Source organism: Brevundimonas sp. FV1ps31S, from assembly GCF_058681265.1.
In genome coordinates, this window is the sequence record NZ_CM178735.1 from 1,188,432 (window position 1) to 1,413,168 (window position 224,737).

The following is a 224,737-nucleotide window of genomic DNA, read 5'->3' on the forward strand; positions in this document are numbered from 1 at the left end:
TTCTCGTGCCGGTCGATGAAGACCCCGTCCTTCGACAGCACCAGGTCCGGCTCGATCACATCGGCGCCCTGTTCGACCGCCAGTTCATAGGCCGCCCGCGTATGCTCCGGCCGTTCGCCCGAGGCCCCGCGATGGGCGATGATCAGCGGCTGGGCCACGGCAGGCGTTCCGACGAGGAGGGCGAGGGCGGTGACGATGGCGCGGATCATGCCCCTTGGATACGGGCGGCGCGCGACAAGCGAATGACGACGGCGTTTCTCCCTCCCCCTGCGGGGGAGGGAGGCGAAGCGTAGCGGAGCCGGGTGGGCCGGGCCGGGCGACGTCCCCCAGACCTGATCGCGCGCCAGCCTTGCCGCCCCCACCCCGTCGCTTCGCGACGCCCCTCCCCGGTCGGGGAGGGAGAGGCGGCTGTGTGAGCCTCAGGACGCCTGAAGCACCTTGCGCAGCTGCGGATGCAGGTCGCTGTTGCTGGCCAGGATCGACACGCCCGTCTTGGGATCGCCGTCCGCCTCGATGGTGGTCACCGATCCGCCGGCCTCGGTGACGAACAGGATGCCCGCCGCCACGTCCCACGGCTTCAGGCCGCGCTCATAGAAGGCGTCATAGCGGCCGGCCGCGACCCAGGCGAAGTCCAGGGCGGCCGAGCCCAGGCGGCGGATGCCGGCGACGCGCTGGCCGATGGCGTGGATGTCCTTGATGGCCTGGGCGTGGCCCGACTTGCCGATGAAGGGCAGGCCGGTGGCGATCAGGCTCTCCGACAGGTCGCGACGACCGGCGACGCGGATCCGTTGATCGTTCAGATAGCAGCCCTTGCCCTTCTCGGCCCAGAACAGCTCGTTCATCACGGGGTTGTAGGTCACTCCGGCGACGATCTCGCTCGACCCGTCGGGGCTGCGCCGCTCCAGCCCCACCGTGATGGCGAAGTGGGGCATGGCGTGCATGAAGTTGGTCGTGCCGTCGATGGGATCGACGATCCAGGTGTGGGACTTGTCCGTCCCCTCGATCATGCCGCGTTCCTCGCCCAGGAAGCCATAGCCGGGGCGGGCCTTCATCAGCAGTTCGTACAGGGTGTCTTCGGCCTTCAGGTCGGCCGCCGTGACGAAGTCGCCGGGCCCCTTGCGCGACACCTGCAATTGAGAGACCTCGCCGAAGTCGCGCAGCATGGGGCGGGCGGTCTTGCGCACCGCGTCGAGCATGACTTGGAGCAGGGCGGAAGCGAGGGCCATCGGCGGATCTCCTGGTCCGCATGTCCTGAAAAGGCCCCTTCTGTGGGGCCCGGACATGCGGAGAAGTTCAAGAAGGGAACCGACCCTGGACCAGGGCCGGCTTTAGGGGGTCTTAGTCGGCGCGGCGGACGTATTCGCCGCTGGTCGTGTCGACGATGATGCGCTCACCCGCCGACATGTAAGGCGGGATCATGATCCGCACGCCGTTCGAGGCGATGGCGGGCTTGTAGGAGGACGAGGCCGTCTGACCCTTCACGGTCGGCTCGGTCTCGGCGACTTCCAGCACGACCTGATCCGGCAGCTCCAGGCCGATCGGACGCTCTTCGTGCATCTCGATGACGACCTTCATGCCTTCTTGCAGATAGGGGATCCGCTCTTCGCCGACCCAGTCCTTTTGCAGTTCGATCTGCTCGTAGGTGGCGTCGTCCATGAAGACCAGGCTGTCGCCGTTGTCGAACAGATAGGAGAAGTCCTTCTGCTCCAGCGTCACGCGCTCGACCTTGTCTTCCGACCGGAAGCGCTCGTTCAGCTTGTTGCCGGTCTCGAGGTTCTTGGCCTCGACGTTGGCGAAGGCGCCGCCCTTGCCGGGCTTGACGTGGCTGGCCTTGGTGACGACCCACAGGCCGCCATTGTGCTGCAGGACCATGCCGGGCTTGATGGTGTTGCCGTTGATCTTCATGGGGTCACATCGGGAATGGAGTTGCGCCCACGCGCCCGGATGGGGCGTGGCGAATAGGGCGCGATCCCTAGAGGAAGCCCCGGCAAAGGGCAAGGCGGGCCTAGTGCAGGGTGCGGTCGCCCGAAGCCTGATCGACCTTGCGGTGCAGGATGTTGCCCAGACGGACGCCGCCGCCGGTCGGCGCAGCCATCTTGCCCGCACCCTCGTCCAGCTTGCGCGCCTCGTGGGCGAACGCGGCCGCAAGTCCGGCCGAAGATATAGCCGCCGCGACCTGTTTCCACATCGACGAGGGGCGCAGGCCCAGCCAGATGGCGTTGACAGTTTGGGCCGCGACCCACAGGCCCATGGCGCGCGTGCGCTCGCGCTGCGGCGGCGCGTTCCAAACGCGGACGGCCGACAGGGTCGTGGCCGAAAACACCGCCGGCAGGATCAGGCTGAAGGCGCCGTGCGGCTTCTCGGTGATCGGCAGGTCCTTGTCGCGGACATGTTTCAGCTTGCGCTTTGGCGTCAATGCGCCCGACGCGATGCCGGTCGCCAAAAGGGCGAAGCCCACGGTCAGCGCCACGCCCATCGCGACATGCCCCGCGCTCCGCCCCTCGCTGTTCAGCAGGTCCACAGCGGCGTCGCGCACGTCGTCGATGGCTTCGTCGATGTCAGTCATGGTCCGCTCCAGCTTGCCCGTCGGAATCAAATGGGCGGCGCCGGACACGGTTCCGTCAGACCTCGTCCGGCTCCACCGGTTCTGTCTCGCGCGGATCGAAATCATAGTCCAGCAGGTCGCCGGGCCGGCACTCCAGCACCGCGCACAGCCGCGCCAGGGTGCTGAATCTTATCCCCTTCACCTTGCCGGATCGGAACAGCGAGAACTGCGTCTCGCTCAGGCCCACCTGGGCGGCGACATCGCGCGCCTTCAGGCCTTTACGCACCATCAGATCGTTCAGGGTCACGCGAACGGGCATTCAGATCATCTCGTCCATCTCGGCCTGTAGTCGAGTCGCCTGATCCAGAACCCGACCGAGCAGGAACAGGGCGCCGCCGATCATGCCCAGGGTCATTCCCGCCACGTCGAAATAGGCCCAACTGCTCCGCTCGTCGCCCAGAAGCCGCATCAGGTTGGTGACGCCGAAGACGCTGAGCACCCCGCCAAAGCCCAGCGCCAGCCCCACGCGACGCAGCGCCGACGACAAGGTTGGCCGGATCAGCCGCCCCTTCGCCAGCTGCCCCAACGCCGACCCGATCGACCAGACGGCGAACAGGTAGAGAAGCGAAGGCGACGCCCAGACGATCTCCCGAAGCAGCAGCGTGAGATCTCTGTGTTCTCCGCGTACCGCAAACACCACCGGCACGATCACATACATCAGCGCCAAGATCGCGCCCACGCTGCAAACCATGAAAATCGCGAGCCAGCGGAACTGGCGGCACATGTGGCGGAAACGGGCGAGATCGTCGGCGGCCATGGGTCTGTCCGAGGGATAGAAATCTGTCTTGTCTTTAATCTTGACTTAAAAATAGACCGCTCGCAACTTTATCTGAGAGTTAAACAGGGGGTGCGATATGGCGGCGATCGAGACGGAGGGCCTGACGCGAAGCTTTGGGCGTCGGCGGGTAGTGGACGCGGTGTCCATGTGTGTGCCGGACCGGGCCGTCTACGGCTTCCTGGGGCGAAACGGCGCTGGCAAGACCACCACGATGAAGATGCTGATCGGCCTGTTGCGTCCGACCTCGGGCGTGGCGCGGGTCTGCGGCGTCGATGTGGCGCGGAATCGGATTGAAGCGGCGCGCAGGATCGGCGCCTTGCTGGAGGCGCACGGCTTCTATGTCCATCTGACGGGCCGAGAGAACCTGGACCTGACGCGGCGTCTGCTGGATCTGCCTGCGAGCGAGATCGACCGGGTGCTCGAGGTGGTCGATATGCTCCGCGACGGCGGTCGCCGGGTGTCCGACTATTCGCTCGGCATGCGCCAGAGGCTGGGTATCGCCCGAGCCATGCTGGGCGCGCCGCCGGTGCTGATGCTGGACGAGCCGACCAACGGCCTCGATCCGGATGGGATCGCCGACATGAGGCGATTCCTGCGCGCCCTGCCGGAACGGGCGGGGGCGACGGTCCTCCTGTCCAGCCACCTGCTCGGCGAGATCGAGCAGACCGCCAGCCACGTGGGCATCATCCATGAGGGGCGGCTGGTGGTGGAGGGCGAACTGGCGCGTCTGAAGGCCGAGCTGGCGCCCGAGATCGGTCTGAGGGTCGACGATCCCGACCGGGCTCGCGCCGTTCTGCGCGGCCGGGATCTGACCCTGGTCGAGGACTCCGACGGTCTGGTGGCCCGGCTGCGGCCCGGCGACGACCAGGACATCGTCTCCGCGGCCCTCAACCGCGACCTGATCGAGGCCGGGGTGTCGGTCTTCGCCATCGCGCCGCGCGCCCGTTCCCTGGAAGGGATCTATCGCGCCGCCTCCGCCATCACCTCCCATCGTCAGGAGACCGTCTGATGCTCGCCGTTCTTTCCGTTGAAGTCCGCAAGTTGAACCGGTCCCTGGCCCTGCTGCTGGCCGCCGCCGGACCCACGCTGATCGCCGTCTTCGCCTTCGCCATGGTGCTGCGGTCCGAGAAGTCGTCTGAATGGTCGATGTGGATCGGCAGCGGTACAGCGATCTGGGCCTATTTCATGCTGCCCATGTGCGTCACGGCCCTGACCGCCCTGATCGCTCACATGGAGCACGGGCCCCGCAGTTGGGACCACTTGCGCGCCCTGCCGGTGCAACGCTGGACCCTGTATGCGTCAAAAGCGATCTGCGTGATCGGCCTGGCGCTGATCATGAGCGCCGCCGTGCTCGCCATGACCATTGGGGCGGTGTTTATCGGCGGTCTCGTCAAGCCGGAGGCGGCGGCAGTGGGCCGACTTGATCTCCCGGCCCATGCCTGGATCCTGGCCAAGATCGCGGCCGCAGCGGTTTTGATGATCGCTCTGCAATTCTGGACGGCGATCCGGTTCGCCAGCTTCGTGCCCGGCCTGGTGCTGGGCATAGGGGGAACCTTCTTCGCCGTCGTGGCCACGTCGGCGAAACAGGGCGTCTTCATGCCTTGGCAAATGCCGGTGAACATCCTGGCGACGGAGGCGTGGCGCGTGCAGACGGCTTTGATGCTGGGCGGCGGCCTTGGGCTGGTCGTGCTCGCGGCGGCGGTGATTCACCTGGCCCGCCGCGAGGGCTGAGAGTGATCAGCCGCCGGTGGCGGAACTGTCGGTGACGATTTCCTTCATGGCCGACTGCAGATAGTTCTGCGCGCCCATCAGCTCGATCAGCTTGTGCTGGTTCTCGAGGAAGTCGATGTGCTCCTCAGTGTCCGCCAGGATCTTCATCAACAGGTCGCGGCTGACGTAGTCGCGGGTTTCCTCGCACTGGGTCACGGCGGCGGCGGTGGCGACGCGGCTGTCCAGCTCCAGTTGAAGGTCGGCGCCCAGGCATTCGATCGGATCCTCGCCGACCTTCAGCTTGTGCAGATCCTGCAGATTCGGCAGGCCGTCCAGGAACAGGATGCGTTTGATCAGCATGTCGGCGTGCTTCATCTCGCCGATCGATTCCTCGTAGATCACGTTCCCGAGGTGGGCCAGGCCCCAGCTTTCGAACATGCGGGCGTGCAGGAAATACTGATTCACCGCCGTCAGTTCGTTGGTGAGAACCGCATTCAGCGTGCGGAGGATCGCGGGGTCGCCCTTCATGGCCATGTCCTAGGTCTCGTTACGGCTCAATCGCCGCCTGTTCGGGACGCAATAACACAGTAGAATGGACTTTGTTTATTTGCGAGGTTTTATCACTGCATTGATAGTGCGAGTGATTTTCGACCAAGCTTGTTGAGCCGGACTATTCGGCCGCGAGTGCGAAGGCTTCGCGGCTGTCCTGGATCATCTGGCGCATCTCGCACACGCATTTGGCGCATTGGGCCTGGCACTGGTGGCTGGCGAAGATGTCTCGGGGACGGCAGGCCCCGGCCTCGATGGCCTGGGCGACGTCACGCTGGCGAAGGCCATTGCAGTTGCAGACGTACACGGGTGTTCTACGCGTTCTATCGACTGAGAATGGTTCGCTATATCACGCGCGCCGGCGATTGCAAGTCGTTCGCACGGGTGGGGCGTTGACGAAACGCCGCAGGAGAGGGAAGGGACCGCATGGCCCGAACATCGACCGTTCCCGATCGCCCGCCCTGCCGGCTGTATCTGATCACGCCCCCGTCGATCCCCGACCTGGACGCCTTCGCCGCGACCCTGGACGAAGCCCTGGGTGCAGGCGACGTGGCCGCCCTGCAGATCCGTCTCAAACCGGCCGATGACGCGTCGATTCGCTCAGCGGTCGCGATCCTGGCGCCCGTGGCGCGGCGGCATGGAGTGGCGGTGATCCTGAACGATCGTCCAGATCTTGCGCGCGCCACGGGCTGCGACGGGGTCCACATCGGTCAACAGGACGGCTCTCTGGCCGAGGCGCGGCGGATCATGGGGCCGGAGGCCATGATCGGCGTCACCTGCCATGACGACCGCGACCTGGCCTGGGACGCGGCGGAGGGCGGCGCCGACTATGTCGCCTTTGGCGCCTTCTACCCTACGGATACCAAGGAAACCTCCCACCGACCGTCTCTCGATATCCTGATGATCTGGCAGGAGACCGTCGAGGTTCCGTGTGTCGCGATCGGCGGCGTTACGGTCGAGACCGCCCAAGATCTCGCGCGTGCGGGAGCGGATTTTGTCGCAGTCAGCGCCGGTGTCTGGTCTTACGTTCACGGGGCCGCGTCTGCAGTAAAGGAGTTCAATCTTAGATTGAACTTTTAGCGCATTAACGTGTTTCAGGGGATATTAGGAACCCTGTGTTCTGATCGTCGGGCATTTATCCGCCCGAGACCCCCCATGATCATGAGCCGTGTGCTCGACATCGATATCGCCAGGCCGCCGACGAAGACGTCGGCGGTCGGTGTTCGTTCGCTTGACGCGAGAGACGGGGATCTTCTCGCTCACCCGATGATCCCCGTGGTGACCGGCGTCGTCGTGGCCATTCTCGCCGCCTTGGCTATCGGCTGGGCGCGCAGTTTGGGGCTGATTTCGGGCCTGTGGGGCGTGTGCGGCGTGGCTGTGGCTGTCTGGCTGCGGACCAGCCGGGGGCGGAGCCAGGATGTTGTTTTCGCCTTCGTCATGGCGATCAGCATCCTGATCGGGGAACTCATCGCCGGCTACAAGCCGGCGCTGGCCATCTTGTTCGCTTTCGCCAATATGGTGGAAATCATAGGGGCTGTCCTGTTGACGCGGCGTTTCGCCCCGACGCTCAACGTATCGAGCCTGGACGGCGCGGCGCGCTTCCTGATCTGCTCTGCAGTCCTGGCCCCTATTCCTGCGGGCGTGATCGCGTCGGCGGGGCTGGCTCAATATGGCTCAGGCGATATCATCGAGGCCTTCAATACCTGGTGGTTCGGTCACGCCCTGGGATTGGCCGTGATCGGCACATTCGGGCTTTCGCTGACCCGCTCGACATTGGCCCGGTTCACCCGGCCCCGCGCGCTTCTGGAAGCGGGTTTTCTGTTGGCTGCGGTCGTGGCCGTTCAGTATGTCGGCTTCGTCGGGCGGTTCGACGTGGACGTCGTGATGGTCCCGCTGCTGCTCTGCATGGCGGTAAGGACCGGCGTAGCCGGAACGGCGTTCAGCCTCCTGATCGTCGCCCTGTCGTCGGTCGGGGGCGCTATGCTAGGCCACGCGCCACCCTCTGATGAGATGAATCGCGTCCAGCAGATGATGCTGGCTCAGATCCAGGTCCTGGTCGGCTATATGCCGATTCTGCTGGTCGCGGCGCTGTTGGAAGAACGGGACCGTTTGTCCGAGCGCGCGCGCCAGGGACAGGACCGGGCCGAACTGGCGTCTGAGGCCAAGTCGCGTCTGCTGGCCAATGTGGCTCATGAGATCAAGAGCCCGGTCGCGGGGGTGATCGGCATAGGTCAGCTATGGTCGAGCGGCCAACTCGGCGCCATCAACGCCCGGCAGACCGAAATGGCCGATATGCTGGTCAAGACGGCGCGCCAGGTGGAGGCGCTGGCGCATGACCTGCTTGACGTGGCGCGGGCGGAATCCGGCGCGCTCAAGGTTGAACTGAGGCCGACTGATATCGCCGGTCTGGTGGAAGACGTCAGACGGACGGCAGCCGTCCGGCCCGAGGCGCTTTCGGTGAACCTGGAAGTCATGCTGGAAGGAGACGGGCTGGTCGCCTTGGCCGACTCCCAGCGATTGGTGCAGGTCATCAATAATCTGACAACCAACGCCTTGAAGTATGGCGCTGGTGGAGGCCGGGTGATCCTTCGGGCAGGGCGGACGGACAGGTGTGTTCGGATCGAGATCATTGATTTTGGCCCGGGGCTTTCTCTGCAGAAGCAGGAGCAATTGTTCGAACCTTTCAACCGCCTGGGTCTGGAGCGTTCCACCATCGAAGGACACGGCGTCGGCCTGGCCATTGCAAAACGGCTGGTCGAACTCCAGGGCGGCGCCATCGGGGTCATTTCTTCTCCCGGACAGGGCGCGACCTTCTGGGTGGAACTGCCTCGGGCCTAGAGCGGACTTGCGGTTCCGCCGGCGCCGCGCAATGGTCAAGCCATGTTCGCCATTGTTCTCGCCGCCACCCTCCTGTCCGGGCAGGATGCCTCGTCCAGTTCGCGTTCGGCCGCGGATCTGACGCGCGACCTGAACAGCGGTCCGCCGTTCAAGCCCACGACGCCTGTTCCGGCTCCGACGCCCGCTCCGGCTCCGGCGGCTGTTCCGCCTCCGAAGCTGGTCTCGCCGACGCAGGTTCCTTCGCCGCCTGCATCTTCATTGACCCGAGATCTCAATAGCGCGCCGCCTGCCGCGGTCGGTCCCGCCATGCGCCCGACAGTCACGCCTGTGCCGGCCCCGGCCCAGGCCCAGGTCCCCGCCCGAATCCCTGCGACCTCCGCCGCGCCCGTTCAGGTCCGTCCCGCGCCACCCTTACCGGCTCCGGCGGCGCGGCAAAGCCCTCTCCCGCCGGCCTCGACGCCTTCTCCTGCCGTCGTTGAGCCGATGTCGCCTGCTCCGGAGGCGCAGGGCCTCGACGCCGCCGGGATCGCCGGCCTGCCCTTCACGCTTGACCTCCCTTCGGGCGTGTCGCTGACGTCGTCGCGGGCTGGGGCCGACGCGCGCATCTACGCCGTCCGTCGAGGGGAGGCTGTGCTGGCCATGATCTATGCGGGGCCGGCGTCGCAGTTTCCGATCTACGACGGACAGATGGTGCAGGCCGGCGGCCGGGCTTCCGTCGTGGTGACGGAAGGGGGGCGACGTCTGGCGATGGAGCATCTGTTCCGGCGCGCTGAAGCGCCCCAGCATATCCATGTCTGGGTGGCGGCGCCCGGCGGCGCCGACCGCGATCTGGCCGAACGGATCGCCCAGTCGGTCGACGCACGTTAGGCGTCAGGCGTCGGACCAGACCGCCATTTCGGTTCCCGCCGGATCGGTGAAATGGAACCGTCGCCCGCCGGGGAAGGCGTAGACAGGCTTCACGATCTTTCCGCCCGCGGCCTCGACCCTCGACTGCATGGCCTCCAGGTCACGGGCGAACAGGACGGGGAGGGGCGTCGGGGTCCGCTCGGCCTGATCGGCGTCGAAACCCCCGTCCAGACCCTGGTCGAAGGCCGCATAGGTCGGTCCATAGTCCACAAAGGTCCAGCCGAAGGCCTGACTGTAGAACGCCTTGGTGGCGGGCAGGTCGGCGGCGGGCAGTTCGAGGTAGTCCAGTTTTCCGTCTTCACGCACGGTTGATCTCCCGGGATGTCGCGCCACCGACGAACCTCTCTTGCACGCCGCCCCGATGTGCGCAAACTTGCAAACGGTTCGCAGTTGCAGGAGTCGGCGATGATCGTGATGACGACGGGTCTGACCGGCCTGATGGCCCTTATGCGGCAGGAAGAGAAGCCGAGGGACCGGGCGGTCGGCGGTAGCTCTCAGCCGTCCAACCTAAGGCCGAGCACGATCACATCCTGTCGCTCCAAGCCCAGTCGTTGATAGAAAACCAAAGCCGCCTCATTATCTGCGCGGACCATCAGCTGAAGTTTGGGGGCGCCTTTAACCATCAGCCAGTCCTGCGCCGCCGCCATCAGGCTGCGCCCCAATCCGTTGCGACGGCGGCCAGGATCAACCGCCAGATAATAGATCCAGCCGCGATGGCCGTCGCAGCCGACCATGATCGTCCCGCTGATCCCCGTCTCATCCGCCGCGACCAGCACGGTGGAGGTCGCGCCGTCCTTCGCCAGCTTAAGATCCGCAGCCGGGTCGTTCCAGGGACGGGTCAGCCCACACACGGTCCATAGGGCGATGACGGACTCGTCCTCCCCTTCGCGGATGGGGCGGATGTCCGTCATCCGACCTGGGCGCGGTGCCGCAGGAAGGCGTCGGCCAGGACGCAGGCGGCCATGGCCTCGACCACCGGCACAGCCCGCAGGGCGACGCACGGATCGTGGCGGCCCTTGGTGCGCAGGTCGGTCTCTTCACCGTCGCGGGTGATGGTCTGGCGCGGCGTCAGGATCGAGGAGGTGGGCTTGAACGCAACCCGCGCCGTCACCGGTTGCCCCGTGGATATCCCGCCCAGCACCCCGCCCGCATGGTTCGACAGGAAGACCGGCTGCTTGTTCAGGTCCAGCCGCATCTGGTCGGCGTTCTCCTCGCCCGACAGTTCTGCGGCGTCGAATCCCGCGCCGATCTCCACGCCCTTGGCGGCGTTGATCGACATCAGGGCGGCGGCCAGTTCGGAGTCGAGCTTGCCATAGAGCGGCGCGCCCCAGCCGGCGGGCACGCCCGTCACCTCCAGCGCCACGACGGCGCCGATGGATGAACCGGCCTTGCGGACCTCGTCCAGATAAGCCTCCCACTCCGCCACGACGGCGGCTGAGGCGGCGAACAGGGGGTTGTCGTGCACGGCGTCGAAGTCGATGGCGTCCGGCGCGATCCGGTGCGGGCCGATCTGCACGACGCCGGCGCGGATCTTCACGCCGTCGCCCAGCACCCTGCGCGCCACCGCTCCCGCCGCCACCCGGCTGGCGGTCTCGCGCGCCGACGACCGTCCGCCGCCGCGCGGGTCGCGCACCCCGTATTTGGTCTGATAGGTGAAGTCGGCGTGGCCAGGGCGATAGGCGCGCGCGATCTCGCCATAGTCCTTGGACCTCTGATCCTCGTTCTGGATCAGGATCGAGATGGGCGTGCCGGTGGTCACCGGGCCGTCGCCGTCGTCGAACACGCCCGACAGGATCTGCGCCGTATCGCTTTCGCGCCTCTGGGTCACGAAGCGCGATCCCCCGGGCTTTCTCTGGTCCAGCCAGGGCTGAAGATCGGCCTCGGTCAGAGGGATCATCGGCGGGCAGCCATCGACGACGCAGCCGATTGCCGGCCCATGGCTCTCGCCCCAGGTGGTCACGCGAAACAGATGGCCGAAGGTGTTGTGCGACATGGCCGACCCTAATGGTCGAGGACGGCGGCGAGGTCCAGTGTCTGAGCGGGAAACCGGGCGCAGCGCGCAGGCTTTAGGCCGCCATACGCTCCGGCGCCCAGGCGCGGGTGAACCGGACCAGCAGGTCCTCGGCCGGAGAGGGGGCTTCCGACGACGGCGTCAGCGTCACGAAAAGATGGCCTTGGGCGCGGGGCCCTCTCGCCGGCAATCCCAGTCCCTTGAACCGCACCCGCGCCGGCGCGGCCATCTCCGGGGTGATCCAGGCGGACCGTGGCCCCGCATGGGTCTCGACCTCCACCCGGCCGCCGTCCTGAAGCAGCCGCGACGGGGTCGGCCAGTTCATGAACAGATCGTCGCCCAGGACCGAAATCCCGTCTTCGGGCCGGATCAGAACGGCCAGATAGAGATCCGCGCCATCAGCTCCGCCGCCCCTCAGTCGCAGATGCTCGCCGGTCCGAAGGCCGGCGGGGGCTGCGACCCTTATCGTGCGGTCACCCAATCTCAGGTCCGTCTTGGCCCCTGTGATCGCCTGCATGGGGCTCAGAACCAGGATCGGGCTTGAGGCGGGACCAGGCTTGGGCGGGGCTAGGCTTGGCCGGGTCGGAGCGTACGTCTGGATCAGGCGATAGGCGGCGATGACGCGCCGGAACCGTTCGGCGTCGCCCCCCTGTTGGTCAGGATGCGCCCCTTTCACCGCCGCGCGGAAGGCGGCTTTCAGCGCCTCGGCGTCGGCCGCGCCGTGCAGACCCAGGGTGGCCAGCGCCTCCCGAATGGCGGCGGCGTCGGATGTGGGGCGGATAGCGCTCATTCCCCTACCGTTCGCGTGATAGGGTCAATGCGCGGTTAACTGCGATTCGATCTCTGGCGTTTTGATCCCGATCATTTCCTCGCGTCTATCCCCGGGTTAGAGAACCGACATGACCGTTCCCGTGATCCCGCCCAGCCCGTCGCGTGAGGAATACGCCCGCGACTATGCCGCCGCGCTCGCCGCCAACGGCGATGAGACCATCTTCGAACGACCCGAGCCCTTCGGCCTGTTCGTCGAGTGGCTGGCCGAGGCCAGGGCGCACGAGATCAATGATTCCAACGCCATGACCCTGTCGACGGTCGATGCCGAAGGCCTGCCTGACGCCCGCATCGTCCTGCTGAAGGACATCGACGACCGGGGCTTCACCTTCTATTCGAACCGCGAGAGCGCCAAGGGGGTCGAACTGGATGCGCGCCCGGTCGCCGCCCTGACCTTTCACTGGAAGTCGCTGCGACGTCAGGTCCGGGTGCGGGGCCAGGTCGAGCCGGTGACGGCGGAAGAGGCCGACGCCTATTTCGCCAGCCGTGCGCGCGAAAGCCGGATCGGCGCCTGGGCTTCGGACCAGTCCCGGCCTCTGGACGCCCGCGAGGCCCTGGAGGCCGCGGTCGCGCGCGAGACCGCCCGGTTCGAGGGCGAGGACGTGCCCCGGCCAGAGCGTTGGTGCGGCTGGCGGGTCCTGCCCCGGACGATCGAGTTCTGGCGGGACCGCCCGTTCCGCCTGCATGATCGGTTGCGCTTCATCCGTGCTGGCGACGCCTGGACGCGCGAACGCCTCTGGCCATAGCGAACTGTGCGCCTCTCGGCGTCGGGATACGCAACGCCCGGACTGCGTTAGTCAGGGTCTCGCCACGGCCAAGGTTCTTCATGCGTCTTCTGCCGCTTCTGTTCGCATCACTGCTTATGTCGGCGTGCGCCACCCATCCCGGCAAGGTCGATCAGGTCCGGTTCGCGGCGGACGCACGACCCGTCGTGGCCATGACGGAGGCGGGCGCGGTGCGGGGGGTGCAGGGGGCGGGCGTGCGCGCCTTTCTGGGCGTCCCCTTCGCCCGGCCGCCGGTCGGCGAACTTCGATGGCGGGCGCCCCAGCCGGTCCAGCCCTGGACCGGCGTGCGGGATGCGCGCCGGCTCGGCGCCGACTGCACCCAGGCGATCGGCCGCAAGGCGATACTCGGCGGAGGGGGCGGGATCGTCTTCGGGTCGGAGGACTGCCTGTATCTGAACATCTACACCCCCGCTCAAGAGCCTGCCCGGCCCTGGCCGGTGATGGTCTATGTTCCCGGCGGCGCCTTCACCATCGGATCCGGGGCCAACTACGACCCGTCCAGACTGGCCGCTGACCAGGGGCGGATCGTCGTCACGTTCAACTATCGCCTTGGCGCACTGGGATGGCTGGCCCACCCGCAGTTCCAGGCCGCGGGCGAGGGGTTCGGCGGCAATTTCGGCCTGATGGACCAGCAGGCGGCGCTGAAATGGGTTCACCAGAATATCGCGGCCTTCGGAGGGGACCCTTCGGACGTCACGCTCTTCGCCGAAAGCGCGGGCGCGTGGACGGCCTGTTATCTGATGACGTCTCCCGCGTCGGAGGGCCTGTATCAGCGGGTCATCATGCAGAGTGGCGGCTGCCTGGAGCCCTCATCCCTGGTCAGCGCCCCGCAGGCGGCGCAGTCCGGGCCGATGTTCGCCGAGGGCCTGGGCTGCGTCGGCCCGGATCAGATGGATTGCCTGAAGGGCCTGCCGGCCTGGCGTCTGGCGCGGGCGCCGTCGTTGCGGGCGGGGATCAACGGGCCGGGTTCGTGGGGGCCGGTTCATACCGACGCCACTGTGCCTGAGAACCCCGCAGTCGCCATCCATGAGGGCCGGTTTACCCGCGTGCCGGTCATTATCGGCACCAATCTGGACGAGGGCCGGTTGTTCGCCAACGAGGTGAAGGACATGGACCGCTATCGAAAGGAAACGATCTGGATGTACGGAGATTTCGGCGCGCGGGTGCTGGATCGATACCCGGTGGGTCCCGAGGGACCAGCCTACGCCATAGCGGCCAATTTTACCGATCAGAGGTTCGCCTGTCCTTCCCAGGCCCTGCGTCGGCAACTCGCTCGCTACGTGCCGGTCTGGGGTTATGAGTTCGCCGATCGGGGCGCGCCCTTCATCCTGCCGGATTGGCTCGTGGGGCTGGATCTCGGCGCCTACCACGCCAGCGAACTGGCGTATGTCTTTGGAACGAGCTGGATCTTCGCCGACGTGAAGCGGTTCACGCCGCAGCAGAAGGCGCTGTCCCAGAGGATACAGAGCCTGTGGGCCAGGTTCGGCCGCGACGATTTGGAGGCCGAATGGCCGCGTGTCGAAGGCGCGGGACCGGTGCGGGTGTTCGCGCCCGACGGCGACCGGCTAGATCCCGACTTCTTCGGCCGCCACCACTGCGACTTCTGGGATGGCGGCCCGTTCGGCGCGGTCCACTAGACAAACCGAACCATGACGCCCGGCTTCACCTTTTCAGCCAGGGTCAAGGCGTCCCAGTTGGTCAGCCGCACACATCCGTGCGAGGCCGTCTTGCCGATCAGGTGCGGATCCGGCGTCCCGTGAATGCCGTAGCTGGGCTTGTCGAGGTCGATCCACACCACGCCCACAGGATTGTTCGGCCCCGGCGCCACCACGACCTTACGGTCCAGATCGCCATAGCTGAGCTTGGACGGGTCATAGACATAGTCGGGATTGCGGGCGACGCCGTTGACCTTGACCGTGCCGGTCGGGGTCGGGTTGTCGCTGCTGCCGATCGTGGCGGGGAAATAGGCGAGCAACTTGCCGTCGGCGTCGAAGGCCTTCACCGCTCCCTCGTCCTTGTTCACCTCGATCGTACTCACCTCGGCGGGCAGGGGGGTGTCATTGATCGCCGGCACCAGCAGCTTCTGGCCGACGCGGCCGAAGTCCGCGCCGGGGTTCATGGCGCGCAGCAGACCCTGGGTGACATGGAACCGTTCGGCCAGAGCCTCGACGATATTGGCGTAGCCCATGGCCTCCACCTCGCCCTGCGCCGCCAGTTCGGTCGGAACCGTGCCCAGATAGGGTCCGGATATGTCCTGCTGCGTGATCTCGTAGGTGGAGGTCACCGGGCCCATCGCCCCCGCCCGCAAGCGGCCCATGACCTCCGCGCTCAACTCGCCGTCGACCGGCATGTTTTGGGCCTTCTGGAACGCCGAGACGGCCTGACGCATGTTCGATCCCGCCAGTCCGTCGATGGCGCCGGGTGAGAATCGCGCCCGTTCCAGCAGGACCTGAGCGCGAATGAGCGCAGGATCCGGCTGTGCGGGCGGTTGCGGCTGGGACTGAGAGGGGGGCGTCGGGGCGGGCGGCGAATAGGCGGTGTTTTCGATGGCGTCGCGCGACAATGGGCCGGTTCGCCCCACCTCGGCTGCAGTTCGTGTCGGATCCGATTGGGCGCTCCGATCCGGCTCCGCTCGATTACAGGCGGCCAGGGCGAGGAGGGCGAAGCAGGGGGCGAGGTAGGCGGAACGGCGGATCATAAAGGGTCTTTCAATGAGTGCGACGGGCTGGTGGAGACTGAGGTCAGTTCTCTTCGCCCGTGGCGGGATCGGTCGCGGTCTCTCCGGAATTGCTCGAGCCTTCGGATCCCTTGGGTTCGGTCGCGGGGCGAGGCGGCTCTCCATCCTTGTCCGGACGCAGATTTTCGTTCTCGATCTTGCGGTTGTCGGGACGGGCGTCGGTCATGCGATCTCTCCAGGCGGAGCCTGTCCCCGCCATCAGGCAACGCGCGGGCGGCGGCGGGGCTCCCGTCCCGATCCAGGTCATTCGTCGTTCACCATCCCGGTGAACCGTACCGAAACGGGCCAGGGCGCAGGCTTGGATCTGGAACGGCCCTTGCTGCTCAGGGGTGATGAGGACGCGCATGACCCGGACGCTGCAGGTCGAGATCATCAAGGCGGAGGCGCTGGACGCCGCCGCGATCGCCCTGTGGCGCGACTGGACGGCGACCAATCCTGCACTGGCCAGCCCTTATTTTCGTTGGGACTATACGGAAATCGCCGCCCGCGTCTGTCCCGGGGCGGCGGTGGCGGTGTTTCGGCGTGACGACAGGATCGTCGGCTTCTTCCCCCACCAGAAACGAGGCGGGGCGGTGCAGCCGCTGGGGGCGCCGATGAACGACTATCACGGCGTGATCGCCGCCGCCGGAGATGTCCTTGCTCTGGAGGATGTGGCGCGTCTGCTCGGCGCGCGACGTTTGAACGTGCCCGGCTGGATCGGTGAGGCCGAGACCGGTCAGGCGCGCGAGACCGTGCAAGTCGCCATGCCCGAGCCCGGGTATGACGCCTGGTACGCCGAGCGCCGCTCGACGTTCGGCAAGTATTTCAAGGACAAGGAGAGGGCGCGCCGCAGCCTAGAGGCGGAACTGGGACCGATCCGGGTGGAGCGGGGCCTGCGCGATCCGGCGCTGCTGGACCATCTGATCGACCTGAAGGCGGCGCAGTATCGGCGTTCGGGCCTGCACGACATCTTCGCCTGCGGCTGGACGCGCGATCTGCTGCACGCCCTGATGGCCGAGCCGCGCGCGGACTTCGGCGCCTCGATGGCGGCGATGCGCGCCGGCGAAAAGCTGGTGGCGGTGGAGTTCTCACTGCACGCTGGGCGACACTGTCATTTCTGGTTCCCCGTCTATGAGCCGACGCTGGCGCGGTGTTCGCCGGGCATCCTGCTGAGCATGGACACGATGCGGCTGGCGGCGGGCGAGGGGTTCCGGGTGTTCGACTTCGGGTTCGAGGGCGAGAGCTACAAGAAGTATTTCGTCAACGCTCGCCAGACCGTGCGCGAGGCCGTGGTGCTGCAGCCCGGCCTGACCCGGGCGCTGGGCGACGCCGCCGTGGGCCTGCTGGACCGCGCCGGCGGTCGGGGCGAGGCGGTCAGGGCGTCGCTGCGACGGCGCTGGGCCACCATCGAAGCCTGCGAGCCCACGCCCGTCGGTCGGTTGAGGGGCGCCGCCGTCGCGGCGCGATCCGCCGTCCGCAAGGCCGCCGCCAGGAAGAAGACGCCGACGCGCGTCGCCCACGCTTGAAGGGGCCGTCATGACTGAACGCCGCACCCGCTACCCGGGGCCGATCGCCGAGGCGAAGACCCACGCCCATACGTTGATCGATCAGGGCTTCGCCGAAGACGCAGCCCTGGCCGCCGTCCTGGATCGCTATCCGGCCGAGCTGTTCGACATCAACCTGTACGACTACGACGACGAGGGGCAGGTCAGTTTGCGCACCGGCGCGCGGGGGCGGCTGTCGGGCGAGGAACTGCTGGAGGCGATCAAACAGGGCCGGCTATGGGTCAATCTGCGGCAGGTCGAGACCGGCTGGCCCGAACTTTGGGCGGCGGCCATGAAGGATTTCGCCGCGATCCAGGCGACCTATCCGGGGATGCGGGCGGTCAAGAACGCCGGGCAGTTGATCCTGTCGTCGCCCAAGGCGCGGGTGCCCTATCATTTCGACGCGGCGGGAGTGGTGCTGTTCCACCTGCGCGGGCGCAAGCGGTTGTTCGTCTATCCGGGCGACGAGGGGCATCTGCCCGAGCGCAACATGGAGCAGGTCGTCGCGCGCCAGACGACCGAGGAACTGCCCTATAGGCTGGCTTTCGAGAACGACGCCCAGGTGATGGATCTGGAGCCGGGCCGGGCGCTGACCTGGCCGCTGTATGCGCCGCACCGGGTGGAGAATCTGGACCGGTTCTGCGTCAGCCTGTCCATGGATTTCCAGACCTGGCCGTCGCGGTTCCGAAACGGGGCGCTGTTCACCAATGCGGTGATCCGCAGCCGGGGCGGCAGGCCGCGCTTCACCGACGGCATGACGACGCCTGAGCTCGCGGCGCGGTGGGTCGCATCCCTGGCGCTGAAGCGGGTCGGCGCGATGAGGAGTCGGATTGCGACGTTCGAGCGTGACTTCGAACCTCGCCTCGGCGTCGCCGATGGCGCGGGTGCGCTGGGCGGCCCCGTTAATTCGAGTTCATGACCTCGAGTTAAAATGACTCCCGCGTGGCGGACGCGCACCTTCTCCTCATATCCGGGAAGGGAAAGCCGCACATGAAGACCGCACTGATCGCCGCCACCACAGCCGGGCTGATGACCGTCGCCGCTGCACCCGCTTCGGCCGCAGAAGTTGAAATCCGCAATGCTGTGGCCCGCGTCGTCGTGATCGTGGAGGACCGTCAGGACATCGGCGTGGAGGTGACGCAAGGCCGGTCGCGCCTGCCTCAGATCCAGGTGCGACGGTCCGGCCGCGATGTCGAGATCGACGGCGGGCTTCGCCGCAACGGCGTCTGGGGAAGAAGTGACAGCATACGCAACTGCAACTCAGGCCGCATGGATGCAGCCCAGCCGGGACAGGGTGCCACGGTCGAGGTGCGGGATCTGGGGCGCATCCGTCTGGAGGACGCTCCCATGATCGTGGTGCGGACGTCACGCAATGTGGACGTGAGCGCCGGCGGGGCCGTCTTCGGCGCCGTGGGACGCGGCGCGCGCTCCGTCGAATTGGATAGTGGTGGATGCGGGACCTGGACCATCGCCAATGTCGACGGACCGCTCGAGCTGGGCGTCGGCGGGTCAGGGTCAATCCGCGCCGGCACATCCCGGTCGCTGGAAGCCAATGTCGGCGGATCGGGTTCGATCTCTGCAGGGGCGACCGGAGATTTCGAGACGGCGGTGGGCGGTTCGGGCAGCGTCGAAGTGGCCAGCGCCAACGGCCGGGGCGACGTCTCCATCGGCGGTTCCGGCGGCGTCAATATTCGCCAGGGCCGCATGGACAAGCTGTCAGTGGCTATCGGCGGCTCGGGCGACGTCCGCTTTGGCGGAACCACACGCGACCTCAGCGTCGCCATAGCCGGGTCGGGCGATGTTCGCGTCGCGGCCGCCACTGGATCGGTGTCCCGCACGGTCGTCGGCTCGGGCACACTTCATATCGGGCGCTAAGACCCGTCTCTCCGCCGCGAGAGGAAAGGCCCCCGGTCGTGGAACCCCGGGGGCCTTTTTCGTGTCTGCAGCAAAGAAAAAGCCCCGGCGGATCGCTCCGCCGGGGCTTCTGGTTTCAGGAAAACCTGAAGGGCTTAGAAGGCGCCCAGGACGCTCGTGATCGACGAGACGCCCAGGCCGGCGCCGGCGCGGTCACGCGCTTGCAGACCACCGCCGAAGCTGTAGCGCAGGCCCAGCGACCAGGTGTCGACGTCGATCGAGTCGATGTCGGCGCGGGTGTAGGAAGCGCCGACCGAGAACGGGGTGTTCTCGATTTCGTACTCGGCGCCGACGCCGTAGGTCCAGGCGTCCACGTCGCCGCCGTCGAAGTCGACGTTGTTGTAGCTGACGCCGGCGTTCAGGCGCAGGTTCGGCATGACGTAGAAGGCGGCGTCGCCGCCGACGGTCCAGATGTCGGCGTCCACGTCGTCAGCCGTGGTGTAGGCGACCAGGCCGGTCAGGGTTGCGTTGGAGAGGTACTTCTGGGCTTCGGCGCCGACGGTCCAGACCGGGTCGTTGCCCGAGCCGATGTCGTTTGCGGCGACGAAGGCGCCGGCGCGGACGTCCGAGGTCCACATCTTGGTCAGGTGAGCGGCGGCGACGCCAGTGACGTCTTCTTCACCGAAGGCCTTGGTGTAGTCGATGGCGCCGTTCAGGGTCACGGTCCAGTCGGCGGCCGGCAGGGCGACCGTGCCGTCCACGGTCCAGACGTCGGCGTCGACGTCATCGCCGGCGACTTCGATCGACGGGTTGGAGTAGGTCACGCCGACCGAACCGATGGCGTCTTGGGCGAAGGCCGGAGCGGCGAACAGGGCGGCGGCGGCCGTAGCGAGGAGGATCGTCTTCATTTTCTTTTGTCCTTAGCAGTCTCGACCCGGATGGGGGTCCGGGGAGGGTTGCTGCTATCAGGAGTAGGCGAAGCTGAGCATTAAACCGTCGTTACCTAAGTGTCTTGAAACTGTCGTGTGGCTCATCCGCCACGCCTTGTGGTCGCAATGTGTCAGGGGTGGGCGCTTCTCGGGGCAAAGGGTTAAGATCGGTCAATCATATAATCGTATAAGCATATCCTTATATTTATTGACGGCTGGCTGATTGTGAGGCCATCTTCAGCCGTCGTGGTCTCCCCGTGCCTTCCGGCGCGTGGAGCTAAGAGGGAAGCCGGTGTGAAACCGGCGCTGCCCCCGCAACTGTAAGCGGCGAGTCGAGGGTCCATCTCGTGTCACTGGCGTTCGCGCCGGGAAGGCCGGGCCCGAGGCGCCGACCCGTGAGCCAGGAGACCTGCCCCGACAGATAACGTCCTCCGGCGGGGTGTCCGGTCAGGCCGCATGCGCGCCGCCGGACCCTGCACGTCCGCGTCGGCGTCCGCGCGACCCTGTCCGAAGCCTGGCCACAACACAGGTTTCGAATGTCATGACCCGCCACCCCGTCCAGGTCGCCACCTTCGGCTTTCCCCGCATCGGCCCCAAGAGAGAGTTGAAGACCGCGCTCGAGGCTTACTGGGCCGGGAAGCTCGACTCCGAGGCCCTGCTGTCCACCGCCGCCGACCTGCGCGGCCAGACCTGGGCGCGTCAGCGCGACCTGGGGGCGGACATCGTGCCCTCCAACGACTTCTCTCTTTATGATCAGGTGCTCGATCTGACAGCCATGGTCGGCGCCGTGCCGACCGCCTACGGCTGGAGCGGGGAACGGGTCGATCTGGCCACCTATTTCGCCATGGCCCGCGGTTCGCGCGGCGACGACGAGGTCTGCGCACACGGCCATGTCCATGCGAGCGGCGAGGGGACGCCGGCGATGGAGATGACCAAATGGTTCGACACCAACTACCATTATCTCGCGCCGGAATTTACAGCCGACCAGGTGTTCCGCCTGGGCTCGACCAAGGCGCTGGATGAATATCTGGAAGCCAAGGCCCAGGGCATCGAGACCCGGCCCGTGCTGCTGGGTCCGGTCAGCTATCTGCTTCTGGGCAAGACGCCGGGCGAGGCGTTCGACGTGCTCAGCCTGCTGCCGCGCCTGCTGCCGGTCTATGCCGAGGTGCTGCGGTCATTGGCCCGCGCCGGCGCCACCTGGGTCCAGATGGACGAACCCTGCCTGGTCACGGATCTCAGCGGCGAGGCGAAGGCCGCCTATGACCACGCCTATCGCGTGCTCACGGATGTGACGCCGCCGATCAAGCTGATGCTCACGACCTATTTCGGCGCCTTGGGCGATAATCTGGACACGGCGCTGCGTCTGCCGGTTCACGGCTTGCACATCGACCTGATCCGCGCGCCGGAGCAACTGGCGCTGGTCGCCTCGGCGGCGCGGGTAGATCAGGTCCTGTCTCTGGGCGTCATTGACGGCCGCAATGTCTGGAAAGCTGACCTCAACGCCGTGCTCGACAAGGTCGAGCCCTTGGTCGCTTCGGGGCGCAAAGTGGTGATCGCCCCGTCGTGCTCGCTTCTCCACACGCCGATCGATTTGGAGCGGGAAACGGCTCTTGATCCTGAGATCAAGGACTGGCTGGCTTTCGCCGTGCAGAAGGTGGCCGAGCTGGCGATCGTGGCGCGGGCATTGAACGAAGGGCGGGCGGCGGTGAAGGCGGCGCTGGACGCCTCGGCGGCCTCCATCGCCTCGCGCCGCACCTCGCCCCGCATCAATGATCCGAAGGTTCAGGCTCGTGCGGCGGATGCCGACCCGGCCCTGGCGCGCCGAACCTCCTGCTTCGAAATCCGGCGCCAGGTCCAGCAGCGGCGTCTGAACCTGCCCGCCTATCCGACCACCACCATCGGCTCCTTCCCCCAGACGGCCGAAGTCCGCAAAGCGCGCGCCGACCACGGCAAGGGCGTCATCGACGATGCGGCCTACGCCGCCTTCCTGCGCGAAGAGACGGCGCGGACGGTGAAATGGCAGGAGGACCTGGGACTGGACGTTCTGGTCCACGGCGAGTTCGAACGTAACGACATGGTCCAGTATTTCGGGGAACAGCTGTCCGGATTCGTCTTCACCAAGGCCGCCTGGGTGCAATCCTATGGCTCCCGCTGCGTCCGCCCTCCGATCATCTACGGCGACGTATCGAGGCCCCAGCCGATGACGGTGGAATGGTGGCGTTACGCCCAGTCCCTGACTGACCGGCCAATGAAGGGGATGCTCACCGGGCCGGTGACCATTCTGAACTGGTCCTTCGTGCGCGACGATCAACCGCGCAGCACCACCTGCCGCCAGATCGCCTTCGCCATCCGTGACGAGGTGGTGGATCTGGAGACGGCCGGCGCCGCCGTGATCCAGATCGACGAGGCGGCCCTGCGCGAGGGCTTGCCCCTGCGCCGCGCCGACTGGGCGGACTATCTGGACTGGGCGGTCGAAAGCTTCCGCATCACGGCCTCGGGCGTCCGGGACGAGACCCAGATCCACACCCATATGTGCTATTCGGAGTTCAACGACATCATCCAGTACATCGGGGCCATGGATGCGGACGTCATCTCCATCGAGACCTCGCGCTCGAAAATGGAGCTGCTCGACGCCTTTTCCGACTATCGCTATCCGGCCGAGATCGGGCCGGGCGTCTATGACATCCACTCGCCGCGTGTGCCGTCGGTAGACGAGATGTCTGCTCTGCTGACGGCGGCGGCGGGCAAGCTGCCCGCGGATCGGCTGTGGGTGAACCCGGACTGCGGCTTGAAGACCCGCGCCTGGCCGGAAACCGAGGCGGCGCTGGCCAATATGGTGTCGGCCGCAAAGGCCGCGCGTCAGGAGGCCGTCGCGGCGTGAGCGTCACACTTATAGATATGGTGTTTCCAGGGGACGCCAATCACCATGGCACCTTGTTCGGAGGCGTCGGACTGGCGCACCTCGATAAGGTCGCCTTCCTGGCCGCCGCGCGTCATGCGCGGCGGCCGATCGTGACGGCCGGGTGCGAGCGGATCGACTTCGCCGCCCCCGCCCGGACAGGCGAGATGGTCGAGGCGACGGGTCAGATCGTGCGTGTGGGGCGCACCTCGATGGGTGTCGAGGTCGAGCTCTGGGCTGAGGCGCCGGTCAGCGGCGACAGGCGGCTGTGCACGCGGGGCGTCTTCAACATGGTGGCGCCGCGAGAGGAAGGGCAGGGTGACCTGCCGCCTCTGATGGAGGGCGCGCCTCGGGACGACGGCTGGCTGAGGGCGGCGGAAATGGTCTTCCCGACCTGGACCAACCACTACGGCACCCTCTACGGCGGTGATGCGCTGAAGCTGATGGGCAAGGCGGCCTTCATCTGCGCCACGCGCAAGGCGAGAGCTGTGATGGTCATGGCGGCGTCAAACCGCATCGACTTCTCGTCCTCTATAAGAGAAGGAGACATGGTCGAGCTGGCGTCGCGCGCGACGAAGGTGGGCCGGACGTCTGTGACGATTGAAGTCGAGCTGTGGGCCGAGGCCCTGCTGACGGGTGAAAGGCGGCGGTCCGCAGTGGCTGAGTTCGTCATGGTGGCGGTCGACGAAGCCGGCCGACCCAGGACGATTTCACGGCCGGCGCCGTCGCTGGAAACAGCCTGACGAAATCCTGTCGCAGCACCGGTTTGCGCGCTTGACGAAATCAGAATCGATAGGCATAAGCCACCACTCTTGTTGGACCGGCTGTGCAGTTCGCTGCAAACGCGGTTCGCAGGAACGACCTAAGTCACTGTTCTTTGCAGCTTCTTGGGACTTCAACGGCCTTCGCGGGCAACTGCGTGGGCCGATCGTTTTTGCGGATTTGCGTTCCCTGAGGGCTATATGCCCGAAGGCCTTCGGTCTTTGAAATGGTTCACAGGGACGCGGTCCTCCGACCGCATTGGAAGTAAGCACCGATATGGATCAAAGCATCCGCATCAGGCTCAAGGCCTTTGATCACCGCGTCCTCGATTTCTCGACGCGCGAGATCGTTAATACCGCCAAGCGCACCGGCGCGACCGTTCGCGGTCCGATTCCGTTGCCGACCCTGATCGAGAAGTTCACCGTGAACCGCTCGCCGCACGTCGATAAGAAGTCGCGTGAGCAGTTTGAAATCCGCACGCACAAACGCGTGCTCGACATCATCGACCCCACCCCGCAGACCGTGGACGCGCTCATGAAGCTCGACCTGTCCGCCGGTGTGGACGTCGAGATCAAGATTTAAAGTAGAAAGAGGCGGGATCCGATGCGCACGGGCGTGATCGCCAAGAAGCTGGGCATGACCCGCGTGTTCGCCGATGACGGCGCGCACGTACCGGTCACTGTGCTGCAGCTCGACGGCTGCCAGGTCGTCGGCCAACGTACCCAGGAGCGTGACGGTTACGTCGCTCTCCAGCTGGGCGCTGGCACGAAGAAGGCTAAGAACACCAACAAGGCTCAACGCGAGACCTTCGCCAAGGCGGAAGTCGAACCGAAGGCCTATGTGACCGAGTTCCGCGTCGATGCGGAAGGTCTGCTGGACGTGGGCGCCGAGCTTTCGGCCGAACACTTCGTCGTGGGTCAGAAGGTCGATATCCAGGGCGAGACCATCGGTAAGGGTTTCGCCGGCGCTATGAAGCGCTGGAACTTCGGCGGTCTGCGCGCCACGCACGGTGTTTCGCTGTCGCACCGTTCGCACGGTTCGACGGGTAACCGTCAGGATCCGGGTCGCACCTTCCCGGGCAAGAAGATGGCCGGCCACTACGGCGCCGAAACCGTCACCACCCAGAACCTGACCGTCGTCCGCGTGGACGCCGAGCGTGGCCTGATCCTGATCAAGGGCGCTGTCCCCGGTCACGACGGCAGCTACGTCAAGGTTCGCGACGCCATCAAGAAGGCTCGCCCGGCCGACGCTCCGTTCCCCGGTGCGCTGAAGTCGAGCAAGTCTGCTGCTCAACCCGCCTCGACTCCGGCTGAAGAAGCCCCCGTCGAAGCGACCGAAGGCGGTGAAGCGTAATGAAGCTCTCTGTCATCCAACTCGACGGCAAGGCCGCTGGCGACGTGGAACTGTCGGACGCCGTCTTCGGCATCTCTGACATCCGCGGCGACATCCTGGCCCGCACCGTCAACTGGCAACTGGCCAAGCGCCGCGCCGGTACGCACAAGGTTCAAACCCGCAACGAGAATTCTCGTACGGGCAAGAAGATGTACAAGCAAAAGGGCACCGGCGGCGCTCGTCACGGTTCGCGCCGTGCACCGCAGTTCGTCGGCGGTTCGCGCGCCTTTGGTCCGGTCGTTCGCGACCACGGCTTCTCGCTGCCGAAGAAAATCCGCGCGCTGGCTCTGCGTCACGCCCTGTCCTCCAAGGCGAAGTCGGGCGACCTGATCGTCGTCGACACCGTCTCGGTCAAGGAAGCCAAGACCGCCTCGCTGCGCGAGACGCTCGGCAAGCTGGGCTGGACCAAGGCTCTCATCATCGCGGGTCCGGAAGTCGACACGAACTTCGGCCTGGCCGCACGCAACATTCCGCACATCGACGTGCTGCCGAACGCCGGCCTGAACGTCTATGACATCCTGCGGGCTGACAAGCTGGTGCTGACCAAGGCCGCCATCGAGGCGATCGAAGCCCGCTTCAGCGATAAGGAAGCCGCGTAATGGCCGCTCAACCTACCGCCAAGCACTACGACACCATCCTGGCTCCGGTGATCACCGAGAAGGCCACGATCCTGTCCGAGCAGAACAAGGTCGTCTTCCGCGTCGCCGACACGGCGACCAAGGACGAGATCGCCGCGGCGGTCGAAAGCCTGTTCAAAGTCAACGTCCTGAAGGTCAACACCCTGGTTCAAAAGGGCAAGACCAAGCGCTTCCGGGGTATCCTGGGCCGTCGCGTGGACATCAAAAAAGCAATCGTGACCCTGGCCGACGGCCAGTCGATCGACGTGACCACGGGGCTCTGATCAGATGGCCTTGAAACATTACAATCCGACCTCGCCGGGCCGTCGCGCCCTCGTGCTGGTCGACCGTTCGGAGCTCCACAAGGGCCGTCCGGAAAAGTCGCTGACCGAAGGCCTGACCAAGTCGGGCGGACGCGGGCAGGGCGGTCGCATCGCGGTCCGCTTCCGCGGCGGCGGCGCCAAGACCCTGTACCGCAAGATCGACTTCAAGCGTCGCAAGTGGGACATGGTCGGCACGGTCGAGCGTCTGGAATACGATCCGAACCGCACGGCCTTCATCGCCCTCGTGACCTACGAAGACGGCGAGAAGACCTACATCATCGCGCCGCAACGCCTTAAGGCCGGCGACGTGGTGATCGCGGGCGAAAAGACCGACGTGAAGCCGGGCAACGCCATGCCTCTTCGTTCGATGCCGGTGGGTACGATCATCCACAACATCGAGATGAAGCCAGGCAAGGGCGCTCAGCTGGCCCGTTCGGCCGGCGCCTACGCCCAGCTGGTGGGTCGCGATCAGGGCTACGCCCAGATCCGCCTCGGCTCGGGCGAGCTTCGCATGGTCCTGGACGGCTGCATGGCCACTGTGGGCGCGGTTTCGAACCCCGACCACATGAACCAGAACCTCGGCAAGGCCGGTCGCAAGCGTCACATGGGCTTCCGCCCGCACGTCCGCGGCGTCGCCATGAACCCGATCGACCACCCGCACGGTGGTGGTGAAGGCCGGACCTCTGGCGGTCGCACCCCCGTTACGCCGTGGGGTAAGGACACCAAGGGCACCCGTACCCGCAAGAACAAGGCTACGGACAAGTACATCATCCGTACCCGCCACGTTAAGAAGGCTCGCTAAGAATGGCCCGCTCCTCCTGGAAAGGCCCGTTTGTCGACGGGTATCTGCTCAAGAAGGCCGACGCCGTTCAAACGTCGGGCCGCAAGGACGTGATCAAGACCTGGTCGCGCCGCTCCACCATCCTGCCGCAGTTCGTCGGTCTGACGTTCGGCGTCCATAACGGTCAGAAGCACGTGCCCGTGTCGGTCTCGGAAGAGATGGTCGGCATGAAGCTCGGCGAGTTCGCCCCGACCCGGAACTTCCCGGGTCACGCGGCGGACAAGAAGGCCAAAAGGAAGTAACTGATGGCCCAGACCAAGAACATTCGTCGGGTCGCCCCGACCGAGGCCCGCGCCAAGCTGGTCAACGTGCGCATCAGCCCGCAAAAGCTGAACCTGGTCGCCGCATCGATCCGCGGCATGCCGGTTCAGAAGGCGCTGAACGAGCTGGAATTCAGCCGTAAGCGTATCGCGACCGACGTCCGCAAGGTCCTGTATTCGGCGATCTCGAACGCTGAGAACAACCACAACCTCGACATCGACAACCTCGTCGTCGCCGAGGCCTTCGTGGGCAAGAACCTGGTGATGAAGCGTTTCGCGAGCCGTGCTCGTGGCCGTTCGTCGCGCATCCTGAAACCGTTCAGCGAGATCACCATCGTGGTCCGTGAAGCCGGCGAGGCCGCCTGATGGGTCAGAAAATCAATCCGATCGGTCTGCGCCTCGGCGTGAACCGTACGTGGGACAGCCGTTGGTTCGCCGCCGGCGCCGACTATTCCCGCCTGCTGCACCAGGACCTGAAGCTGCGCGAGTGGCTGCGGGAACGCCTGGCCGCCGCCGGCGTGTCGCGCATCATCATCGAGCGCCCGCACAAGAAGTGCCGCATCACCATCTACGCCGCCCGTCCGGGCGTCGTGATCGGTAAGAAGGGCGCTGACATCGAGAAGCTCCGCAAGGACATCTCGGCGCGCACCGAAGGTGAAGTTCACCTGAACATCATCGAAGTCCGCAAGCCGGAAACCGATGCTCAGCTGATCGCCGAGAACATCGCGCAGCAGCTGGAACGTCGTGTTGCATTCCGCCGCGCAATGAAGCGGTCGATGCAGTCGGCGATGCGTTTGGGCGCCAAGGGCATTCGGATGAATGTCTCGGGTCGTCTGGGCGGCGCTGAAATCGCGCGGATGGAATGGTATCGCGAAGGTCGCGTGCCGCTTCACACCCTGCGGGCCGACATCGACTATGGCTTCTACGAAGCCAAGACGACCTACGGCATCATCGGCGTGAAGGTCTGGGTGTTTAAGGGTGAAGTGCTCGAGCACGATCCGATGGCCCAGGACAAGCGTTGGGCCCAGGAAGCGTCGGGTCCGTCCTCGAACGAAGGCCGCGAACGCGGCGGCCCCCGTGGCGACCGCGGTCCGCGTCGCGACCGGGGACGTGAGAACTAAGTCATGTTGCAACCGAAGAAGACCAAGTACCGCAAGGCCTTCAAGGGCCGGATCCATGGCTCGGCCAAGGGCGGCTTCTCGCTGAACTTCGGGTCGTACGGCCTGAAGACGCTGGAGCCGGAACGCATCACGGCGCGTCAGATCGAAGCGGCTCGCCGCGCGATCACCCGCCAGATGAAGCGCCAGGGCCGCGTCTGGATCCGCGTCTTCCCCGACCTGCCCGTCACGGGCAAGCCGGCCGAAGTCCGGATGGGTAAGGGCAAGGGCGCCGTGGACCACTGGGCCGCGCGCTGCCACCCGGGCCGTATCCTGTTTGAAATCGACGGCGTTCCGGACGATGTCGCCCGCGAAGCGCTCCGTCTCGGCGCCGCCAAGCTGCCGGTCCGCACCAAGGTCGTGACCCGTATCGACGCCGGCGTCGCTCATGTCGAGGTAGCCGCCTAATGACCAAGATCGCCGATCTGCGGTCGCAAACGACCGACCAACTGTCCGACGAGCTGCTGAAGCTCAAGAAGGAACAGTTCAACCTGCGCTTCCAGGCGGCCACCGGCCAAATGGAAAAGACTCACCGCGTTGGTGAAGTCCGCAAAGACATCGCCCGCATCTCGACGCTTCTGCGCGAGAAGCGTGCGGCCTCGTAAGGAAACGAATATGCCCAAGCGAATTCTTGAAGGCGTGGTCGTGTCCGACAAGGGCGACAAGACCGTCGTCGTGAAGGTGGAGCGCACGCTGCTGCACCCGGTTCTGAAGAAGATCGTTCGTCTTTCGAAGAAGTATCACGCCCACGACGAAGCCAACGCGCTCAAAGTCGGCGACATCGCTCGCATCGTCGAGTGCGCCCCGAAGTCCAAGTTGAAGCGCTGGGAAGTCCTTTCCAACGCCTCCGCCTCGTAATCAGAAGGATCTGATCTTATGATCCAGATGCAAACTAACCTGGAAGTGGCCGATAATTCGGGCGCCCGCCGGGTCATGTGCATCAAGGTGTTGGGCGGCTCCAAGCGCCGCTACGCCTCGATCGGCGACACTATCGTCGCCTCCGTGAAGGAAGCCATCCCGCGTGGCCGCGTGAAGAAGGGCGACGTTGTTCGCGCCATCGTCGTGCGCACCGCCAAGGACATCCAACGCAAGGACGGCTCGGTCATTCGTTTTGACAAGTCGGCCGCCGTCATCGTCAACAAGCAGAACGAGCCTGTCGGCACGCGGATCTTCGGCCCGGTTCCCCGCGAACTGCGCGCCAAGAACCACATGAAGATCATCTCGCTGGCTCCGGAGGTCCTGTAACATGGCCGCCAAGATCAAGAAGGGCGACCGCGTCGTCGTCCTCACCGGCAAGGACAAGGGCCGCACGGGCAACGTGCTGAAGGTCCTGCCCACCGAAAACCGCGTCCTTGTCGAAGGCGTCAACATGGTTCAGCGCCACACGCGCCCGAGCCAGGCTGACCCGCAGGGCGGCATCAAGAACAAGGAAGCCTCGCTTCACCTGTCGAACGTCGCGATCGCCGACGCCAACGGCAAGGCGACCCGCGTCGGCTTCAAGATCGATGGGGACACCAAGGTCCGCATCGCCAAGACGACGGGAGACGTCATCTGATGGCTACCGAGAAGTACACTCCGCGCCTCAAGGGCGAGTACCAGGCGCGCATTCGCCAGGTGCTGAAGGAAAAGTTCGGCTACACGAACGAAATGCAGGTGCCCAAGCTGGACAAGATCGTCCTGAACATGGGTATCGGCGAAGCCGTCGCGGACTCCAAGAAGGCGAACGCCGCCCTCAAGGATCTGACGGCCATCGCCGGCCAGAAGGCCGTCGCCACCAAGGCCCGTAATTCCATCGCCGGCTTCAAGCTGCGTGAAGGCATGGTCATCGGCGGCAAGGTCACCCTGCGCGGCGACCAGATGTACGAGTTCCTGGACCGGTTCATCACGATCGCGCTGCCGCGCGTGAAGGATTTCCGTGGTCTGAAGGGCACGTCGTTTGACGGTCGCGGCAACTACGCCACCGGTCTGAAGGAACACATCGTGTTCCCGGAAATCAACTACGACCAGATCGACCAGATGTGGGGCATGGACATTGTCGTCTGCACCACGGCCAAGACCGATGAGGAAGCCAAGGCTCTCCTCACCGAGTTCAAGTTCCCGTTCGTGAAGAACTGAGCGGGAAGGGAAGAGAACAATGGCTAAGAAGAGCGCCGTAAACCGCAACGAAGCCGTCAAGGCCCTGGTTGCGAAGTATGCCGCGAAGCGGGCCGCCCTGAAGGCGACCGCCAACGATGAAAACCTGCCGCTTGAGGAGCGTTTCGACGCGCGCCTGAAGCTGGCTGAACTGCCGCGCAACTCCGCGCCGACCCGTATTCGCAACCGTTGCGAAGTGACCGGTCGTCCGCGTGCGTTCTATCGCAAGCTCAAGATGAGCCGGATTGCGCTGCGTGAACTCGGCAACCAGGGCCAGATCCCTGGTCTGACCAAGTCCAGCTGGTAAGGGGAGCGAACAGACATGATGATCAACGATCCCCTGAGCGACATGATCGCTCGCATCAAGAACGCGGCGACCCGCAAGCGTTCCAAGGTGCTGACCCCCGCTTCCCGTCTGCGCCAGCGCGTCCTCGACGTGCTGCAGGACGAAGGCTACATCCGCGGCTACAACCTGGTTCAGAACCCGGGTGAGTTTCCGCAGTTCGAGATCGAGCTGAAGTACTTCGACGGTCAGCCCGTCATCGCCGAGATCGCGCGCGTGTCCAAGCCGGGCCGCCGCGTCTATTCGGCGATCGGCGATCTGAAGCCCGTCAAGAACGGCCTCGGCATCTCGATCCTCTCGACTTCGAAGGGCGTCATGTCCGACGCTTCTGCCCGCGACGCCAACGTCGGCGGCGAAGTCCTCTGCAGGGTCTACTGATATGTCCCGTATTGGCAAGAAAACCATCGCTGTGCCGAAGGGCGTGACTGTCACGCTCGACGGTCAGACCGTCTCCGTGAAGGGCCCCAAGGGCGAGAGCTCCTGGACCGTCGCCGAGGAAATCGAAGTCACGCGAGAAGGCGACGAGCTGTCGCTGGGCCTGCGCACGGACACGCAACGCGGTCGCGCGATGTGGGGCCTGTCGCGCACCCTGGTCGACAACATGGTCACCGGCGTCACCACCGGCTTCGAGAAGTCGCTTGAGCTGGTCGGCGTGGGTTACCGCGCCGCGATGAAGGGCAACGCCCTGTCGCTGCAGCTCGGCTTCTCGCACGAAGTCGATATCGATCCGCCGGCCGGCGTCAGCTTCGCCGTTCCGAAGCAAACCGAGATCAAGATCCTCGGTTCGGACAAGCAAGCCGTTGGTCAGATCGCCTCGGTTATCCGCAAGCTGCGTCCGCCGGAGCCCTACAAGGGCAAGGGCGTCCGTTACGCGGGCGAAAAGGTCCGTCGCAAGGAAGGCAAGAAGAAGTAAGTCATGGCTCTTTCTCTTCGACAACAAGCCAAGCGCCGCTCGGAGCGCACCCGTCGCCGCCTGAAGGCCGTCGCCAACGGCCGTCTGCGCCTGTCGGTGTACCGTTCGGACAAGAACATCTCGGCCCAGATCATCGACGACGCCCAGGGCGTGACCGTCGCTTCGGCCTCGTCGCTGGAAGGCGGCAAGGGCAAGAGCGGTTCGGACACGGCTGCGGCCGCTGCGATCGGCAAGCTGATCGCCGAACGCGCCATCGAGAAGGGCGTCAAGGACGTCGTCTTCGACCGTGGCGAGTACATCTATCACGGCCGGGTCAAGGCGCTGGCGGAAGCCGCGCGCGAAGCCGGCCTGAACTTCTAAGGGACGCGAAGCATGGCGCATCAACCCCAGCGCGGCGGCGGCGGCAACGATCGCAACCGTCGTGACAACCGCAACGGTCCCGCTGTCGATGGTCCGGATTCCGACATCGTCGAGAAGCTGGTCCACATCAACCGCGTCGCTGCCACCGTCAAAGGCGGCCGCCGGTTCTCCTTCGCAGCCCTGATGGTCGTCGGCGACGGCAAGGGCCGCGTCGGTTTCGGTCACGGCAAGGCGCGCGAAGTGCCGGAAGCCATCCGCAAGGCGACCGAAGAAGCCAAGAAGACCATGATCCGCGTTCCGCTGCGCGAGAACCGCACCCTGCACCACGACGGCAACGGCCGTTGGGGCGCCGGCAAGATCATGATGCGCGCCGCCCCTCCCGGGACCGGCGTCATCGCGGGCGGTCCGATGCGCGCCGTGCTCGAAACCCTCGGCGTCCAGGACGTCGTGGGCAAGTCGACCGGCTCGTCGAACCCCTACAACATGATCCGCGCGACGTTCGAAGCGCTGAAGGTCCAGTCCTCGCCCCGTCAAGTCGCGTCCAAGCGCGGCAAGAAGGTCGCGGATCTGATGGGCCGTCGCAACGACGGCGCCTCGGCGCCCGAAGCTGTGGAGTCCTAAATCATGGCCGAGCAAAAGACCGTCACTGTTAAGCAGACCGGTTCGCCGATCCGCCGCAAGAACGACCAGCGCGCCACCCTGGTGGGCCTGGGTCTGAACCGCCTGGGTCGTGAATCGACCCTGGAAGACACGCCTTCGGTTCGTGGGATGATCGCCAAGGTCGCCCACCTGACCGAGATCGTCGAAAAGTAAGCCGTTTCGCCCTCTCCCGAACGCGGGGGAGGGCGTTTCTGCCTTGCGAATACCCCAAGGGTCGCCTATCAGCGGCCCTTAAATTTTTACAGCCGAGTCCGGATCATTGGTCCGGGCGCTAGCACCCGAAAGGATCAGGCATATGAAACTGAACGAAATCCGCGACAACGAAGGCGCGCACAAGAAGCGCATGCGTGTCGGCCGTGGCCCCGGTTCGGGCAAGGGCAAGACCTCGGGCCGCGGCGTCAAGGGTCAGAAGTCGCGTACCGGCGTCAGCCTGCTGGGCTTCGAAGGCGGCCAGATGCCGCTGTACATGCGCATGCCCAAGCGCGGCTTCAACAACCCGAACGCCCTGAAGCTGGCCGAAGTGAACCTGTGGCGCCTGCAAGACGCCATCGACGCCGGCAAGCTGGACGCCAAGTCGGAACTGAAGGGCGACGCCCTGGTCGCCGCAGGCGTGATCCGTCGCGTCAAGGACGGCGTGCGTCTGCTGGGCACCGGCGAGCTGAAGCAAGCCCTGAACCTGGTCGTCTGGTCGGCCTCTTCGGGCGCCATCAAGGCCATCGAAGCCGCCGGCGGTTCGGTCGTGCAAGAACGTATCGCCGCTGAAGCCAAGGCCGCTGCGCGCGTCGAGAAGCGTAACCTGGCCAAGGGCAAGGTTCCTGCCGCCAAGCCGCGTCTGGGCGACGAGAACAAGATCTCGGCCCGCACCAAGCGCGCCGCCGCCAAGGCCTAAGCAACGCGTCGTCGCGGCTGAACTAGGCCGTGGCCTGATTACACCTGCGACGACGAAACAACGGAAGCGGCCCTCGCATGAGGGCCGCTTTCCGCCTATCTGACGACTCAGTCAGTCGTGGGGACGCATAATGGCTTCGGCCGCAGAACAACTCGCCGCCAATATGAACATGGGCTCGTTCGCGAAAGCGACCGAGCTGCACAAGCGCCTGCTGTTCACGCTGGGCGCCTTGCTGGTTTATCGCATCGGGACTTACGTTCCGATCCCGGGCATCAATTCGCAGGCCTTCCTGCAGTTCTTCCAAGACCCCTCGGGTCAGCGCGGCATCCTGGACATGTTCAACATGTTCTCGGGCGGCGCGGTCGAGCGGATGGCCATCTTCGCGCTGAACGTCGCGCCCTATATCTCGGCGTCGATCATCGTGCAGCTGATGGGCACCGTGTATCCGCCCTGGGAGAAGCTGAAGAAGGAAGGCGGCGAGAGCGGCCGCAAGCAGCTGAACCAGTACACCCGCTATCTGACGGTGTTCCTGGCCCTGGCCCAGTCCCTCGGCATCGCCGCGGGCCTGAACGCCCAGCCGGGTCTGGTCGACAATCCGGGGATCTTCTTCCTGGTCTCGACCGTCGTGACCCTGACCGGCGGCACCATGTTCCTGATGTGGCTGGGTGAGCAGGTGACGGCGCGCGGCGTCGGCAACGGCATCTCGCTGATCATCTTCGCCGGCATCGTAGCGGTCCTGCCGTCCACCATCGCCCGGATGCTGGGCCTGGCCCAGCAGGGTCAGATGTCGGCCTTCGCACTGTTGTTCATAGCCGTTCTGGCCGTGGCGACCGTGGTCTTCATCGTCTTCATGGAACGCGCCCAGCGCCGTCTGCTGATCCAGTATCCGAAGCGCCAGGAAGGCAACCGGATGGCCGGGGGCGAGCGTTCGTTCCTGCCGCTGAAGGTGAACACCGCCGGGGTCATCCCGCCGATCTTCGCCTCGTCGCTGCTGATGCTGCCGACCACGGTGGCCAGCCTGACGGCCAATGCCGATCTGCCCGGCTATCTGAGTTGGCTGCCGCTGGTGACGGCCCAGCTGACGCACGGCCAGCCGCTGTTCATGGCCCTGTACGCGGCCCTGATCATCTTCTTCTGCTTCTTCTACACCTCGATCACCTTCAATCCCGAGGACACGGCCGAGAACCTGCGCAAATACGGCGGCTTCCTGCCGGGCATCCGTCCGGGCAAGCGGACGGCCGAGTATCTGGACTATGTCCTGACCCGTCTGACGGTGATCGGCGCGGCCTATATCACCGCCGTCTGCCTGCTGCCCGAGTTCATGGTCGCCCAGATGGGCAACAGCCTCTACTTCGGAGGAACGTCTATCTTGATCGTGGTGTCGGTCACCATGGACACTGTGGCTCAGATCCAGTCCCAACTGCTGGCGCACCAGTACGAGGGCCTGATCAAGAAGGCCAAGCTGCGCGGTCGCGGCGGTCGTGGCGCGCCCACGCCCGTTCGTCGCTGACCCGTGCGTCGCTGAGTTGATAAGAAGACGCCTGGGGAGGGCTTACGCGTGAACTTGATCCTGTTCGGACCGCCGGCGGCGGGCAAGGGGACACAGGCCAAGCGGCTGGTCGAAGAGCGGGGCATGGTCCAGCTCTCGACCGGCGACATGCTGCGGGCCGCCATCGCCTCGGGCTCGGAGCTGGGTCTCAAGGTCAAGGACGTGCTGGCGCGCGGCGATCTGGTCACGGATGAGATCGTCATCGCCCTGATCGAGGATCGTCTGCCCGAGGCCGAGGCCGCCGGCGGCGCCATCTTCGACGGCTTCCCCCGCACCGTGGCCCAGGCCGAGGCCCTGGACGCCATGCTGGCCAAGCGCGGCGCCCAGATCGACGCCGTGGTGCGGCTGAAGGTCGATGATTCCGCCCTGCTGGAGCGGATCGCCAAACGCTATGCCGAACAGGGCCGTCCCGACGACAATCCCGACACCTTCGTGGTGCGTCTGGACGCCTACAACCGCAACACCGCCCCGCTGCTTCCCTATTACGAAGCCCAGGGCAAGCTGACCGAGGCGGACGGCATGGGCTCCATCGAATCCGTCGCCAAGGCGATCGACGAAGCCCTGGCGTGACCAAACCGGACGTCGGGCGTTAGACGACCGATGCCAGACGCCGACCTCCAGAATGATCGAAGGCGCGCCCGCAGACGCTGGCGCGCCTTTGCTGTTTTCGTCGGGGTGGCTGGGGCCGAGTTGGGCCTCGCCCTGCTGCTGGGCCAGGTGAAGGGCAGGGCGCCGGAGATCTTGGGGACGCAGCCGCGCCCCTTCGAGGTCCTGCTCTATGACCCGCCGCCGCCGATATCCCAGCAGCCGCCTGCGCCGGAGACGGGCGGAGGCGCGCCTGCCGCCCCGTCGCGCGTCCACACTCCGCCGCCGCCGAAACAGCCGCGTCCTGTAGAACTGCCCGCCCCGCCCAAACAGGCGTCCGAGCCCGCGCCGGTCGTCGGGGTCGCGCCCGCGCCTTCGTCTGCGCCGGGTTTTGGCCAAGGGGGGGCGGGGACCGGCAGTGGCTCCGGCGTCGGCTCAGGCGCCGGCCCCGGCAGCGGATCGACCGGTCCCCGCCTCATCACCGGCCCGACCCTGGCCCAGGTCCGCGCCAATCATCCGCGTCAGGCCCGAAGCCGCTACGGCCGAGTTCAGCTGTCGTGCCGCATCCGTGTGGACAGCCGGCTCGAGGCCTGTCGCGTGGTCAGCGAAAACCCAGCCGGTCTCGGTTTCGGGGCGGCGGGCGTGGCGTTGTCGGGTTATTTCCGCTTCCAGCCCCCAACCGAGGACGGCCGTCCCGTGGAGGGGCGGGAAGTGACAGTCGGGATCGACTTTGGCATTCCGCCCCGGCGTTGACAGGCCTTTCGCGGCGCGGCCCTATTGGGACCTCACGGGGGATGTTCGATGACGCGATTGAAGACGGCTACGGCGCTCGCGCTGGTTCTGACCTGCGGCGCCGCGCCCGCCCTGGCCCTCGCTCCCGCAGCGCCGCCGGCCGCGTCATCCGTCCAGGCCATCGACGGTCTGTTTCCCCTGCGGGTCGATCCGGACAGGGGCACGGTTCTGATTCAGCTGCCGGCCCCGGACGCCGAGGGCGTAATGGCCCGCGTAATCCACTTCACCACCCTGCGGACCGGCGTCGGCTCGGCCGTGACCGGCCTGGACCGCGCCCAGATCGGGCCGACCCATATCCTGGTCTTCCGCAAGATCGGCGACCGGGTCGTGGCCGAGTACGAGAACCCCGCCTATCGCGCCTCCAGCGGCTCGGTCGATGAACAGGCCGCCGCCCGCGACGCCTTCCTGGGCTCCACCGTCTGGTCCGGCCCCATCGACAGCCGCACCTCGGACGGCGGGGTGGTCGTCGACATCGGCAAGTTCCTGACCTGGGACGCGACCGGCATCGCCGCCGCGCTGAAACAGGCGGGGCAGGGGACGTTCAAGCCCGTCGCGGACCTGAGCCTGGTCGAGGCTTCGGCCGCCCGAGCCTTTCCCGATAACGTCGAGCTGGAGGCGCGCCTGACCTTCGCCTCCGACGACGCCGGACGTGAGATCTCGCGCATCGCGCCCGAATTCCGTCTGGTCACCTTCAATGTCCACCACAGCTTCGTGAAATTGCCGGACGATGGCTATCTGCCGCGGCCGTTCGATCCCCGCACAGGGGCGATGAATCAGGTGTTGGCCGACTTCTCGGCGCCGCTGGACCAGCCGATCGTCTCGCGCCTGGCCGCCCGCTTCCGGCTGGAGAAGACCGATCCCGCCGCCGCCCGCTCGACCGTGGTCAAGCCGATCGTCTTCTATGTCGATCGCGCTGCGCCCGAGCCGATCCGCTCGGCCCTGGTCGAGGGCGCGCTGTGGTGGGCTGACGCCTTCGACAAGGCCGGCTTCATCGACGCCTTCCGCGTCGAGGTCCTGCCTGAGGGCGTGGACCCGATGGACGCTCGCTACAATGTCATCAACTGGGTCAACCGCGCGACACGAAGCTGGTCCTATGGCCAGAGCGTGGTCGATCCGCGCACCGGCGAGATCGTCAAGGGCTCGGTCCTGCTGGGTTCGTTGCGCGTCCGTCAGGACATGCTGATCTTCGAAGGCCTGGTCGGCGCAGACCGCACCGGCACGGGCGCCCAGGACGATCCCCAGCGCATCGCCCTGGCCCGGATCCGTCAGCTGTCAGCGCACGAGGTCGGCCACGCCATCGGGCTGATGCACAATTTCGCGGCCTCGACCCAGGAGCGGGCCTCCGTGATGGACTATCCGGTGCCGGTGATCGGGATCGGGGAGGATCAGGCGTTGGACTTCACCCAGGCTTACGGCGTCGGCATGGGGGCGTGGGATGATTTCGCCATCGACTGGCTGTACGCGCCCGCCGACGCCGCGACCCTGGACGCCAAGGCGAGAGCAGGGGCCGCGCGGCTGCGCTTCGTCTCTGACGCTGATGCGCGCACGCCGTCTATGGGCCAGCCCTGGGGCAGTCTGTGGGACAATGGCTCGGACCCGGTCGCAGAACTAGGCCACCTGATGCAGGTTCGGCGCATCGCCCTGGACCGGTTCGGTCTGCGCAACCTGCCGGCCGGATCGCCGGTCAATGATCTGCGACGCCGGCTGGTCCCGATCTATCTGTATCACCGCTACCAGGTGGACGCGGTGCTGAAGCTGGTCGGGGGGACCGACTACGGCTTCTCCATCGTCGGTGACGGGCGCGAGGTGGCGACGCCGGTTCCGGCCGCGACCCAGTCGGCGGCGCTGGACGCCCTGATCGCCACCCTGGATCCGGCCGAGCTGGTCCTGCCCGTGCCGCTGCTGGACCTCCTGGCGCAGCAGCAGTCGGGCGACAGCGACATTCAGCACCAGATCGAAGTCTTCCCGGGCGAGACCGGGCGCGGATTCGACGCCGGGGCTGCGGCCGATGTGGCGGCCGAGGTCACCCTGTCGGGCCTGTTCGCGCCGGAACGTGTCAACCGGCTGGTCGAATCGACCGCACGCGATCCCCAGGCCCTGGGTCTGACCGCTGTGCTGGCCCGGACCACGGCCGCCGTCTTCAAGCCCGCAGCAGGACGCTTGGCCGAACCGGCGCGTCGGGTTCAGGCCCGATATGTCCTGACTCTGGCCGGCCTGGTGCACGGCAAGGATCTGTCCGGCACCGCCGCCGCCCTGATCGACGCCGAACTGGAGACCATCGGCGCCCGCCTGCGGGGCTCGCGCGCCGCCGACCCGGTGCAGCGCGCGCACGACCGCTGGCTGGGCGGCCTATTGACCGATCGTGATCGATTGGATGAAGTGTTGAGCGTTCAACGTCACCCCGTCGCCGTCCCCCCGGGCAGCCCGATCGGCGACGTGGATTGCTGGCTGTGCGGGCTCCCGACATTGTCCATGCGCTCAGGCGTTGACGCGATGTGAATCATCTGTATAAGGGCGCCTTCCCGCGAAGGGCGCCACGCTCCTGGTTTGTTAACCGGAGCGTTTGTTGCGTCTGACTAACGCGTATCTGGAGAATTTCGTGGCCCGTATTGCTGGCGTCAACATCCCGACCAACAAGCGCGTTGAAATCGCGCTTCAGTACATCCATGGCATCGGCCCCGCCGCCGCCAAGGACATCACCGAGAAGGTCGGCATCGAGCCGGCTCGCCGGGTGAACCAGCTGACGGACGCCGAAGTCCTGTCGATCCGCGAAACGATCGACAAGGATCACACGGTCGAGGGCGACCTGCGCCGCGAGACGTCGATGAACATCAAGCGCCTGATGGACCTGGCTTGCTACCGCGGCCTGCGTCACCGCAAGGGCCTGCCGGTCCGCGGTCAGCGCACGCACACCAACGCCCGCACCCGCAAGGGTCCCGCCAAGCCGATCGCCGGCAAGAAGAAGTAAGACAGACACATGGCCAAGGAACCGGGTCGCGTAAAGAAGCGCGAGCGCAAGAACATCACCTCGGGCGTCGCCCACGTGAACGCCAGCTTCAACAACACCATGGTGACCATCACCGACGCGCAAGGAAATGCGATTTCCTGGTCGTCGGCCGGTCACATGGGCTTCAAGGGCTCGCGTAAGTCGACCCCGTATGCGGCTCAGATGGCCGCTGAAGACGCCGGCAAGAAGGCGCAGGAACACGGCGTGAAGACGCTGGAAGTGAACGTCTCGGGTCCGGGTTCCGGCCGTGAATCGGCCCTGCGCGCGCTGCAGTCGGTCGGTCTGACGATCACGACCATCCGCGACGTCACCCCGATGCCGCACAACGGTTGCCGTCCGCCCAAGCGTCGTCGCGTCTAAGCGACACCGCCTAAAGCACCCCCATCTCCGTCGGCTCCACCATGGCCTCGTCGACAAGGCCGGAGCCGACGAAACCCGTTCGAGGGACAAAATGATCGAAAGAAACTGGCAAGAGCTGATCCGTCCCGAGAAGCCGCAGATCGAGATCGGTTCCGACGCCCAGCGCAAGGCGCGCCTGGTGGCCGAACCCCTCGAGCGTGGCTTCGGCGTGACGCTCGGCAACGCGCTCCGTCGCGTTCTGCTGTCCTCGCTGCAAGGCGCGGCTGTCACCGCCATCCAGATCGACGGCGTCGTTCATGAATTCTCGTCGCTGGAAGGCGTTCGGGAAGACGTGGTCGACATCGTCCTGAACATCAAGCAACTGGCGCTGCGCATGCACGCCGAAGGCCCCAAGCGCATGACCCTGCGCGCCACGGGCCCCGGCGTCGTGACAGCCGGCCAGATCGACGTGCCGGCGGACATCGAGGTTCTGAACCCCGATCACGTCATCTGCACCCTGGACGATGGCGCGTCGGTCCGCATGGAACTGACCGTCCAGAACGGCAAGGGCTATGTGGCCGCCGAGCTGAACCGTCCGGAAGATGCGCCGATCGGCCTGATCGCCGTCGACGCCCTGTATTCGCCAGTCAAGCGCGTCGCCTATCGCGTCGAGCCGACCCGTCAGGGCCAGTCGCTGGATTACGACAAGCTGCTGCTGGAAGTCGAAACCAACGGTGCGGTCACGCCGGTTGACGCCGTGGCCTACGCCGCGCGCATCCTGCAAGACCAGCTGCAGATCTTCATCACCTTCGAAGAGCCCAAGAAGGCTGTCGAGCAGTCGGACGGCAAGCCCGACCTGCCCTTCAACCCGGCCCTGCTGAAGAAGGTGGACGAGCTGGAGCTGTCGGTCCGTTCGGCCAACTGCCTGAAGAACGACAACATCGTCTACATCGGCGACCTGATCCAGAAGACCGAGGGCGAAATGCTTCGCACCCCGAACTTCGGCCGCAAGTCGCTGAACGAGATCAAGGAAGTTCTCGCGACGATGGGCCTCAGCCTCGGCATGGACGTGCCGAACTGGCCGCCCGAAAACATCGAAGACCTGGCCAAGAAGTTCGACGACCAGATCTAAGTTCAACCCTCCGCCCGTCTCCTCTCGGGGAGAATGACGGGGCGGTTAGAAGATTACGAGCCTAGGTCTCCCCAGGAGATACCGGGCTCGGAGTAGGAGAGACCCAGATGCGCCACGGCGCCGCCCATCGTAAACTCGGTCGCACGACCAGCCACCGCACCGCCATGTTCGCGAACATGGCCGCCTCGCTGATCAAGCACGAGCAAATCACCACGACCCTGCCCAAGGCGAAGGAACTGCGTCCTTTCGTCGAGAAGCTGGTCACCCTGGCCAAGAAGGGCGATCTGCACGCTCGTCGTCAGGCCATCAGCCAGGTTCGCGACGTGCCGCAGGTCGGCAAGCTGTTCGAGACGCTCGGCCCGCGCTACAGCGAGCGTAACGGCGGCTATATCCGCATCATGAAGGCGGGCTTCCGCCACGGCGACAACGCCCCGATGGCCGTGATCGAGTTCGTCGATCGCGACGTCGAAGCCAAGGGCAAGGACTCCGGTCCGGTCCTGGCCTTTGAAGGCGACGACGAGGCTTAAGCCTCGCGTCTCTGACGAGACTGAACATCGAAAGGGCGGCCGGAGCGATCCGGCCGCCCTTTTGCTTTGATCGGACATGGGGCAAGAGGCGGGAATGACCGTCGCCATCGTCGAATACCGCCCCGACCACGCCGCCGCCTGGGCTCGGCTGAACGAAGCCTGGCTGGCCGAGGGCGGGTTCGCCGTCGAGGCCAAGGATCGACGGTCCATCGACGATCCGCACGGGGTCTTTCTAGCCGATGGCGGCCGGATTTTTATGGCCGAGCGGGACGGGGAGGCGGTCGGCTGCTGCGCCCTGATCCGAATACCGGACGGCTTCGAAGTGTCGAAGATGACGGTGACGCCCGCCGCGCGCGGTCTGGGCCTGGCGCGACGCCTGCTGGAGGCCTGCGAAGCGGCGGCGCGCGAGGCGCAGGCGACGCATGTACCTGGAGACCAACAGCGCCCTGACGCCGGCCATCGCCCTGTATGAAAGCTTCGGCTTCCTCCATCTGCCGCCCCGCCCGACCCCGTACGCCCGCGCCGACGTCTTCATGGAGAAGCGGCTCTAGCCGCTGAAGGCCTCGCCCAGGGCCAGGATCCATATGAGCAGAACGCACAGGCCGTAGACCATCTTGTCGAGGCGGGTGCGGCGGGGCGGGCGCGGCGGCGGGGTGAACTGGGGCATGACCAGCTTGGAGCCGATTTCCCTGGAGGCCGAAATCGATTAAGCGGGTAGGGGTCTGTGAGGGGAAGTCACATGAAGCCCGCTGCGCCGCCGCCGCTGAACGCCCTCCGCACCTTCGAGGCCTTCGCCCGCCACGGCAGTATGACCCGCGCCGCCGCCGAGCTTTGCGTCACCCATGGCGCGGTCAGTCGCCAGATTGCGGCCCTTCAGGCGTCCCTGGGCGTGGTGCTGGTGTCGGGGCCGCGTCACGCCCTGGTCCTGACCGAGGCGGGGACGCAGTTGGCCGAGCGGCTGACACCGGCCTTCGGCGCCATCGCCGACGCGGTCCAGGCGACCCGCCACGACGCCGCGCGGGAGATCGAGATTTCCTGCCTGGGCACCTTTGCGTTGAAGTGGCTGATCCCTCGCTTGCCGGATTTTCTCGAGGCCCATCCCGAGGTTCGGGTGCGCTTGTCGGAATCCTATTCGCCGGTCGATTATCGGCGCGATCGATTCGACGGGGCGATCCGGATTGTTGAGCCGGACCAGATTCATCCGCGCGCCGAGGCGACACGTTTCCTGCCCCAGTATCAGGGGCCGGTCGGGGCTCCGGAGGTGATGGCGGGACTTCCCACCCTGGCGGCCGTGGCCGGCGCCCCGCGCCTGCGTTCCGCCACCTTCCGCCGGGCCTAGCCGGCCTGGGCCGCGCTGGCGGGGCTGGACCTGCCGCCGGCCAAGGTGGAGCGCGAGTTCGCGCATAATCACTCGATGGTCGAGGCCGCCGTGTCCGGCATGGGCGTGGCCATCGCGCCCTGGGCCTTCGTCGCGCCGGACGTGACGGCGGGCCGGCTGGCGGCGCCCTTCGGCTTTGTCGAACGCCCGTCCTGGTTCGCCTTCCTGCGCCCGGAGGGACGCCGCGACCCCGCCGTCGACGCCTTCCGGGACTGGCTGGTGCGAGAGGGGGCGCGAAGCCCCCTACCGCCTATTCCTTCGACAGATCCTGACGCTGGAACCAGGCGATCGACGCCGCGACCGGAACGACGCACCACAGGACCAGGCTGACGATCGCCTTCATCACCACGCCATCCGGCACGGGCATGGGGCCGGGCGAAACAGCGGCCTTCAGCGTGTCATAGGCCAGGCCGGGCAGCAGCAACTGAGAGGCCCAGTCGGTCGGCGCCCAGCCGATCATGGGCAGCAGCGGTCCTCCGAGGATCGTCTGGGCGAATCCCAGGGCCCAGGGCACGAACAGGGCCGCCAGCAGGGACCGGCTGACCACGGCCGCCAGCAGGGCGATAAGGCCGTACTGGACGATGCGGATATAGGACAGCAGCCAGGTGAGCAGGAACTCAACCAGGTTGAAGTCGGACAGGTCGAAGCTCATCGGCCGACCGGTCACCAGGGCTTGGGAAATGAAGTAGATGAAGGCGGCGACCAGCATGGCCAGCATGGCGATCATGGCCAGGGCCTTCATCACCCCGACCTTGCCCAGGATCAGCCAGGGGCGGCCGTTGCGGGCGCTGATCAGACGCCAGGTCTCCCAGCGATAATCCCCGGCGTAGACGCTGGCCGCCGCCAGCAGCATGAAGACCAGCAGCACGCCGTTGGCGCCTTTGTCGGCCGCGAAGCCGAAGGCCTCGGCCAGATTGACCGGCTGGTTCCCCAACTCGGCCGGGAGATTGGCCTTGGCCGCCAGGGCGTCGCCCTTGGCCTTGGCCATGATCAGATAGGCCAGGCCGCCGAAGACGAACAACAGCGGCGTCAACAGCACGCTGCAGAAGACTGCGGTGCGATTGCGCGACGCGCGGTAGGCTTCGGATTTCAGTGCATCAACCAGCATGGTCGGTCCCCTTCGCAGGCGTGCCTTGCACGCCGGTCCAGCCGGTCTCGCTCATGAAGACGTCTTCCAGGTCGGCGCCGATCCAGCGGGCCTCCTCGATGTCGACGCCCGCCTCGACCAGGGCGCGGATCGTCGCCGGCGCTTCAGCGCGGGGCACGGCGGCGACCAGGGCGTCGCCGTCCAGTGTGGCTCGTTCGCCCAGCACGCCCATGGCCTTGGCCAGGGGCGTGACCGACAGGCGCAGGCGTTCGCCCGAGGCGGTCAGGTCGGACACCCGTCCCTCGGTGATCACCTTGCCCTTGTTGAAGATGGCGACGCGGTCGCAGACGCGCTCGACCTCTTGAAGTTGGTGGCTGGCCAGGATCACGGTGACGCCGTCGTCGTCGGCCAGGCTGCGGATCAGGGCGCGCATCTCCTGGATGCCGGGCGGATCCATGCCGCTGGTCGGTTCATCCAGAATGACCAGATCCGGCTTGGTCATCAGGGCGGCGGCGACGCCCAGGCGTTGCAGCATGCCGACCGAAAAGCCGCGCACGCGCCGGTCCGCCGCTTCGGTCAGGCCGACCCGCTTCAGCCAGGCCTCGATATCCGCAGTCGCCACCCCGCCGTGGGCGTGGCCCAGCCAGACCAGCACCTGACGCGCGGTCATGAAGGGCGGGAAGCGGGGCGTCTCGATCATCGAGCCCATCCGCCGCGTCGCCGCCGGATCGCCGATCCGACCGCCCATGACCGTGGCCTCGCCCTCGGTCGGGCGGATCAGGCCCAGCAGGGTGCGGAACAGGGTCGATTTGCCGGCGCCGTTCGGCCCCAGAATGCCATAGACCCCGCCGCGCGGGATCGACAGGGTCAGGCCGTCCAGGGCCTTTACCGTGCCATAGGTCTTGGTGAGGCCGCGGATCTCGATAACGGTTTCCATGAACGCAAGCTTGGCGTGAGAAACGCGTGCCTACAAGTCATCGTGGTGCTGGCGCGGATTAAGTTTACGCAATGGTTCCATGTCGCTTGGAACTTCGGCAGGTCCCGCTTCCCGGTCTGCGGCCTGGTGCTCGGGCTGAACAGGCGGTTTCGTCTGAGGATATGCAGGCGGCGACGGAACATTGACCATCGCCGCCTGAAGTTTGTCGATCAGGCGTTTGCGCCGCCATCGACGAAGATGCCGTCGCCGGTGATGTAGGCGGCCTCGGGGCCGGCGAGGAAGGCGACGGCGGCGGCGACCTCATCCGGGCGGCCGTAGCGGCCGACGGGGACAGAGGGCAGGACCATGGCGGACAGCGGGCCCTCGGCCGGATTCATGTCGGTGTCGGTCGGGCCGGGGCGGACCAGGTTCACGGTGATGGCGCGCGGGCCCAATTCACGGGCGAGGCCGCGATTGAAGGATTCCAGCGCCGACTTGGAGGCCGAATAGACGGTGAGGCCGGCGAACGGGACGCGCGTGCCGACATTGCTGCCGATCGTGATGATCCGGCCGCCGTCGGGGATATGTTTCAGCGCAGCCTGGGTGGTTAGGAAGACCCCGCGCACATTGACGTTCAGCAGGGCGTCGATGTCCTCGATCGGCTGATCGGCGAAGTCCCCGATGCGGGCGACGCCGGCGTTGTTGACCAGGATGTCGATGCCGCCGAGACCGGCGACCGCGCCGTCGATCGCGGCCTTGGCGCCCGCCGTGCTGCCGGCGTCGGCCTGGATGGCGACGGCCTTGCGGCCCAGGGCGCGCAGCTCGTCGGCGAGCGCCTCGGCCTTGTCGGCGGACTTTTCATAGGTCACGGCGACGTCGGCGCCGTCGGCGGCCAACCGGCGTGCGATGGCGGCGCCGATGCCGCGGCTGGCGCCGGTGACGAGGGCGCGTTTGCCGGAAAGAGGGAGGGACATGGGAGCAGGCCTTATCTGTAGTGATCGATACAGATTAGGTGGTGCGTTGTCCGACGGCTGCAAGAGGCTTATCTATCGATCGCTACAAAAAAGGAGAAGGCCGATGTCCGATCGCGGACGGCCCCGCAGTTTCGACCGCGACAAAGCCCTGCAGAAGGCCGTGGAGGTCTTCTGGGCGCGCGGCTATGCGGGTGCGTCGGTGTCGGAGCTGACCCAGGCCATGGGGATCGCCGCGCCCAGCCTTTACGCGGCCTTCGGCGGCAAGGCGGACCTGTATCGCGAGGCTGTGGCCCTCTACAGCGGCGACGCGGGGGAGGATTATTGGCTGCGGAATGATCGGCCCACGGCGCGTGAGACGCTGGACGCCTATCTGCGCGACGCGGCTGTGGGCATGACCAGTCCGGACCGGCCGCGCGGCTGCATGATCATGCTGAGTGCGGCGCAGCCGTGCGACATGAGCCCCGATCTCTATGCGGAGCTGAAGGCCTTGCGCTGCGAGACTGTCACGCGGATCGAGACCCGGCTGGCCCGGGCCCAGGAGGCCGGCGAGATTGGCGAAGGTGTCAATTTGTCCGCCGTCGCCCGCTTCTACGCCACTGTCCACCAGGGCATGAGCCTTCAGGCGCGCGAAGGAGCGACGACCGAGGCCCTGTTAGGCGTGGTGGACGTGGCGATGGCGGGCTGGGAGGCGGCGACGCGGCGGCCAACGCCTCAAGCGTAGTTGAAGCTGATCGAAATACGGTCCGATTTCGCCAGATTGGTCGGGACCTCGTGGCGCAGCCAGCTTTCCCACATCAGCACCGTTCCGGCTTGAGGTCTCAGATAGACGAAGGGGCGCTCGGCCTCGGTCGCGTCTTCGGTGACGCCGGGGCGGGCCATCATGAAGGGCAGGCGGGGGTCTTCCAGCTTCAGCGACGAGGCGCCGTCGGGGACGTCGATATAGACGGTGCCCGACAGATAGGCATGGGGGTGGATATGGCCGGTGTGGCCGCCGCCCGGCTTGAGGATATTGACCCAGAGATTGTCCAGGCGCGGCTTGCGCGCCAGGTCGAAGTTCAGGGCCTGGGCATAGGCGAGGGCGTGGCGGTCGAGGTGGCGCTTCAGTTCTGCAAACTCGGGGAAGCGCTGGGGCAGGTCGTTCAAGGAACCGTAAGAGGTGTAGCCGCGATAGGCGTTTTCCCGACACCACCGGCGGCCGGCGGCGTCCTCTTCGGCCATCATGCGGACCACGTCGATCAGCTGTTCGTTGAATTCCGCCCAGCCCCGACCGTCGGCGAGGGAGGCTTCATAGACCTGGGTGACGAAGAGGGCGCGCAGGGACATGGGGGAGGGGATAGCGGAAGGCGAGGGAAACTTCACCTCCCTGTTCGCGAAGGCGAACGGGGAGGACCGGCGGCCCTAGGTCGCCAGGAGGGGGCGAAGGGGTGGTGAAGGTGAAGGTCCGTCAGAGACCGAGTCGCCCCCTCCTGATCGCTGCGCGATCTGTCCTCCCCGTCGGCCTTCGCCGACGGGGAGATGAAGACACAGCCGCGACGTCTCGCTAAGAACGCGTCATGTTCAAGTCCGTCCTTGTCGCCAACCGCGGCGAAATCGCCTGTCGCGTCTTCCGTACCGCCAAGCGGATGGGAATACGCACCATCGCCGTCTATTCAGAGGCCGACGCTGACGCCTTGCACGTGCGCGAGGCGGATGAGGTGGTGCTGATCGGGCCGGCGGCGGCGCGCGAGTCCTATCTGGACGGGGCCAAGGTGCTGGCGGCGGCGAAGGCGACGGGGGCGGAGGCGATCCATCCCGGCTATGGCTTCCTGAGCGAGAACGCGGATTTTGCGGAAGCGGTGGCGGCTGCGGGGCTGATCTGGATCGGGCCCGACCCCGCCTCGATCCGGGCCATGGGGCTGAAGGACGCGGCCAAGGAGCTGATGATCCAGGCCGGGGTGCCGGTGACGCCGGGCTATCTGGGCGCGGACCAGTCGGAAGCGACGCTGACGGCCGAGGCGGCCCGGATCGGCTATCCGGTGCTGATCAAGGCGGTGGCGGGCGGCGGCGGCAAGGGCATGAAACGGGTCGATGATCCGGCCGATTTCGCCGCAGGCCTGGCTAGCGCCAAGCGCGAGGGGGCGGCGGCCTTCGGGGACGACCGGGTGCTGATCGAACGCTACATCACCCGCCCGCGCCATATCGAGGTCCAGGTGTTTGGCGACCGGCACGGGGATGTGGTCCACCTGTACGAGCGTGACTGTTCCCTGCAACGCCGCCACCAGAAGGTGATCGAAGAGGCGCCGGCGCCGGGCATGAGCGAGGCCGTGCGGGCCGCCGTGACGGGCGCGGCGATCAAGGCGGCCAAGGCGGTCAACTATGTCGGGGCCGGGACCATCGAGTTCATCGCCGACGCCTCGGACGGGCTGAAGGCGGACGGCGTCTGGTTCATGGAGATGAACACCCGGCTTCAGGTCGAGCATCCGGTGACGGAAAGCGTGACCGGCGTCGATCTGGTCGAATGGCAGTTCCGGGTGGCGGCGGGCGAGCCTCTGCCGCTGAAACAGGACGAGATCAAGCTGAACGGCTGGGCCATGGAAGCGCGCCTCTATGCCGAGGATCCAGCGAACGGGTTTCTGCCGTCGATCGGGCGCCTGGAGCATTTCGTCATGCCGGACGGAATCCGTGTCGATACGGGCGTGGAGCAGGGCGGCGAGGTCAGCCAGTTCTACGATCCGATGATCGCCAAACTGATCGTGCACGAGGACAGCCGCGAGGCGGCGGCGGCGCGACTGGCCGAGGCGGCGGGCGAGGTCGAGGTCTGGCCGGTCAAGACCAATGCAGGCTTCCTGAAACGCTGCCTGGACCATCCGCGCTTTGTGGCGGGCGACGTGGACACGGGCTTTATCGCGGCGGAGGAGGCGGCGTTGCAGCGGTCGAAACCCGAAGACGACCTCATGTTGGCGTCAGCTTTGGGTTGGAAGCATGAGGCCTTCATGGAGGCCGCCTATGAAGGAGAAGTCTGGGGTAGTTCGCCCGACCACCTCTTCGGTTTTCGAATGAATGCTGAGACGCGGCCCGCCCGTTTTGTCGTTGACCAGAACGGGCGCCAGCGTTTCGCCGAGATTTCGGTGGTGCGAAGCAAGCGGGATTGGGAGTTCGAATACCAAGTGGATGGCGAGCCGCTCGACTATGGCGATTCGGCTGAATCGGATGGTTTGCCGACAACTTATGGCGACAACCCAATTTACGTCTTCTTGAATGGTGACGTCGGCGTGTTCGACTTCTCGCCCCAGAAGCACGGCGTTTCGTCCGGAACCGTCTCAGACGGCTCTCTTCGCGCCCCCATGCCGGGCAAGGTGGTCGCCGCCCCGGTCAAGGCCGGCGACGCTGTGACCAAGGGCCAGCCGGTTGTCGTGCTTGAGGCGATGAAGATGGAGCACGCGCTGACGGCGCCCTTCGACGGGGTGGTCGAAAGCGTCGCAAGCGTCGGGGATCAGGTCGTGGAGGCGGCCGTTCTGGCAGTGGTGATGGCGTCGGATTAAAGCCCGATGCCGCCGATGGGCCGCGTCTGGATCGAGTCATCCATCTTGGCCATCAGGCCGTAGATGGGGCGCCAGGCGCCGCTTTCGCGGAGGCCTTCACTCCACGACTGATGGGTCGGCTGATCGACCCAGACCTCCGTGACCCACAGGATATCGGGGTCGCCCAGATCGTGCGCGACAATATAGGAATGACAGCCGTGCTTCCTGACGGCGGGATCCGTCAGCAGAAGCGCGAGTTCGTCGCGGCGGCCCGGATACGACGTCAGGCGCGTGATCAATCCATACATACTGGTTCCGTGCGTCCGGTGGGAGCGACGCGCGCGATCATGGATAGCGCTCACAGAGTTAAAGAATCTGGCCAATGCGACTAAGGGCGATTACGTGGGCGCCATGTCGCTTCACATGATCAAACTGGGCGTCGGCGTGCCGGACGTCGAATGGCTGGAGGCCCGCGCCGCCAAGGGCGGGCCCCTGATCGTCCACACCCGCATGACGCCGAAGCGTGCGCCGGAAATCGAGGACGGCGGGTCGCTGTACTGGGTGGTGAAGGGGACGATCGTCTGCCGGCAGCCCGTGCTGGACATCGCCACCCTGGGCGAGGGCCAGCAGAGCCGGTGCGAGATCACCCTGGCGCCACAGGTGATCCGCACCGCCCCGATGGCGCGGCGGCCGTTCCAGGGATGGCGCTATTTCGAGCCGAAGGATGCGCCGGTCGATCTGACCGACCTCGACGCGGGCGAGGCGCCGGAGGAACTGGTGCGGCAGCTTCGAGAACTGGGCGCCTGGTAGCCCAAACCCCCAAAGTTTTTGGGAGTTGACCCGGACCCGCGCCCATGGCCTGTGCCGCCTCCGATGATCGCGCTCAGCCCCCAGACCCGCACCGCCTTCCACGACCTGCTGCACCTGGCCTGGCCGGTGATCCTGGCGCGGATCGGCATCATGACCATGGGTCTGACCGACGCCATAGTGGTGGGGAATTTCTCCAGCCGCGAACTGGCCTTCCACTCCCTGGCCTGGGCGCCGACCTCCATCGTCGTGACCACGGCGGTCGGCCTGATGCTGGGCGTCCAGGTGATGACCGCCCGGATGCTGGGAGAGGGGCGGCGGCACGCGGTCGGGGCGGTGCTGCGCCGGGGCCTGACCTATTCGCTGCAGATCGGCGTGGTGTCGATGATCGCCTTGATCGTGGTCGGACCCTGGGGCCTCAGCCGCCTGGGGCTGGAGGACGGTCTGGCCGAAGGGGCGAGCCCAGCCTTGATCGTCTTCGCCCTGTCCATGCCCTTCTATCTGATTTCGGTGACGGGCCAGTTCTTCTTGGAAGCGCTGGGGCGGCCCAAGCCCGGCATGGTGGCCATGTGGATCGCCAACGGGGTCAATCTGGCCTTGAACCTGCTGCTGGTGCCCGATCTTTTGGGCATCGGCTTCGACGGCGCCTTCGCCTCGGCCTGGGCGACGTTCGGGGCGCGGGCGGCGCTGGCGATCTTCCTGGTGGTCTATATCCTGCGCCTGCCCGAGGCGCGGTCGCTGGGGATCTTCGACAAGCCCGAGCGCGATCCCAAGGCCGCGCGTGAACAGGTCAAGGTCGGCCTGGGCGCCGGCGCCTCCTATTTCATCGAGGTCGGGGCCTTTTCGGGCTTCACCTTCTTCGCCGGCCAGATCGGCACGGCGGAGACGGCCGCCTGGGCGGTGGTGCTGAACGTCTCGGCCATCGTCTTCATGCTGCCCATGGGCCTGTCGTCGGCGACGGCGGTGCTGGTGGGCCGCAGCTATGGCGCCGGCGATGGGCGAGGGGTCTTGCGGGCGGGGCTGGTCGGGCTGGGGGTCGTGACGGCCCTGACGCTGGTGGTCGCTCTGCTCGTCTGGCCGAGTGCGCATCTGATCGTCGGGGCCTACAATCGCGACCCGGCATTGCTGGCCATCGCGGCACCGGCCCTGGTGCTGGCGACGCTGTTCTTCGTGGCGGACGGGATTCAGGTCGTGGCGGCCCAGGCGAACCGGGCGGCGGGCGATGTCTGGTGGCCCACCATCATGCATTTCGCCGCCTATGGGGCGGTGATGATGCCGCTGGGCTGGGTGCTGGCGCACCGGATGGGCATCGACGGCCTGGTCTGGGCGGTGGTGATCGCCAGCTTGGCCTCGTCCACCCTGCTGACCGGCCGGTTCGTACGGGTGGCGCGGCGGATGGCACCGGCCGTCTGAGTTCGGCGGTTCAGGACTGGGAAGGGGGCTGACCGTTCCGCCCCGTCTATAAGCAGAAGTTTCGCAAGCCAGTGCAAAAGGACATCGTCCGCAACCACAATGAGGGGCCTGTTAGGTCGCCGTAGCTGGTTTGCTCGCCGTAGGCCGCTTTAGCGCCGGGCCACTTGGTCATGTGAGAAAGTACAGCTTCGAGTGCGGTTGCCTCTTTCTCGGTCAGCCGCCTCTCGCGAGGCCATGCTGGAGCTGTAACTAGCGGCCATAGTTCGATTTCGCTGCCGTCTTCGATCTGGAGGGGAAACCTAACCCCGTCGCGATAGACAGCAGAAATGAGAAGCTCACCTAGACCCCACACAATAACGCCGACGTTCGACCTAGCCGGGCGCAATCCTGCGACGTTTGAAAGTGTTGCGCGGTCGATTCCTAAGGAATTGGTCCAGCGCCCCTGTCCGCAGCGGAAGAGAGCGATTTCCAGATTGGCGGGCACCTCAACGAGGCTGTGTTCAAACGATCGCGCGGCGGCCAGCGCGGCGTGAAATCTGCTTATCTCAGAGCGTTTAAAAAAATGCTCAGTTGACCGGAATTGGTCAATAATCATCGCCTTCATCGTTACCCAACGCGTAAGGACTGCAGCGTTGGCGGCCGAGAGATTGGTCTCTTTTCCTAAGATCATAGAGCGGACAAGGGGCTTTGCAGCTTCCTCGAGGCGGCTCATCCACTCATTGTTGCAGGAAGCGCAGACGACCTTTGCCTTGTCCGAGGTGATGCTGCCTTGCTGGCTCTTGACCGATGCAATGGTGGGGTCGCTGCCCCAAACTCTATTGAGAGTTACGTAGTCACGGCCAGAAGATCGAGGCAGTATGTCGCTCGCCCAGTCCGGCCAGATGTGTTCACCGCTGAGGTTGCCACCGCCGCAGAAACAGCACGTCCTTGCCTTTTTGCTCATGCACCCCTCCTAGACAATCATAAAACACATTGTGGCTAGTTTGGGTAGCGTCCCGGGCCGCTGCACAGGTGTCTCAAGTGCCTGGACATGCATTGCAAATGCCTGGCTCGAAGCCTCGAGCGGATGTTCTGTACTATGCTTTTTAGTCATCTCCCCTCTCCCTCTGGCCAGAGGGACGGGGTTCGAGATAGCCAGTTTGCCGAGTAGTTTCCTCTCTTCACCCCCACCCCAACACCCCGACAGGTGACGACCCCGCTTCGTCCCTCTATATCCCTGCGCTTCCCCGAACTCCTGGACGATCATGGCCCGCATCCTCATCACCTCGGCGCTGCCCTACATCAACGGCATCAAGCACCTGGGGAATCTGGCGGGCTCGATGTTGCCGGCCGACGTCTGGGCCCGGTTCAAGCGCGCCCAGGGTCATGAGGTCCTCTACATCTGCGCCACCGACGAGCACGGCACTCCGGCTGAGCTGGCGGCCGCCGCCGCCGGTCAGGACGTTCGCACCTATTGCGACGAGCAGCATGAGATCCAGAAGGCGGCGGGCCAAGCGTTCGGCCTCAGCTACGACTGGTTCGGCCGGTCGTCGAATCCGCAGAACCACCGCCTGACCCAGCATTTCGCCGAGGCCCTGGAGAAGAACGGCCTGATCGAGGAGCGGGTGGATCGGATGATCTATTCGATCGACGACGCCCGCTTCCTGCCCGACCGCTATGTCGAGGGCACCTGCCCCCACTGCGGTCATGTCGGCGCGCGCGGCGACCAGTGCGACAACTGCGGCCGCCTGCTGGACCCGACCGACCTGATCGATCCCTATTCATCGGTGTCAGGCTCCAAGAACCTGGAGGTGCGCGACACGCGTCACCTCTATCTGTTGCAGACCACGATCGAGCCTCAGATCCGCGCCTGGGTGGACGGCAAGACCGGCTGGCAGGTGCTGGCCAAGTCCATCGCCTACAAGCATCTGGACGAGGGGCTGATCGACCGGGGCATCACGCGCGATCTGGCCTGGGGCGTGCCGGTGCTGAAGGACGGCTTCCCGCGCCCCGGCATGGAGGACAAGGTCTTCTACGTCTGGTTCGACGCCCCCATCGAATATATCGCCGCGACCGAGGAATGGGCCGAGGCGACCGGTGGGTCGTGGCGTGACTGGTGGCGTCTGGACGAGGGGGCCGAGGACGTCCGCTATGTCCAGTTCATGGGCAAGGACAATGTCGCCTTCCACACCGTCAGCTTCCCCGCGACCATCATCGGTTCGGGCGAGCCGTGGAAGACGGTGGACCAGCTGAAGGCCTTCAACTGGCTGAACTGGTACGGTGGGAAATTCTCGACCAGCCAGAAGCGCGGGGTCTTCATGGACCAGGCGCTGGAACTGCTGCCGGCCGACTACTGGCGCTGGCGCCTGACCGCCTATGGGCCGGAACACGCGGACTCGGCCTTCACCTGGGAGGATTTCCAGGCCTCGACCAACAAGGACCTGGCCGATGTGCTGGGGAATTTCGTCAACCGGATCGTCAAATTCGCCGAGTCCAAGTTCGACGGCGTCGTGCCCGAGGGCGGCGAGGCCGGTCCGGTCGAGATCCAGCTGGAGGCCGATATCAAGGCGGGCGTCGCCGAGGCGACCGAACAGTTCGAGGCCATGGAGTTCAGGAAGGCGGCCCAGGCCCTGCGCGCCGTCTGGGTGCTGGGCAACGAATATCTTCAGGTCGCCGCGCCCTGGACCGCGTTGAAGACCGACCGCGACCGCGCGGCCGTCGGCGTACGGACGGGGCTGAATCTGGTGGCCCTGTTCGCCCGTCTGGCGGCGCCGATCCTGCCGTTCTCGGCCGAGAAGATCGCGGCGTCGGTCGGATCGACCGACCTGAGTTGGCCCGGGGCTGACGAGGATGTGCTGAACAGCCTAGCCGTCGGTCAGGCTGTGGCGGCCCAGGGCGTGTTGTTCGCCAAGATCGAGGACGCCCAGGTGGCTGAATGGTCCGAACGCTTCGGCGGGGCGGACTAAGCCGAACGCCCGTTTCCGCCCTGAAGGCGGGGACAACGGATTTATCTCTACGCTTGGTGCGAGCGCCCAGGGCGCAGCGCAAAGCCGCGCCCGGTCAGGCGTCGTCTCGCGTGCAGAAATGGTCGTACAGCACGGCCATGATCTGGATCGTCGCGGGATGGGCGATGAAATAGGTCAGGGTGCGGTGGTCGCGGCGAAAATTCACGACCCCCTCGTCCTTCAGCTTGGACAGATGCTGCGACATGGAGGCGGGAGCCACGCCCGTTTCGGCGATCAGGGCCGAGACGTTCCGCTCGCCCTGGGCCAGGGCGCACAGGATCAGCAGCCGGTGAGGATTGGCCAGACCCTTCAGAAAGGCGGAGGCGTCGTCCACGCGCGGCGGAAGGGCGTCGGACAATTTCGCCGATGTGACGTCTTTACATTCCATATCCATGTCATATCATAAAAACATAAATTGAAAAGGAGGCTGTCATGGCCAAGGACTATGCGGCGCTGACACGCGACATCTCGACCTACATCGGCGAACTGCGCCGGCTGCAGCCGGGGCCGATGCAGGCCTTTTCGGAACTGGCGAAGTCGGCGACCGCCGACGGCGCGCTGGACAAGAAGACCAAGGAACTGATCGCCCTGTCCATCGGGGTGACGCAGCGGTGCGACGGCTGCATCGGCTTTCACGCCAAGGCGCTGAAGGATCTGGGAGCCACGCGCGACGAGATCGCCGAGGCCATGGCGATGTGCGTCTATATGGGCGGCGGGCCGGCCCTGATGTACGCGGCCGACGCGCTGAGGGCGTTCGACCAGTATTCCGAAGCGGCCTAGGCCTCGACTATGGGCAGGCCGGCGGCATGCCAGGCCTGAATGCCGCCTGTGAGGTTGAACAACGGCTGGCCGTCTGGTCCGGTCGGGCCGACAAAGGCGCAGACCTGATGGCTGCGGCCGCCTTTCAGGCACATGACGATGATCTTGCGATCGGCCGGCAGATCCAGCGCCTCCCAGGCCGCCGGCATCTGGCTGAGCGGAGCCAGGATCGCACCGTCGACGCGGGCGGCGGCGAACTCATCCGTTTCGCGCACATCAATCAAAACGGCCTCGCCCGATTGCAGCCAGACGGCGGCTTCCTCGACCGTGACTGTCGCAACCGTCATGCTGCGGGCGCCGTGGGCTCGGCCGGCGCCGGAGCCGGGCTGTCCTCTGTCCGCTTCTGGCCGAGATGCTTGGCGGCTTCCTCGGGGCTGATCTCGATGAAGGCCGGGGCCGAGGCGTTGAACTCATCCATATTGCCGGTGCGGACCACCACCTGACGGGCGCCGTCCCAGATCATGTGCAGGGCGACATACAGGACCACGACCAGGCCGACATAGCCGATCCAGCGGTAACGGTGCAGCAGCTTGGCGATATAGGTGGCGGCGAGACCCATCAGGGCGATCGACAGGATCAGGCCGAAGACCATGATCCACGGGTGGTCGTGGGCGGCGCCGGCGACGGCCAGCACATTGTCCAGCGACATGGTGATGTCGGCGATCATGATCTGGAGCAGGGCTGCGCCGAACGACTTGCGCTTGATTCCCAGTTCCTCGGGCGAGGGGCCGGAGCCGTGCTCGATGCTCAGGGCCAATTCGAGTTCCTTCTCGGCCTCGGCCTGGTCGTGGGTGCGCTGTTCCTGCAACTCGCGCCACATCTTCCAGCAGACCCACAGCAGCAGCAGGCCGCCGGCCAGCAGCAGGCCGACCAGAGCCAGCAGCTGGACCGTGATCAGGGCGAAGCCGATCCGCATGACGACAGCGGCGGCCAGACCGATCAGAATGGCCTTCTTGCGCTGTTCCTGGGGCAGGGCGGCGGCGGCGAGACCCACCGCGACGGCGTTGTCGCCGGCCAGCACCAGATCCATCAGCAGGACCTGACCGAGCGCGGTGGCCTGACTGGCGAGTTCGGGAGAAGAAAGGAATTCCATGTCCGCTCCTTAGCGCCGGTGCGGCCTTCTGTCAGCCGCGTTGCGCGCGCGCCGCTTCATAAAGTGCGACGGCGGCGGCGTTGGACACGTTCAGGCTTTCGAATCCGCCCGGCATGGGGATCTTGGCCAGGACGTCGCAGTGTTCGGCGACCAGTCGCCGGATGCCGTCGCCCTCGGATCCCATGACCAGAACGGTCGGCTGGCGGTCCAAGGCCTCCTCAAGCGTCTGTTCGCCCGTTCCGTCCAGACCGACGGCGCGCCAGCCCAGATCCGCCAGCCGTTCCAATGCGCGCGACAGATTCGTCACCCGGGCGTGGGGCAGGCGTTCGGTGGCGCCGACGGCGGCCTTGGCCAGAGCGCCGGCAAGGGCGGGGGCGTGGCGGTCCTGAACGATGATTCCCCGCGCGCCGAAGGCCAGGGCCGAACGGAAGATGGCGCCGACGTTCTGAGGATCCGTCAGCTGGTCCAGCATGACGATGACGCCCTGGGCCGGTTCAGCCAACTCTTCCAACGATACGCCTTCCAGCGGCTGGACCTTGAAGGCGAGCCCCTGGTGGACGGCGCCGGCGGGCAGCATTCGGGTCAGGGCCTGAACCTCGACCACCTCGATCTTGTGCCCATGGGCCAGTTTGCCCTCTTCGATCTCTGCGGCGCGCTCGGGCGTGGCCAACAGCCGACCCATGCCGCGACGCGCGGGATTCGCCAGGGCGGCGAGAACCGGGTGACGGCCCCACAGAAAATTATCGGCGTCCACCTTGCCGCGATCGCCGGAACGCGGCGCTCGAGGCGCTTCTTCGCGGCCGGAAAACCCTTGCGCCATGGGCTTTTGGCCCTTTTCGCGCGGGCCGGGAGACCGGTTTCCGAAGACCGGTTTTTTACCGCTTTTACGGTCGTTGCGTTCTGTTTTCGACGACACTATAAGACGCCCTCCGATTTGGAGCCCCAAGGGCTTTCGGGTCTGGGCGCCCCCTCTATCCTAGAGGAGGCGACAAGCCGAAGGCTTTTGTTTCGTCCCGCTTGATTAAGGGCGGAACGAGGGGTCCATCGGTTCGACAAGGCGCGCTGGGGGAATGTCCCGAGTGGCAAAGGGGGGGGACTGTAAATCCCCTGCGTAAGCTTCGAAGGTTCGAGTCCTTCTTCCCCCACCACGCGCCTTATCGGATACGATGGATCAGGACGACGGAGAGGAACCGGCTGCGGCGTTCCCAAAGAACTTCCGCAGTCTCCGCGCGGGTATAGCACAATGGTAGTGCAGCAGCCTTCCAAGCTGAGGATGTCGGTTCGATCCCGTCTACCCGCTCCAGGTTTTTTGATCAGCATCGCGCCCCTCAACCCGGGCCATCAGGAGTTTGGCCATGGCCAAGGAAAAGTTCGAACGCACGAAGCCGCACTGCAACATCGGCACGATTGGTCACGTTGACCACGGCAAGACGACGCTGACGGCGGCGATCACGATGACGCTGGCCAAGGCCGGCGGCGCCAAGGCGATGGCCTATGCGGACATCGACGCTGCGCCGGAAGAAAAGGCGCGCGGCATCACGATCAACACGGCGCACGTTGAGTATGAGACGGCCAACCGTCACTACGCCCACGTCGACTGCCCCGGCCACGCCGACTATGTGAAGAACATGATCACCGGCGCGGCGCAGATGGACGGCGCGATCCTGGTGGTTTCGGCCGCTGACGGCCCGATGCCGCAGACCCGCGAGCACATCCTGCTGGCCCGTCAGGTCGGCGTGCCGGCCCTGGTGGTCTTCATGAACAAGGTCGATCTGGTCGACGACGAAGAACTGCTCGAGCTGGTCGAGATGGAAGTGCGCGAACTGCTCTCGTCGTACCAGTTCCCGGGCGACGATATTCCGATCACCAAGGGTTCGGCCAAGGCCGCGACCGACGGCGTGAACCCGGAAATCGGCGAACAGCGCGTTCTGGCCCTGATGGAAACCGTCGACGCCTACATCCCGCAGCCGGAACGTCCGGTCGACCTGCCCTTCCTGATGCCGGTCGAAGACGTCTTCTCGATCTCGGGCCGCGGCACCGTGGTCACGGGCCGCGTCGAAAAGGGTATCGTCAAGGTCGGTGAAGAAGTCGAGATCGTCGGCATCCGTCCGGTCCAGAAGACGACCTGCACCGGCGTCGAAATGTTCCGCAAGCTGCTGGACCAGGGTCAAGCGGGCGACAACGTCGGCGTTCTGCTGCGCGGCACCAAGCGTGAAGACGTCGAGCGCGGTCAGGTTCTGTGCAAGCCGGGTTCGATCACCCCGCACACCAAGTTCCTGGCTGAAGCCTACATCCTGACCAAGGAAGAGGGCGGCCGTCACACCCCGTTCTTCACCAACTATCGCCCGCAGTTCTACTTCCGCACGACCGACGTGACCGGCATCGTGCAGCTGAAGGAAGGCGTCGAGATGATCATGCCCGGCGACAACGCCGAGCTGAACGTCGAACTGATCACCCCGATCGCCATGGACCAGGGCCTGCGCTTCGCCATCCGTGAAGGCGGCCGCACCGTCGGCGCCGGCGTCGTCGCCAAGATCATCGAGTAATCATTCTTTTGGCCTAACGCGCTCACGCGCTGCTTGAGGCCAGACGGATGTAGTCGTCGCGTAACAGAACGGCCCCCGGAGAAATCCGGGGGCCGTTTTGCTTTGGGGCATAGGACGAAAGGTCCGGGCCCGGCGGCTTGCATTCGGCGCGGCGCGGGTCGATCTGGGGGCGGTGATGTCTTCCCCTACCATCGTGATCGTGGGCGCCGGCGTGCTGGGCCTGAGTACGGCGTTCGAGCTGAAGCGGCGTGGCCATGCGGTGAGCGTGATCGACCCCGGCGGGCCCAACGCCTCGCGGGTGGCGGCGGGCATGGTGGCCCCGGCGATGGAGGCGGCGATCGACGATGTGTCGCCCGATCGGGCCGCCCTGTTTCGCGCCGGCCGGGACCTGTGGCCTGGCTTCGCCGTCGCCTCGGGCGTGGCCCTGAAGCAGGGCCCTGCGGAGTGGCGCGGCGGGGACGTGGACGCCATAGAGGCGCGGCTGCAGGCCCTGGGGTTCGCGGCCTGGCGCGACGGGGATCGCGTGATCACGGACGAAGATCTTCAGATCGAGCCGGAACAGGCGATGGGCGCCCTGTCCGCCGCTCTGGGCGACGCAGTTGTCGAAGGGCGCGCCACCGGGCTGCTCCGAGAGGCGGACGGTTGGCGGGTCGAGGTGGACGGTCTGCCTTTGACGGCGTCGGCGGTCGTTCTGGCGACCGGGACGGAGGCGTTCATTCCTGGGACGCCCGAGGCGACGCGCGCCCTGGTCGAAAGCGTTCAGCCGATTCGCGGCCAGATCGGCACGGCGCTCCGAGCCCTGACGCCGTGTGTCGCGCGGGGGCCGGGGGCCTATGTGGCGCCGATGACCAGCGGGACCGTGATCGGGGCGACGATGGAGCCGGGGCGGCGCGACACGGCGCCCGACGCGGCCGTCGGCGAGCGGTTGGTCGAGGCGGCGTGGAGGGTGCTGGGGCGGGCCCCTGAACCCCTGACTATCGAATGGCGCGCCGGGGTGCGCGGCGCCTCGGCGGACGGTCTGCCGATGGCCGGGGCGGCGCCGGACGGGGAGGGGCTGTTCCTGGCCCTGGCGCCCCGTCGCAACGGCTGGCTGCTGGGGCCGCTGGTCGCCGGCGTGGTCGCCGATGCGATCGAGGGGCGGGCGCCGTCGCCGCAAGCCCGCGCCCTCGATCCTCGACGCTTCTAATCCGCCATGGCGAAGCGGACGGTGAAGTTGACCGTCGCCCCGTCTACCGCGCGGCCGTCGACCGTGCGGGGGTTCATGCGGAAGTCGCGCGTCAGGCTCATCGCCGCGCGGCCAAAGCCTTGGCCCCGGGGTGTTTCATCGGCGACGCGGCAGGCGGTCAGGCCGCCGTCGATGCGCACGGTGCAGGACAGGTTGGCCGCGCCGGACAGGCCGTCTTCGACCGCTCGGCCGGGATACGCCCGCGCCATTTGCGCGGCCGAGGGCCGGCTGGCCCAGGTCGGATTGTTGATGACCGAGACGGCGCGGATCGGCGGCGTCTCCGTCGGCGCCGTCCCGCCTTCGACGCCTTTCGGAGCCGTGCTGACGATCAGACCCGGCGTCGTCCCGACGACAGGAACATCAGGCGGCGTGAACGGCGAGGCTTCGTTCGTCGGGAAGACGACCGGCGGCTTGTGAGTCGGGGTCTGGGGCGCAGGCGGCGCGGCGGCCTCGACCTTCGGCAGGGGTTTCGGTTTGGGTAGGTCCAGGGTGACAATGGTCGGCGGCGGCTCCGGCGGGGCGGCGTCGGGCGCCGGCAACTGGAACCGCTGATTATAGAGCGCCACCCCCACCCCGATGTGGGCCAGGACGGACAGGCCGATGGCGGCCCACATCCAGCGCGGCAAAGGTTTTCTGTGTTCCCCAAAGTCGATGGGGCTGATTGCGCCGGGGCCTCCGGCGGCACGGATCATCATCTCGACACTCCCTCGTTCACCGCCCCCCGCAGCGCCCGTAACCGAAAGTGAGCGCGCAGGTTGTGGCGACTTTGCGGCGAGGTTTCAGAGCTCGACCAACGTCTCTCCCCAGGTCTGGTTAACGCGGCCGTTAACGATTAACGTTTGATTAACCACGTTCGACGAGGCTTCGCCTGTCATGGGCATCCGAGCGATTCCATCTTCCGGCGGCGTAGAAGCAGCCATCCGGCGCGCCTCGACTGCGGTCGGCGTCGACTATGATTTCCTGGTCAAGACGGCGCGACGCGAGAGCGCGATGAACCCGTCCGCCAAGGCGCCGACCTCTTCGGCGGCGGGCCTGTTTCAGTTCATCGAACAGACCTGGCTGGGCACTGTCAAACAGCACGGGGCCCAGCACGGCTATGGCCAGTACGCCGACCTGATCCAACGAGGATCCGACGGGCGCTGGCGGGTCGAGGGATCGGCGCGCAATGTCGTGCTGGATCTGAGGTTCGACCCTCATGCGGCCTCGACCATGGCGGCTGAACTGACGGCGTCGAACGCCGCCTATCTGCGCGGGCGCACTGGCAAGGAGCCGGGGGCGGGGGATCTTTACGCGGCGCATTTCCTTGGACCGGCGGGCGCGGCCAGTCTGATGAGCGCGATGGACCGCAACCCCGGCGCCAGCGCGGCGAGCCTGTTTCCTGAAGCCGCGCGCGCCAACCGGAGTATCTTCTACAAGAACGGGCGCGCCGCGACGGTCGCCGAGGTCCATGCCAATCTGCAGCGTACAGCTGGCGACGGCGCGCCAGCAGCCGGCCTGGGGGAGGCGCGGTCGACGACGCCGGAGCTCAGCGATCGCGACCAGATGCTGGCGGCGCGCATGGATCGGTTGAAGCAGGAGCAGGGGCTTCTCGCGCTCTTGCTCGGCCAGGATGGAACGGCGGGAGCGGGGTTCGGCGGCGCCTTTTCCCCGACCGGTCGGGAATCGAGCTGACGTGGCGAAAATCGCTCCATGGTAAACCGACCGTTAAGCATGGCAGAGTCATCGTGTCGGCCATGTCCGATTCCCTGACGAGCCGCTCATGACCGCCTACCGCGCCCGCCTGACCGAAGTGGACATTCAACGCCTGGTCAAGGCTGTGGATGACGACGAACGCGCTGAGGCGGCGCACAAGCTGTGCCGCAACATGGATCGGGTCGAGTTGGACGACCGGGAACGCGAGGCGGCGCAGAAGATCGTTCGGCTGCTGGCCAATGATGCTGCGGAACTTGTGCGTCGGGCCATGGTCGTCACCCTCAAGGCGTCGGACCTGATCCCTCATGACGTGGCGAGGCGGCTGGCGGCGGATGTCGACAGCATCGCCCTGCCTTTGATCGGCGCTTCGCCTGTCCTCAGCGACGAGGATCTGATCGAGATCGTTCGCGCAGGATCGAACCTGCGCCAGATCGCCGTCGCCGGTCGGCCGCGGGTTTCACGCGACGTCGCCCAGGTGCTGGCCGACCACGGCGGCGAACAGGCGGTTCGGGTCCTGGCGGCCAATGACAACGCCGATCTGTCGGAGCGCGCTCTGGGCGTCATTGTGGACCGTTTCCCGAACTCGGGAGAGGTCGTTACGGCGGTCGCTTATCGTCAGGTCCTGCCGCTTCACATCACCGAACGCCTGGTCGAGCTGGCCAGCGAGACGGTGCGGGAACATCTGGTGTCGCGTCACGCCGTGGCGCCCGAAACCGCCATTCGCTTGGCGCAATACGCCCGCGAACGGGCCACCGTGGACCTGGTCGAACAGGCCGCGTCCAGCGTGGACCTGCCCAGCTTCATGGCCCAGTTGAACCAGCGCAAGGTGTTGAACGCCTCGCTTTTGCTGCGCGGCCTGGCGCGAGGGCAGATGACCATGTTCGAGCATGGCCTGGCCGAACTGGCCAGCACGCCGCACCACCGGGCCTGGCTTATGGTTCATGACGCGGGCCCGCTGGGGTTGAAGGCCATCTACGACCGGGCCGGTCTGCCGCCGCGCCTGTTCCAGGCGTTCCGGGCGGGTGTGGACACCTGGCGCGCCCTGTCGGCCGAGGGGGTGGATACGGCGAGCGACGCCTTCCGCCAGCGGATGCTGGAACGGTTCATGACCCAGCGGCCGAATGTGCCGCGGGACGATCTGGCCTATCTTATGGATCGTCTGGATCAGGCGCCCGCGCGTGTGACGCGAGTCGCGGCCGATGCCGCCTGATCCTGAGGCCCTCTAGAAGACGAAAGGCCCGCCGGAGGCGGGCCTTTCGGCGCTCTGAATCCTGAAAAAGCTCAACGCGACCTGTGTTCGGCGACCTTGGCTTCAAGCGACTCGGCCAGAACACGACCGGTAGGGTTTTCATCGGTCTTGACCTGGTCGCGGACCACGGCGCGGATGGCGTCGACATGGGCGTCCACCACCACCAGCGGTGCGTCGAGGCGCGCCTCGCCCTTGTCCAGCAGCCGGCATAGAGACCCGGCGATGCGGGTCACGAGCGGATATTCGTAGGTGGTTCCCAGACCTTTCAGGTCATGGGCGCGAAAATAGAGGGCCTCGGCCGTTTCAGACGTCCAGCCCTTGTCGCGGACGTCGGCCTGGGCCTGGTCCAGCTTGACGATCTCGTCCTGCAGCCAGGCCCCGAACTGTGCGGACATGGCCTTCAGGGCTTCCTCCGCCCGGGCGATGGCGTCAGCGTTGATGCCGAAGCCGCCGCCGAGCTTGGGGCGCAGGGCGGGCATAGGGGGAGTGACGGGCGCCGAGTCGCTCATGGCGTTCTCCATAGATTTTGGCGAAGCCTAGCCTCGCCCTCTTAAGAAGGGGTGTAGGGCTCGATGAACGTCAGTTGGCGAACTGCTCGGCCATGACGCGTTCGTCGAACGACCGGCCCGCGTCGAACAGCATGGTCAGGGCCACGTCACGCCGTTCGCGCACTTCGACGCGGGCCACGCGCCGGACCTCGAAATTGTCCGCAGTGGCCGAGACGGGACGTTTGTCGCTCTCGAGCACGTCGAACCGCACCGTCGCGCGGTGCGACAGCAGGGCGCCGCGCCAGCGCCGGGGACGAAAGGCGCTGATCGGCGTCAGCGCCAGTATGCGGGCGTCCAGCGGGATGATCGGGCCGTGGGCCGACAGGTTGTAGGCGGTCGATCCGGCCGGGGTGGCCACCAGGCAGCCGTCGCAAGACAGTTCCTCCAGCCGAACGCGGTCATCGACGGTGATCTTCAGCTTGGCGCTCTGGCGGGTTTGGCGCAGCAAGGACACCTCATTGATCGCAAGACCGGTGTGGACCTCGCCGCTCTCGGTCCAGGCGTCCATCTGCAGCGGATGGATAACCGTGCGCTCGGCGGCGACGATGCGGGCGATCAGATCATCCTCGTCGTAGTCGTTCATCAGAAATCCGACCGAGCCGCGGTTCATGCCGTAAACCGGTGTGCGGCGTCGCAGATTGGCGTGCAGGGTCTCCAGCATCTGTCCGTCGCCGCCCAGGGCGACGATGACGTCGGCCTCCTGCTCCGGCGCCGCGCCATACCGCGCGATCAAGGTTTGGCGCGCCGCCTGGGCTTCCGGACGATCGGAGGCGACGAACGCGAGGAGGGGACTGGGCGGGATCTGGGTCACGTGCGAACGTGAGCCCCAGCTTGGCGGCGAAGTCAAACCGTCGCGGGTCTTTCCATCATCTGCCGGAAAGCTCGGGCCGCTGAGTGACTGTTCATGGGCGTCGAACTCCAGCCGCCGTCGGCGGGCAGGCCCTGGGTCAGCTTGCGGACTTCGGCCAGCAGGGAGGGAAAGACGGCCTTGTCGAGACCGACCGCTACACAGGCGAGATAAAGAGGCTCGGCGGTCGGCGAATGGACGGCGCCCCGGACCTGGGCCGGGGAGAAGTTTCCGAGTTGAGCCAGGGCCTGTTCGAACAGGCCCAGTCGTTGCTCGCGCAAGGCGCGTATCAGCAAGCCGGGGCGAAGCTGGCCGGCGGCCTGCAGTTTGTCGATCAGGCGACGTTCCATCTCCTGGCGCTCGCGGTCCTCCGCGCGGCGACCGACCGGCAGCTCTCGCCAGGCGGCGGAGCGGGCGGCGCTCGCGGCCGCATCGCGGACGGCGGCGTTGAGCAGTCGGTCGTCGATCTCGAACCGTTCGCCGATCGACTGGCGCAGCGCCTGTCCGACCCATTGATATAGTTCGTGAGCCAACGAGTCATCGAGCTTGGGGTGGCGGGTCAGCGGCGCGCGCAGCCCGGCGATGCGCCTTGAATGCTCGACCAGCCGCCGCATCGCGGCCCCGCTGATGTCGGCGCTGCGATTGGAGGCCAGGGCGGTCATGGTGATGGGGTCAGCGCGGTCGACGATGGCGTTCACCACGCCGCCAGACAGATGGGGGCGCCGGGCCACCGCGATCTGATGTTCCAGAGAAGCTTCAACCAGGACGCGGATCAGGGCGGCGTCCTTGAGCAGAGGGCTGGCGGCGATGACCGGGGCTGCGATGTCAATCTCGTCCAGCGCCAGCATTTCGATGAGGTCCACGGGCGCCCAGTCGGCGCCGGCGAGGCGTTCCGCCAGCTGTTGGCGAATCTCATGCGCGGCCTGTGTGGCCAGGGTCAGGAAAATCTCGCCGAGAGCGGCCGGAAGAGGCGTAGCGGGCGGCGCGGCCTCGCACAGGCCGATAACCCCGATCAGAAGACGATGGCGATCTTCCGGGGCCTTGCTGCGCGCGAGCTCGATCAGATTTAGCGCGGAAACATCTGCCCCGACTCGGGAAGACGTCCTCAATTGAACGACAGCGGACACGGCGACTCCCGGACGCGGAAAACCCACGCGCAAAGCTTAAAGGCGACGACGTGAAGACGCGGTTAACGAACTCTGAAGCGCGAAGGTTAACATCGGTGCGGCCGGGCCCCTGACCGCTTGACGGGAAGCCAGGGCGGGAGGACGGTCGGGCAAAGCCCAGCAGAGGCCTTTTGACAGCTAGGAGGAACCCATGGCCGACGGCGCCATTCCCGCGTTGAAATCCCGCGTGTCCGAGGCCGAGTGGCAGGTGCGGGTCGAACTCGCCGCCCTTTATCGTCTGGTCGCCTTGAACGGGTGGGACGATATGATCTTCACCCACATCTCCGCCCGCGTGCCGGGCCCCGAACATCATTTCCTGATCAATCCCTACGGCTATTATTTTGACGAGATCACCGCCTCGTCCCTGGTCAAGGTCGATCTGGAGGGAAACATCGTCCAGGAGACCGAAAACTTCATCAATCCAGCCGGTTTCACCATCCATTCCGCCGTTCACGCCGCACGGGAGGATGCGAAATTCGTCATCCATCTGCACACGGTGAACGGGGTCGGCGTGGCCGCCCAGCAGCACGGATTGCTGCCGATCAGTCAGAACGCGTGTTTACTACAGCATCAGGTTGCGTATCATGGGTATGAGGGGTTGGCCCTGAACCATGACGAGCGCGAACGTCTGGTCGCCGATCTGGGTGACAAGCCGCTGATGCTGTTGAGAAATCACGGCACGCTCGCGGTCGGGGAAACGGCGGCTCAGGCATGGATCGGCATCTTCTTCCTGGAGAGAGCCTGCGCTCAGCAGGTCGCCGCCCTTTCTGGCGGACGCGAGCATGTGCTGATCGCGCCCGACGAGGCCCAGGCCGAGACGAAGGCGCAGGGACGGGGCATCGGCTTCATCTCGGCCTTGGCCTGGCCCGGCGCCCTGCGTCAGTTGGATCGCAAGTCGCCTGGCTACGACGCCTGAGCGCAGCCTTGGCCGTTCTGGTCGCCGGCCAGGCCGGTCCTGCATCCGCCGGAGCCTGGACCCTGCCCAGGGGCCAGGGCCAGGCGATCGTCAAATATGAGGATATGCGGGGCGACACCGGCTTCGACCCCTCCGGCCAGGAACTGCCCTTGCCGGGCGATCGCACGGACGCGGCCCTGGGCCTGTTCGCCGAATACGGCCTGACGGATCGTGCGACCCTGCAGTTGAAGGCGGACTGGCAGGATGGCGGCGACGCCTTCGTGAACTACGAGGGACGGGGGCCGGTCGAAGTCGGAGCAACCTGGCAGGTCTGGCGGGACGATCGCAACGCCGTCAGCCTCTACGGCGGATACGCCTGGGCGGGCGAGGGCCGCAACGCCGGCTATGCCGCCCCGGGCGTCGGCGAACATGACTGGGAAGTGCGGCTGTCGGCGGGACGCTCCCTCGGCGCAATGGGCGCGCGATGGGGGATGGACCAGTCTTTCGTCGAGATCCAGGCGGCGCGTCGCCTGCGCGACGGCCTGCCCCATGAAACCCGCATCGATGCCAGTCTCGGCGCGCGGGTCGACGGGCGCTGGCTGCTGCTGGGACAGGCCTTCGGCGGCGCTGCGGACGGCGGCGCCCGCTGGCTTTCCGTCGAAGGCTCGATGGTCCGTGATTTCGGCCGCTGGAGCTTCCAGGCCGGCTGGCGCCAAACGGTCGCCGGACGGGAGACGCCGATCGTCCAGGGGCCGGTTGTGGCGATCTGGCGCAGATTTTAATGCAAACCTCCGTGACGGAATTCGATATCGACAGCGTTACCGATAGGTAAGGTTGCACGCGGGATAGAAGCCGCTAAGCGTGCGTTTCCTCAAGATCGAAAGTCCGTCGCGTGAAACGCCACTTCTTCCTTGTCGCCGCAGCCGTATTGCTGGGGCTCATGGTTCTCGCCGCTATCCTGAAGGTCGCGTTCGCCGATGACGACGCGGGCGCCGGGCAAGGGGCCGGGCGCAGGGGCGGTCAGCAGGTGTCCCAGGCGACGGTGTCCCAGCGACAATTCTCCGACCAGATTCGCGTGCTGGGCGTCGCCCGGGGCCAGAGGTCCGTGAACATCACCTCGTCCACCACCGAACTGATCACCCGTGTTCTGTTCACGGACGGTCAGACCGTGTCGGCGGGTGCGCCCCTGGTCGAGCTGCAGGCGCGCGAAGAGGACGCCGCCATCATCGAGGCGCGCGCCAATGTCGCCCAGGCGCAGCGCGAATACGACCGCTACAAGGCCCTGGCGGACCGGGGCGTGGCCCCACGGGTGTTGCTGGAACAGGCCGAGACGGCGCTGGAGACGGCGCGCGCGTCGCTGGAGGCGGCCCAGGCCCGTCGCGGCGATCGGGTCATCCGCGCGCCCTTCGCTGGAACCCTGGGTCTGACGACGGTGACGGCGGGCACGCTGATCAATCCGGGAGCCGTGATCGCCACCCTCGACGACACCTCGACCATCCGCGTCGACTTCCCCCTGCCTGAACGCTACCTCAGCGTGTTGAGAGCCGGAGCGCCGATCACTGCGACGGCCGACGCCTATGGCGACACCCCGTTCCAGGGGCGGATCGCCCTGATCGACACCCGCGTCAACGAGACCACGCGCGCCGCCACAGCCCGCGCCGAATTCCCCAATCCCGGCGGGCGTATCCGTCCGGGCATGTTGCTGCGCGTCGCCGTCCAGCAGGGGCAGCGCCAGGCCCCGGCCGCGCCCGAGTCCGCCGTCCAGTACGAGGGCGCGGGCGCCTTCGTCTACAGGATCGCCGCCGGCGCCGACGGCTCGACCGCTCAGCGGGTCGAGGTGACGACCGGCGCCGTCGAGAACGGCTTCGTCGAAATTCTGTCCGGCGTGGAAGTCGGCGAACACATCGTCGGCTCCGGCCTGAACCGCATCCAGCCGGGCGCTCCGATCAGCGTCCCGGCCGCTCGACGCCAGGGGGGCGCGGCCAAATGATGCTGTCCGATGTCTCGGTCCGGCGGCCGGTCTTCGCAGCGGTCGCCGCCATCGTCCTGTGCGTGATCGGCGCCGCCGCCTTCTTCTTCCTTCCGGTGCGCGAACTGCCGGACGTCGATCCGCCGATCGTCTCGATCAACACCAGCTACGCCGGCGCCTCGGCCGAGGTGATCGAGAGCCGGATCACCGAGCCGATCGAGCAGCAGGTCGCCGGCATCCAGGGCATCGAGCGGATCAATTCCGTCAGCCGCGACGGCCGCTCGAACGTTAACATCGAGTTCTCGCTCGACCGCAATATCGACGACGCGGCCAATGACGTGCGCGACCGGGTCAGCCGTGTCGTCGGGAACCTGCCCGATCAGGCGGACCCGCCGGAGGTGGCCAAGGCCGATTCCGACAGCCAGCCGATCATCATCGTCTTCCTGCGCTCGACGACGATGAACCGGCTGCAGCTGACCGATTACGCGGACCGTTATCTGGTCGACCGGATGGCGACCGTCCCCGGCGTGGCCCAGGTCAACATCTACGGCGAGCAGCGCTATTCGATGCGGATCTGGCTGGACCCGGCCGCCTTGGCGGCGCGAGGCCTGACCGTGACCGACGTAGAGACGGCTCTGACCAACCAGAACGTCGAACTGCCGGCCGGCTCGCTGGAATCGACGGACAAGGACTACACCGTCCGCGTCGCCCGCACCTACGCCCGTCCCGAGGACTTCCGTCAGCTGCCCATCGGTACACGGGGATCGGCCTCGACCTCCGCAACCGTGGCGACCGGCACGGGAAGCGGCTCCTCGGCCATCATCCAGGGCCAGCCGACCTATGTGACGCGGCTGGGAGACGTCGCCAGGGTCGAGGAGGCGCCCGAGGAGGATCGCCGGCTGTTCCGGGGCAACAGTTTGGACCAGATCGGCCTGGCCGTGACCCGCCAGGCCCAGTCCAACGACCTGGCCATTTCCGACGGCGTCCATGCGATGATCGAAGAGATTCAACCCACCCTGCCGCCGGGCGTGACGCTGGAGGTCGGATCCGACAATTCGGTCTTCACCTCGCACGCCATCGACGAGGTCTGGATCACCATCGGCATCTCCATGGCCCTGGTGGCCCTGGTCAATTTCATCTTCCTGGGCAGTCTGCGCGCGGCGCTGATCCCGTCGATCGTGGCGCCCATCTGCCTGCTGGCGACCTTCATCGTCCTGGCGCCCCTGGGATTTTCGCTGAATCTGCTGACTTTGCTGGCCCTGGTGCTGGCCATCGGTCTGGTCGTCGATGACGCCATCGTGGTGGTCGAGAATATCCAGCGGCGCCTGGATCATGGCGAGCCGCCGCTGGTGGCCGCCGAGCGGGGCGCGCGTCAGGTCTTCTTCGCGGTGGTCGCGACCACCATCGTCCTGTTGTCGGTGTTCGCGCCGTTGCTGTTCCTGCCAGGCTATGTCGGGCGGCTGTTCGTGGAACTGGCGGCGGCCATCGCCGCAGCCGTGGCCTTCTCGGCCTTTCTGGCCCTCAGCCTGTCGCCGATGCTGGCCTCCAAGATCCTGAAGCCGGCCGAGGGCGGGGGGTGGCTGGCGCGGCGCGTCGACTGGGGCATGGACCGGCTGAAGACCTCCTACGGCCGGTCGCTGGACATGCTGCTGGGGCGGCGCATCGCGGTGATCGGCGTCGGGGCCCTGATCGCCCTGGTGGCGGCCGGGGCGGGCGGCATCTTCCTGGTCCTGCCCAACGAATTGGTCCCGGACGAGGACCGTGGCCGCGTCTCGGTCCGCGTCGCGGGCCCCGAGGGCGCCGGCTTCGACTACACCCGCAAGATCATGATGGGGCTGGAGCCTCTGCTGGCCGACTACAAGGCCAGCGGCGAGGCGGACTCCTATCTGATCTCCGCGCCCGGTTTCGGCGGCGGCAGCTTCAACTCCGGCAACGGCGTTCTGGTCCTGTCCGACTGGTCGATGCGCGACCGCACGGCGGCCGAGATCGCCCAGGAACTGAACGGCAAGCTGCGCGGCCAGACCGACGCCCAGGTCAACGCCTCGACCCCGGGCGCCTTCCAGCGGGGCGGCGGCAATTCCAATTCCGTCGAACTGATCGCCACCGGCACCGACTACCAGCAGATCTACAATTGGCTGAAGCCCCTGCTGGCGGCGGCCCAGGCCAATCCCGGCTTCTCGCGCCCGCGCCTTAACTACGAACCGAACTCGCCGCGCCTGCTGGTCGATGTCGATCCCCAGAAGGCGGCCGCTCTGGGCGTCTCGTCCCAGTCCATCGGCCGAACCCTCGAGACCATGTTCGGCTCGCGTCGGGCCACTACCTATATCAAGGGCGGGCAGGAGTATGACGTCATCCTGCAGACCGAACGGGACAATCGCCGCGAAGTGGCGGATCTGGAAGCGCTTTACGTCCCGACAGGGGGCGGGCAGCTGGTGCCGCTGTCGGCGGTGGTGACGACCCAGACCTCGGGCGACACGCCTGACCGCAGGCGCCTGGATCGCCAGCGGGCGATCACGCTTCAGGCCGATCTGAACCCCGGCACCACCCTGGACGACGCCATCCAGTTCCTCCGCGCCGAAGCTGCCAAACAGCCCCAGGGCGGGGTCGTGACCCAGTGGGGCGGGGCGGCCCGCGACCAGCAGGAAGCCGGCGGGGCCGTTCTGGCGGCCTTCGGTCTGGCCCTGCTGCTGGTCTTCCTGGTGCTGGCGGCCCAGTTCGAGAGCTGGATCACCCCTGCGGTCATCATGCTGACGGTGCCGCTCGCGGCGGCGGGCGGCCTGTTCGGCCTGCTGATGGCCGGGTCGAGCCTGAACATCTACAGCCAGATCGGCCTGATCATCCTGATCGGGGTGGCGGCGAAGAACGGAATTCTGATCGTGGAGTTCGCCAACCAGCTGCGCGATCAGGGACGGTCGATCCGCGAAGCCATCATCGAGTCGGCCTCGCTGCGTCTGCGGCCAATCATCATGACCTCCATCGCTACGGCCTTCGGGGCCCTGCCGCTGGTGCTTTGGCACGGCGCGGGCGCGGGCAGTCGTCAGACCATCGGCGTGGTGATCTTCACGGGCGCGATCTTCGCCACCGTCCTGACCCTGTTCGTGGTGCCGGTCATCTACGGCGTCCTGGCGCGCTTCACCAAGTCGCCGGAATGGACGGCCCGCAAGATCGAGGAATGGGAAGCCCAGGAGCTGCGCGAAGGCGGCCCCAAGCCGATCGAAGAGGGCTGAGGATCAGGAGGCCGGCGGCGCTGCAGGCGGCGCATAGCCGGTCTCCACCTTCAGGAAGGCGATGACGTCGCGGCGGTCGGTCGCGTCGGGCAGGCCGGCGAAGGTCATCTTGTTGCCGGGCAGGAATTCGCGAGGATTCTGCAGCCAGTGATCCAGCTTTTCGGCGTCCCAGACGAAATCCGCCGTCCGCAGGACGTTGGAATAACTGTACCGGGGCCGGGCGCCTGCGGCCCGTCCGAACACGCCGTGCAGGTTGGGGCCCGCCGTATCGGGACCGCCTGCGCCGATGGTGTGGCAGGACCGGCAGCGGGCGAAAACTCGGCGGCCGTTCGCCAGATCTCCTGCACTATAGGGCGCGGGCAGGGACGCCAGCAGCACAGCCTTGTCCGCCTCCGACAGGGCGACGGGCCTGGCCTTCTCCGACCCGCCGTCCGCGCCGCCGGCATCGCCGTTCGGCCCGCACGCAGCGAGCGCGAGAACAAGGGGGGCGGCGAGGGTGAGACGGTTCATCGAAGGCTCCTTGCCCGGCGGGATACGGGCTGCGGGATAGACCAAATGTCCAGCGCGGCAATTGGTCAAGCCGTCCCGCTGGACGTGATGCCCACGCACCTGATAATCAGTGTCAAAGAAGCGCGGAGTCGTCAGGGGCGGCGTCCGCCCCTGCGAGCATCGAATTGACTGAACACATCAAGCTGAGCCAGGCCCGACGCGGCGATCGCGGCGTCATCGTCCAGGTGGGCGGCCACTGTCACCATCAGGGCCACGAGGTCGAACTGGAGCGCCGTCTTCTGGAACTGGGCTTTGTCGAAGGCGCCCGGATCGAACTGTTGCACGAAGGTCTGTTCGGCCGGGACCCCATCGCCATGAAGATCGACGACATGCGCGTGGCGCTGCGCCGCCACGAGGCCGCCAGTCTGACGATCCAGCTGGACGCCGGTCCGCTGGAGCCGGCTATGCCGGGCGCCGCCTGATGGACATGGCCCTGAAGACCGCCCGCGTCGCCCTGGTCGGCAATCCCAACAGCGGCAAGACCGCCCTGTTCAACGCCCTGACCGGCGCCCACCAGAAGGTCGCCAACTACGCCGGCGTCACGGTGGAGCGAAAAGAGGGGCTGATCCGCGCCGGTTCCGGCCGGACGATGTCGGTGCTGGACCTGCCGGGCACCTATTCGCTGCGGGCCCGCAGTCCGGACGAGGAAGTGACCCGCGACGCCGTGCTGGGTCGTCTGGCCGGCGAGACGCCGCCGGACGTGGTGGTCTGCGTCGCCGACGCCACCAATCTGCGCCTGGTCCTGCGCCTGATTCTGGAGCTGAAGGCGGTCGGCCGGCCGATGGTGCTGGCCCTGAACATGTACGACATCGCCCAGCGCCAGGGCTTGAGGATCGATCTGGAGCAATTGCGCGCCGAGCTGGGCGTGCCGATCATCACCACGGTCGCCACCCGCAAGCGCGGGATCGACGATCTGATCGCGGCGGTCGAGACCCAGGTCGATGCCGCCGCCCAGGGCGAGAACAGCTGGCGCAGTCCCGACGCGGCCGAACTGCGCACCGCCGCCCGTGAGGCCGAGCGGATCATGAAGGCCTGTGTGCGACCGCCCGAGCGACCGGACACCCTGACCGGCCGGATCGATTCGGTCCTGCTGCACCCGGTCGGCGGTCTGATCGTACTGTCGGTCATAATGTTCGTGATGTTTCAGGCGGTGTTTAGCTGGGCGACGCCCGTGGCTGACGGCATCGACGCGATTTGCGTCGCTTTTGGAACTTTTGTGGCCGGTTTGATCCCCGACAGCGGCGCGGGGGTCTTGCTGCAGAGCCTGCTCGTGGACGGCATAATTTCAGGCGTGGGCAGCGTGCTGGTCTTCCTGCCGCTAATTTTGGTCCTGTTCCTGTTCATCATCGCGCTTGAGGATTTCGGCTACATGGCGCGGGCTGCCTTTTTGCTGGACCGCATCATGGGTTTCGCGGGCCTGCATGGCCGCGCCTTCATTCCGCTGCTGTCCAGCGTGGCCTGCGCTATTCCGGGCGTCATGGCGGCGCGGGTGATCGATTCCAAACGTGACCGCCTGACCACCATTCTGGTCGCGCCGCTGATGACATGCTCGGCGCGGATCCCGGTCTATACGCTGATCATTGCCGCCTTCATCCCGAACGAGACGGTCTGGGGTTTCGCCAATTTGCAGGGGCTGGTCATGTTCGGCCTCTACGCCGCCGGCATCGTCAGCGCGCTTCTCGTGTCGTTGGTAATTCGCAAGGTCTTCTGGCGCGGCGCGGTCGAGCCCTTCATGATGGAACTGCCCACCTACAAGGTTCCCGATCTGAAGAGTGTCGGCTTCAACCTGTGGCTCCGGGCGAAGATATTTCTGAACCGGGCGGGCCGCATCATCCTGCCGCTCGTGATCATTGTTTGGGTGCTGGGGACCTTCCCCTATCCGCCCGAGAACGCGACCCTTCCGGCCATCGACTATTCGTTCGCCGGCATGATCGGACGGGCGCTGGAGCCGATCTTCGCCCCCATCGGCTTCAACTGGCAGATGGTCATCGCCCTGATCCCCGGCATGGCGGCGCGCGAGGTCGCGGTGGCCGCCCTGGGCACCACCTACGCCATCGCCGACGCCGAGAATGCGACGGGTCTGCTGGCCTCGACCCTGTCGGCCCAATGGTCGCTGGCGACGGCCCTGTCCTTCCTGGCCTGGTACATCTTCGCGCCCCAGTGCGTGGCGACCCTGGGCGTGGTGAAGCGAGAGACAAACTCGTGGAAATGGACCTGGGTCATGATCGTCTACATGTTCGGTCTCGCCTATCTGGCCTCGTTCGCGACCTATCATGTGGCGGTGGCGCTCGGGGGCGGCTAAGCGAGGGCGGTTGTTCACCGTCCGGACCTCCAGATGAGCCCTGTCCTCGCCGCCGTCGTCATGGGCCTTCTGGGCCTGATCATCGGCAGCTTTCTGGCGGCGGTCAGCGTCCGTCTGCCGCGTGAAGAAGACATCGTCGTCGCCCGGTCGCGGTGCATGGGATGCGACCAGCCCCTGCGGCCTTGGGAACTGGTCCCCCTGTTCAGCTGGCTGGCCTTGCGCGCCCGCTGCGCCCGCTGCGGCGTCGCCATTTCGCCCCGCTATCCACTGATCGAACTCGGTGCAGGCTTGGTCGGCGTCTGGGCGGGCTTTAGCGGACCGTCATGGCTGATGATCGCCGCGACCGCCGTGCTGGGCTGGCAACTGCTGCTGATCGCCATTATCGACGGCGAGAATTTCTGGCTTCCCGACATCCTGACCTGGCCGCTTGCGGCGACGGGCTTGATCGCGGCCGCCCTGATGGGATGGGACGTCGCCCTGTCCCATCTGATCGGGGCGGTGGTCGGTTTCGGCGGGCTTTGGCTGGTCGCCTGGCTGTACAGGGCGGTGCGAAAGCGCGACGGTCTGGGCGGGGGCGACCCCTACCTGTTCGCGGGAGCCGGAGCCTGGGTAGGCTGGATCGGCCTGCCCAGCGTGCTGCTGTGGGCCTCGGCTGCGGGGCTCAGCCTGGTGTTTGGTCTGCTGGTGGTGCGCCGCTCGGTCAGCGCGACGGACAAGCTGCCGTTCGGCGTCTTCCTGGCCATCGGAATCTGGCTGACCTGGCTGTACGGGCCGCTGGGCCTTTAACGGCCCGTCGTCAGCTTGACGATGATGATCGCGGCCGTGTCCAGGATGGCCTCAGGCGTGTCGGCGCGGCGCAGCAGGTCGAAGCTGGCGGCGGTGGACTCGGCGATCGAGGCGATCTGGTAGGAGGCCAGACGCGGATTATAGTCCTTGGGGTGAAGGCCGGCGGCGTGGGCCTGGGCGACGCGGCGTTCGATGGCCAGGTGCAGGCGACGCAGGCGGCGAACACGGCTTTCGACAAAGGCGACCTCGCCATTGTCCGCCAGCATGTGCTCGACCCGCAGAACCTGGCCGTGATCGCGCCAGATCGCCATGACGTCCAGGATGAAGGCTCGGCCTATGCCGAAGGCCTTGTCACCGGGCCAGTCGGCCTGGAAGTGGGCGGCCAGGCCCTGAAAATCGGTCGCCGCCGTCTCGCACAGGGCCAGGACCGGTTCCTCGACCGTCTTGAAATAGGTGTAGAAGTTGGAGGGCGACACGCCCGCAGCCGAGGCCAGGTCGGCGACGCGAATCTCGCCATAGTGGCGCGAGTTCAGCAGGGTCCGGGTCGCGTCGAGGATCGCCTGGCGGGTGCGGCCCCCGCGCGCGCCGATCTTGTGGCCCAGCTTGTTGGTCTTGTCGGCCATATCCCCGATGGTCGGTAAAGGCGGAGCGCGAGAACTTCGCGCCGGCCGCATTCTGTACGCGGAAGCGAAACTGTGTCGTAGGCGGATCAGGTTATTGCACAGGTGGCGAAAAATCCAGCGCCTGTCGGGATTTAGTCGTTCTGTTTCGCTTCTGGATGCAGCGGAGCCTCGGCCAGGGTGACCTGGCCGAGGCTCTGGGAGGTTGCGGCTTCCGACGCTTAGCGCGTGATGTCGTAGGCGGCGTCCAGGCCCTCGTCGCCGACGGTCGCCTGGATCAAATCGCCGGACTGGATCACACCCTTGGTGAAGGGGCGCTGGTCATAGACCTGGTAACGCACGGTCGACCCGGGCCGGATGGTCGTCGTGTAGCGATAGACGGTCGGATCCGACGCTTCCGGCGACAGTCTGACGATCATGTCATTGGCGCCCAGGAAGTCGCCCCACAGCCACAGCGGTCCGGTCGCGCCTTGCGGCCGCCGGATGGTGATCTCGACCGGCGCCGGCTCCTGATAGGTATCCTTGGCGAAATAGGCCGCCGGGGTCGGCTCGTTGCCGCGCCGCCAGTCGAAATAGGTCGCGTTCTCCCAGTTCGAGCCCTGGCCCCAGCGGGTGGAGCAGGGGGTGGAGACCCAGGCCGGCTCCCAATAGACCACGCCCACGCCGCCCGCGAACTTCACCCTCTGGGTCAGGTCGTGCATGTACTGGCGCTGGCCCTCATAGGTGGCCGGATAACCGGGCAGGAGCGAGTCCTCGCCCAATAGATTCGGGGAGTTATCGGCCGATTCTGTCGTGAAGGGATAGGCGGTCTCGACCACCACGACCTCGGCCGGATAGCGGTGACGGAGGCGAGTGATCGTCTGCTCCAGTCCATCCAGACCCTGGGTCGACCATTTGCGATAATAGCTGACGCCGATCAGGTCGAAGTCGGTGACCCCGTGCTTCCACGCATCGGCGAACCAGGGCTCGACGTTCTCGGGCTGTGCGATGTGCAGCATGACCAGGGGCTGGATGCTGGACTGGGCGCCGGCGTCGCGCACGGCCTTGATGCCGGCGTTGAACAGGGCGGCGTTGCGTTCCCAGTTGATGCCGGGGCGGGCGGTCTTCCAGTCGAGCTCGCCCATCATCTCGGGGTTGGTCTCGTTGCCGACCTGAACCTGGTCCGGCATCAGGCCTTCGGCGTCGAGCGTCCGAAGGGTCTGGAAAGTGTAGTCATAAAGAGCCTGGGCCAGGGCCGGCGTGTCGTCGCGCATCGACCGCCAGGCCTTGGGCACGATCTGCTTGTCACCGTCCGCCCAGTCGTCCGAATAGTGGAAGTCGAGCAGGACCTCCATCCCGGCCGCGCGGGCGCGGCGGATGGTTTCGCGCACGTCGTCCAGGTCGCTGTAGTTGGTCCATTCGGCGTCGTTCCAGATCCGGACCCGCACCAGATTGGTGCCCATTTCAGCGAACAGTCCGTAGGGATCGCGGGCCTGGCCGTCCTTGCGATAGATCGCGCCGCAGTCCTCCATCTCGTTCACATAGGACAGGTCAGCGCCGAAATAGAAGGGCGCCGGCTGCCCCGCCTGCTGGGCTTGCGCGGGCAAGGCCATCAGGGCGGCGAAGGCGGGAAGGAGGATGCGGCGGATCTTCATGGGCAGTTCCGTAAGGCTTGAGGCGCGACGCGAGGTCAGTAGCGGAAGGTGGCGTCGAGGCTGAACCGGCGACCGAAGCGGGTGTTGCTGGCCAGACGGTTCTCGTCGTTGTCGTAGTAGGTGTTGACCTCTTCATCGGTCAGGTTGCTGGCCTGGAAGCGCACGCCCAGGTTCGACGTCACCTGATACGAGGCGCTGAAGTCCAGGGTGGATTCGCTGTCCAGCGTCCGCAGCGCAGACCCGTCCCAGCCGCTGATGACGGTGAAGGGGCTGTGGTACTTGTAGCCCAGCCGGCTCTCGAACTTGCCGTCGGAGTACCAGAGGTCGACCGTCGCCGTCTCGCGAGCCAGGCCGGTCGACTCCAGCGGGTTGTTGGCCGGCGAGAACTCCTTCACGTCGGAATCGACATAGGCGAAGTTGGCGTAGACGCCGAAATTCTCGAGCGCCGGGATAAAGCGGAACGGCGTCTGGAAGGTCAGCTCGATGCCGCTGATGCCGCCGCCGTCGCCGTTGAACGGACCGGTGACATTGTAGGTCACGCCGTCAATGGTGACCGGCTGGGTGAAGTAGCCGATGTGGGTCTCGACGTCCTTGTAGTAGGCGGCGGCCGCGAACAGGGCTTCCGGCGCGAAATACCACTCGTAGGACAGGTCGACCTGGTTGGCGATGTAGGGGTTCAGGTTCGGGTTGCCGGCCGTGCCCGACGGGGGCGGGCTGGTGTTGTACAGGGTGCGGCCGGCGCGCAGTTCATCCAGCGGCGGACGCGCCATGGTGCGGGCCAGGCCGAACCGCAGTTGCTGGTCCTCGGCCAGGGCGAAGGTCAGGTTCAGGCTGGGCAGCAGCTGGAAATAGTCATTGTCGATCGAGATCGGCGTCAGGGCGCCGCTGTTGACGGACCCGTACCCCTTGCTGGTGGTTTCGGTCTGAACCGCACGCATGCCGACATTGCCGGTGACGGGCAGACCCGCGAAGTCGCCGGCGAAGTCGACCTTCACATAGGCCTCGAACACCGTTTCATCGACGGACCATCCCGAGGCTTCGTCCACGGCGTCGGCGGGCTGGACGAAGCCGCCGATGGCCGCCTGGGCCACAGCGTCGAAATCGCCGTTCAGGAAGCCCGGGGTGTCGAAGTCGGAAACGGTGAAGCTGCTGAGCAGTGACGAGGGAATCGTGGCGACGATCGGCGCCTGGGTCCACAGCAGTCGTTCGTAGGCCTTGGACCGGTCAGAGGCGCGGACGCCGAACGAGGTCTTGGTGACGCCCGTTTCGCCGCCGTAGTGGGCGACGTCGAACTGGGCCGACGTCAGCTCGTCGGTCAGCTTGCCGCCGTCCGCCTGGCCGGGGACATAGTCGTACAGCGGTTGGTAGCTGGGGTCCGACGTATCATAGCTGGCGAAGGCTGACGGCGTCCGGCCCGGCGTCATGTCGACACCCGCCAGTTCAGGATAGTGTTCGGTGAAGATCGCGCGCCACAGGTTCTCGCGCTCGGCCTTCGAATAGGCGACGTCGCCGGTCAGGGTCCAGTCGCCCGAGGTCCACTTGCCGTTCAGGCCGGTGGCCAGCAGGGTCTTGTCCTCCGTGTATTTGGCGATGACGTTGGTGACCGAGGCATAGGGCAGGGTGGCGGCGACCACCGTGCCGTCGATGATGGTGTAGGAGGCGGCGGGATCGCCATAGGCCCAGGCGGACGAGCCGGCCCAGTTGCCGTAGGCGTCGTTGTTGCCAAACCAGATCTGGTTCTGGTCCTCGTCGATCTCGACCTTCGAATAGAGGGCGTCCATGTTCAGTTCGAACTGGTCGGACGGCTTCCATTGCAGGGCGCCGTTGACGCCGTTGCGGGTTTCGGTCAGGCGCTTGACCTGAGCCTGGGCGCCCCAGAAGGTGGCGTCCAGATCGCCGTCGCCGTCGATGTCGCCGGGCGAACCGCCCGTATCTTCGTCGTTCCAGCCCCAGCCTTCGAAGGTCGAATAGCCGTTCTTCTGCTCCTGGTGGGTCACGCCGAGGTTGACGCCCAGGGTGTCGGTCAGCCGATGGGTCAGGCTGGCGCTGAAGCGGGAGCCCAGCGGATCATAGTCGGGCAGGTCCTCGCCGCCCTCGTAATAGACCGCGCCCGCCGTGCCGACGAAGCTGGGGCCGCGATAGTCCAGCGGGCGGATGGTGCGGATGTTGATGGTGCCGGCGATGCCGCCGGAGATCAGGTCGGCCGACTGGGACTTGTAGACCTCGACGCCCGAGACGACTTCCGACGGGTAGATTTCCCAGCGGACGTTGCGGTCCGGCTCCGACGAGGCGACCTCGCGGCCGTTGACGAGGCCCAGCACCAGACGCGGGCCGAGGCCCCGGATCGAGGCCTGGCTCTGGTTGCCGCGGTCACGCGTGCCGTTGACGCCGGGAAGACGCACCAGTTCTTCGGCGATGGTCACGTTCGGCAGCTGGCCGATATCTTCGGAGGAGATGGCCTCGACCACCAGATCCGAGCGGCGCTTGACGCCGATCGCGTCGCGCAGAGAGGCGCGGATGCCGGTGACGACGACCTCATCGACCTGGGCGGCCTCCGTCGGCTCGGCGGCCGGGGCCTCCTGGGCCCAGACAGGCGCGGCTGCGATAAGTGCGGCCAGCGATACGCTGGCGGCGGCGATGGTCTTGCGATTGGCGGTCATGAGAAACTCCCCCTGTGCTCGCCTGATTTTCAGGTCGATTGTTTGGTGGTGCGGGCGTCGAGACGAAGCACGGCGGGGCGCAGCCCCTCCGCCCGCGCCGTGACGGTGATGGGGCCGCCTTTGCGGCCCGTCTGGACGATGGCCTGGGCCAGTCCGTTGAACAGATGTCTGCGGTCGCTGCGATCCGGCTCGTGGCTGACGGGATCGCCGTTGCCGACGCCGATGACCCGGGCGTCGCCGGCGACCTCGAACACGACCAGGTCGTTGGCGCGCGGACAGGGACGACCACGGGCGTCCACCACGCTGGCGGCGATCATGGCCACGTCCTCGCCGTCAGCGGTCAATCGTTGACGATCAACGGACAGACGCAGAGCCGCCGGGGCGCCGGCGGTCTCGCGGCGCTGGGTCGTGACCAGCCGCCCGTTCTTGAACCCGCGCGCCTCCAGCACGCCCGGCGCATAGGGCACGGACCAGGCCAGGTGACGATTGCGCTCGACGGTCTTCGATCCGACCGAGCGGCCGTTCACAAGCAGTTCGACGCGATCCAGGTTGGAATGAACCCAGACCTCGATCTCCTCGCCTTCGCGCCCTTCCCAATTCCAGTGCGGGAACAGGTGCAGCAGCGGCTCCGGGCGCCACCAGGCGCGGTAGTACCAGTAATTGTCCTTCGGGAAGCCGCAGGAATCCATCGCGCCGAAATAGGAGGCGACGCTGGGCCACCGGCTGTAGGGCGTCGGTTCGCCGCGATAGTCGAAGCCGGTCCAGATGAAGCCGCCGGCGATATAGGGCCGCTCCGCCGCAATGGTCCACCAGGCCTCGGCGGTGGAGGCCCACCAGGGATGCTCGCGGTCATAGGCCGGGACGATGTGGCGGGCCGCGTCCAGCACATATTCGCCCCGGGTCGAGACGGTGCTGCCCGTCTCGCTGCCGAGGATGGGCTGATCCGGGAAGCGGGCGTGATAGCCCTCCATCTGGGGGGTGCGATAGTTGAAGCCCAGCACGTCGACGACGCGCGACACGCCGGTGTCGAAATCCTGGTCCTTGGCGGCGGTGACAGGACGGGACGGGTCCAGACGGTTGACCAGCCGCTTCATGGTGCGGGCGATGGCGGCGCCGGTCTCGTTGCCCTGGATCGCCTGTTCCTCGTTGCCGATCGACCAGGCGATGACCGAGGGGCGGTTGCGGTCGCGCCGAACCAGGGTGGCCAGCTCGGCCATCGACTCCTCGTCGGACGACATGCGCCGCGTCTCTGCGATGACCAGCATGCCCAGCCGGTCGCAGGCGTCCATCAGCTCGGGCGTGGCCGGATTGTGCGAGGCGCGATAGGCGTTGCAGCCCATGGCCTTCAACTGCTCGATCCGCCAGGCCTGCAGCCGATCCGGGACGGCCGCGCCGACCCCGGCGTGATCCTGGTGGCAGCAGGCGCCCAGCAGTTTCAGCGGTTGCCCGTTGAGCAGGAATCCCCGCTCGGGATCGAAGGCGGCGGTCCGCACACCGAACGGGGTTTCGACGCGATCCGTCACCCGGCCGTCGGCTTCGACCTCGACGACCAGGCGGTGCAGCCGGGGATCGGACGGCGACCAGAGGGGCGCCGTGTCCCAGGCCAGATTCTGCTCAATCGCGCCGTCGCCCCAGGCGGGCGCCCCCAGCCGGGTCTCGCGCCGGGCCAGCTCCAGACCGTTCGGTGCAAGAACAAGGGCGCGGACCAGGGCGTCGCGCGGCTGATCGGACTGGTTGCGCGCTTCGATCCGCACCTTGGCGGTCGCGCCCGCGCCGCGCGGCGCGGATTGGATGAAGACGCCGTGCGGGGGGATGTGAAGCGCGTCGGTCGCCGTCAGCCGGACATGGCGATACAGGCCCGCGCCTTCGTAGAACCATCCCTCGCCGAGGCTCGCGTCGACACGCACCACCAGCCAGTTGGTCTCGCCGGGGCGGGCGACATCGGTGATGTCCACCGTGAAGGGCGTATAGCCGCCGGCGTGTTCGTCGACGATGATGCCGTTGAGGAAGACCACGACCTCACGGAAGGCCCCGTCGAACTCCATGCTCAGTCGACGCCCGGCCCAATCGGCGGGTATGTCTAGCGGACGGCGGTACCAGCCTACGCTGTTCTCGGGATGGTCGCGGCCCAGGGCGTGATAGCCGTGGGCCGCGCGAGGATCGTCCTTGTCGGGGCCGAAGCCGCCGGGGCCGGGATCATAGGGCAGGTCGATGGCCCAGTCGTGGGGGACCTGGACGGACCGCCAGCCGGAATCGTCAAAACCGGCCAGAGCCGCGTCGGCGACCGGCGAGCTCTCGGAGCCCCCGGTCTTGGCATAGGTGCGCTGGTCGCGGCCGAAGCCGAAATCCTTGTCGACGTCGGCGGCGTGACCCAGGGCGAATTTCCAGTCGAAGGCCAGCTTCAGGCTCTGTCGCGGGCCGGCGTCCGCAACAACCTCGGCCGCGGCCCGTGCGGCGAAGCCAGAGGCCACGGCGACGCCGCCCGCGCCCTGGATCAGGATGCGGCGATCGACGATGAAACCTGGCTCTTTGCGATCCAACGCGACGTCTCCCTGAGGCCTGGGACCTGTGGCCGGTCCCTTGGCGCCAGAAAACGGGCGTGGGTTCGTTCTGTCAATGAAATAATTTTCATATGCGATGCTCTAGGGCGTGGCGTCGGCCGGATTTTCGCCCCGGATCGCGCGCCCTTGCCGATCAGATTTCAGCGGGCGCGTAGTGTTTCGGCTTTTTATTGAGAGGGCTGCGCAGCGGCGACGTCATTTGGGGGCCCCGACTGGCGACATACTTTCTTAGAGGCGCGACCACGATGTTCTCTCCCCGCCCCGAATCCTCGGCCGAACCAGGCCTTCTTGCGCGCCCGCTCACCATCTCGCCCGGGGCCGCTAAAATGGGTGCGATCGTTACGGCGCGACATCGTCCGACGCCTCTGGGGCGCCCTGGTGATGAATGTCGCCGATTTGAAAGGTCTCGCCCTTGTCCGCTTCCCGGCCTCGACGGCTTGGAGCCAAAAGCGGCGGACCGGGAGGCCCTGCTCAGCGCCGCGTGGCCGGTCCTGGGTTTGCTCGCGGCCAGGCCGAGAAGCGAGACCGAAGCCGAAGCGAGCAGGACGGAGCGAAGCATGGGGGAGGCCTCTAGAAGAGCGGGTTGTTCGTGTTGAGACTGCATCTCATTATGAACTTCTCCGGGTCAAGGCGTCTTCCAAGCGCGCGGGGGAAAAGCCGCGACTGTGGCCTGAAGAGCGCTACTCGGCCGGGACAGTCTGGCGGGCCTTGGCCGCCGCCCGGCGCGGAAAGGCCGTCGTCGCCAGGACGAGGCCGATCAGGGTCAGGGGCAGGCTGATCTGGAGGGCCGCCTGGGTCGTGGACCCATGGACCAGCAGGTGGCTCGCCGGCATGGCCAGGACGGATACGCCGAGCACGAACCGCATCCACCGCGACGTCTCGGCCGCCGGCGCGGCGGTGAGCCTCATGCTGACGAGAGACCCGACGCCCAGAATGACCATCTGGCTCCAGAAGAGGGCGACGGGGTTGAGACCGGTCGGCATGGAGGCCGCGAAGGTCAGGGCGATGGCCGCCGGCGCGCCATAGACCAGCACGATCCAGAGCCGGTGAAGCCCGGGGCGCGGACGCCCTTTGCTCGCCGACTTCACCAGCCAGATGTCCATGCCGGCGGCGATCATCACCGTGAGCGCCAGGCCTAGAAGCGCATAGATCAGTTTCGCGGGCTGGCCGCCGAAATCGCCGAAATGCAGGCTGTAGACGCTTGCGGCCACCTGACGCCCGGCGGGGCCGTCCGACATATTGTGGCTGCCGACCAGATTGCCATCGGCGTCGAACCGCCAGGTTTCGCCATAGACCAGCCGATGGGGCGGCTTGGTGGTGATCTCGATGGATTCCTGGGGCGTGCCGACCATATGGACGGCGATGAAACTGATCGGCTGCTCAGGCTGGGCCGTTCGGATCTGCTGAATGGCCTTCAGGATGGCGGGATCCCCCTGAAGAACCCGCCCTCCGGTCGCGGCCTCGATTTCGGACTGGGCGCCGAAGATCGGCTCATAGGGCTTCAGCACGTTGCCGTCGTAGGCGAAGGTTCCAAGCGCCAGGGCCATCAGTTGCGCCAGACCGATCATCGTCCCGGTCAGGGTGATGGCCAGGGCGAAGGGCAGGGTCCAGGTCCCCAGACGGTTGTGAACATCGACCCGCGCCAGCTGGCCCTCCTTGCGGGGCCGCAGCGAGAAGGCGTCGCGGAACATCCGGGGATGGGCCAGGGCGCCGCCGATCAGCAGCGCCATCATGCCCACGCCGAACAGGCAGACCACGATCATGCCGAAGGTCTCCGGCAGATGCAGATAATAGTGAAGCTCGGTCAGGAAATGGGTCAGGTCATGACGGGCGTCGCCGGCATAGGCGCCTGCGGCGTCATAGGCGCGGGCCTCATGGCCCCAGCCGCCGATCATACGGGGCATGGCCTCCGTGGGCAGGCCGACGAACAGATCCGTGTCCAGCGGGCCCCGGTGCGTGTCGGCCAGCATGGCGCGGCGACTGTCCGAGATCGCCACAGCTGCGGCCTCCGGGGACACGGTGGTGAACTCCGGCAGATTGGGACGCTCCCAGCGCTCGACCTCGACATAATAGACCCCGATCCAGCCGGTGAGGCAGATCAGATAGAGGATGCCGCCGAGCGCCAGGCCCAGGACCTTATGCCCCGCCAGCAGGCGCCGAACGAAGCCGGGCGGCGACTTGGGCCAGATCGAGCGGGCCATCTTAAAGCGCCGCTGCGACAGGAACGGCGGCCGCTGCGCCGAGGAGGGTGATCAGGCCCAGCGCGCGCCAAGGCCGCACCGCGCTCAGGCCCCAGACCAGAAGGGCGGCGAAGGCGAGCAGGAAGCTGAATACGGCCAGGACGAAGCGCGTGGACTCGTGCGCCGGGGTCACGACCCAGACCAGCAGGCCGAGACACATGCTCACGGCGGGGGCGGCCGCGACGACCGCGAGCGTACGCGCGGCGACGCCGGCCCAGGAGGGCTTGCCGCGGGGTTCAGGGTTGGGAACGCGCCGTACGCTCGGAAACCGCCCCAGAGCGGGCAAGTCGACGCCTCGACCGACCAGGCCCAGGGCGGCGACTGTCAGGACCAGGACGGCGAAGGCCGCGCCCACGTCCGGCTCGAACGCGATCGCCCACAGGATTATCGACATGGCCGCAGCCGCCCAACTCACCGCCACCCAGCCTGAGTTCTGAAGATCGCCACGCCATCTCAGGTACAGCAAGGTCACGGCGCCGACGCCGGCGACAGACCCGAATAGAGCGAGGAGGATGGATGTCATCCCAGCGTCCTAGCAAACCCAGCGCCTCAATCAAGGAATTTGAGACGCATTCGCATTTGCGAGAGCGGTTCGTTGATCGCACCTGGCTGCTATCGATGACACCCTAGAGGTAGGCTGCCAGGACCTTGCGCTAGTCGTCCGCCTGACAGGCCGCAGTCGAAGGCGCCTGAATCGCCGCATTGTTCATGAGGATGTCGGCGTCGCCCAGACGATCAACCACCTCCCGGTCGAGTCGTTCGAGGGCGGACCGGTCCGACACATCGGTCTCGATGGCGAGGACGACGGCGTCTGCGGGCGCCTCTGACCGGATGTCGGTGATTGCCTGCTCCAGCCGGCCGGCCCGAGATCGGCGAGGCACATCTTCAAGCCGAGGCGGGCGAAGCGGCGGGCGGCCCCAAGCCGCCCGGGCCCGGTCCCCCTGTCCACCGCCGCGCAACAACCGGTCTTTACCCGGAATTACCCCATCGGCCGGAAGCGGAGCCTAATCTCGCTACCGCAGTGGGAGGTCGATACGATGGAATGGAGCGACATCCGGATCTTTCTTCAGGTCGCTCGCGAAGGGGCCATGGCCCGCGCCACCACGGCGCTGGAGATGGATCATTCGACGATCAGCCGGCGCATTTCGCGTCTGGAACGTGAAGCCGGTGCGCCGCTCTTTGAACGGGCGGGCCGGCGGCTGGTGCTGACGGCCGAGGGCGACAAGATGGTTCTCGCCGCAGAGAAGCTGGAATCGATTATCCTCCGCGAGGTGCTGTGTCTGTCCGAACAGTCGGCCCAGATCGCAGGCCCCGTGCGGGTCGGAGCCGCCGAGGAGTTCGGCGCCCACTATCTCGCCCGGCGGCTTCCGTCCGTCATGGCGAGACATCCGGAGCTCGAGATCGAGCTGGTGGCGACCTCCCGACATCTGTCGCTGGCGGGCCGGGAGGCGGACATCCTGATCACGCCGACGCGGCCGGTGACCGGCGACCTCAAGTTCAAGAAGCTGGTCGACCTGGCCTACGGCGTCTATGCGACCGCCGCCTATCGTGCGCGCCGCTCTCTGGAGCGGACCAGCCGGATCGAGGATCTCGGGGACGAGGTCTGGTGCGCCTTTTCGGAGCGCGTGCGACCCGGGGGCGAGGGCGAGGCGGGTCTCGCATGGGAGGCGGCCGCCCGCTACAGGACGACCAGCGTCTCCGTCCAGCTCCAGGCCGTACTGAGCGGCAGCGCCCTGGCCGTCCTTCCGTGTTTCGTGGCCGCGGACCATCCCCAACTCGAATGCCTCGCCCCTCATCGCTCCGGTTCTGATCAGAGCTACTGGATGGCGGTCCATGCCGATATGGCGCGCTATCCCCGCATCCGGGCCGTGATGGACGCTATTGATGCGGAAGTGACCCGCGACCGGCGTCTGTTCGGATCCCACGGCGCACCGGCGCCGTCGTCGGCGGAACGGCGACCGGGCCGTCCCGGCATCCTGGCCCAAGCCCTGTCGGGACCGGCGTCCGCCCTTTCGGACCGGGGGGCGATGCGCTCTGAACCGGGGGGATGGGCGGCCGCTTCGGTCTGAAAATCCATGGGGCCGTGACCGGGGTCCGAGCCACGCAACCCGCAATCTCATCCGCAGCCTTGTCCGCGTCGTGGCGCGCGGGCCTGCTGTACGGCCCCGAAAGGTTCGACGCGCCGCCTGTCCTCTATGGTCGCGGCACGCCGACCCGGAGCCAGGATTTCCAAGGTCCTATCGGGGCGATGCCGCAGCGGCCTCGATGACGGTGACCACCGCTGCGGGATGGGACACCATGGCGGCGTGGCTGCTGGCTACCTCCGTCACCGTCGCCCCGGCGCGCCCGGCCATCTGGCGCTGGGCCACCGGCGGCACGATCAGGTCGTTGGTCGTCAGGACGTAGAAGCTCGGTTTCGCCTTCCAGGCCGCGCGGGTGATCACGCCCGCACGGGCCGGCTGACCATAGGGCGTCTGGGACGCCGCCATGAAGCGCGCCGTGGCCGCGTCGACGTCGCCGGCGAAGGCCGCCGGAAACGCTTCGGGGTCGAGAATTATGTAGCCGTCCAGCAGCGGGCTTACCGGCAAGGCCGGCGCGCCGGGAACGGGGGTCGCGATCATGGACTCGACCGATTCGCCGACGTCGGGCACGAAGGCGGCGATATAGACCAGACTGCGCACCTTCGGATCGCCGCCGGCCTCGGTGATGACCGTCCCGCCGTAGGAATGGCCGACCAGAACCACGGGATGGCGCGCCCGGGCGATCGCCGCCCGCGTCGTCGCCACGTCGCCCTCGAGGGTTGCGGTCGAGATTTGCACCACCAGCACCTCGTAGCCAGCGGTCGACAGCCGGTCATGGACCTGTCGCCAGCCCGATCCGTCCACGAAAGCGCCGTGGACGAGGACGACGGACACGGGGCGGTCCAGGGTTTGCGCTCGGACGGGCGCCGTCACCAGCAGCGTCGCCGCCAGAGCGAGTGCGAGCCTGAACATCATGAATGCCTCCTGGAAAGCCGGCGGGACGCCGGATGAGAGACAGTCGGCGCGCGCGCTCCTGCCCTCAAGGCGGAGGCCTGCAACTGGCTCTTGCAGCTGGCCGCAACAGACCGACCGGGGCTCGGGCGCCTCAGCGCACGGATCAACGGCAGACCACAGGGTCCTGCAGGGCAGGCCTTTATGCCAATTTACCCCGGCGGCCGACCGAACCTGCTAAAGTGACGCGCGACAGCGGCCACAACGGCGAGCCCCCGCCGACGACCGCCGCAATGGTCGCCGGAGCCGGGCGGAGGTGGGAATGGACGCGCGAGCCTTCGCCTTTGGTCCCTTCGTGCTCCTTCCCGAGCAGCAGCTGCTGCTACGGGACGACGCGCCGGTGCGGCTGGGCGGGCGGGCGCTCGACCTGCTGACGGCCCTGGTCGAACAGCCGGGCGAACTCCTTACCAAGGCGGCGCTGATGAGGCGGGCCTGGCCGGACACCTTCGTCGACGACGCCAATCTCAAGGTCAATATGGCGTCCCTGCGTCGGGCGCTGGACGACGGCTCCGGAGCGGGACGCTATATCGCGACGGTGGTGGGGCGCGGCTACCGGTTCACCGCATCGGTGGAATGTCGCGGCCCGACCGTCCGGTCGCCCTTCTCGACTCTGATGAAGGGGGCGCACAATCTTCCCATGGCAACGACCCGGGTCTTCGGTCGGGAGGAGACGATCCGCTCCATCCGGCGGGACCTCGAGGCGGTCCGGCTGGTCTCGGTGGTGGGGCCGGGCGGCATCGGCAAGACCACGGTCGCCCTCGCCGTGGCGGAACGCTGCGTGGACGCCTTCGAGGACGGGGTGTGGCTGGTCGACTTGGCGACCTCGCGTGAGCCCGGCCTCACCGCCGGCGCCATCGCCACGGCCGTCGGCATGACCAGTCACGCCTCCGACATGCTGGGCGCGCTGTGCGACCATCTGCGCACTCGACGCGTCCTTCTGGTGCTCGACAACTGCGACTATGTGATCGATCCGGTCGCGGCCTGCGTTGATCGGCTGCTCGCGGCCGCAGCGGGCGTGAGGATTCTGACCACCACCCGCGAGCCGCTCCTGGTCAAGGGGGAGCGGGTGCGCCGGCTGGACGCCCTGGCCATGCCGCCGCCGGACGCGGCGCTCACGGCCGAGGACGCGCTCGCGTTTCCCGCCATCCAACTCTTCGTTGAACGGGCCACCGACCGGCTGGAGACCTTCAGGCTGACCGACGCCGAGGCGCCCGCCGTGGGCCGGATCTGTCGCCGGCTCGACGGGCTCGCCCTGGCCATCGAGCTGGCCGCCGCCCGCATCGACGGGTTCGGCGTCTGGGGCTTGCTGGACGAACTCGACGACCGGTTTCGGCTGCTGACAGGACGCCGGTCTGATCCGGAGCGGCATCGCACGTTGGGGGCCATGCTGGACTGGAGCTACAGCCTGCTGACTCCGACGGAGGCCGCCCTGCTTCGGGCGCTCGCCGTCTTCGCCGGTTTCTTTGACGTCAAGGACGCTGCGGCCGTCGCCCACCGCGCCGCGCCCGAGACCGCTGACGGCCTGGCGAGACTGGCGTCCAAATCGCTCGTGGTCATCGCCATCGAAGCGGACGGTGTCGCCTATCGCCTGTTGGAGACGACCCGCGCCTATTGTGTGGATCTCCTGGCCGACGCCGGTTCCGAGGAGAGGGCGGTGCGCCGACGGCATGCGGAGCGCGTCTGCGCCGTGCTCGAGCGGGCGGCGGTCGAACGCACGCGCCGTCCGGCCCAGGACTGGGGGCGCGCCTACGGACGCCTCCTGGACGATCTCAGGAGCGCGCTGGCCTGGGTCGGGCGCGACGCGACCGACCGGGCGCTGCGCGTCCGGCTCTCCGCCGCCGGCCTGCTGCTGTGGAACCATTTCTCCCTGACCGAGGAATGCCGGATGCATGTGGCCCGGGCCGTTCGCGAGCTGGAGCCGTCCGGCCTGGCGGGAACCGCCATCGAGATGCAGCTGCGGCTGTGGCTGAGCGGATCGATGATCTTCACCCGCGGGGTCGGGGGGGAGGCTATGGACCATCTGCGCAGGGCGCTGGAGATCGCCTGCCAGATCGAGGACACCGCCTACCGGCTGCGCTGCCTCATGATGATCGGCATTCATGAGATGATCCGGGGCGAACATCGCGTCGGGCATCGGTCGCTTGAGGGCTTCGCGGAGGTCGCCGCGGCCCGGGATCCGGCCAGCCTGGTCGAGAGCGAGCTGCACCTCGGCATGGCGGAGCTCTTCCTCGGCCGGCTCGGCGGCGCCCGGTCGCGGCTGGAGACGCTGCAGCAGCAGGGCCGAAAGTCCGGCGCCTACGGGGTTCGCTACCTCAACGAACCCTTCGTCGTCGCCTCGGCCGTTCTGGCCCAGGTGCAATGGCTGTCAGGGGCGCCGGAGGCCGCCCTGCGCTCTGCGCGGCACGGCGTCGCGCTCGGCCAAGCGGCGGGGCATGATCTGTCCCTCAACAACGCCCTGTCGTTCGGCTGCGCGGTTTTCTTCTGGACAGGGCGTTACGAGGAGTGCGAGCGCCACCTCGCCCTGCTGGAGGCGCACGTTCCTCGCCACAGGCTCGGCGTGAAACTTCCAATCGTGATGTTCTATCGCGCGGCGCTCGCCCTGGAGACCGGCGCGGCGACGGGCGACGCCGTCAGCGCCCTGCGCAGGGCGATCGACGAATTCCGCCAGACCGGCCATCTGGCGCGGATGCCTTGGTATATGGCCGTCCTTGCAGACGCCCTGAGGCGGTGCGGAGACCCCGAGGAGGCGGCGGCGGTCGCAGAGGCCGCCCTCGACCTGGCCCGGGCGCAGGAGGAGGCCTGGTGTCTGCCAGAGGTGCTGCGCATCCGCGCCGCCGTGCGACGGGCGCATCACAGCGCGGATGCGGAGGCGAGCCTGACGGCGGCGGCGGAAGCCGCCGGGGCCCTCGGCGCGGCGTCATGGGCCCTGCGGGTCGCCGTCGATCTGGCGCGGCTTCGCCTCGATGCGGGCGACAGGCCCGGAGCCCGTCAGGCGCTCCTGCCCGTCCTGGACGGCTTCCGCGAAGGCTTCGCCACCCGGGATCTGATCGAGGCGACGCAGTTGTCGGCCGCCTTGGATCCCGGCCGCCGCACCCTCGCCGGGGATGGCGGGGGGATCCGGTGACGGTGCAGACGCTGCGCCTTCGACCTGTTCGTTGTCTACTCCGAGCGGCAGTTGCGCCTGCGGGGCGAGCGCCCTTTGGACGCGGCGGCCTGCCGACCTGCACGACGCGCTTGGCCCGTCGCGCGCGGATCATCCGCTCGTGGGCCCGGCCGGCCTGACACGCCGCTTCGGCGATGGGCCCTAATCCGCCCCGGTCGTCGGCGCGACAGCGTCCTTGCGTGCGAGGTGTCCGATGTCGACGTAAAAGAGGTCCAGGGCCAGCCGGATCTCGATCAGGAGATTGAGCAGGCCGAGCATGGTCAGGACCATGGCGGCGATGAAGATGCCGGCGACCAGCAGACTGATCGGCAGGTGGGTCAGGCTGAAGATGAACAGCAGGGCGATCACGATGCAGACACAGAGCGCCGACGCGACCAGAAGCAGAATGGCCCGGTTACTGAACCGCACCCGGGCCGGGATCACGGCCAGCTCCCGCTGCTGGATCGCGGTCAGGGGCGCGCCCTGACCGGTCAGGTCCTCGAGCACCCGGGCCCGGTCGATGACGCGGGCCAGACGGCCGGTGGCCACGGCGAGCATGGAGCCGATGCCGGCCAGCAGGAAGACGGGCGTCACGGCGAGCTGGATCATGTTCGCCATGGTGGAGATCGAAGACCAGCCGGTCATCGTCGCGACCGGAAGGCGGCGACGCGGCTTGCAAGACTTTCCCGGGGCGAGGGCATTGGGAGGAGTCTCCGGCGGTTCCGCTTCCATCGCCCGGCGAGCGGATCAGCTCGGCATGGCCTCGAACTGGGGCGTGTCCAAGGGAGCCGCCCAGGGCAGCCGTCGCTTGGTGTACATCTCCAGCTTGGGCGTGATGCCGGAGGGATCGTCCAGGCTACCCAGCTGAACGAAGACCAGGCCAGGGAAGGAGTCCAGATTGCTGGTGTAGAGCCGGGCGCCGCACGACGGGCAGAAATTGCGGTCGAGTTTGCCGCCGGAGTCGGCCACGAAGCCGTAGGCCGTCGGCTGACCACGCGTCAGCGTGAAGTCCGTATCCGGCACGCCGAACCAGGTGGCGGCCTCGCCGCCCGACGCCTTCTTGCAGTCGAGGCAATGGCAGACGGCGATGAAGTCCGGATCCGTATCAAACTCGAACGCGACGGCGCCGCAGGCGCATCGGGCCGTGTGTTTCTTCGTCATGACCAGAGTTTCCCTGTTCGCTTCGGCTCACGCGCCCGTCTGGGCAGGCCTGATCTAGGCGATGAACGCGGCGACGCCGAAGTAAAATGGAGTAAATTCAGGCGACGGCATCGGGATCCGAAGCGGGGGGGCGGTCTTGAACGCCTCGACGGCTCCGGCTCGCGGAGGCGCCCGATCGGGGGTAGAGGGGGGGGGCTTCGGGTGGGTGCGGTCGGTGCTCAGCCGGGGCCGGCCGCGGTTATCCCCTCGCGGGCCCTGTGGTAGCTCTCGATCACCGCCGCATAGTTGGGCGCCGCCATCCCGTACAGCTTGGCCAGTTCCAGGGCTTCGGGCCGATCCCAGGTCCTGTGCAGTTCGGACAGGACCGCGTTGGTGGTGGTCGGTTTGACTCCGCCCTGGGCCAGACGGGCCAGGGTGGTGCGCGAAACCATCTCGCTCGGGTCGCCCGAGGCGTCCATCACCGCATAGACCTCATAGCCGGCGGCACGGGCGTCCAGGGCCGGAAAGGCGACGCAGACGCTGGTCCAGACCCCGGCCATGACCAGGGTCCTGCGGCCCGTCGCGCGGACATGGTCGACGAAATCGACGTTGTCCCAGGCGTTCACCTCGCCGTGGCGCGCGACATGGACAGCGTGTCGGGCCTGGGCATGGATTTCAGGCATCAGGGAGCCGTTGCTTCCACCCGGGTCGGAGGCCGTGGTGATAATCGGCAGGTTCAGCAAGGTCGCGAACCGGGCGATCGCCTCAACGTTGCGGCGCAGGTCAGCGACGGGAATATCCTTCACGGTCTGGAACAGACCCGACTGGTGGTCGAGGAGCAGGATCAGGGTGTCGGCCGGGTCCATCAGGGCCTGACCGCCTCCGGTGGGCAGAACGCTGGTCCGGGTCGTAGGGGACATCGTCATGTTCATCTCTTGCCTGGGACTGTGTCCGGCTCGGGGACCGGCCGCTGACCGGACCTGTCGATGACGGCGCCGTGGACCAGGGCATGGGCGCGGGAGGCGGGCATAGGGCATCCAGCTTGAAAGACGCGGACCGACGCCGGCCGGGCCGGCGCGACACGGCCAACCTCCTGCCGACCGGACGCGACGCCAAGTAAGCTCCGGTAAAATCCCGCTTCCGGGCAGCGATGGAGACTGCGAGAGCGGCCGTTCCGTATCGGCATCGACGGCGCTGCTCCTGGCACTAGGCCTGGATGCGGGGATCCGTCGAGGAGCTCGAGGCGACCGGAGAGGGTCGCCTCGTTCGGCCATGCCCGATGGGTTCGCGGCGAGGCTGCGCGTCCTCGAGGCGGCCGACCGGACAGCCACGGAAGAATACGCCGCACTTGTGCAGCGGTTCTACGAGCGGCGCCGGTTCCGGGTCCCCCCGACTCCCGAGGTGCTTGCGGCGTTCGACTCCCTGTCCCGTTCAATCGCCTATCAGGCGATGAACGGCCCGCGCGAGTTCAAGATCGGCGGAGTGATCCGCGACCGGGGCCGCCGGGCGGACCTCGCAGCCGTCACCCAGGACGCCCCGATCACCACCGGGGCGCTCGACGAGATCACCCTCGACTGTCACGAGACGATCCGGGACGGGGTCGCCGGACCGGTCGAGCTGGTGGTGATGGAGGACTGTTCGCACCTCACGATGGCAGAGCGACCGGACCCCTACGCTGATCTGTGCGGATCGTCGTCGCCGCGGTCGAGCCCGTCACGCTCCACGAAAGGACGGCCCGGTCCCGCGACGCGTGGGGGCCGGGCCTGGACCGGGAGAGGGCGTCAGGGGGAGCTCCCGGCGTCGGGGGACGACGCGCCACGGTCCCATTTCGGGGCCGTCCGGCCAAGGGCGAGGCGTGCACAGGCCAGTTGCGTTGAATGCGCCTGGGACCGTCAGGCGGGAAGAGGCGCTGTGGGGTCAACCAGACCGGCGGCGCGCAGGTCCGACCAGAAGGCGGCGGGGACGATCTCCTCATAGGCGGCGCGGTCCTCGGCGATGCGTCCGGGACGGCTGGCACCGGGGATGACGGCGGCCACGGCCGGATGGGCCAGGGCGAAATGCAGGCCGGCGGCCTTCATCGTGATCCCGTGCCGGTCCGCCAGCGTCCGGATCCGGGCGACCTTGTCGAGGATGGCCGGCGTGGCCGGCGCGTATTCGAAGTTCGGCCCGCCCACGAGGGCGCCGGAGCTGTAGGGACCGCCGACGACGATGCCGAGGCCGCGCGCCTCCACGTCCGGCATGACGCGTTGCAGGGCCCGGCTGTGATCCAGAAGCGTGTAGCGGCCGGCCAGCAGAAAGCCGTCGGGACGCGGCTCCTCCAAAGCCAGGACGGTCTCGATCGCCTCGACCCGGTTCACCCCCAGGCCCCAGGCCTTGATGACCCCTTCGTCGCGTAGTCGGTCCAGCACACGAAAGGCGCCGGTCCGAGCCTCCTCGACCTTGGACAGCCAGGCGTCGCCATAGAAGTCCTGGGCGATGTCATGGACCCAGGCGATGTCGATGCGATCGGTCTTGAGACGGATCAGGCTGTCCTCGATCGAGCGCAGGGTGGCGTCGGCGGTGTAGTCGTTCACGATCTTGTTCGGACGACCGTATTTGAAGACGTCGCCCTTTTCTCCGAGATCGCGGGCCGAGACGTCCTCGACCGCGTCGAGCACGAGGCGACCGACCTTGGTGGAGAGGCCGTAGGCGTCGCGCGGCTTGCCGGCCAGGGCGTCGCCCATGCGCATCTCGGCCAGCCCGGCGCCATAGAAGGGGGCGGTATCGTAATAGCGGACGCCGTCGGTCCAGGCGGCCTCGACGGTGGCGTGGGCCTCGTCCTCCGGAATGGCGCGGAACATGTTTCCGAGCGGCGCGGCGCCGAAGCCGAGACGGGTAGGTAAAAGGGATTTGAGCGACATGGGATATTCCTCGGTAGTACGAGTCAGGCCACCGAGACCGGCGACAACACCCAGGCGGTGCGGTCGGCGAGGTCGGCGATGCGGGACAGATAGGTCTGGAAATGCGGGCTTGCCCGATGGGCCGCCACGGCGTCGGAGTCGACGTAGAGCTCGTCCAATACAAACCGGCCGGGCTCGGTCGGGTCGGCCCACAGGTCGTAACGCAGATTGCCGGGCTCGGCGCGTGAGGGGGCGATCATGTCGTCCAGCAGAAGGCGTAGATCTTCGATCTTGCCGGGCCGGGCGGCGAGGACCGCGACGGTCTTGGCGATTTTCGGCTGAGCGGCGTCTGGCATGCGGGGATCCTTTCTGGGGCGGAGCGGCGGCTTGCCGGTTCTCACCGTCCTCGCGCTGCGGCGCGGTCGAGAGCGGCGACCAGCCGGGCCGCGAACGGATGGTCTGACTATGGATTCTGGCCGGTGACGAGGTTGCGGTCTTCGACGACGTTCGGTGAGTTGAACAGCCCGCCGCCCGCCGTCTCCAGCGCATCGACTATGTTAAACCAGAGTTGGCGTTCAGGATGTCATCCTCCACGACCTTCTCCTTGCTATTGGAGAAGACCGTCGTCCGGTAGGCCGTATATCGCCAATCCCTCGCCCATTCATGGGCCTTGACAGGGGCACCGACTATCAGGGCGGAGCGGCGATCCCGGGGGGCGGCGCCCGCGCCCTGCTCCGAAATTCTGCATAAGGCTCGTGCCGTTACGCCGCTTGTCCGGCCGCGCGCGGCGGCTGAACCTCGCGCGGTGGCCTGCGGCGCCGCAGAGACCACGACCACCCCGGCGCACGACGACGCCTCGCCAAACGGTGGCGGGCACTGGCCAGAGGTGTCGTGGCCGGATGTTCGAAGGTCCCGGCCGCCCCCGGACCGCCCGGGATCGAGATTTGACCCATTCGACCAAGGAGACCGAAATGACCAAACACGTCCTATTCATCGTCACCAATGCTGCGGTGATCGGTCCCAAGAACCGCCGAACCGGCTTCTTCTTCGCCGAGGTGGCCCATCCGTTCGACGTTCTCGACGGCGCCGGGGTGGCGGTGGAGTTCGCGTCGCCCGCAGGTGGATGGACGCCGTATGACGCCTATGACGAAAGCGATCCGGCCCAGAAAGGGTTTCTGGAGAGCAGGGCCTTCCGCCGGCTGAACCGCAGCCGCAAGCTGTCCGAGGTCGATGCGGCTGACTATGACGCCATCCTGATGCCCGGCGGGCTCGGGCCTATGGTCGATATCGCCCGCAATGCGGAGGTTCAGCACGCCGTCGTGCGGGCCTGGAGCACCGGCAAGATCGTCACTGCCGTATGCCATGGGCCGTGCTCGCTGCTGGGCGTCGACCTGGGCGACGGGATCCCCTTCGTCAAAGGCAAGAAGCTCACGGGCTTCTCCGTGAAGGAAGAGCTCGATTATGCCCGCGACGACGTGCCCTACGAGCTTGAGGAAGCCCTCATCGCCGAGGGCGCCGACTATTCCTCCGCCGACACCTGGCAGCCCCATGTGGTGGTCGACGGCCGCCTGATCACCGGACAAAATCCGGCGTCGGCCGGCCCTCTCGCCAGGGAACTTCTGATGGCGCTGAAGGTCTGAGAGGCTGAGGGGGCCGCCGGAAGGGCAGGGATACGGGATGCCCGGACAGTCTTTTCTTTGTGTGTTCGCGCCGTCCGGCGGAGGCGCCTGCCGAATGGACGGCTCCGCCCGATTCTGCAGGGCCGTCCTGCGTGTGGCGCGGTACCCCGCCGCCGGGAGGAGCGCGGGTCTGACTCCCGCCGCCGGGCTTGCATCGGCCTTAACTTTGGCAAGACGTGAGGACGATCCCGGCGGTTCTAGAAGCTCGCCCTGAGTTCGGCTCCGATGAACCGTGGCGCGCCGACCGTGCATCGCAATGCGGTCGAGCCGGTCGTGGCGTTGCGAAGGCCGAACGGGCCGTCATAGGCCTGGACGAATATGCTGGTGCAATAGTCCTCGTCGGCCAGGTTCTGGCCGTAGAGCGACATCTGCCAGCGCGCGCTCGGGTCCGTCAGCGCAAATCTGAGGTTCAGAAGCGAATAGCCGGGCTGGACCGCGTCCGGGTTGTCGCCGTCGCCCCCGACGTTCTGGTCCGTGACGAAATACAGGTCGCTTCGGACCGACCATTCCCAACCGCCCGGCAAGACGTCCTCAAACTCGACCGTCCAGCTTCCTTGCCACTTCGGCGTCCAAGGCGCGCGGCCGCCTGTCAGATCCTGGGTCCCCCCAAATCCCGGCAAGTTCGGGGCGTCGGGATAGGACAGGTATTCAGAGTCGAGATATGCCGCGCCGACCGAGGTCGAGAGCCGCTCCTCGACCCTCCACCGGGCCTCAGCCTCGGCGCCCTGCTGGCGCAATTGGGCGGCGTTGCGGGTCAGGAACCGAAGGCCGTCCCACGAGCGGACCTGAAAGTCCTCGATGTCGGTTCGGTACAGGGCGCCGTTGAAGATCAGCCCGCCGTCCAGCCAGGAGGAGCGGGCGCCGACCTCCCAGTTTTCATTGGTTTCCGGGTCGAAGATCCGGTTCTGCCCGAGCGGCGTGGTCGAGGCGGCGCTCTCGAACCCTCCGGCCTTGTAGCCCGTCGCGTAGGACGCGTAGAACATGAGATCCGGCTGGGGAGTCCAGGTGGAGATCAGCCGATAGGTGAGCTGGTCGTCTTCGTAGGCGAGTTCGGTGTTTTCGGGGCCCCTGAGTAGGTCGGCGGTGTTGTTGCGCACCTGGTAGATGGAGCCGCTCTTTTCCTCGCTGGTGTAACGGGCGCCCAGGGTCACGTCCCAGGTGTCCGTAAGATGCACCACGCTCTCCCCGAACGCAGCGAAGCTGCTCGCGTCCTGGATCAGCCCGTTGTAGCCCGCGTCGAGAAGCGGGCCGGCGAGACAACCCGCGAGGCGCGCCGGCAGGGCGTTGCGAATGAACCGGTCGCAATAGTCGAAGCCCAGATCGGTCCGGTCGTAGGTCGTGTAGTCTTCCTCGAAACTGTAGAGGCCGAGCACGAAGTCCAGACGACCGCCCATCAACTCCCGCTCCGGGGAGATTAGCTGGACTTCGTGGGACACGCTCTCGCTCGTGAAGCGGGCGACGCGGGTGGCCAGGTCATACGGCGTCAGAAAGACGTCGCCTTCGGCCTGTTCGTTGGTCCAGTCCCGGTAGCCGGCGATGTAGCGCAGGCTCCAGCGATCAGCGAAATCCCAGACCAGATCGCTGGTCGCCCCGACCTGCATGTCCTTCAGCCAGCCGTTGTGGAAGTGATTGACGCGCTCGTCGAAGGGGTCCGAGAAATCAGGCAGGTCGGCCACCTCGGGTCCCGCGCCGTCGCGGTCCAGTCGGGCCCGGAAATTGGCGATTGACGTCGGCGTGAGGGTGGACGGCATCAGCTCTGAATGGGGGGCGCCGTCGCCCCGGATGTTCTGGTGGTCCAGCCGTCCAATCCAGCGGAGCCGGTCGTTGATGTCCCATCTCAGGCTGGCGCGCGCCAGGAAGTCCGTGCGCTGGCCGACCGTATCGTCCATCCGTTCATTGTAGACCGGCCCATCGGTGCGCGAGCCCGCCACGGCCAGCCGCGCCGCGAGGGTGTCGCCCAGGGGCAGATTGCCGATCGCGCGGTAGCCCGCCGTATCCCAGCTCCCATAGGAGACCGCGGCGTCCAGCGACGGTTCGTACCCCGGCGCCTCGGTGTTGATGCTGATCACGCCCATGGTGGTGTTGCGGCCGAAGAGCGTGCCTTGCGGCCCGCGGAGCACCTCGACGCTGTCGATGTCCACGAGATTGCCCAACAGGGCGGCCGGCCGCGCGATATAGACGCCGTCCAGAAACAGGCCGACGCTCGGCTCGATCCCGCTGTTCCCGGCGCTGCCGACCCCCCGGATCTGGATGCGCTGATTGGCGATCTGGGTGCCGCGCGTGACCTCCAGGCCCGGGGCGAGAATCTTCAGGTCGGAGACCCGCTCGATGTTCGTGTCGTCAAGCGTCTCGCCGCTGATGGCGACAATGGAGATCGGGACGTCCTGGATGTCCTGAGCCCGCTTCTGGGCGGTGACGATGACATCGTCCAGAGCCGCCGGCTGCGGCGTCGCCTCCTGGGCGGCGGCCGAAGCGCCCCAGGCCAGTGCGATGGCGGATGCCGAGCCGGCAATCCTGTAACGTCGGGCCATGATCATGGCGTTCCCCCTGTCCTCAAGCGGTTCAGACGCCGCTCATTGTCGGGAAGGATGGATGCAAGCCTTCCGGCCTGAAAACAGATATGTCTTCCGGAGAGTCATAGACGTGAGTTATGTCTGGCGCGGGGGACCGACATGGATATCCACCGGCTTCGTCTTGTCCTGGCCATCTGCGAGTGCGGCAGCATAGGCAAGGCCGCCCGCGAACTCCGGGTGTCCCAGCCGACCCTGAGCAAGACGCTCGCACGGCTGGAGGACCAGTTGGGCCAGGTCCTGTTCCAGCGAGGCCGGGGCGACTCGGCGACGCCGACGATCTTCGCCCTGCATGTCGCCGACCGCGCCCGTGAAATCCTGCGCTGGACCGACCGGCTCGACCGGGAGATATCGCTGCTGGCCGGCGGCGAGGCGGGCCGGGTGCGCATGGGGGTTGGTCCCGGCGCCAAGGTCCTCATGCTGCCGCAACTCATCACCGAGATCCTGAGGCGCTTCCCCCAGTTGCACCTGGACCTCGACGTCCGGGCCTCCGACGAACTCCATGATCGCCTGTCGGAGGGCCAGTTCGACCTCATTGTCGGCCACTTCAGCCCGTTCCTGGAGTCCCCGGGCATGCAGATCGTTCCGCTGTTCGAGGAACCCGGCGCATCGATCGTGCGCGCTGGACATCCGCTCGACGGGCGGGAGGCGCTGACCTGGACGGAATGCCTCGCCCATCCTCACGTCTCGACTGTCCGCTACAAAACCTACGCCCCGTTCTTCTCCGAGGGACTGCCGCCTGAGGCCGAGCAGATTTTCACCACCGTGCGGACGTCGGATATGGACAGCGCCCGGGCGCTGATCGTCGAACGGGACTTCGTCGGCTTGGCCTCCCCCTTCATCTTCATGGACGAAATCGCCAGCGGGGAGTTCGTCATCCTGCCGCTTCCGCGGCGTTACCGGTCTGCCTGCTCCGTCGCGGTCACCCAGGAAGCGGCGCATTTTCCGGTGATCCTGCAGATCATCGAGCTCATCAAGCAGTGCGCGACGGACCGGGGCCTCACGTTGCTTTGACCTCGCCGGCCGCGGTCAGGCGCCGCGCTCGCGCAGATGTCGGGCCATTCCGATGGCGGCGAGGAAATAGTGCGTCGACGCCCAGAGATAGAAAAGGAAGGTGACGATCAGTCCGCCGCGTGTGCCGTCCGCGAGCGCGGTACGGCAGGCCTGGACAACCCCGGAGGGGGCGCCGGGCGGGGCCACGCCGCCCGGGCAGGCGGCGGAGAAGGTCGCGGCGTCTCCGGCTCCGCCGGCGAACCAGGCTGACACGAGCGTCCAGACATCGCCGGCGTCTGCTCCCGCGAAACGCACGCCCGCCAGTTGGTCGATCACCCAGCCGGTGAAGGGCGGACCGCCGGCCAAGGCGATCAGGTTCAGGAACAGGAGCAGGACCGCCGTGGCGGTGGCCCGGCGGCGTATGTCCACCGAGTTCTGTATGACGCCGAAGGTGGGCCCGAGGTAGGCGTAGTGGAACAGGCCGGGGATCAGCAGGACCAGGGCCGCAGTCTCCCACGACGTCCGCGTATAGGCGAGGATGTACAAGGGCGTGCAGATCGCCAGGCCGATGGCGGGCGTCAGCGCGTACCAGGCTGGGCTGAGGCGGGCGAGGCGATCGGCCAGGAAGCCGCCGCCCAGGGTGCCGATCCCGGCGCCGACGCCGCCGGCCACCCCGACAATCAGGCCGACGGTGGTCAGGTCGATGGGGAAGGCCGCCACGAAATACTGAGGCGCGAACTGACCTGACCCGTACAGGCCGAACGAGACCAGGGTGATGCCGAGGACCATGTGGAGCACCGGCCATTTGCCGAACAGGGACCGGACCACCGACCCGATTTCTCGCAGTTCGTGGCCGAGGGAGACCGGCGGGGGCGACGCCGCCGGCGGGGCCGGCAGGCCGGCCGCGCGGCGGGCCTCGGCGTCGGCGCGACCGCGCTCCGGCTCCTTGACCAGCAGCTTGAACGCCACGGCCAGGACGACGCCGGGCACGCCGACCACGACGAAGGCCCAGCGCCAGCCCAGGGTCTGGGCCAGCCAGCCGCCGGCCGCGGCGCCGAACATGACGCCCAGCGGCACGCCGAGACCGTAGACGGCCATGGCGGAGGCGCGCTTTCGGGGTTCGAAATAGTCGCTGATCAGACTGTGGGCGGGCGGCGAGCACCCGGCCTCGCCCACCCCGACGCCGAAGCGGCACAGGGCCAGCATGGCGAAATTGCCCGCCAGACCGCACAGGGCGGTGAAGCCGGACCAGATCACCAGGGACAGGGCCAGGATGTTGACCCGGCTGAACCGTTCGGCCAGCCGGGCGATGGGGATGCCCAGCAGGGTGTAGAGGAGGGCGAAATAGAGCCCGCCCAGAAGGCCGATCTGCGTCGAGGTCAAACCGAGATCGGCGCGGATCGCCGGGCCCAGGATCGACAGGATCGTCCGGTCGATGAAGTTGACGGTGTAGGCCCCCAGCAGAAGCCCCAGGACCATCGATCGGTAGCCCCTGACGTAGGGGAGGGGCGGAATCGGCTGCGTCGTCATACCGTCGCTCTCGAGCCCAGAACCTCGGCGAGCGCGGCGCGAAGCGCGTCCGACACGGGACGGACCAGGTTCCCGGACACGCACCGCATGTCGTCGTTCCGGCTGTGGTGGAAGCGGTGGGCGCCGAAGAAGCCCGCGGCGGACGGATATCCCGCCCGCAGGATATTGGTCAGTTCGCCGGCCGAATTCTCGACCGTGGCCGGATAGACCGCCTCCAGCCCCGGCTGGCCGGCGAAGGCGCGGCCGAAGGCGTCCCGCAGGTCGGGACTGGCCAGCAGATAGCGCTGGGAATCCGGGCCCGGAAGCGGTCGCATGGGGTGGGTTTCGTGCCAGTCGCGGGCGGCCAGATTGGCGCCGATATGAACCCAGAGACGGGTCCGTTCCGGCGGCGGGGCCTGTTCATGAAGATACCGCTCGCCGCCGAGATTCTCGTATTCATGGCCGCTGATCGCCACCAGTTCGATGTCGATATCGTCCCGCCGGTCCGCCAGCCAGAGGGCGGCCGCCAGCCAGACGGCGATTCCCGATCCCCGCTCGCCCGCACAGCCGAACCACCCGGATCGCGGGGTCGACAGAACCACGCTGCGCCGGGCGTTTCGAGACAGACGGGCGATCAGGTTGAACGCGGGCCGGTGACCGCCTTGTCCCGTCATGACCAGCCGCCCGCTCCGCCCCTCTGCGGCTGCGTCGAGGAAGACCGGCGCGTCCGCGGGCGCCAGGACCGCGGTCGGGCCCGCCTTCGGGTCACGATGCGCCGGCGCGTTGAGCGCCAGGGCGTCACCGGTCGGTCCCGTCGTCACCAGAACGGCCGCCGCCGCGCCCCGCGCCCAGACCCTGGTCAGGGCCGAGGTGATGTATGGATCCAGCGCGCTCGACCACCGGCGGGACGGCAGGACGACTAGGGCGATGGCGCCGTCGAGCTGGCCCTCGCCCAGAGCCAGCCTGAGCGGCGCGTTCACGCCGCCAACGGCCGTCGGCGTCACGACGGCCTGGGGAACAACGGTCGCCGTAAGCCCCTCGATGGAAAGAGTCGCCTGCTCGCTCTCGAACCAGGGGGCCTCGAAATACTGGCGCGAGCATCGGTAGCCGGCGCGCGTCAGTTCCGCCTCCAGCCAGTCCCCGGCCCCCGTGTCGCCCGGGCCGCCCGAGGCCTTGTCGCCAAGGCCGACGTATCTCTCGACAACCGTCTGGTGCCAGGCGTCGTCGAGGGAAAGTCTGGCGACCGGCGCCCCGACGGCCAGGCCGCCGCCGGCGACGCCGAGGAACAGACCGCGACGGGATGGGGTCATTGCAGGCTTCTCCGCCGGCCTGACCCCTGGAGTTCCGTCATCATCGTTCGTTCTCCCGAGCCCGCGCCTTCAGCAGCGAATTTCCAACGACCGACGAGCCGCCCTTACCGGAGGGGGAGCCGGCGCATGGGGGCTCCACCGCGAGCCTCCTCCCGTCAATCGCCGTGCATCCGCCGGGCCAGCTCCCAAACGTCAAACCCCGGCGAGGGGGACACGGTCGCTATGTGAAGTCAACAGTCACTCACGAGTGGGTTAAGGTCGGGCGGTGACAAACGCCCTTTTTTGCGCGGGTTTCGACTACGAAGCTGGTCGCCCGCCGGGTGTTCAGAAGGCGCGAACGTCGCATTTCAGGACCGAAGGTTATGTCCGCTCCTGGCGCAGGGTTGCAGCAATGGATAGCTTGCCATTGCCACTTGGTGATCTCGGAGCCTGGGCGTAAAGCGCGCGCTGATCTCCATCAGGCGAGGAGGGGGCTTGCAGCAGTTCGACGTCATCGTCCGCGTCGCCGGGGCCACTCTGCTGATCGTGGCCGCAGTCACGCTCTGGCGGCGAGGGCGGCGGGCTGATCATATCTGGTTTGCGCCCTTCGCGATCTGCCTCTGCGGTTACCTTGCCGGGAACACCACGTTGGACGCGCTCCAACTGGACGGCCTTGCGGGGCGCATCGCGGTTTTGCTCGCCGGCTTCACCGCCGTCTTCCTCTGGTGGTTCTGCCTGTCCCTGTTCGACTGGACCTTCAGGCCGCGCGGCGCCGTGCTGGCGCTCGGCCTGGCGTGGATTGTAATCGCCGCCATTGATCGGGGCGTGGTCGGGGCCGGACTGGCGGGGCATGGGCTGTCCTGGCTGCTCATAGCCATCGGCTTCGCCATGATGGCCCATCTGGCGTGGAGGCTTTACCAGGACCGAAACGGCGACCTGCTTGATCGTCGGCGGCGGGCGCGTCTAGTGGTGGCGGCGTGGCTTGCGGGCCTTCTGGTCGTCGACCTGATCGTCGATGTGGCGCTGGGGCTGGACTGGAGCGCGCAGGCCTACGCCATCGCCCAGAACCTGGCCTGTCTGAGCTTCGCGGCTTGGCTTCTCAGCCTTATGGCGGCGCCGGGAGGGCGGCCCGGCGGATCGGCCATACCGGAGTTGTCGCCGGCGCCATCCGACCTGGACGGTCTCGGCGCACGGCTGCGCCAATTGGTCGAGGTCGAGAAAGTCCACCTGGATCCGGGTCTCGATCTGGCGACCTTCGTCCAGAGGATGGGGGCGTCCGAACGCGCAGTGCGTCGGCTGATCAACCACCAGCTCGGCTACGACCACTTCCGCACCTTCCTCAACGCCCAGCGGCTGGTGGAGGCGCGTCGCATGCTCGCCGATCCCGGACGGCGGGACGACAAGGTGATTGCGATCGCCATGGACAGCGGGTTCGCCTCTCTGCCGTCGTTCAACCGTGTGTTCCAGGCGGCCGAAGGCGTGCCTCCCAGCGTCTGGCGGCGGGCGGCGCTCGCCCGAGCAGCGGACCCCGGAGATCGCCCCGCCGTGTTCTGAGAGGCGTTTCGCCGTCTTTCGAGAAGCCGACAGGTCGCCTGTCATCGCAGGATTTGCTTCATCGCAGATCAAAGGAGCACGGCGTGGACGGCTTTATTGGAATTCTGGGCGTCATCGCCTTGATGCTCGGCGCGGGCGTCGCCCTGGGGCTGCTTCTCCCAGGGCGAGTGTCGCTCCGCTGGCTTCTCGTCGCGGCCGGGCTCGTTCTGCTCAATGACGCGATGCTCACCAACGGCTATGGCCTGTTCCCCGGCGTGCTGCCTGACAGCGACTGGAACTGGCAGGGTAAACTCCTCGCCTTGGCCGCCTCCCTTGGGGTCGTTGTCTCGCCCGGCTTCGGCCGACGCGAGGTCGGTTTGACCCTGCTTCAGGCGCCCGACGCCCTGAAGAGCGCCTTGCCCGTCGCCGGGCTCTATGTCGCCTTGTTCATCGGCCTGGCCGTGCTGTTCCCGAACGACCGGGCCTCCGGTGAGACGCTCGCTTTCCAGCTGACGATGCCAGGCCTGGAGGAGGAACTCTTCTATCGCGGGGTCCTGCTCGTCGCCCTGGGGCGGGCCTTCGCCGGCCGGGTGCGCTTGCTCGGCGTGGACTGGGGTCTCGGCGCGCTCATGTCGTGCGCTCTTTTCGGTCTGGCGCACGCGTTCGGTTTCAGCGACGGGCGTTTCTCACTGGAACCGCTGACCTTCGCTCTGACGGCCCTCCCGTCGCTGATCGCCGTCTGGCTGGCGCTGAGGACCCGCAGCCTCCTGCTGCCCGTCGTGCTGCACAATTTCGGCAACGCGATCCTGATCCTGCTCTGATCGCGAGTGAAGTGCGGTTCCGCGCACGGGATCACCGAACTTCAAGTTTGTCCCTCCTTGAAGGCTATCATCGTTCCCGAAATACGGTCTGGCCAAAGAAAGCGCAGTTGTTGGGAGGCTAGCTTGAAGTTGGCAGCAGTCCGCGACGGCAATCGTGGCCTGTTGCGATGCCCGTATCGATCCGCAGACCATCTTCGATGCTGAGCTTGGCGCTCTATACGTTATTCGCAATGTCGTCGGCCTCGTTCCTCCTATGCCCCCGATGAGGGCTGTCACGGGACGACCGCAGCGCTCGAGTGTGCTGTAAGATTCTCGATGTTCGTCGTATCGTCGTTCTGGGGCATGCGAATTGTGACGGCATCCACGCCCTGGTCCACTGCCGTAGACGTGCTTGCCGAAGAGCGTGAAGATTCGCGCAGTTTCGGCCGTCGTGAGGTCGGACGCCGGAACAGTGATCCGGTGCTGAGCTGCGGCGTCATCGGGCCGATCAAGGAGCATACAGTCCGCGTCGGCTCAGTCGCCTGTCTTGTCCTGCTCTTCGGTCTCGGCGTGCGGGGGAGCGGCCCAAACGTAGTCCTGGTCCAGCACGCGCTTGCTGAACCAGTCCATCTGCACATTCACCTGGAACAGGCGATGCCGCAGTTCTCGGAAATTGTGGGGTTCGCGCGGCGCCAGATAGAGTTCGGTCTCTACGCCCAGCGCCCTCAGCGCCCTGTGCAGCATCACCGACTGGGTCCAGGGCACGCGCTCGTCCTCGGCTCCGGCCAGGATCAGGGTCGGGGTTTTGACCTTGTCCAGCTGGGATAGGGGAGAGTGTTCCGTATACAGATCACGTCGTGCATCCGAGCCGTAAGGCGGGGTCACGAACCACTCGCTGCGCTGCCAACGGGTGTCGGAGGTCAGGTACATCGAGGCCCAGTCGACCGCGCCCGCGCCCGAAGCGGCGGCCTTGAAGCGGTCGGTGACGGTGATCAGACGGTTGGTCATGTGGCCGCCGGCGCTCCACCCCATCACACCCAGTCGATCGGGATCGACCATGCCTAGCGCAATCAGATGATCGACGCCCGAGAGCACGTCCTTGTCGGCGTAGCGGAAATAGCCGCCGTTCATGCCCTGGAGGAAGGCGTCGCCGTAGCCTGTGCCGCCCCGATAGTTGACGGTCAGGGTCATCGCGCCTCGGGCGGCCAGCAGCGGGGTGAAACGACCGTAGGCGAAGATGTTGAACACATCCGACGAGCGCGGACCTCCGTGGTTCTGGATGATCAGCGGGTAGCGATGACCCGGTTGGTAATCCAGCGGATAGGTCACCAGCCCTTCCAGCGCCTGACCGTCGGGCGCGGTCCACTGGATCGCCTCCTGTTTCGGCAGGCGGAAACGGGTCGCGATGTCGTCATTGAGGTGGGTCACCTGCACCGGCGTCGGAGCGGCGGGGTCGAGCCGGAACACTTCGCCCGGCGAGACGGCCGAAGCCTTGAAATACACCACGGTCCTGCCGTCGCGCGTCACGCTGATGTCGCCGGCGGCGTGATCGCCGCGGGCCAGCGCACGCACGGCCTCGCTCTCGACATCGATGGCGAACAGCTCACGCCGCACGCCCGTGGTGGCGGCGATGTAGATCTCGCGGCCGTCGCCCGACCATACCGCGTCCTCGATCTCGTAGGGCAGGCCGTGAGCCAGCTCGCGTGGCGCGCCGCCGGACAAGGGGATGACGAACAGGTTCGGATTGACCGTGCCGTAACGACCGTTCTCGGCTGTGGCCAGAAACAGGGCCGAGCCGCCGTCAGGCGACAGGCGCGGGGTGTTTTCCTCGAAATCGTTGTCGGTCAGCCGTCGGGCTGGGCCTTGTCCGGTCTTGACCCACAATTCGGCCTGGCGGCTGTCATCCCGCAGGTCGGAGACGGCGCGGCGGTAGAGGATGGTTTCGGTGTCCGCCGACAGGTCGTAGGCCGCGACCTCGAACTCGCCTTCGATCACCGGTGCGACCCGGCCGTCCGCGACCGTGATCCGCCACAAACGATCGCGCGACTGCGGGCTCTCGAAGGCCAGCATGTCGTCCTTTTCGCGCTTGCGCCGGGCCAACGGCCTGGGGTCGGGAGCATTGGCCAGAAAGTAGATCGCGGAGCCGTCCGGCGACCAGCGCAGGTCCGATGGACTGGTGGGCAGCTTGCCCAGACGCCTGGGTTCGCCGCCGTCGATCGGAGACAGGTAGATCTGTCGGGCGCTGTCGCCGTCGCGTTTGGCGATGAAGGCGAAGCTTTCCCCGTCGGGGGACCAGGTTGCGCCCGAGGCCGGGCCTTCGATCATTCGTCGCGGGGCGGAGCCGTCGAGACCGATACGCCAGATGTCCTCCTGCACGAGGTTGGCGGCCCAGTCGACACGACCGACGGCGTAGAGAATGAAGCGTCCGTCGGGCGAGACCTTGGGATCAGACAGTTTCTCCAACCCGACCAGATCGGCGGCGGTCATGGCGCGCGGCGTTGACCAGGCTTGGCCCGACACAGATGCGAGCAGACAGCCGGCGGCGACGGCCGCCAGTCGGGAGAGGATCATCGAAGGCTCCGGAAGGGAGGTCTCGCCGACGCCCGAGAGCGCCGGCGAGAAGCGCCATGTTAGAAAGCGACCTGTACGCCCAGAGTATAGGCCCGACCGGTCACGCCGTAGACGGCGCTGTAGTTGTAGTCGTTGCCGGATTCCGTGCCGCTGGGCAGGAACGGGCCCTGGGTGTCGAACAGGTTCTTGATCGTGCCGAAGACGCGCAAGTCCTTGTTCTTCGGGTCCGGATAGAACCTCACCGCCAGGTCATGACGCCAATAGGCGTCGACGTTCAGATACAGAGGGTCGGTGACGCCGGCTTCGGCGAAGGCCGCCGCCAGATCGTTGTCGTCCACCGCTTCACCGATGTAGGCCGTCGTCCATTTCACGTTCCAACGACGGTCGCGCCAGGCCAGGCTGCCCTTGGCCTCGTGCTCGGACGTGCCGACCTCGCCGAGGTCGTCCGCCAAGGTGGTGCCGTCGACGCCCTCATAGCGGCTCTCCAGCTTCAGACGGCGGCTGTAGTTGAGCCCGACGGTGAAGTCGCCCGGCACCTTCCAGGCGTCCAGGTCGAAGCGGTATCGCGCCGCCACATCGACGCCGGAAGCGCGTAGATCGTCGAGGTTCTCTTCGAGGTTCAGGATCTTGGTGATCTGGCCCTCGGCGTCCCGGGTGATGACATTGCAGAAGCGGTTGTCGACGCCGCTGCTCGAACCGTAGCACTCGGCCATCAGCTGGCTGTTCGACAGCGACGAGATCGCATCGGCCACCTTGATGTCATAGTAGTCGACGCTCAGGTCGAAGCCGCGCAGGAAGGTCGGCTGGAACACCAGACCGACGGTCAGGGTGTCGGCGGTCTCTTCCTTCAGATCGGTATTGCCGCCGTTGGGCGCGTTGACGCTGGTGACTTCCGAGGTGAAGACGCCGTTCGCCGCAATGGCCGCCGCGATGCCCGGATCGGCCCGGCAGTTCTGGGCCACCGTACCGGTCGTGCCGGCCGTGACGCCGCTGCAGACATCGGTGATCGAGTCATAGTCGTCGCGCGGCGGCGAATAGAGCTCGGTGGTGTCAGGTGCGCGCTGGGCGCGGCTCCAGACCGTGCGGAAACGAAGGCTTTCGACTGGAGCCCACTGCAGGCCGGCCCGATAGCTGAGAGTCGTGCCGACGTTCTCGAGATTGTAGTGAGCGACGCGGAGGGCGCCGTCGATCTCGAGCTTGTAGATGAAGGGCAGGTCCTTCAACAGCGGGGCGGAGAATTCGGCGAAGGCTTCCTTCGCCTCGATCTCCCCGCTGTATTCGGGAATATAGGCGAGGCTGGCCAGGCCGCTTTGCGTCAATGCGTCGGTCGTGGTGCTGGTCTTGTCGCGGCGCAGTTCGAAACCGAACGCCGTCGCGACGGGGCCGGCCGGCAGTTGGAACAGTTCACCGGTCATGTGGCCTTCGACGGTGTCCTGTCGATTGTGCGGCTTGTACCAAAGGTTGGCGCGAATGTAGTTGGCGGCTTCCTCGCTGATCGAGCCTACGCCGAACAGGTTCAGGGGCACGCAGCCGTCGGCCCGCGCCGTAGCGTCCTTGCACTGGATATCGCCGGTGGCGGCGTTCACTTCAGCGTCCAACGCATAATCGACGTTGGCCATGTTCAGGGCGTTCTCGCGAATCTGGTAGCCCTTGTATTCGCCATAGCCGTAGGTCAGGGCCCAGTCCCAGTCACCGAACACCTTGCCTTCGGCGCCGAGCCAGCCGCGCAGCGTGGTGCGGCGGTTATAGATCTGCAAGTTGCCCACCTCGGTCATCCGGCGACGGAAGCTGATCGACGAGGTCGAGGACGAATAGATCTCCGAAGGCACATAGGGGTTGCTGCGGGCGATGTTGCCGATCGAGTATTCGTCGTTGACGCCATAGGTCGACGAATTGCTCAGGGTGGCGGCCGCACGCGTCGAGTCGGTCGTGACCCGGGACGCCTGGAACTGGCCCCAGACCTTGATGTCCGGAGTGACGTCGTAGGTGACCTTGACGGCGGCGGACAAACGCTCCGCCGGCGTGATCAGGGTGCCGTCCGCGCGGGTTTCATAGCCGTTGACCGCTGTGACGAAGTTCCTCTGCAGCCCCTCATCGTCATAGTAGAAGCTGCTGCTGCGGAAACGGCCGCCGGGCGTATAGGTCGACAGATCCGGCGACGACACGGTGTTGGTGTCGGGGTCGTAGACCACCGACTGGGTGGCCCAGTCGCGGTCCGACGCATAGAGGGCTTCCTGCTTCTCGAAGGTCCCGCCGATCATCGCGAACAGTCGATCGTTCAGGAAGCGATTGCCTCCGGCCAGCGAGAATTCGGTGCTTTCGCCGCCGCCGTCTTCCGTGAAGCCCTTCACGACCCGGGCCTTCACGCCGTCCATCTTGCTGGTGGTGATGATGTTGACCACGCCCGAGACGGCGTCCGAACCATAGACGGCCGACGCGCCGCCGGTGCTGATCTCGACGCGATCGACGAAGAACTCGGGGATCGAGCTGAGGCTCACCGTGTTCATGTTGCCGGCGTTGGAGACGGTGCGGTGCCCGTCGATCAAGGTCAGGGTGCGGTTCTGACCGAGCGAACGCAGGCTGACGGTCGAAAGGCCGTTGTCCTGGACTGCCGACTGGCTGGTCGACAGGTTGACGCCGATATCGACGCCGGGCAGGTCGGTCAGGGCTTCCGCGAGGTCGGTATAACCGCTTTCCAGCAGGTCGTCGCGTTCGACTTCCACGACTGGCGACGGGCTGTCGAAGCTGGTCCGACGCAAGCGCGAACCGGTCACCACCACTTCTTCAACCTGAGTAGCAGAGCTTTGATCTACAGTCTCGAACGAGGCTGGCTGTACGGTGGCGGGGGGCGCTGAGCCCGGTGCGCGCACGATCAGCGCGCCCGAACCGTCTTCAACCACCTCAAGACCCGCGGAACCGGCGAGCCGGCGCGCCGCTTCAAGCGGCGTGTAGCGACCAACGACGGCGGACGCGCGGTGACCGGCCACGTCTCTGGCCGAAAACAGAATATTGGCGCCGGTCTCCTTGCCGAGTTCGCGCAAGGCGTTGTCCAGCGGCTGGGCCTGCACGTCCACGCTTACGGCCTGCCCCCAGGCGGCGCCGGCGACCAACAGCACGCCCACGGCGGCCGATCCAGCCAACATCCGGCGCAGCCGGCCATCATTTCTCGTTATCATGAAAATTTTATCCCCTCTTGGCCCGATACCCCCAGGCTCAACAGGTTTGACGACGGCGGTTGAATTTTCCTCAGCAAGTTTTTTCTGAGGTTCGTCGAAGGCGCTCAAGCGCCGCGGCGCGGTTCGATCATCAGTCCGCCGCCGTTGGTTCGAACCTCGAGGTCGAGCAGAGTCGCGACCGACCGGGCGAAGGCCTCGTTGTCGCCGGCCTTGTAGACGCCGCTGATCCGCAGGGTCTCCAGCGATGGATCCGACAATACGATGCGGCGACGACTATAGCGGTTCATCTCCGCCAAGGCCTGGGGGAGGGGCAGGTCGTCGAATACGGCCTGGCCAAAACGCCAAGCCGTAGCCGACTGGACGTCGACTATCTCGCGCAGTGCGGGCTTCTGCCGGTTCATCACCAGTCTTTGGCCGGCGACGGCGACGATGCGGCCGAACGACTGGTTCGTGTCCGTCACCAACACCTTCCCCTCGACGGCCACGACAGACACCGCCGAAGACAATATGGAGACGCCGAAGGCGTCGCCGCCTTCGGAGATGATCTCGCGTCCCTCGGCGTTCACCACAAGGGGTAGCGCCGGGGCGGTCGCCGAACGAAAGAAGGCTCGCCCCTTGCTCAGGTTCACTCGGCGTTGTCGGGCATCGACTTGCACCGAAAGGCGACTGTTGGCGTCGAGCAGAACCGAGGCGCCGTCATCCAGATGAAGGGTGCGGGTCTCGCCAATGTCGGTGGCGTACACCTTCGGCGTGAGAGCCAGCCAACCCAGACCGATGGCTGAAACACCGGCGCCGGTCAGCATCGCGCGGCGGGCCAGGTGCGTGGGCCCCCGCCGAGTCATCAAGGCGACCTCGGGGTCATTCTTCAATGCGCCCGTCAATTCCCACGTGGCGGTCAGGGCGTCGAAGTTGGCGCGATGATCCTCCGACCGCTCCAGCCAGGCCTGAAAACCGGCTTCGTCAGCCTTCCCGCGCGATTCGACATGCAGACGCGCGAGCCAGGCGGCCGCTTCGCGGCGGACGGCTTCCAGATCGCGCGCACGCTTCACCACTTCTCGGTCCATCCTGTCAGGAAAAGGGTGGCCTTGGCCACGTGCTTCTCGACCGCGCTGACCGTGATGTCCAGACGCTCGGCGATCTCCCGATACTTCAGACCTTCCAGCCGGTGAAGCAAAAACACTTCTCGGGTGCGCGGGCTGAGCCGGGTCAAACCCTGTTTGAGACGCGCCAGACGCTCGCGCGCGCGCAGAACCTCGTCCTGCAAAGGATAGGTGTCGACGAACGCGTTTTCGAGGAGATCCAGAGTTTCCTGCGGGCGACGAGCGCGCTGACGGCGTTCGTCGATCGCGAGGTTCACCGCCGCCCGCGCCACGAACGCTTCCGGATTGGCCAGGACGTTGTCGCGCCGATACTCGAGCATCCGCACCATGGCGGATTGCACGACATCCTCCGCGCCGACAGGATCGTAGGTGATACGTGTGATGCGGCGCACCAGTCCGCGCCAGCCTTCGTTCTTCAACTCAGCCGCCCCCAGCATGCCCCGCAGGCATCTTTCCAAGGCTCGGTGCGTCGGTCAACGGCTTGTGATCACGGAGCTGAGCATGTGGCGCAAAACTGTCACGTCGAGCAGGGTCGGGCCGCCCAGCGCCATCGTGCTGCGATAGACGGCCGCCTGTTCCTCGATCTCCTCGGCGATCAGCAGGGCAGTTCCAGGCATGGCGCGACGCGCGTGGTCGGTCCTGGCGCGAAACAGACTTGGGAGAGATGAAGCCGCTCTGCGCGCAAGTGGCGTACGGTGAAGCCTTCCACCGGCTAAATATCCGGCCTGTTCCCTCGAAGCACTCCAGGCCTTAAATTCCCAAATGCTCCGCGAAATTCCCGCCGCGATAGTCGGCGTCAAACAGGCCGTCCTCGATCAGTTGCGGCACCAAGCGCTCGAACAGCAAGTCCATCGATCGCGCCGATCCGCCCGGAAGGGCGATGAAGCCGTCGCCGGCGCCCGCTTCGAACCACCGGGCGATCTCGCGGGCGGCGTCCTGTGGCGTGCCGACAAACAGCCAATGCGCTGACCCGGAGACTTCCGGACGATCCAGAAGCTCGCTCACCGTCGGCGTCTCCCGTTCGATCAGTCTGCGCAACAGGTCCGCATGGGTGCGGCTGCGCACGGGCCGGTTCAGTTTCGGCAGCCTGTCCGGCGTGATCGGCATGTCGGCGGGCAGGGCGCTGACGTCCAGACCCAGGTTCTCCAGAATATAGGCGTGCTTGCGCTGCAGATTCTGTCCGGCATGGGTTTGCGCATACAGGTCGCGCGCCTCCGACTCGGTGTCGCCCAGAAACAGGCTTAGCCCCGGCAAGACGCGCAGATCGTCGGGATCGCGGCCGTGCGCGCTGGCCCGCGAGCGAAGATCGGCGCGCAGATCGACGCCGGCGGCGATGTCCGGCGCTGCGGCGAAGACGCCATGAGCGACACGCGCTGCGAAATCCCGTCCCCATTCCGATGCCCCGGCCTGGAAGAAGGGAATCTTGGCGCCGGGATAGGTTGGAACGGTCAGGGGGCCCTCGACCGAGAAATGGCGGCCGCGATGATGAATCGGCTGCACCTTGTCGGCATTGGCGTAGAGGCCGTTCGCGCGATCCAGCACCAGCGCCTCGTCCGGATAGCTGGCCCACAGGGCTTGCACGACGTCGGTGAACTCACGCGCCTTGGCGTATCGATCGGCCGACGAAAGCATGGGCTCGTCGCCGAAATTGTCGCTGCCGTCCATCGAGGTGACGATGTTCCAGCCGGCGCGGCCCCGGCTCAGCCAGTTGAGCGACTGGATCTGCCGCGCCACCACATAGGGCGGGTAGAAGCTGGTGGAGGCGGTGGAGACAAGGCCGATGCGCTGGGTCTCCTGCGCGATCGCCGTCAGGAGCAGGCTCGGATCCAGACTGCTGAACCCCGGCGCGCTGGACAGTCGCGACGCGTCGAGAAAGAGCGAGTCAGGCCGGAACAGAAAATCCAGCTTGGCCGCCTCCGCCCGCTTGGCGATGTCGATGTAGAAATCGGCGCAATGGATGTTTTCGATGCCGCTGTCGGGGCGCCGCCAGCCTTCGCCGTTCAGCCAGGTGATCGCCAGTGACAGACCAATACAAAGCTTGCCCGACCGGGTCATGACGCCTCCTTTTGGGAATATGAAACCGTTTGCGGCGCGCCGCCGCCGCCGCTCCCCGCCCCCCCGATGGTGGGGACGATCAACGGCGTGCCGGTGACGGGGTCGCGCAAGACCATGCAGGCCAGGCCGAAGACCTGGTCGATCCGCTCTGGCGTCAGGACGTCGTCCGGGGCGCCGGCGGCGACGATGGCCCCGTCCCGCATGGCGATGACATGGTCGGCGTATCGCGCCGCCTGGTTCAGGTCGTGCAACACCATCACCAGGGTCTTGCCGTGGTCGCGATTGAGGCTTCGGCAAAGCTCGAGCACCTCGAACTGGTGGGCCACGTCCAGATAGGTCGTCGGCTCGTCAAGGAGCAGGACCGGCGTTTCCTGGGCGAGTACGAGCGCCAGCCAGACACGTTGACGCTGACCGCCGGACAGCTCGTCGACGATGCGGTCGGCCAGATCGGCGACCTGGGCCTGGGCCATCGCTCGCCGCACCGCCTGATCGTCCGCCTCCGACCACTGGCGCAGCAGCGTCTGATGCGGATAGCGCCCGCGGGCGACCAGATCGGCCGCCGTAATCCCATGCGGCGCGCTGGCCGACTGCGGCAGATAGGCCAGGGTGCGCGCCAGGGCCTTGGCGCCATAGTCGCGGATGTCTCGACCGCCCAGGAATATCTGGCCGGCGCTGGGGGGCAAGAGCCGTGACAGCGCGCGAAGAAGAGTCGACTTGCCGCAGGCGTTGGCGCCGATGATCACGCTGATCTGGCCCAGCGGGATGTCCACATCCAGATCACGTGAGACCACGCGCCGGCCATAGGAGAGCCCAAGGGCTTGTCCGCGAAGGAGTATGTCTACGGGGTAGGGCATCAGGTCACAGCGTGCGCGATCGGCTGAGCAGCCAAAGGAAATAGACGCCGCCGATCAGGCCGGTCATGCGGCCGATCGGAAGGGTGGCGTGAAACGGCAGAGCCTGGGTGACCAGATCGGCCAGAAGCACCAGGCCCCCGCCCATCAGGGCCGCCGTCGCGACGGGCACGCCCCGCGACAGGCTCAACCGCTTGGCCAGTTGCGGCGCGGCGAGCGCGATGAAGGCGATCGGCCCAGCCGCGCCGGTCGCCAGGGCGGCCAGGGTCACGCCGATTGCGACGGCGAACAAACGCGTGCGGTCGACTGCGATTCCAAGCTGCCGGCCGAGGTCGTCCCCCATCTCCATGATCGCGAGCCGACGGGCCAGCGCCATGGCCAGCGGCGTAAGGATGACCACGGCCGTCATCACCGGGACGGCGTGATCCCAGGTGCGGGCGTTGAGCGAACCGGCGAGCCAGAGGTTGGCCAGAACCGCGCTGTCGAGCTTTCCTTGCGACAGAAGCAGCCCATTGAGCGCGGCCAGGGTGGCGCCGACGCCGATCCCGACGAGCACGAGCCGATCACCGACGATCCTGCCGCCCGTCAAAGACAAGAGATAGACGATCACGGCTGCGGCCAGACCGCCGCAAACCGCCGCGGACGCAATGCCCAGGGGCTGCTGCCCGACCAGCATGATCCAGGCGATCGCCCCTGTCGCCGATCCGGTCATGAACCCGATCACATCGGGCGAGCCGAGTGGGTTGCGCGACACCGACTGGAAGATGGCGCCGGAAACGCCCAGGGCCGCCCCGACGAAAAAGCCCGTCGCCGCCCTGGGCAGACGAAGGCCCAGAATAATCCTGCGGTTGCTTTCCTCTCCGCCGCCGCTGAACAGGATTTCGGCGATCTGGCTCGGCGCGATCTCTATTCGCCCCATGGTCAGCAGACCTGCGGTCAGGCCGACCGTCAGCAGCGCCAGAAGCAAGGCGACCGTCATTGTCCGCGGGTGCAGACGCACGGCGATGCGGTTCGCCCTCCACACCGGCCCCACGACGCTGGCGGTCACGCGGAATAAAGCGCGATCACCCATGTCTCGCGAGCCTTCCCTTGCGGACCAGCGCGATAAAGAAGGGCGCCCCGATCAGGGCGACCATGACGCCGACATCGATCTCGCCGGACCGAATGATCAGCCGCCCGGCGCAATCGGCCGCGAGCATCAGGAGCGCGCCGATCAACATCGCATAGGCGATCAGCCAGCGATGGCTCGGCCCCACGACCGCCCGGGCGACATGGGGTGCAGCCAGGCCCAGAAAGCTGATGGGCCCTGCCGCGGCGGTCGCCGCGCCGGCCAGAAGAACGACGGCCAGGGACGCAAGCGACCAGACCGCAGCCGGGCTCGCCCCGAGACCACGCGCCAGATCATCCCCCAGAACCACGGCGTCCAGCGCGCGGGCCAACGCCGCCAAGATGGCCAGACCGAGCCCGACGAGAACCGTCACCGGCGCCAGAACCTCATAGCCCCGGCCCTCCAGCGATCCGACAGCCCAGTGACGGAACCGATCAAACACCTCGGCGTCGCTGTTGACGGTGATGATCTGGGTGAGCGCGAGCAGGACAACCGACAGGGCCGATCCCGTCAGCACCAGCCGCACGGGGCTAAAACGTCCCATAAGCCCGCCCAGCAGGACGACGGCGAGCCCGGCGAGCGCCGCGCCGACAAGACCGCCGAAGATCGAGCCTGCGACGCCCGAACCGCCGAAGCCGGCGATGGCGACCACGACGCCAGCCGCCGCACCGGCGTTGACGCCGAGCAGTCCGGGTTCAGCCAGCGGGTTACGGGTCAAGGCCTGCATGACGACGCCCGCCGCCCCCAGCGCCGCACCGGCCACAATGGCGACCAGGGCCCGGGGCGCGCGCAGATACCGGATCAGCAGATGATCACTGTTCGTGGGATCAAAGGCGACAAAGCCATGCCAGGCCGTTGCGGCAGTGATGGCGCGCGCGCCCAGTAGCAGGCTGCCCACGGCCAACAGGGCCAAAAGGATCAGGCCCAAAACCAGGCCCGCGCCCGGTCCTCCAAGTCTGCGGGCCCAGGGTGAGCCAAGAGCGCCACGCCCTCCTCGGGCCGTAATCACCGCTCGAAGGCCTTGGTCAGACCATCGACGATCTCGGTCGCGCTGTAATAGTCGATCCGAAAGGAGTTGGCGCCCAGCCCATGGACCTGTTTCTTGCGGACAGACGGCAGGTTGGCGAGGACGGGATCGTTCAGGAAGGCGGCGGCGCGGCTATCGTCGACCCGCAACAGAAACGTCGTCTCCGCCTTCAGCTTGGTCAGGTTTTCATACTGCGCCCACACGAAGTCCGTGCGGGGTTCGGGCGTGCTGTGCCAGCGAGGATCGGGGTTCTCGACCTTGAAACCCATGGCTTCCAGCAGTTGCCCATGCACACCGTCGCTGGTCGCGATGGGATTACGCGCGCCCGGCCCGTTGTAGCTGATGATATTGACCATCCCGGCGGGCGGCGCGATCCGGCTTCTGGCGTTGGCGACATAGTGGTCGAAGTCGGCGATCCGGGCGGCGGCCTGCGCCTCAAGCCCGGTGGCCTGACCCAGTTTGACGGCAAGGCTTTGCCAGGTCTGGCCGCCGTAATCGAGGACGATGGTGGGGGCTATGGCCTGAAGCTCGGCGAGATGCTCGCGCGCCGAGTCCGCGCCCCCCGTGGACACCACGATCAGATCCGGCCTCACCGACTGGGCAGCCTCAAGGTCGATACTGCCCGCGGGCCAGACGTTCTCGACGCCTCGCGCGTCGGCGACGTCCGCCCATTGCGCGAAGAAGACGCCGTTGGCCGCCGAGGTGCTGGCCACGACCGGCGCATTGATCGCCAGCAGGGTTCCGGTGATCGAGGTGGATGTCGACAGGATACGGCGCGGCTTGGCGGGAATGTCCGTGAAGGTGCCGTCGGCATTGGCGAAGTGACGACGCCACTCGCCGGTGGTCTGCGTCTCGGCTGGGACCGCTTTTCGATCACAGGCCGCCAAGCCCAGCGTCGCCAGGCCCAGCGCCGCCATCAGGACGATAAGCCCGGCAATTCGGATCGGGCGTGACGCGGCAAGCATGTGGGTTCCAATCGACCGGCGCCGACAGACGCCTTGAACTCGCGAGTAGTTATCATTAGCGATTATAGATCGGCTGGATCAACCGTCTTGGCTTTGGCCAGATCGGGAAATGCTGTCGCGAGATCGCACCGGCGAATCCGGCGTCTCGCGCGGCGCCGAGGCCTTAGGACGACGGAAGACCAAGTGCGATGAATTCCACCACGACCGCCGAAAGCCGGTTATCGATCTCGCAGGTGCTGGGCGAGGCCCATCGACGGTCCCTGCCTGCCCCTCGAGCGGAGGGGCACGCCCACCCGTCCGCAGTCGTGGCGGGCGCCTTGTGGGCTCGCGAGGTGCAGGCCGGCCTGATCGTCAACACCCACGACGTCACCTATCTTTCCAACTGCGCCTTCGACGCCGACAAGGAGCGCTCGCTCAGTTGCGGCCTGGTGCTGACCGGCGATGTGGTGCCGATCGCGCTGGACGGCTATCTCCCCGCTGGACAGGCGCTGAATCGACCGTTCGTCATGGGGTTTGGACAGTCGACCCCCTGCGGCCGCACCTGGCGGGCCGGCGCGAAAAGCCGGGGCGCCGGCTTCACCTTGACGCCCCGCTTCCTCGAACGATTTGGCGATGTGGCGGACGAGGATGGCCTGGCCGTTCTGCACGACTATCTGCGTCCTGGGTTCCACAGCACGGCTCTGCCCGCCTCGCATCGGCTGACGCAGATCGCGCACCGGCTTCTGGACAATCCCTATGGCGGACGGCTGGCCGATCTCTTCGCCGAAACCCATGCGCTGCAATTTGTGTTTGAGACCGCAATCCTGCTCCGTGACGAAGAGCGGGCGGTTCGACGGGTCGGACGCCTGAACTACCGACGCGCCAGCGAGGCCCGCGAAATCCTCGACGCCTCCCTGGCCCATCCCCCGAGTTCGCTTGAGCTCGCCCGGCGCGTAGGAATCAACCTGACGACCCTGCAAGCCAGCTTCAAGGGCGCGTTCGGCACGACCCTGTTCGGCTATGTGCGCGACCGGCGTCTGGAGATGGGCCGGGAGCTGATCCTGGAACAGGGCCTGGGCATAGCCGAGGCCGGCTATCGGGTCGGCTTCACCAGCCCGGCGGCCTTCACCGCGGCGTACCGGCGCCATTTTGGCCGGCCGCCTTCCGCTGAAGACCGCGCCGGCCAGTGACGGCGGTTACCAGGAGAGCTTCAGCGAAGCCGTGAGCGTCCTGCCCGTGCCGTAGTAGCAGGAGGTCAGCGCCGAGCAGGTGGCGACATACCGCTTGTCGGCCAGGTTGCTGCCGTTCAGGGCCAGAACCGCGTGGGTGCCGCCGATCTGGCCCAGGTCATAGCGCACGGCCGCATCGAACAGCTGATAGGAGTCGATCGCCAAGGTGTTGGCCAGATCGCCATAGGTGCTGTCGACATAGCGAACGCCGCCCGCCACGCTCAGCCCCTGCGCCGGACCGCGATCAAACGTGTAGTCCGCCCAGAACGATCCCATCCAGTCGGGCACCCGGATCATGTTATGGCCCTGGTTGGTGGTGTCGCGGGTGACCTCTGAGTCGAACAATGTGCCCGCGCCGATCAGGCTCAAGCCCTCGAGCGGCGTCACGCGCCCCTCAAGCTCCAGCCCGCGAATGCGGACCTGGCCGGTCTGGACCTGATAAGCCTCGGCCCCGGTGTTCAACGGATCGGCGGTCAGGACGTTGTCCTGGCGCAATTCGTAGGCCGAGAGGGTGATCATGCCGTCGATGGTCTGGGGCTCGTACTTCAATCCGGCCTCCCACTGGTCGGCAGTGATGGCCTCAAAAGCGCTGCCGTCGCGCGCCGTGCCGGGCGTGGGCTGGAACGACTGCGAATAGCTCACATAGGGCGAGAGGCCGTTGTCGAAGGCGTAAAGCAGCCCCGCCCGTCCGGAAAACGCCTCGTTCTTGGTCTTCACTCGAACATTGGTCAGGGTGTTCAGCGAGTCCAGATTGGCCCAGTCATAACGGCCGCCCAGGGTCAGACGCCATTTCCCCGACTTGATCTGATCCTGGAGATAGACGCCGGTCTGTCGGTCGGTTTCGTCCGTGCCTACCTGGTTCGCGAGGGTCGGGGCGAAGTCGTAGTTGGTGTAGGCCGGGTCATAGACGTCGATCTGGATCGCTGTCTGCGACACGACGGCCTGTTTGCGCAGGAAGGTCCAGTCGGTCTGTTGCCAATCGACGCCGGCCAGGACGGCGTGCTCGAAGGCGCCGGTCGAGAATTCTCCGGCCAGCCGGGTGTCGATCGTATAGCCGTCGGAGTCTCCTTGCCCCTGCACGGCGCGACGGGGCAGAATTCTTCCGTCTGTGAGGGTGTTGGGATTGGTGACCGTCTGACCGCGAACGCCATAGACCACCGTGGCGCGGTACAGGGAGTCCACGTGCATCACCCGCGCGCTCTGGCTCAGGGTCAGGGCGTCGGTGAGGCGATGCTCGAACTGGTAGCCCGCCGACCAGACCGTGCGGTCATAGACGTTCCAGTTCGGCTCGCCCAGGAAGGTCTGGTTGTCGATATAGCCGTTCGCGGCGGGGATGACAGAGCCTTGGTAGGGCAGGAACTGGAAGGTGCTGCCGCCGCTGTCTTCCTGATAGAGGCCCAGGAGCGTCAGCCGGGTGTCGCCGTCATTGGCCTTGAACTCGACGCTGGGCGCCACCAGCCATTGCTGATGATCGACATGATCAAGCTGGGTTCCCCCGTCCTTGAAGAATGCGACGAGCCGTCCCTGAACCTGACCGTCCGCAGCCCCGCCGCCAACGTCGCCGGCGATCTGGTGCTTGCCGTTGGCGTCAGCCGTCAGCTGCAGCACCTGCGCCTGGCCCGCGACCGGCGTCTTGCTGACCTGGTTGACCATGCCGCCGGGGGCGAGTTGACCATAGAGAACGCTTGAGGGGCCCTTCACGACCTCCACCTGCTGCATGTTCCAGGTGTTGATCGAAGCGTGGTTCCAGCTCGAACTGCTGTCAGAGGGCATCCGAAGCCCGTCCAGCATCACATTGCTGGCGAAGCCGCCCGCGTCGAAGCCGCGGATGTACATGTCGTCGATCCGGTTATCCATGCCCGAGCTTTCCGGCAGAACCCCGGCGACATAGCGGGTCGCCTCGTTGAGGTTCTGCACGCCGCGCGCGTCAAGTTCGTCGCGCGTGATCACCGAGACCGATTGCGGCGTGTCGATCAGCGCGGTCTGGGTCTTGGTCGCAGCGCCGACGGATTCGGCGGTGCGATAGGCGTTGACGACGATCTCCTCGATCTCCGGCGCGTCTGCACCGGCTTGGGCGGTCTGCGTCGACGAGGCGTTCTGGGCGAGAGCCGGCGACGCCGCGGCGAGGACCAGGGCGAGGGCGCTCACCGAAGAACACAATGCCGGCCCGGACAGGCGCAGGCTGCGGATAGGGGAAACGGCGTGCTGCGGGCGCATGGTTTGACCTTTATTGAGAATGCCTCGCAATACTAATGATTGGCCAAGCTCGGCAATAGCGGCGGCTATGTCAGGCTGAAGGATTGCTGTCGCCAGATGCAGATCGGCGTCCGGACGACACGCGACCGGCGGTGACGGGCGCTAACCGAGGGGGAACGACAGGAGATGACATGCCCGAGACCCTCGCTCGCGTCCCTACCCAGCGCGCCGCCAGATACCTGCAACAACTTTGCAAACACTGGGCGCACCGGTTCGAGGTGGACTTCACGCCGGATCACGCGGTTGTGGTCCTGCCTGAAGCGCACCTGACCCTGAACGCCTTCCCCGAGGCGCTCGAAATCCTGCTCCAGGGCGAGAGCCTTGAAGGCGTCCTGCGTATGCGAGACGTCGTTCAGTCACACGTGGACGGCTTCGCCTTCAGGGAGGCGCCGCTGAAGTTCACCTGGCAATGCTGTCAGGATAACGGCGCCAGGTGACAAATACCCCTGCTCAGTCCGATCAAGCGGCGAAGGGTAGGGCGGCTGATCAGATGACGCTGGACGTTGAAGGTGTTGTGGGTCGCGCCGTGGGTGGAGAGGACTCGTTGGGCAGAGGCCTGGGATTTGAAGCGCTGTTTCTGCCGCTCTCGTCGTCGGATCGGCAGATGAGAATTCTCGACCCATTGTCATCTCGTAATCGGTCTAGCCGATGGATGCGGGCGAAGCCGAGCGCTCGAAGCGCCGATCCGTTTGACGCTAGGCCGTCCGTCGTGATCTGCTCCGGCTCGATCGCACGATCGAGTGGGGATAATTCAAACGCCCGCGCCTCCAATCGCGGCACGTCCTCCATCCTGTGGCTTAGCGGCTCGGATCTGACTCTTGGGCTCCCCAGTCGACTTCTGTAGACCAAGATCGGCCCTAGCTTCCAAGTCGTGCACTGCATAGATCACTCGACCTCCGAATCGGAAACGAGGGGGATTAGTTTGAGAGGCGGTGTCATCTCCGGCCAGATCGTCAGGCAACGCCGACCGTAATCCACCGTGCTAATCGCCGTCCTAAAGGACAGCTTACGATAGCGTTCGGTTTGTTTGGCTAAATATGCAATGAAATCAATAAGACGATGGTGGGTGATGTAGGGTTCGAACCTACGACCCGCTGATTAAGAGTCAGCTGCTCTACCAACTGAGCTAATCACCCGACCGATCGTCTTCATGTTCGGCGCGGGCGACCGCCCTGCCGAAGGGCGCTCCTACTACCCAGCCGTTCGGGGCTTGGCAAGCGGTTTCGCAAACTTTCTTCGGCGGTCTATGATCGGGGCGAAGTCAGCCGCGCGAGTCGGCCCGGAGCGAGCGTCGTGATCATTCATCCCTTAGGGTCGTCTGCACCGTCACGCTCGACCAGCCGACGGGAAAAGGCCGCCTGATGGCGCGTCGCGACCTGACAGGCGCCGTCGACTTCAGCGTGCTGGAAGGCATGACCGGCGGCGACGCGGCGATTTCGGAAGAGGTGCTGGGTCTGTTCGTCGAACAGGCCGCCCTCTGGTCCGCCCTGCTGAATCCCAAGATCGACGGCTGGCGCGACGGCGTCCACACCATAAGGGGCGCGGCGGCGGGCATCGGCGCCGGCGATCTGGCGGCGATCTGCGCCGAGGCGGAGACGGCGGAACAGGCGCTGGCGGCGCCGGCTCTGGACCGGGTCCGCACGGCGATGGACGCGGCGCTCGCCGACGTCGCCGCCTATCGCCACGAGCTGATGCTGAGAAGCCTGAAAGCCTAGGGGCGGGTCCGGTCGTAGACCGCGAACTCGTGGGCGATGCACCGGTCGATCAGCAGGCGCCACACCGGCTCGGCGATGTCGGGCGACAGGTGATGGGCTTCGGCGGCGGTCAGGACCTTGGCCACCACGTCGTCGATACGGGCCTGGTCGAAGACGGCGTCGCGGTCGGGCTTGATGCGGGCGGCCGCCTCCATATAGCGCTGGCGTTCGGCCAGCAGGGCGACCAGGGCGCGGTCCAGGGCGTCGACGCCCTGACGGACCTCGGCCATCGACTGGCATTCGGCGGGATCGACGCGGGCGTCGACGGCGACAAGGGCAGGGTGGTGCATCAAAACTTTCCGCTCATCCCGGCGAAAGCCGGGGCCCAGTGCTTTTCACGGCGCCGGCGTCTGGATCAAGTGGGCCGATCGTCACGAACAACGGATCGCCCAAAGATCTGGGTCCCGGCTTTCGCCGGGATGAGCGGATTTTTCAAGTGTCAGCCGACGAAGGCGCGTTCCAGCACATAGTCGGCGGGTTCGGCGTTGGAGCCTTCCTTCAGCCCATAGGTCTCCAGCAGTTCGCCGGCTTCCTTGATCATGGCCATGGAGCCGCACAGCATGGCGCGGTCGCGGGCCGGATCGAAACCTTCCGGCAGGCCCAGGTCGCGGAAGAAGTCCCCGGACTTGATCCGGTCGGTGATCCGGCCCGGGGTCTGGAATTCCTCGCGCGTGACCGTCGGATAATAGGTCAGCTGCGCCCTGGCCTCGTCGCCGATCAGGGGATCGTCGTGGATCTCGCCGGTGAAGAAGTCGCGGTAAGCCAGGTCGGCGGCGCTGCGCACCGTGTGGATCACATAGATATGGCCGAAGCGGGAATAGGTCTCGGAATCGCGCGCCACGCTCAGCCAGGGGGCCAAACCCGTGCCCGTGCCGATCAGGAACAGCCGCTCGCCGCCCGTCAGGGCGTCCAGCACCAGGGTGCCGGTCGGCTTCTTGCCCATCAGCACCGTGTCGCCCGGCTGGATCTTCTGCAGTCGCGAGGTCAGGGGGCCGTCGGCGACCTTGATCGAGAAGAACTCCAGCTCCTCGGCCCAGCAGGGGCTGGCGATGGAATAGGCGCGCAGCACGGGTTTTCCGCCGTCTTCGCCCGGCAGGCCGATCATCACGAATTCGCCCGAGCGGAAGCGGAAATCCTCGGGCCGTTTGACGCCGAAACTGAACAGGCTGTCGGTCCAGTGGCGGACCCACAGAACCTCCAGTTCGTTGAACGGACTGGCTTTCACGGGGGCGGGGGAGAGGACGGCGTCGGTCATGGTCGGCTTCTCTAATCTGAGAACCCCTCGCAGGGAAGAAAAAGCCGTCGTCCCAACGGCGACTTTTCCTCGTGACGGCTTGCAGAAGGGCCGCTAGCGTCGCCGACCATGCGCACAGTTCTCCTTGCTTCGACCATCCTCCTCTCGGCCGGTTCAGCCGTCGCCCAGGAGCCCCCCTCCAACATCCTGACGCCCGAGCGGGTCTTCTCCAGCCCCAGCCTGAACGGCCCGGTGGCCAAGGGGGTCAGCCTGTCGCCGGACGGCCAGCTGGTCGCCTTCCTGCGCTCACGCGAAGACAATGTGGACGTCCAGGACCTGTGGGCCGCGCCGACCGGCGAGGGCGAGGCCTACAAGCTGATCGACGCCCGCGCCCTGGTGCCCGACGCCGGCGAACTGTCCGAGGCCGAGAAAGCCCGGCGCGAGCGGATGCGCATCAGCGCCCGCGGCGTCGTCGACTATTCCTGGGATCAGCAGGGCCGCTACATCCTGGCGCCGCTGGAAGGCGACATCTTCCTGGCCAGCCGCGCCGACGGCAAGGTGCGCCGCCTGACCGAGACCGCCGCCGACGAGATCGACGCCAAGGTCTCGCCCAAGGGCAATTACGTCTCATACGTCCGTGACCAGAACCTGGTGATCTATGATCTGGCCACGGGCAAGGAGACGCCGATCACCGACGACGGCGCCGGCCTGATCACCTGGGCCACGGCCGAGTTCATCGCCCAAGAGGAGATGGACCGCGACACCGGCTACTGGTGGAGCCCGGACGAACGCTACATCGCCCTGACGCGCGTGGACGAACGCCCGGTGGACATCGTGCCCCGGTTCGAGATCACCGGCGCCGGCGCCACCATGGTCGAGCAGCGCTATCCCCGCGCCGGCCGGCCCAATGCGGTGGTCGAACTCTATGTCCGCGACCTGCAGACTGGGGCGCGGGTCAAGGTGGACCTGGGGTCCAACACCGACATCTATCTGGCGCGGGTCGACTGGGCCGGCGACGGCCAGACCCTGTATGCGCAGCGCCAGTCGCGCGACCAGAAAACCCTGGACCTGCTCAGCGTCGATCCCGCCACCGGCGCCTCTCGCGTGATCCTCAGCCAGAAGGCCCAGGCCTGGGTCGATCTGAACAATGACTTCCATGTGCTGCCGGACGGCCGCTTCATCTGGTCGAACGAGGACAGCGGCTGGCGCCACCTGTATCTGTACGACCGCAACGGCCGCCGTATCCGGGCCATCACGCGCGGCGACTATCCGGTCAAACATCTGGACGGCGTCAACGAACAGACCGGAGAGGTCTATTTCACCGCCTCGATGCGCGACGGCAAGGAACTGCCGATCGAACAGCAGATGTTCCGCGCCAGCCTGAATCGCACCGTCGATCCGGTGGCGGTGACCCCCGCCGGCGGCTGGTGGAACGTCTCGGTCAACGGGCCGGCGACCGCCTATGTCGGCAACTATTCCGATCCCAGGACCCCGCCCCAGTCGGCCCTCTACCGGATCGACGGCACGCGCGTGCGCTGGATCGAGGAGAACAGGCTCGACGCCGCCCACGCCTTCGCCCCCTATGCCTCGCGTCTGCGCACGCCCGAGTTCGGCACGATGCAGAGCCACGGCGAAACCCTGGTCTGGCGCATGACCACCCCGCCCGACTTCGATCCGACCAAGAAATACCCGGTGGTGATGCAGGTCTATGGCGGCCCCGGCACCGGCGCGGGCGTGCAGAAGAGCTGGCAGCCCCTGACCAACCAACTGCTGACCGAGGCCGGCTATATCGTCTTCCGTGTCGATAACCGCGGCGAGGGCGACCGGTCCCAGGCCTTCGAGACCAGCATCTATCGCCGCCTGGGCCTTCCTGCGGTCGAGGATCAGGCATTGGCCGCCAAATGGCTGAAAAGCCTGCCTTATGTTGACGCCGACCACATCGCGGTCATGGGCTGGAGCTTCGGCGGTTTCCTCAGCCTGCTGACCCTGACCGATCGGGAGGCGGGACTGGCCTCGGCCCTCGCCGGCGCCGCCCCGACCGAGTGGAGTCTGTACGACACCCACTACACCGAACGCTACATGTCCACGCCCCAGGACAACCCGGACGGCTATGCCGCCACCGACATCCTGCCGCGCCTGGATGATCTGACCGGCCGTCTGCTGATCCTGCACGGCATGGCCGACGACAATGTCATCTTCGGCAACGCCACACGGGTCATCGACGCCCTCCAGGCCAAGAGCACGCCGTTCGAGATGATGCTCTATCCCGGCCAAAGACACGGCGTCCGCGGCGAACCGAGGCAACTTCAGCAATGGCGCACCTATCTCGACTTCCTCGACCGCACGATCGGCAAGCGGGCGGAACCGGCCGCCGACTGATCCTCGCGGCTGCGGTCGCGCTGTCCCTGGCGGGATGTGCGGCCGGGGCGGGCGGTCAGGCCGGGGAATATCCGTCCGCCGCAGCTGTGGTCGCGGCCGGCCGCCTGAACGACAGCGCCCACGCCGTCCTGCGCTGGAGCGACTCTTCGCCGACCGGCCGCGGCGTGTCCGCCGTGTCCGGAATGCCGATCCTGCTGAAGGACAATATCGAGACGGCGGACATGCCGACCACGGCCGGGTCTCTGGCTTTGGCGAACAATGCGCCGGGCCGCGACGCCCCTCTGGTCGCCCGGCTGCGGGCCGGGGGCGCGGTCATCGTCGGCAAGACCAATCTGTCGGAATGGGCCAATATCCGTTCGTCGGACTCGATCAGCGGCTGGAGCGCGGTCGGCGGTCAGACCCTGAACCCCTATGACCCCGCCCGCACCCCCTGCGGCTCCTCGTCCGGCAGCGGCGCGGCGGTGGCCCTGGGCCTGACGCCGGCGGCCATAGGCACCGAGACCGACGGCTCGATCACCTGTCCGGCCTCGGTCAACGGGGTCGTCGGGTTCAAGCCCACGGTCGGCCTGGTCTCGCGCACTCATATTGTCCCGATCAGCCATTCCCAGGACACCGCAGGCCCGACGGCGGCGACCGTTCGCGACGCCGCGCGGGTGCTGACGGTCATCGCAGGCACGGACCCTGCCGACGCCGCCACGGTCGAGGCGGATGCGCGCAAGACCGACTATGTCGCCGCCCTCGACGCCGGGTCGCTGCGTGGCGCGCGCATCGGCGTGATGCGTTTCCTCAAGGGCTATTCGCCCGAGACCCAGGCGGTGTTCGAACAGAACCTCCAAGCTATGCGCGACGCCGGCGCCGTCCTGGTCGATCTGCCGGAAGGCCCCGACGGCCGCACCCTGGGCGAGGCCGAGTTCAAGGTGCTGCTGTATGAGCTGAAGCACGATCTGAACGCCTATCTGGCCTCGACCGACCCGACCCAGGTCAAGACCCGTACCCTGGCTGAGGTCATCGCCTTCAACGCCGCCGAGCCGCGCGAGACCGTGCTGTTCGGCCAGGACATCTTCGAACAGGCCCAGGCCCTGGGCGGGCTGGACGACCCCGACTATATCCAGGCCCGCGCCACCTCGCTGCGACTGGCGGGGGAGGAAGGGATCGACCGGCTGATGCGGACTTACAGCCTGTCGGCCCTGGTCGCCCCCACCACCTCGCGCGCCTGGACCAATGACCCCAGGGACGACGACGACATGCAGGGCGCGGCCAGCCGTCTGGCCGCCGTCGCCGGCTATCCCCACCTGACAGTACCGATGGGATTTGATCAGAATATGCCCGTAGGTCTCAGCTTTATCGGTGGAAAATGGGATGACGCGCGCATCCTTTCCCTCGGTTACGCCTTCGAACAGGCGACGCAGGCGCGGCGGCCGCCGCCTGTCTCCCGGCCCTGACATCGGGCGGTCGCGGTCGCAGGGAATGCGGCATGAGCGACCTGATCGCCAATATCGTCGGCTCGGCCGCAGCGGTCTGTTCGGTGACCAGTTTCGCGCCCCAGGCCATCAAGATCTGGAAGGAGCGCGACGCCTCCTCGGTCAGTCTGAAGACCTATTCCCTGACCGTGACCTGTTTCGCCCTGTGGGTCGTCTATGGCGTCATGACCCAGGCCTGGCCGGTGACGGTCGCCAACTCATGCGCTCTGGTCATGGCCTCGGGCGTGCTGGCGATGAAGTGGCGGTTCCGGGACGGCGATCCTGACGCCTGACGGCCAGATCCGGCAGGTTTGATCCGGATCAAGGCGAGGCCCGAGCAGTAGCGCGAGGGTGGGGCAGAGGAGATTTTCCATGCCCCATGACGCCGTCCCCTTCGTCGCCGCCATCGTCACGGCCTTCGCCTTCTTCATGGGCGCCCTGGCCCTGGCCAGCCTCTATTCGCGCTCGCCCGGGGACAAGTGACGACAGCTTTACCCGACGTGATCTTGGCGCCCCGCGCGATGCGGGTTACGGCAGGGGTCTCAACGTCCAAGGGAGACGCCCCCAATGCCTGATCTCGCACAAGTCACCGAACATATCCGCGGCGCCGTCGGCGACAACTCCGGCCTCGGCAAGACCGTCAAGCTCGACCTCGGCGACGAGGGCAAGATCTTCATCGACGGTGCCTCGGTGCCGAACACCGTCACCAACGAAGACAAGCCCGCCGACGCCACCGTCTCGATGAAGTGGGACGACTTCATGGCCCTGTCGGAAGGCAAGCTGGACCCGATGATGGCCTTCATGCAGGGCAAGCTGAAGATCGCCGGCGACATGATGATCGCCCAGAAGCTGGCCCCGCTGCTGAAGCGCTGATGCTGGATTGATCAATAGTTGATTGCGGCGCGGCTCCCCTCGGGGCCGCGCCGTTTTCGTATCAGCGCCCGTCAGAGGCGCGACCGAAGAAGAGGAAACGACATGGACTTCAGACATTCCGACCGCGCCCTGGACTGGCACGCCCGCGTGCGCCGTTTCCTCGACGAACAGGTCATCCCGCGCGAGGCCGAATATTTCGCCCAGGTGCGCGAAAATCCGAACCGCCAGCCCCCGGTCATGGAGGCCATGAAAGCCGCCGCGCGTGACGCCGGTCTGTGGAACATGTTCCTGCCGGGCGAGCATGGGGCGGGCCTGACCAACCTCGACTACGCGCCCTTGGCCGAGATGATGGGCGCCCATCTGTGGTCGTCGGAGGTGTTCAACTGCAACGCCCCCGACACCGGCAATATGGAAGTCCTGCACATGTACGGCGACGCCGCGCAGCAGGACCGCTGGCTGAAGCCCCTGATGGCCGGCCAGATCCGTTCGGCCTTCCTGATGACCGAGCCCGAGGTCGCCTCGTCCGACGCCACCAATATCCAGACCCGGATCGAGCGCGACGGCGACCACTATGTCATCAACGGCCGCAAATGGTGGTCGACGAACATGGCCCACCCGAACGTCGCCGTGACCATCGTCATGGGCAAGACCGACCCCGACGCCGCCACTCACGCCCAGCAGTCCCAGATCATCGTTCCCGTTGACACGCCCGGCTTCCGCGTCGAGCGGATGCTGTCGGTGTTCGGTTATGACGAACGTCCCATCGGCCACGCCGAGGTGGTGCTGGAGAACGTCCGCGTCCCCGCCTCGAACCTGATCGCCGGCGAGGGCCGGGGGTTCGAGATCGCCCAGGGTCGGCTTGGCCCCGGCCGGATCCACCACTGCATGCGTGTGATCGGCGCGGCCGAACGGGCGCTGGAGCTGATGGTGAAGCGCCTCCTGAACCGCACCGCCTTCAGGAAACAGCTGGCCGAACATTCGGTCTGGGAGCAGCGGGTCGCCGACGCCCGCACCAATATCGAGATGTGCCGCCTGCTGGTGCTGAAAGCCGCCTGGATGATGGACGAGGCGGGGGCCAAGAACGCCCGCTCCGAAATCGCCCAGATCAAGGTCGCCGCCCCCCGCATGGCGCTTCAGGTCATCGACGACGCCATCCAGGCCTTCGGCGGCGCCGGCGTCTCGGGCGACACGCCCCTGGCCGAACTCTATGCGACGGTGCGCACCCTGCGGATCGCCGACGGCCCGGACGAGGTTCACAACCGCAGCATCGCCCGGCTGGAGTACGCCAAACACGGCGGCAAGCCGGTGCGTTGAATTCACTGTTACGCTTCCTAGATCAAGGGAACCCCGGCTGAGGCGTCACGTTCGTTCTGCTTGGACGACGCGACGCCCGCCGGGGCTTCGGGGCTGAGGCGGGACGGAACGGCTGACATGAATGCTCGCTTCGAGCCCGATACGCGGGCGGCGTCGGATGTGGCGCGTTTCAGGGAGACCCGGGCCGCCATGCCCGCCCTGGCCGACGGCCTTTCGCCCGAGGACCTGTCGGCCCAGTCCATGCCGGATTGCAGTCCCGGCAAATGGCACCTGGCCCACACCAGCTGGTTCTTCGAGGCGATGATCCTCTCGGCCGATCCGGGCTACGCGCCGGTCGATCCGCGCTTCCAGCAGCTGTTCAACTCCTACTACGAGGCCCTGGGCGAACGGGTGCCCCGGCCCCAGCGCGGCCTGATGACCCGCCCCTCGGTGGACGAGGTCCTGGCCTATCGGCGCGAGATCGATCGCCGCATGGCCGCCTGGCTGGCCTCGGGTCCGTCCAGCGGTCAGCAACTCTATCTGTTCGAACTGGGCCTCCACCACGACCAGCAGCATCAGGAGCTGTTCCTGATGGACCTGCTGAACCTGATGTCCCGCTCGCCGCTGGACCCCGCCGCCTATGGGGTCGAGCCGCGACAGGCCTCGTTGGAGCCCCCGCGCGGCGGCGTCGTCGCCTTCGACGGCGGCCTGGTCTCGATCGGTCACGACGGCGCCGGTTTCGCCTTTGACAACGAGGGTCCGGCGCATCGGGTCTGGCTGGAGCCCTTCGCCCTGGCCGCAGACCTCGTGACCAACGGCGACTGGCTGGGCTTCATCGCTGACGGCGGCTACGCCCGGTCCGAGCTCTGGCTGTCCGACGGCTGGGCCACGGTGAAGGCTGAAGGCTGGACCGCGCCCCTCTACTGGCGCCGCGACGGCGACGACTGGACGGTCATGAGCCTGACCGGCCGCGTTCCCGTCGATCCCGCCGCCCCGGTGCGTCATGTCAGCTTCTACGAGGCCGACGCCTACGCCCGCTGGGCCGGCAAACGCCTGCCGTCCGAGGCCGAGTGGGAGCACGCCGCGACCACGGCCCCCGACGCCTTCTCCAACCTGTCGGGCGAGGTCTGGCAGTGGACGTCCAGCGCCTACGCCCCATACCCCGGCTTCCAGCCGACGCCCGGCACGGCGGCCGAGTACAATGGCAAGTTCATGGCCAATCAGATGGTCCTGCGCGGCGGCGCCTTCGCCACGCCGCCCGGCCACGCCCGCATCACCTATCGCAACTTCTTCTACCCCCAACAGAGGTGGGCCTTCATGGGTCTGAGACTGGCCGAAGACGCCCCGCACGAGCGCAAGCTTTCCCCCGAGGACGACACCCAGACCGCCGCCTTCCGGCGTGACCTGGTCCAGGGCCTGTCGCGCGGCCAGAAGGCCGTGCCGCCCAAATGGTTCTACGACGCCGAGGGCTCGCGCCTGTTCGAGGACATCACCGCCCTGCCGGAATATTATCCGACCCGTCAGGAGACGTCCCTGCTGCGCGACCGCGCCGCCGCCCTGACCGCCGACTTCGGCCCCGACGCCGTCCTGGTCGAGTTCGGATCGGGGGCCAGCGAAAAGACCCGCCTCCTGCTGGACGCCGCGCCCGACCTCGGCGCCTATGTGCCGCTGGACATCAGCGAGTCGGCCCTGCTGGACGCCGTCGCCCGCCTCGCCGCCGACTATCCCGGTCTGCGGGTGCAGCCGCTGCTGGGCGATTTCGAACACCTGTCCCCCCTGCCGGACGATCTTCCGCACGGCCGGCGCATCGGTTTCTTCCCCGGCTCGACCATCGGCAATCTGGAGCCGGACGAGGCGGTGCGGTTCCTGGCCTCGGCCCGCCGGATGCTGGGGGAGGGGGCGCTGTTCATCCTGGGCGTCGATCTAGTCAAGGATCCCGCGACCCTGGTCGCCGCCTATGACGACAGTCAGGGCGTCACCGCCGCCTTCAACCGAAACCTCCTCGTCCGGGCCAACGCCGACCTGAACGCCGATTTCGACCTGGACGCCTTCGTCCATCGCGCCGTCTGGAACCCGGATCAGTCGCGGATGGAGATGCACCTCCAGGCCACGCGTCAAACCATCGCCCGCATCGGCGCCAGCGCCTTCAACTTCATGGCCGGCGAGACGATCCACACCGAGAACTCGCGCAAGTTCACGCGGGAGTCGGTCGAGGCCCTGGCCAAGGAGTCCGGCTGGTCCATGGCCGGTTTCGAGGTTTCGCCCGAACCCCGCGTGGCCCTGGCCCTGCTGCGGGGGTGAACCCTGTGGCGAGCCTTAGCCAAGGCCGACGACGCCTACAGTCGCGATCTGAAGGTCGGCTTTCTGACGGTGGGTCAATTTCACTTCGCGACCCAAAGCGGACGTTGAGAGTTTTCGAAGGTGGGCTACTGATCCTCCATGACCGAATATCGTGAGCGGATGCGCCGGGCGAGCCCCGACGGACAGTTGGAGGTGACCGTTGAGGAAGGTGACCACGGATTGTGCCGGTTCACCTTGTGGCGTCTGTATGACCCCGCCCCTGAAATACCAGAGCTTGGTGGTGCAACGTGGGTCCCCGGCGAGACTTCAGGTTTCTACCAAACCATGGCTGATGCCGAGGAAGCCGCTTCTGCGACCTTCGTTTGGCTCAAAGCCTAAGTCCGCTATTCGGCCCCGTGCTTTTGACCGGCTTCGACCCGTTGCGGACATTCAGCGCAACGGGCAGGTTCGACGCTTGTGAATGCGCGAGGAGCTTTCGACCGTGGGACATAAAGAGGCTTTAGCTCGCGCGCCCGGCTCGTTCATATTGGTTGGCGGTAGCGTGGAAGTCGATGCTCCCCCTTTTGGGGACGGTCCGGCCCGGCTCTGGGCCGACGACCGTTGCGTCTGCATTGGAACCCTCGCTGAGGTAGATGGGTACACGCGGGTGATTGTTGGATCGAATGTTGATCACGCTGACCTCGCGCTAGCCTTCAGCGGTGAAATCTCCACTTCGGCCCGGCGACTGGTGGTTAGCGACGCTGAACTGAAGACGCTGATCGAAATCGCCGTTCCCACGCAACTGACCAGCCTCTCGATCTGGACGAACGACGCGCGCGAACCAACCATGATCGCAATCAACGTCACGGATCGTTAGGTCCGCTAACCACCCATAACAGCCGTTTGAAAGGTCCGCTTACGGGCGCCGGCGTCCGACCTTTGCCCGTGTCGCTGTCTCTCTCATTCAGGACTTGTCCGCAGAGCCACGGGGAACAGAAAAAGGGCGGCGCATCTTCGACGCGCCGCCCTGCAGACTCTCACTGAAGCCGTATCACTCGGCTTCGTTCGAAGCCGCGTCCTTCTTCGGCCCATGCGAGGCCTCGCCGCCCTTGCGTCCGGCCTGGGCCGCCAGACTGCGATCCTGGGAGAAGCTTCTCTTTTCGCTGGGGACGCTGGCGCCCCCTTTTCGCGCGATCTCGCGCTGCCGTTCCGGATCCATCGAGGCGAAGCCTCGCTTGGAAACGCCGGAGGGTCGCGTGGGTTGGCTGTCCATCGGTGTTCCTTTCAGTGCTGCGGTTGCGCTTGCCGAAGTGAACCCTGTGACTCGGTGACGGTTCCGTGCGGAACTTCGTTTTACTGTCCCGCCTCTGAACGTCTTTGTGGTTTGACTTCAATCGGCTCCGTAGGGGCGGGAATCGCCTTCGTCGCCGCCGCCGGGCTCCATCGGCGGCATTTCGTCGGGCGTGTCGGACGGATCGATTTCGGGCTGGGGCGTCGGCTCCGGCTGAATTTCAGGTTGCGGCGTTCCGGGGGGCGTGGGTTCGACATAGGTCATGGTCTTCTCCTTTGATGCTGAAAGAACGCCACGCGACCCGCAATGTTCACGGCGGGGTTGGAACTGGATCGGGGCGCGCCGGTTCAGTGTCCGAACCCCGGAGATCCCCATGACCCAGACCCCCATCACCCCCGCATCGCCGGACGACATCGTCCTGGAAGACGACACCCTGACCCAGCGTCTGGACCGTCAGGCCGACGCCATCCTGGCCGAAGGCGAACGCCGCAGCTTTGAAGACACGACGTCCCTGCGTCAGGCCCTGCGCGACGACGCCGAACTGATCCGCAGCAAGGTGGTCGGCCGGGTCGAAACCGCCCGTGACGGCATCCGCGACCAGCCGATGAAGACCACCCTCTACGCCCTGGGCGTCGGCGTCATCATCGGCATGCTTCTGCGCCGCTGATCTAGGCCGGCCCCACCGGTTCCCGCTGGATCGGCGCCCTTTGCAGCGCCGCATCCGACACGAAGGGATTGGTCCGTCGCTCCTCGCCGAAGGTCGAGATCGGCCCGTGCCCCGGCACGAAGGTCACGTCGTCGCCCAGCGGCCACAGCTTCTCGACCACGGCGCGGATCAGGGCGGGCGGATCGCTCATCGGGAAGTCGGTGCGGCCGACAGATCCCTTGAACAGCACGTCGCCCACCTGGGCGAATCGCGCCGCGCGGTTGAAGAAGATCACATGGCCCGGCGTATGGCCGGGGCAGTGGCGCACCTCCCAGGTCGTCTCGCCCAGGCTGACCGTGTCGCCGTCTTCCAGCCAGCGGTCGGGAGTAAACGGCCGCGCATCGGGCAGGCCGTACATTCGGCCGCTCTCGACGATCCGATCGATCCAGAACTGATCGGCCTTCTGCGGGCCGGTGATCTGGACCCCGGTCTTCTCCTGCATCTCGGCCGCGCCGCCGGCGTGGTCGAGGTGGCCGTGGGTGATCCAGATCTGGTCCAGGGTCAGGCCGCGCCGCGTCACCTCGCCGAGAACCGCATCGACCGACCCGCCCGGATCGATCACCGCCGCCTTGTTCGTGGCGGTGCACCAGACGGTGGTGCAGTTCTGCTGAAGCGGGGTGACGGGCGTGACGAAGACGCCGATGGGGGAGGCGGGCTGGCTCATTCGGCCAACATAAGCCGTGATGCGGCGTGAAACCACCGTCCGAGGCCACGCTCGCGTTGACCTTTGGAGCCCTTCTCGACATAAGGGCGGGCTTCGAGGCGCCGCTCCTAACGGGGCGGCCTTCTTGCTTTATCCATTCCGCGCCGACCGTCTCGACGGTCCATGCGCCCCAGAGCGTCAGAAATCCCGACCATGCAAGTCGTCGAAAAGTCGAACGAAGGCCTCAGCCGCGTGCTCGCGGTCACCATCCCCGTCGCGGAGCTGAACGAGAAGCTCGAAGCCCGCGTCAAGGAAGTCGCCCCCCAGGTGAAGCTGAAGGGCTTCCGCCCGGGCAAGGTGCCGGTCGCCCACGTCAAGAAGACCTTCGGCCGCGAGTTCATGGGCGAGATCATCAACGCCGAACTGAACGAGACCAGCCAGAAGGCCCTGGACGAGGCCAAGATTCGTCCGGCCGCTCCGGCCGAGATGAAGCTGACCTCCGACATGGACAAGGTCATCGCCGGTCAGGAAGACCTGGCCTATGAGATGGCCCTGGAGATCATGCCGGACTTCACCCCGGTCGATCCCAAGACCCTGAAGCTGGACCGCCCGACCTACGAAGCCTCGGACGCCGATCTGGACGAGGCCCTGACGGAACTGGCCGGCCAGGCCAAGTCCTACGAGGACAAGAAGGGCAAGACCGTCAAGGCCGCCGAAGGCGACCAACTGACCATCGACTTCCTGGGCAAGCTGGACGGCGAACCCTTCGACGGCGGCGCCGCCGAGGACGCGGACCTGGTGATCGGCTCGGGCCGTTTCATCCCCGGCTTCGAAGAACAACTGACCGGCGCCAAGGTCGGTGAGGAAAAGACCATCGAGGTCACCTTCCCGGAAAACTATCAGGCCGCCCACCTAGCCGGCAAACTGGCCACCTTCGACGTCAAGGTGAAGGCCATTAAGGCCGAGGTCGAAGCCAAGGTCGACGAGGACTTCGCCAAGCGCATCGGTCTGGAATCCCTGGACAAGCTGAAGGAACTGCTGAGCCAGAACCTGAACCAGCAATACGCCGGCGCCGCCCGTTTCAAGCTGAAGCGCGCCCTGCTGGACCAGCTGGACGAAGCCCATGACTTCCCGCTGCCGCCGAAGATGGTCGAGGCCGAGTTCGACGGCATCTGGCAACAGGTCGAGGCCGACAAGGCCGCCGGCCGCCTGCCGGAAGAAGACGCCGCCAAGTCCGACGCGGACCTGAAGGCCGAATATCGCAAGATCGCCGAGCGCCGCGTGCGCCTGGGTCTGGTCCTGGCCGAGATCGGCCGCGCCAACAACGTCCAGGTCACGGACCAGGAACTGAACGCCGCCCTGCTTCAGGAAGCCCGCAACTACCCGGGCCAGGAACAGGCCGTCCTGAACTTCTACCGCCAGAACCCCAACGCCGCCGCCCAGATGCGCGCCCCGATCTACGAGGAAAAGGTCGTCGACCTGATCGTCGGCCTGGCCGAAGTGACCGACAAGCCGATAACCAAGGAAGAGCTTCTGAAGGAAGACGAAGAGGGCTGATCGGCCTGCTATCTTACGGAAGCGTAACTGTTCAGCCGCCGGTTGAATGACTATTGAGAAGGGGACGCTATGGCGTCCCCTTTTTCGATTCTGCGGCCTGGAGCCTTCCCGATGAACCTTATCGTCCTCGCGAGTTCGCTTGCGTTGCTGACGGGCGGTGCCCTCCCGCAGGCTGGGCAGGACGCAGCATCACCCCCGCCAGCGCCCAGCCAGCAAGAGCCGACGAATCTCAGCGAGATCGATGTCACCGGCCGTCGGCTGAAGGACGAGGTCCAGGCCTTCATCGGCGAAGTCGCCGCCCCGCCGCAGGGGCGCCAGCTGGCCCGCTGGGATCGGTCCATCTGTGTGGGCGTCGCCAACATGAACCCGCGCTACGCCCAGACCATGGTGGATCGCATTTCGCGCACGGCGATCGAGATCGGGCTGGATATCGACGAACCCGGCTGCAAGCCGGACATCATGATCGTGGCAGCGGCTGACGCCGCCGATTTGGCCACGGCCCTGGTCCGCGACGATCCTACGGGTTTTCGGCCGGCCCGAGGTTCGACCGACATGGGCAGCGCGGCGCTGGAGCATTTCAAGACCACCGACGCCCCCGTGCGCTGGTGGCACGTCAGTCTTCCGGTCAGCGCCGACACCGGGGATCTGGCCATCCGCCTGGACGGCGAAGACCCGCCGACCATCGCCGTGCGCGACGCCTCGCGCCTGCGCGCCAATATCCGCGACGACCTGGCGCGCGTGATCGTGATCGTCGACGTCTCGAAGATCGGGCTTATCGGCTTCGGCGCCCTCAGCGACTATATCGCCATGATCTCTCTCGCGCAGATCGACCCCGAGGCGGACACCTCGTCCTATGATACGGTGCTGAACCTCTTCGAAGAGGGCGCGGATCGGTCGGCGGGCCTGACCCAGTGGGACAAGGACTATCTTAAATCCCTCTATACTGCGCGCCGGGATCGGGCGCGTGGGACCCAGCAGACCCAGGATATCCTGCGCGGCATGACCGGCGAACGCGACACCCGAGCGGACGAAGCGACCGACCGCTAGGTCCCGCCTTGCGCCGACGCCCCCAGGACGCGATATGCTAGAGACGAAGGACGCGGCCTGAATCGCGTCCACGGCATCCCGAGAAGGCTTGAATGCGCGATCCCATCGAACTGATGAACATGAACCTCGTCCCCATGGTGGTGGAGCAATCCAGCCGGGGCGAGCGTTCCTTCGATATCTTCTCACGCCTGCTGCGCGAGCGGATCATCTTCCTGACCGGTCCGTTCGAGGACGGTATGGCGTCGCTGATCTGCGCCCAGCTGCTGTTCCTCGAGTCGGAGAACCCGAAGAAGGAAATCTCCATGTACATCAACAGCCCCGGCGGTCAGGTGACCTCGGCGCTCGCGATCTACGACACCATGCAATACATCAAGAGCCCGGTCTCGACCGTGGTCATGGGCATGGCCGCCTCGGCCGGCTCGCTGATCCTGACGGCCGGTGAGGCGGGCCAGCGCATCGCCCTGCCGAACGCCCGCATCATGGTGCACCAGCCCTCGGGCGGCTTCCGCGGCCAGGCTTCGGACATCGAGCGCCACGCCGAGGACATCCGCTACACCAAGCGTCGTCTGAACGAGATCTACGTCCACCACACCGGCCGGACCTATGAAGAGGTCGAGAAGACGCTGGACCGCGACCATTTCATGAGCGCGGAAGAATCCAAGGCCTGGGGCATCGTCGACCACGTCTACGACCGCCGCGAACAGGCCGACGCCGACGGCGTCAAGACGCCCGGCGCCTGATCCGCGCCATCGTGAACAATGAGAAGGGCGCGCCAAGGTGCGCCCTTTTTCTTTTGTGCTATCAGGCCGGATGCAATTCACACGAGACAGCAGCGGCACGGTCGAGGTCGACGGCGAGACCTACGCTTGGGAAATCCGGCGCCAGCCCCAACCCAAGGGCGGCAAGCAATGGGAAGGCATGGCCGTGTCCCTGCGCCATGTCGACTTCAAGCGCGAAGCCATCGTGCAGTTTCCGCCCCCGTTGCGCCCCAACGGCCGGCCCGATGTCGAGAAACAGCGGGTCAATGTCGACGCCGTGCGCAATGCGGTGGCCTCGGCCATGGCGGCGGGCTGGGAGCCGACCTCGCGCGGCAAGGCGGTCGTCTTCGACGTGGACGCGGACGGCCAGTAGGTCCGCCGCCGCATCCGGTCGGCGGCCCCTGTTCAGGGCCGCCCGGTGAAGACGCGAAACCCCTTTTCCTCGGCGATGGCCAGCATTTCCGTGTCTCCCGAGGTGTCGCCATAGGCGGCCGTCAGAACCAGATCCTCGCCATAGGCGGCCGTGAGCCGCCGCACCTTCTCCTCGCCGCGGCAATTCGGCGCGGCGAAGGCCCCGGTGACGCGGTCCTCGGCGTCGAAGACCAGGGGGGTGCCCAACAGGGCGTCGGCGCCCAGTCTCCGGGCGAAGGGCGCCACGGTCGTCACCGGCGAGGCGGTCACGATTACGCGATGGGCGCCGTGCTCGCCCCAGTCGTTCCACACGGCCAGGGCGTCGGGCCGCATGAAACGGCTCCAGACCCGCGCGGCGAATCGCTCGGCCTCCGCCTCCAGCGTCGCCCGCTCGACGCCCAGCAGGAATTCCTTGACCGACGCCGCCTTGATCCGGCCCCGGTCCCGGTCCCGGGCATAGGCGGCCACCGCCGGCGCCAGCTTGACCAGCCCCAGGGCCCAGCCGCCCGGCCCGGCGCGCCAGCGCAGGAACTGGATAAAACTGTCGCGAATGGTCAGGGTGCCGTCGAAGTCGAAGGCCACGATCGGCCGCCCGTCGTGTCCCGACTTGATCCGGGACTGGCGCAAATCCTGCAGGCTTCCCATGTCAGACATTCGCCTTGATCCCCGTCGACACTGATCCATCCACGCACTGCAACAATCCCCTGCGTCCTTCGGGGTTGTCGTGGAACGTGGGATGGGTGATTGTCATTTTTTGAAGACCTTTGCGTCCAGAGTGCTGGAATCAACGTGGAGGAAGCGCGTTTCGGGCCATTTCGGTCCGCTCCGCGGGAGTGAGATATAGGGTCTATGACCAAAGCAGCCGGCTCTGACGCCAAAAGCACCCTCTACTGCTCGTTCTGCGGAAAGAGCCAGCACGAGGTCCGCAAACTGATTGCGGGCCCGACCGTCTTCATCTGCGATGAGTGCGTCGAACTGTGCATGGACATCATCCGTGAAGAGCACAAGATCGGGTTCAAGAAGACGACCGACGGCGTGCCCACGCCGAAGGAGATCCGCGACGTCCTGGACGATTACGTCATCGGCCAGTCGCACGCCAAGAAGGTCCTCTCGGTCGCCGTCCACAACCATTACAAGCGTCTGAACCACGCGACGAAGAACAACGACGTCGAACTGGCCAAGTCCAACATCATGCTGATCGGCCCGACCGGTTCGGGCAAGACGCTGCTGGCTCAGACCCTGGCCCGAATCATCGACGTGCCCTTCACCATGGCCGACGCCACCACCCTGACCGAAGCCGGTTATGTGGGCGAGGATGTCGAGAACATCATTCTGAAGCTGCTCCAGGCCTCCGACTACAATGTCGAACGGGCCCAGCGCGGCATCGTCTACATCGACGAAATCGACAAGATCAGCCGCAAGTCGGACAATCCCTCGATCACCCGCGACGTCTCGGGCGAGGGCGTGCAACAGGCCCTGCTGAAGATCATGGAAGGCACGGTCGCCTCCGTGCCGCCGCAGGGCGGCCGCAAACATCCGCAGCAGGAGTTCCTGCAGGTCGACACCGCCAACATCCTCTTCATCGTCGGCGGCGCCTTCGCCGGCCTGGAGAAGGTGATCTCGGCGCGGGGCGAGGGCGCCTCGATCGGCTTCGGCGCCAAGGTCAAGGAGATCGACGAGCGTCGCACCGGCGATATTCTGAAGAATGTCGAGCCCGACGACCTGATGCGGTTCGGCCTGATCCCCGAGTTCATCGGCCGTCTGCCCGTGCTGGCGACGCTGGAGGACCTGGACGAAGCGGCCCTGGTCACCATCCTGACCGAGCCGAAGAACGCCCTGGTCAAACAGTACAAGCGCCTGTTCGAGATGGAGAATGTCGACCTGACCTTCACCGACGACGCCCTGATCGCCGTCGCCAAGAAGGCCATCACCCGCAAGACCGGCGCGCGCGGCCTGCGTTCGATCCTGGAAGGCATTCTGCTGGAAACCATGTTCGAACTGCCGACCTTCGAAGGCGTCGAGGAGGTGGTGGTCAACGCCGAGGTCATCGACGGCAAGGCCCAGCCCCTGCTGATCTATTCCGAAGCCTCGAAGAAGAAGGCCGACGGCGCCGCCTGATCCGGCCGCAGTCGCACTCAAATGAAGGGCCGGAGCGACAACGCTCCGGCCCTTTTTTTTCACCTCCCCGTCGGCGAAGGCCGACGGGGAGGACAGGCGGGCGCGTCAGCGCACGCCAGGTGGGGGGCGAGTCGGTGTCAGACGCTGGCAAGGGTTATCCCCACCGCCGGAGCAGCAGACCCTCCCCCGCTTGCGGGGGAGGTGGCCCGGCGTCCGCGCAGCGGACCAGGGTCGGAGGGGGAAGTCTTGCTCGAACTAGAAGACTTCCCCCATCGTCAGGCGTGTCGCTACGCGCCACGGCCTGACACTTCCCCCGCAAGCGGGGGAAGGTCTGTGATGGTCGATTACATGACCCAGCGCGCACAATGACGCTGGTCCGTTCCTAAAGATTTCAATGCTCTACAAGAATCTCACCCCTATTTCCTCGCCCTACCCGCCGGCGCCCATATGCTCTGATCATCCCCGCCGATGGGGAGGGCGTCGGATCCAACGCCCTGACGGCGGCGGGGCTGTGGTCGAGCGATGAAGCCGGTGGGGAGGAGACCGCCGGGGTCCTTAGGGGCGGCGATGGATGCCGTCCCCTGCTCGCCGCACGCCTAGGAAAGCGGACCGCTGTCGACCTTTGTCGGCATGTCCGCCCCGGCGAAGCCGTCGCAAGACGACCCGCCGATCCGGCAAGGCTCTAAAAAGAGGGCCGCCAGCCGGAGTGCGTGTGGAAAACGACCGCGTGGGACGACGACTGCGCCGAAACGGTAATTAAAACTCCAAACCCCGGGTGCAGACCCGGCGTCCCACGCCCTCCCCGAACTTCGCTGCGAAAGCGCGTCGGCGCCTCCGGTCGCCCGCGTCGCCGATGCCCCCAAACCACGCAGATGTGGGCGGTTCGGCCGTCACGCTTGAACCGGGGCGCTTTCAAACCACATACTCATCCGAACGCCGTCGGAATCGACGGGCCGTCATGCGCCGGTCGGGCCTCTTGCCCGATCGACCGTGACGGCGGGCCGGCGATCATCAATGGCCCAGGAGTACGCATCCATGACTGAAACCAAGATCCTGCCCGTCCTGCCGCTGCGCGACATCGTCGTCTTCCCCCACATGGTCGTGCCGCTCTTCGTCGGCCGCGAGAAGTCGGTGAAGGCGCTCGACGAGATCATGAAGGGCGACAAGCAGATCCTTCTGGCCACCCAGAAGAACAGCGTCGACGACGATCCGTCGCCCGACGCCATCTATCCCATCGGCGTGCTGGCCAGCGTGCTGCAGCTGCTGAAACTGCCCGACGGCACCGTCAAGGTCCTGGTCGAGGGCAAGGGCAGGGCGCGTTTGACCCGCTTCACCGACCGCGAGGACTATTTCGAGGCCGAGGCCGTCGAGATCGAGGACGAGCCGGGCGAGGCTTCCCAGGCCGAGGCCATGCTGCGCGCCGTGGTCGAACAGTTCGAGAACTATGTGAAGCTGAACAAGAAGGTCCCGCCCGAGGCCCTCAGTTCCATCCCCCAGATCACCGACGCCTCCAAGCTGGCCGACTCGGTCGCCGCCCACCTGTCGGTCAAGATCGCCGACAAACAGGGCCTGCTGGAAACCATCGACGTGCCCAAGCGGCTGGAGAAGGTCTACGGCCTGATGGAGGGTGAAATCTCCGTCCTCCAGGTCGAGAAGAAGATCCGCTCGCGCGTGAAGCGCCAGATGGAGAAGACCCAGCGCGAATATTATCTGAACGAGCAGATGAAGGCGATCCAGCGCGAGCTGGGCGAGACCGACGACGCGCGCGACGAGATCATGGACCTGGAGAAGCGCATCCGTAAGACGCGCCTGTCCAAGGAGGCGCGCACCAAGGCCGAGGCCGAGGTCAAGAAGCTGCGCAACATGTCGCCGATGTCGGCCGAATCGACCGTGGTCCGCAACTATCTCGACTGGCTGCTGTCCGTGCCGTGGGGCAAGGCCAAGCAGAAGCCGATCGACCTCAACAAGGCGGAGGAGATCCTCGAGGAGGACCACTTCGGCCTGGAGAAGGTCAAGGAACGGATCATCGAATATCTGGCCGTCCAGGCCCGCACCGGCAGCCTGAAGGGGCCGATCCTGTGCCTCGTCGGCCCTCCCGGCGTCGGCAAGACCTCGCTGGCCAAGTCCATCGCCAAGGCGACCGGGCGTGAATATGTCCGCATGTCGCTGGGCGGCGTGCGCGACGAAAGCGAGATCCGCGGTCACCGCCGGACCTATATCGGCTCCATGCCCGGCAAGATCATCCAGTCGATGAAGAAGGCCAAGACGACCAACGCCTTCGTCCTGCTGGACGAGATCGACAAACTGGGGTCCGACTGGCGCGGCGACCCGTCCTCGGCCCTGCTCGAGGTGCTGGACCCGGCCCAGAATTCGACCTTCGGCGACCACTATCTGGAGGTGGACTACGACCTGTCCCAGGTCATGTTCGTGACGACGGCCAACAGCCTGAACATGCCGCAGCCGCTGATGGACCGGATGGAGATCATCCGGGTGTCGGGCTACACCGAGGACGAGAAGGTCGAGATCGCCAAGCGTCACGTCCTGCCCAAACAGCTGACGGACCATGGGCTGAAGGCCGACGAACTGATCGTGCCGGAAGACACGATCCGCGACCTGATCCGTTACTACACCCGCGAGGCCGGGGTGCGGTCGCTGGAACGCGCCCTGGGCGGCCTGGCTCGCAAGGCCGTGCGCGAGATGGCCAAGACCAAGGTCACGTCGATCACGGTGGACGCCGAGAAGCTGGCCGAATACGCCGGCGTCCGGAAGTTCCGCTATGGCGAGACGGACGAGGAGGATCAGGTCGGCATCGTCACCGGCCTGGCCTGGACCGAATTCGGCGGCGACATCCTGACCATCGAGGCGATCAAGATGCCGGGCCGCGGCCGCATGACCGTGACCGGCAACCTGAAGGAGGTGATGAAGGAGTCGATCTCCGCCGCCGCCTCCTATGTCCGCTCGCGGGCGCTCGCCTTCGGCGTCAAGCCGCCGGTGTTCGAGAAGACCGACATCCACGTCCACGTGCCGGACGGCGCCACGCCCAAGGACGGTCCGTCCGCCGGCGTCGCCATGACCGTGGCCATGGTCTCGGTCCTGACGGGCATCCCGATCCGCAAGGACATCGCCATGACCGGCGAGATTACCCTGCGCGGCCGGGTCACCGCCATCGGCGGTCTGAAGGAGAAGCTGCTCGCGGCGCTCCGTTCGGGCGTCAAGACGGTGCTGATCCCCCAGGAGAACGAGAAGGACCTGGCGGACGTGCCGGACAATGTGAAGTCGGCGCTGGAGATCGTGCCGATTTCCACGGCGGACGAGGCCCTGAAATGGGCCCTGGTCGGCACGCTGACGCCCGTCGAATGGGACGAGGCCGCCGAGCCTCTGCCCGCGCCTCCGGCGCCCATTGACGGCGTTTCGGCCACCGTCAGCCACTGACGCTCGACCTAGGTCTAGGGGAAAACGCCGCCGACATCCGTCGGCGGCGTTTTTCGCTTTTGACGCGAGCTCCAATCGGCCGTTTACTGGCGCGCTTGGGAGGATCACATGACCAAAGCCGAACTCATCGGCCGCATGGCCCAGGCCGCGAGCATCAGTCGTGACCAGGCGAAAACGGCGCTGGAGGCCTTCACCGACGGCGTCGTCGAGGCCTTGTCGCAGGGCAGGGACGTCAAGCTGATCGGTTTCGGCAGTTTCAGTCCTGTCGATCGCAAGGCCGGGGTGGCCCGCAATCCGCAGACCGGCGAGGCCATCGCCCGCGCCGCCTCCCGCACTGCGCGCTTTCGCCCCGGCGAGGGGCTGAAAAGCGCCTTGAACGGCTGAGGGCCAAAGGGCATAAGCCCTTCCGGTCCAAGGGCGGCTAGCTCAGCTGGTCAGAGCATCTCGTTTACACCGAGAGGGTCGGCGGTTCGAACCCGTCGCCGCCTACCATTTTTTAAGTGCAAATACAGTCGTTTGTGCGGATAGAGTCTTCCAAAAATCCTCCGTAGAAGGGCTAAAATTCTGCAATGGGGGCGGTATGGGGGCAGTTTTGACGAACTTCGTTGAAACAGTCTGCACAGCGGTGAACACGAATCAGACGGCTGAGGGCGCGCCGATAACCTGCATTTGGGCGGTTTCGGTCATCTGGCGGTGTGTATGTGACGTGCTTCGAGAAGCGGTGTCCGATTTACCGTGTTGCATTTCGGTACAGGCCTTTTACGGCGGAAGAACTATTACAACGTCCGCCGATGTCGGCCATTCCAGTGCTTTTCACCCAATGTCGCCCAGTCGCAAATTTAAGGGCGGGTGTGTGGGCGGGGTGACTGGTCTTCACGGTGGTTCTCGAAGACAGCGCCGCTTTGGCGGGGCTGTCCATCACCCTCCTGGGCGTCGTGGGCGCGAGCCTCTTCAACCTACCTTGGGTTGACGCCGCGGCTTCCATCGCCATCGGGCTGTTGCTCATCAGCGTCGCGACCCTTCTCGCCCACGAAACCCGCAGCCTGCTGACGGGGGAGGCGGCGCCTGACGATCTGGTTCGGCAAGTCCGACAGACCTTGGAGCGACATGCCGCGGTCACGGAGGTGACGGAGGTCCTCACACTGCAACTGGGCCCGCCTGGACATGCTCACTCTGATGGGGGGCCTTGCGCCACGAACCCGACAGGCGGACTTGGCCCGGCCGCCGTCGTCGCGCTCTTCGGCTTGATGCTGGGCATATGCCGCAGGATCGAATTTGGCTGCCGGTCGTCCGTCAAGCGCCTTGAGCGCGGCAATCAGAGAGTCTTCTCGATAGGTTTCTCGGCGTGCGGTGCAGGCTTTGCGACGGTCAAACCATGGCTTAGGGGTGATCGACACTTGTTGAGAACGCTATCAGGGATTTCGCCATGGTTCTGAAACGCCTCTGCGTCGCCCTGACCGCCGGTCTGGTCTGGCTGTCTCTCTCCGCAGCGGGCGCGGCGGGCGCACAAGCCGTGGAGTCGCCGTCCCCGCGCGTCCGGGACCTGCTGGGCCGCATGACCCTGGACGAAAAGATCGGCCAACTGAATCAGGTTCCCGGCGGGCGCCAGCGGGCCCTGAATTCCCGCCTCGACGCCGCAGCCCTGGAACGGGTGCGGCGCGGCGAGATCGGCTCCTTCCTGCACGTCGCCGGCGCCGCCCAGATTCGTGAGCTGCAACGCATCGCGGTCGAGGAGTCCCGGCTGGGCGTGCCGCTTCTGTTCGGCATGGACGTGGTGCACGGCTACAAGACCCTGTTCCCCGTCCCCCTGGCCCTGTCGGCGAGCTGGGATCCGGCCCTGGTCCAGCAGACGGCCCAGGTGGCGGCCGTCGAGGCGACGGCCGCCGGCCTGAACTGGACCTTCTCGCCCATGGTCGACATCGCGCGTGACGCCCGCTGGGGCCGTGTGGTCGAGGGGGCGGGCGAAGACCCGTACCTCGGCTCGGTCCTGGCGACGGCCCAGGTGCATGGCTATCAGGGCGCGTCGTTGGCCGACCCCGCCTCGATCCTGGCGACCGCCAAACATTTCGTCGGCTATGGCGCGGCCCAGGGCGGCCGCGATTACGACAGCGCCGACATTTCCGACCGCACCCTGCATGAGGTCTATCTGCCCGCCTTCTACGCCTCGGCCCAGGCGGGCGCGGGATCGATGATGACCGCCTTCAACGACATCGCCGGCGTGCCCCTGACCGCTCATCCGGCCCTGGTGCGAGGGCTGTTGCGAGACCAGTGGAACTATGACGGCCTGATCGTCAGCGACTGGAACGCCATCCCCGAACTGCTCAACCACGCCGTCGCCGGCACGCCGCAGGAGGCCGGCGCCCTGGCGCTGCGCGGCGGGATCGACATGGACATGGCCGGGGGTCTGTATTCCGCCCAGCTGAAGGGGGCGATCGAGGCCGATCCGACCCTGCTGCTGCTGCTGGACCAGGCGGTCGTGGCGGTGCTGACGGCCAAGGAAAGGCTGGGCCTGTTCGACGATCCCTATGGCCGCTCGGATCCGGCCCGCGAGGCTGGGGCCATGCTGACCCCGGCGCATCGCGACCTGGCGCGCGAGGCGGCCCGCCGGTCGATCGTCCTGCTGAAGAACGACGGCGGCCTGCTGCCGCTCGCTGCCTCCGCCCGCCGCATCGCCGTGATCGGCGCCCTGGCGGAAGACGCCAACTCCTCGCTCGGCAGTTGGCGCGCCCAGGGCAAGGTCGAAGATGTCCGGCCGCTGATCCCCGCCCTGCGCGAAGCCCTGCCGCAGGCGACCCTCACCTATGCCCAAGGTTACCGGTCGGAAGCCGCCCAGGCGATCGCCGTCACCGCCGCAGGCGAAGGGGCGCAAGCCGTGCACGAGATTTCGGACGCCGAGGCCCTGGCCGAGGCGGTCGAGGCGGCCAAGGCCGCCGACCTGGTCCTGCTGGTGGTCGGCGAGCATTTCGACCGATCCGGCGAGGCCCGCAGCTATACCGATATCGGCCTCAGCGCCGCGCAGGACGCCCTGGCCTCTGCTGTGCTCGACACGGGCAAGCCGGTCGTGGTTCTTCTGATGAACGGGCGGCCGATGGCCATCCCCGAGCTGGCTCGGCGCGCCCCGGCGATCGTGGAGACTTGGTTCCTGGGCGTCGAGTCCGGCCCGGCCATCGCCGATGTTCTGACCGGCCGTGTCTCGCCTGGCGGTCGCCTGCCGATCAGCTTCCCGCGCGCCAGCGGCGCGGCGCCCCTAACCTACGCCCACCTGCCGACCGGACGCCCCGCCGCCGAGGATTTGACGCGGGACACCGCGCGATATCGCGACCAGCCGATCACGCCGCTGTTCGCCTTTGGACACGGGCTGAGCTACGCTGAGTTCGACTACGCCGACCTGAGACTGAGCCAGACCGAGGTCGGCCCAGACGGCCAGGTCGAGGTCAGTGTGACGGTTCGCAATGTGTCGGACGTGGCCGCCGACGAAGTGATCCAGCTCTATGTTCGTGATCCGGTCGCCGCCGTTTCCCAACCGGTGCAGGAGTTGCGCGGTTTTCGTCGGGTCGCCTTCGGTCCGGGCGAAGCCAAGCGCATCCGCTTTATCCTGACCCCGGCCCAGGTCGCGTTCTGGAACGGGAAGGGGGGGCGCTGGCGAATCCAGTCCGGTGAAATCCAGGTCATGGTCGGCGCGTCGTCGGCCGACATCCGGGCGCGGGCCGCCTTCACCATCACCTCCGACGGCGTGAGCGACGTCCCCGCCGCCGCAATTCTCACCCGGTCCTTCGAGGAGCCTGTGTCTTGATGCCTCGGCGCCGAAGGGGATGACGTGTTGGCCCCCTCGGCGCAGATCAACCTTTGAGCGGCCTTGGGGCAGGCCGCCGGAACGCGGACGGCCCCGATGTCTCGGACGGGTGATGGGGTGGACGCCCCCCGACGGCATCGATGTGCCAGAGTGAGGGTGTTGAACAACACTCGAAGGAGGCGTCCATGGGACAGGTTAGCACTGTTGGTCTGGATCTCGCCAAGAGCATCTTTCAAGCGCATGGCGCGGATGCTTCGGGCGATGTGGTGTTTCGCAAGAAGTTGGGGCGAGGGCGTTTGCTGGCGTTCTTCGCAGGCCTTCCACCTTGTGTGGTGGCGATGGAGGCCTGCGCTGGAGCCCATCACTGGGGTCGCGAGCTGACCCGACAGGGCCACACGGTCCGGCTGATCCCACCGATCTATGTGAAGCCGTTCGTGAAGCGTCAGAAGAACGACATGGCCGACGCAGAGGCGATCTGCGAGGCGGCGCAGCGACCCAGCATGAGGTTCGTGCCGCTGAAGCAGGAGGAGCAGCAGGCCAGCAGCGTGGTCTTCCGAGCCCGGGACCTGCTGGTGCGTCAGCGTACCCAGACCATCAACGCCCTGCGCGGCCATCTCGCCGAGTACGGCTGGATCGTTCCCAAGGGCGTGCCGCACGTCGATCGGCTGATCGCGCGCGTCGAGGACCCGGCCGAGGGGCTTCCACCCGCAGCCCGAACCATTCTTCTGGTCCTGGTTTCGAGCTTGCGAACGCTCGACCAGCAGATCGCTGTGCTCGACGCAGAGATCGCTTCTCGCGCCCGGCATGATCCCGTCGCGCGTCGACTGATGACCATCCCAGGCATCGGACCGATCACGGCGACGGCCCTGATCGCGCTCGCGCCCTCTCACGAAGCCTTCAAGAGCGGACGTCACTTCGCCGCCTGGCTGGGCCTCACGCCACGACAGCGATCCACCGGCGGTCAGCAGAAGCTGGGTTCGATCACCAAGATGGGCGAGCGAACGCTTCGACGGCTTCTGACCATCGGGGCCAGCGCCGTCATCAAACAGGCCGCCATCCGAAGCGCACCAGCAGGGTCGTGGCTCGACCAGATGCTGGCGCGAAAGCCGAAGATGCTGGTCATCGTCGCCTTGGCCAACAAGAACGCCCGCATCGTCTGGGCGCTGTTGGCCAAGGGCGATGTCTACCGGGCTCCGGGCGCGCTGGCCTAGCCAGTACGAACGCGAGACGTCGAGGCGTAGGATGAGCGAAGGAGCGTATGGCGCAACAGTCGGCGAGACGGGATCAGGAAAACCAGGGCTTTCCACCGTGCTTCGAGCACGCTCAGGGTGATTTGGACCGGATCCGCGAACTCCCATACAGGCCAGCGACGGTACGCCGCCGCAGTACAGGCCGGACAGATGGCAGCATCCGACTACGTGTCAGAAACTCTCGGATTCACTCTTGCGCTGAAGGGGGCGTCCACAGATGGAAAGCGGATATCCGACCTCATATGATTGTTGGCTACCAGCGGAGGCCAGATGACTTTCACCAAGGAGAAGGGCAATCGCTTGATTGCGATCATCCTGTCTTCGTGGGCGGTCTGCGTCGTTACCGGATTGATGATTTCAGCCCTCTCAGAACGTCGGGCTCTAGACGCCTTCATCGTAATGTTTGCGATTGTCGTCGGAAGCGTGATCACGGTCTATCTGTTCAGGCGAGACCTCTTGTCCGCCTTACTGCTCGTGGGCGGCGGTCTGATAACATTCGCAATCACTGTGGTGCTGGCGAACCTTCTCGGTCTCTGACGAAGAAGGTCCGCTATGGGTCGAGGCCGTGTAAAAACGTGCTGAGCTGCGGCGGGGCGCAGGTGGCATCAAGGCGCGGAGCGCCTCCTTCTCACGCCCTGATCGCTTCCATCAGGGGCTTCGTTCCGAGCACCGCCATCACCCGCTTCATGTTGTAGGCCAGTATGTGGAGGCTGATCTCGGTCTTCACGTTGGGCAGACGCTTCATCAGGAAGTGGGTGTGGCCCATCCACGCCTTGATCGTGCCGAAGGGATGCTCGACCAGTCGTCGTCGGGTGCGCATGGCGCGCGGGGCCAGGTCCATCCGGGCCTGCAAGGCATCGATCACCGCCTCATGCTCCCAGCGGGTGATCCGACGTTCGACGCTGGGCGTGCACTGAGGCTTCAGGCGACAGCCGGTGCAACTGGCTCGATTCAGGTAGCGATGCAGCGTTAGCCCCTTCTCGACGGTCGTAAGGCGGCGGGGCAGCAGCTCGCCAGCTGGGCAGCGATAGACGTCCTGATCGGGCAGATAGACGAAGTCCTGCTTGCCGAAGCGACCCGCGGCCTTGGCGCCTGAGGTCAGGGGTTTCGGGACGTAGGGCGTCACGCCCATGGTCTCGCAGGCGAGGATCTCCTCGCCGGAGAAGTAGCCCCGGTCGGCCAGCACATCGAGCGCTTCCACGCCCATGGCGTCCTTGGCCTTGCCCGCCATCGACGCCAGCTGTTCGCGGTCACTTCCCGTCATCACCACCTCATGGGCGACGATCAGGTGATGCTCGCCTTCAACAGCGGACTGGACGTTGTAGCCGACCATGCCGCTGCCCCGGCCGGACGTGGCCATGGCGCGGGCGTCGGGATCGGTCAGGGAGACCTGTCCGTCCGGCGAGGCCTCAACCTGGACATCCATGGCCTTGAGCATCGCCATCTGGGCACGGAGGCGATCGATCTTCTCGACCAGTCGCCCGGACCGCGCCTCGGCGGCTTCGCCCTCGTGACGATCCGCCGTGTCCAGGTCCTGCAGATAGCCGGCAATGTGCTCGGCGACCTGTTCGATCCGCCGCTTCACCTTGTAGGCAGTGAAGTTGCGGTCGCGGGTGTTCACCGCCTTGAACTTCGAACCGTCGATGGCGACCAGGGCGGCGCCGAAGAGGCCGAGTTGACGGCACAACACCACGAACTGGGCACACGCCGCCTGGATCGCTGGCCCGCTCTCGCGGCGGAAGTCGGCGATGGTCTTGTGATCCGGCGCCAGCCGCCCCGTCAGCCACATCAGCTCGACGTTGCGTTGCGCCTCGCGCTCCAGCCGCCGGCTGGACTGCACCTTGTTCAGATAGCCGTAGACGTAGAGCTTCAGCAGCATGGCCGGGTGGTAGGCGGGGCGCCCCGTCGCCGCTGGCGTCATGCCCTCGAAGCCTAGACCCTTGAGGTCCAGTTCATCGACGAAGACATCGACCACCCGGACCGGATTCTCCTCGGCCACATAGTCGTCGAGACACTCGGGAAGCAGCGTCTGCTGCTGGCGATCGGCGCCCTGAACGAAGCGGCTCATACCCACCTCCTGCTGACCCCAGAAGGCTACCCTAATTCGCCCGATCCGCAGGCGTTTTCACACGGCCTCGGTCGAAAGCGGACTGAGGCACCGAGCCGGAAATCGGACATTCCCGGTGCCGCCGAAGGGTGGTTAGCGGTCATCGCCTGATCCATGATCGACATGGGCGGGGCGCTCCTAGCGGCCGCCCTCTTGTCCGCCGGCCGCCCTGAGCAGGTCGCCGACGCCTCGGCCGTTCAGACGGCAGGCGGCGATAACGCGATCATAGACGATGATGCGGCGATTGCGTCCACGCACCGCCACACAGCTGAGGACCCGTCCCCGGACGAGACGGTCGAGCCGGTCTTTCGCGTCCCGGCCCATCGGGCTGTGCAACTCGGGCGCATCGAAGTCGGCGAGACGAACCTCGATCCAGCGCGCAGGGTCGGCGGACGGCCCGATGCAGAGACTGTCTCCATCGCCGATGTAGCGGACGAGGCCGGAAAACGTCTCCCCTGCGTGGCTCGGCAGTCTGCCCTCGCAGGGATCAGCGCGGGCGATCGCCGGGAGCAACACCAGGGCGGCGGATATCAGAAGCCATTTCATCCGATCAGACTGACGCCGCCGCGTCGCGGCGACAAGCCAGCGGAGGCGAAAGGAAGGCGAGCGGCGGACGCTCCGTGTTGGAGCGGCAAGGGACACCGCCATGACCTCGATCTCGAACTCCCTCTCTCATCGCCGTCGCGAGGTTCCCTGGGACGGGCCCCCGCTGTCCGCAAGCGACGTCGAAAGCCTGGATGACCAGGCCCTGCTGGGTCTTGTGCTGCGCCGATCCGGCGGAGACCCTCACCGGCTCGCTGGAGCGCTTCTGGCCCGCTTCGGCAGTCTGGGCGCCGTCGCCGCCGCCGATCAGACCGAACTGACGCGGGTCGGCGGCCCCAAGGCGACGGGGCTTACGGAACTGAGGGTCGCGCGCGAGTTCGCCGTCCGGCTCGCCCGCATCGACGCGTCCCGCCGGTCCGCCATCACCTCCTGGAGCGCCTTGATCGCCTATGTCCGGGCCGCCATGGCGCATAGACCGAGAGAGCAGTTCCGGGTGCTTTATCTCGATCGACGCAACCTGTTGCTGAAGGACGAACTGGTCGCCGACGGCACCGTGGATCACGCGCCGGTCTATCCGCGTGAGGTGGTGCGTCGTGCTCTGGAGCTATCGGCCTCGGCGATGATCCTCGTCCACAATCATCCTTCGGGCGACCCCGCGCCGTCGCGCGCCGACATCGAGATGACGCGCAGGGTCGTCGACGCCGCACGGGTCTTCGGTCTCGACGTCCACGACCATCTGGTGGTCGGGCGTGAGGGCACGGCGAGTTTCAAATCCCTCGGCCTGATCTGAGGCCGCCATGAGCCTTCAGGCCATCGTCGCCGCCCTGGGCGGCGATCTCTACCAAAACGGTCGCCGCGCCAATGTGCCGGCGCCGGGCCACAGCGCGGACGACCGTTCCGTTTCGCTTCTACTCGCGGACGGACGGGTCGTCATTCATGGGTTCGGGGCTGCGGACTGGCGGGAGGTGCGCGACCACCTCCGTCGCCTGGGGTTCGTCGACGCCCATGGCCGCTTGACGGGCGTCGGGCTTTCCGGCCCCTCCGCGCGAAAACCAGATCGTTCGATACGGATCGCGGCCGCTCTGAAACTTTGGGACGGCGGCCGCCCGCTCGCCGCTGGCGACCCGGCGTCACGCCATCTCCGGCGGCGCCGGGTCGTCGACGGCGACGTCGCCCTTGCGCTGCGCTTCAACCCCCGGGCGCCGATCTCCGTCTATCGCGACGACCATCGCACCCGGCCGGCGCTCGTCGCCCGCATATCGGACACGGACGATCGGTTGACGGCGGTCGAAATCACCTACCTCGAGCGCAACGGCCTTGCGGCGACCGGGCTTCAGCTGCCGCGCAAGACGGTCGGCGTCGTGCCGCCGGGTGCGGCGGTTCGGCTGTCGCCGGTCGCCCCCGAGATGCTGGTCGGGGAGGGCGTCGTCACCGTCCTCTCGGCCATCCACCGGTTCCGGCTGCCCGGCTGGAGCCTTCTGTCGGCGAGCAATCTGTCGGCCTGGACGCCGCCGGCGGGGGTTCGAAGCGTGTTGGTCGCTGCGGACCGCGGCCAGGCCGGCGAGGCGGCGGCCGTGCGGCTTCTGCGGCGGCTCAGGGCGCTCAGACTGGAGGCGCGGATTCAGTGGCCCGACCCGCCCTTCGACGACTGGAACGAGGCCGCGCAGCCGGCAGGAGAAAGGCAAGAGCAAGGGGGCTGAGGGGCGCCGGAGCGGCGGGGATGGGCCCCGTCGTCCGGCTGGAGACCACCCTCATGACCGACCGCATCCCCGTCGTCACCCCCGTCATGACCCCTGCCGCCACCCCACCCGCCACCCCCGCCATCGGTCCGGCCGTCGTCGCCTCGCGGGACGAACGCACTGTCCGTCTTGGCGACATCGGGATCGCCCGGGAGAACCTGCGCTTCGACGACCCGCCGGACGACGACATTCCCACCCTGGCGGCGACCCTGCAGGCTGCGGGACAGCTTCATCGCCTGACCGTCCGACCCGGTCGCGGCAGGAAGGAGCAGCCCTGGATGGCGCTGGATGGACGTCGCCGGCGTCTGGCCTTGGGCCTGCTGCTCGAGGCCGGAGAGATCGACGAGGATCACCCCGTAGAGGTCTATGTCGAGACCGATCCGGGACGCCAGGCCGCGGCGCTTCTCCTGACCAACACGGCCCTGCCCATCCATCCGGCCGACGTCATTGCGGCCATCGGCCGGATGCTGAAGTCGAGGCTCACGATCGAGGTCATCGCCCGGGCGCTCGGCTATGCGGAGATCGACATCAAGCGCCTCGCCGCCCTGGCCGGACTGCCCCCGGTGGCGCTGGAGGCCCTGAAGGCCGGCCGCCTCACGCTGAAAAACGCCCGCGCCCTGACCCGGCTGTCCGACCGCGGGACGCAGATCGACATCGCCGAGCAGGCGCTCGCCGGCTACGGCTTCCAGGAATGGCGCATCACCGAGCGGCAGCCGGCGGGCCGCGTCACGATCCGCGACCGTCGCTGCGCCCTGGTCGCGCCTGAGACCTACGCCGAGGCGGGCGGGCGGATCGAGACCGACCTGTTCGATGAACTGCCGCCCGTCCTGCTCGACCCCGACACGCTTTCCGGCCTGTGGCTGGCGCGGGTGCGCCGGATCGCCCTGACGTTTGAGGCCGAAGGCGTCGAGGTGCACGTCACGACGGGCGCCGAACCGGACATGCCCGACGATCTGGAGCCCCTGGGCCACCGCAGCGACGATCTGGACGAGGGCGAACTCGCCGTTTGGAGAGACGCCCGCGAGGCCTATGGCAGGGCCTCGGAGGCGGCGCGCGACGCCGACACGACAGAGGACGCCGCCGACGACCTGCTGGTCGGACTGGTGCGCGCCAGGATCGCTCAGGATCAGGCCGGGGTCGGCGGACGCGTGGTGACGGCGGTCGTCCTCCGCCCCGAGGGCGGAACCGGCATCGAGGTCCGCTGCTACTCGCCGGCGGAACCGGATGTCGCGCTCGAGGCGGGCGAGGGCGATCAGACCGACGGTCTTCCGGCTCCGGCGCGATCGAACGACGATGCGCCGCCCCAGGCCGTCGCCCCGCCGGTGGACACCGAAGGGGTCAAACACGGCTTGCATGCGGTGCGGACCGACGTGGCGACCCGGGGGTTGATCCGCGCCCTGGCCGACGATCCCGGAGCCGCCCTGATCCTCGTCGTCGCGCGACTGTTCTCGGTTCTGGTGTTGCGGGTCAATCTGGCGAGGTCCCAGTCGGCCTCGACGATCCACGCCGAGGCCTACGGATCGCGTCACGACCCGGCGATCGAGTCCCTGGACGGCGTCGTGCGTCAGCGGCTCGATGAGCGCCGCGCCGCCTGGCAGGCGTCGGGCCAGACCGTCCTCGCCTGGGTCGGCGGGCTGCCCCACGGGGAGAAGATGGCCCTGCTCTCCGAGCTGGCCGCGATCAGCCTCGACCTCCGGGAGCCGCGAACGGACGGCCTGCGCAAGTCCGCCCGGGCCGAGGCGGCGGAGCTGGCGGACCTGTGCGGCGCCGACATCACCCTCTACTGGACGCCGGATGCGGCCTTCCTGCGTCCCCACTCCAAGCCGCAACTCCTCGACATGCTGGTTGAAATGAAGGCGGAGGATGTTCGGGCGGCGTCCCTGAAGAAGGACGAGCTGGTCGACTGGGTCGCCGAACAGGCGGCGTCGCGGACCTGGGCGCCGGCGTGTCTCTCCTGGTCCCGGAGGCCGGAGGACGATGAACCCGACCCGGGCGACCTCACCGAGGCGGGTGGTGACGGGCCGGACGCCGACGATCCGGACGAGGGGCGGGGCGGGTTCGTCGTGACGCCCGCAGGGGAGACCGCGCTCAATTCTGCAGCCGCCTAGGCGGGCGGATCAGCCTCTGAACACCGCCGCGGCCCCGGCCGGGGCGGTGTTCTGCTGCGGCCGGGACGACCGCGCCGACGACGGAGGCGGAGGAAGGGCGAGGCGAGGCGGCCTGGAGGACCGAGAGGGAGGCGCCCTCCGCTCCAGGCGGCCGGAGCCCCTCCATGACCTCGACCCGCAGCCTCCTCCTCTTCGCCGACCCTGCGGCATCGGACGTCGCCGCCAATACCCTGGCGGCGGCCCGCGCGCTTTCGACCCATCTGGCGCGATCGCGGCGGCTGGACCGCAAACTCGTCGCCGGCGTCATGACCACCGCCTTCGGATCGTCCGACGCCGAGGCCGGCTGGTCCTGGCGCGACGCCTATGACGCCATCGAAGTCGCGACCGTGCTCCAGATCCGACGTCTGGCCCCGCAGGTCGGTCGTCTCGAAGACGCGCCCGCCGAGATCGCTGCGCTCCTGGAGTCGGTGTCGGCCCTGGGGCTGACCCACTCGCGGCGCAGCGAGGAACAGGTCGCGCTGGACCAGTTCTCCACACCGCCGCAACTCGCCGCCCTCGCGGTGCTGGCCGCACAGGTGCGCCCCGGCGACACCGTGCTCGAGCCTTCGGCGGGCACCGGCCTTCTCGCCGTGGTCGCAGAGGTCTGCGGCGGCCTGTTGACGCTCAACGAGCTCGCGCCCGGCCGCGCCGCGCTGCTTGACGGGCTGTTCGCCTCGGCGAAACCCAGCCGTCACGACGCCCGGCATCTTCCCGATCTTCTGACGCAGTCCGGCGCATTCGATGTCGTCGTCTGCAATCCGCCCTTCTCGGCGCTTCAGTCCCACCTGATCGCGGCGCTCAAGGTTCTGGCCGAGGGCGGCAGGCTGTCGGCTGTCGTCCCCATGGCGGCGCTGATGGACGGCGCGCTGACCCGGGTTCTGCAACGCCACGGCGTCGTGGTCGGGGCGGCGGCCTTCCCCTCCGGGGCGTTCGCCAAGCACGGGACCTCGGTCGAGACGGGCCTGCTGGTCATGGATCAAGGGGCGCCGCAGCCATGGGACGGCCGTGTGCATCAACCGGACGATCTGGAGGCCATGGCCGGGATCGTCGCCGGCCTGCCCCCGCGGGGCTCGGCCAAGCCGCGCGTGCGTGCGACGCTGGACGCCGCGGCCTACCGGGGCCCGCGTGATCGCGCCCTGGCCTCGCCCGGCGGGCGGCTCGCCTTCCTTTCAGGCGCGACGCCGCTCGCTTATGAGGTTCGCGCCTGGCGCGGCGAGGGGCGGGCGGTCGGCCTCTACCAGGCCCACGCCCTGGCGCGGATCGTCCTGCCTGACCCCCGACCGCACCCGTCGCCGCTGGTCGAGTCCGGGCCGATGGCCTCGGTCGCGCCGCCGGCGCCGACCTATCGACCGTTCCTCCCGCCCGCGATGCGGGGCGAGGGGCGACTCTCGGACGCCCAGACCGAGACGGTGATCTATGCCGGGGAGGCGCACGGAGCCTGGCTTCCGGGCCGGTTCCGCCGCGGCGAAAGCCCGCACGAGACGGTGCTGGCGCGTGAGGAGGACGCGGAGGCCGTCCGGTTCCGCCGCGGCTTCTTCCTCGGCGACGGCACGGGATGCGGCAAGGGTCGCCAGATCGCGGCGATCATCGCCGACAACATGGCGCAGGGTCGGGTGCGCGCGCTGTGGCTGTCACGGAACGACGCCTTGCTGGAGGATGCGCGGCGCGACTGGGCGGCGATCGGCGGCGGCGCGCAGGACCTTGCGCCGCTGTCGCGCTGGAAACAGGGCGAGGGCGTCCGTCTGGATCGCGGCGTCCTGTTCACCACCTACGCCACGCTTCGCCAGCCGGCGCGCGGCGGCCGTCCGTCCCGCCTCGACCAGATCGTGACCTGGCTGGGCGAAGACTTCGACGGCGTCATCGCCTTCGACGAGGCCCACGCGATGGCCAACGCGGCCGGGGACGGCAAGGGCGCGCGGGGGACGAAGAAGGCGTCTTTGCAGGGGATGGCCGGTCTGGCCCTGCAGAACCGGCTGCCAGACGCTCGGGTCCTGTATGTCTCCGCGACCGGGGCGACGACGGCCGAGAACCTGGCCTATGCGGCCCGCCTGGGCCTGTGGGGCGGGCCCGAAGCCCCCTTCCTGTCGCGCGCCGACTTCCTCGACGCCATGGACCGGGGCGGTGTCGCCGCCATGGAGCTGGTCGCCCGGGAGCTCAAGGCGCTGGGCCTCTATGTGGCGCGCAGCCTGTCGTTCGAGGGCGTCGACTATGCGCCGCTCATCCATCCGCTGACGTCTGACGACATCAGGATCTGGGACGCCTGGGCCGACGCCTTCCAGATGATCCACGCCAATCTGGCCGAGGCGCTCAAGGCCACCGGCCTCAGCGACGCGGAGGGCAAGCCCAAAAGCCCGATGGCCGCTTCCGCCGTCCATTCGGCGTTCGAGGGGGCCAAGCTGCGCTTCTTCGGCCATCTGCTGGCCGGGCTGAAGGCGCCGAGCCTGATCGCCTCGATCCTCGACGACCTCGCCTCGGCGCGGTCCGCTGTCGTCCAGATCGTCTCGACCAATGAAGCGGTCCTGGAGCGCCGGCTGTCCTCCGTCCCGCCCGAGGAGTGGAACAACCTCTCCATCGACCTGACCCCGCGCGAATACGTCCTCGATTATCTGCGCGAGGCCTTCCCGATCCACCTGATGGACGCCGTCGAGGATGACGACGGCGGCGTGACCCTGGTCCCCGTGATGAACGAGGGCCGCCCCGTCGTCAGCCGGGAGGCTCTGGAACGTCGCCAGTTTCTGCTGACCCGGATGGCCGGCCTGCCCGCGGTCCCCGGCGTGCTCGACGCCCTCCTGGAGGCCTTCGGTACGGACGCTGTCGCGGAGATCACCGGCCGGTCCCGTCGCGTGGTCGTCCGCGACGGTCGGGGTGTCGTCGAGCGGCGCGGCGCCTCGACCGCACGCGCCGAGACCGACGCCTTCATGTCCGGTCGGAAGCGGGTGCTGATCTTCTCCGATGCGGGCGGTACGGGCCGGAGCTATCACGCCGACCTGTCCGCCCCGAACCAGCAGCGCCGCGTCCACTATCTCGTTGAGCCGGGCTGGCGGGCGGACGCCGCCATTCAGGGCCTGGGCCGCAGTCACCGGACGCATCAGGCGTCCGCCCCCCTGTTCCGGCCCGTCACAACAGACATCCAGGGCGAAAAGCGGTTCACCTCGACCATCGCGCGGCGGCTGGATTCGCTCGGAGCCCTGACCCGGGGCGAGCGGCGTACGGCCGGGGCCGGGCTGTTTCGCGCCGAAGACAATCTGGAGAGCCCCTGGGCGCGGCGGGCGCTGCTGGTCTTCTACGGGGCGCTGGCCTTCGGCGAGCTGCCATCCATGACGCTCGAGGCCTTCATGGCCAAGACCAGCCTCAAGCTGCTCGACGCCGACGGCGGGCTCAAGCCCTCGGACGCCCTGCCGCCGATCCACACCTTCCTGAACCGGCTGCTGGCGCTGCGCATCGCCGACCAGAACGCCCTGTTCGCCGACTTCGACCGCATCCTGTCCGGCCTTCTCGAGCGGGCCGCCGCCTCGGGCGATCTCGATCGCGGACTCGAGGACATTGAGGCCGAGGAACTGGAAGTGACCGACCAGGAGGTCATCCGCACCGATGTCTCCACCGGGGCCGAAACGGCGCTGGTCACCTTCTCGCTCAAGGTTCGACGCGAGATCCTGCGCTCGGACGAGGCCCTGGGCTGGGCTGAGGATGTCGTCCACCAGTTGGTCGTCAATGAGAAGTCCGGCCGGGCCGCGATCGCTGAGGTGGGCCTGACCACGACGACGGACGACGATCGTCTGGTGGCTGCGGTGCGGCTGGTTCGACCCGACGACCGCCAGACGATGCCGGAGAAGGCGTTCGAGGAGTCGTCGTGGAAGGCGGTCGAGACCGCCGACTGGCGACGGGTCTGGGATGAAGAGGTCGCGGGAACGGACCCGTGGCGGACGCGCGACCTGACCTTGGCGACCGGGCTGCTGCTGCCGATCTGGGGCCGGTTGCCGGCGCGCGGATGTTCGGTTCGGCGCGTGCGGGCGCCCGACGGTCGGCGCTGGCTCGGCCGGGTGCTCGACCCGGTGCAGGCCAGGGCGCTCAAGTCCGCGCTCGGGTTGACGGAGGTCGGCGAGGCCTGGACCGATGGCGCGAAGACCGCCGCCATACTGCTGGATCGGAATGTTCAGCTGTCGCTGGAGGGCGGGCTCTGGCTCAAGCGGGCGCGGGTCATGGACCGGTGGCGGATCGAGGTGGTCGGGGGCCGGACCGATCGCGACGCCCTGGCGGCCCTCGGATGCTTCGTCGAAATCATCGCCTTCACGCCGCGGGTCTTCGTGCCTGTCGATCGGCCGGAATTGGTGGAGGCGGTCCTGCGTCGCCATCCGGTGCAGTCCGTCCTCGACGGCGCGGCGGCGTGAGCCGGGCCAGGCGGGGCGGAGGCCGCGCCTGGCGAGCGGGAGGTCGGGAGGAAGGGCGGTCTTGGGTGAAGCGAGACGCGGGAGATTGGCTCCCCGGCGCTTCGGATCAACAGGAGACTGACATGCAGACCATGGTGTTCACCGGCCGACTGGCGGCCGATCCCCAGATCAGCGACGATTTCGCCAAGGCGGTGTTCCGGCTGCTCGAGAAGCGCGGTGTCGACGGCGCCGGAAAGGACCGTCTCGTCGGCGTGAACTGCGTGAGCTGGTCGAAGGGCCTCAACGAGAAGGTCATCGCCCGCGGCCTGGCCCGCGGGTGCGAGGCCATCGTCACCGGCGCCTTCATCGACACGACCTACACCGCCAGGGACGGCTCGGAACGGACGGCCAAGGAGCTGGTGATCAACCGGCTGACCGTCCTCGACTGGGCCGAAGGTCGCGACGGCGCCCCTGCGTCCGATCGCGCCGCCGCCTGATCCCCTCACCCTCATTCCATTCAACAGGAGACTGACCATGCAAACCCTCGTCATCGAAGGCTATCTGTCCGCCGACCCGTCCATTCTGTCCGTCCAGGGCTCGGGCAAGAAGCGCGCAAGCTTCCGCGTGCTCGAGACCACGCGTTTCCGACGGGCGGACGGCGCGCCCGGCGAGCGGACCACCGGCTTCAACTGCGTCTGCTTCAACGCGGCGACCGCCGAGAAATACATCGAGGCCTTCGCCAGAAAGGGCAGCCGGGTCGTCATCCAGGGCCATGTCGAGAACGACACCTGGACCGGCCGCGACAATGTCGAACACTATGACCTGCGCGTCATCGTGGGCGACATCCGGCTGAAGAACCGCAGGGAGACGGCGGGCGAGCCGGCCGGGGTTTCCGAGGGCGTCGAAGGCGCCGGCGGTTACGACGTGAACGACGACATCCCGTTCTGAACCTGAAGCCGGTGAGCAGAGCTTGACCCGGAGCGCCTCGCGCTCCGGGTTTTTGTGCGTGTCCGGGCCTCGAGGAGGAGGGGAGGAAGGGCGGCCGTGGGCGAGCCGATCGGGCTCTCAGCCGAGGATACGCCCATGACCCACTGGACCGATGACCGCATCGAGCGCCTGGCGGCGCTCTGGCGTGAAGGTCAGACCGCCGCCTTCATCGCCCGAGCGCTCGGCGAGGGCGTCAGTCGCAACGCCGTGCTGGGAAAGCTCCATCGCCTGGGCCTTTGGACGGCCCGGATCCAGGCGCTCCCTCGCGGGCCGCGGCCCGGATCAAACCGCAGGGCGGCCAAGGCGGCGCCGGTCCCGGCCCCGGCGGGTCAGGTCCTTCCTCAGGGATCGTCCCCGTCAACCGCCGGCGTCGGTATGCGGACAATCCTGACGGTTCGTCGCGGCGAATGCCGGTGGCCGATCGGGGAGCCCCGCCGGTCCGATTTCCGTCTGTGCGGTTGCGCGGTCAGCCGGGGCGCCTTCTGCGCCCCCCACGCCGAACGGGCCTATCGACGCCCGCTCCAGACGATCGACAGTCTGGTGATGGGGGTGTCCGTATAGGGCGGAGTCCCGCCGGGGAGGGCCTGCGTCCCGCAGGGACGGCGATGCGGAGGCGACGCTCCCCGTCGCCTGGTCGACCGGCCGTGATCGCGTCGTCTTCTGCATCGGCGCGACGGCGCCGAATGGCGTCGTCGTCGCGAAGGGCGACGACGACTTGCCCCCACACAACGCCCTCCGATCTTGTCCTATCACCCCGGAAGTCAACGGCTGCGCCGTTCCCCTCCACGGGCCGCAAGCGGCGACCCGCTCCGGTGACTGCCGGGGACCCCGATAGGGCCAAGACCGGGGTCGTTGCGCATGGGGCGCACGGCATTCTCAAAGGAATGTTCCAATGACCTTCTACAGCCACCCCTTCATCGCCTCCGCTGCCCAGAAGTCCGACTCCGCCTTCGACGACCTGACCGCGTCCCTGGGCGAGGGGCGTCCGCACCCGACCGAGGACGCCTTGGTCCAGCTCGGGCGCGCCCTCATGACGGAGCTGGTGGACGTGATCTCCGACACCGCGCTCGAGGACTACCAGACCATCCTGGGAGAGGCCTTGATCGGGGCGTTTCATTCGGCGGCCGGACGCATCGAACGCGAGGCGGACCGGGCGCGCGATACGATGAGAACCCTCGACCGGCATTTCGACGGATCCGAAGCCGCAGACACCGAGCTGCAGGAGGCGACGGCCAAGGCCCGGGCCGGCGATGCGGCGACCCTGGCCTGCGAACTGATCCGGGACGCAGCGTCTGACACCTGGACGGTCGCAACCGGGGAGGTCTGGACGGCCTGGCGGGGATCACGGCGCGGCACGCATCTGACGGCGGCGCAGCTCGAGGCCAAACAGGCGATCCGGGCGATCCGCAGTCGGAAGGCCGGAGAGGCCGATCCGGGCGCTCCGATCATCGCCTTCCGAGGCGCGCCCTCGGCGGACAGTTCGGAAGATGCGGGCCGGATCTTCGACGCGCTCAACTGGGCGAGGCAGGAGTGGCCCGACATGGCTCTGGCCACGACCGGGGCGAAGGGGGCCGAGAGGCTGGCGATCAAATGGGCCCAGCAGAAGGGGGTGAAGCTGATCCTCGCCCGCGCGGATTTCGATACGCACGGCAAGGCGGCTCCCTTCCGGGCGAACGACGACCTGATCGCGCTGGAGCCGGAGGTCTGCCTGACCCTGGTCCATTCGGTGGACCGGGCGCGGGCGGATCAGCGGCCGTTCGGTCCGGCGCTCAACCTCGGACAGAAGGCGAGGGCGTCCGGGCTGCGGCACGTGTCCATCAAGGCGCGCGCGGCCTGATCACTCGAGAGGGAGATCCACGACCCGCTCGGCTTCGGCCGGGCGGGATTTTGTCTGTCATCCGGGGGCGTCTTCGAAGGCTATGGCCAATCCTACTGTTGGGGGGGGCGACATCGACAAGACCGTTGTGCGGGATGGATCGGATGTGCGGACCTATGACGGCGATGTCTGAAAATCTGCAGAAACGGGCTGACTGCCGCCGTATTCGGGCTCGGCGATCCACCAGTGGCGGCCGGGTTTCAGCGGCCCGGTCGCGGCGCCAAACTCCCGCCAGCGGGCGAAGTCCCTCGTCCCGCCCTGCGCAGGAGGAGATCAGCCGTGGAGCATTTTGCCGGTCTGGACGTGTCGATGGAGGAGACGGCGGTGTGCGTCGTCGATACCGAGGGGACGGTGCTGATGCGCTGCTCCGTTCTTACCGATCCCGAAGCGATCGCGACGGTGCTGGCGCCGTTCGCGCGGACTTTGCGCCGCGTCGGGCACGAGGCGGGTTCGTTGTCGCCGTGGCTTCAGCCCGGTCTGAAGGCCCTGGGCGTGCCGGTGGTCTGTCTGGAAACCCGCCATGTCCGCGCGACAATGGCGGCCCAGCGCAACAAGACCGACGCCGCCGACGCGCTGGGCCTGGCCCATCTGATGCGCACCGGCTGGTTCCGCCAGGCCCATGTGAAGACCGACCAGGCCTACCGGCTGCGGCTGTTGCTGATCCAGCGCCGTAACCTGAAGCGCAAGTTCCTCGATCTGGAGAACACCATCCGCCACTCGTTGAAGAGCTTCGGCGTGCGGTTGAACAAGGTCGGTCGCGGCGGCTTCGATGCGGCGGTGCGCACGGCGTCGGCCGACGATCCGCTGACCGCCGAGTTGATGGACTGCATGCTCGAAGCCCGCGCCGCGCTGTGGAAACAGTACCTCAAACTGCACGATCTGGTGGTCAAGATCGTCGCTCAGGACGCCCTGTGCCGACGGCTTATGGCGATCCCCGGCGTAGGGCCGATCACCGCCCTGACCTTCGTCACGGCGATCGACGATCCGGCCCGGTTCCGCCGCTCGCGCAACGTCGCCGCCTACTTCGGACTGACGTCCAAACGTTGGCAGTCCGGCTCGTCGATCGACATCCAGGGCCGCATCAGCAAGGCCGGCGACCCCGATGTTCGACGCGCGCTCTACGAGGCCGCCAGCGCCATGCTGACGCGCTTCAAGGGCACGACGGCGCTCAAGACCTGGGGCATGAAGCTCGCCAAACGCTGCCACAAGAAGGCGGTCGTGGCGGTCGCCCGCAAGCTCGCGGTGATCATGCACGCCATGTGGCGCGACGGCACCGAGTACCTCGACCGACCTGCCGACAGCACCTCCACGACCACGACCTCGGCCAAGGACCGCAAGCTTCTCGGAGCCTGTGCATGACCGGGATCATCCCCATACGCGACGCGGCTGCGGCCGCCTGAACGCAAGGAGATCCGCTTCGGCGGAGAGAAAGGGCGCAGACCATGGAATGCGGGAAGCACGATATCTTGCCTGTGGCCGGAGTGATCCAGGACCACGCTCGAGTGCCTGTGACGATGCCCCGCGAGTCCGATAGCAGCATGTGCCTCGACGGCTCGACGACCGCTCAGACGGTCCCAAGCCCGCCGTCGATGAGCCCGGAAGAGTGCACGGCGCGCCTCGACTTCTCCCAAGAAACACGGATCCAACCTCAAAGCGTCGATTCTCGCGTCTACTCGTCCATCGGAGTACACTGGAGACCATCAGAGAAAGGAAGACGGTCATGCCGAAGAAGAAAGAGAAGAGCCCGATTAAGAGGGCAAGATAAAAGAGGTTTTTGGCCGTTCTGTTTTCTTGCATTCTGTCAGTGGATTAGGAGCGGGGTCTAAGGCGCTGGACGACTTGCGCTGAGTTGTCGGTCCGCTGTCCTGCCACAGAAGAACGCGGAGGCTTGATCGTGCTGGTCAGCGACAGGATTGCGGCGCGGGTCGAAACGGACCCGGCGCTTGCGGAAACGACGCTGGCCGTTCGTCTGCCGCTGTCGATGAAGCCGGACAAGGTCGGCGTCCGGGTCGGCCTGATGCGTCGCCTGGCGAGCTCAAGGACCTTCGCCTTGGGCGACCGATCGGGGGTGCTCCGGGCGGCGCAGAAGCGGTCAGGCCGGCCGTTCCGGCCCGACGTGGGCCAGCGGGTGATCGTGAAGGCGCTAATCTCTCGGCACCTGGGCAAGGGGGCCGAGCGCGGCGTCGCCCTGGCCAAGCATGTGGCCTACCTCGGGCGGGCAGGGGCTGGGCTGGACGGTTCGCAGCCCCACTTCTTCGATCGCGCGTCGGACGATGTTGATCCCGCTGAAATGGTCGGCGGTTGGCAGGGGGACCGGCATCATTTCCGCTTCATCATCTCGCCCGAGCATGGCGATCGGATCGCGGATCTGAAAACCTATGTCCGTGAGGTCATGGCGCGGGTCTCGGCGGACCTCGGAGAGCCGAATCTCGATTGGCGAGCCACCTGCCACTACGACACCGACCAGCCGCACGCTCATGTGCTGGTGCGGGGCAAGAGAGGGGACGGCCGGGACCTGGTCATTCCGAGGGATTACATCGCCTATGGCTTCAGGGCCCGGGCGCAGGAGGTGGCGCAGGAGCGGCTTGGCGACCTGTCGCGGCAGGACGCCGAACGGCGGGTCTGGACGCTGACCCAGGCCGATCAGTTCACGGCCTTGGATCGGCGTCTGATCGCGGCGCAGGATTGCGCTGGACGGGTCGAGGACGGTGTCGGCGGGACGGACGCCTGGACGGCGCTGTCGCGTGGACGGCTGCGCCACCTCGAGACCCTGGGTTTGGCGAGGCGGGAAGGTCGGCGTTACCGGCTCAATCCCGACATGGAAACGACGCTGCGGACGCTTCAGGTTCGCCGGGACATCATCCGTACGATGAACCAGAGGCGTCTGGAGGCGGGGGCGCAGGTCCGACAGGCGCAGCCGGGTCAGTTGCGCGGGCGGGTGGTCAAGTCAGGGTTTCACGACGAACTGGGCGCCCAGCCCTATGTCATCGTTCAGGACGAGGCTGGGGTCGAGCAGTACGCGCGGATGAGGCCTGGCGCAGCGCCTCTGCCGGTTGGACAGGAGGTGGGGTTCGTCGTCGGCGTGCGTGGAATTGCGGAGATTTGTCATGGGCGAGGCAAGGGAACGGGCCTCTAGGAGCCGTCTTAGGAGGCGGGCCGCAAGGTACTACAGCTAATAAAGGAAAGTCCGGGTCTGACTCAACCCGGCTGTTTGCGACGTCCGCTTTCGGAAGATTGCCAGCAGGCACCGGTCCAGGACAAATGTCTCCAGTCAAGCCAGGATCCCTGAAGAACAGATCGAACAGGATCGAACCATGCGCCTCGCCCTTGCTTTAGTGATGACATTCAGCCTCCTCGCCTGCGCAGCCACTCCGGGCCCGGCCAGCGCCTCTGAGGACGTCTTGGACGCTGTCCTCGCCCGTTGGGACCACGACGGAAACCCGGACCTGAATGCGGTCGTCGTGATGCGCGACGGCCAGGTCGTGGCCGAACGTTACTTCAACGGGGAGACCAGCGAGACGCTTCATGACGTCAGGTCCGCGGGCAAGAGCGTCACGGCCCTGCTCGCGACGATCGCCGTGGACCGCGGCCTGATCTCAGCCCTGTCGGACCCGGTTCAGACCTACTGGCCCGAAGCGACGGGCAGCGCCATCGGCGATGTGCGGCTCAGTGAAGTGCTGACGATGCGGTCGGGTCTGGCCGCTTTCGACGGGGACACACCCTCGCCCGGCGACGAGGTTTTTCTTGATGAGGCCGCCGATCCGCTGGCCTTCACGCTCGCGGTGCCGAGAGCGAACGCGCCGGGAACCCTGTATCGCTACAACTCCCTGACCGCATATGTCGCCGGCCTGGTCATCGAGAAGGCTGTGGGTCAATCCCTGTCCCGTTTCGCCGAGGAGGCGCTCTTCACGCCCCTGGATATCGATGCCTGGCGATGGGACGCGGATCGGGGCGGCCATACGAAAGGGCAGGGAAACCTCTGGCTGAACGCGCGGGACTTCGCCCGGATTGGCGAGGTCGTGAGGGCGGGAGGCCTCTACCAGGGGCAACGTATCGTCAGCGAGGCGGGCCTCGCCGCCATGCTCGAACCCCGCGTCCCGATCCCGCCGGAGGCCGACGACCCCTATGCCGACGCCTATGGCTATTTCTGGTACGCCAAGACCTACCGGATCGGCGACGGGACGGTCGCGGTCCGCTTCGCGTCGGGAAACGGCGGGAACAAGATCTATGTCATTCCGGAGCGGAATCTGGTGATCGCGGTCACCTCGAGCGCCTATGGTCGCGGTTACGGACAACGACGATCCGAAGCCATCCTCAAGGCGATCCTCGCCGAGGACCACCCGTAATCCGCACCGGCATGGGAAGGTCCGCTTGCTCACTGTCGCTTGAGGACCGGTTTTGGCGCATGTCAGAGCTCAGCCGCCAACTGCTGCTGCTAACTGAGGCTGTGTGAAAACGCGATCCGGATCGAGCGAATTAGCTGATCCTGCCGAGGTCGGCAGGAGGTGGGTACCTAGCCTATCAAACCGCCGAAAATCATCCACGCCGCACCGAGGGCGCGGCGCGGATCGTGCCGGAGCGCCGCCGGACGCCCGGATTTGGGGCTCTTTCCGGCCCAGGCAAGCGATCACGACCCGACGGCGCCAAACCTATCCTTAGTTTGGATTGGCCGCAGCCCCGGCCTGCAGCAGGTTGGAGACCTGCGTCAACGGAATGGCGGCGCAGCCGAGCTCGTCGTTCCAGTAGCGGGAATGAAGCACCAGATCGACCACCCCTTTCCACTGGGGTTTCTCGCTTTCATTCCAGACCAGCCCGAGGATGTCGTCGCGTCTGAGCACCAGATGAAGCACGCTGCCGTCGAGGTTCCGATCCACGAGCTGACGCGACCGTTCCCAGCATCCGTCGAACTCAATATCGTCGCGGTCGATCCGCAGCCCGAACAACTGTCCTTCGGGCGGCAGGCCGGGAAAGGTCTCGTACGCGCCCAGGCGGGGGTTCTCGGTCGCTCGGAGCGCCTCGACGAACGCCGCAGCCTGCAGGCTCCTTTTATCCGATCTCAGGACGAGCCAGGCGGGCTTATTCTCGAACAGCCCGGTCTCGCTTTGGAGCTTCGTCAGAAGGGAACGGTCCTGCGTCGGCGCATCGGCCCAGCGGCGGCGGTTCGTCCAGGCTGTCCGGGCTTGGGCGAGATCCGTCTGAGTGATCGCACGGGTTTGGAGGGTGTCGAACCAGGCTTCGACCGTCGCAATGAAGCTCGGGTGGCGGATCATCGCGTTTGCTTCTCTGCGACGGAGACCGCCGCTGTCTTGGAAGGACAACGGGTCCAAACCGGCGAGGGCAGAGCCTAGGATGACGGCGTCATCAAAGAGATAGACTTGGGCTTGCAAATCATCGGCCTGCATCACCTCCGCGCCGGAGGCGATCAAGCGCTCGATCTCGGCCGGATCGGACCCGCCGATCGCGAGGTTGCAGATGATACGGGCGGGGCGGTTGCGCTCAAGGAGCATCTGGGCGGAGCCGGCGCCCCAGAAAGCCACAGCAAGCCGGCAGCGGTCAGAGGTTGCAGCGCAATGCTGGATTTGCTGCAGGGCGGCGGCTCCATCGAGAAACATCATAGGTCACACTTCTTACCGGATGCGGTCATGCGGACCGGCACAGTTGAGGGTGTCGAATTCTGTCAGCACGCCAAAGCGGCGCTTTCAACTTATCGAGCGGATCTGAGCGCTTTCGGCCGGCCTTGGCCGGTCAGATAGCGCCGTGCTGCGTGCACGCGGCGCGGATTGTAGAGCGCCTTGACGTATCCGAACAGGGTCTCGCTGGGCTTGGTCTCCGGCCCCGTAGACGCGGCGATGAAGCCGCGACGCCTTCGGGAACGGCGACGGTTCCGCGTCGGCCGATGGCGGCGATGCGGTGGTTGACCGCGACAATGTCGGTGTCTTCGATCACCTTGCGTCGGTCATGGTCAGGACTCCGCCGTCGCTCAGCTGTTTTTACACGGCCTCGGTCAGAGGCCGACGATCTCGCTCTTGGGTGGACTCACCGAGGCGGCGGCCGCGTCTGGCGCACTGTCGCGGCGGTCCGGAAGGCCGCGAATCCGGCGGCGAATCTCTTCGATCTTGCCGGGCGCCCAGGCCGCCGCGACGCCGGCGGCGCCGGCGAAGAAGTCGCCCAGGGAAGCGCTGCGGCCTGTGAACTGCTGCAGCAGTTCCACCACGACAGCCGCCGCCAGCACGATCAGACATAGATCTCGACGACGGGCGCGCGGCGCGACGACGAACAAGGCGATGCAGGCGGCGTAGAAGGCAAGGGCATGGGCGGCCTTGTCATTGAGCCCGAAGACCCCCTCCAGCCCCTGGAACTGTTTGAGCAGCATGATCGGGACCGCCGCGCAGCAGAGGGCGGCGAAAAGGATACGAAGGAGGGTGCGGCGATGGGGGGGCATACGCAATCCTACCGCCGCCTGACAAAGAGACCGTTCAGCGACAGGGTGAACAAGACCTACACCTATCCTGACCGACTTGGCCGCCGGCGCGGCCCTGTCAGAATCGGGAGATGCGTTCACCGGATCTGTCCTCTGTCAGGTGAAATAAGACGTCAGCGCCGCCCGCGCGGCCTCACCCAGGTCGGGGCGTTTCAGGGCCAGGGCGACATTGGCGCGCAACAGGCCGATCTTGTCGCCGCAGTCATGGGTCACGCCCTCATATTCGACGGCGGTGAACGGTTGATCGGCCATCAGCCGGGCCATGGCGTCGGTCAGCTGGATCTCGTTGCCGGCGCCGCGTTCCTGGGTGGCCAGAAGGTCGAAGATTTCCGGCTGCAGGATGTAGCGGCCCGAGATCGACAGGTTCGACGGCGCGGTCCCCTTGGCCGGCTTTTCCACCATGCCCTTCATGGTGATGCGGCGGCCGTCGCGGCCGGCCGGATCGACGATGCCGTATTTGTGGGTCTCGCTCTCCGGCACGGCTTCGACGCCGATCAGATTGCCGCCCACGTCCGCATAGGCGTCCAGCAGTTGTTTCAGCGCGCCGGGTTGGCCGTCGACGATGACGTCGGGCAGAAGCACGGCGAAGGGTTCGCGGCCGATGATGTCGCGGGCGCACCAGACGGCGTGGCCCAGCCCCTTGGGCTGCATCTGGCGGGTGAAGCTCATCTCGCCGGCCGAGGCCAGTTCGGCGTTCATCATTTCCAGAATGTCGGTCTTGCCCTTGGCCAGCAGCTGGGCCTCAAGCTCGATCTGGTGATCGAAATAGTCCTCGATCGCGCCCTTCGAGCGGCCGGTGACGAAGACGATATGTTCGATGCCGGCTTCGCGGGCTTCTTCGACGATGTAGGAGAGGATCGGCCGATCGACGACGTTCAGCAGTTCCTTGGGGGTCGTCTTTGTGCCGGGCAGAACCCGGGTGCCGAGGCCCGCGACGGGCAGAACGGCCTTGCGCAGCCGAGGGGGGATCAAGCGCGGCATTGATGTTCAGGCCTTGATGAGGGGCGGGCGCCGCGGCGGAGACAACGGGTCGGACCTGCTTGCCCGCCCCCTGCACCCGTCGTGCGTCGAGCCGTGGTGTCGCGCCGCCAAGCCCGGAAGATTGAGGCGAGCGTCCTATGTTGCAGCGCAATAAGCAATAGAAAAAGCGAAGTTCGTCGAGCGGCGCGTGGCGAGCGCTTTCGCTTCGCCTGCGCGAAGGCGGCGATCCGGCGCTAGCGTCGGCCGAAACTGTACTGGCAGCCCAGCAGGAAGGCCCAGAAGGCGGCGATGGACGGCACCTGAAGCGCAAAATCGGTCGCGCCGTGGAGCAGAAGGACCAGGGAGGAGACGATCAGGGCGCGCAGGAGCGTCTGACCGCGGTTCACCGATCCCGACCGGACCGTCGAGAGGATCATGATCAGGCCCAGCAGCGCGAACATCGGGGCCGCGCCGACGAGGCCGGCTTCTTCCAGCCACTGCAGATAGACATTATGCGTCGCCCGGATGGCCCAGAGATCGTCGTAGTTGCCGGCCGTCATGATCTGGTTGTTGATGTCGATGAACGACCCCAGGCCGTAGCCGAACAGGGGCGAGGCCAGGAAGGCCGACCAGTGGGCCGCGAAGATGTCTGAACGTATGAGGCGGTCGGCCTCCACCGTCTCCAGCCGGGTCCACAGGAGGTCGTTGCCGCCGCTGATCAAGATCAGAGCCGTCAGGACCAGGACGCCGCCGGCCAAGAGCAGCGGCAACCTTTGACGCCGGGCGTCGAACAATTCCCAGGCGAGCAGGACGCCGCCGGCGAGCGCCGTGGCCGCTACGCCCATCCGCGAGGCCGTCAGCAGCAGACAGGTCGCCGACAACAGGACATAGGCGAGCGGAACCGCGACCTTGCCGAGCCGGCTGGCGGCATCCAGACCGGCGGTCTGGCGGCTGTCGCGCAACAGATTGCCGAGACCGAGGACGGTCAGGACGCCGAAGACGGACCCGGCGCTGTTGGGGCTGAGGAAGCCTCCCGAGAGCCGTTCGCCCGCCATCAGCTGGGCGCCCGAGACGAACATCAGCAGCGAGATCGCCCCATAGACGGCGCCGATCGCCAGCACGGCTTGAAAGGTCGCCGAGGCCCAGGCGTAGCGCGCCGATTGCAGGGCGCCGACCAGAAAGATGCAGGCCAGGCCGGCCAGTTTGGCGATTTCGATCAGGGTGGCGGGCCGATTGACCGTAAGGGCGCCGCTCGGCGCGCCCGCCCAGGCCCAGATCGGATGGGCGCCGCCCGGCGCCCAGGCGGTGAAGGACCAGGCGGCCGCGCAGAGCGCGGCGCCGAACAGAAGCGCCAGGGGCGCGAACGGCGCCAGGTCGTGCAGGCCGAGGCGCACATCGGGGAGGGCGAGGGCGACGACCAGGGCCAGGGCCAGCAGGGCGGAAAACCACAGGGCGGCGACGGGCTGGTTGGCCCCGAAGGTCAGATGGGCGAGCGCCAGAAGGGCCGGGACCAGTCCGACCGCGGCGCGGGTCTTCCAACCCGTCCGGCCGGACCCCGGCGAGGCGGGCCTGGCCCTGCCTTGCCGGGGCCTGGACGGCGCAAAGCCGGGATTTGATCGTTTAGGCCGCGGCGAAGGGTCCGTCATGACGAGGGCCGCGTCAGCTGGCGTAGTATTTCTTGTAGTCGCCATAGTAGTAGCCGGCGTCGCCGTAGCCGTAACGGGACTGGGCGACCATATCCACCTGGGTCATGGCGATGCCGGCGACGTGGCTGCCGGACTGGCTCAGCAGCTTCAGGGCGTTGGAGATCGCCTTCTCGGGCGTCTTGCGCCACAGGGTCAGGAAGACGACCGCATCGGCGTGAGCGGCGAGGATCCGCGTATCGGCGACGGCCAGGACCGGGGCGGTGTCGAGGATCACCAGGTCGAACGCCCCGCGCAGGTGCGCCAGCAGTTGCGTCATCGCCTCGGAGCCGAACACGTCCTTGGGGGTGAAACTGTTCTTGGCGAGCGGCAGGACGGTCATGCCGGACGCCGTGTCATGGTGAAGCGCCGTCTCCAGGCTCGCCGAGCGGTTCAGAACCTCGAGCAGCCCCTGTTCCGGCTCCACGCCCAGCAGGCGGTTGACGTTGCGGCGGCGCAGGTCGCAGTCGATCAGGATGACGCGGGCGCCCGACTGGGCGGCGACGCGCCCCAGGCAGATGGCCGTGGTCGTCTTGCCTTCGCCCGGCAGGGCCGAGGTCAGGGCGATCACCTTGATGTCCTGGCCGATCCGCGAATACAGGATCGAGGCGCGCAAGGCCCGCACGGCTTCGGTGAAGCTCGACAGCGGGCGCTTCAGCACATAGTCCACCGGAGTTTCGTGGCGATCCGCCGGCTCCGCCACTGAGGACAGAATGGGCACCGAGCCCAGATGGGGAAGATTGAACCGGCGTTCGATGTCCTCGCCCGTCGTCAGGCCGGAATCGAGCATCTCGGCCAGGACGATCATCGCCAGGCCGGCGCCGATCGCCAGAACCAGGCCGAGCGCCAGATTGAGCGGGATGTTGGGCGAGGAGGGGGCCGTCGGGATCGCCGCGCGCGAGACGATGCGGGCGTCGGATTGCTGGATCCCCTCCTGGGCGCTGGTTTCCTTGAAGCGGTCCAGGAAGCTTTGGTACAGGGTTCGGCTCGACTCGGCGTTGCGCTCGAGTTCGTTCAGTCGCACGCCGGCGGCGTTGTTGGCCGCCAGGGCGCCTCGGGCGCCGCCGAGGCTGTTCGCCATTGAGGCGGTGCGTTCGCGCGCCACCTGGGCCTGGGCTTCCAGGTTGGAAATGATGCGCTGGATCTCGGCCTGGATCTGGGTGTCGATGTCGGACAGTTCGCGTTGGGCCCGCAGCATGTCGGGGTGGCGCGGGCCGTAGCGGCTGGTCAGATCGGCGACGCGGCCGCTGACCGTGGCCCGCTGGGCGCGGAGGGTTTGGACGACCTGGGAGCCCAGGGCTTCGCCGACGTCGTCGCCGGTCGATCCGCTGGCGAGTTGGGCGCGCGCGGTCCGCAGGCGGGCCTCAGCTTCCGCCTGTTGAGCGCGCACGGTCGCGAGCTGTTGGTTGTAGGTCGAAATCTCCTGCTCGGTCAGGGTCGCGCCCGAGGCGCTCAGCAGGTTGTTGGCGGTGCGATACTGCTCGACGGCGGCTTCGGCCTGCTGCACCTCGATCCGCAGGTCGCTCAGGCGCCCGTTGAGCCATTCGTTCGCCTGGCGGGTCGCGTCGAACTTGGCGTCGAGCTGGTCGAGCAGATAGCGGTCGGCGAAGGTGTTGGCGATCCGGGCGGCCTTGGCCGGATCCTCGGAGGAGAAGCCGACGCTCATCACATAGGTCAGGCCGGCGCGGCGAATGGACAGACGGCTTAGAACGGTGTCGACGACCCCTTCCTTGACCTTTTGGGCCTCGATCGCGCTCAGGCGGGCGCGGGCGGCGTCCGGGGCCGCGGCGCCGAACAGGCTCGCGACGCCGCCGGCCACGGACTGGAGCACGCCGGGCGCGCGCAGGGCCGGATTGAACTCCGGGTCTTCGGTGAGCTTGAGCGTGTCGACGACGGTTTCGGCGAGGTGTCGCGACTTGAGGATTTCGACCTCGGTGTCGACGACGCCGGTGTCCGCCGTCAGGCCGGACAGCACCGCCTCGGCGTCCACAATGTTTTCCTTGCGGGTGTCGATGATCAGATTGGCGGTCGCCGTATAGAGCGGCGTCGCGCGCACTGTCACCACGATCGCGGCGGCCAGGACGAGCAGAACGATCGCGATGAAGAGCTTCAGACGGCGGCGAAAGACCGCGATCAGCCGCTTCAGGTCGATCGCCTGGCCCAGCCCCTGGGGCGGTGGACCATCGTCGCCCCAGTCCGACCCACTATGTCCATGAGCGGGCGCCGACGGCGGAGCAGATGTGTAGGTCATGGACGCCTTGGTACGGGAAGAAATAGTGAGGTCAGATTACAGCCTGGAGCGCGCAGGAGCCAGGGGCGCGGCGAACGCCCAGACTTTCGCCGGGAGAGGCAGGCTCTAGAACTGTCCGACAAGCGACAGCATCAGGCGATTGACCTTGAAGTCCACGCCTTCGTTCGCCCCGCTCGAGGTTTGTTTGAAGCTGGACGCGGCCAGGCTCACGCCGAGGCGGCGGTTGACCAGATAGGTCGCCCGGAGCGAGGCTTCGAGGCGTTCGTCGGTCCGGTCGATGCCCTCGTAGTCGTCCTCGGCGTAGGTCAGCTGTCCGCCCAGAATGACATTGCGCATGAGCTCGTGATCGGCCTGCAGGCCGACCGAGGACGACAGATAGCCGCCCGCGCCGTCGATGGCGGCGTCTTCGACGGTTCGCGACACGGTCGTGGTCAGGGTGGTCAGCTGGGTCGGGAAATATTCGATCGACGCCCGCGCGCCCAGACCACTCACGTCGCCAAAGGCGGGGGAATCGAATTCCTGCTGGATATAGCCGGCGGCGACTTCGCCGCGCGCCAGGGCCCCGATTTCGAAGTTCGCGCCGGCCAGCACCTCGTAGCCCGATGAATCCCGGGCGGGGTTGAGGGTCGTCGAGGCGACGTCGTAGTCGCGGGAATTGCCGGTCGCCTGGACGAACAGGGCCGTGGCCGGGCTGAGGGCCACGTCGGTCCGGCCGGTGATGCTGCTGATCGTCCGGTCGCGATCACCCTGCTCGACCACGGCGCCGGCGATCGTGCGGCCGTCCTCGTAGTTGAAGCTGCGGACGTCGCCCCGCCCGGAAAAGCGGACCCGCCCCCGCGTCTGGGAGCCGGCCAGATAGGCCGAGGTCATGTCGTATTCGATCGGGGAGACCGTCGAGGCCGGGGCGCTCGACGAGGTCCGGGGCTCAGCCAGATGGGCGAAGTCGGCCCCGGCCAGGAGATTGGCGGCGCGGGTGATGTCCAGACGTCCGTTGGCGCCGAAGCCATAGTCGTTGGTGTCCTCGGAGCCGTAGTCGGAATAACGGCTGAAAGCGCCGCGGGCGTAGGCCGACACGGCGTTGCGGGACCAGCCCGACGCGATCGAGACTTCCGGCTTGATGCGCAGGATGCTGTCGCTGACCTCGCCCGAGGCGACCGCGTAGATGTTGTCGTTGTATTCCGTAGCGACGTCCAGCTTCGGATAGGCTGTGAAGGCGCCCAGGCGCAGGCCATAGGCCTCGTATTCCGGGTGAGGGCGGTCGCGCACGGCGACGCTGCGGTCGCGCGCGAACAGATCGACCGACTGAGACGCCGCCGAACGCAGTGAGCCCGAAGTGCTCTGGGCCGCGACGGCGCCCGCCTGGGCGGCGGCGCCCATGGCCAGCAAGACCGTCAAGCTTCTGCTAATGATCGACATCGTTGACCGGCCCCCCCGCCCGCTGAAGCGAGCGTCCAGATAACTCGAGAATAGACGGCCCCCGCAGGGGCGACTTCAGACCTTAGGTGGTCGGCCGATAATCCGAGCCGCCGCCGCCGCCGCCGCCCGCTGAGGGCGGGGCCGACACCGGAGCCGGGCCGCTGGCCGGGCCGCTGGCGGCCGGCGCGCCCGAGGGGGTCATGCCGGCGATGACGGCGTAGACCGATTGGGTCGCGGCGGCGGCCGCCGGGCTGAGCGCGCCCGAGGCCGAAAGCGCGACGCGGGCGTTCGTCAGAGCCGTGGCGGCTTCGGCCGGCGACGCGCCGCTGTCTACGATCGTGGTTTGGATCGCAGCGATGATCGCCGCTTTAGCGTCCGCCTGGCTCAGGCCGGCGGCCGCAGCCGCTGTCTGGGCGTCCGCGATCGCGGTCTGGAGGCTGAGGCTCAGCGCGCCGACGTCCGTCTGCGCGACGGCGGCCATCGGGACAAACACGGCGCCGACGCCTGCAGTGGCGGCGATGGCGCGAAAAGCGGCTGAGAGGAGGAAGGTTTTCATCGTCATCGACCTGGTTGGACTTAAGGATATGCTAACCTTGAAGCGCCGTCGGCGGCAAAGGATTAATGGCGGAGCCAGGGTTGCACCGCAACATTTCCCGCCGTGAGTGTCCCTGAGAACACGGTTACGCGTGTTTGGCTAGGTTTTGGCCTCGGTGAGTTCTGCATTTCGCGCCTGGCGCCGTTTGGCGCGTTCGGCCGCGGCCCGGGCTTCGGTGAGGATCGCCGCCAGCCGACCCGACGGATCGGCGATCGCCGCCGTGTCGAGGCGCGCAGGCCGCCTCAGCGCCGTTTCATAGTGTTCGGCGGTGGCGTCCCTACGCAGGGCGGGGGTCAGATCGGACCAATGATCATAGACGAACGCCAGCCGCCAGGTCGTGACGTCGGGACCCAAGGGCGTCACGCTGTAGGCCTTTTCGATCGCCTCAAGACTCTGGTTGTCGAGGCGCGCGCCGTTCTGGGTGCGCAACCAGGCGATGCGCAACCAGGCGGCTGCGGTCATCGGAGCCGCGTTTAGGGCCTCCCGGTTGGCGGTCAGGGCTTGATCGACGCCGCCGGTCGTGGGGGCGGCGATCGCCAAGCGGTCGGCGCGCGTTTCAGCTCCGACGCCCAGGGCCGCCAGGCCCGGGACCCGAAGATCCGGCCGGACCGAGGCGTAGGCCAGCGCTCCGCTGAACGCCAGGGCGCCGACGCCGAACGCCCCGACGAGACCGAGTTTGAGCCGATAGGCCGCTGAGGGCGTCAAGGGACGGTCTCCGTCTGATAAAGCGCGCTAGGGTTGGGATTACACTATGATCAAGCGTGGACGACCAGAGGTGATCGACGATAGAACAGGGTTTCAATCGGGTTGGCGCGAAAAATGCACGCGTCGGTTTGAGGGGGCCGTCCAACTCGGTCGGTGGCAGCAGGAGATCGAAATGACGACGTGGCTTCGCAATCTGTGTCTCGGCGCGGTCGCGCTTCTGGGGATCGCCGGCTGTTCCGCCGGCGCCCTGCCGGTCGCCAACCTCTCGGGCCCGGCCGTCGAGGAGGGGGTGCGCACCGTCCCGGAATACAGGCTCGGCGCGGCGGACAAGGTCCGTGTCAATGTGTTCGGCGAGGAGGCCTTGACCGGGGAGTTTCTCGTCGGCGGATCGGGCAAGGTGTCCCTGCCTTTGCTCGGCGAGGTCCAGGCCGCCGGCCTGACCATTTCCCAGTTCCAGGAAGAGATCGCCAACGCCCTGCGCCAAGGTTATATCAACGAGCCGCGGGTCAGCGCGGAAGTGCTGAACTATCGGCCCTTCTATATTCTGGGCGAGGTCAACAAGCCGGGCGAATACCCCTACACCAATGGCCTGACCGTGCTGAACGCGGTCGCGACCGCCGAGGGTTTCACCTATCGCGCCGACACGCGCCGGGTCTATATCAAGCGCGCCGATGTCGGGGGCGAGCAGGCCTTCCCGTTGACCACGGCCACCCAGGTCGCGCCCGGCGACACCATCCGGATCGGCGAGCGGTTCTTCTAGGCGCGCGCGACCCACGCGCGGACTTGTCCTCGCCCGTGAACCCGCCCATGTGCCGGTGATGTTTGGTTCTCTTTTTCGTAAAGGCGGCCGGTCGCAGGCCCGCCGTGTCGCGGTCGTCCCCGACGGGACCGTGGTCTGGACGGTCGGCGACGTACATGGCCGGCTCGACCTGCTTGCGCCCCTGCTCGAGGCGATCGTCGACGATCTCAAGGCCTCGACCGCCCAGCGGCGGATCGTGGTCATGTTGGGCGACTACGTCGACCGGGGGCCCGCGTCGCGCGGCGTGATCGAACGGCTGTGCGACCTGTCCGACCGATCGGACATCGAGACCCATTTCCTGCGCGGCAATCACGAGGACCGGTTCGAGGCCTTTTTGTCCCAGTCGGAGGTTGGGCCCGGCTGGTGCGACTACGGCGGACGGGAGGCCCTGGCCTCCTATGGGGTGCCGGCGCCGGCGTTGCGCAGCGCCGCCGAGGGCTGGGAGACGGCCTGCGCGCAGATGAATGCGGCGTTGCCGGACCGCCATCGCCGCTTCCTGGCGGGCCTGACCTACGCCTTCGCGCTCGGGGACTATTTCTTCGCCCATGCCGGGGCGCGTCCCGGGACGGATCTGGCCCTGCAGGAGCCGGAGGACCTGATGTGGATCCGTTCGGAATTCCTGCAGGACTCGGCGCCCTTCGACAAGATCGTCGTGCACGGCCATACGCCAGTGGACCGGGTTCACGCGGATCATCGGCGGATCGGCATCGACACCGGCGCCTACGCCACCGGCGTCCTGACCGGCCTGCGGCTGGAGGGCGCGCGACGCGACCTTCTCCAGGCTCGGGCGGCGGGCGCCGCGATCAGCCTGACCGCCGGCGCGCTCACGTCCTAGCCCGCCGTCCGGCCGAACCGCCGCTCGCCGGCGCCGAGGCGCGCTCGGTCCTCAGCGCCGGTCGCTGCGGCGCGGATCACCAGCCGCTGGGGACCGCAATGCGCGACCGGCGCGGGGGCGGGGCCGGTTGAGACGCCAGCGGATCGGCGATCACGGGGGCGATCGCCGCGCGGGCCGGGGCCGGGGCCGGCGCGGGCGTCGGCGCCGGCGCCGCGACGGCAGGGCGGGGCGGGTCGGCCCGCGCCGGCGCTTCGAGCCCGCTCGGGACCACGACGGACGGGAGGGTGGCGGAGATTTCGACGGTCGGCAGGATCGGTTCGGCGAGCGGGTCCAGCATTTCCAGCGGCGGGGTCAAGGCCGCCATCTTGGCGACGATCGGTTCAAGGCCCGCATGGGTTTTGACGAAGGCGCGCGGCAGGCCCCAGGCGCCGGTCCAACGATAGAAGATGTGCGTCCCGATCTGTTTCATCTTGACCAGGCGTTCGGCCCAATAGGGCGCGACCCAGTCGGTGTGATAGTGGGTCGCCATGCCGACCTCGGTGGCGACGGCGCCGTTCAGGGCCGCCGAGGCCACCGCCTTCGCCCGCGCCCAGCCCAGGGCCGACGGAGGGCGCTCCATGGCGCCGTCGCAGGTGAAGCTGAACTGGCAGCCGGTCGTCCGGTCCGCGCCCTCGAACACGACCCCGCAGACGGTTCCGGGATAGGCGGGATGGCGCATTCGGTTCAGCACGACCTGGGCCACGGCCGCCTGCCCCTGCACGGCCTCGGACGCGGCTTCGTAATAGACCGCTGCGGTCAGGCAATCGAGCGCGCGGGAATATTGGACGATGTCGTCCGGCGTCATGATGAACGGCTTGGCGCCGAGTATGGGCAGGCGGGAGAAGGGGATGGCCTGGTTGAACCGGCGCGCGGCGTCGGCGTCGAGCTGGCGCAAGGCCTCGGGCGACAGGACGAAGTCCTCGGGCGTCAAGACGGCGACATCGGCGGCAGACGCCGGCGGCGCGCCTCCAGGCGCGCTGATCGGAGAGATCGCCCGGTCCGGTGCGAAGCTGCGCGCGACCAGCACGCTCCCGGTGGCGACCAGCACGATCAAGGCGCCCGCGATCAGGAGGTTGAGCGGGGTGACGCCGGGCAGGCGTACGGCGCGGACGCGGTCGCGCCAAAACGGCGCCCGTCGCGCGCCCGGCTCGCCTGTCGGGTCTTTGGCCTTGGTTTCAAGCGTCATAAGGGGTCCGGACGTGAGGGCGACCCAGGGCTTGGGTGCGGCGGCGCGCCCGGCGACACGCCGGACCCGTCGTTCGAGCGGAAAGGTCTAGACCCTATAGTGCGCGCGGCCCCCGCCCGTCAAAATTTCCCGGTCTCCTGGCGGGGACGAAACCGGCGTCCGGTGCGGAGCCGACAGAGTCTAGGCGCGGTTTGACACGACCTGGACCCATTCGAAGATCTTGCCGGGCGCCTGACGTTCGCGCCATTCGTAGTCGACCTGATCCCACCGCGAGATCCACGGCGTCAGATTGTCCAGGACGTATTCGCCCGACGTCGAGGCCAACAGCAGGACGGCGTGGCTCTCGCCCCAGCGCGTCTTGACGATGGCGATCGACAGGGCGGCGGCGGGCACGCCGGCCTTGATCAGGGCCGCGCGCTTGGCCAGCACATAGTCCTCGCAATCGCCCCTCGCGCCGGCCTTGGCCGGCGCCTGCCAATAGTCCTCGGCCCCATAGACAGCGACGTCGGAGGCGCTGCGAATCTGGCGATTGACGCTGCGGTTGATGGTGTTGACGCGCGCCCAGGTCTGGCGATCCAGATCGACCGATGTCGGGGCGACCCCGTCGTCGTGATCGGTCGGGGATGTCAGGGTTGGGGGCTTCGGCGTCACGACGAGCCGGCCCTTGGGGGAGGGATCAACCAGGGCCGGGCGCGGCAGGGCGGAGAGGATGCGTCGGTCGAACCGGTCGGACCGTTCGGCGAACGGGCGCGCTTGGGGCCAGACCCCATTGGTTTCGGCGTTTGGGCGCGGGGTCTCGGCGACGGCGTAGGCGGCGAAGACGCGGGCCATGGGATTGAAGCGCGCGGTCGACCCCGCCAAGGCGGGGGCGACCGGAACGGACGGGGCCGGCGTCAGGCTCGGACGCGCCCAGGGAAGGCTGCGGCCCGGCGAACGGGAGAGGGCGACGATCAGGCTGCTGTCGGCGGCGTCCGGCAGGGGCGTGCGAACGGCGGGCGCGGCGGTCGCCCGGGCGGCGGCGGTCTCGGACCGCTGGGTCGCGGAGGCCGGCGGGTTCTGGGGGCGGAGCGGACTTTGGGGCTGGGCCGGGGCGGGGCCAAAGACCTGGCTCCAGTCGTAGCCGCCGCTGCGGGGCGGCGACGGTCGTGTAGCGGCGGGGCCGGCGGCCGGCGCGGGCGTGTGGAAGACACTGGCCCAGTACAGGCTGTTGGCGCGGCGGGCGACGAGGGCGGGGTCGGCGGGGTCGGACGCGGAGGTCCGGCAGTCGGCGGGACTGCGCTGGCAGAAGTCCAGAAACCCGCTGGGCGCCATGGCCGGCGCGCCAAGCTGCATTCCCGCGTCGGGGCCGAAGGCCGGGCCGCGATCGGCCGCCCAGGCGTGACCGCTGGCCGCAGCCGTCAATGCGGCCAATGCAGCAACGTGAAGAAGTGATCTCCGATTTGGCATCAACATGTCTCCGTTCGAGTGGAGACATTGACAGCAGCAGTATAAAATCCGACTTATGAACGCCGTTACTACAGTGTGTTGGAGATTGGTTTCTCAGGCGGTAAGGTTAATTGGCGGAAAGACTTTATGACTAGGTATGGGCGCCGAACATCTAGTCTCCGCCGAGGGGCGGGTCTTTGGCTCGGGAGAATGCAGGGGCGGGCGTGCCGACCGGATCAGGGGGCGCTTTGAGCCGGCGGACGAGGGCCGCGCCCCGTCGTGCAGGTCTGGTCGCGATCTGGTCGCGATAGGGTTGCGATCTGGGGAGGCAGACGGAGCGTCCTACGACACCCTATGCGGCCCGGCGAGTGTCAGTCCTTCACGGCGCGTTCGGGGCTCGTATTCAGATCGCGGCGCGTCGGCGCCTCGGCGAAGAGGCCGGCGCGGTCTTGGCGGCGGGGATTTGGGTGTCTAGACCTGCCGGACGTGCGGAGGCCGGCTGCGGGGAGCTTCCCCTCAGTAGGCGTTCGTCCGGCGCAGGACCATGGGAATGGTCCAGAGGATGATCTTCAGATCCTCTCGGAACGACCAGTGCTTCGCATATTCGACGTCGGCGTCGACCCGCTGGACCATGCAATCGATCGAGTGGATCTCGCCGCGGAAGCCGCAGACCTGGGCGAGGCCGGTGAGGCCGGGGCGGACCCTGAAACGCTCGGCGTAGCTGGGAATGAGCGACCCGTAGTGCCGATCGTGGGCCAAGGCATGGGGGCGGGGCCCCACGAACGACATGTCGCCCTTCAGGATGTTGATCAGTTGGGGCAGTTCATCGAGGCTCGTCTGGCGCAGGCTGGCGCCGATCCGGGTCACGCGTGCGTCGTCCTTGCGCGCGTGAGCGACGGCCTCGCCGTCCTCCACGACCGTCATCGTCCTGAACTTGTAGATGGTGAAGGTCTCGCCGTTCAGCCCGGTGCGGCGTTGCCGGAAGAAGACCGGACCTTTGGAGGTCAGGGCGACGGCGGCGGCGATCGCGGCAAAGGCCCAGCACAGTATCAGCAGGACGGCGAGCGCCAGGCCGATGTCGAACGCGCGCTTGAGCCCGGCGGAAAATTGGCGACGGGAAGGGGTGGCGCGCATCGAAGGCAGGCAGGGCAGAACCATCCGGCGCGACGTCGCCGACGCGATATACAGGGCCGATGTCGATGCGCCTGACGACGTCGTGTCGAACATGTTGATCCCTCGCGACCATAAGATCGCCCCTAACAAGTCGTTAAAACGCACTGAATGCTGCGGTGCAAGATCAATCTGTACTTGTATCTAAATGACGGTTTCGCCGTGATATTCGAACAACACAGATCGGCGAGCACGAAGACATCGCCGTGCCGTGCCGGATCGGAGCCCCGCCGTCCCTTGCGGTCCTGGAGCAGACTCGCGGGATCGCGGTTCGGTACATTCTCCGATCACGGAAGACAGGAGCCGGGCCGCCGGGTCGCCGGCTCGGCTGCCACACGCCGATGTCCGGCCGGCTTCGGCCGACGGAGCTGTGCGGCGAGCGCGGTCGGATGGTTTGTCGCGGAAGGCGCGAGCCGGAGCCTTTTGTTCGGTGGTCTCATCCATGCGATCCCGCCCGGGTGGGTTCGACCGAAGGCGGGAAAAGAGGCGAGGGATCGATCCGCAGCCCTCGAGCCGCTCGAAGCGGCCCGCGCGGGCGGACGGGCTTGGTCCAGGGGGCATAGGAATCGTTCGATTAACCCTACATTTTAGATTGGCAGACACCGGGAGGACCTAACGTCGACAAATCGAAGAGGCGCCGCCATGACCCATTGGGCCGAAAATCCAGCACACCCGTTGGCGCAAGCCAAGACGCGGATCCACCCGGCCGCGGTCGGTTATGGCCTCACGGCCGCCGCCTCCGTCGCGGTCTGGGGCGTATTGGCCCTCATGGCGATGATGGCGTTCTGACCGGCGCCTCGCCTTTCGTATGGGGGCGGTCCCGGTCTGACCGACAATGCGACGTCCAAGCCTTGGCGCGGGGCTTGTCCCGCTAAGTGAAGCGAGATGAGCGGCCGGACGGCGAAATGCCTTTGTGGGTGGGTGTCACAGGGGCGTTGGCGAATGACCCCGTGTCGCCGCCGATCCGTCGCTGAGCCTCTTGGGGGCGAGCGCCGGTCTCGATCGGCGATGCGGCAAACTTGTAACAATGATCTCCAAAGCTGAGGCCCAACCTTCCCTGGGCTTTTGCAGTGCAACACGTCGTGCAATCTGGCGTCCATGGGGATCTATCCGGTGATCATGTGCGGGGGCGCCGGGACGCGGCTGTGGCCCGCGTCGCGCCCGTCGCGCCCGAAACAGTTCATTCCGCTGTCGGGCAATCGCTCCCTGTTTCAGGAGACGGCCTTGCGGGTCGCGCCCTTGTGCGACGGCGGGGGCCGCCTGATCATCGTCGGCGGCGTGGCCCATCGGGACGCGATCGTCGAGCAGATGGCGGAACTCGGGCTGCAAGGCCAGATCTTGCTGGAGCCGGAGGCGCGGGATTCAGCGGCCGCCATGGCCGCTGCGGCGGCCTGGACGGCTCGGATCGACCCCGAAGGGGTCAACGTCTTCGTGGCGTCAGACCACCACATCCCCGATCATGACGCCTTCCGCGCCGCAGCCCTGGAGGCGGCCTCGGCGGCCCGTGAGGGTCGCATCGTCACCTTGGGCGTCAGGCCAGATACGCCGTCTTCGGCCTATGGCTATATCGCCCCGTCCGGCAACGGCTTGTCGGCGGTCAAGGCTTTCGTCGAGAAACCCGACGCCGAGACCGCCGAACGCCATATCGCCGACGGCTATCTGTGGAACAGCGGGAACTTCATCGTTTCGGCCGAGACCCTGCTGGCGGAGTTACGCAGCCTCGCGCCGTCCGTCGCCGCTGCGGCGACGGCCGCCCTTCCGATGGAGGCAAGCGGCGACCTCGCCGTCTTGTCGCCGATCTTCTCGACGGCGCCGAGGATCTCCATCGACTATGCGGTCATGGAAAAGACCCGGCGCGCCTCGGTCCTGGCGGTCGACTTCGCATGGTCGGACCTTGGAGCCTGGGATGCGGTGGCGGCGACGGGGGAGGGCGACCTTGGAGCCTTCCTGTTCGAGGACGCCGAAGCCTGTATGGCGCGTGCGCCTGAGGGGATCATGGTCGCCGCCATCGGCGTCCGCAACCTCGCCATAATCGCCGAGCGCGACGCGGTGCTGGTCTGCGACCTGAGCCGCAGTCAGGATGTCAAGAAACTCGTCGAGCGGATGAAGACGGCGTCGCCGCAGCATCTCGATTTTCCATCGAGGGCCCCGGAAGGACTGGCAGAGGGCGGCCGGCGGTTCGCCGACTGGCTGCGTCTGCGCGCCCTGCCGCTGTGGGGCGCCGCGGGTCAGGCCGAGAGCGGCGCCTTTGCGGAACTGCTCGCATTGGATGGCCGGCCCATTGCGTCTCAACGGCGCGCGCGGGTGCAGGGCCGCCAGGTCTTCGTCTTCTGCGAGGCCGGTCGCCAAGGCTGGAACGGGCCGTGGCGATGGATCGTGCGTCAAGGCCTGGCGTGCCTGGAAGCCCACTATCTACGCAGCGACGGGCTGATGAGGACGCTTCTTGATGAGACGGGCCGTCCTCTGGACGAGACGGCCCTGCTCTATGACCAAACCTTCCATATGCTGGTGCGGGCCGCCGCGTCGCGCGCCGACGTCCAAGGCGACCACGCCGCCGTCGCCCGTCAGGTGCGCGACCTCCTGCTGGCCCAGGCCCCGGCCGAGGGCGGGCTGATCGAACAGGACGCCCAGCCCTACCAATCGAACCCCCACATGCACCTGTTGGAGGCCTGTCTGGCGTGGGAGGAGACCGGCGGCGACGTCGGCTGGACGCAACTGGCTGACCGGATCGTCGCCTTGGCCCTGACCCGGTTCATCGATCCCGAGCGCGGGTGTCTTCGCGAATTCTTCGCGCCCGATTGGTCGCCCGCCGTCGGCGAAGACGGTCGGCGGGTCGAACCTGGACACCAGTTCGAATGGGCCTGGCTTCTGGCCCGTTATGGTCGGGCGCGGGGCGATCCGGCGGCGATCAACGCCGCCCGTCGTCTGCATGGCCATGGAGAAGCGGGGATCGCCGTGCGGCGACAGGTGGCCGTCGATGCGATGGACGACGCGGGCGCGGTGATCGGCCGTCGGGCTCGGCTATGGCCGCAGACCGAGTGGATGAAGTCGGCCCTGTTGTTGGCGGAACTGAGCGAAGACGGGGAGCGAACCGCCTTGCTCGAAAGCGCCGCGGCGGCCCAGAGAGCCCTGTGGCGCTACCTGACGCCGGACGGACTGTGGCGGGACAAACTCCTTGAGGACGACCGCTTCATCGATGAACCGGCGCCCGCCAGTTCCCTCTATCATATCCTCGGCGCCTATATTCAGCTCCGGGCGACGGCCAATAGTGTTGGAATGGACGCCGATCTGCTTCGTTTGGACTAAGTCGTCGCGACTGGCGCCCTCGTGATGTGCGGCGCAGCAATTTGAATCGCTTCGATGAGAAGACATTGTTATCATAGGTCTGTCGGCCCAAGGGGGAACCGACCACCGGGGGGATGCATGGCTACGGACTCGAATGGCAAGGTTGCGCTCATCACCGGCGTGACGGGGCAGGACGGCGCCTATCTCTCGGAGCTATTGCTCGAGAAGGGTTATACGGTTCACGGCGTGAAGCGTCGGTCGTCTTCGTTCAATACGGGGCGGATCGACCATATCTACCAGGATCCCCACGAGCAGCATCCGCGCTTCGTCCTGCACTATGGCGACATGACGGATTCGACGAACCTGATCCGGATCATTCAGCAGGTTCAGCCCGACGAAATCTACAACCTGGCGGCCCAGAGCCACGTGCAGGTGTCGTTCGAGACGCCTGAGTACACGTCCAATGCGGATGGGACCGGGACGCTGCGGTTGCTCGAGGCGATCCGTATACTCGGGCTGGAGAAGAAAACCCGGTTCTACCAGGCTTCGACGTCCGAACTGTACGGCAAGGTGCAGGAGGTCCCGCAGTCGGAGACCACGCCCTTCTATCCCCGGAGCCCCTACGCCGCCGCCAAGCTCTATGCCTATTGGATCGTGGTGAACTATCGCGAGGCCTATGGCGTCCATGCCTCGAACGGCATCCTGTTCAACCACGAGAGCCCGCTACGCGGCGAGACCTTCGTGACGCGGAAGATCACGCGCGCCGCCGCCGCCATCAAGCTGGGCTATCAGGACAAGCTGTTTCTGGGCAATATCGACGCGAGGCGCGACTGGGGTCATGCGCGGGAATACGTCCGCGGCATGTGGTTGATGCTGCAGCAGGACGAGCCGGACGACTATGTTCTGGCGACCGGCGAAACCACCCTCATCCGCGACTTCGTCGCCGAGGCGTTCAAACAGATCGACGTGACCCTGCGCTGGGAAGGCGAGGGGATCGACGAGAAGGGGATCTGCGTCGCAACGGGGCGTGTCTATGTCGAGATCGACCCCCGCTACTTCCGTCCGACCGAGGTCGAATTGCTGATCGGCGATCCGTCCAAGGCGCAGCGCCAGCTTGGTTGGTCTCACGAGACCAAGTGGCAGGCGCTGTGCGCCGAGATGGTCGCGGCCGATCTGGTCGTCGTCGCAAGGGAGCAACGGCGCAATGCCGAGTGAGGTCATTTTCCCGCTGTCGGGCAAGCGGGTGTGGGTCGCCGGCCATCGCGGGATGGTGGGCTCGGCCATCGTTCGCCGCTTGGCCGACGAGAACTGCGAGGTCGTCACCGCCACCCGCTCCGAGGTCGATCTGAAGAACCCGTCAGAGGTCAACGCCTTCGTCTCCGACAGAAAGCCCGACGCCGTCTTCATGGCGGCGGCCAAGGTCGGCGGGATCCTGGCCAACGACACCTATCCGGCCGACTTCCTCTACGACAATCTGATGATCGCGGCGAACGTCACCGAAGCGGCCTATCGCAACGGGGTCGGCAAGATGCTGTTCCTGGGCTCCAGCTGCATCTACCCCAAGCTGGCGCCCCAGCCGATCCCGGAAGACGCCCTGCTGACCGGCCCGCTGGAGCCGACCAACGAATGGTATGCGATCGCCAAGATCGCCGGCATCAAACTGGCCCAGGCTTATCGTAAACAGCACGGCTGCGACTTCATCAGCGCCATGCCGACCAATCTGTACGGACCTGGAGACAATTTCGACCTGAACACCAGCCACGTCCTGCCCGCCCTGATCCGTAAAGCGCACGAAGCCAAGGTCGCCGGCGCCGACCACCTCACTATCTGGGGCACGGGCGCGCCGAGGCGCGAGTTCCTGCACGCCGACGACTGCGCCGACGCCTGCGTCTTCCTGATGAAACATTATTCGGACTTCGAGCACGTCAATGTCGGCTCGGGCGAGGATATCGCCATCCTCGATTTGGCGAAGCTGGTGTGCGAGGTTGTGGGCTTTGATGGTGAGATCCGCACCGACCCAACCAAGCCGGACGGGACGATGCGCAAACTGATGAGCGGCGACAAGCTGAAGGCCATGGGGTGGTCGGCCCGGATCGGGCTGAAGGACGGGGTGCGTGACACCTACCGGACCTTCCTGACCGTCACCGGGGCCGCGTGACGATGGCCGAAGGAATCCTGCGCTTATGTCTGCAATAGTATCTGCGTTAATCGTCATCGGATTGACGCTGCTGAGCGGCGCGACGATTTATTTAGTTGCCAAAACTAAACTAGCGAGTATTTCCTTCTTTGATGGATTGCTTGTTGGCGCTTGCTTTTACTTGATAGTTCCTCTTTGGTTCTCAGTTTTTGGCCAAGATTTGTTTCTGTGGCGAGAGTTGAGAGCTCCACAGTATAAAATACTGGATGATGTTTCGACCACAGCGGTTGTCTTCGTTGGGTGGCTGATTGTCATCATGCTCAGCGCCCTGACAAGGATGCCGGGTTCTGTAGAGCGGTCGATCACGAACTTGCGACCACCAAGATTGAGTCTGCTGGTATTCATCGTAGGTTTGTATGTGACGACTTCGGTGGTCACTTTTGCGCTTTCGGGTCGAAGTGCGGGCGGCCACTGGGTCGAAGCCAATGAGATGGCGGCGGGAAACGCGTTTTTCGTCATCATCAGCAACTTTCAAAACGTATACAAGATCGCGATCTTTGCTGCTCTAGCTTCCCTCATTGCTTCGGGCCGTCTCGCTCGCCGTCAGGTGTTCATTATAGGGCTTGGGTTGGCGCTGTTTGATACGGCAATCACTTTCAACAGAATCTCGTTCGTCTATCTGATTATCACAGCGCTGTACGTATACAGACCAAAGCCCATCATTCTGGTGCCGGCAGCATTGTTTATGGCCCCGATCATAACTTTCGTTAGCAGCTTCTGGACGGTATTCCGGGGCGTAGCGCTGCTCAATGGTGCGAGCCTTTCAGGAGCGTCCAGCGCTTTCCGGGTCGCCACAATCTCCGTCGGACGTGATGCAAACTCGATCCCGCTGATGCTGAATTCGATTTTCGAGGCGTCAAACCTGTCAGTTCTCAAAAGCGTCATATCGTCGGTGCCTGACACTCTGTCTCCACTGTGGGGATCAACCTATGTGGTCCGATCGGTAACGTTCTTCATTCCCAATTCGTGGTGGGACGGTAAACCGCCCCCGTTCGGCACGATACTTGGCAAGCTTATCCAGAACCATCAGCATCTCTCCCTGAACTCCACGTTATTCGGTGAGGTGTACGCCAATTTCTATTACTTATGGCCGCTCGCTTTCGCTTTGAGCCTGTATGTCGTTGGGAGTCTCTTCGACGCCACCAGGCGTCTCGGGCAGGTTTATCCGGCCATCGGATTCTTCGCTGGTTTCGCCTTGTGGAGATTTGGCTTCTCGTTCGCCGTCATTGCGCTGTTCGTGACGGTGGTCACTGCCGTCGCATACCAGATGCTAAGCGTGAGAATCGCGCGGGATTATCGTCCGGCAAGGCGTCCGATGCGCCGGTCACAGGTGCAATGAGATGAAACCCGTCTTCTATCCCGTCCTTGGCGCCGTCGCTGACCTGGGATTTGTGCGCGTATCGGGCGCGGGCCTCGGCAATGGGTTCTTTGCGTATTTCAATGCGGTGGTTCTTGCGCAGTTAACTGGCGGACGCGTGATTTCCCCCGCTTGGCAATCTATCAAGCCTAGCCGCCTCCTGCGGCTGCGTGGCGGCGAACGGGGGTATTGGCGTCTCTTTCGTCGTCACCCCAAGGAAGTCCAGGGACTAGAAAAGGCCTGGCTCCTTTGTCGACGGTCGGGGACAATCAATGCGCCCCAATCGGTGACCGCAGCCGGGATCAAAGGGGTGTGGAACGTCACTTGTGATCCCTTCACCTTCTCAGGCCTGCAAGACGATCGTGAGATGATCAGGAAGCGCCTGCTCGAAATCGCGACGGACCAGCCGCCGGCCGATCATCGTTGGGGCGGCGGCGATTACGCCGCCCTGCACGTCAGGCTTGGTGATTTCGGGCAACCTCCCACAGAAGAAGTTCTGGCATCCGGGGCGGTAAACAATCTGCGTATTCCGCTAAGCTGGTACGTTGGTGTCGTGCGGCACCTGCTCAGCACCCACCCCAATCGACCGGTTCATGTCGTGTCTGATGGTGGGGCCGAGGAACTCGCTCCTCTGCTAGAGGCAGGCGCTACGCTGTTGCGAACCGGGTCGGATCTGGGCGACCTGTATGCACTCGCCGGAGCGAGTCTTCTGGTGGGTTCAAACTCAACCTATTCGCGCTGGGCCGCGTTCTTGGGGAATATGCCCAGTATCTGGCTGAAGACCCAGATACAGGCTGAGCAGCCCACTGGCGCTACGACGCCCATTCACTATGTGGGACGGGACGAAGCAATATCGGTCGCATGGTGAGCTTGAAATCCCGGCTTTCGGGCCACGGTGGAAAGCTAGTTCTGTCATTGCTGGCCAATGTGCTGGCCAAAGCTCCGGGACTGATTGCGACCCTCGTCCTTTTGCCGATCATCCATCGCGCTCTAGGCGTCGGTCCCTACAGCGCCTTTCTGGCGGCATTAGCATTAGCCGGGCTGTTCTCTATACCGTTCAATGGCTTGGGCGTCATCGGCCGACGCGCCATGGGAGAGGCACAGGCGGAGCGAGCTCCGGACAAGGAAGCAAACGCTGCCGTCAGTCAGTTTCTTCTGGCGCTGATTATAGCGGTTCCCATCATGACGGGCGCTATCGTCGTTTGGCTGACGGGCTACGCGGGGATGAGCTCGGCGGTAATCGTGGTGATTGGCCTAACCGCCATCCTTTTCAACACATTCGACAATATCCGTGGCTCCTATAACGAGCACTATGTCACAGCCACATTGCAGTTCGTGGCGCAGGTGTGCATCTACACTGCAGCCCTTTTCGCGGTACCGATGTTGGCGTTTCCAGTCATCGCCGCCATGACATTGCAAGGGCCGATGATCGTTGCCAGTCTTTGCACAGGCGTCGCCTTGATCCTGCAACGGCCGTATCTCTTACACGGCCGCCCCGTCCTTTTGCGGCATATCGGCTCCCGCGCCATTGTTGTCGCGATCGCAGACGGCGCACTGATGGGCGCCTTGAACTTCAGCGTAGTCTGGATGGCAGCGGTGAGTGACCCGGCAGCCAGTGCCTGGTACGGTACGGTCTGCCGCCTGTTTCAAGCCTTCTTGGCTCCCGTGCTGCTACTGCTGTTTCCGCTCGGCAACTATCTCATTGTCAGCTGGCCCGGCTTCAGTAACGAAAAGCGGCGCATGATCTCCCGCCTTCTGACAGGATTCGCCATCCTCTACGGCCTGGGCGTGGGGGTCGCTATGGTGTTGGTGGGCTATGTCTATCTACCGCGCGTCATGAACCTCGCGCCGCCGACATCGATCTTGATCACCCTGCCGATCTTTATCTTCTTAGCCGCGATAATCGCCCAGAAAGCCTATGCCTCGGTTGCCTATCTCGTTCTAGATGGAGACCGGCTGTCAGCAGTATCAGCCATCATCGTCGTGCTTGGCGTGCTGATTGCCGTAGCCAGCGGCCTGATCTTCTCGCCGATCGTGACGCTGGGCGTGTTATCGCTCGTCATCGGGCTGCCGTTGTTTGTATCGATCGCCGTGAATTCCGTCCGGTATGAGAAGCAGCGCCTGAAATGAACCGTCAGGTCTGACGGGCGTCCAGAAGGCGCTGATGTTCTTTTTGCTGGTCCGGTGAAAACCGCTCGCCGATCCGCATGGCGGGATTTCCAGCGACGATCTCATAGGCCTCGACGTTCCGGCTGACAACGGCGCCGGCGGCAACGATCGCGCCCCGGCCGATGGTGACGCCGCTGAGGATGGTCGCATTGAAGCCGATCCAGACGTCGTCGCCGATCTGGACCGCGTCGCGAACATCGCGCGGTCTCGATTCCGGTTGGCCCAGGGTCGTGGCCCGGGAGATCGGTACGCCGATCTGGCCGGCGTCATGCTCGTACCGGCTGACGATCCCGACCTGGCTGGCGATCATGACGCCCGAGCCGATGGTCCCGTTGCAGGATATCCAGACGTTCGTGCCGATTGCGACCTCGCGACCGATGGTCAGCCCGTCGACCGCGTTGATGAAACAACCCGCCCCGACCTGAAGATCCGGCGCGAAGACGACGTTCCGGCGCACCGCGAGGCGACGCATCAGCCGTCGGTAGACAGGTTTCAGCAGGGACCGGATCAACGGAATCCTCCGCGAAGTTTGCGCTTCACAAGACGTTTGATCATGCCGAGCCTGGCCAGAACCACCTGGACCCGCGCATCCCGGCTTTGGCGCATCAGGTCCAGCGCGGGGAAATCGACTTCGGCCGTGGCGGGCCAATCACCGACCTCGGCGTTGGTCGGAAGGTCCGTTCCAAGCAGAAGCTTGTAGGGGTTGAGCGCGCTGGCGTGCGTGCCGCCCTTGCCCACGCCGATGTTGGTGACATAGCGCCGGGTTGGGAAGACAGACACCCCGCCTTCAGAGAATATCTTCTGATGCCAGCGGATGAACCAGCTGTCGACCAGCCCCTTCTGGGCCAGCTCGAGGAGATCCGAGGCGCTGCTCAGGCCATCGACGTCGAAGAAGCGGCGGAAGCTTCGCGACCGCAGGGCGGCTTCCGGGACCACTGGCTGGTCGAACTCGAACCGGTCCCAGGCCCGCTTCCAAGTAGCCCAACCCCACGGGTGGGCGAAGGGGATGCAGACGGCCCGGTTCTCACGCATCAGCTTGGGGTGCTGGTAGGTATAGCCGCAGATGCTCCAGACGCGGGGCTCTTCGGCGTAGCGCGTCAGTCCCTCGAGAAAGTAGGCCAGGGCGGACGGCGCCAGAACCAGGTCGTCCTCAAGCACGATGGCGTGGCCATGGCGCGCGCACACGTCGGAGACGCCGGCGTAGATTGACCGGCGAAGCCCCCGGTTCTGTTCGGCGGCCACGATGCGCCAGCTCGGCATGGCGGCTTCGCGCGCGACGCGCAAGGTCTGGGCCACGAGCTCACCCTCAGCAGCGGACCTGGGCCCGTCGATGAAGATGGTGACTTCGGCATGGGCGAATTCCGGACAGGCGGACAGGCTGTGCAGGAGCCGCCCGAGGCTGGCGGGCCTGTTGAACGCGAAAATGGCCAGGGCGGCTTTCATCGCGCGTCGCCGATCGGGTCCGACGGGGCGGCCGTGGTCACCCTGGATCGGATCCAGGCGAGCGGCGTCCCTGCATAGACGCCGTAGGGCTCGGTGTTGTGACGCACGACGCTCCTGGCGGCGATGACCGAACCCCGGGCGATGGTCACGCCGGGGTGGACGAAGGCGCCGGCGGCGATCCAAGCCTCGTCTTCCACAGTGATGGTCTCGGCGAAGATGTCGAAGGCCGGGGCGGCCATGTCGTGTGACCCGGTGCAGAGGTAGCAGTACTGGGAGACGACAGCGTTGTCGCCAATACGGATCGCCCCCAATGTGTAGAGCTCCACCCGGTCTCCGACCCAGCTATAATCTCCGATCCTAAGCTTCCATGGGTAGGTGATCCTGACGCTGGGGCGGATCAACACACCCTTGCCGATCTCAGCGCCAAACAATCGCAAAAGCCAGTTTCGCCAACCGTACATAAATTGTGGTGAGCAGGCGAACAGCGTCGCTTGCGCCAGCCACCATAGCTGAACCACCACAGCCGACCGCCCTCTAAATCCCGTGGGGGTATGGAAGCGAGATAGATCCTGCACAACAGCTTCGGTCATCAAGGCTTCTCCGGCGCTAGCGCCATTACCGCCGCGAGGCTCGCTTCAAACGCGTCGATGATGGCGCTCTTCTTCCAGCGGGTTTCCGCGCGGCGGCGGCCGACGGCGCCCAGGGTGCGGCGCAGGTCGGGGGCGGCGGCCAGGCGCAGGAGGCCGGCGGTCATGGCCGGGGCGGTCGGTTCGACGGCCAGGCCGCAGCCCTCGACCTCGGCGGCCAACCCGGAACCGGGGGCGGCCATGGCGACGACCGGCCGTCCCGAGGCCAGCATGCCCGTCAGTTTGGACGGCAGGACCAGATCCGCCGCCTCGGGCCGCTGGGGCAGCAGGTGGATGTCAGCCGTGCCCAGCAGTTCGCCGAGCCGCTCCATCGGCTGAAGTGGCAGAAAACGCACTGTGTCCATGCCCTGGCAGGCCGTCTCCAGCGCCGCCCGGGCCGGACCATCGCCACACAGCAGCAGGGTCACCGGCGCCTGGGCTGTCCGCAGCTCGGCCGCGACCTGACCTAGGGCGTCCAACCCCTGTTTTCCGGCCATATTGCCGGAATAGAGAGCAACGATCCGCTCGGGGCATATGTTCAGTTCGCGCCGATAGTCCGTGTTCGTGGAGGCGAAAACCGGGACGGCGTCGACATCGACCCAGTTTCGGAACTCGACCGCCCGTTCGGCCGCCACGCCCTTTGCGCCCAGACGCTGAACCATGGCGGGCGAGATGCTGGACACTCTGCTGAACCGACGCAGGAGTCCGGCCTCCAACCCCAGGGCGACGCGTCGTGCGAACCGGTTGCTGAGCAGACCCAGGTCAAACGCGGCGTCCACCTCGAAGTCCTGGATATGCAGCCAGCTGGCTGCGCCGGCGACCTTGGCTGTTATTAAAGCTGTCGCAGCGGCGGTCAGGGTAGGGGCGACGGCGAAGACCAGATCCGGCTTGAAACGGCGCGCTACGCCGATCGCCGTCGGGGCTGCCGCCGCCCCGAAAGACGACAGATGCGCGACCCGCTTGAGACCTGACGGCTCAGACGGCACATAGAGGGGCGTGCGATGGATCGCCACGCCGTTCAAGGTCTCGCGCGTCCAGCGTCCGCCTGAATAGCCGGGCGAGACCTTCCACGCCGGATAATAGGGCGCGCCCGTCACCACCTCGACCGCATGGCCCCGCGCAACGAGATCTTCGGCCAGTTCCGTGGTGTATTTGGCGCAGCCGACGAGCTCCGGGGCGTAGTTCAGGGCCACGATCAGAATACGGCGGCGCGGCGAAGCGGCCCATTTGTCGGCACGCTCGCCGTCGGGCGGCGAGGGATCGATCCCCGACTGTGAGCGGGCAGCAAGAACTGGACCTTTGTCGAGGATCGGGGTTTCCATCAGCCGCGCCCGATACCCGAGTATCTGAAGCCCTGGCGTTCCATGTCCTCGGACCGGTACACGTTCCTCAGATCGATCAGCACCGGCTGCGCCATCAGGCCCTTGACCCGGTCCAGGTCCAGGGCCCGGAACTGGTCCCATTCGGTGATGATGACGACGGCGTCGGCGCCTTCGACGGCGTCATAGGCGTTGGCCTTCATGACCACGTCCGGCAACAGCTTGCCGGCCTCGTGCATGCCCTCGGGGTCGAAGGCCTGGACCCGTGCGCCGGCGGCGATGAGGGCCGGGGCGATGTCCAGCGACGGGGCGTCGCGCATGTCGTCGGTGTTGGGTTTGAAGGTCAGGCCCAGCAGGGCGATGGTCTTGCCCACGACGCTGTCGCCCAGGGTCGTCTCGACCCGGCCGGCCATGGCCTTCTTGCGCGCGTCGTTGACCTCGACCGTGGTCTCGATCAGCCGCACCGGCGCGCCGTACTGCTGGGCCGTGCGGACCAGGGCGATGGTGTCCTTGGGGAAGCAGGAGCCGCCGTAGCCGGGGCCGGCGTGCAGGAATTTCGAGCCGATCCGCTTGTCCAGGCCGATGCCGCGCGCGACCTGCTGCACATCGGCGCCGGCGGCCTCGCACAGGTCGGCCATCTCGTTGATGAAGGTGATCTTCATCGCCAGGAAGGCGTTGGCCGCATATTTGATCAGCTCCGACGTGCGCCGGCCGACGAACAGCAGGGGGCTCTCGTTCAGGTTCAGCGGACGATAGAGTTCGCTCATCACCTCTCTGGCGCGCGGCGCCGTCTCGCCGTCGTTGACGCCGATCACGACCCGGTCGGGGCGTTTGAAGTCGCCGATGGCGGCGCCTTCGCGCAGGAACTCCGGGTTGGACACGACGGCGAAGTCGGCGTTCGGATTGACCCGGCGGATGATGGCCTCGACCTCGTCGCCGGTGCCGACCGGCACGGTGGACTTGGTCACCACCACGGTGAAGCCGTCGATCAGGCCGGCGATCTCCTCGGCCGCCGCATAGACATAGCTCAGGTCCGCATGGCCGTCGCCGCGGCGGGTCGGGGTGCCGACGGCGATGAAGACGGCGTCGGCGTTGCGGATTGCCTCGGCGCTCTCCAGCGTGAAGAACAGCCGGCCTTCCTCCACGTTGGCGGCGACCAGATCGTCCAGGCCGGGTTCGAAGATCGGGATCTCGCCCCGCTCCAGCCGTTCGATCTTCGACGGGTCCTTGTCGATGCAGGTCACCACATGGCCGAAGTCGGCGAAACAGGCTCCAGACACCAGGCCCACATAGCCTGTGCCGATCATTGCGACGCGCATCTAGAATCCCCGCAGCTCTAGATCGACATTGCATATTGCATCGCAGCATATCAATGTAATTCTAACCAATTCGCAGTTGTAAGCCCGCCCAGATTGGGCGGTGGAATAGCTTGATTGCGAGCCCCGTCCTACTAGAGAACCTGCATGCTCAAGCCCCGCCAAGACCTGAAGCCGAACACGGCCGCCTATGAGACTGAGGCCTTGGTCAAGCCGACCGGGTTTCGGGAATACGACGCCCGCTGGATTCTGGAAAAGGAGATCAATCTCCTCGGCATCCAGGCTCTGGGCCTGGGTCTGGCCACCTATGTGCACGAGATCGGCGTCGCGCCCAGGATCGTCACCGGCCATGATTTCCGCGGCTACAGCCTCAGCGTCAAACAGGCCCTGATCCTGGGCCTGCTGGAAGGCGGGATGGAGGTGCTGGACGTCGGCCTGGCCCTCTCGCCCATGGCCTATTTCGGTCAGTTCGAACTGGACGCGCCCTGCGTGGCCATGGTCACCGCCAGCCACAACGAGAATGGCTGGACCGGGGTGAAGATGGGGGCGAACAAGCCTCTGACCTTCGGCCCCGAGGAGATGGGCCGGTTGAAACAGATCGTGCTGAACGGCGAGGGCGTGGCCCGACCGGGCGGCAAGCTGGTGCGGGTCAAGGACTTCCGCGAGACCTATGTGGCCGACGTCGCCTCCAAGGTGCAGATCAAGCGGCCGCTGAAGGTTGTCTGCGCCTGCGGCAACGGCACGGCCGGCGCCTTCGCCCCCGACGCCTTGCGGCGGATGGGCGTCGAGGTGATCGAGATGGACACCGACCTCGACTACACCTTCCCCAAATACAATCCGAACCCCGAAGACCACGCCATGCTGGTGCAGATGGCCCAGCGGGTGCGCGAGACGGGCGCCGACCTGGCCCTGGGCTTCGACGGCGACGGCGACCGCTGCGGCGTGGTGGACGATACGGGCGAGGAGATCTTCGCCGACAAGATCGGCCTGATGCTGGCCCGCGACCTGTCCAAGGTCTATCCGGACAGCACCTTCGTGGTCGATGTGAAATCGACCGGCCTCTACAAGACCGACGAGATCCTCAAGGCCAATGGCGCCGAGGTGGTCTATTGGAAGACGGGCCACTCCTACATCAAGCGCAAGACCGCCGAACTGGGCACCCTGGCCGGATTCGAGAAGTCGGGCCACTTCTTCATGGCCGGCGACTTGGGCCATGGCTACGACGACGGCCTGGTGGCCGCCGGCGCGGTCCTGGCCATGCTGGACCGCAATCCGGGCAAGACGCTCTCCGAATTGAAGGCGGCCCTGCCCGACGCCTGGACCAGCCTGACCATGTCGCCCCATTGCGACGACGAGCTGAAGTACGGGGTGCTGGAGCGGATCGTGAAGGAATATTCCGACCTGGCCGCCGCCGGCGGCGAGATCCTGGGCCGCAAGATCCTGGAGGCCATCACCGTCAACGGCGTCCGGGTGCACCTGGAGGATGGTTCCTGGGTCCTGGTCCGCGCCTCTTCGAACAAGCCCGAACTGGTCGTGGTGGTCGAGAGCATGCGATCCGAGGACGACATGCGCGACCTGTTCCGCAGGGAGATCAAGCCCCGCCTCGCCGCCTATCCCGAAATCGGCGCCTTTAACCAAGAAATCTGACTTCGGCGGTCCAGCCCCGTTCCGAGGACTTTATCATCGGCGGGACTTCGTCGGTGATAGTCCCATGGCCTGATCCTGGGCGTCTAGAGAGCTTCCCGCTCACGGGCGCGAAGGCGAGCTCTCATCGTCGGATAGTCCCGGGGGAGATCTAGTCTTTGGACTGGCGGCTTACAGGGGAGGGCGACCGTCGGCTCCGTGAATGGGCGGAGGGGCCGATTCTGACTGAGGCTGTGTGAATACGCCTCCGGAATGAGCGAATTAGGTTAGCCTCCTGAGGTGAGCAGGAGGTGGGTTATGAGCCGCTTCGTTCAGGGTGCAGATCGCCGGCAGCAGACGCTGCCTCCCGAGTGTCTCGACGACTATGTGGCCGAGGATAATCCGGTCCGGGTGATCGATGTCTTCGTCGACGAACTGGATCTGATCGGTCTGAGCTTTGAGGTTATGACGCCGGCCTCGCCGGTGAGCCGATTTTGCTCGACGAACGTCATTGCGCTCCGGCGATCAGTGGCCGGGCCGCCTTGTGCGCCTTCGCCGCGAATGGGCGCCACCTCGTAGTCGATCATATGGCCGAATTTGTATCCCGGACCGTAGAAGGCGTAAGCGGTTTCGCAGAATAGGTCGTCCATCAAGACACGAGCAATGCGCTTGTTTTCCTGAGTTCCCACGGAGACTCCTTTTGCATTTTGGCAATGGGGACAACAAGGCCGACCACTTCAGGTCCCGAGCGACGGGACGGCCCGCCCCGTCCCGCTCTCCGAAGATATCGGCTTGTATGCGTCTTGTTGTCAATCTATGGATCAAATCCACGAAGATCGACGCGCCAAACGACCGGCGGAACGCCAGGCCCGACTATGACCTCTGTTCGCAATATTCGATGGGAGACTTGAGATTGGATCGACGGAGCTTCGTAGGCGTCTCGGCCGGAGCGCTCGCCGCGCTTTCCCTCGCCGCCTGCAGTCAACAACGGAAAGGTAGTGATATGACCGAAGGCAAGAGTGCGGACCATGTATTTGTTCTGATCGAGATTCAGGCTGTCGCCGGACATGAAGACCAGATCCGGGAGACCTTCGTCCACACGATCAAGACCTCGCACAAGCCTGGCATCGTCAGCGCGCAGATATTCGAACATGCTGGCGAGCCCGGCCGCTTCTACAGCCTGCAGGAGTGGGAAAGCGAAGCCGCCTTCCGCGAGCACATGACCGGCAGCCGGGACGGGCTCGACAGCCAGATGGAGATGATGCGCGGGGCGCCGTCGCTGACGATCCTGAAATCACTGGGATGAAGCCGCGCATTTTGAGACGCCCGGCGTGACGGGCGCGGACCGGAGCGTCCGTCGGAGAGCTTCGGTCCGTCGAGCTCCTCTCGCCCCGGTCAGAACGTTCGTGTCGCGCGCCGCCTGGCCTTGCCCGGGTTCATGCCGGCCTGCGTCTCGCGGACCAGTCGGATCGACCAGTCGGCATGAAAGCTCATGATCGAAGCAGCGGCGCCGCCGTCGCCCGCGAGGACGGCCTCGTGCATACGGCGATAGTTGGCGACATAGCCTTCGACGTTCGATCTGATGTCGATCAGCCGGGCGAGATAGCGATCCCAGTAAGGCGTTCCGAGCCGTTCAAGAGCGAGGCCGACAAAGGGATTCCCGCCCAGTTCGTTGGCCGTGAAATGCCAGGCGTTGAGCCGGACGAGCAGGTCAACCGGCTGTATCAGGGGCTCGGCCCCGGCGAGCCTGTCGAAGCGGCGGATCAGCGGCGCCGGATCCGCGCCCCGGGCGATCGCCTGCGCCGCGAGGCGCAAGCCCACGCTGCTGACGGGCTCCAACACCTTCCAGAGGTCACACACCTCGTCAGCGGTCATCGGCCGCATCACGGCGCCCCGATCAGGATAGAGGTCGAGGACTCCGCGTCCGGAGAGGACGCTCAGCGCCTCGCGAACGGGAGCCGCGCTCAACTGAAGCGCCGCCGCGATGCGCGCCGCGTTGACCCGGCCCCCTGGCGCCAGCCGTCCCGCGTCCATCTCGGCGAGGATGTGTTCCAGAACGCGTTCCGTGGCTGGCATGCGTCGCTCGCCGTTGTTCGCGACTTCGCTGTCGATATCCTTGATCGGGTTCGTCAACCTCATCGTGCCTCGTCCATCAGAGACCGAATCCATGCGGCACGGTTCGGGACCGCACAAGCCACGCGCCGAATTTGCCGACAGAAAGGATGAACGGATGACGTTGCTGGAGCAAACATATCGCCGACTGGCGCGTGCACGACACGAATGCAAACGGAACGATTTCTCACGCGTCTGTCTCGCACTCTCTCGACAAGCAGAAGGTGAACGCCGCTCCACCTAGGTCGCTGCACGTCACGTCAAGAGATCCCCCGTGGCGTTCGACAATGGTTCGCGTAACGGATAGGCCGAGCCCCATCCCAGAACTCTTCGTTGTCATGAGCGGTCTGAAGATCGTCTCAATCTGATCAGCCGCCACGCCAGGACCGTTGTCCGTGACGCTGAGTTCAAAGATCGTGTCGGAGATCGCTCTCCCCACCACCCGGATTATGCCATCGGAACGTCCAGTCAAGGCTTCGGCGGCGTTCCGCACCAAGTTGATCACCGCCTGCTGGAACTGGATACGTTCAGCGCAGACGTGATCATTGGCCTCATCGATGATGATCTCCAGAGCGACGCCGGCGTCGCTCTGAATCAAGGAGAGGATCCCATTCAGATCGCCCACCATTTCTGAGACACGCTCGACCTGAAGGTCGCGACTGTCATGGGACAGCAATTCCCGCATGCGACGTATGATCGATCCTGCGCGCAAGAGCTGCGCCTTCGCAAGATCGAGGGTTTGGCTCGCGCTTGCGCTGATAGGGTCGGCTCTCTGAAGGACACGTTGGCTGGCGTGGATGTAAGTGGTGGCGGCCCCTAACGGCTGGTTCAGCTCGTGCGAGAGGGTCGCCGCCATCTCTCCGAGGGAGTTCAAACGCCAAACCTGGTTCAGCTGAGATTTAAGCTCCCTAGATCGCGCCTCTGCACGCTCGATATTCCGGGCCTGTGCCCTGCGAGCGGAGATGTCTCTGATGTTGGCGTGTATTCGAGGCCCTCCGGATTCATGAGACACAGACATCCAAAGTTCGATATCGAGATCAGAGCCGTCTCGCCGCTTTGCCGGCAGTTCAATTCGACGCCCCAGGCGGGCCGCCCCGCTCTCCTGCCACCGCAGCATTCCCTGCCGATGCGCTTCCTGCTGCTCTGGAGGAACGATGATCGTCACATTAGCGCCGAGGGCCTCCTCTGCGGGGAAACCAAACAGGCGTTCTGCACCCACCGACCAACCCACAACCCGGCCCGCGACGTCGCAATCAATGAGAGCATCTGCAGAAGCGGCCAAGGCCTGACGCATCGCTGCGGTGCGGTGACGTTCGGTGAGTTCGGCTTCGCACGCTTCCGCCAGGAGTTTCAATCTGGAGACCAGACGTGGGTCATAGGTTCTCGGTCGGGGATCAAGCACGCTGAGCGTGCCCATGGTTTCGCCATTTACCGTCAACGGAACCCCGGCGTAGAAGCGGATGTAGGGCTCCCCCGTCACGTAACGACTATTGCGAAACTGCGGGTCCGCCAACGCATCGGGCACCCACGACACGCTTGCTGGGTTCAACACCGCGTGGCTGCAAAAACTATCGGCGGGAGCTATGAAATCACTGTCGAACCCAGCCCCGCCCACGACATAGATGCATGAGCGTTCGACGAGGCTTATCAACCCCACGGCGGTTTCGGCGACGTTGGCGGCTAGCGCAGCAAGAACCTGGAGGCTTGGATCACGCTGGCCCGGGACGAGCCCGAGGGACTGAAGCATCGCCAGACGCTGGCTCTCCGCTGTCAAACTTGCCGCCTCCATCAGGTGATCGTGGCACGGAACGCGGCGGTGGGCGAGGTCCGCTTTCGGGCAGAGCGTCGATCAGCCGCCGAATGCGGAAGTCTGACCCATCGCAACCTTTGGGGATGTCGTAAGCAATCCGGACACAAGGTGCCGGAAGGCCTCAGCCGACCTGGCCATGACTGCACGCGGGTCGTCGGCTGCGGCGATCCATAGCGCAGCGTTGAGCGCCGCGCCGTTGACCAGCCGCGCCGCAGCCTCGGCGTCAATCGGCTTGACCGTGCCCGCGTCGATCAATGTCTGGATCGTCTCGGTGGTCGTGCGCAGACAGGCCGTCTGGTTGGGCCAGCGTGAAGGATCTCCCAGCACGGCAGGTCCGTCCAACAACATGATCCGCTGGATCTCGGGCTCCAGCGCCATCTCGATATAGGCGACGCCCTCCTGCAGGAACGCCGCCCACGGAGTGTCGGCCTGGTCCGAAGCCTCCCGCATCCGCGCCAGCATCTCGGCGTCGATCTCGTCGATGACAGCCTGCAGCAGGCCCTTCTTGTCGCCGAAATTGTGGTAGAGCGCGCCCCGCGTCAGGCCTGCGTCCGCAGTCAATTCATCCATCGACGCCGCCGCATAACCCTTGGTCGCGAAGGCGCGCCGGGCAGCCCGGATGAGACTGGCCTTGGTCTCCTCGACCATGTCCTCGCGCCGTCTGGCCATCGCTTCCTCGCTCACATACAGGTCGTATGTTAGTTGACATACGCTGCGTATGTCCTGATGTATTCACATACGGTGCGTATATCAATGGTGATCCTGATGCCCAAACGCGATGCAATTTTCCCTGCCGGTCGGCAGGCCCTTTACGCAATCAACGGCTATTCGGCCGCGATCCGCTCTGGCGATCTTCTGTTCGTCTCGGGCCAGGTCGGCAGCCGGGAGGATGGATCCGCCGAACCCAACTTCGAACAGCAGGTCGAACTGGCGTTCGCCAATCTCGCCGCCGTGCTGAAGGCCGCCGGTTGCACCCTCGACGACATCGTCGATGTCACGACCTTCCACACTGATCCCGAGGCGCAGTTCGGTACGATCATGGCCGTCAAGAACAAGGTCTTTGGCGTACCGCCTTATCCGAACTGGACGGCCGTCGGCGTCAACTGGCTCGCGGGTTTCGATTTCGAGATCAAGGTCATCGCCCGCGTTCCGGACGCTGCCTAATTTGGAAGTCTCGGAAGCGGACACCTTGGTCGCTTAATGTCGCCTATGCGGCCGAAGCGCCGAGTCTGCTGTTGGCGCTTGGTTGACGTTCGGAACGTCCGCTTTCGGGAGCCCGAGTTCGGGTAGTTCGGTGCGGCTCCGTCCGCAGCGTAATCGTAGGAGATACTCTAATCTGAGGTGGTGTCGCGGCGACGGTCGCGCCGTCGTGAACCGCAGCAGGCTCGGCGCAATCGCCATTGCCTTCCCTATCCCTTCCTCCGACCAACTTGGAACCCATTGGCACCGTTCGTTGGAACACGAGAAAAGGCGCAGTTCCGGACGACGATCAGGTTTGGGGGTGTATGGACCTGGTGCGCTAGCCGAAGGGCACCAGCGTCCACCGTTACATCCGAATACGCAGGCCGACGAACCAGGAGCTGCCGATGCGAGCGGCGCGGCTGGCCAGATCCCGCTCCAGCCCGGTCTTCTGGGTCCACACCTCGTCGGTCAGATTCTTGCCGGCGATGCTGAGTTCGACGTTCGGGGTCAGGCGGTAACGGACGCGGGCGTCCACCGTGCCGAATGCGCCGGTAAAGACATCGTTCAGCGACGGGTTGGCCGCGTCTCCCGGCACGGACTGGAACTCTCCCGTGAATGCTTCGTCGGACCAGTTGTAGGCCACGGCGGCGCTGAACGGGCCGCGCTCATACAGGGCGGTGAAGTTCACCAGTTGGCGGGGTTGGTTGCGCAGCGAGTCGATGCTGCGATGTGTGCCGTCATTCAGCACCACGTCATAGTCGCCGTCCAGGTAGGTGTAGTTGGCGATCACGCCCAGGCCGTCCAGCACCGGGGGCAGGAAGGGCAGGCGCTTCATCATCAGCGAGGCTTCGACGCCGTTGACCGTGGCGCGGCCATTGGAGCTGAAGGTCGTGGTGCTGATCGTGGCGTCGCCGGCGGGATCGGCCGGGTTGAGGACGATATCGGTCTGCGAGAAATGCTCGTTCTCGAGTTCCTTGCGGAACACCCCGAGGGCAGCGAACGACCGCCCGTCGACGAAGTAATACTCCAGTCCAAGGTCCAGACTGTCAGCCTGCCTTGGCTTGATGTCGCGGTTGCCGGTGACGATCGAGACGTTGAGGCCGTCGTTGGTGACCTGGCTGCCGAAGGCGAAGGCCTCGAAGTCGGGTCGGCCGATGGTGCGGCTGTAGGCGGCGCGCAGCTTCAGAGCGGGCGTCAGGTCGTAGTTCAGGTGGGCCGAGGGCAGCACGCTGGTGTAGTCGTTCTCGAAGCGATCCGGCGCGACGACGCCGTTGGTGACCGTGAAGACGCTGTCCTCAAGCCGGGTGTGCTCGACGCGGACGCCGCCGATGAGCCGCAACCGCTCGGTCGCGAACAGGGCCATGCCGTAGCCGGCGTAGACGTCCTCGCGCAGCTCATAGTCGGCGCCGCGATTGGCGACGTCGGTGCGAACCGTGGTTCCGTTGGTCAGCAGAATGGCGTCCAGCCGCTCTCGGTCGATGGCCAGGGGCGCGCCGAAATAGTCAACGGCGGTGATGTCCGGCCGGTTGCCGGCGAGGGTGTAGGTCCCGGGCAGGCGGGTCTCCGCGACGACGCGGTCGTGGACCCGATCCAGCCGGCGCAGCGCCACCCCGGCGCGGAAGCCGAAGCCGCGTGAGTCCGCATAGCTGTTGCGATCGTAGTCGAGCTTCAGGCTGTACAGGTCGTCATCGAGGCGGGTGTCCTCCTCGTAGGTTGCGCTGTTGTAGATGTAGTTCGCAGGATTGGTCCCCACCGACGGATCGCGGGTGACGACACCGAAGTCGCCGGTGATATCGAAGGTCCGGAAGGTGCGGTTGGCGGTGCTGTCCTCGAAGCGGCCCGAGTTGAAGAATTCCTCCTTCAGCCGGACGCGCGACCAGGAGCCGCGCAAGCGGACCGCGCTCAGGGCGTCAAGCTGATAGTCGACGCCGCCGGCCACGAGCCAGGTGTCGATATCGCGGGTGGAGTCGATGACCTGATAGGCGTCGGTGCCGCGACCGGCGACGCCCGCGCCCTGCTCGGCGGACACCATGCGGTCGGCGCGGCTGTCGACGAAGGCGCGCCGGCGGTCGGTCACGATCTCGTCCGCGGCGCGGTAGTAGTTGACCGTCCCGAAGGCGTAGAGTCGCTCGTCGAGCCGGGCCTCGAACTTGGCGAAGGCGCTGTCGTGGCGCTCGGTGATGTCGGTCGAATCAAAGCGCCAGTTGCCCCGCAGCGGGATTTCCACGTCCCGGCCGGCGCTGTTGCGGAACACCTGCAGCCCGTCGGGCAGGCGGTAGCTCTCCTGGCTGAATCGCTCGCGCTGGCTGTCGAAGCCGAACACGGCCCCGAAGCGGTTGTCCGGACCGAAGGTCAGCTTGCCGACGCCGTCGAGGCGATAGGACGGCTGGTCGCTGCGGCTGTGGCTCTCGTCGAACGAGACGCCCTCGACGCGCAGGCCGAAATACGGGCGGCCGCCGTCATCGAAGGCGCGCATGGTTCGGATGCCCAGATGGCCGCCGATGGAGTTGCCGTCCATGTCCGGCGTCACGACCTTGAACACGTCGATCTGGTTGACGGCGGATGAGGGAAGCAGATCCAGCTGGGTCCCGCGGTTGTTCTCGCTGGAGTTCCAGATCGGATTGCCGTCCAGATCGGTGCTGTTGTAGCGGGCGTCAAAGCCCCGCAGGGCCAGAAAGCGAGGCTGGCCATTGGCCGTCACGCCGTAGACGCCCGGGATGCGCATCGCCGCCTCGGCCAGGGTGAAGTCCGTCAGCAGTTCGATCTCGGCGGCGGTCGTCGTATCGACGATGGCATCAGCGGAGCGCTTGACCTCGGCGATCGGGGCGACCGTGTCGCGCAGGCCGACAACCACGATGTCGTCGATGACCACGGGCGCGTCCTGCGACGTATCCTGCGCCATGGCCGTGGTCGAGAAGCCGAGCGCGAGCGCGGCGGTGGAGACAGTGGCGAGCAAACGACGCATGACGAACCCCCTATTGACGATGGTCGCCTCCTAACCGCCTTTCGTGACCGTTTATTTACATTGCGCAATTTAATATGTGAGTGCATCAGGCGTTTTGATGCATGGATTGTCCTACAACGAACGCCTGGTACTGGACGCGATCGCGCGCAATGGCCCGACGCCGCGCGCCGAACTGGCGGAGATCATCGGCCTGACCGGTGCCTCGTTGACGCGGATCACCAGGAACCTCGCCGACCTCGGTCTGGTTGAGGACTATGTCCGTCGGCTGGGCGGCAAGGGCCAGCCATCCCGGCCGCTTCAGATTCGTCGCGGCGGTGCTTATGCATTTGGTCTCAATTTCACGGTCAGTCGTCTCGACGTCGCGCTCGTCGATCTGTCCGGCGTGCTGGTCGATCAGGCCTCTGAGGCCCTGGCCCGCGCCGATCCGGAGACGATTGCCGCCACCGCGCGGCCGCTGATGGCGCGTCTCCTCGCGTCCCATGGTCTGGACGAAGACCGGGTCGCCGGCGTCGGCGTGTCTCTGCCGGGGGACTTCATCGAGCGGCGCGCGCGGATCAACGCCCACCCCAAATTCCCCGAGCTGCGCGACCGCGACCTCGTCGCCGATTTCAACGAAGGATTGCCCCATCCGGTCCTGGTCGAAAATGACGCGCTCAGCGCCGCCATCGGCGAGCGGGTGATGGGACAGGGATTGCGCTTCCCGAATTTCGTCTATGTCCACGTCGGTCACGGCATCGGCTCGGGCCTGATCCTCGGCGGCAAGCCCTTCCGCGGTGCCAATGGCAACGCCGGCATCCTCGGCGTCCAGTTCCCCAACGACCGACCGCGTCCCTCCGGACAGGACCTGCTCGACACCCTGCGGGATGCGGGCATCGAGGCGACGGACTTCCATGACCTTGGCGAACTGGACGGTGGCGGCGAGCGGGTGCTGCGCGAATGGGTCAAACGCGCCGGCACCCAGCTGCGCGCCAGCCTGAGCCATGTGGCGCGGATGATTGACCCGGACGCCGTCGTCATCGGTGGCCGTTTGCCATCGCCGATCAATGAGGCGCTGGTGGCCGAAATCGACGGTCCCGGCTTCTGCGACGAAGGCGTTATGCTGCCGCGCCCGCGGGTGCTGGCCTCGCGGCTGGGCCCGGCGGCGGGCATGATCGGCGCGGCCTGCGTGCCCCTGTTCAACCGCTATCTGGCCGGCGAGGGCGGTCGCGAGGACGCCTATCTGGACGGTCGCCGGTCCTCCGCCAGCGCCGCCTCGCAGACCGACGGCGACACGGGCGGAGCGCACCGCACATAGCGGTAGCCGCTGAAGCGGACGGCGTAGTCCGAGAAGCGGCGGTCAGCATAGGGATAGTCGGTGGCGATCAGTTGAGCCCCGCTGGCGAAGGCGCGGTCACGCCGTCGGGTGTCGCCCGACCGGGCCTCCTCCGTGCCGGCGTCGGCGCGGGTATAGACCAGATAGCCCTCGGTCACGGCGCGTCGGATTCGCGCCGGCTCCGGATCGTCGACATGCAGCCAGGAGGAGTCCGGATCGTTCGCCGGCAGGCGCGGGAAGATCAACCGCTCACCGCGCGGAACGGCGGCGACGTAGCTGGCCTGGACGTCGTCATCATCCAGCAACAGGAAGACGATCCGGCCCCGGGCCACGTCAACCGTCGGCCAACCCCTCGCGCGGATCGCGGCGTTCAGGGTCGACGCGGTGCCCTGGACGTCAACCGGGGTCAGCAGGCGATCCGCCGCGAAGACCGAGCCAATCTCGGCCTGCAGGCGATCCCAGGCGGCCGCGTCGAACGGGGCGTCAGGCGCGGGGGTGTAGAAGCCCCCGACGGCCGGCTTGCTGTGCTGTTTGGCTTCCAGCTGGATGAAGATGGGCAGGTGGTCTGGATGGGCGTCCGACCAGTCCCGGATCTCTCGCAGGCAGTCGACGAACACCGGGCAGGTACTGCGCACGTCGGTATCGACGGTGTGGAAGGTCTTGAATCCCGGGTGCCGGAACGGGGCCGCGTCGAAAGGGACGTCGGGGACCAGTTTCAGGGCCGTCAGCGCCTGGAACACGCCCGGATCGGCGAACCGTCCGCCCTCCGGATCATCATGCAGGTCCAACTCGAACACCCGCAGGCCCATCGACAGCTGGGCCGACAACGGCGTGCGCGAATAGGCGAGGGCCCGGATCAAGCGCGGCGCGGTCCATTGGGCGCTTTCGGCGTAGTGCGTCGCCAGCATGGCCAGGTCGACGGCCTGATCCGGCTCAAGATGATAGCTGTTATGGGTGCCGATGAACTGAAGGTCCGAAAGGCGCACGCCGACCGACTCCTGTGCTCGACTCTGCGAGCTGACGGCCAGCGTCGCTACGGCGGCACCGAGCGCAAGAGCGAGGATGGCGGATTTCTTCATGGGGTCCCTCTGAGGCGGTGGGTACCGCGCGTCGACGACTAATTTATTACATAGATAAAGTTAATTGCGCGCGCACTGTCAAACGCCGGTCATCTGTGGGGCGTACCGGCAGTGAACTGACAGGGGCACGCATGGTCGAAAGTCGAGACATCGTCGCCTACGCCCTGTCTCATTTGGGCAAGAGCCTGTTGTGGACCGGCAGTGACGCCCTGACGCTGTTCCTGCTGGTTCGCTATGTCGGGTTGGCACCAGTCACCGCCGGTGCCCTGTTCATGACGCTGCTGCTATGGAACGCCCTGTGCGACGTCGGGGTCGGTCGCTGGATGGACCGCCGGGGAGCGAGGGGGCACCCTCTCTTGCCCGTCCTGACCGTGGCGATCCCCGTCGCCTGTGTGGCTTTTCCGTTCAGTCTGATTGTCCCGGGTGGCGCAGTCTGGGTACTGGGCTGCGGTCTGGTGTTTCGCACCGCCTTCGCCGTGTTCGATGTGCCCCATAACGCCCTCATCGCCCGGCTGGCGGACACCCCGTCGAACGGCGTGCGTCTCGCCCAGCTTCGTAGCCTCGGCTCCGGCGTCGCGGCGATCCTGATCGGGCTGTTGGCCATTCCGATGCTGGCCGCCACCCCCCCGCCAAAGCCGTTGCTGGGGGCGATCCTGCTGGGATTGGCGGTCATGTCAGGCGGTCTGATGCTCCCATATCTGGCTCTGGCCGCCCGCTTCGACAGGGCGGCGGTCGCGTCGCAGACGGCGTCCCGGCTCCGGCCCCCGCCGACGAGCGCCCTGACGGCCCTGTTCGTGGCCTCCTCGATCGGGATGGTGGCCATGGGCGCGATCAGCAAGGTGGTGCCGCATCTCGACCTGTCATCGACCCGATGGGCGGGCGCGGCCCTGTTGATCCTGATGATCGGAAGGGTCTCGGCCGTGGCGATCGCGGGCCCGTTCGTCGCCCGGCTGGGCGCGCGCGCGGCGCTGGTCGCCGCCTATGCGGGCACGGCCGCCCTGATCCTGACCCTGCCGGCGGCGCTGGCGGTCGGAGGAGGGGCGGCCCTGGTCTGGATCGGGCTGCTCGGGACTGCAATCGGCATGATCGCCGTTGTGTCGTGGATTCAGTTGCCGGCGATGGCGCGCGCCGCCTCGGTCGCGGCCGAGTCCGACCAGGCTCTGCTGTTCGGCCTCTTCACCATGACCTCCAAGATCGCCTTGGGCGGCAGCGGCCTGCTTTTCGTGCTCGCCTTCGGACATCCGCTGGTGGGCGGTCTCGAGGGGCTGGTCGCCCCGGAGGGCCTGCTTCGCCTGTGCATCGCTGCTGCGGTCGCGGCGATGATTGCTGCTGTCATTGTCACGGGCAGCGGCGCTGGCGACTTTGTCGACCCCCGAAGCCGGCTGTCTGGACAGTCGCGAGCGAATACTCCGGAAAATAGGTGACGCGGCGGGCGCCCTGGCGGCCTGTGACGCCCACTTGGCGAACATCACAAGGCTAGCTCGGCAACTTTAGTCCGCTTTTGGATGATCAGCCCATGACCGCTGTTGGCGCTTCTCCGACGTACGGTGCCTGCAGCCCACCATCGGGCGAAAGGGCTCGGTGGCTGCCGTGTCCACAGCTTCCCTCGCTACGATCATCTCACCCGCTTCCAAATCATTCTGGAATCGCGCAATCTGAGCAATCTTGAGTTGCTCCGGGCGAGTCGCTTTCTGCGCGGGGGCGGCGAACCTCTACGCGTCTGATCCGCGATGCGGGCAGCCGACCATTGCTGGATAGTCTTCGATGTCGTCCAAAACGAATGGCGGCGATCTCGTCCGGGCGAGCCGTGATGGTGACCAGTTCCACTATGCGTGGGCGGCGCGGCAGAGCCTCAAGCTTCTGTCGATGCAATCCGGGCTGACCGCCGTCACGATCGAGGGCGCGTCCGTCATCGACAAGGCGGGCCCCAACGGCCTCGTAGGTGACGAACTCATCGACGTCGGACTCTACTACGGCAGCGAGCGGCCCGCAGAAGCCAAGGCGATCCGCTACGTCCAGCTCAAGCATTCAACGCTTCGTAGGAACCAGTCCTGGACGCCCGGCGAACTGGAGAACACCCTCTCGGGGTTCGCTGCGCGTTACAAAAAGCGGCTCAGGGAGTTGGCGACAGCCTTCTCAGCCGGTCGCGTGCGATTTCAGTTCATCAGCAACCGACGGTTCTCCAAGCCGATCCTGACGTCGATGCAGCAACTGGCGGCCGGCGCCGCGCCAACCTACGCCGAGACAGCCGCGAGCCTCGTCCGATTCACCGGCCTTAAGGGCAAACGGGTGCAAGCCTTCTTCAGTTTGCTGGATGTCGACGGCTCCGCGCCCGACGTCTGGAGCCAGCGCAACATGCTGAGCGAGGACCTGCGCGGCTATCTTCCAGAAGCGGATGTCGATGGGCCCGTCCAGCTCAAGGAGTTGGTCACCCGGAAAGCCACGACGGAGTTTGAAACAAATCCGACGATCCGGCGTGAAGACGTCCTGCGGGCTTTGAAAGCATCGGAGCTGGACCTTTTTCCCGCCCCGTCCAGGATCCCCGCGCCGGACGGGACCATCGCCCGGAAGCAGGAGCCGGACATTCTTCGTGACATCCTGGCGGCCGGGGCGCCGACAGTGATCGATGCGGACGGGGGTGTTGGAAAATCCGTGCTGGCCGCGCGACTGGCACAGGGAATGCCGCAGGGTTCGGCCGCCATCCTCTACGACTGCTACGGCGTCGGGCTCTACCGGAACGCGCTGGACTTCAGGCATCGCCACCGCGACGGCCTTGTCCAGATCGCCAACGAGATGGCGTCAAGAGGGTGGTGCCATCCGCTGATCCCGGCCGGTCACGCCGACGCAAAGGCCTATATGCGGGCCTTCGCCTATCGTTTGGAACAGGCGGCGCGACACATCCGCGCCCTGAACCCGACTGCTGTGATCTGCGTGATCGTCGATGCGGCGGACAATGCCGAGACCGCCGCCCGGGAGCAGGGAGATCCGGGCTCGTTCGTCCGCGACCTGATCCGGATGCCCATCCCGGAGGGGGTGCGGCTTGTGTTCACCAGCCGTAGCCATCGTGTCGTCGATTTCGACCCGCCCGGCGACGCGGTCCGTATCGAGCTGAAGCCGTTCGACGACGCCGAAACGGGTCAGCACCTGCGGACCCGCTTCCCCGAGGCGACGGCGAAGGACGTGGCGGAGTTCGCCCACCTGAGCTCGCACAATCCGCGCGTCCAGGCCTTGGCTCTGCAGGGGGAGGGCAGCTTGCGCGAGGTCCTCAAGGCGTTGGGCCCGGAACCGACCACGGTGGCCGCAGCCATCGGGGGCCTGCTGCAGGGAGCCATCACCAAACTGAAGAGCGAGGCCGGCAATGTTGCGGCGACGCAGATCGACCGCATCTGCGTCGGTCTGGCCACGCTTCGACCGCTCGTGCCCATAAGCGTTCTTGCGGCGATGGCCGAGGTGCCCGAAGGTGCCGTGCGCAGTTTCGCGGCCGATCTCGGTCGGCCTTTGAAGATCGCAGGAGACAGCGTCCACTTCCGGGACGAGCCGGTAGAGACCTGGTTCCGAGAGACCTTCAAACCACCGCGCGAACGACTGATCGACTTCGTTGAGACGTTGCGCCCCCAGGCTTCCGAAAGCGCCTATGTCGCCTCCGCCCTGCCGGAACTCCTTCACGAGGGCGGGTTCCATGCTGAGCTCGTCGCGTTGGCCTTGTCAGGCACGGACCTTCCCGAGACCAATCCACTCGAGCGACGCGACGTTGAGGTGCAGCGTCTGATTTTCGCGTTGCGCGCCTGCCTCCGCACCGATCGCTATCTCGACGCGGTGAAGCTCGCCGTCCGGGCCGCCGGAGAAACGGCGGGTGAGGGCCGACAGATCAGCCTGATTCAGGACAATGCCGAACTGGCGTCAGCCCTGATGGCGCCTGATCGCATCGAGGAGCTGGTCGCGCGGCGCACCTTCGGTTCTGACTGGATGGGATCTCACCACGCCTATGATGCGGCGATCATGGCGGACCATCCAGAACTATCCGCGGACGCGGGCAGTCGCCTGCGCATGGCGCTTGAGTGGTTCGAAAGCTGGGCGCGCCGTCCGCGCGGCGACCATCGGCAACGTGACGAAACCTTTGAGCATGAGGACCGCGTATCGCTCACCTATGGGCTCCTCCGTCTCCGCGGTCCCCGGCAGGCGGCGTTATTCCTGCGGCGATGGACGTATCGGCCCACGGCCTTCATCGCGGGGCAAGCGCTGGCGCGTCGTCTGATCGACCTGGGACGCTTCGACGATGTCCAGGCCCTGGCCCTGGGAGCGCGCAATAATGTCTGGCTGCTGCTCGCTCTGGCGCTGGAGTTGCGTAACGCGGGGCGGGGCCTCGCGGAGCGGCCGCTGAAGCGATTGCTGCGCCTCATTGCGTTCAAACGTCTGGAGCTCAAGGAGCTCAACGAGTGGAACGAACCCTGGCCGGTTCTGCAGGCAGTCGCCGCGACCATCGAAACCGCGACGCTGACCCTGCCGGCGGATTTCGAAGCGTGGGCGAAGATCCTGGACATCCGCCTTCCTCAGATACCGCCTCACGATCTCTCCGCCCGTCTCGGATACGGCAAGGCTCCGCTCTTGCGCGCCTACGCGCTTCGCGCGGCGCTCCGGGGCGGTGCGCTCGATCTTCTCGACCTGGCGTCAGACGACATCCGCAGGGATCTTTCGGCCTCCTATGGCCATAGTGAGGAGGCCCGCATCTTCAGGTCGGAGACCGGGGCGCTTTTGCCCTGGTCCGTTCTGGGGGCGGATCTCGTCACGGGACGCGTGGCACCTGGAGCGGTCGACGGCCGGATCGCCGAAGCCGAGGAGGCGTCCAGAAAGGCCAGACAGTCCGAGTATCGCGAAGGGTTTTCCACGCTCAGCGATATCGCCGTCGGGCGCGCGGCGATCCTTTGCCGCAACGGTTTGGCGACGGCCAAGCGGCGCAGCGCGCTTCAAGCCTGGGTGATCGGTTCGGCACACAAACCCTCGGTCGAAGCCCTGACCCGCATGTCACATCTGTTCGGTCGGACGAAAGGCGGCGCGCACGACTCGCTCCACTATGCCGGCCTCGCGCTCACCGGTGTCGAGGCGGTCAGGGACGATGCCGAGACCCAGGGGCAGAACCTTCTGGCTCTGGCGAGAGCGACTTTTACCGTCAGCAAGACCGAAGCCCGGGCCTATTTCGACCGCGCCATCGAAATCCTCAGCCGGATCGGAGACGAAAACGTCCCCCGTTGGGAATGCTTCCTCCACCTTGCCGCCAGGGCGGAGGCGCCGGGCGTCGCCCGAGCCGACACCGCCTATCGTATGGCCCGCGTCGGCGAACTGACCCGGTCTCTTGTCGCTCGCGACAAATACTTCGACTGGGACGGCACGGTCGACGCCCTCGCCGGGCTTGATCCGGCATCCCTCTTCACCCTCCACAGTCGCTGGCGCGACCGCCGCTTCGGTGACGAGGAGCGGCTCCTGTCGGAAGCCCTCAAGGCCCTGATCAAGCGCGCTCACCTGACCTCCAGGGACAGTCTTGCGCTTTGCGGAATACCGGCCCGGTGGCACCGTGAGCGCCAGCTCGACACCTTCCTAGCTTGCTCTCCGGACCCGGCCACGCGAGACGCCGGCATCGCGATCGCCCTCCGTTATCTCCGGATGGAGTCCAGGAGCGCGAAGGACCTCGAAGACCTGCGGGGGCTGGCGACAAGGCTCGGTCTGGATCCGGACGCGCTGCACCTGCCGCAGCCCCTGTCGGCCGAAAGCGACTTCCCTGTGCCGAAGCCCGCGAAGGAGGACATGTGGCGCGGCGACCGCTCAGAGCGGGGCAAGCCGTATTGGAACAGCATTTTCAAGAAGCTCGATCCCATCTCCGCTGACGACGTCCGGACGGCGCAGCGCCGCGTCAGGGCCGGCGAACCCCCGTGGGTCATGGAAGATCTGTTCCGGGAAGCCTTCGCGCGCGCCGGGGGTGGAAAGGAGGACGCCGTGATCCTCGCCATCAGCCAACTGCCGGACTTTGAGACCCACAGCCTGCGCGATCTGGTCGGCTGTATTCCGGACGCAGCGCTCACGCGGCTTTCGGTCAAGGCCGCAGTCAAGCGCGTCGCCCTGCAGGTGTGTCGCGCCAGTCCGGACAGGGTCTATCTCGGCGCCGACTATCAGACCGTCGCCATCGAACGATTGGCCGGCGCGGTCACACGGCCGGAAATCGTGGATGCGGTGCTCGCCGGGTTCGCGGAGGGTGTCGGGCTGTTTTCGGCCCACGGCCTCTTCCAGTTGGCGCGCTTCGCCGCCGAAAAGCTGACCCCAGATGAAGCCGACGAAGGCCTCCGCTACGGGCTTGGTCTGCTTGATCCTTTGCTGACCGACGACGACGGTGACGGACCGTGGCGGGAGGCATTGCACCCGCCCGCCGACTTGCGCGCCGCGATGGCCGGCTATCTCTGGGTCGGATTGGGCTCGCCGACGGGAAGCCATAGGTGGGCCCACGCTCATGCGGTTCGCGCCCTGGCTGAACTACGGATCGTCGAGACCCTGGCCCCGCTGCTGAATCAGGCCGGGCGGGGCGGCGCCGGAGCTCATGCGGATCAGCGACTGCCCTTCTACGAGCTTCACGCCCGCCAGTGGCTTCTCCTGGGTCTGAACCGGGCGGCCGTGGAAGGCTTCACGCCCTTGTCCGCTGAAACGGTTGCTCTCGCTCGGACCTGGCTGGACACGGATCACGTGCTGATACGCGGATTGGCCGCCGACCTGATCCTGAACCATGACCGGTCTGGCGGAACCGTGTTGGATCCTGCCGAACGGCAGCGGCTCGAGACGATCAATCATTCTCCGTCCGTCCCGGTTGCGGTCAGTCGCTCGGACTTCGACGCTGATGGAGACGAGAGCGAGACGCTCAACGAAACCTATGCCTTCGGCCTGGACGCCGGAACATACATGTTCGCGCCCCTTGGGCGCTGCTTCGGCGCCGCGACCGCCCGCGTCGAGCAAATGGCGACGATACAGGCCAAGCGCGTCTTCGGTCTGGCGGATCGCGAAAGTCTGCGAGAAGACCCGCGTCATGAGCGGGGCGTTTTCGAGTCGATGGAAACCTACGCCGGCCAGGGAATGACGCCCACGTCCGAGGGCTTCCGGGACTACTGCGGCTATCACGCCCTGATGTTCACCGCCGGGGAACTGCTGAGGACGCGTCCGACCCGCCTCGATCCCTATGCGGAACCGCGTGGCCCCGATGAGTTTTCGCAGTGGCTCAAGGGGCAAGTACTGACCCGTGCGGATGGCCGCTGGGTTTCCGACCGACGCGACCCCGTGCGACTGCCGCCTCTGCCGGCTGCCGAGGGCTATGATGATCGGATTTGGCGCTGGGGCGTCACGCGTCGTCGCCTGGATGCGATGGTTCGTCTCGATGAGCCTGATCTGTGCGCTTGGGGCAGCTGGACGTCCGGTGACGAAAATCGTCAGGAGCGGGTGACGATCCGCAGTGCGTTCGTCTCGCGGGCCGGCGGACCGTCTCTTCTGAGATCCCTGCAAATGAGCGGGGAGTTCAACGTCTACAGCCTGCCGTCGGCGGGCGACGACGATATCGGTCGCGGATCGCTTCGCCTGAAAGGCTGGATACGTGAGCCCACGCCCGAAAAGGGGCTGGACGCGCGTGACGGCTGGGTCGGCGGAAGCTTCGGCTGGCCCGGACCGCGCCCTGGCGATGACCTCATCGAAGCGCTCGGTCTGACCGCCGATGTTGAAGGCCGCGTTTGGCAGGCTGACGGCCGCGTCGTGTTCCGGGCGGAGTCCTGGACCTGGACCTCGCGCCGGGGACGCGAGCACGAAAACCATCCCGGGGATCGACTGACCGTCGATCGCGGCCGTCTCCGTGACCTGCTCGAGGCGCGAGGCGAGGACCTGATCCTCGCCGTCTCGGTGTCGCGGTCGGTGGAGCGATCCTCCTATGCCCGGGATCGCGATGACGGCGTGATCGAATTCCCCTGGCCCTATTTCCGCATCTATCTCGTGAGCCCCGATGGCGTCCAAACCTTCTGAAGCCGTCATCGCGCTTGGCCGTAAGCTGGTCGAACACCTTGAGTTCGAGCCGGACAACGACCTGTTGGCCGGGTGGATGGCCCACTACCTCGCCGAGCGCATACTCGCCGTGGAAACCGCGGCTCCCGACGACCGGGCCGCTTTGGAGAAGGAGTGCGCCGAAGCCATCCTCGAGGTATGGGCCCATCGTCACAAACTCGCGCCAGCCATACCGGCCTTCGCTGATCTGAGAGCGCTCGAGGGCGCCATTCTCGCTCTTGAACCGGACAAGACACCTTTCCGTTACGCATCGCCATTGCAGAGCGCGATGTCCGCGAGCAAGCCTTCGAAGGAAGCACGGCAGTGGATCGATCTCGCAGCTGTCATCGACGATGTCGCCCGCGAGCTGATCCGCTATTGCCTGAGGCAGGCCCTGGACGAGAACATCGATTGCGCTGAAGCTTGGCTCGACACCGCCCGCGAGATCCTCGGCGAAGACGGCCCTGAGCAACCGATCATCTCCTTCCTGCGGTCAGGCGAGGACAAGGCTGTCAGGGATTTGACGGCGCGGGTGGCCTGGCTTCAGGCGCGGGCGCGAAAGCTTGACGCTTTCGTGGCCCTGTCCGGCACCCTTTCGGCCGAGCTCTCCGAACGACGCCTCCTGGCCGAGGACGAGCTTGCGCGGACGCAGAAGGGCGCGAGACAGACGCCCAAGGCGACCGGGAAAAGGAAGAAGACTTGAAAACCGGCTCCTATAGGTACGGGCTGCTGACGATCGGTGCCGCTGCGCTCCTATGCGGGGTTGTGGCGCCGGCGGCGGCGCCGGCCGCCCCCTGCAAAGGACGATTGTCGAGCCCCAGCTCGTGAAGACCAGAGGGTTTGCTGCAGACGTGGTGGACTGGGGGGCGAATGTCCGCTCATCGGCAGCATGCCGATGTCCGCTACTGGCGCGTTTGCGACCTCAATATCCGATCAAACCTGACCGCTTGAGCCATTGCGAGCGCTGTGGGTCATAACGGCCGAGTGGGCATTTCGAATTCGGCATACCGAGCCCCTATCGTCCTTTCACGATGAGCGAGGTTGCCGCTGCCATCTGCGGATCCCGGCCCGAGGCGATGTCCACGGCCGTCGTCTCAACCAAGACGTCAGGCTGGATCGCCGCGTCCGGCTGGGGCGTGTCGGGGAAGCTGGCGATCAGCGGCAGGTCGATCTCGAGGCCGGACGCCGGAAGCTTGAGGAAGAAGAAGGCGCCGCCGTTGATGCCGCGCTGATTGCCGCCGGTCGGCTGGCCGATCAGCGTCGCGGCGCCGCTCTGTTGCACAGCCTGGGCGAAACCGAAAGTGGCCGAGCTGTTGGAGGCGTCGCAGAGAACCGCAACCGGTCTTGTAAAGCGCGTTCCGGCCGGTCGGATCACCGTGCCCTCCGCATCGTCGTCGTAGCGGGTCAGGCGGTAGAAGCCGGGGCGTTCGGTCGAGGGCTGGGCCTGGTCGCCCCAGTCGAAAAAGCTGCGGTCCCAGGTGTGGAGATAGGGCCGCACCGATGCCGGGGCGCTGCGGTAGCGGGTCCAGCGCTGATTGCGCGACAGCGGCAGATCGCGGTCGATCAAGCGGCTGAGGATGAGGTTGCCGCAGTCGAGGCCGCCCTCATTGCCGCGCAAATCGATGATCAGGCCTCGCGCCCGCTCGGAGCTCAAGGCGTCCATGGCCTCGCCCAGCCAGGCCTCCCAGGCGAAGGTCGAGTTAAATAGGGCCCAGCTGGGCATCGTCAGGCGGTGCACGCCGTCGGGAAGGCTTTCCAGCGTCCAGGGATTGGCGTCACCGGTCGGGCTGGCCGACGGCGCGAGGCGGGACTGGCGCTCCGCAAGAGTGAGCAGCGGCACGCGCACGATCCGTCCGTCCGCAAGGGTGAAGGCGGCCTCGTCCTTCAGCGGCAAGATGAGCGGCAGGTGGATGTCGAAGGTCTCGAACCGGTCTTCGCCGCGAACCTCCATCAGATTGATACGCTTGGCGTCGTTGCCGCCGTCGGCGCGAGCGAGCGGGACCAGTCGGGCCAGAAGTGTTTCGGTGGCGACGCCGTCGATGGCGGTGACGACCGTCCCTCGCGGCAGGGCGCTTGCGGGTGTGTGATCCTCGGTCACCACCATTCGACCTTCGATCCAGCGAAAGCGGAACGGCACGAGCGCCCGGTCCGGATACATCGCCGCGACCATGGCGTCATCGCCGTTATAAGGGCTGGGATAGGTATGGCCGCAGCGGAGCGATGCGGTAACCCGCGTCAGGGCCAGGAAGCGCTCACGAAATGACCCCGGCGCCCGCCAGGCTTCCGCAAGCGTGTCGAGGCGCGTCGTGATCTCCACCGGGGTGCTGTAACGGTAAAGGCCCGGGTGCATGGCCTCCCACACCTCGCGCAGGATGGCGACGTCGCCGCTCCAGTCGTCGGACCGGGACTGCGTCCAGGCCGGACACGCCGAGGCGAGAGATAGGCCCGCAGACATTTGCAGAAGGCGGCGGCGGTTCAGTGACGGCATGGGATATCCTCGATCTCGATCGTGTCGAGGATGTGCGGTCTCACGCATCCGCGCGCTTCAGATCGTCGTCGGGCGACACAAAAGCAGGATCTGAGACCTGCTGGCGGTATCGGGACGGCGGCATGCCATAGCGGGCCTGGAAGGCGCGGTTGAAACTGGCCTTGGAGGCGAAGCCCATCTCGAAGGCCAGGTCGAGTAGATCGGCGTCCGCGCGGGCCGCGAGCGCCTCAGCCACGCCCTCGGCCCTGAGACCGTTGACGAAGACAGAGAAGTTGACGCCGAGCCCGAGGTTGATCGCTCGGGACAGCCGCCCGCTGTTGGTGCCCAGACACCGGGCCAGACGTGGCAGGGTCAGTTCCGGCTCGCGCCACCAGCCTTCTGCACGGGTGCGGGCCGCGACGTCGGCGCCGATAGCGTACCAGTCAGGCACGACGCGCGCGGGCTCGTCGGCCATTGGCGGATCTTCATGGACGAGCGCCTCGGGGAGGCCGGCGTGGCGCCAGCCCGAAACCCCGAGATAAAGACCCAGGGCCCCGAGCGCGAAATACAGGCCGGTCTCCTGGAAATAGTCGATGCCGCCGGTCAGGGCGGACCAGAGCCAGAAGCCGGCCTCGACGAGAAGGCCGAAGACGATGGCGGCCCTCACTCGCCCGAGCCAACGCGCGGAGAACAGGTCGTCGTCGCTGCGGGCATCGGCCAACCGGCGTCGGTAGTCCCTGAGCACCCGGCCGATGGCCCAGGCGTAGGCGCCGAGGCTGGCCACGGCGAGCACGTCGAGAACGGGGCTCACCACCTCCCGGTGACTGCCCGTGTACCAGGACCATTTGACGTCCAGCGGCAGGAGGAAGCAGGCCCCGAAATAGATGAACTGCGCGAGCGGCGGGGCCATGTGCCAGACCATCTGGCGAGGCAGGCGGCTGGCCTCTAGGGCATGGGCATAGGCGTAGAGCAGAGGTCCCAGGGCGAGGGGGATGGCGAAGGGCGCGAAGGTCAGGCCGCGCCAGAGATCGTAGGCGCCCGCGAATCCGATGACGTAGGGGACCAGAAGCCCCGCAATGACCAGGAGGGCCGCAGCCAAAAGACGGTTGGCGGTCCGCCGTGTCGGGGCGGCGCCGACGGCAAGGGCGAGGACGGCGATCTGGACGGCCATTAGGCCGAGAAGCGCCGTTCGCCATCCGAAGTCGAGCTGAAAGGGAGCCATCACCGGAGGCTAGAAGCTGGGGCCGACGAGGGGAAGCCTTGCTCGCGCGACCGACGTTGGCGCAGTTATCGAAGCCCTAAATAGGCCAAGCCGAATGTCTGTAGCTGGGTAGCTGGTCGACGTCCGCTTGTGGCGCATTTGCGACGTTCAGCGGACGCTTTTTCGGTAGCAAGGCTCAGCTGGCGGCGTCGCGTCGCAGCGTCTCGATCCGAGCGCGGCAAGCGGCTCTAACAAGCTCTTCTAGGCGATGTGCTGCCGTAGACAGCCACGCCAAATCTTCGACCGAGAGATCGTAGTTGTCGGCATAGCGGGCTTCGACGTAGGCTCGCTTCAGCATCTCGAACCGTCGTCGATCAGCGCGCTGCTCGCGTGGCCACGCAGCGACGAGGGCTTGATCCATTGCTTCGGCCTGCGACCGGAGGAATTTGATATTGTGAGAACGCGGGAAGTAGAATGCGTGGACGAGAAGGAAGCAGGCGTAGGCCGTCTCAACTGCTTGGTGAAGTTGGAAAGCAGCGTTGCGCCGTCGACGAACATCCGCGCCATCGCCTAGCGCAGACACTGCATTCTCCAGCCAAAGCGAGACGTCACCTGATTTGAGTTCCAGATACTTTTCCGCCATCTCGACCGCTTCCTGCGGTGTGAGCGGCTTCGGCGTCGCGAAGGCATGGCCGGGGAGGGCGTAGAGTTCGACGCCGTCCTGGATGACGCTGGTCCAGAAATACTGGCCCTGGGTCAGGCCCTGGTTCACCTCGCCCATGGTGTGGACGATGATATTGACGATGCGGCCGATGGCCGGGTCGCGGGCGATCTTGTCCTCGGCGACGTACCAGTAGTGGGAGATGTCGGTCAGATTGGGGTGGCTGACGATCGCGAGGATGTCGAAGTCGGACTGATAGCCGGTCTCGGGCGCATCGACCCAGTCGTCGCGCGAATAGGAGCCGAAAAGGATCAGCTTGAGGATCTTGCCGTCGCGACGCCAGGACTGGGTCGGGCCGCCGCCGGCCTGGATGGCGCGGTCGAACTCGTCGAGCAGGATGGTCTTGATCCGCTCCAGCTCGCGCTGCTGGCGCTCGGGCAGATGGTCGAGGGCGTCCTTCATGATGATTCGAGTCTAGCACGGGATGGGGTTGACGGCAGCGCTTGGACCGGTCGTCGGGGGTGTGCTGCGACGAAAGGAATCAGGCGGAGGCGTCCGACCGGAAATGTGAGAACATGACTGTCGGCATGGCCGACGCCTTTGGCGCGGGGGGCGCTTGGACAGGGCGGCGGCAATCCGGTCGGACGGGGGCATTCTACGCTGGGTTCTTCGGGTCGCAACCCGGCCTCTTGTCAGGCGGGGATTTCTGGATGAGACTCCTGGTGCGTTCGTAGGGACGCCGAGGCGTGAGAACCTCGATTGAACTGTTCGACCTGATATTACGCTCCGGTGCTCGGGTGGCGTGCGCGTATGTCCAGGCCTTGCCCTTTGGGGCGAGGCTAAAGGCGCTCGCGCGTGTCTCAATCCACGTTCTCAACATCCGGCATCGGCCGGGTCCGCCTCTTTGCGAAAGGAGGCGGACCCGTGTCGGATCAGAGCCAGCGCATCGGAAGGCGAGACGGCCGGCTGGCCGGACTCTATCGCGATCACGGCGGCTGGCTGACCCGGTCCCTGCGCCGGCGCTTCGGCGAGGAGAGCGACGATATCGCGCACGAGACCTGGAAACGGATGGTCGCGGTCTATGGAGACGCCGCTGAGGTTCGCTCGCCTCGCGCGCTGCTGCTGACGATCGCGCGCCGTTGCGCGGCGGACCTGGGCCGCCGTCGGGCGCGGGGCGACGAGACCCGCAGCGGTCTCGATTGGGGCGATCAAGGCGCCGCCGCCGCGCAGGACGAGGCGCTTCTTCTGCAGCAGATCATCCTTGGGTTGCCAGAACCGCTGCGCGATGTGGCGGCGGTCGTGGACTGTTATCTCGCGCTGAGCGCCGGCCGCAGGGTGCGCCGCCCCAGCGACTGTCGACCGATCGGAGCCGGATCGTGACCGGTCCTTTGGACGGCGGCGCCTGCGCCTCGGAAGGCGAGGTTCTGCTGACCCGGGCGGAGGCGTCCGAACACCTGGCCCGGTTCGGGGTCCGGCTGAAACCCGCGACCCTGGCGCGCCTGTGGTCGACCGGCGGGGGAGGGCCGCCCTGCCGGCATATCCGCGCCAAACCCTTTTATCCCCGTGACCTGCTGGAGCAATGGGCCGCGTCCCAGATCACCGGGCTTCGCACAGCGGCGCCGGCGGCGGCGCAGGGGCGTCGTCGTGACTGAACCGCAAGGCCGACCGGCCTGGCCCACGGCCGAGACCGTCCTGGCCGATCCCGCTGCGAGCGAGGCCCTTAAGGCGGTCGTGCGCGAATGGGCGGGCCGCGACGTCGTCGATGCGGCCAATGACGCGGCGGTCCTGCAGGCGCTCTGCCAGGGCGCGGTGCTGGCGGCCCTGGGCGTCGGCCAATGACCGGGGACGGCCCGCGCGCGCCGGACGCGCCGGAGGATCGGTTTCTGAGCTGGCGCAGGGTTCAGGACATCACCGGGCTCAGCCGCACGACGGTCTGGCGGATGCGGCGGGCCGGCCGTTTTCCCAACCCTGTGCGGATCTCGGAGAACCGGGTGGGCTGGCGCGAGAGCGAACTGACCGCCTGGACGGAGGCGCGGACGAGGAAGGTCCCTTCTTCTGTGGCGGCGCGGGTGCTGAAGCCGGCGCGGGCGCCCAGGCTTCCGGGGCTCAACCGGGGCCGAACGCCGCCGCCCCCGGCGGCGCCGGTCGTCCCGGCCCTGCAAGCCTGCCTCGATCTGGCGGCGCCGAGCCCGGCGCCGCCGAAACCCAGGCGGAAACGGGCGAGGCATGTTTCGCCCGACCAAACAGACTTCGGGTTTTGAGACGTCTCATCCTCGCTCTTGTCCGGCCCCCGTTAGCCGCTCAACTTGTCGTTCGAGATGCGACGTCGGTCCGGTCAAACCGCGTAGGCATGCTTCAGACGGGCGACCGCATCTGCGCGGGACATCGCGACCTGGAATTGTCGGGGATCGAAGGCCTCGTCCGCCTCAAGGGCGTCGATGAAGCGGCGCATGTCCGCGCGGATGGTCTCCGGAAGGCTGTAGGCCGCCTCGACCGGGAGGACCTGCAGCATGCGGGCCACGTCGCGGCGATGTTTGGCGATGTCGGAGGCGTCCACACGGTCGCCCACTTCGCGGCGCCGGGTCAGGTCAAGCCAGGCTCTGGCCTTGAAGGGAATGAGACCCTCCTCACCCAGGACGGGCAGGCCGCCGATCGTCCGGACCATGCTCTTGAGCAGAGCATAATAGTCCTCATTCAGCAGAATGGCGGAGAGGCTGGCCGCGTCCTCGTCGATCGGTAGAGGCGTGAACCGACTATCGGGGCCGAGATCGAGACCATCGGGCTTGCGGGCGAAGAGCTCGATCATCGCCGGATAGCCTTCGGACGTCGGCTTGGCGAAACGATACAGGCAGCGTTCGCCCTG

211 protein-coding genes, 4 tRNA genes, 2 pseudogenes and 1 riboswitch (2 of these 218 only partly in view) are annotated in these 224,737 nt (G+C 66.5%); of the genes and pseudogenes, 126 read left to right on the forward strand and 91 right to left on the reverse strand.

All coding sequences use genetic code 11. From position 1 onward, the window contains the following. From ACVPT3_RS05475 to ACVPT3_RS05500, 6 genes are all read right to left on the reverse strand, one after another. Positions 1 to 209 carry the start of a glycerophosphodiester phosphodiesterase gene (locus tag ACVPT3_RS05475; RefSeq protein ID WP_492043182.1) on the reverse strand. The gene continues 820 nt to the left of window position 1, outside the view, so the window shows 209 of its 1,029 coding nt (coding positions 1–209); the start codon lies at positions 207 to 209; its stop codon lies beyond the left edge, outside the window. Between the two features lie 210 nt (positions 210 to 419). Beyond that, the gene (locus tag ACVPT3_RS05480) at positions 420 to 1,226 is read right to left on the reverse strand and encodes an inositol monophosphatase family protein (protein WP_492043183.1); all 807 of its coding nucleotides are present in this window, start codon (positions 1,224 to 1,226) and stop codon (positions 420 to 422) included. A 112-nt stretch (positions 1,227 to 1,338) separates the two neighbouring features. Further along, complete coding sequence (gene efp / locus ACVPT3_RS05485) at positions 1,339 to 1,905, reverse strand: elongation factor P (RefSeq protein WP_492043184.1); 567 nt, start codon at positions 1,903 to 1,905, stop codon at positions 1,339 to 1,341. Positions 1,906 to 2,005: 100 nt separating this feature from the next. Then, on the reverse strand, positions 2,006 to 2,566 hold the full coding sequence (locus tag ACVPT3_RS05490; RefSeq protein ID WP_492043185.1) for a TspO/MBR family protein: 561 nt from the start codon (positions 2,564 to 2,566) through the stop codon (positions 2,006 to 2,008). A gap of 55 nt (positions 2,567 to 2,621) precedes the next feature. After that, the gene (locus tag ACVPT3_RS05495; RefSeq protein ID WP_054765434.1) at positions 2,622 to 2,864 is read right to left on the reverse strand and encodes a helix-turn-helix domain-containing protein; all 243 of its coding nucleotides are present in this window, start codon (positions 2,862 to 2,864) and stop codon (positions 2,622 to 2,624) included. After that, positions 2,865 to 3,362 (reverse strand): DUF2975 domain-containing protein, encoded by a 498-nt coding sequence (locus ACVPT3_RS05500; RefSeq protein ID WP_492043186.1) that lies wholly within the window; start codon positions 3,360 to 3,362, stop codon positions 2,865 to 2,867. Between the two features lie 97 nt (positions 3,363 to 3,459). Here ACVPT3_RS05500 and ACVPT3_RS05505 point away from each other — a divergent pair, with 97 nt between their 5' ends. Both ACVPT3_RS05505 and ACVPT3_RS05510 read left to right on the forward strand, forming a co-directional pair. Beyond that, a complete protein-coding gene (locus ACVPT3_RS05505; protein WP_492043187.1) occupies positions 3,460 to 4,392 on the forward strand; it encodes an ABC transporter ATP-binding protein in 933 nt (310 codons plus the stop codon). Beyond that, positions 4,392 to 5,114 carry an ABC transporter permease gene (locus tag ACVPT3_RS05510; RefSeq protein ID WP_492043188.1) on the forward strand — a complete coding sequence of 241 codons (723 nt, stop codon included), beginning with the start codon at positions 4,392 to 4,394 and terminating at the stop codon, positions 5,112 to 5,114. Before ACVPT3_RS05505 ends, ACVPT3_RS05510 begins: the two co-directional genes overlap by 1 nt. Before the next feature lie 6 nt (positions 5,115 to 5,120). Here ACVPT3_RS05510 and bfr read toward each other — a convergent pair whose 3' ends face one another. Both bfr and ACVPT3_RS05520 read right to left on the reverse strand, forming a co-directional pair. Beyond that, a complete protein-coding gene (gene bfr, locus ACVPT3_RS05515; RefSeq protein WP_492043189.1) occupies positions 5,121 to 5,621 on the reverse strand; it encodes a bacterioferritin in 501 nt (166 codons plus the stop codon). 142 nt (positions 5,622 to 5,763) lie between these two features. After that, complete coding sequence (locus ACVPT3_RS05520; RefSeq protein ID WP_292087385.1) at positions 5,764 to 5,949, reverse strand: (2Fe-2S)-binding protein; 186 nt, start codon at positions 5,947 to 5,949, stop codon at positions 5,764 to 5,766. Between the two features lie 119 nt (positions 5,950 to 6,068). On the opposite strand from ACVPT3_RS05520, the gene thiE reads away from it, so the two are divergent. From thiE to ACVPT3_RS05535, 3 genes are all read left to right on the forward strand, one after another. Beyond that, positions 6,069 to 6,722 carry a thiamine phosphate synthase gene (gene thiE, locus ACVPT3_RS05525; protein WP_492043190.1) on the forward strand — a complete coding sequence of 218 codons (654 nt, stop codon included), beginning with the start codon at positions 6,069 to 6,071 and terminating at the stop codon, positions 6,720 to 6,722. A 75-nt stretch (positions 6,723 to 6,797) separates the two neighbouring features. After that, complete coding sequence (locus ACVPT3_RS05530) at positions 6,798 to 8,480, forward strand: sensor histidine kinase (RefSeq protein ID WP_492043191.1); 1,683 nt, start codon at positions 6,798 to 6,800, stop codon at positions 8,478 to 8,480. Between the two features lie 483 nt (positions 8,481 to 8,963). Further along, entirely contained in the window at positions 8,964 to 9,347 is a 384-nt protein-coding gene (locus tag ACVPT3_RS05535) for a hypothetical protein (RefSeq protein ID WP_492043192.1), read from the forward strand. A 3-nt stretch (positions 9,348 to 9,350) separates the two neighbouring features. On the opposite strand, the gene ACVPT3_RS05540 is transcribed toward ACVPT3_RS05535, so the two are convergent. The 4 genes from ACVPT3_RS05540 to ACVPT3_RS05555 all read right to left on the reverse strand — a co-directional run bounded on the left by ACVPT3_RS05540 (position 9,351) and on the right by ACVPT3_RS05555 (position 12,187). Beyond that, entirely contained in the window at positions 9,351 to 9,692 is a 342-nt protein-coding gene (locus tag ACVPT3_RS05540) for a VOC family protein (RefSeq protein WP_492043193.1), read from the reverse strand. 188 nt (positions 9,693 to 9,880) lie between these two features. Further along, a complete protein-coding gene (locus tag ACVPT3_RS05545) occupies positions 9,881 to 10,297 on the reverse strand; it encodes a GNAT family acetyltransferase (RefSeq protein WP_492043194.1) in 417 nt (138 codons plus the stop codon). Next, positions 10,294 to 11,379, reverse strand: a complete 1,086-nt coding sequence (gene aroC, locus ACVPT3_RS05550; protein ID WP_492043195.1) for a chorismate synthase — start codon at positions 11,377 to 11,379, stop codon at positions 10,294 to 10,296. Before aroC ends, ACVPT3_RS05545 begins: the two co-directional genes overlap by 4 nt. A gap of 73 nt (positions 11,380 to 11,452) precedes the next feature. Further along, complete coding sequence (locus ACVPT3_RS05555) at positions 11,453 to 12,187, reverse strand: DnaJ C-terminal domain-containing protein (RefSeq protein ID WP_492043196.1); 735 nt, start codon at positions 12,185 to 12,187, stop codon at positions 11,453 to 11,455. Between the two features lie 109 nt (positions 12,188 to 12,296). On the opposite strand from ACVPT3_RS05555, the gene pdxH reads away from it, so the two are divergent. Both pdxH and ACVPT3_RS05565 read left to right on the forward strand, forming a co-directional pair. Beyond that, on the forward strand, positions 12,297 to 12,971 hold the full coding sequence (pdxH, locus tag ACVPT3_RS05560; protein ID WP_492043197.1) for a pyridoxamine 5'-phosphate oxidase: 675 nt from the start codon (positions 12,297 to 12,299) through the stop codon (positions 12,969 to 12,971). Positions 12,972 to 13,051: 80 nt separating this feature from the next. Continuing rightward, positions 13,052 to 14,647 carry a carboxylesterase/lipase family protein gene (locus ACVPT3_RS05565; RefSeq protein ID WP_492043198.1) on the forward strand — a complete coding sequence of 532 codons (1,596 nt, stop codon included), beginning with the start codon at positions 13,052 to 13,054 and terminating at the stop codon, positions 14,645 to 14,647. Here the strand turns inward: ACVPT3_RS05565 and ACVPT3_RS05570 are convergent. Continuing rightward, a complete protein-coding gene (locus ACVPT3_RS05570) occupies positions 14,644 to 15,708 on the reverse strand; it encodes a L,D-transpeptidase family protein (RefSeq protein ID WP_492043199.1) in 1,065 nt (354 codons plus the stop codon). The two genes, ACVPT3_RS05565 and ACVPT3_RS05570, sit on opposite strands and share 4 nt — an antisense overlap. 43 nt (positions 15,709 to 15,751) lie before the next feature. After that, entirely contained in the window at positions 15,752 to 15,913 is a 162-nt protein-coding gene (locus ACVPT3_RS05575) for a hypothetical protein (protein ID WP_492043200.1), read from the reverse strand. A 178-nt stretch (positions 15,914 to 16,091) separates the two neighbouring features. On the opposite strand from ACVPT3_RS05575, the gene ACVPT3_RS05580 reads away from it, so the two are divergent. The 3 genes from ACVPT3_RS05580 (at position 16,092) to ACVPT3_RS05590 (ending at position 19,145) form a co-directional block, all read left to right on the forward strand. Beyond that, positions 16,092 to 17,252: a GNAT family N-acetyltransferase gene (locus ACVPT3_RS05580; protein ID WP_492043201.1), complete on the forward strand. Its 1,161-nt coding sequence runs from the start codon at positions 16,092 to 16,094 to the stop codon at positions 17,250 to 17,252. A 10-nt stretch (positions 17,253 to 17,262) separates the two neighbouring features. Continuing rightward, positions 17,263 to 18,189: a transcriptional regulator gene (locus ACVPT3_RS05585; protein ID WP_492043202.1), complete on the forward strand. Its 927-nt coding sequence runs from the start codon at positions 17,263 to 17,265 to the stop codon at positions 18,187 to 18,189. 71 nt (positions 18,190 to 18,260) lie between these two features. Next, entirely contained in the window at positions 18,261 to 19,145 is an 885-nt protein-coding gene (locus ACVPT3_RS05590) for a GIN domain-containing protein (RefSeq protein ID WP_492043203.1), read from the forward strand. Between the two features lie 134 nt (positions 19,146 to 19,279). Here the strand turns inward: ACVPT3_RS05590 and ACVPT3_RS05595 are convergent, their stop codons facing one another. Continuing rightward, on the reverse strand, positions 19,280 to 20,032 hold the full coding sequence (locus tag ACVPT3_RS05595) for a porin (RefSeq protein ID WP_492043204.1): 753 nt from the start codon (positions 20,030 to 20,032) through the stop codon (positions 19,280 to 19,282). Between the two features lie 251 nt (positions 20,033 to 20,283). Further along, positions 20,284 to 20,484: riboswitch (cobalamin riboswitch) on the forward strand. Between the two features lie 110 nt (positions 20,485 to 20,594). Between ACVPT3_RS05595 and metE the strand changes: the two genes are divergently transcribed. The 34 genes and pseudogenes from metE (at position 20,595) to ACVPT3_RS05765 (ending at position 43,241) form a co-directional block, all read left to right on the forward strand. After that, positions 20,595 to 22,934, forward strand: a complete 2,340-nt coding sequence (gene metE / locus ACVPT3_RS05600; protein ID WP_492043205.1) for a 5-methyltetrahydropteroyltriglutamate--homocysteine S-methyltransferase — start codon at positions 20,595 to 20,597, stop codon at positions 22,932 to 22,934. Beyond that, positions 22,931 to 23,695, forward strand: coding sequence for an acyl-CoA thioesterase (locus ACVPT3_RS05605; RefSeq protein WP_492043206.1), 765 nt, complete (start codon positions 22,931 to 22,933; stop codon positions 23,693 to 23,695). The genes metE and ACVPT3_RS05605 overlap by 4 nt, the downstream gene beginning before the upstream one ends. A gap of 295 nt (positions 23,696 to 23,990) precedes the next feature. Further along, on the forward strand, positions 23,991 to 24,296 hold the full coding sequence (rpsJ, locus tag ACVPT3_RS05610; protein WP_105563630.1) for a 30S ribosomal protein S10: 306 nt from the start codon (positions 23,991 to 23,993) through the stop codon (positions 24,294 to 24,296). Between the two features lie 21 nt (positions 24,297 to 24,317). Further along, complete coding sequence (rplC, locus tag ACVPT3_RS05615) at positions 24,318 to 25,067, forward strand: 50S ribosomal protein L3 (RefSeq protein WP_008259444.1); 750 nt, start codon at positions 24,318 to 24,320, stop codon at positions 25,065 to 25,067. Then, positions 25,067 to 25,705: a 50S ribosomal protein L4 gene (gene rplD, locus ACVPT3_RS05620; protein ID WP_008260438.1), complete on the forward strand. Its 639-nt coding sequence runs from the start codon at positions 25,067 to 25,069 to the stop codon at positions 25,703 to 25,705. The genes rplC and rplD overlap by 1 nt, the downstream gene beginning before the upstream one ends. Next, entirely contained in the window at positions 25,705 to 26,007 is a 303-nt protein-coding gene (locus ACVPT3_RS05625; protein WP_008260292.1) for a 50S ribosomal protein L23, read from the forward strand. The genes rplD and ACVPT3_RS05625 overlap by 1 nt, the downstream gene beginning before the upstream one ends. Positions 26,008 to 26,011: 4 nt before the next feature. After that, positions 26,012 to 26,848, forward strand: coding sequence for a 50S ribosomal protein L2 (gene rplB, locus ACVPT3_RS05630; protein ID WP_267516094.1), 837 nt, complete (start codon positions 26,012 to 26,014; stop codon positions 26,846 to 26,848). A gap of 2 nt (positions 26,849 to 26,850) precedes the next feature. Further along, the gene (gene rpsS, locus ACVPT3_RS05635) at positions 26,851 to 27,129 is read left to right on the forward strand and encodes a 30S ribosomal protein S19 (protein WP_008262211.1); all 279 of its coding nucleotides are present in this window, start codon (positions 26,851 to 26,853) and stop codon (positions 27,127 to 27,129) included. Positions 27,130 to 27,132: 3 nt separating this feature from the next. Then, positions 27,133 to 27,513, forward strand: a complete 381-nt coding sequence (gene rplV, locus ACVPT3_RS05640) for a 50S ribosomal protein L22 (RefSeq protein WP_008262904.1) — start codon at positions 27,133 to 27,135, stop codon at positions 27,511 to 27,513. Further along, positions 27,513 to 28,268 carry a 30S ribosomal protein S3 gene (gene rpsC, locus ACVPT3_RS05645; RefSeq protein WP_183194940.1) on the forward strand — a complete coding sequence of 252 codons (756 nt, stop codon included), beginning with the start codon at positions 27,513 to 27,515 and terminating at the stop codon, positions 28,266 to 28,268. Before rplV ends, rpsC begins: the two co-directional genes overlap by 1 nt. 3 nt (positions 28,269 to 28,271) lie before the next feature. After that, on the forward strand, positions 28,272 to 28,712 hold the full coding sequence (gene rplP / locus ACVPT3_RS05650; RefSeq protein ID WP_087119314.1) for a 50S ribosomal protein L16: 441 nt from the start codon (positions 28,272 to 28,274) through the stop codon (positions 28,710 to 28,712). Beyond that, the gene (rpmC, locus tag ACVPT3_RS05655; RefSeq protein WP_008263673.1) at positions 28,712 to 28,909 is read left to right on the forward strand and encodes a 50S ribosomal protein L29; all 198 of its coding nucleotides are present in this window, start codon (positions 28,712 to 28,714) and stop codon (positions 28,907 to 28,909) included. Before rplP ends, rpmC begins: the two co-directional genes overlap by 1 nt. Positions 28,910 to 28,919: 10 nt before the next feature. Then, a complete protein-coding gene (gene rpsQ, locus ACVPT3_RS05660; protein ID WP_267516110.1) occupies positions 28,920 to 29,162 on the forward strand; it encodes a 30S ribosomal protein S17 in 243 nt (80 codons plus the stop codon). Positions 29,163 to 29,180: 18 nt separating this feature from the next. Next, complete coding sequence (gene rplN / locus ACVPT3_RS05665) at positions 29,181 to 29,549, forward strand: 50S ribosomal protein L14 (protein WP_003164378.1); 369 nt, start codon at positions 29,181 to 29,183, stop codon at positions 29,547 to 29,549. 1 nt (position 29,550) lies between these two features. Then, positions 29,551 to 29,859, forward strand: a complete 309-nt coding sequence (rplX, locus tag ACVPT3_RS05670; RefSeq protein ID WP_008263379.1) for a 50S ribosomal protein L24 — start codon at positions 29,551 to 29,553, stop codon at positions 29,857 to 29,859. After that, entirely contained in the window at positions 29,859 to 30,419 is a 561-nt protein-coding gene (rplE, locus tag ACVPT3_RS05675) for a 50S ribosomal protein L5 (protein WP_154726240.1), read from the forward strand. Before rplX ends, rplE begins: the two co-directional genes overlap by 1 nt. A 19-nt stretch (positions 30,420 to 30,438) precedes the next feature. Continuing rightward, positions 30,439 to 30,744: a 30S ribosomal protein S14 gene (gene rpsN, locus ACVPT3_RS05680; RefSeq protein WP_008259854.1), complete on the forward strand. Its 306-nt coding sequence runs from the start codon at positions 30,439 to 30,441 to the stop codon at positions 30,742 to 30,744. Between the two features lie 15 nt (positions 30,745 to 30,759). Then, on the forward strand, positions 30,760 to 31,158 hold the full coding sequence (gene rpsH, locus ACVPT3_RS05685) for a 30S ribosomal protein S8 (protein ID WP_008262310.1): 399 nt from the start codon (positions 30,760 to 30,762) through the stop codon (positions 31,156 to 31,158). Between the two features lies 1 nt (position 31,159). Continuing rightward, positions 31,160 to 31,693 carry a 50S ribosomal protein L6 gene (gene rplF / locus ACVPT3_RS05690; protein ID WP_492043207.1) on the forward strand — a complete coding sequence of 178 codons (534 nt, stop codon included), beginning with the start codon at positions 31,160 to 31,162 and terminating at the stop codon, positions 31,691 to 31,693. Between the two features lie 3 nt (positions 31,694 to 31,696). Further along, positions 31,697 to 32,053, forward strand: a complete 357-nt coding sequence (gene rplR / locus ACVPT3_RS05695; RefSeq protein WP_314120610.1) for a 50S ribosomal protein L18 — start codon at positions 31,697 to 31,699, stop codon at positions 32,051 to 32,053. A 12-nt stretch (positions 32,054 to 32,065) separates the two neighbouring features. Next, positions 32,066 to 32,674 (forward strand): 30S ribosomal protein S5, encoded by a 609-nt coding sequence (rpsE, locus tag ACVPT3_RS05700; RefSeq protein ID WP_008262674.1) that lies wholly within the window; start codon positions 32,066 to 32,068, stop codon positions 32,672 to 32,674. A 3-nt stretch (positions 32,675 to 32,677) separates the two neighbouring features. After that, positions 32,678 to 32,866, forward strand: coding sequence for a 50S ribosomal protein L30 (rpmD, locus tag ACVPT3_RS05705; RefSeq protein WP_183194946.1), 189 nt, complete (start codon positions 32,678 to 32,680; stop codon positions 32,864 to 32,866). Between the two features lie 142 nt (positions 32,867 to 33,008). Beyond that, entirely contained in the window at positions 33,009 to 33,602 is a 594-nt protein-coding gene (rplO, locus tag ACVPT3_RS05710; protein WP_287928806.1) for a 50S ribosomal protein L15, read from the forward strand. Between the two features lie 130 nt (positions 33,603 to 33,732). Further along, a complete protein-coding gene (secY, locus tag ACVPT3_RS05715) occupies positions 33,733 to 35,112 on the forward strand; it encodes a preprotein translocase subunit SecY (protein ID WP_304935176.1) in 1,380 nt (459 codons plus the stop codon). Positions 35,113 to 35,160: 48 nt separating this feature from the next. After that, positions 35,161 to 35,721, forward strand: coding sequence for an adenylate kinase (locus tag ACVPT3_RS05720; protein ID WP_492043208.1), 561 nt, complete (start codon positions 35,161 to 35,163; stop codon positions 35,719 to 35,721). A gap of 30 nt (positions 35,722 to 35,751) precedes the next feature. Next, complete coding sequence (locus ACVPT3_RS05725; RefSeq protein WP_492043209.1) at positions 35,752 to 36,489, forward strand: energy transducer TonB; 738 nt, start codon at positions 35,752 to 35,754, stop codon at positions 36,487 to 36,489. 48 nt (positions 36,490 to 36,537) lie between these two features. Continuing rightward, a complete protein-coding gene (locus ACVPT3_RS05730; RefSeq protein ID WP_492043210.1) occupies positions 36,538 to 39,027 on the forward strand; it encodes a zinc-dependent metalloprotease in 2,490 nt (829 codons plus the stop codon). A gap of 100 nt (positions 39,028 to 39,127) precedes the next feature. Then, positions 39,128 to 39,496: a 30S ribosomal protein S13 gene (gene rpsM, locus ACVPT3_RS05735; RefSeq protein ID WP_026108555.1), complete on the forward strand. Its 369-nt coding sequence runs from the start codon at positions 39,128 to 39,130 to the stop codon at positions 39,494 to 39,496. A 9-nt stretch (positions 39,497 to 39,505) separates the two neighbouring features. Then, positions 39,506 to 39,895, forward strand: coding sequence for a 30S ribosomal protein S11 (gene rpsK / locus ACVPT3_RS05740; RefSeq protein WP_008264180.1), 390 nt, complete (start codon positions 39,506 to 39,508; stop codon positions 39,893 to 39,895). Between the two features lie 91 nt (positions 39,896 to 39,986). Beyond that, positions 39,987 to 41,006, forward strand: a complete 1,020-nt coding sequence (locus tag ACVPT3_RS05745) for a DNA-directed RNA polymerase subunit alpha (protein ID WP_267516149.1) — start codon at positions 39,987 to 39,989, stop codon at positions 41,004 to 41,006. 107 nt (positions 41,007 to 41,113) lie between these two features. Beyond that, the gene (gene rplQ, locus ACVPT3_RS05750) at positions 41,114 to 41,533 is read left to right on the forward strand and encodes a 50S ribosomal protein L17 (protein WP_035307159.1); all 420 of its coding nucleotides are present in this window, start codon (positions 41,114 to 41,116) and stop codon (positions 41,531 to 41,533) included. A 94-nt stretch (positions 41,534 to 41,627) separates the two neighbouring features. Continuing rightward, a complete protein-coding gene (locus ACVPT3_RS05755) occupies positions 41,628 to 42,005 on the forward strand; it encodes a GNAT family N-acetyltransferase (protein ID WP_492043211.1) in 378 nt (125 codons plus the stop codon). Next, a complete protein-coding gene (locus ACVPT3_RS05760; RefSeq protein WP_492043212.1) occupies positions 41,956 to 42,084 on the forward strand; it encodes an N-acetyltransferase in 129 nt (42 codons plus the stop codon). The genes ACVPT3_RS05755 and ACVPT3_RS05760 overlap by 50 nt, the downstream gene beginning before the upstream one ends. Positions 42,085 to 42,272: 188 nt before the next feature. Next, positions 42,273 to 43,241 (forward strand): annotated as a pseudogene (locus ACVPT3_RS05765) (LysR substrate-binding domain-containing protein). On the opposite strand, the gene ACVPT3_RS05770 reads toward ACVPT3_RS05765, so the two are convergent. The 3 genes from ACVPT3_RS05770 to ACVPT3_RS05780 all read right to left on the reverse strand — a co-directional run bounded on the left by ACVPT3_RS05770 (position 43,162) and on the right by ACVPT3_RS05780 (position 45,888). Further along, positions 43,162 to 44,019 (reverse strand): DUF2705 family protein, encoded by an 858-nt coding sequence (locus tag ACVPT3_RS05770; RefSeq protein WP_492043213.1) that lies wholly within the window; start codon positions 44,017 to 44,019, stop codon positions 43,162 to 43,164. The pseudogene ACVPT3_RS05765 and the gene ACVPT3_RS05770 sit on opposite strands and share 80 nt — an antisense overlap. Continuing rightward, the gene (locus ACVPT3_RS05775; protein ID WP_492043214.1) at positions 44,009 to 44,935 is read right to left on the reverse strand and encodes an ABC transporter ATP-binding protein; all 927 of its coding nucleotides are present in this window, start codon (positions 44,933 to 44,935) and stop codon (positions 44,009 to 44,011) included. Before ACVPT3_RS05775 ends, ACVPT3_RS05770 begins: the two co-directional genes overlap by 11 nt. A 209-nt stretch (positions 44,936 to 45,144) precedes the next feature. Continuing rightward, positions 45,145 to 45,888 (reverse strand): 3-oxoacyl-ACP reductase family protein, encoded by a 744-nt coding sequence (locus ACVPT3_RS05780; RefSeq protein ID WP_492043215.1) that lies wholly within the window; start codon positions 45,886 to 45,888, stop codon positions 45,145 to 45,147. Between the two features lie 103 nt (positions 45,889 to 45,991). Here ACVPT3_RS05780 and ACVPT3_RS05785 point away from each other — a divergent pair, with 103 nt between their 5' ends. Continuing rightward, positions 45,992 to 46,609, forward strand: coding sequence for a TetR/AcrR family transcriptional regulator (locus ACVPT3_RS05785; protein ID WP_492043216.1), 618 nt, complete (start codon positions 45,992 to 45,994; stop codon positions 46,607 to 46,609). Here the strand turns inward: ACVPT3_RS05785 and ACVPT3_RS05790 are convergent. Then, positions 46,600 to 47,211: a TIGR02466 family protein gene (locus ACVPT3_RS05790; protein WP_492043217.1), complete on the reverse strand. Its 612-nt coding sequence runs from the start codon at positions 47,209 to 47,211 to the stop codon at positions 46,600 to 46,602. The two genes, ACVPT3_RS05785 and ACVPT3_RS05790, sit on opposite strands and share 10 nt — an antisense overlap. Before the next feature lie 230 nt (positions 47,212 to 47,441). Between ACVPT3_RS05790 and ACVPT3_RS05795 the strand changes: the two genes are divergently transcribed. After that, positions 47,442 to 49,409, forward strand: a complete 1,968-nt coding sequence (locus tag ACVPT3_RS05795; RefSeq protein WP_492043218.1) for an acetyl/propionyl/methylcrotonyl-CoA carboxylase subunit alpha — start codon at positions 47,442 to 47,444, stop codon at positions 49,407 to 49,409. Here the strand turns inward: ACVPT3_RS05795 and ACVPT3_RS05800 are convergent. Then, on the reverse strand, positions 49,406 to 49,696 hold the full coding sequence (locus ACVPT3_RS05800) for a putative quinol monooxygenase (RefSeq protein WP_492043219.1): 291 nt from the start codon (positions 49,694 to 49,696) through the stop codon (positions 49,406 to 49,408). The genes ACVPT3_RS05795 and ACVPT3_RS05800 overlap by 4 nt on opposite strands. A 103-nt stretch (positions 49,697 to 49,799) precedes the next feature. On the opposite strand from ACVPT3_RS05800, the gene ACVPT3_RS05805 reads away from it, so the two are divergent. After that, complete coding sequence (locus ACVPT3_RS05805; RefSeq protein ID WP_492043220.1) at positions 49,800 to 50,198, forward strand: DUF1489 family protein; 399 nt, start codon at positions 49,800 to 49,802, stop codon at positions 50,196 to 50,198. Between the two features lie 63 nt (positions 50,199 to 50,261). Then, positions 50,262 to 51,608 carry an MATE family efflux transporter gene (locus tag ACVPT3_RS05810; protein WP_492043221.1) on the forward strand — a complete coding sequence of 449 codons (1,347 nt, stop codon included), beginning with the start codon at positions 50,262 to 50,264 and terminating at the stop codon, positions 51,606 to 51,608. A 46-nt stretch (positions 51,609 to 51,654) separates the two neighbouring features. Here the strand turns inward: ACVPT3_RS05810 and ACVPT3_RS05815 are convergent, their stop codons facing one another. Beyond that, the gene (locus tag ACVPT3_RS05815) at positions 51,655 to 52,551 is read right to left on the reverse strand and encodes a hypothetical protein (RefSeq protein WP_492043222.1); all 897 of its coding nucleotides are present in this window, start codon (positions 52,549 to 52,551) and stop codon (positions 51,655 to 51,657) included. Between the two features lie 301 nt (positions 52,552 to 52,852). Here ACVPT3_RS05815 and metG point away from each other — a divergent pair, with 301 nt between their 5' ends. After that, positions 52,853 to 54,553, forward strand: coding sequence for a methionine--tRNA ligase (metG, locus tag ACVPT3_RS05820; RefSeq protein WP_492043223.1), 1,701 nt, complete (start codon positions 52,853 to 52,855; stop codon positions 54,551 to 54,553). Positions 54,554 to 54,647: 94 nt separating this feature from the next. Here metG and ACVPT3_RS05825 read toward each other — a convergent pair whose 3' ends face one another. Beyond that, the gene (locus tag ACVPT3_RS05825) at positions 54,648 to 54,950 is read right to left on the reverse strand and encodes an ArsR/SmtB family transcription factor (RefSeq protein WP_492043224.1); all 303 of its coding nucleotides are present in this window, start codon (positions 54,948 to 54,950) and stop codon (positions 54,648 to 54,650) included. A gap of 74 nt (positions 54,951 to 55,024) precedes the next feature. Here ACVPT3_RS05825 and ACVPT3_RS05830 point away from each other — a divergent pair, with 74 nt between their 5' ends. After that, positions 55,025 to 55,372 (forward strand): carboxymuconolactone decarboxylase family protein, encoded by a 348-nt coding sequence (locus ACVPT3_RS05830; RefSeq protein WP_492043225.1) that lies wholly within the window; start codon positions 55,025 to 55,027, stop codon positions 55,370 to 55,372. Here the strand turns inward: ACVPT3_RS05830 and ACVPT3_RS05835 are convergent. Genes ACVPT3_RS05835 through rlmB form a run of 3 tightly spaced genes read right to left on the reverse strand, consistent with a single transcriptional unit; the run spans position 55,369 to position 57,420 of the window. Then, positions 55,369 to 55,698 (reverse strand): rhodanese-like domain-containing protein, encoded by a 330-nt coding sequence (locus tag ACVPT3_RS05835; RefSeq protein WP_492043226.1) that lies wholly within the window; start codon positions 55,696 to 55,698, stop codon positions 55,369 to 55,371. The two genes, ACVPT3_RS05830 and ACVPT3_RS05835, sit on opposite strands and share 4 nt — an antisense overlap. Beyond that, complete coding sequence (locus tag ACVPT3_RS05840) at positions 55,695 to 56,504, reverse strand: YjbE family putative metal transport protein (protein WP_492043227.1); 810 nt, start codon at positions 56,502 to 56,504, stop codon at positions 55,695 to 55,697. The genes ACVPT3_RS05835 and ACVPT3_RS05840 overlap by 4 nt, the downstream gene beginning before the upstream one ends. Positions 56,505 to 56,535: 31 nt before the next feature. Next, positions 56,536 to 57,420 carry a 23S rRNA (guanosine(2251)-2'-O)-methyltransferase RlmB gene (gene rlmB / locus ACVPT3_RS05845; protein WP_492043228.1) on the reverse strand — a complete coding sequence of 295 codons (885 nt, stop codon included), beginning with the start codon at positions 57,418 to 57,420 and terminating at the stop codon, positions 56,536 to 56,538. Between the two features lie 148 nt (positions 57,421 to 57,568). Between rlmB and ACVPT3_RS05850 the strand changes: the two genes are divergently transcribed. From ACVPT3_RS05850 to ACVPT3_RS05865, 4 genes are all read left to right on the forward strand, one after another. Further along, positions 57,569 to 57,652, forward strand: a tRNA-Tyr gene (locus ACVPT3_RS05850). Between the two features lie 81 nt (positions 57,653 to 57,733). After that, positions 57,734 to 57,807: transfer RNA gene (locus ACVPT3_RS05855), tRNA-Gly, on the forward strand. Positions 57,808 to 57,859: 52 nt separating this feature from the next. Continuing rightward, complete coding sequence (tuf, locus tag ACVPT3_RS05860; protein ID WP_008260274.1) at positions 57,860 to 59,050, forward strand: elongation factor Tu; 1,191 nt, start codon at positions 57,860 to 57,862, stop codon at positions 59,048 to 59,050. A gap of 175 nt (positions 59,051 to 59,225) precedes the next feature. Beyond that, positions 59,226 to 60,236: an NAD(P)/FAD-dependent oxidoreductase gene (locus ACVPT3_RS05865; protein ID WP_492043229.1), complete on the forward strand. Its 1,011-nt coding sequence runs from the start codon at positions 59,226 to 59,228 to the stop codon at positions 60,234 to 60,236. Here the strand turns inward: ACVPT3_RS05865 and ACVPT3_RS05870 are convergent. Next, positions 60,233 to 60,970 (reverse strand): energy transducer TonB family protein, encoded by a 738-nt coding sequence (locus ACVPT3_RS05870; protein ID WP_492043230.1) that lies wholly within the window; start codon positions 60,968 to 60,970, stop codon positions 60,233 to 60,235. The two genes, ACVPT3_RS05865 and ACVPT3_RS05870, sit on opposite strands and share 4 nt — an antisense overlap. Before the next feature lie 178 nt (positions 60,971 to 61,148). Between ACVPT3_RS05870 and ACVPT3_RS05875 the strand changes: the two genes are divergently transcribed. Then, a complete protein-coding gene (locus ACVPT3_RS05875) occupies positions 61,149 to 61,946 on the forward strand; it encodes a transglycosylase SLT domain-containing protein (RefSeq protein ID WP_492043231.1) in 798 nt (265 codons plus the stop codon). 88 nt (positions 61,947 to 62,034) lie between these two features. Further along, positions 62,035 to 63,177, forward strand: a complete 1,143-nt coding sequence (gene spbR, locus ACVPT3_RS05880) for a SpbR family protein (RefSeq protein WP_492043232.1) — start codon at positions 62,035 to 62,037, stop codon at positions 63,175 to 63,177. A 71-nt stretch (positions 63,178 to 63,248) separates the two neighbouring features. On the opposite strand, the gene ACVPT3_RS05885 is transcribed toward spbR, so the two are convergent. From ACVPT3_RS05885 to ACVPT3_RS05895, 3 genes are all read right to left on the reverse strand, one after another. Next, entirely contained in the window at positions 63,249 to 63,725 is a 477-nt protein-coding gene (locus ACVPT3_RS05885) for an Hpt domain-containing protein (protein ID WP_492043233.1), read from the reverse strand. Between the two features lie 70 nt (positions 63,726 to 63,795). Continuing rightward, positions 63,796 to 64,575: an NAD kinase gene (locus ACVPT3_RS05890; RefSeq protein ID WP_492043234.1), complete on the reverse strand. Its 780-nt coding sequence runs from the start codon at positions 64,573 to 64,575 to the stop codon at positions 63,796 to 63,798. A gap of 32 nt (positions 64,576 to 64,607) precedes the next feature. Continuing rightward, a complete protein-coding gene (locus tag ACVPT3_RS05895; RefSeq protein WP_492043235.1) occupies positions 64,608 to 65,738 on the reverse strand; it encodes a DUF2336 domain-containing protein in 1,131 nt (376 codons plus the stop codon). 190 nt (positions 65,739 to 65,928) lie between these two features. Here ACVPT3_RS05895 and ACVPT3_RS05900 point away from each other — a divergent pair, with 190 nt between their 5' ends. From ACVPT3_RS05900 to ACVPT3_RS05915, 4 genes are all read left to right on the forward strand, one after another. Further along, positions 65,929 to 66,693 carry a class II aldolase/adducin family protein gene (locus ACVPT3_RS05900; protein WP_492043236.1) on the forward strand — a complete coding sequence of 255 codons (765 nt, stop codon included), beginning with the start codon at positions 65,929 to 65,931 and terminating at the stop codon, positions 66,691 to 66,693. An 8-nt stretch (positions 66,694 to 66,701) separates the two neighbouring features. Continuing rightward, complete coding sequence (locus ACVPT3_RS05905; protein ID WP_492043237.1) at positions 66,702 to 67,454, forward strand: hypothetical protein; 753 nt, start codon at positions 66,702 to 66,704, stop codon at positions 67,452 to 67,454. A gap of 110 nt (positions 67,455 to 67,564) precedes the next feature. Then, the gene (locus tag ACVPT3_RS05910) at positions 67,565 to 68,662 is read left to right on the forward strand and encodes an efflux RND transporter periplasmic adaptor subunit (RefSeq protein WP_492043238.1); all 1,098 of its coding nucleotides are present in this window, start codon (positions 67,565 to 67,567) and stop codon (positions 68,660 to 68,662) included. Beyond that, on the forward strand, positions 68,662 to 71,868 hold the full coding sequence (locus tag ACVPT3_RS05915) for an efflux RND transporter permease subunit (protein ID WP_492043793.1): 3,207 nt from the start codon (positions 68,662 to 68,664) through the stop codon (positions 71,866 to 71,868). The genes ACVPT3_RS05910 and ACVPT3_RS05915 overlap by 1 nt, the downstream gene beginning before the upstream one ends. Positions 71,869 to 71,871: 3 nt before the next feature. Here ACVPT3_RS05915 and ACVPT3_RS05920 read toward each other — a convergent pair whose 3' ends face one another. Continuing rightward, positions 71,872 to 72,378: a c-type cytochrome gene (locus ACVPT3_RS05920; protein ID WP_492043239.1), complete on the reverse strand. Its 507-nt coding sequence runs from the start codon at positions 72,376 to 72,378 to the stop codon at positions 71,872 to 71,874. A gap of 164 nt (positions 72,379 to 72,542) precedes the next feature. Between ACVPT3_RS05920 and ACVPT3_RS05925 the strand changes: the two genes are divergently transcribed. Genes ACVPT3_RS05925 through ACVPT3_RS05935 form a run of 3 tightly spaced genes read left to right on the forward strand, consistent with a single transcriptional unit; the run spans position 72,543 to position 75,505 of the window. Continuing rightward, positions 72,543 to 72,839, forward strand: a complete 297-nt coding sequence (locus ACVPT3_RS05925; RefSeq protein ID WP_492043240.1) for a FeoA family protein — start codon at positions 72,543 to 72,545, stop codon at positions 72,837 to 72,839. Then, the gene (feoB, locus tag ACVPT3_RS05930) at positions 72,839 to 74,719 is read left to right on the forward strand and encodes a ferrous iron transporter B (protein ID WP_492043241.1); all 1,881 of its coding nucleotides are present in this window, start codon (positions 72,839 to 72,841) and stop codon (positions 74,717 to 74,719) included. Before ACVPT3_RS05925 ends, feoB begins: the two co-directional genes overlap by 1 nt. Before the next feature lie 33 nt (positions 74,720 to 74,752). Continuing rightward, positions 74,753 to 75,505, forward strand: a complete 753-nt coding sequence (locus tag ACVPT3_RS05935; RefSeq protein WP_492043242.1) for a prepilin peptidase — start codon at positions 74,753 to 74,755, stop codon at positions 75,503 to 75,505. On the opposite strand, the gene ACVPT3_RS05940 is transcribed toward ACVPT3_RS05935, so the two are convergent. The 7 genes from ACVPT3_RS05940 to ACVPT3_RS05970 form a co-directional block, all read right to left on the reverse strand. Beyond that, the gene (locus ACVPT3_RS05940; protein WP_271165908.1) at positions 75,502 to 76,128 is read right to left on the reverse strand and encodes a TetR/AcrR family transcriptional regulator; all 627 of its coding nucleotides are present in this window, start codon (positions 76,126 to 76,128) and stop codon (positions 75,502 to 75,504) included. The two genes, ACVPT3_RS05935 and ACVPT3_RS05940, sit on opposite strands and share 4 nt — an antisense overlap. A 218-nt stretch (positions 76,129 to 76,346) precedes the next feature. Further along, on the reverse strand, positions 76,347 to 77,759 hold the full coding sequence (locus tag ACVPT3_RS05945; protein ID WP_492043243.1) for a glycoside hydrolase family 53 protein: 1,413 nt from the start codon (positions 77,757 to 77,759) through the stop codon (positions 76,347 to 76,349). Positions 77,760 to 77,794: 35 nt separating this feature from the next. Further along, positions 77,795 to 80,419: a TonB-dependent receptor gene (locus tag ACVPT3_RS05950; protein WP_492043244.1), complete on the reverse strand. Its 2,625-nt coding sequence runs from the start codon at positions 80,417 to 80,419 to the stop codon at positions 77,795 to 77,797. Between the two features lie 29 nt (positions 80,420 to 80,448). Next, complete coding sequence (gene galA, locus ACVPT3_RS05955) at positions 80,449 to 82,959, reverse strand: beta-galactosidase GalA (RefSeq protein WP_492043245.1); 2,511 nt, start codon at positions 82,957 to 82,959, stop codon at positions 80,449 to 80,451. A 701-nt stretch (positions 82,960 to 83,660) separates the two neighbouring features. Continuing rightward, a complete protein-coding gene (locus ACVPT3_RS05960) occupies positions 83,661 to 85,181 on the reverse strand; it encodes a PepSY-associated TM helix domain-containing protein (RefSeq protein WP_492043246.1) in 1,521 nt (506 codons plus the stop codon). A 1-nt stretch (position 85,182) separates the two neighbouring features. After that, positions 85,183 to 85,743, reverse strand: coding sequence for a hypothetical protein (locus ACVPT3_RS05965; protein WP_492043247.1), 561 nt, complete (start codon positions 85,741 to 85,743; stop codon positions 85,183 to 85,185). A 130-nt stretch (positions 85,744 to 85,873) separates the two neighbouring features. Beyond that, positions 85,874 to 86,101 carry an SDR family NAD(P)-dependent oxidoreductase gene (locus tag ACVPT3_RS05970; RefSeq protein ID WP_492043248.1) on the reverse strand — a complete coding sequence of 76 codons (228 nt, stop codon included), beginning with the start codon at positions 86,099 to 86,101 and terminating at the stop codon, positions 85,874 to 85,876. A gap of 156 nt (positions 86,102 to 86,257) precedes the next feature. Here ACVPT3_RS05970 and ACVPT3_RS05975 point away from each other — a divergent pair, with 156 nt between their 5' ends. Further along, on the forward strand, positions 86,258 to 87,289 hold the full coding sequence (locus ACVPT3_RS05975) for a LysR family transcriptional regulator (protein WP_492043249.1): 1,032 nt from the start codon (positions 86,258 to 86,260) through the stop codon (positions 87,287 to 87,289). Between the two features lie 168 nt (positions 87,290 to 87,457). Here the strand turns inward: ACVPT3_RS05975 and ACVPT3_RS05980 are convergent, their stop codons facing one another. Beyond that, the gene (locus ACVPT3_RS05980) at positions 87,458 to 88,216 is read right to left on the reverse strand and encodes an alpha/beta fold hydrolase (protein ID WP_492043250.1); all 759 of its coding nucleotides are present in this window, start codon (positions 88,214 to 88,216) and stop codon (positions 87,458 to 87,460) included. A gap of 298 nt (positions 88,217 to 88,514) precedes the next feature. Here ACVPT3_RS05980 and ACVPT3_RS05985 point away from each other — a divergent pair, with 298 nt between their 5' ends. After that, complete coding sequence (locus tag ACVPT3_RS05985) at positions 88,515 to 91,376, forward strand: ATP-binding protein (RefSeq protein WP_492043251.1); 2,862 nt, start codon at positions 88,515 to 88,517, stop codon at positions 91,374 to 91,376. A 180-nt stretch (positions 91,377 to 91,556) separates the two neighbouring features. Here ACVPT3_RS05985 and ACVPT3_RS05990 read toward each other — a convergent pair whose 3' ends face one another. From ACVPT3_RS05990 to ACVPT3_RS06010, 5 genes are all read right to left on the reverse strand, one after another. Continuing rightward, a complete protein-coding gene (locus ACVPT3_RS05990; protein ID WP_492043252.1) occupies positions 91,557 to 92,039 on the reverse strand; it encodes a DUF2721 domain-containing protein in 483 nt (160 codons plus the stop codon). A gap of 102 nt (positions 92,040 to 92,141) precedes the next feature. Then, the gene (locus ACVPT3_RS05995) at positions 92,142 to 92,555 is read right to left on the reverse strand and encodes a GFA family protein (RefSeq protein WP_492043253.1); all 414 of its coding nucleotides are present in this window, start codon (positions 92,553 to 92,555) and stop codon (positions 92,142 to 92,144) included. A gap of 218 nt (positions 92,556 to 92,773) precedes the next feature. Next, positions 92,774 to 93,460, reverse strand: a complete 687-nt coding sequence (locus ACVPT3_RS06000; protein WP_492043254.1) for an isochorismatase family protein — start codon at positions 93,458 to 93,460, stop codon at positions 92,774 to 92,776. Between the two features lie 966 nt (positions 93,461 to 94,426). Further along, complete coding sequence (locus tag ACVPT3_RS06005; protein WP_492043255.1) at positions 94,427 to 95,434, reverse strand: aldo/keto reductase; 1,008 nt, start codon at positions 95,432 to 95,434, stop codon at positions 94,427 to 94,429. Positions 95,435 to 95,457: 23 nt separating this feature from the next. Further along, positions 95,458 to 95,769, reverse strand: a complete 312-nt coding sequence (locus ACVPT3_RS06010) for a putative quinol monooxygenase (protein ID WP_492043256.1) — start codon at positions 95,767 to 95,769, stop codon at positions 95,458 to 95,460. Positions 95,770 to 96,384: 615 nt separating this feature from the next. Between ACVPT3_RS06010 and ACVPT3_RS06015 the strand changes: the two genes are divergently transcribed. Further along, positions 96,385 to 97,053, forward strand: coding sequence for a type 1 glutamine amidotransferase domain-containing protein (locus ACVPT3_RS06015; protein ID WP_492043257.1), 669 nt, complete (start codon positions 96,385 to 96,387; stop codon positions 97,051 to 97,053). 236 nt (positions 97,054 to 97,289) lie between these two features. On the opposite strand, the gene ACVPT3_RS06020 is transcribed toward ACVPT3_RS06015, so the two are convergent. Next, complete coding sequence (locus ACVPT3_RS06020) at positions 97,290 to 99,629, reverse strand: TonB-dependent receptor (protein WP_492043258.1); 2,340 nt, start codon at positions 99,627 to 99,629, stop codon at positions 97,290 to 97,292. A 135-nt stretch (positions 99,630 to 99,764) separates the two neighbouring features. On the opposite strand from ACVPT3_RS06020, the gene ACVPT3_RS06025 reads away from it, so the two are divergent. Continuing rightward, a complete protein-coding gene (locus tag ACVPT3_RS06025; RefSeq protein ID WP_492043259.1) occupies positions 99,765 to 100,676 on the forward strand; it encodes a LysR family transcriptional regulator in 912 nt (303 codons plus the stop codon). A 15-nt stretch (positions 100,677 to 100,691) separates the two neighbouring features. Here ACVPT3_RS06025 and ACVPT3_RS06030 read toward each other — a convergent pair whose 3' ends face one another. Both ACVPT3_RS06030 and ACVPT3_RS06035 read right to left on the reverse strand, forming a co-directional pair. Further along, entirely contained in the window at positions 100,692 to 102,134 is a 1,443-nt protein-coding gene (locus ACVPT3_RS06030; RefSeq protein ID WP_492043260.1) for a spinster family MFS transporter, read from the reverse strand. Between the two features lie 47 nt (positions 102,135 to 102,181). Continuing rightward, entirely contained in the window at positions 102,182 to 103,474 is a 1,293-nt protein-coding gene (locus ACVPT3_RS06035) for a hypothetical protein (RefSeq protein WP_492043261.1), read from the reverse strand. 474 nt (positions 103,475 to 103,948) lie between these two features. On the opposite strand from ACVPT3_RS06035, the gene ACVPT3_RS06040 reads away from it, so the two are divergent. The 3 genes from ACVPT3_RS06040 to ACVPT3_RS06050 all read left to right on the forward strand — a co-directional run bounded on the left by ACVPT3_RS06040 (position 103,949) and on the right by ACVPT3_RS06050 (position 106,114). Further along, positions 103,949 to 105,007 carry an AraC family transcriptional regulator gene (locus tag ACVPT3_RS06040; protein WP_492043262.1) on the forward strand — a complete coding sequence of 353 codons (1,059 nt, stop codon included), beginning with the start codon at positions 103,949 to 103,951 and terminating at the stop codon, positions 105,005 to 105,007. Between the two features lie 83 nt (positions 105,008 to 105,090). Then, positions 105,091 to 105,807, forward strand: a complete 717-nt coding sequence (locus ACVPT3_RS06045) for a CPBP family intramembrane glutamic endopeptidase, BDIM_20840 family (RefSeq protein ID WP_492043263.1) — start codon at positions 105,091 to 105,093, stop codon at positions 105,805 to 105,807. Between the two features lie 154 nt (positions 105,808 to 105,961). Further along, positions 105,962 to 106,114 (forward strand): carbonic anhydrase, encoded by a 153-nt coding sequence (locus ACVPT3_RS06050; protein ID WP_492043264.1) that lies wholly within the window; start codon positions 105,962 to 105,964, stop codon positions 106,112 to 106,114. Between the two features lie 206 nt (positions 106,115 to 106,320). Here the strand turns inward: ACVPT3_RS06050 and ACVPT3_RS06055 are convergent, their stop codons facing one another. The 10 genes from ACVPT3_RS06055 to fepB all read right to left on the reverse strand — a co-directional run bounded on the left by ACVPT3_RS06055 (position 106,321) and on the right by fepB (position 118,639). Continuing rightward, positions 106,321 to 108,357, reverse strand: a complete 2,037-nt coding sequence (locus ACVPT3_RS06055) for an alpha/beta hydrolase family protein (protein WP_492043265.1) — start codon at positions 108,355 to 108,357, stop codon at positions 106,321 to 106,323. Between the two features lie 59 nt (positions 108,358 to 108,416). Continuing rightward, complete coding sequence (locus ACVPT3_RS06060) at positions 108,417 to 111,533, reverse strand: TonB-dependent receptor domain-containing protein (RefSeq protein WP_492043266.1); 3,117 nt, start codon at positions 111,531 to 111,533, stop codon at positions 108,417 to 108,419. A 104-nt stretch (positions 111,534 to 111,637) separates the two neighbouring features. Continuing rightward, positions 111,638 to 112,582: a FecR family protein gene (locus ACVPT3_RS06065; RefSeq protein ID WP_492043267.1), complete on the reverse strand. Its 945-nt coding sequence runs from the start codon at positions 112,580 to 112,582 to the stop codon at positions 111,638 to 111,640. After that, positions 112,579 to 113,052, reverse strand: coding sequence for an RNA polymerase sigma factor (locus ACVPT3_RS06070; protein WP_492043268.1), 474 nt, complete (start codon positions 113,050 to 113,052; stop codon positions 112,579 to 112,581). The genes ACVPT3_RS06065 and ACVPT3_RS06070 overlap by 4 nt, the downstream gene beginning before the upstream one ends. Before the next feature lie 54 nt (positions 113,053 to 113,106). Continuing rightward, positions 113,107 to 113,250 (reverse strand): hypothetical protein, encoded by a 144-nt coding sequence (locus ACVPT3_RS06075; RefSeq protein ID WP_492043269.1) that lies wholly within the window; start codon positions 113,248 to 113,250, stop codon positions 113,107 to 113,109. Positions 113,251 to 113,383: 133 nt separating this feature from the next. Continuing rightward, the gene (locus tag ACVPT3_RS06080; RefSeq protein ID WP_492043270.1) at positions 113,384 to 114,688 is read right to left on the reverse strand and encodes an NtaA/DmoA family FMN-dependent monooxygenase; all 1,305 of its coding nucleotides are present in this window, start codon (positions 114,686 to 114,688) and stop codon (positions 113,384 to 113,386) included. Beyond that, entirely contained in the window at positions 114,685 to 115,479 is a 795-nt protein-coding gene (locus ACVPT3_RS06085) for an ABC transporter ATP-binding protein (RefSeq protein ID WP_492043271.1), read from the reverse strand. The genes ACVPT3_RS06080 and ACVPT3_RS06085 overlap by 4 nt, the downstream gene beginning before the upstream one ends. 67 nt (positions 115,480 to 115,546) lie before the next feature. Next, positions 115,547 to 116,587, reverse strand: coding sequence for a FecCD family ABC transporter permease (locus ACVPT3_RS06090; RefSeq protein ID WP_492043272.1), 1,041 nt, complete (start codon positions 116,585 to 116,587; stop codon positions 115,547 to 115,549). A gap of 16 nt (positions 116,588 to 116,603) precedes the next feature. Then, complete coding sequence (locus ACVPT3_RS06095) at positions 116,604 to 117,575, reverse strand: FecCD family ABC transporter permease (protein ID WP_492043273.1); 972 nt, start codon at positions 117,573 to 117,575, stop codon at positions 116,604 to 116,606. A 77-nt stretch (positions 117,576 to 117,652) separates the two neighbouring features. Next, on the reverse strand, positions 117,653 to 118,639 hold the full coding sequence (gene fepB / locus ACVPT3_RS06100) for a Fe2+-enterobactin ABC transporter substrate-binding protein (RefSeq protein ID WP_492043274.1): 987 nt from the start codon (positions 118,637 to 118,639) through the stop codon (positions 117,653 to 117,655). 188 nt (positions 118,640 to 118,827) lie between these two features. Between fepB and ACVPT3_RS06105 the strand changes: the two genes are divergently transcribed. Next, a complete protein-coding gene (locus tag ACVPT3_RS06105; protein WP_492043275.1) occupies positions 118,828 to 119,808 on the forward strand; it encodes a helix-turn-helix transcriptional regulator in 981 nt (326 codons plus the stop codon). A 6-nt stretch (positions 119,809 to 119,814) separates the two neighbouring features. On the opposite strand, the gene ACVPT3_RS06110 is transcribed toward ACVPT3_RS06105, so the two are convergent. After that, the gene (locus tag ACVPT3_RS06110) at positions 119,815 to 121,995 is read right to left on the reverse strand and encodes a TonB-dependent siderophore receptor (RefSeq protein ID WP_492043276.1); all 2,181 of its coding nucleotides are present in this window, start codon (positions 121,993 to 121,995) and stop codon (positions 119,815 to 119,817) included. Between the two features lie 239 nt (positions 121,996 to 122,234). On the opposite strand from ACVPT3_RS06110, the gene ACVPT3_RS06115 reads away from it, so the two are divergent. Then, positions 122,235 to 122,540 (forward strand): DUF2218 domain-containing protein, encoded by a 306-nt coding sequence (locus ACVPT3_RS06115; protein ID WP_492043277.1) that lies wholly within the window; start codon positions 122,235 to 122,237, stop codon positions 122,538 to 122,540. A 623-nt stretch (positions 122,541 to 123,163) separates the two neighbouring features. Here the strand turns inward: ACVPT3_RS06115 and ACVPT3_RS06120 are convergent. Beyond that, positions 123,164 to 123,239, reverse strand: a tRNA-Lys gene (locus tag ACVPT3_RS06120). A 225-nt stretch (positions 123,240 to 123,464) separates the two neighbouring features. Between ACVPT3_RS06120 and ACVPT3_RS06125 the strand changes: the two genes are divergently transcribed. Continuing rightward, on the forward strand, positions 123,465 to 123,818 hold the full coding sequence (locus ACVPT3_RS06125; RefSeq protein WP_492043278.1) for an Hpt domain-containing protein: 354 nt from the start codon (positions 123,465 to 123,467) through the stop codon (positions 123,816 to 123,818). On the opposite strand, the gene ACVPT3_RS06130 is transcribed toward ACVPT3_RS06125, so the two are convergent. After that, positions 123,815 to 124,147, reverse strand: a complete 333-nt coding sequence (locus tag ACVPT3_RS06130) for a chorismate mutase (protein ID WP_492043279.1) — start codon at positions 124,145 to 124,147, stop codon at positions 123,815 to 123,817. The two genes, ACVPT3_RS06125 and ACVPT3_RS06130, sit on opposite strands and share 4 nt — an antisense overlap. A 149-nt stretch (positions 124,148 to 124,296) precedes the next feature. Next, positions 124,297 to 125,112 (reverse strand): ferredoxin--NADP reductase, encoded by an 816-nt coding sequence (locus ACVPT3_RS06135; protein ID WP_492043280.1) that lies wholly within the window; start codon positions 125,110 to 125,112, stop codon positions 124,297 to 124,299. Between the two features lie 108 nt (positions 125,113 to 125,220). On the opposite strand from ACVPT3_RS06135, the gene ACVPT3_RS06140 reads away from it, so the two are divergent. The 8 genes from ACVPT3_RS06140 to ACVPT3_RS06175 all read left to right on the forward strand — a co-directional run bounded on the left by ACVPT3_RS06140 (position 125,221) and on the right by ACVPT3_RS06175 (position 134,253). After that, positions 125,221 to 127,470 carry a S9 family peptidase gene (locus tag ACVPT3_RS06140; protein WP_492043281.1) on the forward strand — a complete coding sequence of 750 codons (2,250 nt, stop codon included), beginning with the start codon at positions 125,221 to 125,223 and terminating at the stop codon, positions 127,468 to 127,470. Next, a complete protein-coding gene (locus tag ACVPT3_RS06145; protein WP_492043282.1) occupies positions 127,404 to 128,912 on the forward strand; it encodes an amidase in 1,509 nt (502 codons plus the stop codon). Before ACVPT3_RS06140 ends, ACVPT3_RS06145 begins: the two co-directional genes overlap by 67 nt. A 32-nt stretch (positions 128,913 to 128,944) precedes the next feature. Beyond that, the gene (locus ACVPT3_RS06150) at positions 128,945 to 129,223 is read left to right on the forward strand and encodes a SemiSWEET family sugar transporter (RefSeq protein WP_492043283.1); all 279 of its coding nucleotides are present in this window, start codon (positions 128,945 to 128,947) and stop codon (positions 129,221 to 129,223) included. 274 nt (positions 129,224 to 129,497) lie between these two features. Then, a complete protein-coding gene (locus ACVPT3_RS06155; protein WP_154726859.1) occupies positions 129,498 to 129,803 on the forward strand; it encodes an SCP2 sterol-binding domain-containing protein in 306 nt (101 codons plus the stop codon). A gap of 102 nt (positions 129,804 to 129,905) precedes the next feature. Continuing rightward, positions 129,906 to 131,117 carry an acyl-CoA dehydrogenase family protein gene (locus tag ACVPT3_RS06160; protein WP_492043284.1) on the forward strand — a complete coding sequence of 404 codons (1,212 nt, stop codon included), beginning with the start codon at positions 129,906 to 129,908 and terminating at the stop codon, positions 131,115 to 131,117. A gap of 117 nt (positions 131,118 to 131,234) precedes the next feature. Continuing rightward, positions 131,235 to 133,397 (forward strand): ergothioneine biosynthesis protein EgtB, encoded by a 2,163-nt coding sequence (egtB, locus tag ACVPT3_RS06165; protein WP_492043285.1) that lies wholly within the window; start codon positions 131,235 to 131,237, stop codon positions 133,395 to 133,397. Positions 133,398 to 133,535: 138 nt separating this feature from the next. Then, positions 133,536 to 133,775, forward strand: a complete 240-nt coding sequence (locus ACVPT3_RS06170; protein ID WP_492043286.1) for a hypothetical protein — start codon at positions 133,536 to 133,538, stop codon at positions 133,773 to 133,775. 82 nt (positions 133,776 to 133,857) lie between these two features. After that, positions 133,858 to 134,253 carry a hypothetical protein gene (locus ACVPT3_RS06175; RefSeq protein WP_492043287.1) on the forward strand — a complete coding sequence of 132 codons (396 nt, stop codon included), beginning with the start codon at positions 133,858 to 133,860 and terminating at the stop codon, positions 134,251 to 134,253. Positions 134,254 to 134,427: 174 nt separating this feature from the next. Here ACVPT3_RS06175 and ACVPT3_RS06180 read toward each other — a convergent pair whose 3' ends face one another. Together ACVPT3_RS06180 and ACVPT3_RS06185 are read right to left on the reverse strand one after the other, a co-directional pair. Then, a complete protein-coding gene (locus ACVPT3_RS06180) occupies positions 134,428 to 134,649 on the reverse strand; it encodes a con-10 family general stress protein (protein ID WP_291752576.1) in 222 nt (73 codons plus the stop codon). 117 nt (positions 134,650 to 134,766) lie between these two features. Further along, positions 134,767 to 134,931: a hypothetical protein gene (locus ACVPT3_RS06185; RefSeq protein WP_492043288.1), complete on the reverse strand. Its 165-nt coding sequence runs from the start codon at positions 134,929 to 134,931 to the stop codon at positions 134,767 to 134,769. A gap of 109 nt (positions 134,932 to 135,040) precedes the next feature. On the opposite strand from ACVPT3_RS06185, the gene ACVPT3_RS06190 reads away from it, so the two are divergent. Further along, positions 135,041 to 135,334 carry a hypothetical protein gene (locus ACVPT3_RS06190; RefSeq protein WP_492043289.1) on the forward strand — a complete coding sequence of 98 codons (294 nt, stop codon included), beginning with the start codon at positions 135,041 to 135,043 and terminating at the stop codon, positions 135,332 to 135,334. 1 nt (position 135,335) lies between these two features. On the opposite strand, the gene ACVPT3_RS06195 is transcribed toward ACVPT3_RS06190, so the two are convergent. Next, entirely contained in the window at positions 135,336 to 136,037 is a 702-nt protein-coding gene (locus ACVPT3_RS06195) for an MBL fold metallo-hydrolase (protein WP_154725341.1), read from the reverse strand. A 192-nt stretch (positions 136,038 to 136,229) separates the two neighbouring features. On the opposite strand from ACVPT3_RS06195, the gene tig reads away from it, so the two are divergent. From tig to ACVPT3_RS06215, 4 genes are all read left to right on the forward strand, one after another. Next, a complete protein-coding gene (gene tig / locus ACVPT3_RS06200) occupies positions 136,230 to 137,573 on the forward strand; it encodes a trigger factor (protein ID WP_492043290.1) in 1,344 nt (447 codons plus the stop codon). Between the two features lie 111 nt (positions 137,574 to 137,684). After that, positions 137,685 to 138,620: a hypothetical protein gene (locus tag ACVPT3_RS06205; RefSeq protein ID WP_492043291.1), complete on the forward strand. Its 936-nt coding sequence runs from the start codon at positions 137,685 to 137,687 to the stop codon at positions 138,618 to 138,620. Between the two features lie 92 nt (positions 138,621 to 138,712). After that, positions 138,713 to 139,360 carry an ATP-dependent Clp protease proteolytic subunit gene (locus ACVPT3_RS06210; protein WP_492043292.1) on the forward strand — a complete coding sequence of 216 codons (648 nt, stop codon included), beginning with the start codon at positions 138,713 to 138,715 and terminating at the stop codon, positions 139,358 to 139,360. A gap of 70 nt (positions 139,361 to 139,430) precedes the next feature. Then, entirely contained in the window at positions 139,431 to 139,751 is a 321-nt protein-coding gene (locus tag ACVPT3_RS06215; protein ID WP_492043293.1) for a hypothetical protein, read from the forward strand. Positions 139,752 to 139,783: 32 nt separating this feature from the next. Here the strand turns inward: ACVPT3_RS06215 and ACVPT3_RS06220 are convergent, their stop codons facing one another. After that, positions 139,784 to 140,443 carry an HAD-IB family hydrolase gene (locus ACVPT3_RS06220; protein WP_492043294.1) on the reverse strand — a complete coding sequence of 220 codons (660 nt, stop codon included), beginning with the start codon at positions 140,441 to 140,443 and terminating at the stop codon, positions 139,784 to 139,786. A gap of 195 nt (positions 140,444 to 140,638) precedes the next feature. On the opposite strand from ACVPT3_RS06220, the gene clpX reads away from it, so the two are divergent. From clpX to ACVPT3_RS06260, 8 genes are all read left to right on the forward strand, one after another. Then, positions 140,639 to 141,907: an ATP-dependent Clp protease ATP-binding subunit ClpX gene (gene clpX, locus ACVPT3_RS06225; RefSeq protein WP_492043295.1), complete on the forward strand. Its 1,269-nt coding sequence runs from the start codon at positions 140,639 to 140,641 to the stop codon at positions 141,905 to 141,907. 1,035 nt (positions 141,908 to 142,942) lie between these two features. Then, positions 142,943 to 145,339, forward strand: coding sequence for an endopeptidase La (lon, locus tag ACVPT3_RS06230; protein ID WP_492043296.1), 2,397 nt, complete (start codon positions 142,943 to 142,945; stop codon positions 145,337 to 145,339). Between the two features lie 108 nt (positions 145,340 to 145,447). Then, complete coding sequence (locus ACVPT3_RS06235) at positions 145,448 to 145,723, forward strand: HU family DNA-binding protein (RefSeq protein ID WP_492043297.1); 276 nt, start codon at positions 145,448 to 145,450, stop codon at positions 145,721 to 145,723. A 31-nt stretch (positions 145,724 to 145,754) separates the two neighbouring features. Next, positions 145,755 to 145,831 (forward strand) — tRNA-Val (locus tag ACVPT3_RS06240). A gap of 386 nt (positions 145,832 to 146,217) precedes the next feature. Then, positions 146,218 to 146,775 carry a hypothetical protein gene (locus ACVPT3_RS06245; protein ID WP_492043298.1) on the forward strand — a complete coding sequence of 186 codons (558 nt, stop codon included), beginning with the start codon at positions 146,218 to 146,220 and terminating at the stop codon, positions 146,773 to 146,775. Beyond that, complete coding sequence (gene bglX, locus ACVPT3_RS06250) at positions 146,766 to 149,132, forward strand: beta-glucosidase BglX (protein ID WP_492043299.1); 2,367 nt, start codon at positions 146,766 to 146,768, stop codon at positions 149,130 to 149,132. Before ACVPT3_RS06245 ends, bglX begins: the two co-directional genes overlap by 10 nt. Positions 149,133 to 149,317: 185 nt before the next feature. After that, complete coding sequence (locus tag ACVPT3_RS06255) at positions 149,318 to 150,343, forward strand: IS110 family RNA-guided transposase (RefSeq protein WP_492040808.1); 1,026 nt, start codon at positions 149,318 to 149,320, stop codon at positions 150,341 to 150,343. A gap of 309 nt (positions 150,344 to 150,652) precedes the next feature. Beyond that, positions 150,653 to 150,919 carry a hypothetical protein gene (locus tag ACVPT3_RS06260; RefSeq protein ID WP_492043300.1) on the forward strand — a complete coding sequence of 89 codons (267 nt, stop codon included), beginning with the start codon at positions 150,653 to 150,655 and terminating at the stop codon, positions 150,917 to 150,919. 91 nt (positions 150,920 to 151,010) lie between these two features. On the opposite strand, the gene ACVPT3_RS06265 is transcribed toward ACVPT3_RS06260, so the two are convergent. Beyond that, positions 151,011 to 152,450, reverse strand: coding sequence for an IS1182 family transposase (locus ACVPT3_RS06265; RefSeq protein ID WP_492043301.1), 1,440 nt, complete (start codon positions 152,448 to 152,450; stop codon positions 151,011 to 151,013). A gap of 177 nt (positions 152,451 to 152,627) precedes the next feature. Then, positions 152,628 to 153,035, reverse strand: coding sequence for a thermonuclease family protein (locus ACVPT3_RS06270; RefSeq protein ID WP_492043302.1), 408 nt, complete (start codon positions 153,033 to 153,035; stop codon positions 152,628 to 152,630). 100 nt (positions 153,036 to 153,135) lie between these two features. On the opposite strand from ACVPT3_RS06270, the gene radC reads away from it, so the two are divergent. The 11 genes from radC (at position 153,136) to ACVPT3_RS06325 (ending at position 168,494) form a co-directional block, all read left to right on the forward strand. Beyond that, a complete protein-coding gene (radC, locus tag ACVPT3_RS06275) occupies positions 153,136 to 153,822 on the forward strand; it encodes a RadC family protein (protein ID WP_492043303.1) in 687 nt (228 codons plus the stop codon). A 7-nt stretch (positions 153,823 to 153,829) separates the two neighbouring features. Continuing rightward, positions 153,830 to 154,732: a DUF7146 domain-containing protein gene (locus tag ACVPT3_RS06280; protein WP_492043304.1), complete on the forward strand. Its 903-nt coding sequence runs from the start codon at positions 153,830 to 153,832 to the stop codon at positions 154,730 to 154,732. Between the two features lie 20 nt (positions 154,733 to 154,752). Further along, positions 154,753 to 156,879, forward strand: coding sequence for a ParB/RepB/Spo0J family partition protein (locus tag ACVPT3_RS06285; protein ID WP_492043305.1), 2,127 nt, complete (start codon positions 154,753 to 154,755; stop codon positions 156,877 to 156,879). 164 nt (positions 156,880 to 157,043) lie between these two features. Further along, positions 157,044 to 161,306 carry a strawberry notch-like NTP hydrolase domain-containing protein gene (locus ACVPT3_RS06290; RefSeq protein WP_492043306.1) on the forward strand — a complete coding sequence of 1,421 codons (4,263 nt, stop codon included), beginning with the start codon at positions 157,044 to 157,046 and terminating at the stop codon, positions 161,304 to 161,306. Positions 161,307 to 161,428: 122 nt separating this feature from the next. Continuing rightward, the gene (locus ACVPT3_RS06295) at positions 161,429 to 161,782 is read left to right on the forward strand and encodes a single-stranded DNA-binding protein (protein WP_492043307.1); all 354 of its coding nucleotides are present in this window, start codon (positions 161,429 to 161,431) and stop codon (positions 161,780 to 161,782) included. A 37-nt stretch (positions 161,783 to 161,819) separates the two neighbouring features. Beyond that, complete coding sequence (locus tag ACVPT3_RS06300) at positions 161,820 to 162,233, forward strand: single-stranded DNA-binding protein (protein WP_492043308.1); 414 nt, start codon at positions 161,820 to 161,822, stop codon at positions 162,231 to 162,233. 135 nt (positions 162,234 to 162,368) lie between these two features. Next, on the forward strand, positions 162,369 to 162,833 hold the full coding sequence (locus tag ACVPT3_RS06305) for a GcrA family cell cycle regulator (RefSeq protein ID WP_492043309.1): 465 nt from the start codon (positions 162,369 to 162,371) through the stop codon (positions 162,831 to 162,833). A 331-nt stretch (positions 162,834 to 163,164) separates the two neighbouring features. Continuing rightward, positions 163,165 to 164,109: a DUF2493 domain-containing protein gene (locus ACVPT3_RS06310; protein ID WP_492043310.1), complete on the forward strand. Its 945-nt coding sequence runs from the start codon at positions 163,165 to 163,167 to the stop codon at positions 164,107 to 164,109. A gap of 318 nt (positions 164,110 to 164,427) precedes the next feature. Next, positions 164,428 to 165,507 carry an IS110 family RNA-guided transposase gene (locus ACVPT3_RS06315; protein WP_492040729.1) on the forward strand — a complete coding sequence of 360 codons (1,080 nt, stop codon included), beginning with the start codon at positions 164,428 to 164,430 and terminating at the stop codon, positions 165,505 to 165,507. A 535-nt stretch (positions 165,508 to 166,042) separates the two neighbouring features. Next, entirely contained in the window at positions 166,043 to 167,284 is a 1,242-nt protein-coding gene (locus ACVPT3_RS06320) for a DUF3363 domain-containing protein (protein ID WP_492043311.1), read from the forward strand. A gap of 178 nt (positions 167,285 to 167,462) precedes the next feature. Next, positions 167,463 to 168,494: a serine hydrolase domain-containing protein gene (locus ACVPT3_RS06325; protein ID WP_492041172.1), complete on the forward strand. Its 1,032-nt coding sequence runs from the start codon at positions 167,463 to 167,465 to the stop codon at positions 168,492 to 168,494. A gap of 309 nt (positions 168,495 to 168,803) precedes the next feature. Here ACVPT3_RS06325 and ACVPT3_RS06330 read toward each other — a convergent pair whose 3' ends face one another. The 8 genes from ACVPT3_RS06330 to ACVPT3_RS06365 all read right to left on the reverse strand — a co-directional run bounded on the left by ACVPT3_RS06330 (position 168,804) and on the right by ACVPT3_RS06365 (position 178,238). After that, the gene (locus ACVPT3_RS06330; protein WP_492043312.1) at positions 168,804 to 169,763 is read right to left on the reverse strand and encodes a phospholipase D family protein; all 960 of its coding nucleotides are present in this window, start codon (positions 169,761 to 169,763) and stop codon (positions 168,804 to 168,806) included. A gap of 389 nt (positions 169,764 to 170,152) precedes the next feature. After that, positions 170,153 to 170,590, reverse strand: a complete 438-nt coding sequence (locus ACVPT3_RS06335; protein WP_492043313.1) for a hypothetical protein — start codon at positions 170,588 to 170,590, stop codon at positions 170,153 to 170,155. A 135-nt stretch (positions 170,591 to 170,725) separates the two neighbouring features. Further along, a complete protein-coding gene (locus ACVPT3_RS06340) occupies positions 170,726 to 171,610 on the reverse strand; it encodes a UTP--glucose-1-phosphate uridylyltransferase (protein ID WP_008261934.1) in 885 nt (294 codons plus the stop codon). A gap of 233 nt (positions 171,611 to 171,843) precedes the next feature. After that, entirely contained in the window at positions 171,844 to 173,235 is a 1,392-nt protein-coding gene (locus ACVPT3_RS06345) for an O-antigen ligase family protein (protein WP_492043314.1), read from the reverse strand. A 13-nt stretch (positions 173,236 to 173,248) separates the two neighbouring features. Then, positions 173,249 to 175,522: a GumC family protein gene (locus tag ACVPT3_RS06350; RefSeq protein ID WP_492043315.1), complete on the reverse strand. Its 2,274-nt coding sequence runs from the start codon at positions 175,520 to 175,522 to the stop codon at positions 173,249 to 173,251. A 105-nt stretch (positions 175,523 to 175,627) separates the two neighbouring features. Further along, positions 175,628 to 176,917, reverse strand: a complete 1,290-nt coding sequence (locus ACVPT3_RS06355) for an outer membrane beta-barrel protein (RefSeq protein ID WP_492043316.1) — start codon at positions 176,915 to 176,917, stop codon at positions 175,628 to 175,630. A 103-nt stretch (positions 176,918 to 177,020) separates the two neighbouring features. Further along, complete coding sequence (locus tag ACVPT3_RS06360; RefSeq protein WP_492043317.1) at positions 177,021 to 177,500, reverse strand: hypothetical protein; 480 nt, start codon at positions 177,498 to 177,500, stop codon at positions 177,021 to 177,023. 132 nt (positions 177,501 to 177,632) lie between these two features. Continuing rightward, the gene (locus ACVPT3_RS06365) at positions 177,633 to 178,238 is read right to left on the reverse strand and encodes a hypothetical protein (protein ID WP_492043318.1); all 606 of its coding nucleotides are present in this window, start codon (positions 178,236 to 178,238) and stop codon (positions 177,633 to 177,635) included. A 172-nt stretch (positions 178,239 to 178,410) separates the two neighbouring features. Here ACVPT3_RS06365 and ACVPT3_RS06370 point away from each other — a divergent pair, with 172 nt between their 5' ends. Together ACVPT3_RS06370 and ACVPT3_RS06375 are read left to right on the forward strand one after the other, a co-directional pair. Further along, the gene (locus ACVPT3_RS06370; RefSeq protein ID WP_492043319.1) at positions 178,411 to 178,998 is read left to right on the forward strand and encodes a polysaccharide biosynthesis/export family protein; all 588 of its coding nucleotides are present in this window, start codon (positions 178,411 to 178,413) and stop codon (positions 178,996 to 178,998) included. Between the two features lie 58 nt (positions 178,999 to 179,056). Further along, positions 179,057 to 179,872 carry a metallophosphoesterase family protein gene (locus tag ACVPT3_RS06375; RefSeq protein WP_492043320.1) on the forward strand — a complete coding sequence of 272 codons (816 nt, stop codon included), beginning with the start codon at positions 179,057 to 179,059 and terminating at the stop codon, positions 179,870 to 179,872. A gap of 76 nt (positions 179,873 to 179,948) precedes the next feature. Here ACVPT3_RS06375 and ACVPT3_RS06380 read toward each other — a convergent pair whose 3' ends face one another. From ACVPT3_RS06380 to ACVPT3_RS06390, 3 genes are all read right to left on the reverse strand, one after another. Next, a complete protein-coding gene (locus ACVPT3_RS06380) occupies positions 179,949 to 181,097 on the reverse strand; it encodes a cell wall hydrolase (RefSeq protein WP_492043321.1) in 1,149 nt (382 codons plus the stop codon). Between the two features lie 180 nt (positions 181,098 to 181,277). Further along, the gene (locus tag ACVPT3_RS06385; protein ID WP_492043322.1) at positions 181,278 to 182,507 is read right to left on the reverse strand and encodes a transglutaminase-like cysteine peptidase; all 1,230 of its coding nucleotides are present in this window, start codon (positions 182,505 to 182,507) and stop codon (positions 181,278 to 181,280) included. A 531-nt stretch (positions 182,508 to 183,038) separates the two neighbouring features. Beyond that, positions 183,039 to 183,800 (reverse strand): sugar transferase, encoded by a 762-nt coding sequence (locus tag ACVPT3_RS06390; RefSeq protein ID WP_492043323.1) that lies wholly within the window; start codon positions 183,798 to 183,800, stop codon positions 183,039 to 183,041. Between the two features lie 534 nt (positions 183,801 to 184,334). On the opposite strand from ACVPT3_RS06390, the gene ACVPT3_RS06395 reads away from it, so the two are divergent. From ACVPT3_RS06395 to ACVPT3_RS06425, 7 genes are all read left to right on the forward strand, one after another. After that, positions 184,335 to 184,481: a hypothetical protein gene (locus ACVPT3_RS06395; protein WP_492043324.1), complete on the forward strand. Its 147-nt coding sequence runs from the start codon at positions 184,335 to 184,337 to the stop codon at positions 184,479 to 184,481. A 309-nt stretch (positions 184,482 to 184,790) separates the two neighbouring features. Then, positions 184,791 to 186,998 (forward strand): AGE family epimerase/isomerase, encoded by a 2,208-nt coding sequence (locus ACVPT3_RS06400; RefSeq protein WP_492043325.1) that lies wholly within the window; start codon positions 184,791 to 184,793, stop codon positions 186,996 to 186,998. 117 nt (positions 186,999 to 187,115) lie between these two features. After that, positions 187,116 to 188,192 (forward strand): GDP-mannose 4,6-dehydratase, encoded by a 1,077-nt coding sequence (gene gmd, locus ACVPT3_RS06405; RefSeq protein WP_492043326.1) that lies wholly within the window; start codon positions 187,116 to 187,118, stop codon positions 188,190 to 188,192. Continuing rightward, a complete protein-coding gene (gene fcl, locus ACVPT3_RS06410) occupies positions 188,182 to 189,135 on the forward strand; it encodes a GDP-L-fucose synthase (RefSeq protein ID WP_492043327.1) in 954 nt (317 codons plus the stop codon). Before gmd ends, fcl begins: the two co-directional genes overlap by 11 nt. Positions 189,136 to 189,196: 61 nt before the next feature. Continuing rightward, positions 189,197 to 190,513 carry a hypothetical protein gene (locus tag ACVPT3_RS06415; RefSeq protein ID WP_492043328.1) on the forward strand — a complete coding sequence of 439 codons (1,317 nt, stop codon included), beginning with the start codon at positions 189,197 to 189,199 and terminating at the stop codon, positions 190,511 to 190,513. Position 190,514: 1 nt separating this feature from the next. Further along, on the forward strand, positions 190,515 to 191,399 hold the full coding sequence (locus ACVPT3_RS06420) for a hypothetical protein (RefSeq protein ID WP_492043329.1): 885 nt from the start codon (positions 190,515 to 190,517) through the stop codon (positions 191,397 to 191,399). Continuing rightward, complete coding sequence (locus ACVPT3_RS06425) at positions 191,393 to 192,661, forward strand: hypothetical protein (RefSeq protein ID WP_492043859.1); 1,269 nt, start codon at positions 191,393 to 191,395, stop codon at positions 192,659 to 192,661. Before ACVPT3_RS06420 ends, ACVPT3_RS06425 begins: the two co-directional genes overlap by 7 nt. Before the next feature lie 4 nt (positions 192,662 to 192,665). Here the strand turns inward: ACVPT3_RS06425 and ACVPT3_RS06430 are convergent, their stop codons facing one another. The 5 genes from ACVPT3_RS06430 to ACVPT3_RS06450 are packed head-to-tail and all read right to left on the reverse strand — an operon-like array spanning position 192,666 to position 197,407. Continuing rightward, positions 192,666 to 193,172, reverse strand: coding sequence for a DapH/DapD/GlmU-related protein (locus ACVPT3_RS06430; RefSeq protein WP_492043330.1), 507 nt, complete (start codon positions 193,170 to 193,172; stop codon positions 192,666 to 192,668). 35 nt (positions 193,173 to 193,207) lie between these two features. Then, on the reverse strand, positions 193,208 to 194,143 hold the full coding sequence (locus tag ACVPT3_RS06435) for a glycosyltransferase (protein WP_492043331.1): 936 nt from the start codon (positions 194,141 to 194,143) through the stop codon (positions 193,208 to 193,210). After that, complete coding sequence (locus ACVPT3_RS06440) at positions 194,140 to 194,733, reverse strand: putative colanic acid biosynthesis acetyltransferase (RefSeq protein WP_050771625.1); 594 nt, start codon at positions 194,731 to 194,733, stop codon at positions 194,140 to 194,142. Before ACVPT3_RS06440 ends, ACVPT3_RS06435 begins: the two co-directional genes overlap by 4 nt. Further along, positions 194,733 to 196,091 carry a WcaI family glycosyltransferase gene (locus tag ACVPT3_RS06445; RefSeq protein ID WP_492043332.1) on the reverse strand — a complete coding sequence of 453 codons (1,359 nt, stop codon included), beginning with the start codon at positions 196,089 to 196,091 and terminating at the stop codon, positions 194,733 to 194,735. The genes ACVPT3_RS06440 and ACVPT3_RS06445 overlap by 1 nt, the downstream gene beginning before the upstream one ends. Beyond that, on the reverse strand, positions 196,091 to 197,407 hold the full coding sequence (locus ACVPT3_RS06450) for a UDP-glucose dehydrogenase family protein (RefSeq protein ID WP_492043333.1): 1,317 nt from the start codon (positions 197,405 to 197,407) through the stop codon (positions 196,091 to 196,093). The genes ACVPT3_RS06445 and ACVPT3_RS06450 overlap by 1 nt, the downstream gene beginning before the upstream one ends. Positions 197,408 to 197,551: 144 nt before the next feature. Here ACVPT3_RS06450 and ACVPT3_RS06455 point away from each other — a divergent pair, with 144 nt between their 5' ends. From ACVPT3_RS06455 to ACVPT3_RS06465, 3 genes and pseudogenes are all read left to right on the forward strand, one after another. Further along, positions 197,552 to 199,051, forward strand: coding sequence for a phosphomannomutase/phosphoglucomutase (locus tag ACVPT3_RS06455; protein WP_492043334.1), 1,500 nt, complete (start codon positions 197,552 to 197,554; stop codon positions 199,049 to 199,051). 294 nt (positions 199,052 to 199,345) lie between these two features. Further along, a pseudogene (locus tag ACVPT3_RS06460) lies at positions 199,346 to 199,504 on the forward strand (IS5/IS1182 family transposase); the annotation flags it as partial. Between the two features lie 319 nt (positions 199,505 to 199,823). Next, on the forward strand, positions 199,824 to 200,333 hold the full coding sequence (locus ACVPT3_RS06465) for a putative quinol monooxygenase (RefSeq protein ID WP_492043335.1): 510 nt from the start codon (positions 199,824 to 199,826) through the stop codon (positions 200,331 to 200,333). Between the two features lie 89 nt (positions 200,334 to 200,422). Here the strand turns inward: ACVPT3_RS06465 and ACVPT3_RS06470 are convergent, their stop codons facing one another. The 3 genes from ACVPT3_RS06470 to ACVPT3_RS06480 all read right to left on the reverse strand — a co-directional run bounded on the left by ACVPT3_RS06470 (position 200,423) and on the right by ACVPT3_RS06480 (position 203,633). Next, the gene (locus tag ACVPT3_RS06470) at positions 200,423 to 201,160 is read right to left on the reverse strand and encodes a GntR family transcriptional regulator (RefSeq protein WP_492043336.1); all 738 of its coding nucleotides are present in this window, start codon (positions 201,158 to 201,160) and stop codon (positions 200,423 to 200,425) included. Between the two features lie 166 nt (positions 201,161 to 201,326). After that, the gene (locus ACVPT3_RS06475; protein ID WP_492043337.1) at positions 201,327 to 202,886 is read right to left on the reverse strand and encodes an ATP-binding protein; all 1,560 of its coding nucleotides are present in this window, start codon (positions 202,884 to 202,886) and stop codon (positions 201,327 to 201,329) included. 102 nt (positions 202,887 to 202,988) lie between these two features. Beyond that, positions 202,989 to 203,633, reverse strand: coding sequence for a TetR/AcrR family transcriptional regulator (locus tag ACVPT3_RS06480; RefSeq protein ID WP_492043338.1), 645 nt, complete (start codon positions 203,631 to 203,633; stop codon positions 202,989 to 202,991). 81 nt (positions 203,634 to 203,714) lie between these two features. Between ACVPT3_RS06480 and ACVPT3_RS06485 the strand changes: the two genes are divergently transcribed. After that, complete coding sequence (locus tag ACVPT3_RS06485; RefSeq protein ID WP_492043339.1) at positions 203,715 to 204,113, forward strand: RidA family protein; 399 nt, start codon at positions 203,715 to 203,717, stop codon at positions 204,111 to 204,113. A gap of 382 nt (positions 204,114 to 204,495) precedes the next feature. On the opposite strand, the gene ACVPT3_RS06490 is transcribed toward ACVPT3_RS06485, so the two are convergent. Further along, a complete protein-coding gene (locus ACVPT3_RS06490; protein WP_492043340.1) occupies positions 204,496 to 207,096 on the reverse strand; it encodes a TonB-dependent receptor in 2,601 nt (866 codons plus the stop codon). Positions 207,097 to 207,193: 97 nt separating this feature from the next. Here ACVPT3_RS06490 and ACVPT3_RS06495 point away from each other — a divergent pair, with 97 nt between their 5' ends. Beyond that, complete coding sequence (locus ACVPT3_RS06495) at positions 207,194 to 208,390, forward strand: ROK family transcriptional regulator (RefSeq protein ID WP_492043341.1); 1,197 nt, start codon at positions 207,194 to 207,196, stop codon at positions 208,388 to 208,390. Here the strand turns inward: ACVPT3_RS06495 and ACVPT3_RS06500 are convergent. Beyond that, entirely contained in the window at positions 208,312 to 209,487 is a 1,176-nt protein-coding gene (locus ACVPT3_RS06500; protein ID WP_492043342.1) for a Ca2+-dependent phosphoinositide-specific phospholipase C, read from the reverse strand. The two genes, ACVPT3_RS06495 and ACVPT3_RS06500, sit on opposite strands and share 79 nt — an antisense overlap. A 131-nt stretch (positions 209,488 to 209,618) precedes the next feature. On the opposite strand from ACVPT3_RS06500, the gene ACVPT3_RS06505 reads away from it, so the two are divergent. From ACVPT3_RS06505 to ACVPT3_RS06515, 3 genes are all read left to right on the forward strand, one after another. Continuing rightward, entirely contained in the window at positions 209,619 to 210,911 is a 1,293-nt protein-coding gene (locus ACVPT3_RS06505; protein WP_492043343.1) for an MFS transporter, read from the forward strand. 340 nt (positions 210,912 to 211,251) lie between these two features. Beyond that, entirely contained in the window at positions 211,252 to 217,527 is a 6,276-nt protein-coding gene (locus ACVPT3_RS06510; protein WP_492043344.1) for a hypothetical protein, read from the forward strand. Further along, positions 217,508 to 218,248: a hypothetical protein gene (locus ACVPT3_RS06515; RefSeq protein ID WP_492043345.1), complete on the forward strand. Its 741-nt coding sequence runs from the start codon at positions 217,508 to 217,510 to the stop codon at positions 218,246 to 218,248. The genes ACVPT3_RS06510 and ACVPT3_RS06515 overlap by 20 nt, the downstream gene beginning before the upstream one ends. Before the next feature lie 312 nt (positions 218,249 to 218,560). Here the strand turns inward: ACVPT3_RS06515 and ACVPT3_RS06520 are convergent, their stop codons facing one another. The 3 genes from ACVPT3_RS06520 to ACVPT3_RS06530 all read right to left on the reverse strand — a co-directional run bounded on the left by ACVPT3_RS06520 (position 218,561) and on the right by ACVPT3_RS06530 (position 222,336). After that, the gene (locus ACVPT3_RS06520; RefSeq protein ID WP_492043346.1) at positions 218,561 to 220,033 is read right to left on the reverse strand and encodes a S41 family peptidase; all 1,473 of its coding nucleotides are present in this window, start codon (positions 220,031 to 220,033) and stop codon (positions 218,561 to 218,563) included. Between the two features lie 40 nt (positions 220,034 to 220,073). Next, positions 220,074 to 221,234, reverse strand: coding sequence for an AraC family transcriptional regulator (locus ACVPT3_RS06525; protein WP_492043347.1), 1,161 nt, complete (start codon positions 221,232 to 221,234; stop codon positions 220,074 to 220,076). 175 nt (positions 221,235 to 221,409) lie between these two features. Then, positions 221,410 to 222,336, reverse strand: a complete 927-nt coding sequence (locus ACVPT3_RS06530; protein WP_492043348.1) for a HEPN domain-containing protein — start codon at positions 222,334 to 222,336, stop codon at positions 221,410 to 221,412. A gap of 462 nt (positions 222,337 to 222,798) precedes the next feature. Between ACVPT3_RS06530 and ACVPT3_RS06535 the strand changes: the two genes are divergently transcribed. Genes ACVPT3_RS06535 through ACVPT3_RS06550 form a run of 4 tightly spaced genes read left to right on the forward strand, consistent with a single transcriptional unit; the run spans position 222,799 to position 224,135 of the window. Next, entirely contained in the window at positions 222,799 to 223,254 is a 456-nt protein-coding gene (locus ACVPT3_RS06535; protein ID WP_492043349.1) for a sigma factor, read from the forward strand. Then, on the forward strand, positions 223,251 to 223,526 hold the full coding sequence (locus ACVPT3_RS06540) for a hypothetical protein (RefSeq protein WP_492043350.1): 276 nt from the start codon (positions 223,251 to 223,253) through the stop codon (positions 223,524 to 223,526). The genes ACVPT3_RS06535 and ACVPT3_RS06540 overlap by 4 nt, the downstream gene beginning before the upstream one ends. Beyond that, the gene (locus ACVPT3_RS06545; RefSeq protein WP_492043351.1) at positions 223,519 to 223,713 is read left to right on the forward strand and encodes a hypothetical protein; all 195 of its coding nucleotides are present in this window, start codon (positions 223,519 to 223,521) and stop codon (positions 223,711 to 223,713) included. Before ACVPT3_RS06540 ends, ACVPT3_RS06545 begins: the two co-directional genes overlap by 8 nt. Continuing rightward, positions 223,710 to 224,135, forward strand: a complete 426-nt coding sequence (locus tag ACVPT3_RS06550; protein WP_492043352.1) for a helix-turn-helix transcriptional regulator — start codon at positions 223,710 to 223,712, stop codon at positions 224,133 to 224,135. Before ACVPT3_RS06545 ends, ACVPT3_RS06550 begins: the two co-directional genes overlap by 4 nt. Positions 224,136 to 224,209: 74 nt before the next feature. On the opposite strand, the gene ACVPT3_RS06555 is transcribed toward ACVPT3_RS06550, so the two are convergent. Continuing rightward, positions 224,210 to 224,737 carry the 3' portion of a hypothetical protein gene (locus ACVPT3_RS06555; protein ID WP_492043353.1) on the reverse strand. It continues 228 nt past the right edge of the window, so the window shows 528 of its 756 coding nt (coding positions 229–756); its start codon lies beyond the right edge, outside the window; the stop codon is at positions 224,210 to 224,212.

Coding starts and splice junctions, on each gene's coding strand:
- ACVPT3_RS05490 (WP_492043185.1), bottom strand. CDS start 2,566: ATGACTGACATCGACGAAGCCATCGACGACGTGCGCGACGCCGCTGTG.
- ACVPT3_RS05980 (WP_492043250.1), bottom strand. CDS start 88,216: ATGATGTTCAGGCTCGCACTCGCTCTGGCGGCGACGCTGCTGGTGACG.
- fepB (WP_492043274.1), bottom strand. CDS start 118,639: ATGCTTGCCGCGTCACGCCCGATCCGAATTGCCGGGCTTATCGTCCTG.
- rpsJ (WP_105563630.1), top strand. CDS start 23,991: ATGGATCAAAGCATCCGCATCAGGCTCAAGGCCTTTGATCACCGCGTC.
- feoB (WP_492043241.1), top strand. CDS start 72,839: ATGGACATGGCCCTGAAGACCGCCCGCGTCGCCCTGGTCGGCAATCCC.
- ACVPT3_RS06140 (WP_492043281.1), top strand. CDS start 125,221: ATGCGCACAGTTCTCCTTGCTTCGACCATCCTCCTCTCGGCCGGTTCA.
- thiE (WP_492043190.1), top strand. CDS start 6,069: ATGGCCCGAACATCGACCGTTCCCGATCGCCCGCCCTGCCGGCTGTAT.
- ACVPT3_RS05755 (WP_492043211.1), top strand. CDS start 41,628: ATGACCGTCGCCATCGTCGAATACCGCCCCGACCACGCCGCCGCCTGG.
- rplQ (WP_035307159.1), top strand. CDS start 41,114: ATGCGCCACGGCGCCGCCCATCGTAAACTCGGTCGCACGACCAGCCAC.
- ACVPT3_RS05950 (WP_492043244.1), bottom strand. CDS start 80,419: ATGACCGCCAATCGCAAGACCATCGCCGCCGCCAGCGTATCGCTGGCC.
- ACVPT3_RS06060 (WP_492043266.1), bottom strand. CDS start 111,533: ATGATAACGAGAAATGATGGCCGGCTGCGCCGGATGTTGGCTGGATCG.
- ACVPT3_RS05575 (WP_492043200.1), bottom strand. CDS start 15,913: ATGACCGACGCCCGTCCCGACAACCGCAAGATCGAGAACGAAAATCTG.
- ACVPT3_RS06030 (WP_492043260.1), bottom strand. CDS start 102,134: ATGGTCCTGGGGCTTCTGCTGGGGGCCTACACCGTCAACTTCATCGAC.
- ACVPT3_RS05965 (WP_492043247.1), bottom strand. CDS start 85,743: ATGACATCCATCCTCCTCGCTCTATTCGGGTCTGTCGCCGGCGTCGGC.
- ACVPT3_RS06335 (WP_492043313.1), bottom strand. CDS start 170,590: ATGCCCCCCCATCGCCGCACCCTCCTTCGTATCCTTTTCGCCGCCCTC.
- ACVPT3_RS06285 (WP_492043305.1), top strand. CDS start 154,753: ATGGGCCCCGTCGTCCGGCTGGAGACCACCCTCATGACCGACCGCATC.
- ACVPT3_RS06345 (WP_492043314.1), bottom strand. CDS start 173,235: ATGACGGACCCTTCGCCGCGGCCTAAACGATCAAATCCCGGCTTTGCG.
- ACVPT3_RS06290 (WP_492043306.1), top strand. CDS start 157,044: ATGACCTCGACCCGCAGCCTCCTCCTCTTCGCCGACCCTGCGGCATCG.
- ACVPT3_RS06005 (WP_492043255.1), bottom strand. CDS start 95,434: ATGTCGCTCAAATCCCTTTTACCTACCCGTCTCGGCTTCGGCGCCGCG.
- ACVPT3_RS06515 (WP_492043345.1), top strand. CDS start 217,508: ATGGCGTCCAAACCTTCTGAAGCCGTCATCGCGCTTGGCCGTAAGCTG.
- ACVPT3_RS06305 (WP_492043309.1), top strand. CDS start 162,369: ATGACCCACTGGACCGATGACCGCATCGAGCGCCTGGCGGCGCTCTGG.
- ACVPT3_RS05805 (WP_492043220.1), top strand. CDS start 49,800: ATGTCGCTTCACATGATCAAACTGGGCGTCGGCGTGCCGGACGTCGAA.
- rplP (WP_087119314.1), top strand. CDS start 28,272: ATGTTGCAACCGAAGAAGACCAAGTACCGCAAGGCCTTCAAGGGCCGG.
- tuf (WP_008260274.1), top strand. CDS start 57,860: ATGGCCAAGGAAAAGTTCGAACGCACGAAGCCGCACTGCAACATCGGC.
- ACVPT3_RS06145 (WP_492043282.1), top strand. CDS start 127,404: ATGGCGCACCTATCTCGACTTCCTCGACCGCACGATCGGCAAGCGGGC.
- ACVPT3_RS06035 (WP_492043261.1), bottom strand. CDS start 103,474: ATGACCCCATCCCGTCGCGGTCTGTTCCTCGGCGTCGCCGGCGGCGGC.
- ACVPT3_RS06400 (WP_492043325.1), top strand. CDS start 184,791: ATGGGGATCTATCCGGTGATCATGTGCGGGGGCGCCGGGACGCGGCTG.
- ACVPT3_RS06550 (WP_492043352.1), top strand. CDS start 223,710: ATGACCGGGGACGGCCCGCGCGCGCCGGACGCGCCGGAGGATCGGTTT.
- ACVPT3_RS06235 (WP_492043297.1), top strand. CDS start 145,448: ATGACCAAAGCCGAACTCATCGGCCGCATGGCCCAGGCCGCGAGCATC.
- ACVPT3_RS05830 (WP_492043225.1), top strand. CDS start 55,025: ATGGCCAAGGACTATGCGGCGCTGACACGCGACATCTCGACCTACATC.
- ACVPT3_RS06195 (WP_154725341.1), bottom strand. CDS start 136,037: ATGAGCCAGCCCGCCTCCCCCATCGGCGTCTTCGTCACGCCCGTCACC.
- ACVPT3_RS05530 (WP_492043191.1), top strand. CDS start 6,798: ATGATCATGAGCCGTGTGCTCGACATCGATATCGCCAGGCCGCCGACG.
- ACVPT3_RS06215 (WP_492043293.1), top strand. CDS start 139,431: ATGCAATTCACACGAGACAGCAGCGGCACGGTCGAGGTCGACGGCGAG.
- ACVPT3_RS05495 (WP_054765434.1), bottom strand. CDS start 2,864: ATGCCCGTTCGCGTGACCCTGAACGATCTGATGGTGCGTAAAGGCCTG.
- ACVPT3_RS05835 (WP_492043226.1), bottom strand. CDS start 55,698: ATGACGGTTGCGACAGTCACGGTCGAGGAAGCCGCCGTCTGGCTGCAA.
- ACVPT3_RS05590 (WP_492043203.1), top strand. CDS start 18,261: ATGAAGACCGCACTGATCGCCGCCACCACAGCCGGGCTGATGACCGTC.
- ACVPT3_RS06175 (WP_492043287.1), top strand. CDS start 133,858: ATGCGCGAGGAGCTTTCGACCGTGGGACATAAAGAGGCTTTAGCTCGC.
- ACVPT3_RS06380 (WP_492043321.1), bottom strand. CDS start 181,097: ATGACGCTTGAAACCAAGGCCAAAGACCCGACAGGCGAGCCGGGCGCG.
- ACVPT3_RS06330 (WP_492043312.1), bottom strand. CDS start 169,763: ATGATGTTTCTCGATGGAGCCGCCGCCCTGCAGCAAATCCAGCATTGC.
- tig (WP_492043290.1), top strand. CDS start 136,230: ATGCAAGTCGTCGAAAAGTCGAACGAAGGCCTCAGCCGCGTGCTCGCG.
- rpsS (WP_008262211.1), top strand. CDS start 26,851: ATGGCCCGCTCCTCCTGGAAAGGCCCGTTTGTCGACGGGTATCTGCTC.
- rplF (WP_492043207.1), top strand. CDS start 31,160: ATGTCCCGTATTGGCAAGAAAACCATCGCTGTGCCGAAGGGCGTGACT.
- ACVPT3_RS05990 (WP_492043252.1), bottom strand. CDS start 92,039: ATGACCGGCTGGTCTTCGATCTCCACCATGGCGAACATGATCCAGCTC.
- ACVPT3_RS05745 (WP_267516149.1), top strand. CDS start 39,987: ATGATCGAAAGAAACTGGCAAGAGCTGATCCGTCCCGAGAAGCCGCAG.
- ACVPT3_RS05500 (WP_492043186.1), bottom strand. CDS start 3,362: ATGGCCGCCGACGATCTCGCCCGTTTCCGCCACATGTGCCGCCAGTTC.
- ACVPT3_RS06130 (WP_492043279.1), bottom strand. CDS start 124,147: ATGCACCACCCTGCCCTTGTCGCCGTCGACGCCCGCGTCGATCCCGCC.
- rpmC (WP_008263673.1), top strand. CDS start 28,712: ATGACCAAGATCGCCGATCTGCGGTCGCAAACGACCGACCAACTGTCC.
- ACVPT3_RS06420 (WP_492043329.1), top strand. CDS start 190,515: ATGAAACCCGTCTTCTATCCCGTCCTTGGCGCCGTCGCTGACCTGGGA.
- rplX (WP_008263379.1), top strand. CDS start 29,551: ATGGCCGCCAAGATCAAGAAGGGCGACCGCGTCGTCGTCCTCACCGGC.
- ACVPT3_RS06150 (WP_492043283.1), top strand. CDS start 128,945: ATGAGCGACCTGATCGCCAATATCGTCGGCTCGGCCGCAGCGGTCTGT.
- clpX (WP_492043295.1), top strand. CDS start 140,639: ATGACCAAAGCAGCCGGCTCTGACGCCAAAAGCACCCTCTACTGCTCG.
- ACVPT3_RS06015 (WP_492043257.1), top strand. CDS start 96,385: ATGACCAAACACGTCCTATTCATCGTCACCAATGCTGCGGTGATCGGT.
- ACVPT3_RS06340 (WP_008261934.1), bottom strand. CDS start 171,610: ATGCCGCGCTTGATCCCCCCTCGGCTGCGCAAGGCCGTTCTGCCCGTC.
- ACVPT3_RS05770 (WP_492043213.1), bottom strand. CDS start 44,019: ATGCTGGTTGATGCACTGAAATCCGAAGCCTACCGCGCGTCGCGCAAT.
- rpsN (WP_008259854.1), top strand. CDS start 30,439: ATGGCTAAGAAGAGCGCCGTAAACCGCAACGAAGCCGTCAAGGCCCTG.
- secY (WP_304935176.1), top strand. CDS start 33,733: ATGGCTTCGGCCGCAGAACAACTCGCCGCCAATATGAACATGGGCTCG.
- ACVPT3_RS05585 (WP_492043202.1), top strand. CDS start 17,263: ATGACTGAACGCCGCACCCGCTACCCGGGGCCGATCGCCGAGGCGAAG.
- ACVPT3_RS05535 (WP_492043192.1), top strand. CDS start 8,964: ATGTCGCCTGCTCCGGAGGCGCAGGGCCTCGACGCCGCCGGGATCGCC.
- ACVPT3_RS05940 (WP_271165908.1), bottom strand. CDS start 76,128: ATGGCCGACAAGACCAACAAGCTGGGCCACAAGATCGGCGCGCGCGGG.
- metG (WP_492043223.1), top strand. CDS start 52,853: ATGGCCCGCATCCTCATCACCTCGGCGCTGCCCTACATCAACGGCATC.
- ACVPT3_RS06440 (WP_050771625.1), bottom strand. CDS start 194,733: ATGACCGAAGCTGTTGTGCAGGATCTATCTCGCTTCCATACCCCCACG.
- ACVPT3_RS06075 (WP_492043269.1), bottom strand. CDS start 113,250: ATGCCTGGAACTGCCCTGCTGATCGCCGAGGAGATCGAGGAACAGGCG.
- ACVPT3_RS06530 (WP_492043348.1), bottom strand. CDS start 222,336: ATGAAGGACGCCCTCGACCATCTGCCCGAGCGCCAGCAGCGCGAGCTG.
- ACVPT3_RS06295 (WP_492043307.1), top strand. CDS start 161,429: ATGCAGACCATGGTGTTCACCGGCCGACTGGCGGCCGATCCCCAGATC.
- aroC (WP_492043195.1), bottom strand. CDS start 11,379: ATGTCGCACAACACCTTCGGCCATCTGTTTCGCGTGACCACCTGGGGC.
- ACVPT3_RS05580 (WP_492043201.1), top strand. CDS start 16,092: ATGACCCGGACGCTGCAGGTCGAGATCATCAAGGCGGAGGCGCTGGAC.
- ACVPT3_RS06020 (WP_492043258.1), bottom strand. CDS start 99,629: ATGATCATGGCCCGACGTTACAGGATTGCCGGCTCGGCATCCGCCATC.
- ACVPT3_RS05795 (WP_492043218.1), top strand. CDS start 47,442: ATGTTCAAGTCCGTCCTTGTCGCCAACCGCGGCGAAATCGCCTGTCGC.
- ACVPT3_RS06180 (WP_291752576.1), bottom strand. CDS start 134,649: ATGGACAGCCAACCCACGCGACCCTCCGGCGTTTCCAAGCGAGGCTTC.
- rpsH (WP_008262310.1), top strand. CDS start 30,760: ATGATGATCAACGATCCCCTGAGCGACATGATCGCTCGCATCAAGAAC.
- ACVPT3_RS05920 (WP_492043239.1), bottom strand. CDS start 72,378: ATGAACCGTCTCACCCTCGCCGCCCCCCTTGTTCTCGCGCTCGCTGCG.
- ACVPT3_RS05555 (WP_492043196.1), bottom strand. CDS start 12,187: ATGAGCGCTATCCGCCCCACATCCGACGCCGCCGCCATTCGGGAGGCG.
- ACVPT3_RS06520 (WP_492043346.1), bottom strand. CDS start 220,033: ATGCCGTCACTGAACCGCCGCCGCCTTCTGCAAATGTCTGCGGGCCTA.
- ACVPT3_RS05785 (WP_492043216.1), top strand. CDS start 45,992: ATGTCCGATCGCGGACGGCCCCGCAGTTTCGACCGCGACAAAGCCCTG.
- ACVPT3_RS06220 (WP_492043294.1), bottom strand. CDS start 140,443: ATGTCTGACATGGGAAGCCTGCAGGATTTGCGCCAGTCCCGGATCAAG.
- ACVPT3_RS06350 (WP_492043315.1), bottom strand. CDS start 175,522: ATGACCTACACATCTGCTCCGCCGTCGGCGCCCGCTCATGGACATAGT.
- ACVPT3_RS06445 (WP_492043332.1), bottom strand. CDS start 196,091: ATGGAAACCCCGATCCTCGACAAAGGTCCAGTTCTTGCTGCCCGCTCA.
- ACVPT3_RS06170 (WP_492043286.1), top strand. CDS start 133,536: ATGACCGAATATCGTGAGCGGATGCGCCGGGCGAGCCCCGACGGACAG.
- bglX (WP_492043299.1), top strand. CDS start 146,766: ATGGTTCTGAAACGCCTCTGCGTCGCCCTGACCGCCGGTCTGGTCTGG.
- ACVPT3_RS05800 (WP_492043219.1), bottom strand. CDS start 49,696: ATGTATGGATTGATCACGCGCCTGACGTCGTATCCGGGCCGCCGCGAC.
- ACVPT3_RS06080 (WP_492043270.1), bottom strand. CDS start 114,688: ATGACCCGGTCGGGCAAGCTTTGTATTGGTCTGTCACTGGCGATCACC.
- ACVPT3_RS05570 (WP_492043199.1), bottom strand. CDS start 15,708: ATGATCCGCCGTTCCGCCTACCTCGCCCCCTGCTTCGCCCTCCTCGCC.
- metE (WP_492043205.1), top strand. CDS start 20,595: ATGACCCGCCACCCCGTCCAGGTCGCCACCTTCGGCTTTCCCCGCATC.
- ACVPT3_RS06265 (WP_492043301.1), bottom strand. CDS start 152,450: ATGAGCCGCTTCGTTCAGGGCGCCGATCGCCAGCAGCAGACGCTGCTT.
- fcl (WP_492043327.1), top strand. CDS start 188,182: ATGCCGAGTGAGGTCATTTTCCCGCTGTCGGGCAAGCGGGTGTGGGTC.
- ACVPT3_RS06490 (WP_492043340.1), bottom strand. CDS start 207,096: ATGCGTCGTTTGCTCGCCACTGTCTCCACCGCCGCGCTCGCGCTCGGC.
- ACVPT3_RS06430 (WP_492043330.1), bottom strand. CDS start 193,172: ATGCGTCGCCTCGCGGTGCGCCGGAACGTCGTCTTCGCGCCGGATCTT.
- ACVPT3_RS06360 (WP_492043317.1), bottom strand. CDS start 177,500: ATGACGATGAAAACCTTCCTCCTCTCAGCCGCTTTTCGCGCCATCGCC.
- ACVPT3_RS06255 (WP_492040808.1), top strand. CDS start 149,318: ATGGGACAGGTTAGCACTGTTGGTCTGGATCTCGCCAAGAGCATCTTT.
- ACVPT3_RS06455 (WP_492043334.1), top strand. CDS start 197,552: ATGCTCAAGCCCCGCCAAGACCTGAAGCCGAACACGGCCGCCTATGAG.
- ACVPT3_RS06280 (WP_492043304.1), top strand. CDS start 153,830: ATGAGCCTTCAGGCCATCGTCGCCGCCCTGGGCGGCGATCTCTACCAA.
- ACVPT3_RS05790 (WP_492043217.1), bottom strand. CDS start 47,211: ATGTCCCTGCGCGCCCTCTTCGTCACCCAGGTCTATGAAGCCTCCCTC.
- ACVPT3_RS05985 (WP_492043251.1), top strand. CDS start 88,515: ATGGACGCGCGAGCCTTCGCCTTTGGTCCCTTCGTGCTCCTTCCCGAG.
- rpsK (WP_008264180.1), top strand. CDS start 39,506: ATGGCCAAGGAACCGGGTCGCGTAAAGAAGCGCGAGCGCAAGAACATC.
- lon (WP_492043296.1), top strand. CDS start 142,943: ATGACTGAAACCAAGATCCTGCCCGTCCTGCCGCTGCGCGACATCGTC.
- ACVPT3_RS06465 (WP_492043335.1), top strand. CDS start 199,824: ATGCGTCTTGTTGTCAATCTATGGATCAAATCCACGAAGATCGACGCG.
- rpsQ (WP_267516110.1), top strand. CDS start 28,920: ATGCCCAAGCGAATTCTTGAAGGCGTGGTCGTGTCCGACAAGGGCGAC.
- pdxH (WP_492043197.1), top strand. CDS start 12,297: ATGACCGTTCCCGTGATCCCGCCCAGCCCGTCGCGTGAGGAATACGCC.
- ACVPT3_RS06260 (WP_492043300.1), top strand. CDS start 150,653: ATGACTTTCACCAAGGAGAAGGGCAATCGCTTGATTGCGATCATCCTG.
- ACVPT3_RS05505 (WP_492043187.1), top strand. CDS start 3,460: ATGGCGGCGATCGAGACGGAGGGCCTGACGCGAAGCTTTGGGCGTCGG.
- ACVPT3_RS06485 (WP_492043339.1), top strand. CDS start 203,715: ATGCCCAAACGCGATGCAATTTTCCCTGCCGGTCGGCAGGCCCTTTAC.
- rplB (WP_267516094.1), top strand. CDS start 26,012: ATGGCCTTGAAACATTACAATCCGACCTCGCCGGGCCGTCGCGCCCTC.
- radC (WP_492043303.1), top strand. CDS start 153,136: ATGACCTCGATCTCGAACTCCCTCTCTCATCGCCGTCGCGAGGTTCCC.
- ACVPT3_RS06185 (WP_492043288.1), bottom strand. CDS start 134,931: ATGACCTATGTCGAACCCACGCCCCCCGGAACGCCGCAACCTGAAATT.
- ACVPT3_RS06205 (WP_492043291.1), top strand. CDS start 137,685: ATGAACCTTATCGTCCTCGCGAGTTCGCTTGCGTTGCTGACGGGCGGT.
- ACVPT3_RS06395 (WP_492043324.1), top strand. CDS start 184,335: ATGACCCATTGGGCCGAAAATCCAGCACACCCGTTGGCGCAAGCCAAG.
- ACVPT3_RS06370 (WP_492043319.1), top strand. CDS start 178,411: ATGACGACGTGGCTTCGCAATCTGTGTCTCGGCGCGGTCGCGCTTCTG.
- ACVPT3_RS05960 (WP_492043246.1), bottom strand. CDS start 85,181: ATGGCCCGCTCGATCTGGCCCAAGTCGCCGCCCGGCTTCGTTCGGCGC.
- ACVPT3_RS05945 (WP_492043243.1), bottom strand. CDS start 77,759: ATGAAGATCCGCCGCATCCTCCTTCCCGCCTTCGCCGCCCTGATGGCC.
- ACVPT3_RS06300 (WP_492043308.1), top strand. CDS start 161,820: ATGCAAACCCTCGTCATCGAAGGCTATCTGTCCGCCGACCCGTCCATT.
- ACVPT3_RS05810 (WP_492043221.1), top strand. CDS start 50,262: ATGATCGCGCTCAGCCCCCAGACCCGCACCGCCTTCCACGACCTGCTG.
- rplD (WP_008260438.1), top strand. CDS start 25,067: ATGAAGCTCTCTGTCATCCAACTCGACGGCAAGGCCGCTGGCGACGTG.
- ACVPT3_RS05480 (WP_492043183.1), bottom strand. CDS start 1,226: ATGGCCCTCGCTTCCGCCCTGCTCCAAGTCATGCTCGACGCGGTGCGC.
- ACVPT3_RS06435 (WP_492043331.1), bottom strand. CDS start 194,143: ATGAAAGCCGCCCTGGCCATTTTCGCGTTCAACAGGCCCGCCAGCCTC.
- ACVPT3_RS06160 (WP_492043284.1), top strand. CDS start 129,906: ATGGACTTCAGACATTCCGACCGCGCCCTGGACTGGCACGCCCGCGTG.
- ACVPT3_RS05870 (WP_492043230.1), bottom strand. CDS start 60,970: ATGATGATCCGTGCCGCCGGAGGCCCCGGCGCAATCAGCCCCATCGAC.
- ACVPT3_RS05545 (WP_492043194.1), bottom strand. CDS start 10,297: ATGACGGACATCCGCCCCATCCGCGAAGGGGAGGACGAGTCCGTCATC.
- ACVPT3_RS06495 (WP_492043341.1), top strand. CDS start 207,194: ATGCATGGATTGTCCTACAACGAACGCCTGGTACTGGACGCGATCGCG.
- gmd (WP_492043326.1), top strand. CDS start 187,116: ATGGCTACGGACTCGAATGGCAAGGTTGCGCTCATCACCGGCGTGACG.
- ACVPT3_RS05595 (WP_492043204.1), bottom strand. CDS start 20,032: ATGAAGACGATCCTCCTCGCTACGGCCGCCGCCGCCCTGTTCGCCGCT.
- ACVPT3_RS05760 (WP_492043212.1), top strand. CDS start 41,956: ATGTACCTGGAGACCAACAGCGCCCTGACGCCGGCCATCGCCCTGTAT.
- ACVPT3_RS05865 (WP_492043229.1), top strand. CDS start 59,226: ATGTCTTCCCCTACCATCGTGATCGTGGGCGCCGGCGTGCTGGGCCTG.
- ACVPT3_RS06310 (WP_492043310.1), top strand. CDS start 163,165: ATGACCTTCTACAGCCACCCCTTCATCGCCTCCGCTGCCCAGAAGTCC.
- ACVPT3_RS06375 (WP_492043320.1), top strand. CDS start 179,057: ATGTTTGGTTCTCTTTTTCGTAAAGGCGGCCGGTCGCAGGCCCGCCGT.
- ACVPT3_RS05780 (WP_492043215.1), bottom strand. CDS start 45,888: ATGTCCCTCCCTCTTTCCGGCAAACGCGCCCTCGTCACCGGCGCCAGC.
- ACVPT3_RS05995 (WP_492043253.1), bottom strand. CDS start 92,555: ATGACGAAGAAACACACGGCCCGATGCGCCTGCGGCGCCGTCGCGTTC.
- ACVPT3_RS05725 (WP_492043209.1), top strand. CDS start 35,752: ATGCCAGACGCCGACCTCCAGAATGATCGAAGGCGCGCCCGCAGACGC.
- ACVPT3_RS06525 (WP_492043347.1), bottom strand. CDS start 221,234: ATGGCTCCCTTTCAGCTCGACTTCGGATGGCGAACGGCGCTTCTCGGC.
- ACVPT3_RS06010 (WP_492043256.1), bottom strand. CDS start 95,769: ATGCCAGACGCCGCTCAGCCGAAAATCGCCAAGACCGTCGCGGTCCTC.
- ACVPT3_RS06155 (WP_154726859.1), top strand. CDS start 129,498: ATGCCTGATCTCGCACAAGTCACCGAACATATCCGCGGCGCCGTCGGC.
- ACVPT3_RS05840 (WP_492043227.1), bottom strand. CDS start 56,504: ATGGAATTCCTTTCTTCTCCCGAACTCGCCAGTCAGGCCACCGCGCTC.
- ACVPT3_RS06210 (WP_492043292.1), top strand. CDS start 138,713: ATGCGCGATCCCATCGAACTGATGAACATGAACCTCGTCCCCATGGTG.
- ACVPT3_RS05875 (WP_492043231.1), top strand. CDS start 61,149: ATGGGCATCCGAGCGATTCCATCTTCCGGCGGCGTAGAAGCAGCCATC.
- rplC (WP_008259444.1), top strand. CDS start 24,318: ATGCGCACGGGCGTGATCGCCAAGAAGCTGGGCATGACCCGCGTGTTC.
- rplO (WP_287928806.1), top strand. CDS start 33,009: ATGAAACTGAACGAAATCCGCGACAACGAAGGCGCGCACAAGAAGCGC.
- ACVPT3_RS06105 (WP_492043275.1), top strand. CDS start 118,828: ATGAATTCCACCACGACCGCCGAAAGCCGGTTATCGATCTCGCAGGTG.
- ACVPT3_RS06270 (WP_492043302.1), bottom strand. CDS start 153,035: ATGAAATGGCTTCTGATATCCGCCGCCCTGGTGTTGCTCCCGGCGATC.
- ACVPT3_RS06115 (WP_492043277.1), top strand. CDS start 122,235: ATGCCCGAGACCCTCGCTCGCGTCCCTACCCAGCGCGCCGCCAGATAC.
- egtB (WP_492043285.1), top strand. CDS start 131,235: ATGAATGCTCGCTTCGAGCCCGATACGCGGGCGGCGTCGGATGTGGCG.
- ACVPT3_RS06135 (WP_492043280.1), bottom strand. CDS start 125,112: ATGACCGACGCCGTCCTCTCCCCCGCCCCCGTGAAAGCCAGTCCGTTC.
- ACVPT3_RS06125 (WP_492043278.1), top strand. CDS start 123,465: ATGGCGCGTCGCGACCTGACAGGCGCCGTCGACTTCAGCGTGCTGGAA.
- rpmD (WP_183194946.1), top strand. CDS start 32,678: ATGGCCGAGCAAAAGACCGTCACTGTTAAGCAGACCGGTTCGCCGATC.
- ACVPT3_RS05885 (WP_492043233.1), bottom strand. CDS start 63,725: ATGAGCGACTCGGCGCCCGTCACTCCCCCTATGCCCGCCCTGCGCCCC.
- ACVPT3_RS06190 (WP_492043289.1), top strand. CDS start 135,041: ATGACCCAGACCCCCATCACCCCCGCATCGCCGGACGACATCGTCCTG.
- ACVPT3_RS06000 (WP_492043254.1), bottom strand. CDS start 93,460: ATGACGATGTCCCCTACGACCCGGACCAGCGTTCTGCCCACCGGAGGC.
- ACVPT3_RS05915 (WP_492043793.1), top strand. CDS start 68,662: ATGCTGTCCGATGTCTCGGTCCGGCGGCCGGTCTTCGCAGCGGTCGCC.
- ACVPT3_RS06425 (WP_492043859.1), top strand. CDS start 191,393: ATGGTGAGCTTGAAATCCCGGCTTTCGGGCCACGGTGGAAAGCTAGTT.
- rplN (WP_003164378.1), top strand. CDS start 29,181: ATGATCCAGATGCAAACTAACCTGGAAGTGGCCGATAATTCGGGCGCC.
- ACVPT3_RS05565 (WP_492043198.1), top strand. CDS start 13,052: ATGCGTCTTCTGCCGCTTCTGTTCGCATCACTGCTTATGTCGGCGTGC.
- rplE (WP_154726240.1), top strand. CDS start 29,859: ATGGCTACCGAGAAGTACACTCCGCGCCTCAAGGGCGAGTACCAGGCG.
- ACVPT3_RS05510 (WP_492043188.1), top strand. CDS start 4,392: ATGCTCGCCGTTCTTTCCGTTGAAGTCCGCAAGTTGAACCGGTCCCTG.
- ACVPT3_RS05975 (WP_492043249.1), top strand. CDS start 86,258: ATGGAATGGAGCGACATCCGGATCTTTCTTCAGGTCGCTCGCGAAGGG.
- efp (WP_492043184.1), bottom strand. CDS start 1,905: ATGAAGATCAACGGCAACACCATCAAGCCCGGCATGGTCCTGCAGCAC.
- rpsE (WP_008262674.1), top strand. CDS start 32,066: ATGGCGCATCAACCCCAGCGCGGCGGCGGCGGCAACGATCGCAACCGT.
- ACVPT3_RS06325 (WP_492041172.1), top strand. CDS start 167,463: ATGCGCCTCGCCCTTGCTTTAGTGATGACATTCAGCCTCCTCGCCTGC.
- ACVPT3_RS05935 (WP_492043242.1), top strand. CDS start 74,753: ATGAGCCCTGTCCTCGCCGCCGTCGTCATGGGCCTTCTGGGCCTGATC.
- ACVPT3_RS06475 (WP_492043337.1), bottom strand. CDS start 202,886: ATGCTTCAGTCCCTCGGGCTCGTCCCGGGCCAGCGTGATCCAAGCCTC.
- ACVPT3_RS06505 (WP_492043343.1), top strand. CDS start 209,619: ATGGTCGAAAGTCGAGACATCGTCGCCTACGCCCTGTCTCATTTGGGC.
- ACVPT3_RS05815 (WP_492043222.1), bottom strand. CDS start 52,551: ATGAGCAAAAAGGCAAGGACGTGCTGTTTCTGCGGCGGTGGCAACCTC.
- ACVPT3_RS05625 (WP_008260292.1), top strand. CDS start 25,705: ATGGCCGCTCAACCTACCGCCAAGCACTACGACACCATCCTGGCTCCG.
- ACVPT3_RS05775 (WP_492043214.1), bottom strand. CDS start 44,935: ATGGAAACCGTTATCGAGATCCGCGGCCTCACCAAGACCTATGGCACG.
- ACVPT3_RS06025 (WP_492043259.1), top strand. CDS start 99,765: ATGGATATCCACCGGCTTCGTCTTGTCCTGGCCATCTGCGAGTGCGGC.
- ACVPT3_RS06055 (WP_492043265.1), bottom strand. CDS start 108,357: ATGATCCTCTCCCGACTGGCGGCCGTCGCCGCCGGCTGTCTGCTCGCA.
- ACVPT3_RS06500 (WP_492043342.1), bottom strand. CDS start 209,487: ATGAAGAAATCCGCCATCCTCGCTCTTGCGCTCGGTGCCGCCGTAGCG.
- ACVPT3_RS05900 (WP_492043236.1), top strand. CDS start 65,929: ATGGCCGACGGCGCCATTCCCGCGTTGAAATCCCGCGTGTCCGAGGCC.
- rpsC (WP_183194940.1), top strand. CDS start 27,513: ATGGGTCAGAAAATCAATCCGATCGGTCTGCGCCTCGGCGTGAACCGT.
- bfr (WP_492043189.1), bottom strand. CDS start 5,621: ATGAAGGGCGACCCCGCGATCCTCCGCACGCTGAATGCGGTTCTCACC.
- ACVPT3_RS06450 (WP_492043333.1), bottom strand. CDS start 197,407: ATGCGCGTCGCAATGATCGGCACAGGCTATGTGGGCCTGGTGTCTGGA.
- rplR (WP_314120610.1), top strand. CDS start 31,697: ATGGCTCTTTCTCTTCGACAACAAGCCAAGCGCCGCTCGGAGCGCACC.
- ACVPT3_RS06510 (WP_492043344.1), top strand. CDS start 211,252: ATGTCGTCCAAAACGAATGGCGGCGATCTCGTCCGGGCGAGCCGTGAT.
- rplV (WP_008262904.1), top strand. CDS start 27,133: ATGGCCCAGACCAAGAACATTCGTCGGGTCGCCCCGACCGAGGCCCGC.
- ACVPT3_RS05730 (WP_492043210.1), top strand. CDS start 36,538: ATGACGCGATTGAAGACGGCTACGGCGCTCGCGCTGGTTCTGACCTGC.
- spbR (WP_492043232.1), top strand. CDS start 62,035: ATGACCGCCTACCGCGCCCGCCTGACCGAAGTGGACATTCAACGCCTG.